A 230,686-nucleotide genomic window follows, 5' to 3' on the forward strand; every position below is an offset into this window, starting at 1 on the left:
TGCCTGCTGCTGGCCTTCGGCGCGGGTGGGGCCGGCGGTACCGGCGGCATGATCATTTGGCCGCTGTTCGGCACGACCAACCAGCTGCTGGCGGGCCTGACCTTGCTTGTGGTCACGGTGATGCTGGTGAGGCTGCGTCGGCCGATGTGGTACACCCTGGCGCCGCTGTGCTTCCTGCTGGTCATGACCATCGCCGCGCTGCTCATCCAACTGCGCACCTTCTTCAATGAAGGCAACTACTTCCTGTTGTTCCTGGATTTCGTGGTGCTGATTGCCGCTATCCTGGTTGCCATGGAGTGCGCATCGGCGCTGAAGCGCTCGCGTGCGGAGGTGGCCCGGCAGGGGTGATGCCAGGGAGGTATCGATGAACGACGATCATGGCGAGGGTCGTGATCCTCGTCTCGAACGGGTTCGGGCCTGGCTGAGCCAGGCCCGTTTCTTCGCTGAGGAGATCTACTCCGCGCGCTATCGCGGTGCCGTTGCCCGGGCGCGACGCGACGAGGACGATCTGTTCATGCTGCTGGTATTTTCCGACATGATGGGCGTGCCCAATCCGGCGGCCTATTACACCCTGGAGCTGCAGCCACTGCTGCTCGAGCGCTTCCATGACTGGCATAAGCGAATGGGGATGGAACGGTCGCCGCTCGAGCATTTCAGGTGTTGTTGATCGTCATTGGCAACATCACCATGCCGGCTCAGCATGGGCCAAGAGGGAATCGCCATGAAGGAGCTTTTAGACAAGCGCCTGCTCTGGGTGGGGGGCAAAGGTGGGGTGGGCAAGACCACCGTGGCGGCGGCACTGGCCGTGCTGGCCGCACGCCGGGAGCGCCGCGTGCTGGTCGTCTCCACCGACCCGGCCCATAGCCTGGGTGATGTGTTCGATCGGGAATTGGGCGATGCTCCGCGTCGCCTGCTGCCGAATCTCGATGCCATGGAGATCGATCCGGATGCCGAGGTGGACGCTCACCTGGCTCGGGTGACCGAACAGATGCGCCGCTATGCCGCGCCCGAGATGATGCAGGAACTCGAGCGACAGATGCGCCTGACCCGTCAATCGCCGGGCACTCAGGAAGCCGCATTGCTGGAGCGCCTGTCGCGCATCGTGATCGACGACGAGGCGCCCTACGACCTGGTCATCTTCGATACCGCCCCCACGGGTCACACTCTACGGCTGCTGACTTTGCCGGAAGCGATGGCCGCCTGGACCGATGGCCTGTTGGCGCACAACCGCAAATCCGAAGAGCTGGGCCACGTGCTTGCGCATCTCACGCCCAAGCGCGGGCGCGATGTGGCCACTCCCTTCGACGATCCCGGCGAGGACCCGCTGGCTGAACTGGATGACCGCACCCGCGACGTGGCGCGTACCTTGATCGAGCGCCGTCGCCTGTTTCATCGTGCGCGACGGCGCATCGAAAACGCCGCGGAAACCGGTTTTCTCTTCGTGCTGACACCGGAGCGACTGCCGATCCTTGAAACCGTGCGAGCGGTGGAAACACTGGAGGCGGCCAGGGTGCCGGTGGCGGGCACACTGGTCAATCGTGTCATACCGGAGGATGCCGATGGCGACTTCCTGCGCGCCCGGCGCGAGCAGGAGGCAACCTACCTGGCACGCATCGATGAACGGCTCGCTCACCTGCCGCGCCCGCGGCTGCCGTGGCTGCCCACCGACGTGCAGGGCATGGACATTCTGGAGGCATTGGCGACTCGGCTCGAGTCCCTGGGCTTCTAAGGCAGCCATTCGCTCAACGACATGATCGCCCCAGCCGAACGCGGGCGAGTCGTACCGTGGCCGCTTCTAGAGATCGACCTTCTCCTTGTATTCGCATAGGTCTTCGATCACGCAACTGCCGCAGCGCGGACGGCGCGCCAGGCAAGTGTAGCGACCGTGCAGGATCAGCCAGTGATGGGCATCGCGGCGGAATTCCCCGGGCACGTGACGCAGCAGCTTCTGCTCCACCTCGTTCACATTCTTGCCCGGCGCGATCCGCGTGCGATTGGAAACGCGGAAGATATGCGTATCCACGGCAATGGTGGGTTCACCGAAGGCGGTGTTGAGGATCACGTTGGCGGTCTTGCGCCCTACGCCCGGCAGCGCCTCCAACGCGGTCCGGCTGCGCGGTACCTCGCCGTCGTGCTGCTCGACCAGGATGCGGCAGGTCTTCATCAGGTTCTCGGCCTTGGTATTGTAGAGGCCGATGGTCTTGATATACGACTTGAGCGTGTCGAGACCAAGATCGAGGATCGCCTGGGGGGTATTGGCCACCGGGAACAGACGGGCGGTGGCCTTGTTCACGCCCACGTCGGTGGCCTGGGCGGAGAGCAGTACGGCGGTGAGCAGCTCGAAAGGCGTGCTCCAGTTCAGCTCGGTGGTCGGCTCGGGGTTGTTGGCACGCAGCCGGGCAAAAATCTCGTGGCGCTTTTGAGTGTTCATGTCTCTCCGGGGCTCATTGCGGCTGGGAGGAGGCCAAGGCTTCGCGGGCTTCGTCGAGCAGGGCGTTGGCCTGTGCAAGCTGAGCCTCGGCCTGGCGTTCGGCGGCGGCATCGTCGCGCCGACGGGCGCGTTCGAGTTGCGTGCGGGCACGCTTGACCGCCTGCTCGGCCGCCTTCATGGCCATCTGGCGCTGGCGCTGCTGTGGCGCGGGCCCCGTCGCATCCTGCGGAGCGCGCGTGTTCTGCCGGATCAGGCGACGCTGGCGCTCCAGGCGTTTCTCCCTTGCTTCGCGAGCCAGGCGTTGCTGGCGCGCTTCAAAGCGCTGCTGGCCGAGCCGAGCCCGTTGTGCCACATAGCGCTCACGTTCGGCTTCGCTGTCGGCGGCCTGCCAGCCGGGATGCGGCATCAGGTCGATGCAATCGACCGGACAGGGCGCCACGCAGAGTTCGCATCCCGTGCACTCGGCGGTAATCACGGTGTGCATCTGTTTGCTCGCCCCGAGAATGGCGTCCACCGGGCAGGCTTGAATGCATTTGGTACAACCGATGCACTCCGCTTCGCGGATGACGGCGGCCAGCGGCGCCTGGGCAGGCTGCTCCAGGGGCAGCAAGGCCTGCCCGGTCAGTTCGGCGAGTCGCTCGACGGTTGCCTCGCCGCCGGGGGGGCAGCGATTGATGGCTTCGCCGGTCGCAATGGCCTCGGCATAGGGGCGGCAGCCCGGATGACCGCACTTGCCGCACTGAGTCTGCGGCAATAGCGCGTCGATGGCGTCGATCAGCGAGGGATGGCCCGTCACATGCACTCCTGTTGGGCTCGTAGCTGCGTCAGCATGGCGGAAGGCGCTTCATTATACGCCGCTGGCCGCACCGGGGCATCCCTGGTTCTGGGTGGGGGCCTTATTCCTGGGGCACGCTGTCGGCGACCGGGTGGTAGGCGTGGATACGGTTCCGGCCGCCTGCCTTGGCGCGATAGAGCGCCTGGTCGGCGGCGCGCATGATATCGGCCGGGGTCGTTAGCTGGCCTGGGACGTGAGCGGCGACGCCAATACTGACCGTGACATGGCGGCCGGTCGGGGAAGTGGCATGGGGCAGGCCAAGGTCGCTCACTGCCCGCAACAGGGCTTCGGCATGGGCGACAGCGGTATCGAGCGAGGTATTCGGCAGCAATACGCTGAACTCCTCGCCCCCGGTGCGGGCGACGAGAAAGCCGTACACGCTCAGCTTCTCCTCCATGCATTCGGCCAGCGTCATCAGGCAAGCGTCCCCTGCCTGATGGCCATAATGGTCGTTGTAGAGCTTGAAGTGATCGATGTCGATCATCATGGCTGCCACACGCCGATGCCGAGGAGAGCCGTCGAGCTGCTCTTCGAGCCGTTCGTCGAACAAGCGGCGATTGGCGATGCCGGTCAGCGGATCGTGCTGGGTCATCTCCAGCAGCAGAGCGGACTGCTGCTGTTGGTGAGTCAACAGGTTGCGGAATTCCCGCGCCAGGGTGCCGATCTCGTCGCGACGCATCAAGAGGCCGCCGGGCATCGAGGGCGGGACGGCGTCATGATGCAGGCGCTGGGTATAGCGGGAGAACTGGCGCAGCGGCGCCAGTATCATGTGTTCGAGCAGCCATAGCACCACCAGCAGGGTCATGACCAATACGCCACCTGTCCAGTAGAGGGCGAAACGAAAGGTCTCCAGGCTGGCCTGGTAGCGCTGGCGCGGCAGCAGGGCGTCGATGCGCACCGCGTGGCTCGTCGGAATGGCGGCAACGTGGCGGCTGGCGGTCATGTGAGTGGGCGAGATGCGTTCGAGCGATTCGCGGGGAAGGCTGCCCGCCCCGACGATATCGAAACGAAGATCGATGCCGGTGGTATCGCGCAGCTGTCCGATTCGTGACTCGGAGAGGGGACGTACCATGGCCAGCCAGCCGGCGGATGATGCGTCTTCCCGGTTCTGGTGGATGGGCGACAAGGCGCCCATGGCCAGTGGCGGCAGCGCCAGCAGCCAGGTCTGCGTGGCTTCCTCGAATCCATTGTCGATTGGCTGGCGAAGGTGGCGCATTGCAGGCGCCGCCCAGTCACAGGGGGGCTGGATACCGGGGCAGGAAGTGAACTCGCCCTTCTCGTCGAAACCGGCTATCCAGTAGGGCTCGCTATCGCCGTCGAGGAAAACCATCAGCGCCAGATCGAGGGTGTCGAGCGTATCCTCGTAGAGATTGGAGTCGACATATTCAGGACGCTTCCCATGGACGAAATCGTAGGTATCGTCCCAGTAGGCCCAGTCTTCCACCAACCGGTGCATATGGCCGAGTTCGCTGTCCAGGGCCCGCTCGGCCCGATCGAGTTCGGCGCTGGCGAATGCCTCTTCATCTTCCAGCAGGATCGGCATGATCTGGAGGCGGGCGACCAGTACCAGGGCCAGCAGGGCCAGACACAGCACCCCCAACAGAGCGAGAAAGAAGCGGTGCCTCAGCGAAGTCAAGGCTACAGTCATGTACGAGGCTCGCCTACGTCGTTAGCGATTCAATGGGGGCTTGACATCGCTATCGGCCGCAGGCGGTCAAACTTTAATGAAATACACGTTTATCTCACGCGCTGGCCGGGCTCGGCACCCGAATCCGGCGACAGCAGGTAGATGCCTTCATCGTTGCCTGCGGCCAGTACCATGCCCTCCGAAACGCCGAAGCGCATCTTGCGCGGCGCCAGGTTGGCGACCATCACCGTCAATCGCCCTTCCAGCGCTTCGGGTGCATAAGCCGAGCGGATGCCGGCAAAGACGTTACGGGACTCGCCACCGAGATCGAGCGTCAACTGGAGCAGCTTGTCGGCCCCTTCGACATACTCGGCCTTGGCAATGCGGGCGATACGGAGATCGACCTTGGCAAAGTCGTCGAAGGCGATCTGTTCGGCGATGGGGTCGTCGGCAAGCGGCCCTTTGACCGCCTCCTTGAGCTTCTGTTCTTCCACCAGATCCTCCTTCGATGCCTCGATCATGGCATCGATCCTGTCGCGTTCGACACGGGTCATCAGCGGCTTGAACTTGGCGATCGCGTGATCGAGCAGCACTTCGTGACGGCTATGCCAGTCCAGCGAGCTGAGTTCGAGGAACCGGCGTGCCTGCTCGGCCATGGCCGGTACCACCGGCGCCAGGTAGACCATCAGCTGACGGAACAGATTGATGCCTACCGAGCAGATTTCCAGCACCTCACGCTCGCGCCCTTCCTGCTTGGCCAGCACCCAGGGTTCCTTGTCGGCAATGTAGGTATTGGCTTCGTCGGCCAGTTCCATGATCTTGCGCACCGCACGGCCGAATTCGCGGGTTTCGAAGTCCTCGGCAATGGCATCGCCGGCGGCAATGAAGCGTGCCAACAGTTCGGGTTCGGCGCAGTGGGCCGTGAGCCTGCCGTCACCCAGCTTCTTGACGAAGCCGGCACAGCGGCTGGCGATGTTGACGACCTTGCCCACCAGGTCGGCGTTGACCCGGGCGGCGAAGTCCTCGAGGTTGAGGTCGAGGTCGTCGACCCGCGAGGTGAGCTTGGCGGCAAAATAGTAGCGCAGGTATTCGGGGTTCAAGTGCTCGGCATAGGTCGCCGCCTTGATGAAGGTGCCGCGCGATTTCGACATCTTGGCCCCGTTGACGGTGACAAAGCCGTGGCAGTTCACCGCCGTGGGCGTGCGGAAGTCGGCACCGTGCAGCATGGCCGGCCAGAACAGCGCATGAAAGTAGACGATGTCCTTGCCGATGAAATGATAGATCTCGGCCTCGGAGTCCTTCTTCCAGTAGCTGTCGAAATCGATACCGATGCGGTCGCACAGGTGCTTGAAACTGGCCAGGTAACCGATCGGCGCGTCGAGCCAGACATAGAAGTACTTGCCCGGCGCATCGGGAATCTCGAAGCCGAAGTAGGGCGCGTCACGGGAGATGTCCCATTCGTTGAGCCCCGATTCGAACCACTCTTGCAGCTTGTTGCCGATCTGAATCTGCACGTGGCCGCCACGGGTCCAATCCTTCAGGAAGTCGGCAAAGTCCGGCAGCTTGAAGAAATAGTGGGTCGAGCTGCGCACCTCCGGTGTGGCACCGGAGATTGCCGAGACGGGATCGATCAGCTCCGCCGGCGTATAAGTGGCACCGCATGCCTCGCAGTTATCGCCATATTGGTCGCGGGTCTTGCAGCGCGGACACGTTCCCTTGATGAAGCGGTCGGCCAGGAACAGTCCCTTGACCGGGTCGTACATCTGCTCGATGTCGCGGGTGGCGATGTGTCCCCGGTCACGGAGCCGAGTATAGATCAGCTCGCTGAAGTAGCGGTTCTCTTCGGAGTGAGTCGAGTGGTAGTTGTCGAACGCCACGCCGAAGGTGGCGAAATCCGCCTGGTGCTCCTTCGAGACGCGTTCGATCAAGGCCTCGGCGCTGATTCCTTCCTGCTCGGCGCGCAGCATGATGGCGGTGCCATGGGCATCGTCGGCGCATACGTAATGGCATTCGTGGCCACGGCTCTTCTGGAAGCGTACCCAGATATCGGTCTGGATGTATTCCAGCAAATGGCCGAGGTGGATCGAGCCGTTGGCGTAGGGCAGGGCGCTGGTGACCAGGATCTTGCGCGAGGCGCTTGCGGTATTCGACATATCGGCTCTGGAATTCCCAAGAAAAACAGACCCTCGATTGTAGCCCTGTTGGCGCGCGACTGCACCCGATCGCGAAAAGTGCACTTCGGCGGTGCTCGCTTGGCACGCGTACCGTGGCGAGTGGACTACGCTGACGGAACGCGATCGGCGAGAAGCAGGGCATGGAAGCGAGGTATCGACTCAGGCGCAGGCGATGGATGCCTTGGCGACTCGCGATCGGGCTGCTGCTGGCGGTACCCTTGGGAGGTAGGTTTGGATCCGATTATCTATGACGGCGGGTATGCATTGTGGCGTACCACGGTGCTGGGTGTGCTGGGCTATGCCAGCGTGGTGTTTCTGCTGCGTATATCCGGCCGGCGCACGCTATCGAAGATGAACGCTTTCGACCTGGTCGTGACCGTGGCGCTGGGGTCGGTGCTGGCCACGGTGATGCTCAGCAAGGACGTGACGTTGCTGCAGGGCGGCCTGGCTTTCGCCCTGCTGATCGGCATGCAGTATCTGGTGACCTGGCTCAGCGTGCGCACGCGATGGGTCAGGCAGGTGGTGACGGGCGAGCCGGCACTGCTGTTCTTTCGCGGCGATTGTCTCCCCGCCGCCATGCGCAAGGCGCGGGTGACCACGGACGAGGTGCGTGCGGCGATTCGAGCTTCCGGCGTGTCGGCACTGAGCGAAGTGGAGGCTGTCGTGCTGGAAACCGACGGCTCGTTCAGCGTCGTGAAACGCGCCTCGGGAAGCGACGGATCGAGCCTCGAAGGCGTGACGCAGCCCGGTGCGTAGGATGGCGCCTTGTCATTCGAAAGGTATCGTGTCGTGGGGGGCGGATGGGGCGTAGGAAATTGGCATGAGTGGCGCAGCCCGATTCACTTGCATAGAATGGGGCTACTGCCGGGCCGTCAAAGGAATTGACCGCACGACAGACTCTCCGCATTACCCGTTACGCATCATCCGACAAACGAACGTATGCTTTCGAGGATGATTCGATGAAACTACCCAGAGCGAAACTGTTCAGAACTCTCCCCCTGCTGATGGTGGCTGCGCTGATCGCCGGCTGCGGCAGCAACGCACTGACTCCCCGCTACACCAGCGAAAACCCCGATATCTTGCGCATCGGCAATGATCGTCCGGCCGAGCCCGAGCGTACCGTCGAGGACCTCGGTTCCTACTGCATCGAGGTCACCGAAACCTGGGAATCGCATGGCACCACTCCCGACGGCCAGACTCTCTGGGCCAAGAATACCAGCCGAGCCGTGGTACCCTGCGACTGAAACCGCACCACCCGGCCCACGCTCGGCGTGGGCCGGCTAGCCTTTTTTCGAACAGGGGCGCTGCCGGATTTCGCCGTCTGGGCTACATTGGAGCGTGAGCCCGCCAAGGAAGGAGAGCCGTCATGCCGCGTCCCTGTGCCGCTATCGTATCCCGGCCTGATGCCATTGCCCGCTTCTGCGCTCCGCTTCACCGTCGTCGCCTCGGATATGGCCCGCCGCTGGGGCGCGCACTGTTGTTGACGCTCGGGCTGGCGACGGCCAGCACCGCCTGCGTCGCTCAGGGCGATGGGCAAGCGACGAATGGCAACGGCACGGCAGCAGAATGGGAACATCCCAGCGGACATCTGCGGGTAAGTGAATTTCCGGGCGGGCTGGTCGAGGCCGACATCGAGACCTGGAACGAGCTCGTGCCCGACATCGAGCAGATCGAGATCCCGGCCTCGGCCGACGGTGCCGAACAGCTCGCGCTCTACTACGACTCCGGCTCGGAGGAAGCGAAACCGCTGCTGCTGGTGCTCCATAGCTGGAGTACCGATTACTTGCAGAACATCGATATTCCGCTGGGCCAGTTCGCTGTTGCCAACGACTGGGTCTTCATGCACCCCGATTTTCGGGGTCAGAACGACGGGCGTCCCGAGTCGACCGCCTCCGATCTGGCCATCTCCGATATGGAGGATGCCCTCGACTACGCTCGCGAAACGGCCAATGTCGATGAATCGCGCATCTACCTGCTGGGCTATTCCGGTGGCGCGATGAATGCGCTGCATCTCGCCAGTCGTCATCCCGACGTCTTTGCCGGCGTTTCGGTATGGGTACCGGTCTACGATCTCGTCAGCTGGTATCGGTGGAACGACGAGCAGGAGGAGAAATATGCCGAAGAGATCGCCGACGCCTGCGGCGGTGTACCGGAAGAGGGCAGCGAGGCGTGGGAGGAGTGCCTCAAGCGCAGCCCGGTGGAGTACGTGCCCGACGTGGCCGGCGAACTCCGCATTCTCATCGCGCATGGCATCGGCGATGAGACCGTCCCGCCATCACAGGCGTTGCGGGTCTTCAACGACCTGGCCGCCGAAGAGGATCGCATCGCCCAGGAACTGATCGATCGACTCATGGAGGATCGTGAAGTGCCCGAGGAATTGCGCGAACGTTCGACTCACGATGACCGTGAGTTCCCCCATTTCGCCGAGGCCGATGCCTCGGTGTTGCTGCACCTCCAGTCCGGCCCTGCCGAGCTCGTCCTGTTCGAGGGTGAGCACGATATGCTCTATCGGCCCGGCTTGGCATGGTTGGCCCGTCAGGAACGTTGAGTCGTATTTCGTAGACCCAACCAAGGATCGCTGAAACATGCGTTGTCGTTGCCTCACGTACCGCCCGTTCCGGGCGGTGCCCTGGTTCGTCTCCCTATCCCTCGTCACCGCCCTCTGGGCAACGGTCGTCACGGCGGCGGACGACTGGTCGGACGTCATCGACCCGCTGCCCGGCGAGCCGAGGATTATCGGCCATCACGGCGGGGCCTGTTTGGTGGGTGCCGAGCCGCTGCCCGCCGATGGCATCGGCTATCAGGCCGTCGACATGAAGCGCAACCGACATTTCGGCCATCCCGTGCTCATCGATTATATCGAGGCGCTGGGACGCCGCGTCGATGCCGCCGGTTTTGGCCCGATACTGGTGGGTGACATGGCGCAACCCCGCGGCGGGCCGATGCCCTACGGACACGTCAGCCACCAGAGCGGGCTGGATGTCGATATCTGGTTTCGTCTCGATCTGCCGCCGCTGGACCGCCGCCAGCGCGAAGGTATCGAGCAGCCGATCCTGGTCGATCCTCGCACGCAGCGGCTCGATGACCGCTGGACCGATCGCCATGCCGATCTCATTCGTCTGGCCGCAGACGACTCTCGAGTGGCGCGGATCTTCGTCGATGCCGCCGTCAAGCGCGACCTCTGCGAGCGTGAATGGGACGATCGCTCCTGGCTGCGGCGGGTGCGTCCCTGGCACTCCCATGACGAGCACCTTCATGTCCGGTTGCGCTGTCCGCCGGGTGCGGAGGAATGCGTCGACCAGGCCGAGCCACCTCCCGGCGAAGGCTGCCGGGCCATCGTGCCGATACCGCGACCCGAGGCCTATCCGAGTCCGAGCCGGACCCTGCCGCGAGCCTGTCAGGCGGTGCTGAACCCATAGGTCCAAGCCAGACCATCCTGCGACGGACTTGCGACGACAGCGCTCTGCGCGCCGGGTAACATGGGGCGGTTGACCGGTGGGGAGAGAGGCGAGGGTGGAGCAGCGGGGATTCGTGCTGACGCGGCACTGGCAGGATACGCCGGAGGGTACCGAGGTCACCTTCTGGCTGGCGACCGATACCGGTCCGTGCCGTGTGCGCCTGCCCAAGCAACCGTCGGTCGCCTTCGTTCCCGTCGAGCAGCGGGAACAGGTCGAGACGCTGCTTCTGGGGGAACGGGATGTCGAACTTCGTCCGCTCGATCTGCGCGATTTCCGCCAGCGCCCGGTGCTCGGCCTGTACGGCAGGCAGCATCGCCAGCTGATGCGGATCGAACGCCGCCTGCGCGAGGCGGGAGTCGACATTTACGAGGCCGACGTGCGCCCGCCGGAGCGCTACCTGATGGAGCGCTTCATTACCGCGCCGGTGGCATTCACGGGCGAGGTGCAGGCGAACGGCATGCTAGGCGAGGCACAGCTCAAGCCCGCGCCGGACTACCGGCCAACGCTCTCGCTCTGCTCGTTGGACATCGAAACGGACGAGCGGGGCGAACTCTACTCGATTGCGCTGCAGGGCTGCGGCCAGCGCCAGGTCTATATGCTGGGGCCGGCGAACGGGCAAGGCGGTGACGCGGAGCGGGCGCGCGACTTCCCGCTCCACTACTGTACGGATCGCGTCGCGTTGCTGGAATGCCTCAATGCCTGGTTTGCCCGGCACGATCCCGACGTCATCGTCGGCTGGAATCTGGTGCAGTTCGATCTGCGCCTGCTGCAGCGACACGCCGAACGACTCGGCGTGCCGCTATTGCTCGGCCGAGGTGGCGAGCCGCTGGGGCTGCGGGAGCATGGAAGCCATGCCAATCACCTTTTCGCCTCGGCCCCGGGGCGGCTGATTGTCGACGGGATCGAGGCGCTGCGTCAGGCAGCCTGGCGCTTTTCTTCCTTCAGCCTGGAAAACGTGGCCCAGGAGCTGCTCGGCGAAGGCAAGGCCATCGACAATCCGTACCAGCGCATGGAGGCGATCAATCGTCTGTTCGCCGAGGACAAACCGGCGCTGGCCCGCTACAACCTCAAGGACTGCGAACTCGTCCTGCGGATCTTCGAGACAACCGAGCTGATCGACTTCCTGCTCGAGCGTGCCACCGTGACGGGGTTGCCCGCCGACCGTAGCGGTGGCTCGGTGGCGGCATTCTCGCATCTCTACCTGCCGCGCATGCACCGGCTCGGTTACGTAGCGCCCAACCTCGCCCAGGGGCGGAGTGAACGGCAGGGTGAGAACAGTCCCGGTGGTTTCGTCATGGATTCACGGCCCGGCCTCTACGATTCGGTGCTGGTGCTCGATTTCAAGAGCCTCTACCCCTCCATCATTCGTACCTTTCTGATCGATCCCGTCGGCTTGGTGGAGGGGCTGCACGAGCCGGAGTCCGACACCGTACCCGGCTTTCGTGGGGCGCGCTTCTCGCGCAGCCGGCACGCGCTGCCCGACATGGTGGCCCGTGTATGGGCGGGGCGAGAAGCGGCCAAGCGCGAAGGCAATGCGCCGCTCTCCTACGCGCTCAAGATCATCATGAACGCCTTCTATGGCGTCCTGGGCTCGCGCGGTTGTCGTTTCTTCGATCCGCGCCTGGCGTCCTCCATCACCCTGCGCGGCCATGAGATCATGCGCCGCACGCGGGAGCTGATCGAAGCCGAAGGCTATACCGTCATCTACGGTGACACCGACTCGACGTTTGTGTGGCTGGGGCAGGCGCACGAGGAGCGTGTCGCGAGGGCCATCGGGTTGACGCTGGCGGAGCATGTCAACGCCTGGTGGCGCGATCACCTGGCAGGCGAACTGGGGCTTGCGAGCGCGTTGGAACTTCAGTTCGAGACGCATTTCCGGCGCTTTCTGATGCCGACCATCCGCGGCGCCGAGGAGGGCAGCAAGAAGCGCTATGCCGGGCTGGTGCGCGAGGCGGATGGCGGCGAGCGCATGGTATTCAAGGGCCTTGAGACGGTGCGCGCCGATTGGTCGCCGCTGGCCAAGGTGTTTCAGCAGGAGCTCTATCGGCGCATCTTTCAGGGCGAGCCGTATCAGGATTACGTACAGGACTTCGTGAGACGTACCTTGGCGGGCGAGCATGACGAACTGCTGGTCTTTCGCAAGCGCTTGAGGCGCCGGTTGGAGGACTACCAGCGCAACGTGCCGCCACACGTGCGCGCCGCGCGCATGGCCGACGAACTCAACGATCGGCTGGGCCGGCCACGGCAGTACCAGAGGGGAGGCTGGATCCGCTACGTGGTGACCGTGGCGGGGCCGGAGCCTTTGGAGGCGCGGCGCTCATCGCTCGACTACCAGCATTATGTCACCCGCCAGCTCCAGCCGGTGGCAGACGCCATCCTGCCCTTCGTCGGGGGCGATTTCTCGGCACTGATCGATCGCCAATTGGGCCTTTTCTGAAGGGAACGACGGCAAGGGTGATTCGAGTTCAAACGTATGCTTGAATGCAGGCGACGGTGGGCATCTTCCCCCGTGGATCATGTGTTCTATAGTGTGCAGTTCCGGCGCCTGTCCGCTGCTTTGACTTCGTCTTCCTACGGACGTTGCTGTGTCAGCAGGGAATGCGTCGACCGACAGGGAGGTGGAGCATGAAATCGGTATCGGGCGTTCTCGTTCTGCTGCTCCTGGCGCTGACCGGGTGCGACGGAGAGGGCGACAACGAGACAGGCGAGCCGGAAGCACGCGTCGTCAAGCTAATGGAAGTGGGTGCCCAAACCCATGTGCCGAGCCGGCGCTTCGTGGGGCGGGTGGAGGCCGTACGGACCGTCGACCTGTCGTTTCGCGTCGGCGGCCAACTGGTCGAGCTGCCGCCACGCCAGGGCGAGGTGATTCCTCGCGGCGAGACGATCGCAAGGCTCGACACCACCGACTATGAGCTGGCGGCCAGACGTGCCGAGGCCGAGTATGAGCTGGCCCGTCGCGAGATGCAGCGTACCCGGCAGCTGCTCGAGAGCCACTCGGTTTCCCAGTCGACCTTCGACGAGGTGCGCACCCACTACGAGCTCGCCGACGTGCAGCGAGACAGTGCCCGCCAAGATCTCTCCTACACCTCGATCGAGGCGCCGTTCGATGCGCTCGTCACGCGCCGCCTGGTGGAGAACCACAGCAACGTCCCCCCCAATACCGCCGTCGTCCGCGTCCAGGACGTGACGGAGCTCCGGGTCAAGATCAACGTTCCCGAATCGCTCATTCGCCATGTGGACGAACCGGATCGCTTCGTCGTCGAGGCGGAGCTGCTCTCCCAGCCGGGGAAGCGCTTTTCCCTGGCGTATCGCGAGCATGTCACGGAGCCGGACGAAGTGGCGCAGACCTATGAGGTCGATTTCGCCATCGTCGATCATGAGCAGAGCGATGCACGGCCCGGCATGACGGCGTCGGTGTCAGTCTCGCTGGTCGATGCGGTCGAGCACGGCGCGCTGCTGATTCCCGTCGACGCCTTGGACAAGGACAGCAACGGCGACTTCCGTGTTTGGGTCTATCGCGCCGAAGAGCGGCGCGTTGAACCGCGGCAGGTCGTGGTAGGCGAAATACGCGGCGAGACGGTGCCGGTTCTCGCTGGTCTGCAACAGGGTGAGCGCATCGTGGCCGCAGGCTCTCACCTGCTGACCGAGGATGTTCGCGTACGACCCATGGAAGCGAACCTCTAGCCCGGGAGCACGATATGGATATCGCCAAGTCGTCCATCGAGCGGCCGATTCTCACCTGGCTGATCGTTGTCGTCTGCCTGTTCGGCGGGCTCTGGGGATTCGCCAACCTGGGCAAGCTCGAAGACCCCTCGTTCACCATTCCCAACGCCATCATCAACACGCCGTACCCCGGCGCCACCGCGCAGGAAGTCGAGGAGGAAGTCACCGAGCGCCTGGAGATGGCCATCCAGGAACTGCAACAGATCGACCTGATCGAGTCGGTCTCGATGCCGGGACGCTCGGAGATCGAGGTCGAGGTAGCTTCGACCTATCGCAGCCACGAGCTGCCGCAGATCTGGGACGAGCTTCGGCGAAAAGTCAACGATGCCCAGGACGACCTGCCGCAAGGGGCCTTGCCCTCCCAGGTCAACGACGATTTCGGCGAGGTCTACGGCATCTTCTATGCCGTGACCGCGCCCGGCTACTCGCTTGACGAGATCCGCGACATTTCGCGCTTTCTGCAGCGTGAAGTGCTGACGGTTCCCAACGTGGCTCGGGTGGCGACGGCGGGCGAGCGTGAGGAGACGATCTACATCGAGATACCCAACGAGCGTCTGACCACGCTGGGTATCCCCATCGATCACGTCATCAATACGATCCAGACCGAAAACCAGGTCACTCAAGCGGGGTCGATGCGCATCGGCGACAATCATGTACGGATCGTGGCGCGTGCCGGCGTGGATAGCGTGGCCAACATCGAGGCGATCCGTATCGGGCGTCCCGGTACCACCGAGCAGGTCTCATTGATCGATATCGCCAATGTCTACCGGCAGCCCGAGGAAGTGCCCGATCACCTGATCCGCCATGACGGCGAATCGGCCTTCACTCTGGCCGTGGCCGGGGTGGCCGAGGCCAATATCGTCGAGGTGGGCAAGGCGGTGGAGCGGCATCTGGCATCGCTCGAAGGGCGCATTCCGCTCGGCGTCGAACTCCACCCCATCTACGAGCAGCACCATGTGGTCGACGAGGCGATCAACGATTTCCTGATCAATCTGGCGACCTCGGTCGCCATCGTGATCGGCGTGCTCTGCCTGTTCATGGGCTGGCGCGTCGGCATGGTAGTCGGCTCGACGCTGTTGCTGACCGTGCTCGGCACGCTGTTTTTCATGTGGATCTTCGAGATCGAGATGGAACGGGTCTCGCTGGGGGCATTGATCATCGCCATGGGCATGCTGGTCGATAACGCCATCGTCGTGGCCGAGGGCATGCTGATCGACATGCAGCGTGGCCAGCCCGTCAAGCAGGCCGCCAGCGATGCCGCCAGACGTACCCAGATCCCGCTGCTGGGTGCCACCGTCATCGGCATTCTGGCCTTTTCCGGCATCGGCCTGTCGGATGACGTCACCGGCGAGTTCCTGTTCTCCCTGTTTGCGGTGATTGCGATTTCGCTGCTGCTGAGCTGGGTGCTGGCCATCACCGTCACGCCGCTGTTCGGTTTCTATCTGTTTCGCGGGGCACGGATCCAGAGCGACGGTGACCCCCACGCCGGCTGGCTCTATCGTCTGTATGCCCGCTTTCTCGGGCTGGCGCTGCGTCTGCGCGGGTTGACCGTCATGCTGCTGGTCGCGATCACGGTCGCCTGCGCTTGGGGGTTCTCCTTCGTCTCGCAGTCGTTCTTCCCCGACTCGAACACGCCGATGTTCTACGTCAATTACGCGCTACCCCAAGGCAGCGATATCCGCGCCACTCGCCGCGATGCCGAGCGGATTGAAGCCTATCTGCTGGAGAAACCCGGGGTCGAGCACGTCTCGACCTTCGTCGGGCGAGGGGCGACACGCTTCATGCTGACCTACGCGCCGGAACAGCCCGACCCGGCCTACGCACAATTTCTCGTGCGAGCCGAAAGCCTCGAGCGCATCGACGAGCTCGCCCCTGACGTCTATGCCGAACTTGGCGTCGAGTTTCCCGAGGCGCGGGTACGCACCCAGCGTATCCAGTTCGGCCCGGGAGCGGGCGCCCAGATCGAGGCTCGCTTTCACGGTAGCAACCCGGCCGTGCTGCGTCAGTTGGCCGACGAGGCACAAGGCATCATGCGAGCAAGCGACAGCCTGATCGACGTACGGCATGATTGGCGCGAGCAGGAAACCGTCGTGGTGCCGCAGTTCAATGAGGAGCGGGCGCGTATCGCCGGTGTGACGCGTGACGAGTTGGCCCAGACGCTGGAGTTCGCCTCATCCGGGGTGCGCACCGGCACCTATCGAGAAGGCGATCATCTGATCCCCATCGTGGCACGCCCGCCCGACGAGGAGCGACACGACGTCTCGCGGCTCGAGGATCGCCTGGTATGGAGCAGCGCCGAGCAGCGATTCATCCCTATTGCCCAGGTGGTCGACGCTTTCGATACGCAGAGCGAGGAAGCGCTGATCCACCGTCGCAACCGCGTGCGCACGCTGACGGTGCAAGCCGACCCTGCCGAGGGCATCACCGCAGCGGCCGCGCTCTCCACGGTGCGCGAGGCGATCGACGCCATGCCGTTGCCGCCGGGGTATTCGTTGTCGTGGGGCGGCGAATACGAGAATTCATCCGACGCCCAGGCGTCGTTGGGGCGGCAATTGCCGCTGAGCTTCGTGGCGATGCTGCTGGTGTCGATCCTTCTGTTCGGCAAGCTGCGTCAGCCGTTGATCGTCTGGCTGGTCGTACCGATGTCGATCTGCGGCGTGGTGATGGGGCTGCTGCTGACCGGGCTGCCGTTCTCGTTCACGGCGCTATTGGGAATGCTCAGCCTCTCGGGCATGCTGATGAAGAATGCCATCGTGCTGGTCGATGAGATCGATGCGCAGATCGGCTCGGGCAAGATGCGCCTGAACGCGCTGATCGATGCCAGCATCAGCCGCCTGCGTCCTGTGGCACTGGCGGCCGGCACGACCATTCTCGGCATGCTGCCGTTGCTGACCGATGCCTTTTTCAACAGCATGGCGGTCACGATCATGGGCGGTCTGGCCTTTGCCTCGCTGCTGACCTTGTTGGCTGTCCCGGTGTTCTACTCGTTGCTTTTCAACATCCCCTATCGGCGAGCCAGCGCCAGGGAGAAGGGTGAGCGCGAGGATGTGGACGGAGTCGAGTGAACGGGGGAGTGAGCCGCCGTATCGGGCGACGCCTCCTCATCGGGGCCCGCATATTGTCGATAGGGTAGCGAAGGACGCGGGCAGCCTGCACGCCCGGCTTCGAGCCCGTCTTGCAGCACGACTTGCCACTGGTCGGGCTGGGAGTCGGATGGGGGGGCGGCCTGCAGGTGAGGTGCCAGGATCGGCACCATGCCCTTCAGTACCTGCACCGGCAGGGCGGAAGTGAAGCGGAAATTGTCTGCCGCGTCGCCCGCGACGTAGGCGGTCAGGGTCCCGAAGTGATCCTCACCGAGATAAAACACGAAGGTAGCCGTGCGGTTGCGCGCGCGCGACTCGATGATATGGCCATGTCGGGTCACGGTCTCGATGCGATTGTCCCCGGTGCCGGTCTTTCCTCCCAAGGTGAGCGTGTTCCCGTCGGTGTCCGTAAAGCTGCCTTGCAGACGCCGAGCGGTACCGCTTTCCACCACGTCCGCCAGCGCTTCGCGCAGGATGGCGGCTACCTCTGGCGCCATGACCTGGCGGGAACGTCCGTCCACCGGCAGGAAACGGGTTTCATAGGGGGTTTCGGCGGCGAAGTGCAGCTCGTCGATGCGCAGGGTAGGCAGCTGTATGCCATCGTTGAGAATGATCCCCATCAGCTCGGCCAGCGCCGCCGGGCGATCGCCGGAAGCGCCTACGGCAGTCGCCAACGACGGCACCAGTTGGCCGAACGGATAACCCAATCGCTGCCAGCGCTCCTGTATGTCGATGAACGCCTCGACTTCCAGCATGGTGCGGATACGCACGTCGCGAGCGCTTCGATGGCGTGTGCGGAACAGCCAGCCATACACTTCCTGGCGCTCCTCGGCGCTGGCGGTGACGGCTTCGTCAAGGCCTGCCTCCGGTCGGTCGAGCAAGAAACCCAGGAGCCACAGTTCCAGTGGATGCACCTTGGCGATATACCCTTGGTCCGTCAGGGTGTGGTGGTGCGGCGCGTAGCGCTCATAGAGGGCGTCGATGCTGCGTGCATCGGGCATGGCATCGGCCGGCAGCCATTCAGCGAGAAAGGCGGCGAACCCATCGCGGTCGGTTTCAGGAAAGAGATACCGATGCACCGCCGCCAGGCGTGAAGGGGTGCGCTTCAGCCCACCGACGAACGCATGCAGGCGCTCATCGCTATCCAGCTTGCGGTACTTGCTCCAGAAGCGCTGAAGGAAGGTGCGCCCCTCGCGGTCGGCGAACCGGCGCAGGTACGCCTCGCGGCGCGGGTCGCTGTCGTCCTCGAGCAGCGAGGAGCGCGGCTCCTCATGATGAATGCTGTAGCGCACCAGATCCCGCATCAGGCGAATGAACGGCAGGTTGAGCGATTCGCGCATGGCCTCGGTGAGTGTTGCATGGCGGCCATTGTCGTCACGGCGGAAGTTACTGAACGTATGGCGTCCGCCACCGGTGAAGAAGGCTTCGGCCGGATTCGCCGAATACCGACGCTGCATGGCGTCGGCGAGGAGCGTTTCGAGAGGGGTGTCGGGCGTTTCGATGAGCCGATCCAGCACCCAGCGGCTCAGCACGTCTTGTCGATCCACTTCGACTGCCCCCAACATCTCGACGCTTTGGCCGACATGTCGCTCATGCAGCTCCGCAATGACTTCGAGATAGTGCGCGATCACCCGCAGCTTGGCGGTGGAGCCGAGCTCCAGCTTGCTGCCCTGGTTGATGTCGAAAGGCTGGTCGGTATTGTCGGTCTGCACGCGCACCAGGAAACCGGCGTCCGTTCGCTCGAACAAGGTGAAACTGTAGCGTACGTCCTCGGTGCTCTCGGGCGAGAGCATCCGCTCGCCCAGCAGCCCGATCTCGGCGGCGAATGCGGGATCGGCGAGGCGATGCAGGTAGCCGGTGACTTCACGCTGGAGCGTGCCATCGAGCGTGGTTCGCGCCGAAAGATCGAGGCGGTCCAGGTCGTAGAGCGGTACGCCCAGCAACCCGGCGAGTCGTTGCCGAGCGACTCGGAGTCCACGGTCCGGCGCTACGCCCAGGTTGAACGGCTGGCGCTGCAGGTCCCGGAACGACAGGCGCTGGGCCAGTGCCGCTTGGGCGAGGTGGGTGGGCACGATGCCTTCGTCGACAAGCAGACGCAGGTAGCTGTCGGTCAACCGCTCCAGCGCCTGGCGCCCTTCCGACAAATACCAGGAGGGTCGTCGTTGCGCGATCATCAAAGCGACCACTTGGCGCAAGGCCAGCCCCTGCTCGTCACGAGCATCGATGTCGTCGAGACCATTGGCCAAGCGGCGGTTGAGCGTCTCGAAGTCCGCGCCGAACCAGGCCCACAGGCCGTCGCCCAGACCGTGCACCTCACCGTAGCCCGGCGCTGCCGACAGCGGAACGGAATTGAGGTAGTCGAGCGCCACGTCCTGGCGAGCCGTGAGCGTCTGGGGCCCATGGCGGTAACTGCGGACGCTGGCCGACACCATCTGACGCAGCTTTTCGCGCGGCGATCCCGTCAGTCCGCGTGGCGAATGACGGTACTTCTCCAACTGGGTCGCCAGCGTGCTGCCGCCCGCCGCCTGGCCGGGCAGGTCCAGCGCGCGGCCGACTTGGGAAATGGCCGCCTTGGTGAAGCGTGGCCAGTCCACTGCGGGATTGACGTAAGGGCTGCTGTTATCCAGCAACTGGCGATTCTCGATAAAGAGCAGTACCTGCAGTACCAAGGGGGGAATGGCTTCGAAGTGAGAGTATTGACGCTGCGGATGGCGGAAACGGTACAGCGTATCCCCGCGACACTCCGTCAGGGTCAGGCCGGCCTGGGTCTTTTCCGGATAAGGGGGAAAGAAACCCCAGCGGGCATAGTCGAGCAGGGCGGGTGAAAAACGCGCCTGTTCGGTGATTTCGTAGCCGCGCGAATAAAGACGGTTTTCGAAATCCGGCAACCGGGTGTACCCCAAGCGCTGATCGAACGGGCCGTGATCGGGATACTCGATGCTGTCGCTCTTGCCTGGACTGATGGCATAGCGCAGCGTGGCCGCATAGCGCGACAGCTCTTGTGCCTGGAAGTGGGACGTCTTGGCCTCGGCCACCAGCAGCGTGGCCAGGGTAATGCCGAACAAAACGAGCAGCACGCCAAGGACGATCCACCAATAGCGATGGCTGACGTCCGGGCGTGTTGCCGGCTCGAGCCGCGGTTCCTCGAGAAAAGGAGAACGGGGCTTGAGCGACTCGCCACCTTCAAGCCACGACACGTCGGACGTCCCCCGGCGTGACGAAGAACCGCGCGCACCCATGCGTCACTCCCACCCGACCGCGACTTATAGTTTTGTTTTTAGCTCAGTCGGACAGAGCAATAAAGAGCGGTTACAAAAAAGAGTCGTGACGTCATCGTGCAATGAACGCAAAAGGGATCAGTCGTTTCGATAAACGCCGAAGTGAGTCAACCCCCGATCGTGCAAGTGCAGCGCTTGCATGCGGCTCATGACGCCCTGGTCGCAATAGAGCAGATAATGGCGATCGTTGGGGAGGGCTTCGGCGCGTGACGGCAATTCGAAGAAGGGGATCTCCAGGCATTCGACATTCCCGAGCGATAGCGGTGCCGCCTCTCGCTCGGACGGCGGGCGGATATCGATCACGCTGATCGGCACATCGTGCGCCACCGCCTGCAGGTCGCTGATGACGTCGAGGGTGGCGTCTCCGGATGCCAACGGCTCCATGAGGCGATCGGAGCGGGTCGTGACCGCATTCGCGACCGCAGCGTCCAGCACGCCAAAATCGAAGTTGGCCTCGGCGTCGATCACCTTGTCGCGGCGGGCTTGCGTGTTGGGTCGCTGGGAGACGGCTCCGCATACCTCCGGCATGGTTTCGGCGAAGCGCGCGGTACCGATCCGCCGAGCGGTATCGATGATGGCCTGCTTATCTTCGGCGATCAACGGACGCAGAATCGGGAGTTCGCTGGCCTCGTCGATGAGGACCAGGTTGGTCAGGCTCTGGCTCGACACCTGCGCGATGGCATCGCCGGTCACCAGCATGGGGATTCGCGAGCGTGCCGCGATGCGGCTGGCTGCGCGCACCATCATGCGCTTCAGCACGACGCCGATCAGCCCATCGGGAATGCGGCGCTGAAGCTCCCCCACCACGCCCTCGAAGGGGACCGAGATGAACTTGATCCGGTGCGATCGGCCGTAGGTCTCCCAGAGATGATGGGAGACCTCGCGAACGGCCGCTTCATGGCCGGCGCCGCCGAGTTCGAAGAACAACAGGTGGGTCTTGATGCCACGACGCATCATCTTCCAGGTGGCAACCGGCGAATCGTAACCGCCCGAGATCAGCGACAGGGCCTGGCCCTGAAGCCCCAGCGGATAGCCGCCAAGCCCAGGCCAGCGCTGGCGCACCAGGCGCAGCCGATCGTCGGCCACCTCCACGCGGACGTCCACGTCGGGGTGTTTCAGCTGCACTCGTGAGCCGGGGGCGGCATCCAGCAGTTCGCGCCCAAGATGACGCTCCAACTGATCGGATGAGAAGTCATGTTCCCCGCGGCGTTTCACCGTGACACGGAAGGAACGGCCGGCAATGGCTTCGCGCCACACCGGCACCAGGCGCTCGGTGGTATCGGCAAAGGAGTGGAACGGAACGTCTTCGACGCTTTGAATCTCATGAATGCCTGGGATGTGGCAAAGCATTTCCTCGAGCTGGCGGCGCCATTCGGAAGTGGCATCGCTCGGGATTCTCACTTTCAGGGCATCCCAGCCGCCCTGGACATCCAGAGCGTCGCCGAGAGGACGAAGCACGTTGCGGATATTGCCCACCAGGCAGCGGGTCATCTGGCGCCGCACGGGGCGCGACTTGATGGTGATCTCGGGAAACAGCTTAAGCAGGTAATACATGAGGCATGCACTTGTAAACGTTCTGGAAAACAATTGCTTGCCATTATACCAGAGGGAAATCCGTGAGGCCCGATCGGTTCCGGCGCGACCCGCACGGGGAAGGCGACGGGAAGCCGGGCGTTTCCGTGCCCGGCCTTGGGCGGCGCGCGGCCTCAGTAAAGGGCTTGTTCCTCGCTGATGACTTCTTTCAGCAACTCCAGAAAGAGCTTGTCGGCTTCCGAATGCTCCTGTGGATCCTCGGGGATGTGCACGCTGGTGGTAGCGGAGATTTCGTTGGCGATGCGAGCCATGACATCGTCGGGCTTCCCCTCGCCGAGGTGGCGGCGGGCGATCTCAAGCGAACTTTCGAGAATGCGGGGTTCCTGCAGCAGTTTCTTGATGAAACCGCGCAGTTCGTAGATGACGCGCGTCTTCTGGATCTCGGATGAAGCGGACATGGCGGTCTCCTCGTACTGTGGCCGTGTCGATATGAGCTGACGATAGCATGTTTGGCAGTGGCAGGAGAGCCGTCCGGCCAGCCGGGGGATGTGCTGAATGGGGCATAATCAACCACTTGGTGAAAGTCATCCGAAAGGTTGAAAGGCATGACCTGAAAAGGGTTGGCGAAAGCGAAAAGCTCAGTTACGCTAGCTTACAAAAGTACATAAAACGCATGACTGACGCGTGTCTGCGCCTGTTACGTAAACGTAACACGGTGGTGCGGCCAGCGAACCAGGCAAGACGCGTTTCGAGGAAATCGGGAAAGGATGCACCGTCCGGTCGACCGGATGAGCCCCGCCATAACAAGAACACAACCTCTACTGCCAGTCGGCCTCGCCGTACGCAAGCGGGCGGCTGAATCATGAACAGGGAACACCATGAAAACTATCATCGACCCATCTCATGCCCACCGGCTTACCAAGGCTGTCGTGGTGGGCGCCTCGTTGACGTTTCTGCCCATCGCCGCCGCCGTGGCGCAAACCCTGCCACCGGGCCTGGCGGCGCCGGGTTCCAGCGATCTCCCGCAAGTGGTCCGCCAGGCCCTGGTGACCAATCCCGAAGTCCAGGCCGCCTGGAACGGCCTCAGTGCGGCCGGCCATGACGCCGATGTGGCGCGCGGCAACTATCTGCCGAGCGTGGACCTGTCGGCCGGCATCGGCCTGGAGGCGCGAGAGGGAGATGGTCGTGGAAGCTACGATACGGATTTTGCCGAGTTGCGCCTCACCCAGATGATCTATGACGGCTTCGCCACCCGAAGCGACGTCGAACGGCTCGACCGTGCAGAGCTGGTGCGCTACTACGAACTGCTCGGTGCCAGTGAGAACGTGGCGCTGGAAGCCGCCCGCGCCTATCTGGACGTACGCCGCTACCGCGAGCTGGTAGGGCTGGCTCAAGGCAACTATGCCGATCACTTGCGTGTCTTCCACCAGATCGAGGAGCGCGTGCATTCCGGTGCAGGGCGTGGCGTCGACCTGGAGCAGATCAGCGGTCGCCTTGCGTTGGCGGAATCGAACCTGATGACCGAAGCGTCCAATCTGCATGATGTCACCGCACGCTACCAGCGCATCGTCGGTACGCTGCCGGCACAAGACCTGGCGCCGGTTCCGCCGCTCGACGATCGCCTGCCGCCTTCGGTAGCCGAGGCGGTCGATCTGGCATTCCAGGACAACCCCGATTTTCATGCCGCCATCGAGAACATCGAAGCGGCCCGTGCCGAACATTCGGGAACCCGTGCCGCTTTCCAGCCGCGTCTCGATCTGCGTGGCCGCACCGGGACCAACAATAACGAGACGGGTTACGATGGCTACGGCCGCCGCGACCGGCACAGCATCGAGTTGGTCGCGAGCATGAACCTGTATCGTGGCGGCAGCGACCTGGCCTCGTTCCGGGCCGCCAGCGATCGCGTGGAACAGGCGATCCATCAGCGCGACCTGGCTTGCACCAACGTGCGCCAGACCACTCAGATCGCTTATAACGACACCCGCCGTCTGCGCGAACAGCTTCGTTATCTCAACGAGCATCGCCAATCGATCGATCGGGTTCGCGGCGCCTATCAGCAGCAGTTCGACATCGGCCAGCGCACGCTGCTGGACGTCCTGGACAGCGAGAACGAATATTTCGAGGCCGGTCGCGCCTACATCAACGCCGAGTACGATATTGCCCTGGCCGATGCCCGTACGCTGGCCGCCATGGGGCAGCTCATGCAGGCGCTCGGGGTGGCGCGCGACGACATGCCGACCCTGGCGGAGCTGGGTAGCGAGGGCGTCGAGCTCGATCCGAGCACGCTCTGCCCGGTGGAAGGTCCCCAGGGCTTCACCCTTGCCGATTTCACGCGTGGTCTCAGCGTGCCGGCCCCGACCCGTGCCCCGGATCTCACGCTTTCCGCCGATGCGTTGTTTGCCACCAACAGTGCCGAGCTGGGGCCCGATTCGCGTCAGGCGCTGACCGAGCTGGCCGAGCGGATTCGCGCTCGTACCGATCTGGCTCGCGTGTTCATTGCCGGTCATGCCGACAGCACCGGTGGTGATGCGATCAACGATCCGCTCTCCCAGCGACGTGCCGACAGCGTAGCCGACTACCTGGTGAGTCAGGGTGTCGACCGCAGCCTGATAGAAACTCGTGGCTACGGCTCGCGCCGGTCGGTCGCCGGCAACGAGACCGTTGAAGGCCGCCGCCAGAATCGACGTGTGGAAGTCACCCTCGAGCGAGAGGGGGAAAATCTCGACATGACGGTCTGGCCGAGTGAAGCCAACGCAGCCGAGCTGGCGAGGACGAGCGCAGCCGAGGCATGGGCCACCGAGCGATCCGTGACGCGCCTCTACGCTGAGCTTGGCGACAACCGATCGATGACCACTGACATGGCGCTGGAGGTGAAGCCGGATACTTACCTCCAGGTCGTGGCGCTGCGTGATCCCACGAAAGCGGAACGGGTTGGCAACGAGCTGAGCGGAGCGCTCTCGCAGCCGTCACGCCTGGTCAGCGGGTCCGGCCTGCATCGGGTGCAGCTTGGACCGATTCCCGGCAACGCCGATCTGGCCGTCTTGCGCTCCGAACTCGAGCGCCTCGGTTATTCCGGCAGCTACGTCGTGCAGGGCTGAGAGGCCCAGGGCTGACGTCGCTCGCGTTCGACGTATCGCGCGCGACGTTCCGATACACCGTGCCCTGTGCCCGCCCGGCTCGTCGCCGGGCGGGTCTTACACCCCGAGGTCCACGTGACGCAGCAAGAAATTCTGGATGCCTCCCTGGGGCTCCCGCGTTCTGCGGTGCATGACGAACTGCTCGAATGCCTGCAGGCCGTGGCGCATGCCCACGACCATACGGCTACGGCCGATTCGCTGACTGCCGGTTTGCCCCTGGAAGAGGGGCGTCTCACCCCCGGCGTCTTTCCGCGTGCCGCCGCCAGGGCGGGCATGACGGCACGCATCGTCAAGAGCCGCCTGGTGCAACTCAATCCGGCCTTGTTCCCCGTGGTGTTGCTGCTCGAGCCCGGGCGCGCCTGTGTGCTGCAGGCCCTGGATCTCAAGGCACGTCGGGCGCAGGTCATCTTTCCCGAACTCGGCGACGCCATGGTCGAGGTCGAACTGGACGGTCTGGCGGACAGCTATAGCGGCCAGGCGATCTATGTTCGCCCGCGCTTCCGCTTCGATGCGCGTGGTCCGGAGGTCGGCAAGCAGCGCTCGCGCCACTGGTTCTGGGGCGTGATCCGCGAGAATCGCCGCCTCTACCGCGACGTCATCGCCGGCTCCGTGATCATCAATCTCTTCGCCGTGGCAATGCCGCTGTTCGTGCTCAACGTCTACGATCGGGTGGTGCCCAACCATGCCACCGAGACGCTGTGGGTACTGGCGGTAGGCATCTTCGTCGTCCTTTGCTTCGACCTGCTGCTGCGCCTGATGCGCAGCGCCTTCATCGACCTGGCCGCCAGCCGGGCCGATGTCAAGCTATCGTCGCGGATCATGGCGCAGGTCCTGGGCCTGCGCATGGAGGCACGTCCCACCTCGACGGGCTCCTTCGCTTCCACCCTGCAATCCTTCGAATCCGTACGCGCCTTCATCGGCTCGGCCACCGTGGTGGCTCTGGTCGACCTGCCTTTCGTGCTGTTCTTCGCGGCCATCATCGCGCTGATCGGGCCGCCGCTGGTGCTGCCGGTGCTGGCCGGTATCGTTTTCGTGCTGCTCTACGCCCTGGCTGCGCAGAGCAAGTTGCACGAACTCTCCGAAACTACCTGGCGGGTCAGTGCTCAGCGCAATGCCACGCTGGTCGAATCGTTGTCACATCTGGAAACGGTCAAGACGCTGCGCGCCGAGAGTCGCCTGCAGAGTTCTTGGGAAAAGGCCAGCGCCTTTCTCTCACGAACTTCCGCCCAATTGCGCCTGGTCAGTACCTCCGTTTCCAACGTGGCCATGTGGGCACAGCACACCGTGGCGGTGACAGTGATGCTGGTCGGCGTCTACCTGATCATCGAGGGCGATTTGACGCAGGGCGGCCTGATTGCCGCCTACATGCTGTCGTCTCGCGCCATGGCGCCGGTAAGCCAGGCGGCGGCGCTGCTGGCGCAATATCACCAATCGGCCACTGCGCTGCAGTCGCTCGAGGGGGTCATGCAACGTCCCGTGGAGCGGCCGGAAGGCAAGGCCTTCATCAGTCGTCCAGTGATTCGCGGCGAGATCCGTTTCGACAAGGTATCCCTGCGCTATCCGGACGAAGAGCGAGATGCGTTGCGCGACATTTCGCTGAAGATCGAGCCGGGCGAAAAGGTCGCGCTGCTCGGCCGAGTCGGCTGCGGGAAAACCACGGTCAACAAACTTCTTCTGGGCCTGTACGCGCCCACGGCAGGCGCGATCACTCTCGACGGTGTCGATCTGCGCCAGTTCGATCCGGTGCAGCTGCGTCGTCACGTCGGCTATGTGCCCCAGGATGTCAGCCTGTTCTTCGGTTCACTGCGTGACAACATCGTGGCCGGAGGCGGCAGCGACGGCATCGATGACGAATCGCTGTTGAGGGCGGTTCACCTCAGCGGATTGGAAGACCTGGTCAATAGCCACCCCCAAGGCATCGACCTGCAGGTGGGCGAGCGCGGTCAGATGTTGTCCGGCGGGCAGCGTCAGGCCGTCGCGATCGCGCGGGCATTGGTCCACGACCCGCAGATACTGCTGCTCGACGAACCCACCAGCTCGATGGACCACGCCAGCGAGGAGGCCTTCAAGACCAGCCTCAAGCAGTACGGAGAGGGCAAGACGATGCTGGTGGTGACCCATCGGACCTCGCTGCTGTCGCTGGTCGACCGCATCATCGTTATCGATGCCGGCAAGGTGGTCGCGGATGGACCGCGTGACAAGGTGGTGGAAGCCTTGCGCAAGGGCCAGATCGGGAGAGCCGGCTAATGGCGACGGAGCAGGCGAAAGCAAGCAAGAGCGCCGAGCAGCAGGGCTTCGAAGCGATCGGCCGCTTTTCCGACGTGGGCGGCAAGGCGTTTCGGCCCTTCATTGATCGTTTATTCGCCAAGCGCGTCACCTCCGCGCATCTCAATCGAGACTGGAGTAGCGATGCCGACTGGGCGCGGTTGCAGCAGGACCCCATGCGGGCTCGTGCCCTCCTGTATCTCGTGCTGTGCGCCGTCGCCGCTCTCGTGATGTGGGCCTATTTCGCTTCGATCGACGAGGTGACGCGTGGCGTCGGCCGCGTCATCCCGTCGAGCCAACTGCAGAAGGTACAGTCCTTCGACGGTGGAGTGGTTCAAGAGATCCTGGTGCGCGAAGGGCAGTTCGTCGACGCGGGCCAGGTGCTGATGCGTATCGATCCCACCCGTTTCGTGGCCCATTTTCGTGAAAACCGTGCCCAGGCCTTGGCCCTGCGGGCAAGGGCCGAGCGGCTGCGTGCTCTGGTGACCGACACCGCCTTCGACCCCGACGAGACACTGCGTACCGAAGCGCCCGAGATCGTCGCCCAGGAGCGCGCGGTGTACGAGAGCCGGCGCGAGGAGATGCGCGAGCAGGAGAGCATTCTGCGCGATCGTATCCGCCAGCGCGAGGAAGAACTCAATGAAGCCGAGGCGCGACGTGACACCGCCCAACGCGAGGCCAACATGGCCAGCCAGGAGTTGAACCTGACCCGTCCGCTGCTGCAGTCGGGAGCGGTATCGGAGGTCGATATCCTGCGGCTGGAGCGAGAGGTGTCCCGCGCTACCGGTGAACGCAATCAGGCGGCGGCCGCGGTGGCGCGCCTCGAGGCTGCCGTCGAGGAAGCGCGCACCCAGCTACGTGAACTCGGTGCCGAACGGCGCAGCGAATGGCGCAATGACCTGGCCCAGACGCTCGGTGATCTCAGTGCGTTGGACGAATCGAGCGCGGGACTCCAGGACCGGGTCAGGCTGGCTGAGGTTCGTTCACCGGTGGACGGGGTGGTCCAGCGGTTGGGTATCACGACGCTCGGTGGTGTGGTGCAACCCGGTCAGGAGGTCGTGGACATCGTGCCCAGCGGCGACCAGTTGCTGGTCGAGGCGCGCATCGCCCCGCAGGATATTGCCTTCCTCCGCCCTGGGCAGCCCGCCACCATCAAGCTCACCGCTTACGACTTCGCCATCTTCGGCGGGCTGGAGGCGGAGCTCGACCATATCAGCGCGGACACCATCACCGACGACAAGGACAACACCTTCTATCTGGTGCGGGTGAGGACGCTGGAGGGCGAAGGCCTGGGCAGCGATATCCAGGTCATACCCGGCATGACGGCCCAGGTCGACATCATGACGGGCAAACGCACCGTGATGCAGTTCATGCTCAAGCCTGTCCTGCGGGCGTGGAGCGATTCCATGGGAGAACGCTGATGGTTCATCTCTTCGTCAGTCGCAGGCGCGACGAAATCCCTCGCTGGCGCAGCGCTTTTCCTGATGCCCGTCTCGTCAATGCCGACCAGGCGCGCGTCATGGCGACGGCCGGCGATAGAATCTGGCTCATGACCGACTGTCCCGAATGGTCGCCATTGGCTTCCTACCTGGCGAGCCGAAACGTCATCGTGGTCGTGATGGCCTTGTCGCCGAGCGATCAAGAGGCGCTGCAAGCGCTGCAGGCCGGAGCCCGAGGTTACATCCATGCACTCTCACCGGCCGAGTTGCTGCAGCAAGTGGCGCTGGTGACCGGCAATCAGGGAATCTGGGTGCCTACCGAGCTGCTCAGTCGTGTGCTTGGCGCCACCTTCAAGGGGCTGGGGGGCGCCGAGCGACTACCCCGCGAGAGCCTGACGACCTTGACGGAACGTGAGCGAGCCGTGGCGATGGCGGTTGCGGAGGGGCTCAGCAACAAGGCAGTGGCGCGTCAGCTCGACATTACCGAGCGAACGGTCAAGGCCCATCTGGGGGCCGTGTTCCGCAAGCTGGCCGTACGCGACCGCATGCAACTGGTGCTCATGCTGGCGAGGCAGGATGAGCGGGTTTCCTGAGGATGGCTCCCTAACACGCGCCCTGTCCTTCGGTCCAATATTCTTGTCACGGAACGTAACTTAATGTGACGCCATGAACAGAAAAAGCCTCAGCGAGTCGGGGCGATAACAAGCCGAAGAAACAGGGAGCTATGTCATGGCCATTGCCACCGTCATTTCCATTACCGGTCAGGCCTGGGCGCGCGATGCCGAAGGCAATCTTCGTGAGCTGCGTGTCGGAGACACGCTCCAGGAAGGCGAGGTGTTGATCACCTCCGACAGCGGAAGCGCTCAGCTCGATTTTGCCGACGGCCTGGAGCCGACCCAGGTGGAAGGGGGAGAGCAGGTTGCCATGGCGCGTGAGCTCGATGCGGAAGAGACGCCCGATCCCGCCGACTTCGCCGCCTTGGATGAGGATCTGGAAGCGCTGCTGACGGCCCTTGACGACGAGGACACCGATCTCCTCGACGTGCTCGATGCCACCGCGGCGGGTGCCGGTGGAGGGGGGACTGCGAATGGCGGCCATAGCTTCGTGCGCCTGGCACGCATCGCAGAGAACACCGAGCCGCTGGCATTCGATTATGGTGTGGGACAGGCCGATGACCTGCCGGAGATAGAGGCGGCGGCCTTCCCGACGGCAGAAGAAGATGCGCCAAGCGAGGCCGAGCCGCTTCCACCCGGCACCATCACTGTCTCCATTCAAGGCGTCAATAGCCAGAATGTGACACAGGTACCCCTTACCGGTACGACAACCCATGTTCCCGTGGGTAGCATCGTTACCATCGTAGTGACCGATCAGGAAGGCAATCGGGCTAGTACGACGGCAACGGTGGACGCCGAAGGAAATTATCAAACCGAGATCGACCTCAGCGACCTGGTGGATGGCCCGATCTCCATTGATGCCAGTGTCGTGGACCAGACGGGAGAAACACGCACGGCCGAAGATGATTCGGTCAAGGATACGTTTGCCGACGCCACCATCACCATCGACACCATCGCCGGTGACGACGTGATCAACGGCGCGGAAGCCGAGCAGGGCAACCTGATCACGATTGCCGGCACGGTGGGCGGCGACGCCCGCGAGGGCGACACCGTCACCCTGACCGTGGGCGGCGAGAGCTACACCGGCACCGTCACCACCGACGGCGACGGCAACCTGGTGTACGCCATCGACGTGCCCGGCTCCGTGCTGGCCGAGAACAGCCAGGTCGAGGCCAGCGTCAGCGGCAGCGACGAGGCCGGTAACGCCTACAGCGCCGATGCCGAGCGCGGCTACGACGTCAACCTCAGCGCCGACGCCACCATCACCATCGACACCATCGCCGGCGACGACGTGATCAACGGCGAAGAGGCCAACCAGACCATCACCCTCACCGGCACGGTGGGCGGCGACGCCCGCGAGGGCGACACCGTCACCCTGACCGTGGGCGGCGAGACGTACACCGGCACCGTCACCACCGACGGCGACGGCAACCTGGTGTACGCCATCGACGTGCCCGGCTCCGTGCTGGCCGAGAACAGCCAGGTCGAGGCCAGCGTCAGCGGCAGCGACGAGGCCGGTAACGCCTACAGCGCCGATGCCGAGCGCGGCTACGACGTCAACCTCAGCGCCGACGCCACCATCACCATCGACACCATCGCCGGCGACGACGTGATCAACGGCGAAGAGGCCAACCAGACCATCACCCTCACCGGCACGGTGGGCGGCGACGCCCGCGAGGGCGACACCGTCACCCTGACCGTGGGCGGCGAGACGTACACCGGCACCGTCACCACCGACGGCGACGGCAACCTGGTGTACGCCATCGACGTGCCCGGCTCCGTGCTGGCCCAGCACGATAACGTCCAGGCCAGCGTCAGCGGCAGCGACGAAGCGGGCAATGGCTATAGCGCCGATAGCACTCGCGACTACGACGTAGCCGCACCCGAGATTACTGGCCTGAACTCCGGTGGGGCCGATATCGTCGTGGATGAGCAACACCTCCAGAATGGCTCGAATCCGAATCCTGGTGAACTCATCAAGACCGGCACTTTTGGCATCAACGCTGCAGCTGGCATCGTTTCTATTACAGTGGCGAGCCATGAGATCACGATTGAAGAGTTAATGGGACTCAATGGCACTGCGGCTGCTATTGAAGTGGCAACGCCGGAAGGGAATGTCATTCGCATCACCGGCTACCAAGGTAATGCCAATTCCGGCACAGTAATGTATGAGTTTGAATTGACGGCACCGGTCCAGCATCCGGAAGGTGAGGGGCGCAATGAGCTCGAAAAAGGCGGGATAGAACTCTCGATCATCGATCAGCGTGAACAAGCGTCCTCATCGAAAATCGACGTTACCGTTTTAGACGACGTGCCCGGTGATTTCACTCCGGAAACCGGCAGCCTCGAAGATGGATTTGTAGGTTCTATCGGTTTCGAGACCAATGCAGGTGCCGATGGGGTCGGTAATGTAGTGTTTACCGTAGAGGCTGGCACACCCGCTACGGATATCAATGGGCTGCAACTATTCCTCGATGGCGAGCCGCTCTACTACAGCTATGATGATAACGACCAATCTGTGTTGTTTGCCAAAACAGCTGATGGTGAGCTTGGCTTCAAGATTGTGCTTGATTCCGATAGCGACACCTACTCCATTACGACTTACGGTAAGATTCTTAACGGAACAGAATTTAGCGCTATTGCAACAAACGGGGTCTCGGGGGGTAACAGCAGTGTCTACGGGCTGAATCTCGGTGACGATGTTGGCAATAACGATGTGCTGGTCTCTACCCGTGCAGGTGAAACCGTCAATACCAGTACTGGAAACGGTATCGGAATCTCTAACGGAAATAGCATAAGCAAGGGGGAGATGGCTCGCTTCGATTTTGTCGCTGGGTTGAATCTCGGCAACGGTGGAGCCAGCTGGGACGAGAGTTTGGATGTTACGCGGTTCGCCCAAGAAGTTAATGTGCGCGGTGGCGGTGGTAATACAGCAACATTGACAATAAGAGCATTGTCCTCGGTATCGGCGACCGGTGTCCCTGCCAGTGGAGGTATTGAAGGCAATGGAGATTACCTGCCGCTTTCAGCGGAAGATATTCGTATTTATGATGAAAATGGTGCTGATGTCACTTCCAGCCTGATAATTACTCAGAATGGCAGCGGTATACAAATTTCGGGGATCAAGAGTGGCTATACCTATGAGCTGAGTACCAGCTCACCCTTCCAAGCTATCGAAGTGGTAGGAGGGGAAGGCAGTAACTTCAATCTTGGTGACTTCACCTACTTCCAAGGCGGTACAGCGACAGATATTGAACTGGCTCTGCCCATTCAGGGCGTAGATGTAGATGGAGACACTGTTGATAGCTCACTTGAAATTTCTGCGCCTGTTGCAGATACACTCTATGTAGGTGGTAATCTCGATAACACCTTCGAGAGTGGCGATGGCAACGATGTATTGATTGGGGATACGGGCGGTGCTCAGACCATTGTCCAACCGGGGCAGAACTATAACATCTCGATCATGGTCGATGTATCGGGAAGCATGAGTGATCCGTCGGGGACGTCAGGCCTGAATCGAATGGAGCTGGCCAAGCAGGCATTGCTGAACCTGGCCGACCAGCTCAAAGGTCATGATGGTATCGTCAACGTGCAATTGGTGGCCTTCTCAACCCATGCCAGCACCTCCGCCAATATTTCGAACCTCTCGGCTGCCAATGTTGGCGATTTGATTTCGGCAATCGAAACCCTGTCAGCCAATGGCGGCACTAACTATCAAGCAGCGTTCGAGCAGGCGGTGAATTGGTTCAATGCGCAGCATGAAGGAGGCGCATCGCCACAGGAAGGTTTTCAGGATCTAAGCTATTTCCTTACGGATGGAAACCCGACCCAATATTATCCGGGAGGCACGGATAGGTGGGGCAATCCTAACGTAGAAGGACCGGGTAGTTCGACGGATTATGCCACTTTGTATGCTTCGATTCAGGCTTTTGCCGAGCTTAGCGGCATAAGCTCTGTCCATGCTATCGGCATGGGAGGTGTTATATCCGAAAACTACCTACGCTTCTTCGACAATACCGATGTTATGGGCGAAGGAAGTGAGACGTTTAGTGACGGTGGCATGTATGGAAGCGATAGCTCAGTAACTGCACCTGTTGGTGTGCCTAATATTGTGCATACGGCCGAGGAGTTGCAGGCAGCACTCCAGGGGGGGGCGACGGACAAGGAGTTTGCCGATCTAGGCGATAACGTCCTGAAAGGAGGGGATGGGGACGACATTATCTTCGGAGATACTGTCAATTCCGACCATCTTTCCTGGACGAACGGAAATGGGGAGAACTTCGTCGCCGGAGAGCACGATGGCATGGGCTATATTGGCTTGATAGAATACCTGCGCTGGAGTAATGAGTTCGGCAATAACGGAAATATGCCATCCGAGGAACAAGTTATCGGCTATGTGAGAGAGAATTGGGAGCAACTGGCCCAGCCGCAAACATCTGCGAATCCCGGCCAGAACGACCTCTATGGCGGAGGAGGAGACGACATTCTCGTTGGTGGGGCGGGTAACGATACCCTGAGAGGCGGCGAAGGTAACGATACTCTCTTTGGCGGCCTTGGTGCGGATACTTTTGTATGGAAGCTGGGAGACCAAGGGGAAGCTGGTAACGCATTCACCGACACCATCATGGATTTCGACGCCGATGACGGAGATGTCATCGATCTGTCCGACATATTACAGGGACGGGATAGTGAAAGTGATATCAGTTCCTATCTTCGGATGGAGGATGATGGGGAAGGAAGCACTATCATTCATATTAGTACGTCTGGAGGTTTCGGGAATGGATACAATGCCGACCTCGTCGATCAGCATGTCATCCTGAAAGGGGTGGCCTATGATGATAATCTTCTAGAAAAAATGCTGAATGAAGGGCAGATAAATATCGATCAATAACAGTTTGATCATCGAATGCCAGGGGCGCCTTTACGGGCGCCCCGCCTGTTAAGGAGGTGCCGATGTATTTGGATGGTAAACAAGTCCTTTATTGGATGAAAGGCAATGCTTCGGCTGCTGATTTTATATCGATGGTAATGGAAATTTCGCATCTATGGGATGACTTGATTGATAAGGACAAGCCGTTGGAGGATGAAGTCGTCAACCAGTGCTTTTTCGATGCCTTGATTCGTCTGCCTAGAAACGAGTTTTATCGCAAGAATTTTGATCACTTGAATTCTGTCATGATGAATTCAATTTCAAATTGGTTGATAGCTAATGATATGGAAAGGGGAGGAGGTGAGCTTGAGCTAAATATTGCTTTCATTCTTCGCTCATCCTATGTGGATCTCATTACCCAATCGGCCCTTTTGATTGGTGGGCAAGCCTGGGCGAGTCAGGTGGGAAAAGACGTGCGCAAGCTGACACACCATGAAAAATATAAAGGTTATCTCAGAGCCTTGGATGAAGAAAAGAAGGCGCGGCAAGCAGCCGCGAGATGACACGCTCTTGGAAATATGGCAATTTCGCGGTCATGGCTAATGAGGTGAGATACTTTTATGTATGTCAGAAGAGATGCGGCCGGTCAGATCATTGTGGCGAGCCGTGACATGACGCCGGAGTGTCAAGAATTCGTGGCCGCGAATTCCCCGGAGTTGATGCTGTTTCTTAGTGTCTCCGGCGAATCGAGGAGCGATGCGCTGCTGCAGTCTGACCTCGATTTTGTGCGCGTACTGGAAGACGTGATCACTGTGCTGATGGACAAGGGCGTGATCAGCTTTACCGATCTGCCTGAGCCGGCCCAGCAGAAGCTGCTCGATCGACAATCGTTGCGCCAGCGTATGAATAGCGTCGGGCTCATGTCGGACTCAGACGACAGCGGTGTCATCTGAATCCGACGTGACGTTCAGTGGGTACCGGCCGGCTCCGTATGGCGGACCCCCGGCCCCGTCACCCCATCCAGCCCTAAATCGAAGAGTACCGCGGCGGCGCTGCGGCTCTCCACGCCTTCGGCGATGGCCATGATGCCCAGTGAATGGGCCAGGGTGGCCATGCCGCGCAGCAGGCTCTGCTGGTCCTGCCGCTCCTCGACGCTGTGACTCAGCGCAGCATCGACTTTCATGAAGCTCAGACCCAGGTCCTGTAGCCCAGCAATTTTGCCGAATTGGGTGCCGACATGCTCGAGGCCGACCTTGCAACCCAGCGTCAGCAGGGCGTTGCAGAGCGTGTTGAGCGCCTGGGGCTGTTGCAGGGCGACCGACTGGGGAAGCTCGAACCACAACAGGGGCGCAATCTCCGCGCGATCGCGAAGTCGGGCAATCAATTGGCCGACGAAGTGGCCGTCGCTAAGTGAATCGGACGACAGATTGATGCCGACGGGTTGGCCGTTGGCGGCGGCATGCTCCAGGGCCGCGGCGACCACCGCCAAATCGAGAGTAGGCGCCATGCCCAGGCGCCCGATCCACGGCAGAAAAACGCCGGCAGGACGCCACTCGCCTTTCAAGCGTAGCCGGGAAGGCACTTCGTGATGGATCAACTGGCCGCGTGCGTCGAGTACCGGGTAGCGAGCCAGGAGGACGCCTTCTTCGATCGCTTCGCACAAGGCTTGGCGCCATTCGTCGTGGCGTGTGTAGAGCACGCTGCTGGCGGGTTGTTCCACGATCGTCTGGCCGTATCGTCCCTGGTTTTCGGCGCTGGCCAAGGCACCATCCAGGCTGGCGAGCAGCTGGGCTCGTTCCTCACCTTGATGGTACTGGCACAAGGCGGAGGGCAGCGACACATGGGCACCCAACGCTTCGCCCAGGTTGCGCAGCCGCTCGGTCAGGTCGCTGCCGACCGCTTCCAGGTCGTGCTGACGTGGCAGGATCAAGGCGAAGTCGCTGCCGTTGAGACGCCCCACCGTGCCGTATCCGTACAGGTTCGCCAATTGATCCAGGCGTCGGGCGACCCGAACCAGCAAAGTGTCGGTTGCCGCATGACCGAGCGTCTGATTGACCTCGGCCAGGCGTGCAATACGTACCATGACCAGCGTGCCACTGGCATCCTCCTTCTCGCTACGCAGATGCGATTCCAGACGGTCGAGCAGCGGGGCGCGAGTGAGAGTGTCGGTTACCGGGTCGTGCTGCATGCGGCGGCGCAACTGATCGAGCTTGTCGCTCTCCTCGCCGAGCATTTGACGTACTGTCTCGGAGAGTCGGTTCATCGCCTGCACGACGGCTCGGAGTTCCTGTGTTCGAGGTTCGTTGGCGATGGTGAAACGGCGCTGGCCGATGGCCTGTGCCTGGCTCACCACGTCGCGCAGCGGACGGCGAATGGAGTGCACGATCCAACTGGCCAACAATAGGCTAACCACGCCGGCGAGCGCGAACCAGCCTGCCAGTTCCAGAGTGCTGTGCCACAGCGAGCGGTAGGCGAAACTGTGCTGGCCAACGAGTTCCAGCGTGCCGTACTGCTGCCAACCCTCCTGTACCACGGCATGGCCCGGGGCAACGTCGAAGTGCACCAAGTCGATGAACCAGCCTGGCACGTCGTCGATGTGTTCGCTGGCGGAACGTTGCTCGATGATGTCGCCCTCGGTATCGCGCAGTTCGATGCGCTGATAATGGCCGGTGTCGAACTGGGCGGCCAGCAGCAGTTCGAGAATAACGGGATCCTTTTCCATCTGACTCATCGACAGCGCCAGGGCATTGGCGTTGTCGTGGTTCTTTATCTCGATTTCCTGCTCGATGTAATGACGGCTGCTCGTCACCCCGATGAGCAGGCTGCCCACGAAGGCCAGCAGCAGCAGGGTCGTGATGGTCAGCCAAAGCTGCTTGATCAATGACATGTCTGTCTTCCCCCGGGGAACGAACGCCTTGATTCGTTCCGTTGTGTCGTTGGCTTCTTGTGATATGGCTGTGTCATCAGCCGAACCCTTGTTGCTGCATGCGCTCGATCACGCTGCGCCAGCGCGACAGACGTGCGACCGGATCCGCGCGCGACTGGGTGGAACCCCCCGCCCACAGGCCACTGCTGTTGAAGCTGAATACCGGAATGAGGTCGGTACGTTGGCTGGCGGGCGTGATGGAAGGGACGAGGTTGTCGAGTACCAGCGGCACGGCAGCAGGCGTCTCGTAGTAACCCAGCACCATGTGGGCCTGCACGATCTGGCTGCGGCCGATACGCGCACGGACGTAGATCATGCGGAGCCGCGAGCCGGGCACGCCGAGTTCCTTGAGCGTGACGTACTTGGCGATCGAGTAGTCCTCGCAGTCGCCCTCGCGCTTGCCCATGGCCTCCAGTGGCGTGGCCCAGTGGTCTTCGACGCCCCAGCTTTGGCTATCCTCGACCCAGCGTACCCGGCGATTGAAGAAATCGTTGACGTCGCGCAGCTGCCGACCGATATCGGCGCCCAGCAGCCGATCGAGCAGGGTGAACCACTCCTCGAGAATGGCCAGGCCCGAGCTGCCATACAGGCGCTGCATGCTGTCGCGCAATCGGGCGCGGTCCATGCGAGCCTCGAGCGAGCCTGGCGACAAGCCCAGCCCAGCAACCAGCAATAGCCCGCCCAAGCCGGCCAAGAACCGGCGGCGGTTCGGGCAGGCGTTAGAGCGGGAGCCATGTGGGGCAGGGCGATGCGTCATCGAGGCGCGCCGAAAGATGTTAAGGAATGTAACACATTGGCACGAGTATAAAGGAGGGTAGCGTTAACAAATAGGCATGACACGGGTCATGTCGGCGTATTACCGCCGAAGGGGCGAAGTGGGAGGGGATTAGCCTTTCCCCGGCCCCTGCCAGACTCTCAGCCGACCCATCCAGCCGAGATGAGGGGAGCATTCGCGCAGTTCGTGGGCAGCGTCGTCCAGGCTCTGGCCGGCGGGCAGCCGGCGCACATACACCGATACGTCGATCTGCTCGGCCAGGTAATGAAGGTCCAGGGCCACGCGGTTGCGCCAGGCGGGGCAGTCCTGCCACACCTCGTCGAGCATGGTCTCGATGTCGCTGCGCAGGGGCAGGCCGGGTCGCAGGCTGTGCTCGATCTGGTCGGAGTCGTCCTCCGGATCGATATGGAAAGTTACGTCGGCCAGCTCGGGGTAGGCTTTGCGTAGCTGCCGGCTCACGGCGTTGCCGATCTCGTGGGCCTCGGAGACGGTCAGTCTCGGCGGCACAACGATATGCAGATCGAGCACCACATGGCTGCCCACCGAGCGGGTCCGGAGATCGTGAACGCTATCCACGCCCGATACGGCCTCCGCGATGCGCTGCATTCGCTCCTGATCGTCTTCGGGCAGGGCGGTGTCGATCAGCTCGCGGCTCGACTCCCACAGCAGCCTCCAGCCCACTTGGCCCACCATCACGCCAACGATGATGGCGGCCACCGCATCGACCCAGCCGACGCCGAACTGAGCGGCCACCAAGCCGACCAGCACGACGGCGGTGGAGAGGGCATCCGAGCGCGAGTGCCAGGCATTGGCCTCGAGCAGGCGGGAGTGGACACGCTTGGCCACCTTCAGCGTGTAGCGGAAGATCCATTCCTTGGCGACCAGCGAGAGTACGGCGACGCCCATGGCCCACAGGCCGGGGGCGGGAATCGGCGTGCCCGACAAGAGACGGGCGAGACTGGCCCAGGCAATGCCGCCGGCGACGAAGATCAGTACGCTGCCCAGCCATAGCGTGGCCAGCGTCTCGATGCGTCCATGTCCGTAGGGGTGATCGGAATCGGGCGCCTGACGACCGAAATGGGTGGCCGCCAACACGAAGCCATCCGTCACCAGGTCGGAAAAAGAGTGAATGCCGTCCGCGATCAGTGCCGCCGAGCCCACCAGCCAGCCGACCACGACCTTGAGCAAGCCGACCAGAAAATCGATGGCGGCTCCGATCAGCGTGACCCGGTGCGCTTCGCGGGCCTGGATCTCGCGGTTCAAGGTGCCGCGTGGCGACGGCGGTGAGGTGGCTGCATTCATCTTGCCGACGGTGCCTCGCTGTCGATAAGCCGGGATGCCCGGTGACGTACCGGATTGGCATACTGTGCCAACCACCAACTTCGCATCTCGGCAGGAACGTCGTTCAGTCGCGCCTGAAAGCGGGCGCGGTCGACATCGCTGACCTCGCTCAGGTCCAGCAGTTCCGGCGCATCGCCCAAGGCTTCCAGCGCCAGATAGTGGCTGGGAAACAGGCGGTAGCCTTCGACTACCTGGCGATCGATCTCAGCGGCGACGGCCTCGGGCGTATCGTAACCCGCTCCCAGCGGTTCGCCGAAGCGTAGCTGCACGCGTCCCTTGTGGCCGGTGATGCCGGCGACGATCGATTGGATATCCTCGTATTCGCTCTTCTCGTAGCGTCCCTGGCTATGGATGGCGTGCAGTTCGCGGGCTTTCTGCAGGTCGCAGGGGTCGTACTCGTAGCTGATCGACACCGGTACCAGACGCAACTCGGCGATGGCGGCACCGATGGGGGCCTGACGGTCCTCCTGGCGGCGAGCCATGGTCAGCATCTTGACGATCGCCGGATCGGTGCGATCGATGCCGTCCTTGGCGCGTCCCTCGCGCTGGGCCATCCAGATCGAATGATTGTCCTCGACGATGGAGTGACGGATATAGCCCGAAAGCGACTGATAGGCGGCCAGCATGGCGCGCTTGCCACGCAGCGCCCGGGGGACGATGAAGCTCTTGTTGAGCCGCATCAGGTCGGTCACGTAGGGCTTCTTGAGGAGATTGTCGCCAATGGCGATGCGCACCGTGTCGCGACCCGCCTGGTGCAAGGCGTAGTTGACGAATGCCGGGTCCAGGGAGATATCGCGATGGTTGCCGATGAACAAGTACGCGGTATTCGGGTCCAGGCGATCCAGCCCTTCGACGCGGAATTCGTCGGTGGAGGTCCGGATCATCCTTGCCATGTAATACGCCACGCGCATCTGGAAATCGCGAACGCCGGTCACGCCGCGAGTCTCACGGCGAATGGCATAGGCGGCGATGGCGCGTGCCAGCCACGGCATACGCCGGTGAAGGCGCGGTAGGCGATAGCGGGTCAGCGCGTCGAGCAGCTCGCGATTGCCGGCCAGACGCGCCAGCACCGCGGCCACCTCGTCGTCTCGATAGGGGCGGATGTCGGCCCAGGGGTCCTCGGCCGGGTTGCCGGTCGGTATCTCGTTCATCGAAGTATCATCGGTCATGCACTGTCCTGCGATGCGGCCTGGGAAGCTTCGCCGCCCAGCCAGCCGATCAGTTGCTCAATCTCTTCCGCCAGCGTTTGGGTCATCAGCATGAAATCGGCCTCGAGCCGCACGATGGCGTCTCCATCATCCTCAGTCTCGCTCGCTTCGTCGATCAGTGCGTCACTGAAATGCAGCGACTTGAGGGTCAGGTCGTCATGCAGCACGTAGCCGAGTCGGCCTTCGATCTCCACGCCCAGACGGCTGGCCTGGCGGCCTGCCGCCAGCAGTTGCTGGATTTCATCGCTATCCAGGTCGACCTGGCGGGCACGCAGCACACCGTCGTCGCCCTTGGCCTTGAGCTCGACCTGATCGCCCAGTTGCAGCGAGGCGGGGCGCGAGCCCTCCTCGGCGAGCCATTGGGTCATCGCACGCATCGGCAGGGTACGGGACGCCAGCGGTGTCACCTTGAGGCTACCCAGCGTCTCGCGTAGCAGATCCAGCGCTTCCTCGGCACGCTTGCGCGAACTGGTGTTCACCGCAATCAGATCGCGGCGCGTGTCCCACCACAGATCCACTTTCTGGGTGCGCACGAACGCCTGGGGCAAGAATTCCTCGTAGATCTGTTCCTTGAGCTCCTGCTTTTCCTTGCGGCGCAGCTTACGTCCTTCACGCGCCTCGATGTCGGCGCCGCGCTCCTCGACCTCTTCGCGCACCACGCTGGCGGGAAGCAGCCGCTCGTGGCGCAGCATGGTCATCAGTCGCTGGCCCTGCAGTTCGTGCAGCAGGGCAGTGCCGGCACGTCCCGCGGGTGGGCACCAGCCTACGCGTCGGGCTTCCTGGCCGGCGGGCGGTCGCGCCGCCTGTTCGGCCAGCGCCGTCTCCAGGTCGGCGGCGGGGATCGTTGCGGCCCCATGCAGACGGTAAAGGTGCAAGTGCTTGAACCACATGGTGCATTTCCTGAGCGAAAAGGACGCATATTATGGCCAACGGGGGGCGGGGGTTCCAGTGGCAAAGCGGAAGCGGCGCCAGATAGTCATTCAAACTATCGTTTGAATTCGGCGCCGCGGCGAGCCTAGAATCGAGACGTCAGCTCATGGCATACCAGCCACGCCCCGGGCAGCGCCACTGCCCGACGCGTCGGGCAGGGTGGGCTGCCAAGAAACTCATACAGAGGAGCGAAGAGAGTGGATTCTCGGATTTCTCGCATCACGCTGCGTGTGCGCGGCTACCATCTCGATGGCTACGGCCATGTCAACAATGCACGCTATCTGGAATTTTTCGAGGAGGGGCGCTGGGGCTACTTCGACGATCGCCCGGCTCTCGCCCGGCACTTTGCATCCGGCCACCCTGCGCTGGTCGCGGTTAACCTCAATGTCAACTACCGACTGGCCGCCGTAGCGGGCGACGACCTCGAAGTGCTCACCCAAGTGGCCGAACTCGGCAGCCGCAGTGCACGCTTGTACCAGCAGATACGTCGCCTTGGCGATGGAAAGCAGGTCACCGACGCCGACCTCACCTGCGTGTTGCTCAACATGCGCACCCAGCAGTCCATGACCATCGAAGGCGAGATACGCCAAGCCCTGGAGAGGCTGGTGCTACCGAAAGCCTCCTAAGCGGCAAGATATCCCAGGCCATGCCCAGCGTTCCTTGGCACGTTCCCACACGCTGCCTTTGTGCCGGCTGGAGTGGTATGATGGCAGGCTGTTAATGGCGTTCCGTAATTAGGCGAAACACTGCGCGATTCGCTCGCGCACGTAAGTCGTGGAGTGTTTGCTTAGCGCCAAATCGCTGTAGCGTAAAGGACTCGAAAACCCATGGGTGACATCGCCAGAGAGATTCTGCCAGTCAATATCGAGGACGAACTGAAGCAGTCGTACCTCGACTACGCGATGAGCGTGATCATCGGCCGTGCGCTGCCGGACGTACGCGACGGTCTCAAGCCGGTGCATCGGCGCGTGCTGTTTGCCATGCACGAACTCGGCAACGACTGGAACAAGCCCTACAAGAAATCGGCCCGCGTCGTGGGCGATGTCATCGGTAAATATCACCCTCACGGTGACAGTGCCGTCTACGACACCATCGTACGCATGGCGCAGGACTTCTCCATGCGCCACGTGCTGGTCGACGGCCAGGGCAACTTCGGCTCCATCGACGGCGACAGTGCCGCCGCCATGCGTTACACCGAGGTGCGCATGGCCCGGCTCGCCCACGAGCTGCTGGCCGACCTCGACAAGGATACGGTCGACTGGGTCGATAACTACGACGGCACCGAACGCATCCCCGAGGTGCTGCCGACCAAGGTGCCCAATCTGCTGATCAACGGCTCCTCGGGCATTGCGGTGGGCATGGCCACCAATATCCCGCCGCACAACATGGGCGAAGTGATCGACGGCTGCCTGGCGCTGATCGACAACTATACCCTGACCGTCGATGATCTCATGGAGTACATCTCCGGGCCCGACTTCCCCACCGCGGGTATCATCAACGGGCGTGCCGGCATTCTCGAGGCCTACCGCACCGGGCGCGGGCGCATCTATGTCCGCGCCCGCCACACCATCGAGCACGACGACAAGACCGGCCGCGACCATATCATCGTCACCGAGCTGCCTTATCAGGTGAACAAGGCGCGACTGATCGAGAAGATCGCCGAGCTGGTCAAGGACAAGAAGATCGAGGGCATCGCCGAACTGCGCGACGAATCCGACAAGGATGGCCTGCGCGTGGTCATCGAGGTCAAGCGCGGCGAATCCGGCGACGTGGTGGTCAACAATCTCTTCGCCCAGACCCAGTTGCAGAACGTCTTCGGCATCAACATGGTCGCGATCGAAGACGGCCAGCCGAAGATCCTCAACCTCAAGGAAATTCTCGAGGCCTTCATTCGCCACCGCCGCGAGGTCGTTACGCGGCGCACCCTGTTCGAGCTGAAGAAAGCCCGTGAACGCGGCCATATCCTTGAAGGCCTGGCCGTTGCCATCTCCAACATCGACGAGGTGATCGAGCTGATCAAAGCCTCGCCGAGTGCCGCCGAGGCCAAGGAAAAACTGCTCGACAAGGTATGGCAGCCCGGGCAGGTCACCGCCATGCTCGAGCGCGCCGGCGCCACCTCGTGCAAGCCCGAGGATCTGGAAGAGGGCTTCGGCCTCAACACCACCGGCACGGAGTACCGTCTCTCGCCGGCCCAGGCCCAGGCCATCCTCGAACTGCGTCTGCATCGCCTGACCGGTCTCGAGACCGAGAAGCTGCTCGATGAGTACCTCGGTATCCTCGAGAAGATCGCCGAGCTCACCGCGATCCTGGCTTCCAGCGAGCGCCTGCTCGAGGTGATTCGCGAGGAACTTACCGCCGTGCGTGACCAGTTCAGCGATCCGCGGCGTACCGAGATCCAGGCCAGCCACCTCGATCTCTCCATGGAGGATCTGATCGCCGAAGAAGACATGGTGGTCACGGTTTCACGCACCGGCTATGCCAAGACCCAGCCGCTCTCCGACTACCAGGCCCAGCGTCGCGGCGGGCGCGGCAAGTCCGCCACCGCCATGAAGGACGAAGATGTCATCGAACACTTGCTGGTGGCCTCGACGCACGACACCGTGTTGCTGTTCTCCAACAAGGGCAAGGTCTATTGGCTCAAGGTCTATGAGATGCCGGTGGCCAGCCGCGGTTCGCGTGGCAAGCCGCTGGTCAACCTGTTGCCCCTGGACGAAGGCGAATCGATCAATGCCATCATGCCGGTGCGCGACTACAGCCCCGACTGCTACATTTTCTTCGCCACCGCCAAGGGGACCGTCAAGCGCACCAGCCTCGACCAGTTCTCACGGCCGCGTAGCGTCGGCCTGATCGCCATCGATATCGAGGAGGGCGACCGCCTGGTGGGGGCCGCCATCACCTCGGGCAACGATCATGTGATGCTGCTGTCCTCCAACGGCAAGGCGATCCGCTTCGAAGAGGGCAATGTGCGCGCCATGGGCCGTACCGCCCGGGGCGTGCGCGGCATGAAGCTGCTGGGCAATGCCGAGGTGATCAGCCTGATCATTCCACAGAGCCAGCAGATCGATGCCGACGCCGACAACGATGTGGAAGGCGAGGCGAGCGCCGCGCAGGAGAACGGTAACGGCGGCCAGATCTACATCCTCACCGCTTCCGAGAACGGCTATGGCAAGCGCACCCGACTCGAGGAGTTCCCGCTGCGCGGTCGTGGCGGTCAGGGTGTGATCGCCATGCAGACCAGCGAGCGCAACGGCTCACTAGTCGCCGCCATGCAGGTCTACTCGGCCGACGAGATGATGCTGATTACCGACCGGGGTACCCTGGTGCGTACCCGCGTCGACGAGGTCTCGATCACCTCGCGCAATACCCAGGGCGTGATGCTGATTCGCCTGGGCAACGACGAGAAGCTGGTCAAGACCGTGCGCATCGACGAGCCCGAAGCGGAAAGTGAGACTGAGACGGAGATCGAGCCTGAGAATGGTGCCGAGAGCGCGTCGGAGGATGCGCCGAGAGCCGAGCGGCAGAGCGGGCCGGACGCGGACGAGAACGGCGGCGTAGAAGAGAACCAGAACGACGAATAAAGCGTTTGCAATACCGGAAAGCGATGAGCTGTTCCGGCGACAAGCCTCGCGAGGGCGCTGTAAACCCATCCCTGGGCGCTATTTTTGCCATCCATGGCAAAAGACCCTCGCTACGGCTTGCCCCGGCGCTCATCTCGCCTGGCCACGACATGAGTAGAACGGAACACCACGCTGATGACACGCCACTATAACTTCTGCGCCGGTCCCGCGGCGCTGCCCACCCCGGTGCTGGAACGCGCAAGGGAAGAGCTGCTCGACTACCAGGGCCGTGGGCTCTCGGTGATGGAGATGAGCCACCGCTCGCCGGAGTTCGTCGCCATTGCCGAACAGGCCGAGGCCGACCTGCGCGAGCTGCTCGCCGTACCCGAGAACTACAAGGTGCTGTTCCTGCAGGGCGGCGCCAGCCTGCAGTTCTCCATGGTGCCAATGAACCTGCTGGGGAAGGGCGGTACGGCCAACTTCCTCTATACCGGGATCTGGGGCAAGAAGGCGCAGACGGAGGCGAAGCAACTGGGCTTTGGGGTGCACGTGGCGGGGTCCAGCGAAGCCGGCGGCCATACCGAAGTGCCCGCCCAGGCTGACCTGACCTTGTCGGAAGATGCCGCCTACCTGCACTACACCGCCAACGAGACCATCGGCGGGCTGGCGTTCGACTATATTCCCGACGTCGACGTGCCGCTGGTGTGCGACTACTCTTCCAGCCTCCTCGCCGAGCCGTTGGACGTATCACGTTTCGGCGTGATCTACGCCGGGGCGCAGAAGAACATCGGCCCTGCAGGCCTCACCCTGGTGCTGGTGCGCGACGACCTGCTGGATCGGCGCTGCGAACGCATCCCGGGCCTGTTCGACTATCGTGCCATGGCCGAGGCGGGTTCCATGGTCAACACGCCGCCCACCTACGCCTGGTACCTGGCGGGGCGGGTGTTCCAGTGGCTCAAGCACGACATCGGCGGGCTCGAGGCCATGGCGGCCATCAATGCGCGCAAGGCGGCCAGTCTCTATGCGGCGATCGATGCCAGCGGCCTCTATTCCAACCCCATCGCAGTGCGCAACCGTTCGCGTATGAACGTGCCCTTCGTGCTGGCCGACGAGCGCCTCGACAAGCCGTTTCTGGCCGAAGCCGAGGAAGCCGGGCTGCTCAACCTCAAGGGGCATCGCAGTGTCGGCGGCATGCGAGCCAGTCTGTACAACGCCGTGCCCGAGGCGGCGGTCGAGGCGCTGATTGCCTTCATGGCCGACTTCGAGCAACGCAGGGGATAAGCTTATGACCGACACCCCCAGCCTCGACTCGCTGCGCGAGCGCATCGACGAGCTCGACAACGAAATCCTGCGCCTGATCAGCGCCCGAGCCGATTGCGCCAAGCAGGTCGCCGAGGTCAAGACCCAGAGCGACACCGGGGCCGTCTTCTACCGCCCCGAACGCGAAGCCCAGGTACTGCGCCGCATCATGGAGCTCAACCCCGGGCCGCTCAATAGCGAGGAGATGGCGCGGTTGTTCCGCGAGATCATGTCCGCCTGCCTGGCACTGGAGCAGCCCACCAAGGTGGCTTACCTCGGGCCGGAGGGCACTTTTACCCAGCAGGCCGCGCTCAAGCATTTCGGTCACAGCGCGGTCAGCATGCCCATGGCGGCCATCGACGAGGTGTTTCGCGAGGTTGAGGCAGGGGCCGTCAACTACGGTGTGGTGCCGGTGGAAAACTCCACCGAGGGGGTGGTAAGCCATACCTTGGACTCCTTCATCGACTCCTCGATCCACATCTGTGGCGAGGTGGTGCTGCGTATTCATCACCATCTGTTGATCGCCGACACCACCCTGCGCGACAAGATCTCCCGCATCTACTCGCACCCGCAATCGCTGGCGCAGTGTCGCAAGTGGCTCGATGCCCATTATCCGCGCGCCGAGCGGGTGCCGGTGTCCTCCAACGCCGAGGCGGCGCGTATGGTCAAGAGCGAATGGCACAGCGCGGCCATCGCCGGCGACATGGCCGCCAGACTCTACGGCCTCGATAAGATTGCCGAGAAGATCGAGGATCGCCCCGACAATTCCACGCGCTTCCTGATCATCGGCTCCCAGCACGTGCCAATGTCCGGCGAGGACAAGACCTCGATCGTGGTGGCCATGCGCAACCAGCCAGGTGCCCTGCATGACCTGCTGGAGCCGTTTCACCGACATCAAATCGACCTCACGCGCCTGGAAACGCGCCCGTCGCGCACCGGCGTGTGGAACTACGTCTTCTTCATCGACTTCAAGGGCCACGTGGATGAGCCACGGGTCGCCGCCGTGCTCGAGGAAGTCCGTCTGCGCGCCTCGGAAGTGAAGGTGCTCGGCTCCTATCCCGTGGGCGTAATGTAGGCGTGGCGTTCGGTAATCTCAAAGGCGAGCCGCTGGCCGAGTCGCGTATCCTCATCGTCGGTCTGGGGTTGATCGGCGGTTCGCTGGCCGCTGCGCTGCGTGCCGCCGGTCATGAACGGAGCATCGTGGCCTGCGACCCGGATGCCGCCGAAATCGAGCGTGGCATCCAGATGGGCCTGATCGATGGAGGCGATACGCGACTGACGCCGCTGGTCGAGGGGGCCAGCCTGATCGTTCTGGCGGTGCCGGTCCTGGCCATGAGAGGCGTCATGGACGAACTGGCCGCGGCGCTGCCGGAAGGTGTCGTGGGCGGCGAAGCCCCGCGCGTGGTGATCACTGACGTGGGCAGCACCAAGGCCGCGGTACGCGACTGCGCCCTGGCGGCCTTCGGCGAGCTGCCGGCCGGGCTGGTGCTGGGGCATCCCATCGCCGGCTCGGAGAAGAGCGGGGTGGCCGCCTCCGATCCATGGCTCTATGCCAACCACAAGGTGATCCTGACTCCCGCTGCCGATACCGCTCCGTCTGCCATCGCGCGTATACGCGCGCTATGGCAGGCGTGCGGTGCCGAGGTGCTGGAAATGGAGGTGGAGCGGCACGACCAGGTACTGGCTCGCACCAGCCACCTGCCGCACCTGCTGGCGTTCACGCTGGTCGATACCCTGGCACGGCAGGACGAGCGGCTGGAAATCTTCCGCTACGCTGCCGGTGGTTTTCGCGATTTCACCCGCATCGCCGGCAGCGACCCGGTCATGTGGCGAGATATCTTCACCGCCAACCGCGATGCCGTGCTGACCGCCCTCGACGATTTCGAGGTCGGGCTCGGCCGATTGCGCCGCGCGGTGGAAATCGGCGACGGCGATGCCATGCTCGCCACCTTCGACCGGGCCAGCCATGCCCGGCACTATTTCGACTCTCTCCTGAACCAGTCCAGTTATCAGGCGGAATATCACATGCAACGACAAGGCAAGCTCACCTTCCGCGCCGCTCCGGGCGGACGCGTGGCCGGGCGTATCCGCGTGCCCGGCGACAAGTCGATCTCACACCGTTCGATCATGCTCGGCGCCCTGGCCGAAGGCATCACGGAAGTGAAAGGCTTCCTGGAGGGGGAGGATAGCCTGGCCACCCTGCAGGCGTTCCGCGAGATGGGGGTGGCGATCGAGGGGCCGCACCAAGGGCGCGTCACCGTGCACGGTGTCGGCATGCACGGCCTCAAGGCGCCTTCCGGTCCGCTCTACGTGGGCAACGCCGGTACCGCCATGCGCCTGTTTGCCGGCCTGCTGGCGGGGCAGGCCTTTCCTACCGAGCTGATCGGCGATGCGTCGTTGACCAAGCGCCCCATGGGGCGCGTGGCCGATCCGCTGCGGCTGATGGGGGCCGTGATCGACACCGCCGAGGGCGGGCGCCCGCCGCTCAAGATCCACGGCGGCCAGAAGCTCCGTGGCATCGACTACGACATGCCGATGGCCAGTGCCCAAGTGAAATCCTGCCTGCTGCTCGCCGGGCTCTATGCCGAAGGCGAGACTCGCGTGCGCGAGCCGGCGCCCACCCGGGACCACACCGAGCGCATGTTGGCCGGGTTTGGCTACGAGGTGCACCGGGACGGCGATACCTGCTGGCTCACGGGCGGCGGCAAGCTCGCCGCGTCGTCCATCGACGTTCCTGCGGACATTTCCTCGGCGACCTTCTTTCTGGTGGCGGCCGCCATCACGCCGGGTTCCAACCTGATCCTCGAGCATGTCGGCATCAATCCCACCCGCATCGGCGTGATCAATATCCTCAAGCTGATGGGCGCCGACCTTCGTCTGACCAACGAGCGCGAGGTGGGCGGCGAGCCGGTGGCCGACCTGCATATTCGCTATGCGCCGCTCAAAGGCATCGACATTCCTCGCGACCAGGTGCCGCTGGCCATCGATGAGTTCCCGGCGCTGTTCATCGCCGCGGCCAGCGCCAACGGGGTAACCCGCCTGCGCGGCGCCGAGGAGCTGCGCGTAAAGGAGTCCGATCGCATCCAGGCCATGGCCGACGGCCTGGCCACCATCGGCGTCGAGCATACCGTGGTGGAGGACGGTATCGATATCGTGGGGGCCGGCGACCGTGACGTATCCTACGGGGGCGGCCGTATCGACAGCCTGGGCGACCATCGCATTGCCATGGCGTTCGTCGTCGCCTCGCTGCGGGCCGGCGAGGAAATCGTCATCGACGACTGCGCCAACGTCGCCACCTCGTTCCCGGGGTTCACGGAACTCGCGCGGGTAGTTGGCCTCAGAGTGAGCGAGGAAACGCAAGAGGTGGAGGCATGAGCGAGGCCAAGGTGCTGACACTGGATGGGCCCGGTGGCGCCGGCAAGGGCACGATCAGCCGCCTGGTCGCGGAGCGCCTGGGCTGGCATCTGCTCGATAGCGGCGCGCTCTATCGCCTGACGGCGCTGGCGGCCAAGCGTCACGGAGTGGCGCTTGATGACGAAACGGCGCTCGGCCGGCTGGCCGCCGAACTCGATGTGGTGTTTCTGGCCGAAGACGAGAGCACCCGGGCGCTGCTTGAGGGCGATGACGTCAGCCGTGAGATACGTACCGAACGGGTAGGCGATGCGGCGTCGCAGGTGGCTGGGCTGAAGGCGGTGCGCCAGGGATTGCTGCAGCGGCAGCGCGACTTCAGAAAGCCTCCCGGGTTGGTGGCCGACGGCCGCGACATGGGCACCGTCGTGTTCCCCGATGCAGACCTCAAGATATTTCTCACGGCCACCCCCGAGGAGCGTGCCAGACGGCGCCACCTCCAGTTGCAGGAAGCGGGGGTGGATGCTAATCTATCGAGTCTTTTGAAGGAAATTCAGGCGCGCGATGCACGTGATATGCAGCGCAGCGTGGCTCCGCTAAAACCGGCGGAAGATGCCATCACGCTGGATACCACGCGCCTGAGTATACCGGAAGTGGTGGAACGGTTGACGGAGTGGCTGGCCCAGCGCGGCCTCGTCTCCCAGACTTGATCTCCCTTGCGGCGCCCTCGATGGATGTCATGGCATGGTCGGGCAACTTCCCAATTCGGCAAGCCCGGTCAGGTCCAACCAGCGTTAACATCCCCGGGGGTTTGGTAAATAAGGCCCGCACTCGCTGGTGGTGCGGAGAAGGCGGCAACGCCTCAACACCGTTGATCACGTAGGAAAATCATGAGCGAAAGCTTTGCTGAACTGTTTGAACAGTCACTTCAGGACATCAACATGGAGCCGGGCGCCATCGTCACGGCGACTGTCGTCGACATCGAGGGTGACTGGGTCACCGTCAATGCCGGCCTGAAGTCCGAAGGACAGATTCCCGCGGCTCAGTTCCGCGACGAGAACGGCGAACTCACCATCGCCGTTGGCGATGAGGTCAGTGTCGCCCTGGAAGCCGTCGAGGACGGTTTCGGCGAGACGCGCCTGTCTCGCGAGAAGGCCAAGCGCGCCGAAGCCTGGAAGGTGCTGGAAGCGGCCTTCGAGAAGGAAGAGATCGTCAAGGGTGTGATCAACGGCAAGGTCAAGGGTGGCTTCACCGTCGACATCGACTCCATCCGTGCATTCCTCCCGGGTTCCCTGGTCGACGTGCGTCCGGTGCGCGACACCACGCACCTCGAGCACAAGGAACTCGATTTCAAGGTCATCAAGCTCGACCCCAAGCGCAACAACGTAGTGGTGTCCCGCCGCGCCGTGCTCGAAGCCGAGAACAGCGCCGAGCGTGAGGCGCTGCTTGCCACCCTGCAGGAAGGCCAGCAGATCACCGGTATCGTCAAGAACCTGACCGACTACGGCGCCTTCGTCGACCTCGGTGGCGTCGACGGCCTGCTGCACATCACCGACATGGCTTGGAAGCGCATCAAGCATCCGAGCGAGATCGTGGCCGTGGGCGACGAGATCAATGTCAAGGTGCTCAAGTTCGACCGCGAGCGCAACCGTGTTTCCCTGGGTCTCAAGCAGCTTGGCGAGGATCCGTGGGTCAACATCAAGGACCGCTACCCCGAAGGTACCGTGGTGCCGGCTCGCGTCACCAACCTCACCGACTATGGCTGCTTTGCCGAGCTGGAAGAGGGTGTCGAGGGTCTGGTCCACGTCTCCGAGATGGACTGGACCAACAAGAACATCCACCCGTCGAAGGTCGTCAACATCGGCGATGACGTGGATGTCATGATCCTGGACATCGACGAGGAGCGTCGTCGTATCTCCCTGGGTATCAAGCAGTGCACGCCGAACCCGTGGGAAACCTTCAGCGCCCAGTACAACAAGGGCGACCGTGTGTCCGGTACCATCAAGTCGATTACCGACTTCGGTATCTTCATCGGTCTGGAAGGTGGCATCGACGGTCTGGTTCACCTGTCCGACCTCTCCTGGTCCGAGCCGGGCGAAGAGGCCGTGCGTCGCTTCAAGAAGGGCGACGAGGCGGAAGCCGTCATCCTCTCCATCGACCCGGAGCGCGAGCGCATCTCCCTGGGTATCAAGCAGCTCGACACCGACCCGGTGGCCGAATACCTGTCCGTCAACGACAAGGGCTCCATCGTCTCCGGTCGTGTGGTCGAGGTGGACGCCAAGGAAGCTCACGTCGAGCTGGCCACTGACGTCATCGCCGTGCTCAAGGCATCCGAGATCAGCGCCGATCGCGTCGAAGACGCGCGCAACGTGCTGTCCGAAGGCGACACCGTCGAAGCCCGCATCGTCGGCGTCGATCGCAAGAACCGTGCGATCAACCTGTCGATCAAGGCCAAGGATCAGGACGACACTCGTCAGAACCTGAAGAAGCTGCGCGAGCAGGAAGTCGAGACCGGTGGCCCGACCACCATCGGCGACCTGATCAAGCAGCAGATGGGTCAGGACTGATCGACCCTCGGGCTCCGTTCGCGGAGCCCGAACCTGGCTCTGGTAGCCAACGAAAACGCCACCCTAAGGTGGCGTTTTTGCGTCTGGGCAATAGCCTCGTTGAGGCGCAGGCAGTGGTGTATAACGCCTTGCGACATATAACGCAATGCGTTATATTCCTGCTTAAGAGAGGATACCTCATGATCAAGAGCTTCAAGGATAAGGCTACGGCCACCATCGCTAATGGCAAGGTGGTTTGCAAGCTGCCACAGGACATGCAGCGTAACGCCTTGAAGAAGCTCCGTCAGCTTGATGCCGCTGGCGTACTTGATGATCTTCGTATCCCGCCAGGCAACCGGCTTGAGGTGCTACGTGGTGATCGAGAAGGTCAATACAGTATCCGCATCAATGACCAGTGGCGCATCTGCTTTCGATTCGAAGCCGGCAATGCCTACGATGTCCAAATCGTCGATTACCACTGAGGAGGTGGAGCATGACCGAACGTCTGCCCAATATCCATCCGGGGGAAATCCTGCTGGAGGATTTCATCGAGCCGATGGGATTGACCAAGAATGCCCTGGCTACCGCCATTGGCGTGCCGGCGACACGCATTGGGGAAATCACTCGAGGCGCGCGGTCTGTCACGGCTGATACCGATCTGCGCCTATCCCGCTTCTTCGGTACCAGCGAAGGCTACTGGTTGCGCCTGCAAAACGCCTATGATCTGGAAGAGGCGAAGCGGGGACACGAATATGAAGGAATCAAGCCGCATGCAGCTTGAATCCCACACGATACTTCTGATCTTGGTAAAGTGTCGCGCGCTTCATCAAGCGCTATAAAAGTCCATGAACTTCACCGGCTGACTTTCCTCGATCACTTCCGCCCACAGGTCATACTCATCGGCATTCGTCACCCGGGCCCGAACCACGTCGCCGGGACGCAGGGGACGCTTGGATTCCAGGAATACCATGCCGTCGATCTCGGGGGCATCGGCTTCGCTGCGGCCGATGGGGCCGTCCTCGTCGACCTCGTCCACCAGTACCTCGATCTCACGGCCGATCTTACGTTCGAGGCGGGCGGCGGATATCTGCTGCTGGTGCGCCATGAAGCGCTCCCAGCGCGCCTGTTTCACCTCGTCAGGTACCGGGGCCAGGCCCAGCTCGTTGGCCGGTGCGCCCTCCACCGGTGAGTACGGGAAGCAACCCACGCGATCGAGCTGCGCTTCGCTCAGCCAGTCGAGCAGGTACTGAAAGTCCTCTTCGCTCTCGCCGGGGAAGCCGACAATGAAGGTAGAGCGGATGGTCAGTTCGGGGCATACCTCGCGCCAGCGCTTGATGCGCTCGAGCGTCCGGTCCTCGTAGGCGGGGCGCTTCATCGCCTTGAGCACCTTGGGGCTGGCATGTTGGAAGGGAATGTCCAGATAGGGCAGGATCTTGCCCTCCGCCATCAACGGGATCAATTCGTCCACGTGGGGGTAGGGATACACATAGTGCAGGCGAACGCGAATGCCGAGCTCGGAGAGCGCCTCGCACAGCTCGGTGAGACGCGTCCTGATCTCGCGGCCACGCCACTCACCGGCAGCGTAGCGGAGGTCCACACCGTAGGCGCTGGTGTCCTGGGAGATGACCAGCAGTTCCTTTACGCCGGCTTTCGCCAGTCCTTCGGCCTCCTTCAGCACGTCACCGACCGGCCGGCTGACCAATTTGCCGCGCATGGAGGGAATGATGCAGAAACTGCAGGAGTGGTTGCAGCCCTCGGAGATCTTCAAGTAGGCGTAATGGCGCGGTGTCAGCTTGACGCCCTGCGGCGGCACCAGATCGATACGCGGATCATGATCTTGCCTGCGTGGTGCGGCCTCGTGCACCGCGCCGACCACACGCTCGTACTGCTGCGGGCCGGTCACGGCCAGCACGCTTGGGTGAACGTCGCGAATGGCGCCTTCATCCACGCCCATGCAACCGGTCACGATCACCTTACCGTTTTCGGCTATCGCTTCGCCAATGGCATCAAGCGACTCGGCCTTGGCGCTGTCTATGAAGCCGCAGGTGTTGACCACCACCACATCGGCATCGTCGTAGCTGGGCACGATCTCGTAGCCTTCGGTGCGCAACTGGGTCAGGATGCGCTCGGAATCCACCAGCGCCTTGGGGCAACCCAGCGAGACGAAACCGACCTTGGGTGTGGACATGCAGTACCTCTTGAAATGAAAAGCCAATGCCTGTGCGTGCGAATCGCTGGTTCCTCGCGCCTTGCGACCCACAGGGATGTGGGAAGTGCGTTGGTTCGTCTGGAACGAACCTGGCCACTTCATCTCGCTCGACGATTTGCCTAGCGTTGGCGAACAATTAAGGGGGCGAGCGAAGATTAGCTATTCTCGTTAGCCATCATGTCGCAGGATAGGTACCCTGCGGAGTGAAGGAAGAGCATTTTAGCGTCGCCCGGGAGCATAGGGAACCGCATGGCCACCATCGAACACAGTGCAATTCTCAAGGCTCCGCCGGAGCGTGTCTTCGCCCTGCTGGAGCGGGTCGAGGATTTCGTCGACTACTCCGACATGATCCAGGCGATCGAACCACTGGGCGAGCAGCGCTATCGCTGGCATGTGCACGCGGTGGGCATGGATTGGACTTTCGACGTCGCCATTACGGAGAACCGCCCACCCGAAGTCTTGGCCTGGGAATCCATCGAAGGTGTGCATAATCAAGGCTGCTATCGGCTGCGACCGGTGGAAGAGGGCACCGAGGTGTCGTTCACGCTGACGTATACCCTGCGCAACCGCCTCATGGAAAAAGCCGTGACCAAGGCGGCCAGGCCGCTGGTGAACAAGGTCAGTCGGCAAATACTCGAACGCGTGGAAGCTCGCCTATAGCCACATTTGCTCGTCACGCGATCTTCTCGTCTGCCACGGCAAGGACTACACTCGATGCGACGAGGTCGCTTCGGCCTCATTGAGGATTGTCGTCGTGTTCGAAGGGCTGATAGGGTGCCTGACGGTGCTGGTGGCTCAGCTAGCACTCCTCCACTATATCGATCGGCGCGTCGCCGCCATGCCACGGCTGAAAGAGCCTCCCCCGAAAGAGCCGGATGGCTCGGCTTCGTCGCTTCCCTTATCGCCAACTCAAAGGGAAGGGCATCTCGACACCTGATCGGTGTGTGGCATTTCAGCTTGGTCGCTTTCCGACCTACGGCACAACCAGAATCGGCAGCGCCACCCTTGCCAACAGATCGGTATCTTCGTCGAGCAACAGGGCCAATTCGGCACGATGCAACAGCAAGCCGCCCGCTTCGGCCTGGGCCAGCAAGCTCGCCAGTTCTTCGGCATGGTGCGTGTGCAGTGGTGCCACGCCGTCGAACAGCGAGATGAGCGGCTCCGGAATGGTGGCCGCGACATCCGGTTCGGCCGTTGCTTGGGCCAGCCAGCGTAGTGGACCGGGACGGAGAGGGTGACGTTCGTCCCATAGCAGCACCGCACAGGGTGCCTCCAGGATCAGCCGACGACTGGTGGAACCCAGACGCCTTCCCCAACGTTCGGTGGCGCCCGCCTTGCCCATCACCAGGACGTCAGCGGGGCCTGCCCGAGTCAGTGCTTCGCTTGCGACCTGCCCGCGACGAACGTCGAGCCGGTGCCGTACATGGCGACCGGCGACGGCGGCGGACAGTGCCCGGTTCACGCGCTGCAATTGGCGGGCATGAGTGGCTTCCAGCGAGGCGTGGGTGAGGGGCCGCGTTGTTCCCGACTGGCTGCCTATCTCGCAGGAGAACGGAAAGGCCGCGCAAGCCAGCAAGTTGGTATCCTCCACGTAGAGAGCCACCAGCTCGGCCTGCTGCCGGCTGGCCAGGTCCACGGCAACGGCCAGTGCCGCCAGGCTATGCCGCGAAGCGTCCAACAATGCCAGCACACGGGCGCCATTCAGCAACGGCGCTTGCTGCCGGTCATGGGAGGGCTCCCGGTCATTCATTGTCATTGCGCTCCTCGCCGTCATGGAGGACGTCGTCTTCCCTGTCTGGGCCGACCCGCTTCTTCACTGCTCGGTGGAAACTCGCCAGGCGCGCCATTACCCGCGCATTGACGCTGCCTTCGGGGTAATGGCCGTTCTTATCCGGATTGCCGGGTGGTTCGCCGACAAGGCGTTCCAGCGCCTGGTCGAGTTTCTCGATAGCGTATATCCGGAAATCGCCGGCTTCGATGGCGTCGCGAACGTCGCGCTTCAGCATCAGATGCGCCACATTGGCGGCGGGAAGCAATATGCCATGACCCTTAACGCCGCCGCGTGCCCGGCATACGTCGAAGAAACCTTCGATCTTTTCGTTGACGCCACCTACCGCCTGCACGTTCCCCTGCTGGTCGATCGAGCCGGTCACCGCCAGACGCTGATCGATCCCGACCCGGGCGATGGCCGAGATCAGCGCACACGCTTCGGCCACCGATGCGCTGTCGCCTTCGACGCCGCCGTAGGACTGTTCGAAGGCGAGGCTGGCAGAGAGCGACAACGGCACGTCGGGGGCATAGCGACTGGATAGGCAGCGCGACAGAATCATTACCGCCTTGGAGTGGATACGCCCGCCCAGGCGCGCCTCGCGCTCGATATCGACCACATGGCCGGGGCCCGGGCGGGCGGTCGCCGTGATCCGGGCGGGCTGGCCGAACGCGTAATCGCCCATGCTGAGAACCGTGAGACCATTGACCTGGCCGATGCGCGATCCTTCGAACTCGATCGCCACGGTACCGCGAGTGATGCGCTCGTGGCTGAGCTCATGCAATCGGCTGGCGCGCCAGAGCTGCTGCTCGACGGCTTTCTCGACATGCGCGCGCGAGATGACCTTGGCACCGTTGCGATCCGCCCAGTGATCGGCCTCCTGCAGCAGATCGCTCAACACCCGATGTCGGGCAACGAGTTTCTCCTGATCGTCGGCCAAGCGGCTGGCTCGCTCGATGGCGGCTGCCACTCCGCTGCGATCGAGAGGGCGTAGCGTCGCTTCGCGTGCCAAGGTGGCGATCATGCGCGCGTAGAGCGGCTGGTTGCCGTGATTACGGTTCAGCTCGTCCTCCAGGTCGGCCTGGACCTTGAACAGCTCGAGGAAATCGGGGTCGTGCTGGCACAACTCATAGTAGAGATGGCGTTCGCCCAGCAGTACGACTTTCACATCCAGTGGCACCGGCTCGGGCTCCAGCGTGATGGTGTTCATCAGGCCGTAGGTCTGCTCCAGCGACTCGGTACGGATCTCGCCGGCGCGAAGAACGCGCTTGAGCGTCTCCCAGGCGCCCGAATGCATCATCAGGGCGCGCGCATCCAGGAGCAGGTAGCCGCCGTTGGCCCGGTGCAGGCCGCCGGCGCGAATCAGCGAGAAATCGGTAAGCAGCGTGCCGTTGTGGACGTATTGCTCGATGCGTCCCACCAGATGCGGATGCGTCGGCAGATCGACATACACGACCGGGGCACCGTCGCAGCTCTTGTTGTCGACGATGAGATTGAGCAAGAAGCGGTTGAAGATCGTTTCGGGCGTGATATCCGGTTCTGGTTGCAGGAACGAATCCCCATGCTGCAGGAGCGCCCGGCGAATCGCCTGGAGATGATCCTTGACATCGTCGTGACCGTTGTAGCGCTCTTCCAGTTCGGTCAGCGGTGCATCGATCACCGATTGCAGCATCTCTTCGTTGAGCGCCTTGATTTGCTCGCGCAGTTGCTTGGCCAGGCGCGGCATCTGGCGAATCGCCTGGCTCAGTGTCTTCTGCAGCACTTCCACCGTGCGCTCGATGCGTTCACGCTCGTCCCTTGGCAGCTTCTCATACGCTTGCGGCGACATCATTGCGTCACCCTCGGCGGGGGCGAAAGTGAAGCCGTTGGGGGTGGAGAGCAGCAGAATATCGAGTTCGCGCGCTTCGCGGCGCACCGCTTCGATGGCATCGCGCTGTCGCTCGCCCATCGCCTGCTTCAGCTCGTGCAAGCGATTCTGGTACTCGTCGCCCTCGAATAGGGCGGGAATGGCGGTACGTAACTCCTCGACCAGTTGCTCGATGTCGGCGCGCAGCACGCGTCCCATCCCCGAGGGTAGCCGTAGATGCCGCGGGCGCGAGGGATCGTCGAAATTGAAGCGATAGGCGATATCGGGTGGGCTGGGTTCATGGCGGGATCGCTCGGTGAGGAAGCGTTCCACCATATGGTGTTTACCGTGGCCGGAATGACCGAGTACGTAGAGATTGAAGCCTTCGTTGCGCATCGACGTGCCGAAATCGAGTGCATCGCGAGCGCGCTCATGCCCGCTCAGCAAATCCAGCGATTCCAGTTCGCTGGTATCCTCGAAATCGAAGGCCTCCTCCGGGCAGGCGCGGTAGACCTGTGAGGCATCCAGGGGGGTCACCTAGCATTCTCCTTGTCTCATTCCTGCCGCTGCCGAGCGGTGTCTCGTGGCGGGCGGGTATCGAGCGGCGCAGTCCCAGTATGGCGGAGTGGCTGCCTCCCTGCACGCTAGAGGTCAAGCCCCTTTTTTGTGGCGAAACGCGTTGGCCTACCCCTGGAAGGTAGCGAGCAGCCAGCGCTTCACCGTCCCTGCCGCAGGGCTGAGCGGTCGTTTTCTGCTGTGGGCGAGGAAAAGGTGTCGGCGGGCGGGCAGTCTGGCCTCGAAGGGAATGACGAGCCGTCCGTGCTCGAGGGCATCGCGACTGAGCAAGGTGTCTCCCAGGGCGACGCCCAGGCCGCTCTCGGCTGCCTGGTGGGTGAGTAGTGCCTGGTCGACGTGTAAATGTCGCGTGACGCCCAGTGCCAGGTCGTATCGCCGCACCAGGCGGTGCCAATCCTGATGCAGGATATCGTGAATCAGCGTGACGCCGTGCAGCTTGCCTTCGGCCAATGCCGGATGCTCCGCCAGGTAGGCCGGGCTGCAGAGCGGCAGCACAGTGAGCCGGGACAAGAGCGTGGTGTCATAGCGTTCGTCGGCTTGGGGGAGATAGCGGATCGCCAGGTCATTGGCGGCTTCCTGCAAGGAGTAAAGCAAAGGAGAGGCGCTCAAGCGCAGCTCGATATCGGGATGTTGCGTGCAGAAGCCGGGCAGGGCCGGCCCAAGCCGCATCAGGGCGAAGGCAGGCGGTAACGCCAGCCGTACCGTCCTGAGCCGATCCACCTGTTGCATCGATTGGCTGACACCGACCAGCTCGTCCATCAGCGGCGCCATGCGTCGGTAATAGGCGTTGCCCGCTTCGGTGAGCGCAATGGAGCGTGCCCGACGTTCGAACAGCGTCAAGCCTAGCCAATTCTCCAGAATCTTGATCTGCTGGCTGATGGCACCCGCCGTTACCGACGCCTCGTCGGCGGCCTTCTTGAAACTGAGATGCTGAGCGGCAAGGCAGAAACACTGTATGGCCTTTAGCGGTGGCTGGCTCATGACGGCGTTTTTCTCAGTCATGGAGAAGAAATTACTCGTTTGTTGGTGTAACAGAAATTGCCGAGCATGGCGATGATCTCTTTGGAATCCACTGCAGGAGATAGCGCCATGCGTAAGGAACGCCTGTCCGCCGCGGCCTGGAGGCTGATTTTATGTGGGTCATTGCTGCTGATGCTCTCGTTCGGCATACGTTCGAGCATGGGCCTTTTCATGCCGCCACTCAGTGCGGCCAATGAATGGGGGCGCGATCTCATCGGCCTGGCCCTGGCGATCCAGAACCTCGCCTGGGGAGTGATCGCCGTCGTCGCGGGCGGACTGGCCGACCGCTTCGGTACGGTGCGCGTGGTCATGGCCGGTGCGGTGCTTTATGCACTGGGCTTATGGATGACCGCCGGTGTCGATCAGGTCTGGATGCTCCATTCCGGTGCCGGCCTTCTTGTGGGAGCCGGCGTGGCCGGTACGGCCTTCGGCATTGTACTGCCTGCCATGGCGCGGGCAGTGAGCGAGGCGCAGCGGCAATGGGTGCTGGGGGTCGGCACCGCCGCAGGTTCGCTGGGGCAGTTCCTGTTGGCGCCCGTCGCCCAGGGCTTGATCGACTGGCTCGGCTGGGCAGGCGCGCTCAATGCCATGGCCTTATTGAGCCTCACCATGGCGCTGCTGGCCATGCCGCTGGCCGTATCGGACCGCGGTGAAGGAGGCGTCGCCGAGATCGCCTCGCCCGAGGCGTTTCGCGCCACCCTTCGCCTGGCCAGGGGACACGCTTCCTACTGGCTGCTAACCCTGGGCTTCTTCGTCTGCGGGTTCCACCTGGCCTTCATTACCGTCCACATGCCGGCCTTTCTCGGCGATGCCGGATTCGACGCCAGCGTTGGCGCTTGGTCGATCAGCCTCATCGGCCTTTGCAACGTGGTGGGCGCCTTCATGGCCGGAGTGATCTCCAGCCGGATCTCCAAGCGCCTGGTGTTGCTCGTGATCTACGCCGGGCGTGCGGTGGCGATCACGCTATTCATGCTGCTGCCGCTGAGCCTGACCACGGTATTGGCGTTCAGCTGCGTAATGGGCCTACTGTGGCTGGCGACCGTGCCACCGACCTCGGGGCTCGTGGCGACCATGTTCGGCACGCGCTACATGGCGACACTGTATGGCGTGGTATTCCTGAGCCATCAGATCGGCAGCTTTACCGGGGTATGGCTTGGTGGCTTTCTCTACGAGGCGACCGGCTCCTATGTCGCCGTCTGGTGGAGCGGGGTAGTGCTGAGCCTGGTGACCATGGCCTTGCACTGGCCGATTCGCGAAGCGCCGGCTAACGTTATGCGAGCGATGGCGCCATCGGCCTGATGGGCCGTGGACGGAAGGCGAGACGAGGAGGCGTAATGACGTTCACGTTCTGGTTCGAATTCGCCAGTACCTACTCCTATCCGGCAGCGATGCGCCTTGAGCATATGGCCGCCGAACGGGGCATCGAGGTGCGCTGGCAGCCGTTCCTGCTGGGGCCGATCTTCAAGGCTCAGGGTTGGGACGACTCGCCGTTCAACCTTTACCCGGCGAAGGGGCGCTACATGTGGCGGGACATCGAGCGGCTGTGCGAGCGCGACGGCATTCCCTTTCGCCACCCGTCGCAATTTCCGCGCAACGGCCTGCTGGCGGCACGCATCGTTGCCATGCACACCGGGGAGGCCTGGGTACCCGCCTTCGTACGAGGTGTCTTTCGTGCCAACTTCGAGCATGACGAGGATATCGGGGACCCACAGGTCATCGCCGGTTGCCTGGCCGAGCTGAAGCTCGACGCCTCGGCCGTTTTGGAAGAGGGGCAGCGGCCCGAGGCCAAGACCGCATTACGTGAAGCCACCGGACGTGCCGTGGAACTCGGCATCTTCGGAGCGCCGTTTTTCATGGCTGGCGACGAACCGTTCTGGGGCTATGATCGAATGGAGCAGGCGCTGGCGTGGTATGCGTCGCAGCGTTCTGTCAGGATCGCTGAAGGGGCCTGACCGTGCGGTGAAAGTGGCGGTGAAAGTGGCCATTTTCGTCTTGACGAACGGGAGTGAATCGGATGAACGCCAGCAAGATCTTGCAACAGCTCATGCAGCAGGCCGGTGGCCAGAAGAGCGGTGGTATGGACGTGAAGGGCATGCTCGACGGGTTGTCTCGCCAGCTGGGTGGCGACGCCTCGGGCCAGGCTTCGACCGGCAAGAGCGGGATGGACATGAAGAGCCTGCTGGGAGGTGGCGCCATGGGGCTGTTGGTAGGCTCCAAGCGCGGTCGCAAGCTCGGCGGCAAGGCGCTCAAGTACGGCGCGATCGCGGCCGTCGGCATGCTGGCCTGGAAAGCCTGGCAGAACTCGCAGGGCGCTTCCCAGACCGTTCAAGGCTCCCAGGGCACGGGTAGCCAGCCGACGAACGACGTTGGCGAAGGCGAGCGGATCGAGGTGCTGGAGGGCGAACTGCAGGAGCAGCGCAGCCTCGAGCTGCTGCAGGCCATGATCATGGCCGCCCGTGCCGACGGTCATATCGACGAACAGGAGCGTGAGCTGATAACTCAACAGATCGACGCCCTGGGGGCGGATGATGAACTGCATCGCTGGGTCGAGCGTCAGCTGAGTGCGCCGCTGGACGCCGAAGCGCTGGCGCATCAGGCCGACTCATCCCAGGCGGCACGTGAAATGTACCTCATCAGCGTGGCGGTGATCGACGAACAGAACCCCATGGAGCGTGCCTGGCTCGATCAATTGGCCAAAGCGCTCAAGCTCTCTCCCGAGCTCGCGGCGGAGCTGGAACACCAGGCGCAGCAGGCGGGCTAGCGTTTCTTTTCCGCTTTATTCAGCGATAGCGGTAGACACGCAGACTCGGCAGGTAGGGCGTCTCCTCCAGCTTCTCGTCGCTGCGTCGAGCGCGGGTACGGCTCTGCGGCGGAGCGGCCGGCGGCAGATTGTGGTCGGGCAGGCGTGCGCGCGGCGCGGGCAGGAAAAGCGGCAGGGCCACGTTCATGGCGCGCCGGGTGCGGCCGTCCTCGAGCGGTTCGCAGAAGAACAGGTTGGCTCGCATCAGAGGCGCCTGGGTCTGCACCTGAGCCAACGGTTCGCTCTCGGGCAGGCCGGCCAGCTTGCGCAGTTGAATGCGCACGTGCGGCGCATCGGTATCCAGCGTCAGCAGCTTCTGCTCGACTTCGCGCACGGTGAGTCGCTTGATCGAGCGACCGCTTGAGTACCAGGCCAGTCGTACCCGGGCCACCGGCGCTTCAGCCGTGGGTATGGCCCGCCAGCATTGCTTGAGATGCAGCCGCGCCAGGCCGCTCCCGCGCAGGTGGTCGTGCAGCTGCGGATGGCGAAAGGGCAGTACCGCCTTGGCTTCGGCCAGCAGGGGCGGATGGGTGTCGCGAATGCGGGCGAGGTGGGTGGCGAAGTCGGCCTTCGCCGCGTTGACCTCGGCGACCTTCTCCAGCAGGCTTTCATCGGCGGCCACCAGACCGACATGGCTGCGGGTGGCGCGGCCGTCCTGGCCATCGGTATACCAGAAATCAAGCAGGGCACGCCGCAGCCAGGCGGTGCTGGCCTCGGCCTGGAAGGCCCAGGCTTCGGCGGGAGAGCGTTCATAGGCGGCCAGCAGTGCCTCGGTACTCTCGATCAGCCTGTCGAAGGCGGCCTCGAGTTCCGCCAGCAGGCGGTAGCTCGGTGCCGGCGCCAGGGTCACGGCTCTTCGCCTCGATCGGCGCGGGCCAGCCACTCCTCGATATTGCTCTCGTCCAGTGCCGGCTCGCCGGCGATGCGGTGCGACTCATCGGCCCAGGCACCCAGGTCGATCAACTTGCACCGCTCGCTGCAGAACGGTCGGTAGGGGCTCTTCTCGCTCCACTCCACCTTGTTGCGACATTGCGGGCAGGCGACGGTCAAGGGGCGTTGGTTGTGTTGGCTCATGGATCCCGTAGCGGTTGATGGCTTTCGTGCAGTTTAGCGGTGCGCATCGTCATTCGGCCAGGCGTACAGAGCCACGGCATTCAATCCCTGCGATGGGCTTTCCGGTAGGCCTCATTGCGATCGCGTTCCCCATGGGGCCTTGGCCGCTATTCTCCGATAGCGCCGATCCAGCTCGGCCACCTGGACGGCCAGGTCTGCCTCGTTGCCGCTGTTGTCGATCACGTCATCCGCACGGGCAAGGCGCTCGGCTCGCGGCATCTGGGCCGCCACGATGGCACGCGCCTGGGTATCGTCGACGTCGTCACGGGCGGCGGTGCGGGCAAGCTGCAGGCTTTCGGGCACATCGATCACCAGGCAACGGTCCACCATTTCGCTCTGGCCGGATTCGAACAGCAGCGGCGAGACGAGCAGCACGTAAGGGGCACCTTCGGACTGAAGCCGTTCTAGGTGAGCGATTATCCGCTCGCGTATGCGTGGGTGAGTCACCGACTCGAGCCAGAGGCGCTCACTCGGATCGGCGAAGACGATCTCGCGCAGCGCACGGCGATTCAGGCTGCCATTCGCCAGCAGCGCTCGCTGGCCGAAGCGTGCGGCGATCTCGACCAGCGCCGGCTCGCCGGGCTCGACCACTTCGCGCGCCACGTCGTCGGCATCCACCCAAGGCACGCCCAGCGCGGCGAAGGCGCGTGCCACGGTGGACTTTCCCGAAGCGATACCGCCCGTTACCCCAACGATCATGTCGTCTCCCTACTGCAACCCACTGAGTCTCAAATAGAACGCCATCAGCGGTTCGCCCACCAGCAGCGCGATCCAGCCGGCCATGGCCAGGTACGGGCCGAAAGGCATCGGTGCGCCACGCAGCCGCGGCAGAGCGAGCTGAACGACAACACCGACGATGGCCCCCACACCGGCCGAGAGAATCAGCACCAGGGGCAGGTATTGCCAACCGAGCCAGGCGCCAAGTGCCGCCAGCAGCTTGAAATCGCCGTAGCCCATCCCCTCTCTGCCGGTCACCAACTTGAACAGCCAGTAGACGCTCCATAGGGCGAGATAGCCCGCCATGGCGCCGATCACCGCATCGTGAAGCATCAACGGTTGGAACAGCAATTGGTAGAGCAGGCCGGCCCACAACAAGGGGAGAGTGGCGATGTCGGGGAGTAGCTGGGTGCGTAAATCGATCACGGCCAGGGCGAGCAGCGCCAGGCAGGCCGTGTACAGGAACAATCCCTGCCAGGTGGCGCCATACAGCGCAACGACCGCCAGCGCCAGGCCCGCGCCGGCCAGTTCCACCAGCGGATATTGTGGGCTGATGCGCGACTCGCAGGCGGCACAGCGGCCCCGGCGTTTCAGCCAGCCGATGACGGGCAGGTTGTCGTGCCAGGCGATAGGCGTCTCGCACTGGGGGCAGAGCGATCGCGGCACCAGCAAATTGAAACGGGGAGAGGCCTCTTCAGGCAGCTCCAGCGCCTCGCGGGCCTCGGCCCGCCAGCCCAGCATCAGCATGACGGGCAGGCGCACGATCACCACATTGAGAAAACTGCCCAGGCAAAGGCCGAGTATCGCTGCCAACGGCCAGAGCATAAGGGGGGGAAGGTTAAGCAAGAAGTCGTCCTTGTCTCTTCAAGTTTCGAGTGCCTGGATCGCTTGCCTCGCAAAGGCAACTAAGGGGCGGTAATAACCGGCTTCAATAACTTCGGCCACGATCCGGTCATCAACTTCCAAATAGTCATGTACCAGGGCATTACGCAGGCCAACGACTTTTCGCCACGGGACTTCATGGTCGATCAAACCTTGTTCAATAAGCTGTTCGAAAGCGCCAAGCGCATTCTGGCTCACCATGCCGGTCTCTCGCTTGGCCCAGTGCTTGGCAACGCCGATACAGCCTCCAATCAAAACCTGTAATGTACGCTCCGCGGCATGTCGTTCCAGGCGCGACCAAGGTCGCTCCTTGGCGATACGGTCAAGTGTGGCGATATCCGTCTCGCATTCTGCGACATGTTGACGGAGCGCGACCAAATAGGCGATGCCTGGGCTTGAATCAGCCATAACGCCTCGCGTGATGGTAGTAATCCTGCTCCCAGCGGGACATGATGCGCGCTTCCTGTGTCATCCGGAGCTGAGGGTGCTGATCGAGCAGTAGTCGGCCCTGTTCGAGAATGCTCCAGCCTAGTGGAATGGGGCAGTTGGCAAGATCCACGACGCTGAGCTTACCATCAGGCAACCCAAGCTCACGCTGCCAGTCCAACGCAAGAAGTTCTGGTCGAAGCCTACGCTCCAGAGGTGACTTCAGCCAATCTGTGAAGGCGACAGCAAGGTCGTAATCGCTCTGCTCTCCATGGTCGCCGCGAGCGCGGGAGCCGTAAAGCCAGAGAGCAGCCAAGTCATCTCGCTCCCTGGCAAGCGAGATCAAGCGCTCAAGTACGACAGGCGTCATGCTCTAGCCCCGTGCCGACATGCATGTCAAAACGATCGTAACGCGCCAAGCGACAGTAATACAGCGCTTCACTCACAGCACCGTGCCCAGTTCGAAGATCGGCAGGTACATGGAGACGACCAGGCCGCCGACCAGCACGCCCAGCACCACGATGATCAGCGGCTCGAGCAGCGAGGTGAGGGCATCGACCTTGTTGTCGACCACTTCCTCGTAATAATCGGCCACGCGGTTGAGCATGGAATCCAGCGAGCCGGATTCCTCGCCGATGCCCACCATCTGTACCGCCAGCGCGGGGAAGCGCTCCGTCAGGCGCATGGCGAAGTGGAGTTGCTGTCCGGTGGCGACGTCCTCGCGAATCTGTTTGGCGGCACGCTCGTACACCAGGTTGCCGGTGGCCCCCGCGGCGATGTCCAGCGCTTCCACCATGGGCACGCCGGCGCCGTAGGTGGTGGCTAGGGTGCGGGAATAGCGTGCCACCGCAGACTTGTCGAAGATATCGCCAAGCACCGGTATCTTCAGCATGAAGGCATGCACGCGGTAGGCGAAGGCGGGCGAGCGCTTGACACCCTGCCGCAACAGGTAGACCCCGGCGATCAAGCTGCCCAACCCCCACAGCCAGTACTGCTGGGCGAACTCCGACAGGGCGATGGTCATGCGGGTCATCGCCGGCAGCTCGGCACCGAAACCATGGAACAGGCTCTCGAACTGCGGCACCACCTTGATCAACAGCAGGGCGGTTACCGCCACGCCCACCAGTATCACGGCGATGGGGTACCACAGGGCTTTCTTCACGCGGCCCTTCAGGGATTCGATCTTTTCCTTATAGGTGGCAACGCGGTCAAGCATGCGATCCAGCGAGCCGGAACTCTCGCCGGCTTCCACCAGGTTGCAGAACAGGCTATCGAAATGCTCCGGATGCTGGCGCAAGGCCTGCGAGAAGCTGGAACCTGCGGCCACCTCGTTCATCATCTGCTGTACCACCGCGCTCATGGCCGGCTTGCGGATACTTTCGGCCACTACCTGAAAGGCCTGAAGCACCGGCACCCCGGCGCGAATCATGGTGGCCATCTGGCGCGCGAAAAGCATCACGTCACGCGGCTTGATGGTACCCATGCCGCCGCCGATTCCGCCGCGACGGCGTACGTTCTTGACGATGATGTTCTGGTTGGCCAGCTCCCGTTCGACCTCGAACTTCTCGGCAGCCACCACTTCGCCACGCACCAGACGCCCGCCGGGCCCCTTGCCCGTCCAGCGCCAGCGATACAGTTTCAGCTTCCTTGGCGATTTTGCCGTTCTGGTTGCCATAGGTTCCCTGCTTGCTCGTGCGAGTCTCTATTATCATCGGCGCGAAGGCGCGCGACTTACATCGAATTAGTCTTTGGTGACGCGGTTTACCTCGGTCAGGCTGGTGACACCCTGCATCACTTTCAACAAGCCGCTGCGACGCAGATCGGGGTGTCCCTCTTCCCGCGCCAGGCGGTCGAAATCCATGGCATTCCCGTTACGCATGATCAGTTGGCTCATGGAATCGCTGATCGGCACCACCTCGTAGATCCCCACGCGGCCCTTGTAACCGAGCGTGCAGTGCTTGCAGCCTACCGCCTCGTAGACGGTGGCGCTATCGACCTCATCTTCGGTAAATCCCTCGCGCAGCAGCGCCTCGCGCGGTATCTCGGCCGGTTGACGGCACTGCTTGCATAAACGACGCGCCAGGCGCTGGGCGATGATCAGGCTCACTGAACTGGCGATATTGAACGGCGCCACGCCCATGTTGGCCAGGCGGGTCAATGTTTCGGCCGCTGAGTTGGTATGCACCGTGGAAAGCACCAAGTGGCCCGTCTGGGAGGCCTTCACTGCGATCTCGGCGGTTTCCAGGTCGCGAATCTCGCCGACCATCACCACGTCGGGATCCTGACGCAGGAAGGCGCGCAGGGCGCTGGCGAAATCCAGCCCGATCTTGGGCAAGACGTTGACCTGATTGACGCCAGGCACCTTGATCTCGACCGGATCCTCGGCGGTACAGATATTGCGCTGTATCTCGTTGAGAAGGTTCAGGCCGGTATAGAGTGTCACCGTCTTGCCGCTGCCGGTCGGGCCGGTCACCAGGATCATGCCCTGAGGGTGGGCCAGCACCGTCTCGTAGCGCTGACGCTGTTCGGACGTGAAACCCAGTGCATCGATACCGATCTGCGCCGAAGCGGGATCGAGGATGCGCAGCACGACCTTCTCGCCGTAGACCGTGGGCAGCGAGTTGACGCGAAAGTCGATCGAGCGCGTCTTGGACACCTTCAGCTTGATGGCGCCATCCTGGGGCAGGCGGCGCTCGGAGATATCGAGCCGCGCCATGACCTTCAGTCGCGCGGCGATGCGTGTGCGCATGGTGAACGGGGGGCGGGCGGCTTCCATCAGCATGCCGTCCACCCGCATGCGCACCCGGTAGCTGGTTTCGTAGGGCTCGAAGTGTATGTCCGAGGCGCCGCGGCGAATGGCGTCGAGCAGAATCTTGTTGACGAACTTGACGATAGGCGCGTCGTCGGCGCCGCTGGAAGCGGCATCGGTGGCGTTATCCTCGCGGATATCGACGCCATCTTCGAACTCGAGTTCGCTGAGAGCATCATCCGCTCCCGCCAGCTCGTTCATCAGGTTGCTTTCGTGCTGGGCCAGGTAGGCCTCGAGCACCGGCATCAGCTGATCGGCGGGGCAGAGCACGGCTTCGATGCTGAGCCCGGTGGCGAATTGCAGCTCGTCGAGCTGGGCCAGGGTCGAGGGATAGGGCACCGCCACCGTCAGCCGGTGGCTGCGCCGCGCCAGCGGCACCACACATAGCTTGCGCAGCAGCTTGTCGGGGTAGTCACCCGCCGACGGCAGGCTGGACAGGCGCAGCGCATCCAGGTCGACGATCGGCAGGCCATATTCCCAAGCGGCGCACAGGGTGGCCTGGCGCGCCGTGACCAGCCCGGCCTCGATCACATGCTGCAACAGGCTATGCTCGGCTTCGCGCGCCTCATGTTCCGCCCGTTCGGCCGCGGGGCGAGAGAGCAGGCCGTCCGCCACCAGCCGCTTGGCAAAGCCACGTAGCCCATCGGTGTAGGCGCCACGCTGCAGCGTGGCGTGCTCCTGGGGCGAGGTGGCAGCGGCGGGAGGGGAGCGGTAGTCGGTCATGACGCCTCGGGTGTACCTGCAGGGTTGGCAAAAAGTACGAGTATTCTAGTACTCCTGACGTGACACGTCACAGCACAGCCCCAACGCTAGCGCCATGCTGGCATTCACGATCTCATGGATTATGATGAGAAACGCCTGATGCAAGCACAGAGGTGCTTGCGCCACAATGGACTGTAAATTAATGTGAGCGATATGGAATTTCTAAGTCACGAGAGCCGGAGCAGCTCCAAGGGGATCAGGGCCTTAGCCCTCATCCGGTCGAGGCGGCCGCTGTGCCGCGGTGTAAACAGCACGGTGCGCAGCGTGACCAGGCGCCGCCGGAACATGAGCAAGGGACAAAGGGCGATGAACATGATGCGTATGACGAAAGCCGTGCAGGCGAGGGCAGCAGCCAAGCGAGGCCAGGGCGGTTTCACCCTGATCGAACTGCTGATCGTGGTAGCGATTATCGGGATTTTGGCGGCGATTGCGATTCCGCAGTATCAAAATTATGTAGATAGATCCAATGCAAACGCAGCATTTACAGAAGCTTCCGGCTTTAGAACACCAGTTGAAGCGGCATTGCTTGATGGAGAAGACCCGTCTACTGACATTACTACCCCCGCTAGTGTGAATATCACAATTGATAACACTGGGGCAGGAAGTGTCGTTTCTACGAAAACTGGTGGTGCGGTGACTATGGCAAGAACCGCTGATGGGGTTTGGTCATGCACGAACACATTTGCTACTGATCTTGATAACTGTGGAGATTGAAGTATAGCCTTGTTCAGGCTGGCTATGCCAGCCTGAGTTGGTTGATTTTTAATTAATGATTCGTTCTCGGTAACGGGTATAAGAGCGTTGTCCAGTTGAAAGGATTCGCATATTATTTTAACTTGTTGTACTAGAGCGGAAGCTGCTTGTAAGGTCCTTGTTTTTAAACCTCGCATTGCTCGTATCAATCTTAACTCGACCCAAACAACGCTTTTTTGATGATCCCCTCCACCTCTTAGTGTAAATTACTTATCAAGATGTAACAGAGATACACACCGGAGGTGATGGGGGTGGGTTCGCAACGACAGCAGGGCGCCGCACTGGTTTTGGTACTGGCACTGCTTAGCGGCTCGCTGATGCTGGGCCTTTCCGGCATGAGCGGCAGCTTGGTCAACGAAAGGCTGGCCGGGAATTACCGGGCGTCGGTCATGGCGCAGATGCATGCCGAGACAACCGCTGCGGAGATGTTCCATGCGCTGGGGCCCGGGTCTTCGTACTCGACCGGTGCTACTGGCGCGCTCGGTATCTGCCCGAGTTGGGCGGAACTCGATGAGGCGGCCGACGATTCACTTAGTGGCAGCTGCATGCACGTAGGCGTTAATGGAGAAGGGGTTGCCTGTTATCTCGATGTAACCGCCGGTTTTTGTGGTGCCACTGGCGGAAAGTATATTTTGGCAATTGGTTCGCTCTCTGACGGTGAAGGAGGCATCTTGGCAGAGAGCCCTCCCTTGATGGTGGGTGTTACCGGAGGCTATCACTTCGATGATGCGATCGTCGGCTGCGAAGAAGTAAGACTGGCTGGCGGCGCAGGCGTAACCGGAGGGATTGTATCCGGAGGGGACGTGGATATCGATGGGGGTGTCTACCCGCCTGACAGCATCGTTGCCGCAGGTATGGTCAAGTACCCCAACTGGTGGGATGGTGACCCTGGTTTCGCGCCACTTATCGAGGATTACGCGAGCGGCATACCGTTTCCCGGCTGTGATCCGTACGGCCTGTACGGCAAGGTGGCGGATCTGCGTTATATGCTTCTGAGTGAAGACTCCAGCGATCCTGAAGATATACGTGTTGGAGACTACCCAACAGTCGATTCCATGCTTACCCCTACCATGCTAACCGCTTATCACCAGGCGTGGGATGTCGAAGCGGACGTTACGCTTGCCACCGCAATGACGATTCAGGCACCCGACCTGCCCGGCTTTACTGCAGGCGAGGAAATTGCCGTCATACGTACGGGTGATTTTACTTCCCATAACGGTTCCCTCACCGTTTCGGGGGGCAACGTAGTGCTCTTCGTGGAAGGTGACCTGACCTTGGGCGCAGGTGGTGGGGACGGGCTTATCATCGAGCCTGGCAGTACCTTGACGGTGATCGTCGCAGGCGAGACGAATTTCAAAGGCTCGCTACAGACGGCCTCGCTACCGCTGGTGACGAATGGCAGACCGACATTCGCCCTCTATTCCACGCACATCGATAACAATCCCGGTAATTCGGGGGGAAGCCCGGGGCAGTCGGGAATCGTCGTTGATGGCAGTGCGCGGGCATTGGCTAACATCTATGCACCTGGCTCGAACGTATCCATCGTTGGGGGCGGTGGGGTGAAAGGGACAGTGAGAGGCAAGCGAATCAGAGTTACCGGAGGGGGAAGCATCACGAGCAAAGACGACTCGACGGAAGCGGCAGGCAAACCGAAGATCGTTTCCTGGCATTGAACTGGTCCGCACGCGCCATGGCACAACTGGCTCGTCATACTGGGTTGATTCGAGAAAGGCGAAGAAGGAACGCTCTGCGATGGCAATCCCAGCTTTGCCACGATCATTAAGCCCTGAATGCATTCGAGTTATAGCCCTGGGTCGAAGTCATCCTATTTTTACGGCTCCGCAAAAAGGGAATACCTTGCCCATGCATTGCCAAGGCGTCTTGGAAGCATGGGCTCGGAGCGCCAATCATATTTACTGATCGTTGAGTGCCGGCATTCCTGCCTCCTCTAATATTGCGTTGGCTGCTATCCAGCCGAAGGTTAATGCAGGGCCTAGGGTGATCCCTGGGCCAGGATAACTCCCTCCCATGATGGAGTTCATATCGTTTCCTGCGGCCCAAAGCCCAGGAATGTGCTGCTGTTGTTCATTCAGCACTCTGGCTTTCGGGTCGGTGACCAGCCCAGAGGAAGTGCCAATATCTCCAGGGTGCACTTCAACAGCATAAAAGGGAGCAACCGTGATGGGACGCAAGCAAGGGTTGGGCCGGTTGGCCGGATCGCCCAAGTACCGGTTGTAGGCGTTCCCCCCCTTACCAAAGGCGTTATCCTCTCCCTTCTCGGCGTCCTGGTTGTATTGTGCCAAGGTCTGCGCCAGGGCCTGCTCTGGCACGTTGAGCAAGCGGGCCAGATTCATTGTATCAGCGGCACGTTTCAGGTAACCGTTGCGGACGAATGGTGCGATTCGGCCAGGGAAGGGGCGCACGACACCCACGCCATAGCGACGCAGAAATGTGTGGTCTGCGATCAGCCAGAATCGCTTTCGGCCGGCTTCCATCCTCTCAAGCATGGCTGCCACGAAATCGTGGTAGGAAGCGCTCTCGTTGACGAATCTATGGCCACTGTCGTCAATGGCAATCAGTCCCGGCTTTGCGCGGTCCAGAAACAAATGAGGGAAGGCGACGGTGTTTCCGTCCGTCCGGGTTAACCGTGATACCGGTGACCAGAAGGCAGGGTGGCGGTTGCTCTGCCCGATCTGGGCGCCGACCTTCTCAGCCGCTCGCAAACTATCGCCGGTGTTTTCCGTTGGGGACATTGACCAATGCCGATCCCGAGCATGTGGCATGATTCGTTTACGGCGTTCCGCGTCATGAGGAAAGCCGCCTGAGCTGAGCAAGACGCCATGTCGCGCTCGGATGGTGTGCGTCTTCTTCCCTTGCAAGACCTCCACTCCAGTCACGCGACCCTGCTCGTCATGCACTAGCGCTTCGAGCGCCGTTCCGTAGAGAATCGGCACCTGGAGGTCTTGAATCGTTTTGCCCAGCCTTGCTGCCAAGGCATTGCCCAGTACGGAGCGCGTACCGCGACGATAGCGCACCAAGTCCAGCAGATGGCGGGTGACGACCTTACTGGCATAAAGGAAAGCGCGGGGATCCTTCAGTGCTCGCGGTAATTTGCCCAAGTCGGTGCGTCCCACCATCATTCCGTTGAGAACGGTGAATTCAGGAATGGGATAGCGCAGTCGCTTGAGTGCCGGCCCGAGTCGGCGGGCATCGAAATCCAGCGGGTCCATCACACGGCCGCCAAGGGAGGCACCGGGCTGTTCGGGGTGATAATCAGGCCCTACGGCACGAGCAGCAAACTTGACCTCAGTCTCAGACTCGAGAAAACGTATCGCTCGCGGACCTTGCTCAAGGAAGGCCTCGGCCATGTCGCGTCGCAAGAGGTCGCCTACCTCGGCTTCCAGATAGGCCATGGCCGCTTCGCGCGAGTCTTTATTGCCGGTCGCTTGTCCGAGGTGGCTACCCGGCACCCAGACAGCGCCCCCCGACACCGCAGTGGAGCCGCCGAAGAATTGCGTTTTTTCGAGAATGACCGGTTCCAGCCCACCCTTCTTCAGGGTAATGGCGGCACACATGCCCGCTGCACCGGAGCCTACCACTATCACATCCGCTTCGTTTGGCAGGTTCATGAGGCCTCCCGTGGCTTCGGGCCAAGTCGTCCCGATAACCAACCACCATCCACCTTGAGCACCTCGCCAGAGATGAAAGCGGCTCGTGGCGAAGCCAGGAAAGCGATGGCTTCGGCCACGTCATTCGGGGTGCCGGCGCGGCCGAGCGGTGTCTCCTCCAGCATGCGGCGCTGGGTCCATGCCCCTTCGCGGATGCGAGCGGAGGTAAGCGGGGTGTCGATCAGTCCCGGCGCCACCGCATTGATGCGAACGCCATCGCGGCCCCATTCACAGGCCAATTGGGTGGTCATGGTTGCCACCGCCCCTTTGGTCAGCGAATAGATCGTAGTGCCACCCACGCCGGTCAGGCCGAATACTGAAGACAGGTTGACGACGCAGCCACCGCCTTGGTCGGCCATCAGCGGAAGGGCAGTGCGACAGAGCCTAAAGATCGAAGCTACGTTGATGCCGATAAAGCGTTCAAAATCGGCATCGCTGGTGTCGACTAGCGGAGGCGCACCCGCAATACCCGCATTGTTGACCAGTATTCGCCAGGGGGCACCCAACGAGCGCACCGCGTCTGCGATCTGTGCCGGTGCCTGTGGGTCCGAAATGTCGCAAGCCAACGTGGCGGCCAGGCACCCTCCCGTCTCGCTTGCCAAGGCATCGAGCGCTTGGCGATCGATATCCACGGCTATCACTTGTGCGCCTCGTTCGGCCAGCAGCAATGCCGTGGCGAGACCAATCCCCGAGGCTGCCCCGGTGACGACCGCCACGCCTTCCAATCGATCAGACATTGCCACCTCCTACCGAACGCCCGCCGTCGACAACGATGACCTGGCCGGTGAGGTAATCCGTTGCGGGCGAGGCCAACATCGAGACCACGTTTGCGATGTCCTCAGGACGACCGATGCGGCCCAGCGGTTGGTAGGAGGCGAGGCGTGCCCGCTCTTCGTCATTCCACCCCTGTAGGATGGGCGTCTCGATCACCCCGGGGGCCACGGCGTTGACCAGAATATTGTCGGCAGCCCATTCCAGGGCCAGGCACTTCGTCAAGGTGCTCAAGGCGCCCTTGGAGGCGGCGTAGTGGGCCACTTTGACGGCGCCGAGGAAGGAACGGGAACTGATGTTAACGATACGTCCGCCACCAAGGGGGCGCATGCTTACTGCAGCCAGCTTTGCCAATTCAAAAGCGGCGACCGTATTGATTTCATACATACGCAAGAAGTCAGCGCCGTTTAGCTCGTCTGCGTCACGGGTGGAAAAGATTCCGGCATTATTAACCAGCGCAAACAGCGATCCGGTGCGTTCTAGCAGGTGCTCGCGTTGCACCGGGTCGCCTAGATCGCAGGCCATCGTCTCGACGCCGTGCCCAATATCGGCGGCAGCGGCCTCCAGTGCGTCGGCATTGATGTCCGTAATGAAAACATCGAAACCATCTTCGACCAGGCGCCTAGCGATCGCTTGTCCCATACCGCCCGCTGCCCCGGTAACGAGAGCCTTTTGTTTCTGGCTTGTCATGAAGTACTCCCTGATAGGCCGGGGGCATGCCCCGGCGCTTCCCGATTACAGACCGTAGGAGGCAAGATCCAACTGATCGTAGACAGCCTCTTTTAGCAGGCTGGCAATCGCTTCGGTATCGTGGCGATCCACCTCGGCCAGGCGCTCTTTCCAGCGCGCCTCGGCGGCTAGGTAGGCATCGATGATATCGGTGGGATCGTTAACGCCACGGTTCTCCATGGAAACATCAGCCAAGGTGTTAATGTACGCCTCGTTGAATGCCGCCAAGGCTTGCTGGAGCTCGTCGGAAGGTTCGACCAGTTCGACACCGTGCTCATTGATGCCCAGCTCCAGATTCCTATCGGCCTGTTGCTCGTAATCAACCTGCATGCGCGCGATAGCCTGGGCGAACTCGTCGAATAACACCGACTTCTGCTCTGCCGAGAGGCCCTGCCAGAAACCGGGGTTCATGACCCAAGTCGCACCGGAGGTGTGCGTTCCCATGGGCAGCTCTGTGACATGCTTGGCCACTTCGGCGATACGGAAGCCCGAAACCAGTGAGGTCGTATCGGCCATGGCGCAGTCGATCGAACCAAGCTGCAGGCCGGTATAGACCTCGGAGAAGGGGACCGAGACAGGCACAGCGCCCATGTGCTCGACCCAGCGGATATGCGAGGCCCCTGCCGTGCGAATCTTCAAGCCTTTCAGGTCATCGGGCGTCTCCACCGGCGTGTTGCAGATAAACTTGTACACCGGAGTGGAGTAGCCACCGCCGAAGAGGACGCCATTGTCCTGCCATTCATCGCGCAGCTTCGGCTCAGTGAAGTTGACCTCGGTAAAAGCGAGAGCGGCGGCAGTAGGGTCGTCGGCCACGAAGGCCATATCGGCGATGACATTGTTCAGCGGCAGGTCCGAGGGCAAGTAGGCGCCTGTGACGAAGCCGACTTGGGCGATCCCATTGCTAACGCCTTGCAGGGTACTGCGCACGTCGATCAGGCTACCGCCGGTATAGACCTCCAGCATCAGATCGCCGCCGGAGGCTTCTTTCAGGCTTTCGGCCATGTCCAGGTAGGCATTCTTGGTAATGATATGCGTCGGCGCCCAGCCGACGTTTGCGATGTACTGGGCGCTGGCCAGCGTGGGAATAGCGAGCATGGCGCTGACAGCGAGGGCTTTGCTTGTTGTCTTCACTTTCAACTCCTGTGGCGTGTCACCAGGGTGGGGGGATGGCTCACAGCATGAGCCGGGGGAGGAGCAGGGTGATGACCGGGAAGGCCACCAATATGGCGAGGGTCAGCAGGTCCATCAGGATGAACCACGCAGCCCCTTTGAACATCTCGCCCAGCGGTACACGATCGCCAAGCGAGCTTTTCATGACGTAGACATTGAGCCCCACAGGTGGGGTAATCATGCCTATCTCCAACATCTTGATAGCGATGATGCCGAACCACACGAAATCGACCCCCAGCGAGCGCAGGATGGGGTCGAGGATCGGCATCGTCAGCAGCAGCAAGGAAATGCTATCGACGAACATACCTAAGGCAATGAACAGCAGTGCAATGAGCAGAATAAGCACATAGATATTGTCAACCCATAAGATGAGACCTGAGCTCATGGTATTGGGTAGGGTGGAAAGCCCCATGAACGAAGAGAACATGGAGGCGCCGATGGCGATGATGAATATCGTGCAGGTGCCTTCGACGGTTTCCACCAAGGCACGGACCAGCGCGCTAGTGTTGAAGGTGCCGCGAACCATGGCTAACACCAGGGCCAGGACCGCGCCAACGGCCCCCGCCTCGGTGGGTGAGAAGATACCCAGGAAAATGCCGCCCAGTACGCCTAGGATCAGTACGGGAAGCGGCCAAGTGTTCTTCAGCGCCGCCAATTTTTCCGCGCGGCTGTGTTGCGTGTCACTGGTGGGAGCCAGAGAGGGATTGAGGCGACAGCGCAAGGTGATCATGCCGATATAGATCGCCGCTGAGAGCACGCCTGGAATCAGTCCGGCCACGAACAATGCACTTATCGACGTCTCGGTGAAGACACCGAACAGGATCAACAGAATGGAAGGGGGGATCAACGAACCCAGGGTACCCGAGGCGGCCACGGTGCCGGTGGCCAGGGAGCCCTGGTAGTTGACGCGCAGCATTTCGGGTACCGCAATGCGGCTGAAGGCGGCTGAGGTGGCGGTGGATGAGCCCGAAGCAGAGGCGAACAGCGCTGAGGAGATAACGGTAGCCGAGGCCAGCCCGCCCGGCACGTGGCCCATGAACATGCGCATGGAAGAGAACAAGCCGCGGGTCAGTCCCGCTTGGCTGGCAATATAGCCCATCAGCATGAACATTGGGATGGCCGACAGGCTCCAGTTAGTGATGAAGCTGTACGGGATGGCAGTAAGAATGCCCCAGGCGGCGCCAGTATTGAGGATGGCTGCGATCCCCGCAAACGAGACCAGCCCCAGCACCACACCTACAGGTACCCGGATGCCTATCAAAAAGAGAGCGGAAATTATGCCGACGATGCCGATATCAAGACGATCCATCTATTTCGCCTCCTCATTGCCGCGATGAGAGGTCAGTTCCCGCCAATGAGGAGAGCAGGCCACCTGGGCCATGCGCAGTACGGAAACGAAGGTGGCGAGCCAGAAGGCAGCGGGTAAAAAAAAGCGCCCCGGCCAGATCAAGACCGGGATGATTCCCTCGACTAGCTCGTTGCGAGCTAACGACCTGAGAGCATCTTCGCCGGTCCGCAGGGCAAGAATCGTGAAGAAGGCGACTTGGGCACCGTAGGCGAGGAATGCCGAGCTACGCTGTATCCATGCATGAAAATTGTTCCAGAACAGGTCGACAGATATCGACTTGTTACCCAGCTCCACCAGTGGCAGGGGAAGGAAGACGGCGGCCACGATATAGTAGTAGGCGACGATTTCCGCAGTGCCCGGTATTGGGCTGTTGAATACATATTTCATGATGACGTCAGCACAGACGTGTAACATCATGGCGGCGAGGTTGAGTACGGCGATGGCGATCAGGCACCGCGCCCCCCAGCGAAACGGAAGTTCCAGCTTTTCGTGGAAATTGATGGCTTGCCGGCTCATTGCATCCTGACCCCGCCGTTGATATCGATGACGGCGCCGGTGATATAAGCGGCATCTTCCGAGACCAGGAAAGCCACGGCACCCGCTACGTCCTCGGGAGTGCCCAAACGTCCGAGGGGAATGCCGCTCGCCGCTTGCCTCTCGTCACCCTCCTTGAGAGAAAGTCGCAGCATGGGGGCATCAATGGAGCCTGGCGCTACGGCGTTAACCGTGATACCCATCGATGCAGCTTCGCGAGCGGCGGCCTTGGTCAAGCCAAGAATGCCGGATTTGGCTGCAATATAAGCGGCAGAACTACGATAGCCGCCTAACTGTGCCGCTGAGGAAGAAAAGGTCACAATGCGGCCACTTTCGGCGCCGGCTCGTTGCCTGCGTCGCAAAAATTCCCTAATGGTCAGGAAGGTGCCGGTCAGGTTGACTTCGCTGGTTTTCTGAAACTCTGCGAGGGGCATCTCGGTGATCGGTGAGCGATTGCCATCTTTCCTCAGAATCAGCAACCCGGCATTACAGACGAGGGCATTGAGCGGTGCTTGACGTTCTGCCTCATCAAACAGCTCGCTTACCTGCTGCTCATCCGAGATGTCGACTTGAAGTCCTTCGTGCTGGCTGCCAGGCAGCTCTGATGCCGATTCGGATGCTCCCTCGGCATCCAGGTCCGCTACGACGACACTCCAGCCCTCTCGTGCCAGTCGAGTCGCGATGATGCGTCCGATCCCGCGGGCACCGCCGGTGACCAATACCCGTTTACTCACACTCGTCTCCTTGGGGATGCTGTAGTAGTTTTGCATCCAATCTGAGTGTTGTTGGTCATAATTGTCAAGGTTTTGGCAGGTTATACCAAAGGATTGGATGCAATCTTGAGATAGGCCAAGAAGTGTGCAAGGATGGAGACAGCCGTTTCTAGGAGGAAGTAGAGGTGTCTACAACAAGCACAGTGGAAGTCACGACGGTGCTGCGTGAACACATCATGTCCGGGCAGATCCATCCGGGAGAGAAGCTGCAACAGCAGCGGCTGGCGCAGGCTTTGGGTGTCTCTCGGACTCCACTGAGAACGGCCTTGGCCAATCTGGCGCAAGAAGGGCTCCTGCAGTACGAACCGAACCGTGGCTACACCGTGCGTGCCTTCAAGCGCAAGGACATCATCGATGGTTTCGCAGCGCGTGCAGTGTTGGAGGGATTGGCTGCGGCCACTGTGGCTCGCCAGGGAATGTCCGACGATGCTTTGCAGGATTTGGCCTCACTGCTGACCATCGGAGATACCGCCCTTGCCAAGGGGCGCTTGGATCCCGATGACCTGGACGACTATCGCACCATGAACGTCAACTTCCACCAACGAATCATCGAAGAGGCCCGGAACAGTTGGGTAGAGGAACTCGTACGCCACACTCAGCTGATTCCCTTCGCTTCCAATCGCATGATCGTCTGGCAAGACTATTCCATCATGGTTCGATCCCACGATGACCACCACCGCTTGGTGGATGCGATTTCAAGACGGGATGTGGCGCGTGCCGATTATCTGCTTCGCGAACATATCAATTTTGCAGGGGATTACGTAGCGAAATGCATCGAGGATGGTCGTATCACGACCGGTTTTTCCAAGCATAGAAGGAATATCGCATGAAGCTGTTTTACTCGCCTGCCTCACCCTATGTCAGGAAAGTCATGGTGATGGCACACGAGACCGGCCAGGAGGTCGATAAGCTAGATAGCGCTGCCAGCCCGATCAATCGCGATCAAAAGATCGTGGATCATAACCCAACTGGCAAGGTGCCAACCGCCATCCTGCCGGATGGCTCCGCTCTGTATGACAGTCGCGTCATCTGCCGCTGGCTGGATGCCCAGCACGCCGGGCCTAAAATGTATCCCGAAGGAAACTGGGATATTGTGCGGCAAGAGGCCTTGGCCGATGGCTTGCTGGATGCAGCGCTGCTTGCTCGCTATGAAACCGTCATGCGACCCGAAGAAATGCGCTGGCCAGAGTGGCTCCAAGGGCAAATGGACAAGATCGCCAGTTCGCTGGATACCATGGAAACAGAAGCCGAATCGCTCAAAGACGTGAATGCTGGAAGTATCGCTATCGGCTGTGCGGTAGCTTACCTTGACTTTCGCTTCCCTGATTACCCATGGCGTACTTCTCGCCCGCAGCTGACGCGTTGGTATGAAGCGTTCTCGCAAAGAGCTTCCTTTCAGATGACTCAGCCAAACGGTTGAGATATTTCGCGATCCGACATCCTAAAAAGCCCGGCGCCATTCATAAGGGCCGGGCTTAGTCATTACGTTGGAAACATGCCTCAGCCGTTGAGCCAGTTTTCCACGACATCCTGGTTCTCTTCGACCCACTGCTTGGCGTTCTCGTACGGGTCGGCGCCTTCTTCCTGGTTCATCAGCATGACTTCGCCCATCTGCTCGGGCGTCCACTCGAACGCATCCAGAATGGCATGGGCTTCGGGCATATCCTCTGCGAAGCCTTGGCGCACCACTGTGTGGATCTGCTCGGCACCGCCGTAGACGTTCTCGGGGTCCTCGAGGTACTTGAGGTCCCAGCGGGCGAACATCCAGTGCGGTGTCCAACTGGTCACCACGATGTCCTCTTCGTTGGAGATGGCGTTGGACAGGGCGGCGACCATGGTCGCGTCGCTGCCGCTGCGAAGATTCAGATCGAGATCATACGTATCGACCACTTCTTCGGTCAGGCCCATCAGGCCGGCGCCGGGGTCGATACCGATGATTTCGCCGTTGAAGGTATCGGCGTGGTCGTTGAGTTCGGCGATGCTGTCGACCTCGGTGTAGGTCGGTACCACCAGGCCCAGCTTGGTGCCGTCCAGGTTGGGGCCGAGATCCTCGACGTCATCGCCGACCCGCTCCAGGTACTCTTCGTGCGTGGTCGGCAGCCAGGCCGCCACGATGGCGTCGGCATCGCCGGAGGCCACGGCCTGCCACATGGCGGCGGCGGAGAGCGACGTCATGTCGACGTCGAAGCCCGCCTGCTCGAGCACGGCACGCACCACGTTGGTGGAAGCCACCTCGGATGACCATTCCACGTAGGCCAAGTGAACAGTGCCCTTGTCCTGGGCCTGGGCAACACCTGCGGTCAAGCCGGCGCCGGCCGCCAAGGCCAGCCCCGCAATCCGCATATGACGCGATAGAAGACTCTTAGTCATGTGTTTCCCTCCGTTTGCTTCAGTTTACTTTGCTTTACATTGACTAGCCTGACCTTTCATCGCCTGGGATGCAAGGAAGGCCCCGCTCAGCGCTTGCGCGACTTGCGCAGCGACTGCGTCAGGCGATCCAGCAGCATGGCCAGGATCACCACGGCGATACCCGCCTCGAAGCCGTCACCCGGGCGCAGGCGCTGAATGGCTCGCCACACTTCGCTGCCCAGTCCGTCGGCGCCGATCATGGCGGCGATCACCACCATCGACAGCGCGAGCATGATGGTTTGGTTGATGCCCGCCATGACCGTAGGCAGCGACAGCGGCAGCTGTACCTTGAACAGCTTCTGGCCGCGGGTGGCGCCATAGGCGTCGGCCGCTTCGATCAGCTCCACCGGTACTTGGCGAATGCCCAGGGTGGTGAAGCGAATCGCAGGAGGCATCGAGAAGATCACGGTGGCGAAGATCGCCGACACCGAGCCGATACCGAAGAAGGGAATCGCCGGAATCAGGTAGACGAAGGCCGGCATGGTCTGCATGAAGTCCAATACCGGCATCATGGCGCGGTAGAGCCGCTCGGAGAGCGCCGCGGCGATACCCACGGGCAGAGCGATGACCACTGCCACCAAGGTGGCGATGACCACCAGGGTCAGGGTCTCGATCATCGGTTCCCACAGGCCCATGTTCCAGATCAGCGCCAGCCCGGCCACGGCGCCGATGGCCAACCGCAGGTTAGCCAGTTTCCAGCACAGCCCGGCGATGACGGCCAGCAGCGCCCACTCCGGCAGCCACATCAACATATCGTTGAGCCAGGCGATGCCGCTCTGGGTCACCCGGGAGATGGCTCGGGTCACCATCGAGTATTCGCTGGTCAGCCAGTCCAGGCCGCCTTCGATCCACCGGCCCAGCGGTATACGGGGAATGTCGAATGCCATTAGTTGCCTCCTTCCTTAGCCGCCTGGGCCAACTCGTCGAGCACCGCGCCCTTTACCACCACGCCCAGTAGCCGTTTCCGTTCATCCACCACGGCGATGGGGAAACGCTTCGCGGTGAACATGGCGAAGAGATGATGCATCGGCTCGTCCGGCCCTACGGTACGGAAGTCCTGGGTCAGGGCCTCGGCAATGCTCTCCTTACCTTCCTTGACCAGGCTTTCGGCAGCGTCGGCCTCGAGCAGGCCCATCAGGCTGCGATCGCGGCGGGTCACGTAGATCGAATCGATGCCATGCTCGCGCATCTTGCGAAGGGCGGTACGCGGGCCGTCGGTGTCACGTACGGTGGCACGTACCTTGCGCATGGCGCTCTCGGCGGTAAGGATGCGCGACCGGTCGACTCCCTCGATGAAGCGTCGCACATAGTCGTCGGCAGGTCGGGTGAGAATTTCCTCCGGCGTGCCGATCTGCACGATCTCGCCATCCTTGAGCAGGACGATACGGTCGCCGATGGTCAGTGCCTCGTCGAGGTCGTGGGTAATGAACACCGTGGTCTTCTGCATGCGGTGCTGCAGTTCCAACAGTTCCTGCTGCATATCGCCGCGAATCAATGGATCGAGGGCAGAGAAGGCCTCGTCCATCAGCAGCACGGTGGCATCGTTGGCAAGTGCCCGGGCCAGCCCAACGCGCTGCTGCATGCCGCCGGAAAGCTGGTTGGGGTAGGCGTCTTCCCAGCCGTCGAGCCCCACCTGCTTGAGCGCGTTGCGTGCGGTGTCGGTGCGCTCGGCCTTGTCCACGCCACGAATCTCCAGGCCGAACTCGGCATTCTGCAGCACGGTGCGATGGGGGAAGAGGGCGAAGTTCTGGAACACCATCGAAAAATGGCGACGGCGGCACTCCAGCAACGCCTTGTCGCCGAGCTCGGAGATGTTTTCGCCATCGATGACGATGTCGCCCTCGGTAGGCTCGATGAGACGGTTCAAGCAGCGAATAAGCGTGGACTTGCCCGAACCGGACAGTCCCATGATAACCAGAAGCTCACCTTCAAAGACGTCGAAGTTGATATGGGAAAGCCCCAACGTTTGTCCCGACGCTTCGAGTATCTCGGGGCGTTTCAGCCCTTGGTCGCGTAGTTCGAGCGCCTTCTTCGGCTGATTGCCGAAAACCTTGCTCAACTGTCGCACACGTATCTTGACGTTTCGGTTTTCGTTCATCGTATTGCCTTCTGTCAGGCGCATGGTCAATAAGCCTCGGCCGTATCGGCTTACGCTCTGCTTGCCGCCAGCCAACTATGCCGCTTTCCTTGACTGACAAAGCCGATAACCCTAACGGCTGTAACATAAAGTTTCAAATTCGACTGACTCGCTTAGCCATTGACGATTCGCCCGTCGCGCTTCACGAACCCATGTTAATGAATCAACGGCGAGCAGGGCGTAGGCTCATCTACCCCGCGATGCGAAAGTACCCGAGAGGCGAAACAGGCGAGGCGTTCACGGCCTCTCTCACGGCCTCTTAAAAGAGTTTCCGCACACGCCGGCGGTGGGTTCATGAACCTGCCCCGGCGACATTTTGCCGCTCTCATGACGCGCTTGGCTTCGGTGCTATTTCAACCGGTGCTTTCCGTGTAGGGAGCGGCGCTTTCCGTATCGGGCAAGAACCGCTTTGTTTGTTTGACGATGACACTTCCAGCGGCTAAAAAAATAAAGAGAGTATTGTCATTCACTCTGTCTTGATGTATTTATTGTGCCGCATCCCGTGAAATCCCCAAAGCAAGGAATACGCAATGTCTCTACTCAGTGAATTCATGCAGAAAGAGCAGCAGCTCAAGCAGCTTCAGGCCGAAATGGAGCGTCTCCAGAACGACGAGCGCCTGAAAGCCGAGCTCGAGTTCAAAAGCAAGCTCGAATCGCTGATGCGCGAGTTTAACAAGAGCTCAGCCGATGTCATCAATCTGCTGGAGCCGCAGGGCGGCAAGAGCGCTAGCACCAAGGCACCGGCCAGTAGTGGCGGTGGCCGTCGCAAGCGTAAGTTGAAAATCTACAAGAACCCGAAGACCGGTGAAGTCGTCGAGACTCGCGGTGGCAACCAGAAAACGCTGAAAGCCTGGAAGGACGAACATGGCGCCGACACCGTGGAAGGATGGCTGGTCCGCGTTGAGTCGTAATGCCAAATGAGTGCCGGGCCGATCGGGCCCGGCTACGGTGAACGCATGGTTCCGCTATCGGGGTCATACGCTCGTCTTAAACGATCCTTCCTGCGATCACTCCCGGTGAATGGGAAGCTGCATCGTCATATCGCTGTCGTTCCATTCGACGCGAATGGCCTCGCCGCTGGCAAAGCAACGTTTCTTGGGGAGCCCTTCGCTGACCAGGTACTGAACCACGGCAGGAATGTCATCCAAGCTTTCGATCGGCACGCAGGCATGGCGCTGCGCCGGTAGTTCCAGCAGCCGAAACGACACCGGTATGGCAACGCCGGCGGTCGAGGCTTCATCGATCAACGGCCCCAGGTCAATGCGTTCCACCTTGCTATCGAGGGGCAGATGATGTATCAGGGCGATGCCCGGACCTTGCCGCAAACGCTCCGGCAATGCATTGGCCCCGCGGATGTTTTGCGAAAGCTTACGCAGATTGTCCAGGTGGCTCTCGCGTTCATGCTGGTAAAGGCGAGTCACCAGCGCTTGACGTGAAGGCAGCTTGCAAATCTCGAACGATGGCGGATCGCCACTATGTTCCTGTCGGTAGGGGTGGCGATAAAGCCGGATCCGCTGTTCCTGACGATATTGGCGTGGCGTCAGGTTGTGGTACCTTAGAAAGGCCCGGCTGAAAGCGGAATGATTCTGATAACCACAGCGAGCCGCGATGGTTTGAATGGGGTATGGGGTGAAAATAAGGAGTCGTGCTGCCTTTTCCAGTCGCAGGATATCGCGGTAAGCGCTGGGCGAGAGCCCGAAGCACTGCTTGAACCTGCGCCGAACCTGAGAGGTCGAATATCCGAGTCGGCTGGCGAGGTCCTCGATTCCCTGCTGGCTTTCCACATGATCTTGCAGCCAGATCTCGGCCCGCATCATCTCGTTGAACATTCGTATAGTCCCTGTCCCTTGCATTGTTGGGCAACCATTGCCGGGGCAACCGTTGCTTCCCTTTTTTCGGACGCCTCGAAGGAGCCTCGCGGGCGATGCGTATAAAGCATAAAGCCCATTATGATTTTTGGTTATGCGCACCTTTATGCGCTGTGGTGAGAGCCGAAGGCAAGTTCGGTAACACCCATTGACCGTTTGTGCATATTTTTGAGCGATGAACCGGTCTGTCGATAACCCCGGTTATCATCGAAGCGATTTCGGTTCGCTGTGACCTCTTCGCTGCGCATTTTTTTGACGGTATACTCGATCGACCCGAATCGAGTGCCAACCGGTACTTGAGCCAATACGGATACCAATGAGAAACCAGAAGCCCAACCGATCCATGGACGAGCGCGAAAAGCTGCGTAAGTTTCGTGAACTCGACGACGCCTTCGCTCAGGCGCTTCGTGAGCTGGAAAAGCCCAATTCCCGGCTGAACATTCCCACCGGCCCGCCCGTCCGTAGCCTGGCCGAGCGGGAAGCCGAAGAGCAGCAACAGCGCGAGCAAGCCTTCCGGCAGCGGCTCGAATCGCTGATGAAGGAATACGCGCAACCCACGGAGAGCGTGGCGCACCTGCTTCGGACCATGCGGTCGCTCGGACACATTGCCTGACCCAGGCACATCGTTGATGCGTTCATGGCTGACCTGCACATGACCTATTTCCTGGTGATGGGCAGCCTGGTGCTGTCCGTGCTGTTCACCGTTGCATGGGCGTTGTCCGCCATGCTGCGCTGGCTGGCTGTGGGCCTGCCGATGAGGCGTGGCGGAGCGCCAGGCAGAGCGACCAAAAAAACCGCGAAGCGAACGACCCGCAAGCCGGCTCCGCGCAAGGCGGACAACAACAGGGCAGCCGGCAAGGCGGCCAGCGGCAGGGCTGCCGCCAGCAAGGCTACCGAGCCGCCTCGTCACCCCTGGCGCCTCACTCGTCGCCTGGCGGAGTGGCGCGCCAGCATGCCCTTGGCGATCGTCGCGGCGCTGACCTATCTGGTGGCACGGCTCGCCGCCCACGGCATGAGCTTTCGCCCGCCCTATGCCGCCCCGGACGGGTTTCATGATCTGCTGGTTGGCCTCGGCTGGCTCTCGGCCGGCCTCATCGTCGTTGCGCTGCTTCATCGTCTCGCTGCCTGGCGCTGTCGTTGAGCCAGCGTAGTCGTCCTGCCGCTCATCCTTTCGGATGCTTTTCGTCATGAATTCGTAAAAGGCAGGTCAACTGACTGAGCCATCAGGCCCATTTGGGGTCACAAGGCGGTAGAGCGAGTTGCGAGAGTCCCGTAGAATTGCCCCATTCCGATAACGATACCCTGAAGAGGAAACCGTCGAGCCCCTGTCCACCGGCAGACCGAGATCCGAACCGCCAAGGCATTCTGTCGGCCCGGATCCGTCCCTGTTCGTTTGTAGGGCTCCTGACCGTTTCCGGTATCGCCAACATCTCAGGGCAAGGGAACTGCCCGGAACAATCCCTGGGCGGTAGCGTGCCTGGAAAGCTGGGTGAGACGGGGCCATACCCTCGGCATGAGACGAATCATCTCGCAGTGACTCCGAATTTTGTGAAAACTGGAAACCTAATGAATCTTTGTGTAACTGACGACGCTGTCTGGATGCACAGGTCATGGAGCGGGAGGCATAGGGATATGGAGACGGGGCAGGGGCTAGCGTGAAGATACTCGTTACCGGCATTGCCGGATTCATTGGCCACGCCGTCGCGCGGCGCCTCAGCGGGCGGGGCCATGAGATCGTCGGCATCGACAACCTCAATACCTATTACGATGTGAGCTTGAAGCAGGCGCGGCTCAACGACCTGGCCGAATGCCGCGACATTCAGTTCATTCATATGGAACTGGCGGATCGCGAAGCCGTGGCGGCGCTGTTTCGGGAAAACGGCTTTGACCGAGTGATTCACCTGGCCGCCCAGGCCGGCGTGCGCTATTCGCTCGAGAACCCTCACCTTTATGCCGACTCGAACCTGATCGGTCACCTCAACGTGCTGGAAGGTTGCCGCCTGCACAAGGTGGGGCATCTCGTCTACGCGTCGTCGAGCTCGGTCTACGGTATGAACGCCAAGACGCCATTCGACACCGCCGACAGTGTCGATCATCCCGTCAGCCTGTATGCCGCCACCAAGAAGGCCAACGAGCTGATGAGCCATACCTATGCGCACCTTTACGGGATTCCCATGACGGGGCTGCGTTTCTTTACGGTGTACGGCCCATGGGGTCGGCCGGACATGGCGATCTTCAAGTTCGTCAAGGCGATGTTCGAAGGCAAGCCGATACAGGTCTACAACCACGGCGACATGTCGCGTGATTTCACGTACATCGATGACATCGTCGAAGGCGTCGTGCGCATACTCGATGTCATTCCCCAGCCCAACCCCGACCGGCACGCCGCTACCGCCAGGCCGGATCAAAGTACCGCGCCTTACTCGCTGTACAACATCGGTTATGGGGCGCCGGTGTCGCTGATGGCGTTCATCCGCGCGCTGGAGGCCGCTACCGGGCGGGAAGCCATATGCGACTACCTGCCCATGCAGCCCGGCGACGTGCCGCGCACCTGGGCCGATACCGAAGCGTTGCTGCAGGCCACCGGCTACCGGCCCAAGGTGCACGTGGAAGAAGGTGTGCATCGCTTCGTCGAGTGGTATCGCGGTTTCTACAAGGTTTAACGACGAGACTCGGGCGGCACGACATGGACGACACTCCGCGGATTTTCCACCACGGCGCCGCCGTCGGTGTCACTGGCAGTTGCCATCGCTTGCAGGTCGCCGCGGACCGCGCGCTGCTTGTCGATTGCGGACTGTTCCAGGGGCAGGATGCCGATCACCCGGACAGTCTCGAGCAGCATCGGGTTCGTTTCCCGATCGACGACGTGCTGGCGCTGGTGGTCACCCATGTCCATATCGATCATATCGGGCGCTTGCCGCATCTCCTGGCGGCCGGCTATCGCGGCCCGATTCTCTGTTCGATACCCTCACGGCGCCTGTTGCCTCTCGTGATCGAGGATGCGCTCAAGGTCGGGTTCACTCGCGACCGAGCGCTGATCGAGCGCTTTCTGGCCGAAGTCGAATCGCGCCTGGTCGCGCTGGATTATCGTGCCTGGCATCCCCTGATCGACGACGAGCGCCACCGCATCCGCATCAGGTTACAGCGCGCCGGGCATATTCTCGGTTCCGCCTATGTCGAGGTGGACACGTACGACAGAACCACCGGTCACCGTCAGCGTACGGTATTCTCCGGCGATTTGGGGGCGCCCCATGCGCCGCTGCTGCCCGCGCCGACACCACCGTACCGTGCCGATGTGCTGGTGTTGGAAGCCACCTACGGCGACCGGCTGCATGAAGACCGCCGACACCGCCGCGGCCGGCTGAAGGACGCGATAGACCGAGCGCTCGCGAATGGCGGCACCGTGGTCGTGCCGGCGTTCAGTATCGGCCGCACCCAGGAACTGCTCTACGAGCTGGAAGGACTCATACACCGCGCCAGCGATGCGCGCTGGCGCGACCTTGAGATCATCGTCGACTCGCCCCTGGCGGCGCGTTTCACCGAGGTGTATCGCGATCTCAAGCCCTGGTGGGACGCCGAAGCCCATCGCCGGCTGCGCAGCGGTCGCCACCCCCTCAGCTTCGAGAACCTCTATACCGTGGACGACCACGCCGCCCACGAGCGCACCGTGACCTACCTGGCCGAGAGCGGCCGTCCCGCGGTGGTGATCGCCGCCAGCGGCATGGTCAGCGGGGGCAGGGTGGTCAACTATCTCAAGCGCCTGTTGGGCGACCCGCGCCACTGCGTGCTGTTCACCGGCTACCAGGCCGTCGGCACCCCCGGCCACGACATCCAGCGCTACGGGCCACGCGGCGGCTGGGTCATGCTGGATGGCCAGCGCATCGAGATACGCGCTCAGGTGGAAACCGTGAACGGCTACTCCGCTCACGCCGACCAGCACGATCTGCTCCATTTCGTGCGTCGCATGCGACAACCGCCACGTGAAGTGCGCCTGGTGCACGGCGATCCCGGGGCCCAGGCCGCGCTCAGGAGGAAGCTGCTGGAATGGGCAAAAGAGGCAGGGCATGAACTGACGGTCACGCTGGGGGCGGAGGGGTCGATGACGGAGCCTCAGTCTGCCAACGCCACCGCCGAGGCGATGGCGTGAGTCGTTCATTTCGCCTGGCAGCGGCTTCGGTCTACTATCGGTGATGCGTTTACCAACGCACATTCAATAAAGGGACGGCAATGAACGTTACGGTATTTGGAACCGGCTATGTGGGATTGGTGCAAGGGGCCGTGCTGGCGGATGTGGGCCATCACGTCATTTGCGTCGACGTGGACGACGCCAAGGTCGAGCGCCTGAAGAAAGGCGAGGTTCCCATCTACGAGCCCGGGCTCGAGCCGTTGGTGAAGGACAACTACGCTGCCGGTCGGCTGGAGTTCACCTCCGATGCCGCCGCCGGCGTGAAGCATGGTCAGGTGCAGTTCATTGCCGTGGGCACCCCGCCGGACGAAGACGGCAGTGCCGATCTGCAGTACGTACTGGCCGTGGCCGAAACCATTGCCGAGCACATGGAACGGGACCAGATCATCATCGACAAGTCCACCGTACCGGTGGGTACCGCCGACAAGGTGCGCGACAAGGTCGATGCCATCCTGGAAGCCCGCGGTCGCAAGGACCTGCGTTTCGACGTGGTCTCCAATCCCGAATTCCTGAAGGAAGGCAGCGCCGTCAGCGACTGCCAGCGCCCCGATCGCATCATCATCGGCACCTCGAGCAAGCAGACCGAGGACGTGATGCGCGAGCTCTACGCGCCCTTCAGCCGCCAGTTCGACAAGATGATCGTGATGGACGTGCGCAGCGCCGAGCTGACCAAGTACGCCGCCAACTGCATGCTGGCCACCAAGATCAGCTTCATGAACGAAATGGCCAACCTGGCCGAACGCCTGGGCGCCGACATCGAGATGGTGCGCCAGGGCATCGGCTCCGACCCGCGGATCGGCTATCACTTCATCTACCCCGGCGTCGGGTACGGCGGCTCGTGCTTTCCCAAGGACGTCCAGGCGCTGATTCGCGCCGCCGACGCTATCGACTTCGATGCCAAGGTGCTCAAGGCCGTAGAGGCGCGCAACAACGACCAGAAGACCACCCTGTTCCAGAAGATCGACAGGCATTATCAGGGCCACCTGGCCGGCAAGACCTTCGCCCTGTGGGGGCTGGCCTTCAAGCCCAACACCGACGATATGCGCGAAGCCCCCAGCCGGGTCCTCATGGAGGCCCTGTGGGAAGCCGGTGCCAAGGTACAAGCCTACGACCCCGAGGCCATGGAAGAGGCCCAGCGCCTCTATGGCAGCCGCGACGACCTGAGCCTGTGCGGCACCAAGGAGGCCGCCCTGCGCGGTGCCGATGCCCTGGTGATCGTGACCGAGTGGCAGAGCTTCCGCGCCCCGGACTTCGAGTTGATCAAGCAGCAGCTCTCGGAACCGCTGGTTTTCGACGGGCGCAACATGTTCGAACCCAAGCGCATGGCCATCAAAGGCTTCACCTATCTTTCCGTTGGGCGGTAACACGCTGAAGCTACAGGAGTCTTTTTGACCGCTTTCGTTACCGATACCCTGCGTGCTCGCCTTATCGAAGGCGTGCACGCCGTGGGGCAGCAAGTGCTGGCTATCTATGCCCGAGACTTTGCGGTGGCAACCAAGGATGACAAGAGCCCGCTGACCGAAGCCGACATGGCGTCTCACCATGCGCTGGTCGCCTTGCTCGAGGCGGAAGCACCGGGCGTGCCGATCCTATCGGAGGAGTCGGGAGACATCCCTTACGAGACGCGCCGTGGCTGGCAGCGCTACTGGTTGATCGACCCGCTGGACGGCACCAAGGAATTCATCAAGAAGAACGGCGAGTTCACGCTCAACGTGGCATTGATCGAAGAGGGCGTGCCCGTGTTCGGCATCGTGCATGCCCCCGTGCTGGAGACGACCTGGACCGGGCAGCAGGGGCAGGGGGCCTGGAAACAGGAAGGTAACGGCCCTAGCCATCCCATTACCGTGCGAAAGCTGCCCGATCCTGCGCGGCAGCCCTGGCATGTGGTGGGTAGCCGCTCACACGGCTCGGCAGCATTCGAAGCCTTCTGCGCCGCATTGCCCCACCATGAGCGCATGACCCTGGGCAGCTCGCTCAAGCTCTGCCTCGTGGCCGAAGGCAAGGCCGACCTTTACCCGCGCCTAACGCCCACCTGTGAATGGGACACGGCTGCCGCGCACGCGGTGGTCACCGCGGCAGGTGGCGAAGTGCTGAATGCCCATACCCTGACGCCGCTGCGCTGCAACCAGCAAGACAGCCTGCTCAACCCGTTCTTCATCGTTTGCGGACAGCGCGATGAGCGTTGGAGAAACGCGCTTCGCGCGAGTCCTATCTAACGGTAATTCTTGGCAACGAAACGACTGCGCACCCGGTTCAAGGAAGCGCCAATAATCGAGTGAGAGAGAACGTACCTTCTATGACGACACCCAGCACATCCCCACATGACCCTCAGCCGTATGCCAACGACGACGAAATCTCACTGATTGACCTCACCAAGATACTGATCAAGCGCTGGAAGACGCTGGTCGTGACGTTCGGCTTGGTAGTGCTGGCGGCGTTGGCATATGCTTTCCTGACGGATCGTACTTATCAGTACACCTCCCTTTATCATGTTGCCGAGCAGGCAACGAGTGGGGGGGCGAGCGGGCTCGAATCGCCCAATGCCGTTATCGCCAAAATCCAGAATCTCTACATGGGCCCAACAGTGCGTGAGCTCAGAGAGACTGCCAAACTGGAGCGACTACCTTTCGACGTTAGCGTCAATAACCCCACCGACACACTGTTAGTTCGGCTGGAATCCGAGACCAGCGAGGAGAATAGCGATTTGGTCAGCCAGCTGCATGAGCGCTTGCTGGAAAAAACCATGGAAGATCAACAGATGCTGCTGGAACGCAACCGCGAGCGACTGGAGCAGCAACTGGCTAGCGCCGAACAAGCATTGGATGCAGCGGAGCAAGGAGAAGCAAGCGGCGAGCTGCTAGCGACTTACGTAAGCCGTATTGCCGAGCTGGAAGCACGTTTAGCGCAGCTCAATGAAGGGCAGATAGCGCAGGTAGCTGTACAAAGTCTAGAGCCAACAGGCACTAGCCGTACGCTGATTCTAGCACTAGGCATCGTGCTGGGCGGCGTGCTGGCGCTGATGGCGGCGTTCATGCTGCATTTCGCTAGTTTGGTTCGAACCAGCTTGCAGGAAGAGTCGTAAGGAAAAACAACACTGCCAGCATTCTGACCGCATTATCCTCGGCGACTTGAGAAAGCAGACTGAAGGCGTGATGCGCGAGCTCTACGCGCCCTTCAGTCGCCAATTCAATAAGATAATCGTGATGACGTGCGCAGCGCCGAGCTGACCCGGTACGCCATGAACTGCATGATGGCACCAGCTCAGTTAGCTTCGATGGGCGAAATATGTTCGAACCGAAGCGAATGGAAATCAAAGGGCAAAGAATCTAGTTATCGCAGGGTAATTGTCATGCTTCTTTTTGCTGATGGCTAGCTGTATAAACGGAGTTTTCTTGGATACTAACCCAAAAAGTATTGTTAACTATCCGATAGTTCGTTTTGTTAATTTGGGGTTGCGTGGAAGTACGCTTGCTGCTAAGTTTGCGCTCTTGTTTGTTCTGGCGTACTTTCTTGAACCTGTTGATGTTGCCTTGTATGGCTTGATTGCTGCTACTATTTCATATTCGCTTTATGCGCTGGGTTTTGATTTTTATTCTTACAGTACTCGTGAGCTTTTGGGAAGTCCTCGTGCGCAATGGGCAAAATTACTGAGAGATCAGACAGTTTTTTTTGTTAGCATATATTGTCTTGTTCTCCCTCTTTTGCTTATGGTATTCGCTTCTGGCCTTCTGCCTTGGTCAGTAGCACCTTGGTTTTTTGTTTTGGCTGTGTTGGAGCACCTTGGTCAAGAATTAAATCGCATGCTGGTCGCAATGTCTAGGCAGTTGCTCGCTGGTGTGGTGCTCTTCTTGCGCTCTGGCATTTGGGCCTTCGTCGTGGCTCTTATGTTCTGGTACTCAGAAGCTTTTAGGAATCTTGAGTTTGTTTTTTTAGCTTGGGCCATCGGGGCGTTTCTAGCATGCTTGCTTGGTGTCCTGTCTTTAAGGTCACTGGACAGAAGTTGCCTCGTACAAGAAGTTGATTGGCGCTGGATTTTTTCCGGTATTAAGGTGGCGATACCACTTTTGTTGGCAACATTGGCGATTCGTGCTGTTTTTACCGTCGATCGCTATTGGGTAGAAGATATAGCCGGAACCGAGGTGCTGGCAGCATATGTATTGTTTGCGGGCGTCGCAAATGCGGTGGTGGCCTTTCTTGATGCGGGAGTCTTTGTATTTCTCTACCCTAGGATTGTGAGCGCTTTCAAAGAATCTAATGCGCAAGCGTATGATAAGGGCATGTTGGCGCTGTTGAAGCAAGCTTTTTGTATCACGCTCCTGCTTTGCCTAGCCGCAGGATTGCTCATTCATCCAGTGCTCCACTGGTTGGGAAGAGAGGCCTACTCTCAGCATGTCGGGATCTTGTATATAATGTTACTGGCGATGTTTATTTTTTCTATGAGCATGGTGCCTCATTATGGCGTTTATGCCATGTCGAAAGATAGGTATATAGTGGGAAGTCATATATTGACACTATTCGTTTTCTTATTAGCTGCAGCAAGTTTGGCGAGCGTTTCGCCAATTTATGCCGTGCCGGTGGCACTGTGTATTTCTTTTGCTTTTATGGCTACTTGCAAGCTGGTGGCGTATTTGCATTTGAAGTCAAGATTGATTTGGGGCAAGCTCAGCGGTAATGAAGCTACAAGCTTATAGACAGGCGTGCAAGCTTCGATCGAATGGTAAGTTGTCGACTAACAATGGGAAATGTTAATGTTTAATAACGAATCAATTCTGGTAACCGGCGGGACCGGCTCCTTCGGTCATACATTCATTCCTATGCTGCTTGAGCGCTACAACCCAAAGCGTGTCATCATCTTCTCGCGTGATGAGATGAAGCAGTGGGAGATGGCAAAAAAATTCGAAGGCGATGCACGCGTTCGCTTTTTCATCGGGGACGTGCGCGATCGAGATCGGGTCTATCGAGCTTTGGATGGAGTGGATTACGTCGTTCATGCTGCAGCGACTAAAATCGTACCTACTGCCGAGTACAACCCCTTTGAGTGCGTCAAAACCAACGTGATTGGCGCGATGAACCTGATCGACGCCTGTATTGACAAGGGCGTCAAGAAGGTAGTGGCGCTCTCAACCGACAAGGCCAGCAGCCCGATCAATTTATATGGTGCGACCAAGCTCACTTCCGACAAATTGTTCGTTGCAGGCAACTCGTATGCCGGTGGGCACAACACCCGCTTTGCGGTAGTGCGCTATGGTAATGTCATGGGGTCGCGGGGCTCGGTGATCCCTTTCTTCATGTCGATCCGTGACAAGGGTGTACTGCCGATTACCGATGAGCGCATGACCCGCTTCATGATCAGCTTGGAGCAGGGCGTGGAGCTGGTATGGCATGCCTTCGAGGATATGGAAGGCGGAGAAATATACGTCAAGAAGATCCCTTCCATGAAAGTTACCGACCTTGGGCGGGTCGTCGCCCCCGAGGCCAATCAGGAAGTGGTGGGCATTCGCCCAGGCGAGAAGCTGCATGAGCAGATGATCGGGGCCGAAGATGCGTACTACACCTACGAGTATCCGGAGCATTTCAAGATTCTGCCAGCTATCAACAGCTGGGATCAGGATGCCAACCGTATCAAGGATGGCAAAAAAGTGCCGGAAGGCTTCGTCTATGCCAGTGACAACAATAAGGAATGGATGAGTGAGACCGAGCTTAAGGCGTGGATTGATGCCAACTGGGAAAAGATCGGGGCCATCTAATGATTCCCTACGGACGCCAGGATATCCAGCAAGCCGACATCGACGCCGTGCTGCAGGTGTTGCAGTCGGACTTCCTGACTCAAGGGCCAATAGTGCCTCGCTTCGAGCAGGCGGTAGCGGCAAAGGTGGGCGCACGTCATGCGCATGCGGTTAACAGCGCCACCTCTGCGCTACATATTGCCTGCCTGGCGCTGGGTTTGGGGGAAGGAGATTGGCTGTGGACCACACCGATCACTTTCGTAGCTTCCGCCAATTGCGGTCGATACTGCGGTGCTCAGGTGGATTTCGTTGACATCGACTCTCGCACCTATAACCTTTGCCCCACAGCGCTTGAGGCCAAGCTAGAGCGGGCTGAGGCTCAAGGTCGCCTGCCCAAAGTGGTGGTGGCGGTACATCTGTGCGGGCAGCCCTGCGACATGCAAGCGATCCACACTCTTAGCCGGCGCTATGGCTTCCATATTATCGAAGATGCCTCCCATGCTATCGGTGGCAAGTACCAGGGAGAATACATCGGCAGCGGACGTTACAGTGATATAACCGTGTTCAGCTTTCATCCAGTCAAGATCATCACCACCGCTGAAGGGGGTATGGCGCTGACGAACGATGATGCCTTGGCTAGCCGCATGGACCTGCTGCGAAGCCATGGCGTGACCAAGGATCCGGAGCTGATGACCCACGAATCGGATGGCCCCTGGTATTACCAACAAGTTGACCTTGGTTTCAATTATCGAATGACCGAGCTGCAAGCTGCGTTGGGCGTTACCCAGTTGGAGAGACTTGATGATTATGTCGCCCGACGCAACGCTTTGGCCGAGCGCTACGATAGCCAGTTGACCCGTCTACCCGTGGTCACGCCTTGGCAACACCCCGACAGCTACTCAGGGCGCCACCTCTATGTGATCCGTCTCAAACTGGATGAAATCGACGTCAGCCATCGCCAGGTATTCAAGTCCCTGCGTGAGCAGGGTATAGGCGTAAATCTACACTATATACCGGTGCATACTCAGCCCTACTACCTGGCGATGGGATTCCAGCGGAATGATTTCCCTGAGGCCCAGCGCTACTACGCCGAGGCTATCAGCCTGCCGCTTTACCCCACCATGACGACCGCCCAGCAAGACGAAGTCGTAAATGCCTTGCAGCAGGCAATGGAGGTCGCATGAGCGATAACGCTCGTTCGGGTAGCGTGGCGGTGATTCCCGCCCGGGGTGGCAGCAAACGGATTCCCCGCAAGAACATCAAGCCGTTTGCCGGTAAACCAATGATCGCCTGGTCGATCGAGGCTGCCATTGCCAGCGGCTGCTTCGATCGCGTCATCGTTTCGACAGATGACGATGAGATCGCCACGGTAACGAGGGAGTGGGGCGCCGAGGTGCCATTTCGTCGCCCGCCCGAACTATCCGATGACCATACTGCCACCATTCCCGTCATAGGCCATGCCATCGAGTGGCTCCGCGAACAAGGTGAAGCCCCAACTGCCGTATGCTGCCTTTACGCCACGGCGCCCTTCGTGCAGCCGGAAGACCTGAAAAAAGGCTATCAGAGACTGCAGTGTCATGAAGACGTGGACTATGCCTTTTCAGTGACCAGTTATGCCTTCCCCATTCAGCGAGCGCTACGCTTGACTCCGCAAGGGCGCGTGGCCATGTTCCAGCCGGAACACTTCAACACCCGCTCCCAGGATCTTGAAGAAGCCTGGCATGACGCGGGACAGTTTTACTGGGGGCGAGCCGAGGCGTGGATAAACGGCTTACCGATATTCTCGGAGCGTGCCATGCCGGTAACTCTCCCGCGCCATCGTGTGCAGGATATCGACACCCACGAGGATTGGCAGAGGGCCGAATGGTTATTCAAAGCTTGGCAGACGGAACAAGGGGCGGAGAATAGTGAGTTACCGGGCTGATGCAAACGGGGGAAAGGTCGTTGCCATTCGCGCCGATGCATCGCTCGAGATTGGCACTGGACACATCATGCGCTGCCTCACCTTGGCCCGTGCACTACGGGAGGCGGGAGCCGAGTGTCACTTCCTTTGCCGTGAGCACCCCGGCAATTTGATCGACCTGATTCAGGCCGATGGCTTCGTCGTGCATCGTCTACCGCTGGTTGGATATGACAATGCGGGCCAGCTTTCCCCTTTAAATGAGCGGCCCATATCCGAGGCTGTAAAAGAAGCCCAGCCGCATAGGTCGAATGGCATGACGGAGCATTCCCATTGGCTGGGCGCTCACTGGCAAGCCGATGCAGGCCTATGCAAGTCGATTCTCGAGGGCCTGGCCCCCGACTGGCTAATAGTGGACCATTATGCGCTGGATGCCTGTTGGGAAAAGACGGTGCTCTCTAAGGGTGCTCGTTTGGTAGTTATCGATGATCTGGCGGATAGATCGCATATAGCGGACATACTTCTCAATCAGAACCTGGGGCGCCGTGAAGCCGACTATCTAAATTTGGTTCCCGATAACTGCCAACTCTTGATTGGGCCGCGCTATGCTCTGCTACGCTCTGAATTCTCCGCTTGGCGTGAGACTAGCCTGAAGCGTCGAAACACTCCGCGGCTCCAGCACTTGCTGATCACTTTGGGAGGGGTTGATCAGGATAACGTCACTGGCCGAGTGCTCGAAGTGTTGAGCCAGTGCTGCTTTACCGATGAAATGCAGATCACTGTTGTGATGGGCGCGACAGCTCCCTGGCTCAATGATGTCCGAGTCAAGGCCCTAAGAATGCCATGGCCCACCGAAGTCGCGGTCAATATCGATGACATGGCGAGACGTATGGCCGAGGCCGACTTGGCCATTGGCGCGGCTGGCAGCACATCTTGGGAGCGCTGTTGTCTTGGTCTACCGACTGTAATGGTGGCTCTGGCCGAGAACCAGATATCGATTGCTCATCATCTGGACAAGGCCCGGGCCGCGATCTATGTTGGCTCCACTGCCATGCCGACCTGGGCACGTCAGTTGGGTCAGGCAATGGAAATGATTATCACAGAGCCGACCCGCCTCGAGGCAATGACGGAACACGCTGCCTACCTCACAGAAGGGCTGGGGGTGAAGACTCTCGTCGAATATTTATTGAATGATGGGTGAGATATGCAGATCACGCTTCTTTGCACAAGCCCTGAGCATCCCGTCAACGACTGGTTGGCACGTTGGCAGGCGTTGCATCAGGTAAACCATGATATCACTTTGTGCCGAGACAAAGGTGACCTGCCCGGCGGAGATATATTATTTCTCATTTCCTGTAGTCAGATCATCGATGCAGCCACTCGGGCGAGCTATCGATATACCTTGGTACTGCACGCCAGCGACCTCCCGCGCGGCCGTGGCTGGAGCCCTCATGTCTGGGCTCTGCTCGAGGGCGCTGAAGCTATTACGGTGAGCCTCCTTAATGCCGAGGATGGCGTGGATACTGGGGCTATCTGGGCCAAGCGGACTATACCAATACCGGCACACGCGCTATATGATGAAATTCACTGTTTGCTGTTCGACACGGAACTGGCGCTGATGGACGAGGCGTTACAGCTTATCTCGGCAGGGTGCGAGCCCGTGCCCCAACCCCTACATTTCCACCCGACCTATTATCGAAAGCGTACGCCATTGGATAGTGAGATCGACCCTAGACGACCCCTGAGTGAGCTGTTCTCGACTATTCGGGTAATGGATCCGCAGCGATATCCGGCTTTCTTTCGCTTACACGGACACATCTACACCATCGAGTTCAAGAAGGTGACCAACCATGAAGACAATTAATATCGACGGACGCGTGATCGGTCCCGAACAGCCTCCCTATATCATTGCTGAGCTTTCGGCTAACCACAATGGCAGAATCGAGACAGCGCTTAAGATAATTGAGGAGGCTAAGCGTGCAGGCGCTGATGCCATTAAGCTGCAGACGTATCGGCCGGAGACTATTACCCTTGACAGTGACCTGCCGGACTTTCAAATCAAAGAAGGTTTATGGAAAGGTTGTACACTGTATGAGCTCTATCAATGGGCACATACCCCTTGGGAATGGCATAAGTCACTTTTCGAACATGCCCGCAAGCTCGATATTACGATTTTCAGCTCACCTTTCGATAATACGGCTGTTGATCTGCTTGAAAGCTTGGGGGCGCCCGCCTACAAAATAGCTTCCTTCGAGGCTGTGGACCTGCCGCTGATAGAGTATGTTGCCAAGACGGGCAAACCGATGATCATCTCGACAGGTATGGCCGATGCCGAAGAGATCCAGGAAGCCATAGACGCCGCACGCGGTGCCGGCTGTGAACAGTTGGCGATTCTACACTGTGTCAGCGGCTACCCAGCACCGCCGCAAGATTACAATTTGCGTACTATCCCCAATATGCTTGAACGCTTCGGCCTGGTCACTGGCCTTTCGGATCACACCATCGACAACACCACAGCCATCGCAAGTGTAGCCTTGGGAGCCAGCGTAATAGAAAAGCATTTCACTTTGGACCGAAACGGAGGTGGTCCAGATGACAGTTTTTCGCTAGAGCCGTCTGAGCTCGCTGCTCTATGTCGCGATAGCAAGACTGCATGGCAAGCTCTCGGCAAGATAGATTACGGGCGTAAGTCGAGCGAACAAGGTAATGTTAAATTTAGAAGATCTTTATATTTTGTAAAAGACTTAGTTGCTGGGGATGTTATTACTAATGATAGCGTAAGGAGTGTGAGGCCGGGATATGGGCTGCCACCTAAATTTTTACAAAAAGTTTTGGGAAAAAAAGTAAATAAGGACGTGAAGGCCAACAGTCCAGTCTGCAAGGAAATCTTGCAAAATTAAATGAACTAAGCTGAAATGGCCGGGCTTTGATTTATAGTTGAGTTAAAAAGTAAGATTTTTCATACAATCCTAACGAGCCTGGCACAACTGATAGGTCGTTTAATTTTGATATATAGGTATAGGAAATTATTGGGGCCTACATGATTGAAAAAGTTATTAAATTAGAAGATAACTGCCACTTGTGGGAAGTCAAATATCGAGGAATTCCTGTGTGGAGCTACATTAGAGGAGTTTATTTTTCGCAATACTTGCCCTACAAAGCAAAAGTGAAGTTTTCTACTGCTGACATTTTTGCTTTTTTTACCTTCTTGACTATGCGATTTAGAAACGTTAAAGTTGTTTTCTTTTTGCCTGCAAGGGAAGATGTTATATCCTATCAAAAGGATGTTGTATGTGCTTTTAAAATTAGTAATCCAATTACTTTTATACGCGCGGAAGGAGGTGAAACGGGGAATGTTTTTTTTATAGAACTGCTTAGATTCATTTTTAGAAAAATTTCTTTTTTGTTTTGCTATAGCGAATATAAAAGGTTGAGAAGTGAAGTTTGGAGCGAGTTGAGCTTCGATCCAAGCATACCATTGCGCAATTTCCTAGGCGATTATTATTTTTTAAAGCTTATCGTTTTTTTCCTTAAAGGGAAAAAAGTGTATTATACAAACTGTGTGGTACCTCAAGTAGAGCGATTTGAAAACAGCCTTGATTCTTGTGAGTTGCAACATGGAGTTATACACAGTGAGCATTTGGACTATTCATATGTACCATACGTTAAAAATAGCGTAATAGTATATAGTGAACATTATTTGAATGTGCTAGAGAAAATAAAGTTCTCTGGTAAGGCTGTCGTTGTTAGGAAGTCAGTATATAAGAATGATATTTTTTTTGATTGCATTATTTTCACCACAATTAACTTAAAGTATTGCTCACTAGTCGATGAGCTTTTTAAATCTCTTAATTCACATGATCTAATTAGTAGATTGTATGTAAAAAAACACCCGCGTGACAATTACGCATATCAGTTTTTAAAAAAAGAGAAAATTCTTCTTAAGGCATCCCCCTTAGATGCTAAAATAGCGATATTGCCAGACACTTCTTTGATCATAAACATGGTTGAGGTTAAAAAAGAATTTATTTATTTACATCTTGAGAATATTTCTGTTGAGGAAATTAAAGAAACTTTATACCGAAAATACAAGGTTGACTCAAGCTTATTAAAGATCGCTACTAATAAAAAAGAATTACTTGATTTGATAAGAGCGTTTTTGTGAATATTTCGTTTAGCAAAACGTATATATATCTGGCGTTTTCAACTATATTCGTTCCATATTACTTTTCTATGGCCGCTATGGCGACCTGCGCCTCTGTTCTAATTTTTCAGGCTGTTATAAAGTTTAGAGCATGGGTGCCTGTGGTCTTTTTATCCCTGCTAAGCATTTTTATTTTTCACTTTTTTGGTGGTTATTTAATTACAGAAAGCTATAACTTATACTTAATAAAACCCTTTTTCTTTATTTTTTTGATCCTATCGTTACGAAGCGTGCTCTTTATAGAGGGAATGGACGGTGCAAGAGCCTTGATATTAAAATTATCCAAATTTACCACAATTGTTTTTTTCTTAATTACCTTTTTCCAGTTACTATTTCCTCAATATCCTATTTGGAATTACATGGCAGAGCATCACTACCACTTATTGGCGATGCAAAATAGTATTCGACCTTTTGGTTTGCTTGGAAACCCAACTCATTCAGGCTATTTGGCATTAATTCTTTGTGCTATTTTTCTTATGTTGAAGGAAAGATTTGTCTGGTTTTATCTTGCTTGTTCTTTATTGATTTTTATGCAAAATAAAGTTTCTATCATCACCTTCTCGTTATTGTTGTTGCCGGTTTTCATCAAGGATTTGCGGAAAAATCCATTAAACTTATCAGCGCTTTTTCTGGCTATTTTATTGGGCGGGGTGGCGCTTTACTTTATTTTATTTAAAACATTTGATAGATGGGCAGAAAGTAGTTTTCAAGTACACACAATCAACCATAGGGTAAACGTTTATAAAAGTATCCTATTAGAGGCGGATTGGTCGAACCTAATTTTATGGGGAGATGTGGAAGTATTTAATAGACTTTCTATGACTGCCTTTGATTCGTTACCAGCTCTATTGATTACTCAGTCGGGAGTGCTGGTGTCTTCTCTTGTAGTTTTAAGCCTGCTTTATAAAATATCTGATCGAAGGTCTTTCATTTTGTTTTTAGTTCTTGTTTTGCCTAGTCTAACTATGGTTGCTTTTTTTAATTTTCAGTATATACTTTTCTACGCACTTGTGTATGTTTTTATTACTTCTTATCTTCATTGCATGAGAAGAAGTTTATCAGTAGAACGTAAACTTAATGCAGCTGGAGTATAAATTGATCCCTTTCACAGTTCTTCTTTCAATATACGAGAAAGAAAAAAAAATAAATTTTAATAGCGCCATGGAGAGTATTTGGGACTATCAAAGCTTGAAGCCAAACCAAATAGTATTGGTTAAAGACGGCCCCCTTCCAGCCGATTTGGAATTGCTAATAGAAGAATGGGAAAAAAAAATTGGAAAAGATACCTTTGATCTAGTTAGTTTAAGTGAAAATGTCGGGCTTGGAGCCGCGCTAAATCAAGGAATCAATATTTGCCGTAATGAATTGATTGCTCGGATGGACACAGATGATATTTCTTTACCTCATCGTTTTGAAAGGCAGATTGCCTTTATGCATGAACATCCTTGCGTTGATGTTTTAAGCGGCGCAATAGAAGAGTGGGATGAGAATTTTGAAGAAAAAATATTCACCAAGCGCCTCCCTATAAAACATGAAGAGATAGTTAAGTACTCTAGTTTAAGGTCGCCAATTAACCATCCGGCAGTTGTTTTTAAAAAAAGCGCTGTTATCAAAGCGGGAGGCTATCCTGAAATTTATCCTGAAGATTACGCCCTCTGGATAGAAATGCTACATAAAGGATGCATATTTTCGAATATACCAGAAGTGATCTTGAGAATGCGCACTGGTGTTAGTTTTTATGCTAGGCGTGGACGTAAATTTCTTTCAGGTGAACTTTATGTTCTTCGCCTTCAGTTAGAATATGGAATGATATCTAAGCTCAAATACGTCTCGCTCGCGACTTCAAGGTCTATGCTAAGATTGTCTCCCTCCTTAGTTAGAAGGTTACTATATAAAACATTTCGGAAAGTCTGAGAGGTGGTTGTTGCACGTTACTTGGTATGAAAACTAATTTTAGGGTTGGCATAAATCTCTTAATAAAGTGCCACTAAACGAATTGTTTTTGGTTGGAATGTTTGATATGTTTATTCTTGTTACGGGCGGGGCTGGATATATAGGATCTCACACAGTTCTGGAGTTGCTGGAAACCGGTCACAAAGTAGTGGTGCTGGACAATTTGGTAAATGGTTCATACGAGTCTATACGCAGAATTGAAAAGATTTCTGGAAAATCAGTGCCTTTCGTTGAGGGTGATGTCCGTGATCGTGATTTGTTGAGTAAAATTTTTCTAAATTATCAAATCGAAGCTGTAATTCATTTTGCAGGACTAAAGGCTGTGGGCGAAAGCGTTGTTACGCCATTAGCATATTACGATGCAAACGTCGTTGGCAGCCTTGTGCTATGTCAAGCTATGGCTGATGCAGGTGTGTATAGCCTTGTGTTTAGTTCTTCAGCGACTGTGTATGGCCCGCATGCACCTGTGCCGTATGTCGAAGACATGCCTAGGGCATGGACTACAAGTCCATATGGAAATAGTAAGTCGATAGTAGAACAGATGCTAGAAGAGCTTAGTCAATCTGACCCGAGATGGAGGATTGTCCTCTTGCGTTACTTCAATCCTGTCGGGGCTCACCCGACAGGATTGATAGGAGAAGATCCTCGTGGCGTACCTAACAACTTAATGCCGTTTATTTCTCAAGTTGCGATAGGGCGTATCCCTGAGCTTACGATCTATGGTAATAATTACCCTACCAAAGATGGTACTTGCATTCGGGACTATATTCATGTTATGGACTTGGCGTCAGGCCATGTGTTGTCCCTAAAGGCTTTAAGAAATGGAGTGAATACTTATAATTTAGGGACTGGAGAAGGTATATCAGTATTGCAACTCGTAAAAACTTTCGAGAATATAACAGGCCAATCCGTGCCATACCGTTTTGGCCCTAGGCGTGAAGGAGATCTTGCCGCTTTTTGGGCTGACCCCAGTCAGGCTCAACGCAAACTGGGTTGGTGCTCCGGGAGGGGTATTGAGGAAATGGTAAAGGATACTTGGCGATGGCAGAAAAATAACCCAAATGGTTATGACGCTAGCTAAGCTAAATAGTTCGTCTTCCCGGTTAGTAGTAACTAAAGTGCTTGCTTCGTCTTAGAGTTCTCTCCGATCCTTATGGTTAATTCCGCAAGAATGCTTGTTGTTTTTTCTACAACTAACTTCTTTAGTTGGCCAGTTTCTTGGTGAGGATTTTTTGTTCCGTTATTTTAATCTCTAGGTGTATTAACATATGCTTAGTTAGTTTTATTAATGGAAGGGTTGCCATTCGGTTATAGGTTGGTGCTTGCTAACAAAGATTAAGGAAAGGCTAATAGGGCGATGGAGAAAATGAGTAAAACAGGATATGAACGACGCCATTCGCGGTGGTACGAAGCTCTCCTTCTTGGTTGGCCATTCCAGTTGTTAGTAGGGGTGCTGATTACTGTCGGGATGCCTTCTTTGGAGCGCTGGGGCTGGGGGTTTTGGGACTATTTGCCCCCTGTTCGCAGCAATACTTTATTGGCATGCATGCTGGCCTTTATAGGAGTACTCTGGACGCTTCGTCGAATGCACCGTTTTCCCGGTGCGCGAGTATCCGCATTTATTGCCCCTACGGTTTCATCGGCTTATTTGTTAGTGGTGGCAGTTCTTTTTTTTACTCGAGAGGAATATACGCGACAAGTACTGTTCGGAAGTTTTCTGATGAGCTTGGGCTGGTTTTATTTGGCATTTTTTATGGGGCGTCGTTATCGTCGAATGAAATTAGCCATTGTCCCCATTGGACGTGTGGATGAATTACGTCCTACTCCCGATATAGAGCTACGAAGCTTGCCTCAACCGGATTTGGCTGGCGTTCGATATGATGGTGTTGTGGCCGACTTGCATGACGATGAACTATCTCCTGAATGGGAAAGGTTCCTGGCTCGCTGTACGCTACATCATATACCCGTTTACCATGTGAGGCAGATTCAAGAATCTTTGACCGGACGTGTAAGAATTGAACATTTGACAGAAAATGAGTATGGCAGTCTATTGCCATCACTGAGCTATCAAGGAGTAAAACGTTGCATTGATTTTATAGCGGCTTTGCTTCTTCTACCACTTCTAGCGCCTATAATGCTGGTGACTGCTATTTTTATTCGCCTGGATAGTCCCGGCCGTGCGCTGTTCATACAGCAGCGAATGGGCTTCCGTGGTGTGCCTTTTAAAGTTTATAAGTTTCGTAGTATGCATGTTGAAAAAAAAGGCAAGGGTTTTACAGAAGGAGAAAATGATCCGCGTATCACGAGGGTAGGTAGGCTCATTCGGAAGTGTCGCTTGGACGAGCTCCCGCAGATCTTTAATGTGCTGAAAGGCGAAATGAGCTTCATTGGCCCACGTCCGGAGTCCATGGAGCTTTCCGAATGGTACGAACGTGATGTGGCGTTCTTCAGCTACCGTCACGTGGTACGGCCAGGGATTTCCGGGTGGGCCCAGGTTGAGCAAGGGTACGCCGCCGAAGTGGATGGAATGACAACTAAACTTCAGTACGATTTTTACTATATCAAGCATTTCTCGCTATGGCTGGACATTCTTATTGCTTTCAAGACACTCAAGACAATAGTAACGGGTTTTGGGGCGAGGTAATGCCCGAGGATGGAGCGTGTCCGTTTCGTTTAGGGGCTGCAGCATTCATTCCTTTACTGCCGTTGCTGGTTACGGCACATTATTTCTCCCTGCCTCGTTGCCGCGCCTTGCGCGGCAACGTCGTTCTGGCCGCCTGGAATCTGCTACCATGCGCGCTCCTTTTATGACGTGAAGAGTGGCGTAGCAGTGAGGCACCCCCTATCCTACCTTGAACCGGGCGTATCGTGCCCCACTTGGCATTCCCCCCTGTGGCTCTGTTGGCTTGGCCTGTTAAGTGTTTTGCTCTACGCAGGGCTGCGCTTGGTCGCGCATGATATCGGTGAGTTGGCCGGCACCCTGATGGCCTTGACGGGGCTTTTTGCCGTCCTGCGCTGGGGGCGGGGCATTCGCGGCAGTGGTCCGCTATGGTTGCTGCTGGCCGTCGTGGGGGTGCAGTTGATGTCTTGGGGCGCCGGATATCTTAGCCATCCCGAATGGGTGACCGACAATCCCCGGCTCGATCGGCTTGCCAAGTGGTTCCTTTTTATCGGCTTGGCATGGTGGCTGCGAGGAAGCACGCGCGCCACCCTGCTGGCCTGGAGCCTGGGCCTGTTTGGGCTCGTGCTGGCCGTGTTCTTGCCCGAGGGTAGCCTTGAGCAATGGCAGTTGGGGCTAAGAGGGGCGCGGGCCGAGTTCGCGATTCGCAATGCTCAGCATGATGCCATGCTCTTCGGAACAGGCTTGCTCGGGCTTGTCTGCTTTGCCGGTCGTTGCTGGCGAGGGAACGGTACCCTGATGTGGGCACGCCGCCTGCTTTGGGCACTGGCTTTGACGGTTTGCGTAATGGGTATCGTGGTGACGCAAACCCGGGCCGTGTGGCTGGCGGTACTGGTGGTAATACCGCTGATGGCTGGCTTGGTGTGGTGGCATGGTCGGGCCACATCGCGCAATTCAAAGTGGGCCCTGGTCATCGTGGCATTGGTAATGTTGGCAGGGGCGATGGCCCTGCATGAGCCGGTAACCAAACGGCTTGCGGGTGAAGAACATATCCTCATCCAAGCCATGGAAGGTGATTGGAAGTCGATTCCCTACAGCAGTATCGGCAATAGATTGGTGACGTGGCGAGCTTCGATAGACTGGATTGCCGAGCGGCCGTTGGTCGGTTGGGGCGAAAAAGGGCGCAGCCTTGTCATCGACTATACCGATTGGTTGCCTGAAAGAACCCGGAATCATTACGGGCATCTGCATAATACGGTGCTCGAAGTTCTCGTCAGTTACGGCCTGTTGGGCTTGGCAGTGGTGCTTACGCTAATCGCTTGGATTGGCCTCGGCACTTGGCGTGCGTGGCGGGCGGGCACGATGCCAAGGGACATGGCGTTGTTCGGAGCGGCTTTCTTTCTATTCTATGTCATTGTCAACCAATTCGAAGCTTATAGTAATTTTTGGACCGGTGCCTATGTCCAGAACTTGATCGCAGGCGGGCTGGTAACCCACATCTGGCGCTGGCAGTGGGAAAGCGGTCAGCGTGTCTTTAACACTTGCAAACGCAAGGCAGATTCCTGATGCGTACCCTGGTGGTGGTTCGCTCGCTCAAGATGGGCGGTATGGAACGCGTGGCGGTGAACTTAGCGGATGCCTTTGCCCAGGCCGGGCACGAGAGCCACTTGCTCAGTTTCCGGCGTGTGAAGAAGCCGCTGGCCCCGGAACGCGAGCAGGTACGGCAGCATCATCTAGCCCTGCGGTGGTGGTCACGGGCTACCGGGGTGGGCCTATTGCTCGAGTTGTGGGCTAGGTTATTCCTGAATCCTCTGGTCAGACGCTCGCTGTTCTTGGGCAGCGGAATCATGGGAGGTGTGGTGTTTCGGGTATGGCTCAGGACCTTCGAGCGGCAGTATGGGAAAGTGGATCGTATCGTCTTTCGTGGGGTGGGTACCTTCGAGATGGTTTGGACATTCCGTGACGATAGGGCCTGCTATGTCCTCGAGAACATCTTGCAGCTTGGCAAGAAACTTCGGCGCCAGCGGGTCTTCGCGCGCTGTTTATACCAGGGGCGGCATCTCGTGGCCGTCTCCGATGGGGTGGCGGACAGCGTTCGCCAGGCCATGGACACGTTGCGCTTCAGGCCGGCTTCCCTGCGGGTGATCTACAACCCCTGCCCGGTGGAAAGTATCCGCCGGCAGATGCGACAACCCGACCCGGACCTTCCCAGCGAGCCTTATATCGTGAATGTGGGGCGGCTGGTGCCGGCCAAGGACCAGGCGCTTCTGCTGCGAGCCTATTCCCAGTCGGGCGTCTCGCTGCCCCTGGTGCTGGTAGGGGACGGCCAGGAGCGCGACCGACTCGAAGCGTTGGCGAAAGAGCTGGGTATCGCCGAGCGCGTCGTGTTCGCAGGGCAGCGAGACAATCCGTACCCCTGGATGCGCCATGCCCGCCTGTTCGTGCTGAGTTCGCGCTTTGAAGGCATGGGTATCGTGCTGTTCGAAGCCTTGGCTTGCGGAACGCCGGTGCTTAGCGTGGATTGCCCGGGGGGCATTCGCTCGGTGCTGAAGGGGGAGCTTGAGACAAGTATCGTCCCTCACGATGAGAATAGTCTGGCGACCGGTATCCACGATGCCGTTCAGGGTGAGAAACCGAGAATCGAAGCAAAGTGGTTGGGCGACTTCCGACCTGAGGAGGTGGCGGAGCGTTTCGTTTTACCGAGACATCGGGATGCGCCTTCGGCCTTGACGAAATGATCGTTCTTGGCCTTACCAGGGCTTGAGAAAGAACGTAAGTCTTCCGTGAGGGTTGTCGTCGGGCGCTGGCGGGGGCCGCTTGTGTTATCAGGGCTGTGTTCGAGGGGGATCGAGTGGGAGCGTTACGTAGAGCATGACGCATATTCTTTTCCTGACGGACCATCTCGGTGGCGGCGGAGCGCCGATTTCCATCCTTGCCTTGGCCAATGTACTGATGGCACGCGGCTGTTCGGTGACGATACTCTCCTTACAGGATAAGGTTTGGCATGAGCCGCCGGAGGGGGCCGACATTCACGTACTGAGCTTTGCCTACCGTGGCCTATGGCAGAAACTTCGGCGCTATCGTCTCCACGCTCGACGTTTGAATGTCTGGCTTGCCAGCCAGTCCCGCTCTTTCGATCTGGTAGTGGCGAACTCGCACTACAGCCATCAGGTGATCAATCGCTCCTGCCTTGCCGACAGGGCCTGGCTCTGCATTCGGACCGACCCTGCCGCCGATCTCATGGGGTCGCATCGCCCACGTAGGCTCGCCCGTCTGCGCCATCTTTACCATGGGCGCAAGGTGCTGGGTATTTCCAGCGGCATGCTCGATTCACTAAGGCAACTGGAAATCGTTCCGGCCCAGTGGCGGATGATCCCGAATGTCATCGATGCACATGCCATACAGGCAACCATGCGCGTGCCCGTCCCCTACGAGGACTACATCGTCTATGTTGGTCGCTTGGAAAGGCGGCAGAAGCGCTACGACAGGCTGTTCTACGCCTATAAAACCAGTGGCGTATCCCAACGCCTTCTGGTCGTGGGCGATGGGGAGATCGATGAGGCAAGAGCGTTAGCCGTTTCGCTCGGTATTTCCGACCGAGTCATCTTCCTGGGCAAGCAGGCCAATCCTTATCCGTACATGCACCATGCACGATTGCTCGTTCTGGCTTCGGATTATGAAGGCTTCGGCCGGGTGATTGCCGAATCCCTGGTGTGCGGTACGCCTGTCGTCAGTACCGATTGCCCATCAGGCCCAAGGGAGATTCTCTTGGGTGAGCTCGCGGAATGCCTGGTGCCACTGGACAATGGCGAGTTGCTAGGGCGACGCATGGCGGAGTTGATTGAGAAGCCGCCCGTCATAAGGCCCGCTCACTATGCAGCTTACACGCCCGAACACATCGCCGATCAGTACCTTTATCTGGTTAATCGCGACGGCGAGCCCCCCATGGCGAAAGAGTGAAATCACTCCCTCAGGTATTACCCTCGTGATGTCTATCGTACTCGCCCCGAAGCTTGTTGGCGGTCAACGACTTCTTGAGTTCCGGCGTCACGTTATGTCTTGATCATCATGCGTCGAGCTTATAGCGCCTCGAACTGAGGCAGCACCGTTTCCTTGAGGAATTGCCGATAGTGGCGTTCCTGGATCTCGATGGGGGCCTGGTCCATGCGTGCGATCGCATCGGCCAGGCCCTTTTCGTTTTCGGGGGCCACCAAAAAGCCAGCCAATTCCTGGGTGAGGATCTCTCGCGGGCCACTGGGGCAATCGGTACTGATGACGGGAGTATGAAGTAACAGCGCCTCGATGAGGACTCGTGGCAATCCCTCGGCGTCGGACGTCAGGATGACCGCCTTGGCCTGGGCAATCCAAGGGTAGGGGTTATGATGATAACCAGCCAGGATGACGCGGCTTTCGAGGCCGAGCTCCTCGATCTGTTCCCGGATGACGCCTTCGTGCTCCGGTCTGCCCTTGCCCATGATGACCAATGGCGTCTCGACGCCACTCTTGGCGTAGGCGCGCAGCAACCGGTCATGACGCTTGCGCGGCTCCAGGGCCGCCACGCAAAGGAAATAGTTGGTCGGCGGCAGTTCGGCAGGCTCGGCGGCCATGGCCACGAAGGGTTCGCGCTCGTAGGGGTTGTAGATGGGAAGGATGCGCTCGGCATTCAGGCCGATCACGTTCTCCAGGTTCTCCTTGACGCCTTGGGAGACGGCAATGACCTGGCGGCCGTGATAGAAACGCCGCACCTTCTCGAAGGCGCGCCTGCGCTTCTTCGGATCGCTGAACTTGGCCGATACATCGGACTTCACCCAGAAATAGAGGTGGGGAAGACGCAGATGTCGAGTGATCTTGTCGCAGGAACAGGAAATGACCACGTCGGGCTGCCATGCATCGAGTGCCTCGCCGATCTGCTTTGCCTGCCACTTCTCGGTGAGCACCGTGGAGGTGGCCTTGGTGACTGAGGTGACCACGCCCAGGTTTTCGATGGGTAACCCTTCGGGAAGACGGTGCTCGATCAGCTTCCGCAAGGTGAAGACGATAACCTCGTGGCCCCGTTGGCGTAGTTGATCGGCAGTATAGAGCAGCGACTTCTGTGCGCCGCCACCGTAAAGGTCTTCGATAACAAAGGCGAAGCGTTTGCGGGCCACTGGCACTCCTTTTGTTGACGGCTGACAAATAGGCAAGAGGCTACCACAAAGAAAGAGAATGACGATGCATAGATAATGGCGTTACCGAGTGGACAGGCCACGTTACTTTCCGTGAGCCAACGTTGAAGAAACCCTACGCAATCGACCCCAAGGCTTAACCGGAAGCATGGTAGTGTTCGCCTTTTTTCGCGTGGCGGGAAGGGCCGCTAGGTCAGTGCCTGGTGGAACCGCAGGCGAAGGCTCTTGTCTCAGGACGACTGCCACGCGGTTCATCGTGCATGACGCGCGGTGCAACGTACCACACGAGACGTAAAGGGGAATACCGATGAGGAAGTGGGTTGTGCTGGCCTTTGCCAGGATCGTCAAACTGCTGGCCAACGTGACCAAGGTAGGCGCCTATGCCTTCCATGCGCTCTTCCCCGGTAAGCGTTTCCTCATTCCCGAGCGGGCGGGCCCCTGGTGGCGGTCTCGTCGGTCGACCGAAGTGCCCCGTATCATCTGGCAGACCAATTTCACCGACAAGGTGACGCTACCGGTTTACCTCAACTATCTGTTCAATCGGCTGATGGCGCCGGGCTTCGAGTATCGCTTCATGATTACCGAGGCGCGGGCGGACTTCGTCCGCGCGAACTACTCGCCGGCGATCTTCGACGCCTACTCACGATTGCAGGTGGGGGCGGCCCAGGCGGACTTCTGGCGCGTACTGGTATTGGAGCAGCATGGCGGTGTCTACCTGGATATTGATGCCCACGTGGTGTGGCCGCTGGAGCGTATCGTCAAGCCGGGCATGGAAGAGTTGTACCTCACCACCCGGCGCGGGAAGCTCACCAATTACTTTATTGCCAGCAAGCCGGGCAACCCGACTATCGGTCGCCTCGCCGACGCCATCTACACGAACATCGTGAGCGACTCCGGCAGGAAGGTCTTCGACCTGACGGGGCCAGGGGTGTTCAACCAGGTGTTGTCGGATCGCGAGGTTCCCACGGCGTCGTACCGCTATACCTGCAACCAGGGCAACTTCACCAACGAGTACTTCCAGTACATCGACAAGCCCGAAGGCAAGTGGACGAAACAGCAACACAAGATCGATGTCGTTCGGAAGCGCGAGCCTGTCAAGCAGAAGCCATGATCGGTGACAGAGCCTCGTGCAGCTTGCTTCCCTACAGGGTCAGGTTCGCGTAACCACATCGATGGCCCTTTCCAGTGCGCCCCTTCCCTTGGCATTCCCTTTGTGCTGTTCCCACCAGAGTTGATGAATGCTTCTTATCCTTACCGTAGCGCGTCGAATGCCAAGCGTTTGCGCCATGGCGAGCCTGTGCAGCCCTTTATTGATCTTGACCAGATGGCCATTCCGGTCAATGGCGATGCCGAGTTTGTCCTTGCCCAGGTCGGCCTTGAAACCGAAGCAGCTCATATCTTCCATGTAGAGCCGATAGCGGCTCAGGTAGATCAGTATGCGCGCTTCCGAGTCGAGCACGATACCGTGGTGGTGTGAACGAAGTGGGCGACCTTGCTCCAGTTTTTCCGTTAATTCGGCATAGCTATTGCTTGTCGTCAGGTCGAGGCGGTGGTCCCAGATATCCTGTACGAATCGCTGCCGCTGGCTACGGGAAAGGTCTGCTGTTACTAGGTCCCAGTCTCCGGGCCAAATGAAAATATTGGAGACTTTGCGCCGTTGGGTGCGGTTTGGAAAGGAGTCGGGAAAGCTCAGCCCTTGGCTCAGTTGATTGGGGTCGATATCGAGATCCAGCCGACCGTTGAAATACGCTTCCACGCTGCGGCGGGGTAATCCGTGGGTTTCCAGCAGGCCGCCGCCGGGCTTGCCGTTCAGCCAGCGCTCGAAGAGCTTGTCTTCCACCGGGCGACCCAAACGGCGCTTGAAACTCTCCTTCAACCGATAACCCGTACGAGACCGCAGCATCCGAAAGCGCAGTGCAGGGTCATATAACGGAGGGTAGACGCGCTCACCGCTGGGCGTCTTGGGGGCGTGGCGCTGCTCGATTTCCGCCTTGATGAGTTCCTGCAGTTCAACGTCAAGCGTGCGAGACGGCGCGATGGGCGGTACCTGCTCGACCAGCGTTGCCAACCATGCGCCGCTCAATTGGACAGGCCGCGGTCCGGTGGGCGTTTCCACTGTCGCGGTATCGCCGGCTGGCATGCTTGCCAGGCGGTACCTCACGGCCTGAGGGGAGCCGTGCAACGCCAATAATTGACTGTATAGCCGACTGCCGAGGATGCCTAGCAGCCACACGCTAGCGGAAAGGTGTCTGTCTCGCCCGGGCAGGTTGCGCCAGGCAAGTAACAAAGTGTCTCGACAGACCGCATCACGATGCTGTGGCTGTTCGAGAAAGCGGGCCGTAACACCAAGCAGGCGGGGCAACCAGCCACTTATCAGCCGTTCGTAAGCAACTTCCTCGGCACTGCTACCTTCTATAAGAGCTTCCAGCCGCTCATTTTCGGCTCTGGCGGACAATTTCCTTTCCATGACAAGCCCGTGACGTTGGAAAGAATTATTGTACGATACTTAGGCCTCGGCCTTCGAACAGGTGCCGCTGAGCCGTTTTGGTCAATGCATAAGCATCCCTTGCCTTATCGCTATCTGACGGTTGGCATGGCGAATAAAGCAAGTCTAACGCCAAGGCCTGATCAGGCCACGTCGCGCAGCGCATCCGGTCGGGGGCACTGAGTGGGATCTCGACCAGCCGATCGTTGCCTGAGAACCAGGTGAGATTGCCCGCATGATAGAACTCGGCCAGTTGCGGGGCGGTGGGATCCAGCAGTGAATGGCCCATTGCGTTGGGCATGGTCAGGCCGAGGATATCCGCCACGGTGGGGGCCACATCGCGATGATGGGCGATCCGTTCCGGCTTGGCGGGGGAGACCCTGACGGGGGCATGGATAAGGAAGGGCAGCAGGAAGCGATCCAGGGGAGTGCTGGCGACCCGGGTGGTATGGTCGGAAACCAGCACCAGCATCCAGGGATGCTCCCATTCACGCTGCTCCAGGGCCGTGACGAACTCACCGAGTTCGTGGTCCGCCAAGCGCATGACGTTGCGCATGGCACTGTGACGGTCGCTTCCCGCAAGCAAAGGAGGAAAATCCGGCCGAAGCTCAGTGGCATGGGTGGAGTTGGTGTTGATGCCGGCGAAGAAGGGCTCTTGAAGCTGATCGATTGTCTCGAGCACGAAGCGGTAGAGGTCGTGGTCGTAGACGCCCCAGGCATTTTCCGCATAGTCCCGCGTCACGATATCGGCCTTGCCGTAGCTTGCCGAGAAGCCGAGCGACTGGGCAAATGAGCCGACACCGCTGGTGTTCTCGTGCGAACCCTGGAAGAAGGCTGTCTGCCAGCCATGATCGCGAAGGATTTCCGGAAGGCAGCGGTAGTCGTTCATGGCCAGCCTGGTTTCCGCCACGCTTCGCCCCAGTGGGTTCTGGTAACTGCAGAATAGGCCGAACATGCCTTCGCTGGTGCGCAGTCCGCTGGAGACCATACGGTAGGTGCTGAGCGATCGCTCGGCAAGGGCATCGAAATGGGGAGTTATCGGCTGGCCATTCGCTTCCGCTTGGCTGTGATAGCTCGACCAGCTTTCTAACATCACGAAGACAACGTTGACGGGACTGACCGTGTCTTGGACCCGGGAAGGTTGATTCGAAAGGCGTTGGCGATAGAGCGCCCTGACGCGCTGCTGGGCTTCACTGTCGTCCATCCACTCGAGGGCGATGGGCTCGATGGTGTTCTTGCTGCTGCTTTGCAGGCCGTACAGGGCGGCATAGGCGCCGTTGAGTGCCGCAGTGGCTTCGCTGCTGTTGCCAAGACGCAGGGCATCATCCGGACCTTGGGGCAGGCCGTTGATACTGCCGCGTACGAGCAGCACCGTGGCGGCGACGACGGCGATCACGTTCAGCTCCAGCCGCCAGCCGCGGCGTTCGCTTCTGCTGGGCCACCAGGGGAACTGATAGGCGAGGCAAAGGAGGAAGACAATGCCCAGCACCCAAGGCCAGTGCAGCACGAGCATGTTCAGCAGGCTACCGGCCGAGTTCAGGAGTTCTCCCGCTTCGTAACCCAGGTGCCGTCCGGTTTCCTGCCAATAGAGCCAGTCGCCGAGGTGCGCACTGAGCAGTATGGCCAAGGCAGGCATCAGCCACCCCTTGCGTGGCAACGTCGGCAGCAGGCGGGCGAAAGGCCACATGACGAGAACGGTGAGTCCGGCCAGTAGCGCAGCGACCGCCAGGTCGAAGCGCAGGCCCCACCACCAGGCACGTTGCCAGAGGCCTTCGGGCACCATCATGTCTGCGGAGAGCAACCTGATTCCCCAAGTGACAAGAGCGAGCAGGGTGGAAAAGAGTAGCCAGGTGCGAAAGAGCGAGGGAACGGTCGTTTGGGTTGTCGTCTTGACGGGCATGGGTACGTTCATGGGGCGTGATGTCAGGTAGCCTGGGCCGGGAGATGGCAGTATCAGGGAGGTATCGGCCGCAGAGCAGGTAACTTTAATAAAAGTGACATCAGCCCTTCATTCGAGCGTGCTCAGAAGGGGCGATCTACTCACGCTGCGCCACCTCTCGCATACGCTCAGGCCGATGTCTGGCGTGTGCTGTGCGCAGGCGAAAACCGGTGGGATGGGGTGGGATTTCACTGGGGGTAGTTCGGAACAGGCGTATACGGAGCCGGTGGGTCAATGGCCTTCGCCCGCATGTTGCTTCCGGTTTTGGGCGCTCACCTTGTCGATGACGACATCGGGGTGGTGACGCTGGATCGCCGCCCTGAACGCTTCTTCCCGCTCACCGGGAACGTCGACGATCAGCAGCATGGCGCCTCGTTTGATCGCCTTATCGTACTGGCTGACCTTGATGTCGCGCACGGAAACACCCACCATCGAGCTGGCCCATACGCCGAACAGCGCGCCAAAGACCACCATGCCAAGGGCCATCCAGACAATGTTCGTGTCGACGAGAACGAAGTGAGCGATCAGGCCCAGCACCAGGCCGAGCACGGCCCCGACGATGGCACCGCGCATCGAGGCATTGACGACATCGGTCGTCTGAATCAGGGTGGCGCTCGGTACCCCCTCCGTTTCCAGGGGCTTCCAGTCCTTGCCCATGACGTGCAGGTGATCCTTGGTCAAGCCCATCCCACCGAGTTCGTCGACGATGGCGGTGGTGGTTTCCTTGTCGGGTATCAGAAAGTACAAGCGTTGCATTGCATTCTCGCTGCTCTGAGGGGCGGGCGGGCTTTCCTTAAGGTGTAGCAGCTGGGCGGCGAACCTTGCCAGGTTCCCGCCCTTTCCAGGTTCGACGGCCGTATAAGGCCGCAGGCACCTGCTCGACCCAATGGCTCGACCAGGGGAGAGGTGGCCGTCGAAGGCGACGGCCATATCCACCTTGCCGGTATGGCTGGCAACCTCCACCGTCATCGAACCTACCCTCAAGCCCAGCGGGCGATAGACGCGGGTCAGGAGACTAGTGTCGTGTCGGTGCGCTTGGGTAACGATATTGTAACAAAATGTTTACTTGACGATGATCATGTCTATAATCGTTAATGCCTAAACAATCTATGTCGTTTAGCTCATAACAACTATGACAATGGCTGGCTCGGATGCATGGCGTGCGACGCAGAAGTGTGACATTCGCCTGGTGCTTTAGGCTGGCTTGCCTCTCGACGAAGAAACTGCCAATGGCCCTTATCTCTTTTTCCAGTAGAGAGCACTCCGAGCGTGAGCGTCTCGATGCCGCGCGCGAGTTCTATGCTGCCGTTGCCAATGTGGAGCTGGAGGTCCCGCGAGGTGAATGTCCCGAGATCGAGGCGCGTATTCAGCTGCTGCCGGGCGTTTCCATCGCCAGTGTCGAGTGCTCACCGCTGATTGCCCAGCGCGAACTGACGAGCCTTGCCGACGGCAACGACGATATCTCATTTCTGCTGAACCCGTCGGGGCAGGGCGGTTGGACCACATCACAGCCCAGGTTGGGCGAGGCGACCTGTCATGCCGGTGAAGGGTGCCTGGGTTTCAATGAACTTCCAGGTCGCGTTGCTTTCCACGGTTCGCGGGTACGCTTCCTCAGCATTGGTTTTTCGCGCCGGCTGTTGTCGCCACGACTCAACCAGGACATACGTCCCGCAGTCGACAAACTCTTGCGCACGGAACCGTTGCGTCATCTTAGCAGGCTGGCGCTGGCGCTCACTGCGAGCGGAATGGATCGGGCCGATCGGGATCCGGTCGCGCTGGCCGAACAGATGACCGACCTGGCCGCGCTGTGCCTGGGGGCCTCGCCGGATGCGGCGTATCGTGCCCGAGGGCGAGGCCTGCGTGAGGCTCGGCTGCGTGCCATCAAGGCCGACATGTTCGCCCATGCCGGTCATGGCGACCTCACACTTCCCGAAGTCGCCAGGCGACACGGTGTTTCACCCGGTTACCTGCGGGCGCTTTTCCGCCACGAGCGGACCACGTTTACCGATTACCTTCTGTCGCTGCGCCTGCAACTGGCGTGGCGGCGGCTGGTGGCCCCGCGCTTTGCGCAGCTTGCCGTCAGCGAGATCGCTTTTGCTTCCGGTTTCAACAACCTTTCCTGGTTCTATCGCGCTTTTCGCCAGCAGTTCGGCATGACCCCCACCGAGGCTCGTCTCGAGGCTGGCGCGTTCGCCGCTGGGGCACCGCTTCGGGACGGCGGGCGTCACGATGTGACGCTGAGTGGAAGATGAGAAAAAAGTGTGCTGATAGGCTCATGCCAAAGCAGCAGACCCTAATAAAACGATAACGCGACGTGGGTGTGGCCGCGTCGAGTGCGCAGCAGGAGCAAAATCACGATGAAGGTACGCGGTACCCTTCCCCTTCGGCGCGTTGCCGTAGCGCTTGGCTTCGGCTTGCTGTCGCCCCTGGCGATGGGCAGCAGCCTTTTGCAGCTGCACGAATTGGCGACCAGCAACGATCCTCAGTTCCAGGCCGATTTCCATGGCAAGCAGGCCACCGATGAGCGCTATTACCAGGCTCGTTCGGCGCTGTTGCCGCAGGTGAGCGTCAATGCCAGCCGCAGCGAGATCACTCAGGACATCGTCAGTTCCGACAACGAGGTCTTCGACAGCGGCAGCACTTCCTTTCCCACGACGTTGTATGGCGTTTCCATCGAGCAGTCGGTATACGACTACTCGCGTTGGGCGGCTTTCGGCCAGGCCAAGCAGGAGATCCAGCAGGCGGCTTCCGAGCTCGAGGCGGCGCGTCAGGACCTGTACCTGCGCGTGGCCGAGCGTTACTTCACGGCACTGGCGCTGCGCGAGAACCTGAGTTTCCTGCGTGCCGAGAAACAGCAGGTGGGCACCAATCTCGACCAAGTGCGGGCGCGCCATGAGGACGGTCTGGCCCGAGAGATCGATCTGCTGGATGCCGAGGCGCGTTACCTGCAGGTAGAGGCCCGCGAGCTCGACGTGGAAAACCGTCTGCGCGATGCGCTGAACGCGCTGGAGGAGGTTACCGGCGTGCTGCCCAACCGCTTACGCCTGGTCAACGGCAACCTCCAACTGGAGCGCCCCCAGCCGGATTCGCCTGACGCCTGGACCGAGCTGGCGTTGCAGCGCAATCCGCGCCTGCAGGCGGCAAGCCTGGCGGTCGAGGTGGCCATGCAGAGCGTGAAAGTCAGACGCGGCGGACATTTTCCCACCGTGGACCTGAGTTTGAACTACGAGAACGACGATACCGAAGGATCGCTGTTCGGCGGGGGCAGCCAGGTCGAGACCCAGACCATTCGCCTTGGGCTGAACGTGCCTGTTTACAGTGGCGGCATGGCGTCGTCCCAGGTGCGAGAGGGTGAGCAGCTCATCGAGGCCGGTCGGGCGCGTCAGGAGCAGGTGCGCCGTGAACTGCAGCGCAACGTGCGGGCCGGCTACCAAGGCATCGTCACTGCCATGGCGCGCGAGCGCGCGCTGCGTGAGTCGCTGCGTGCCAGTGAGCGTATCGCCGAAAGCCGCCAGGTGGGGTACGAATCGGGCGTGATTCCGCTACTCGATCTGCTCGATGCCGAGCGTGACCTGTTCTTCGCCCGCAGCGAGCTGGCCAGTGCCCGCTACGACTACCTGATCAGCGTGCTGCGCCTGAAGCATGCGGCGGGCGTGATCAACGTGGAGGATCTCGCCGAGATCGACAACCTGATGAGTGAAGAGGTGAATCTGGCGGCTTTCAGCCGCCTGTAAGCGCTGCCTGCGCGACAACGGCTCCCGGACCCTGCGGTAGGGAGCGACGACAAGATGCAATGCAAGGAGGCCTACTTGGCTACTCAACTCCTGATCTATCGCAACGTGCAGCCTATCACCCGTGACAAGCACGGTGAGCTGTCTCTCAAGGTCGGCAAGGATTTCGGTTTTGCCGGCCAGGTCAATTCGGTGCCGCTGATGGCCGCTGAGTTTCCCGCGGCGGCAAGCGACCTGCCCATCGTTTTCACCGATGCCGAGGGCAGCGTGCTGCCGGTGGCGGTGTTGGGCATCGACCAGGACTCGAACCTGATGGTAGACGGCGAAGGCCAATGGCGCGGTGAGTACGTGCCGGCCTTCCTGCGCCGCTATCCCTTCGTGTTTGCCTCCAGCGAGGATGGCAAGACCTTCACCCTGTGTATCGATGAAGACTACGAAGGCCTGAATGCCGAAGGCCGGGGCGAGCGCTTCTTCGACAGCGACGGCGAGCAGACCCAGTACATGGCCAAGGTGCTCGACTTCCTGCAGGACTATCAGGCGCACTTCCAGCGCACTCGAGCTTTCTGCAACCGGCTGGTCGAGCTCGACCTGCTGGAGGCGGTGGAAGCGCAGATCAGCCTGCCTGAAGGCGGCAAGCGCACGCTGACCGGCTTCAAGGCGGTGAACCGCCAGAAGCTCAAGGAGCTCCCCGAGGGCGCTCTGAAGAGCATGCTGGCCACCGATGAGCTGGAACTGCTCTATGTGCATCTGCAATCGATGCGCAACTTCAATCGCTTGAGTCGCTTGGCGCGCGGCGGTTCCCGGGTGGGAGCACTGAGCAAGGGCGATCCGGCCGATGAGATGGTTAGCCAGGGCGACGCCGACGAGAAGCCCGTGCATTGATGCCGGAGGCGGCTCGTGCGATGCGCGTGCCGCCTCTACCAGGCGACATGTGAGGCGCTATGCGAAAAAGGGTGTGCCGCGCGCCGGCATGAGTGGCCAGGCCCGTTTTCGCATAGCGGTTTAACGACGTAGCGGAAAAAAGAAGAACCAGGAGCATCGAGATGAATCGCCCCCTGCGTAAGCCCCTGTCGGACCTGATCTCTTCGCTGGCGCGCAAGTCGCGTCGTGCCAAGCGTGCCCAGGCCGAGCCCTCGCGTTTCATCTTCGAGGGGCTCGAGCCACGCATGCTGCTCTCCGCCGACCCGATGACGGCAGCGGTGGCCGCCGGCAGCGACATGGTGCTGCGCATGTCCGAGGACGAGCAGCGCCTGGAGCTGGTGGAGCGCCTGGAGGAGCAGGAGCAGTTGCTCCACAGCTTCGACCTGGCGGCGGCGCGCGATGCGGGGAGCATCACGATTCAGGGCAGCGAAGACGACGACTCGCTGAGCTTCGATGCCAACCTGTTGGATGTCGATCTGAGCGGGCTGCTGATCAATTTCCACGGCGGCGACGGCGACGATACCCTGAACCTGGCCAACAGCCAGGGGCTGGTCATCAACTTCGTGGGGGGCGAGGGCGATGACCGTATCCAGGGTCTCGAAGCCGGCACCGAGTGGACCGTGACCGGTACCGGCGAGGGCCGGGCCGAATATCTGGCCAACGAGACGCTGAGCGCCAACTGGCTCAGCTTCAGCGGGATCACCGACATCGATGTGGCCTGGTATCTCGAGGCGGGCGATATCGCCCCCGAGGACGACGGCTTCGTGCATCGTCTCTCCGCCACCGTGGACGGCATGAGCTGGGCGCTCTACGACGAGCGCAGTCTGGCCTTGGGCGGTATCGCCTTCGAGGGCGTCGACGTTCTCGTTGGCCGGCACAGCCAGATCCTGGACTACTCCGACTATGCCACCTCGGTGGCCGTCGACCTGGGCACCGGTGACGCCAGCGGCTTCAAGCAGGTGGGCGGGTTTGGCCATGTGATTGGCACCAACGGCGACGACATTCTGATCGGCGATGCGTCAGCGACCCAGGGCGTGACGCTGGACGGTCGCAACGGCGACAACCTGATCGTTGGCGGCGGCGGTAACGATCTGCTCAAGGCGGGCGCGGGCCAGAGTACTTTGGTTTCCGTCGGCGGCAACGACACCTTCGCCCTGAGCGGCAGCCTGGGCGACGACGTCAGCCCCGAAGAAGCTGAACTGACCTACGTGGTGGAGCGATCAGCCGGGAACATCATCCTGCTCAACGAGGGCTCTCAGGCGCAGATCTCGACCCAACTGGGCAGCGTGGCGTTCACTCATCAGCCGGTGGAGATCGTGCTGGCTGCTGCGGGCGATGGTCAGACCCTGAGTGCCGCCGGCTATGCGCTCGGCGGGGTGACCTTTCAGGCGCGGGACACTGCATCGAATACCACCATGCTGGGCAGCCAGCAGAGCGACCGCTTCATTCTCGGCGCGGGCGGCGGCACGGTGAAAGCGGGCGGCGGTGACGAGAACCTGATCGAGGCCCAGGCCGACGCGAACATGACGCTGAGCGATGCACAGTTGGCCGTTTCCGGCTGGTCGCTGTGGCAGCTCGAGAACGTGCAACTGGCCTACCTGGTAGGCGGCGAGAGCGGCAACGTGCTCGATGCCCGCAGCTTCACGGGACAGGTGCGTCTGGAGGGCGTAGCGGGCAACAACATCCTTTATGCCGGTAGCGGCGGCGCCATTCTGATCGGTGGCAGTGGCGACGATGAGCTTTATGGCGGCGCCGGTGACGACGTGCTGTTCGGCAATCGGGGCAACAACCTGCTGGACGGCGGCGGCGGTGACAATACGGCCATTGCCACCACGTCTCACTCGTTGCGCCTGTTCGACAGGGGGGGGGACGCCATGCTGCGGCGCGGCGATTTTGCCGAGCAGCATGAGCTGGTGTGGCAGCGCACCGCCGGCGACAAGGTCGAGTTTCATTTCGGCGATGAACAGACCATTGCCTTGAGCATCGATGCCGAGGCCTTGGAAGTGCAGCACGCCCTGGAGCAGCTAATGGGTATCGGTGCGGGCAACCTGCAGGTCGCCCGTGAGATAACGGACGACGAGGTGCGCTGGACGGTGCGCTTCGTCGGCGACTTCATGCGGCTGCTCGACGATGGCACCTTTGCCAGGGACCTGGATGGTGAGGCCTTCGGCGTGGCGCTGATGGGAGCCGGCGCGGCTTCGGTAATGTCGACCCAGACCCGCGCCCGCCAGGCCGGCAGCGATACGCTGGTCAACATTCACAATGCGGTGCTCGAGGCGGAGTTCGGCAATACCGTACTCGATGCTCGCGGTTTCAGTGGCAGCGTGCTGCTGCAGGGTGGCAGCGGCAACGACACCTTCTATGGCGGCGAGGGTTTCACGCAGTTCGTCACCGTGGCTGGCGACAATACCATTCATGCCGGCAGCGGCGAGAACGACATCACCGGTGGGGCGGGTCGCGACCACCTCATCGTGGCCCTGGCCTCCGGCCAGCAGATTGTCACGGTAGGGGGCGACAGCTTCCAGGTCGACGGCACGGTTTCGCACTATGTCAATGTCGATCTGCTGACCCTGGTGGGCAACGACGGCGACAATGCGCTGGATGCCGGCGGCTGGCATGGCCTGGGCGAGCACAGCTCATTGATCGAGCTGATGCAGCGTGGCGGTGCGTCGCAAACGGACATCGAGGCGTTCCTTGCCGCACTGGGCGGACGCTTCGATCCGCAGGCCCTGGCGGACATGGGAGCCACCGCGGCCGTACTGGACATCACCCTGGCCAACGGGCAGACACACAGCCTCAACGTTTCCGATGCCCGCACCCTGGGCGACCTGCTGCTGCTGCTGGGTACCGTGGAGGGTCTGGCGGCGGAGTTCGACGCCGCCGAGGGCCGTCTGCGCGTGGTGGATAACACAAGCGGCGCCGGCAGCTTCGCCATCGCTGCCAACGACACCGCCGCGATTCTGACCGATGCGCTGGGCTTGGGCATGACGGGCGGCGAGTGGCTGAGCCAGGCCCTGGCCGGTACGGGGGTGGTGATCGATGCCAGGCCGGGGGGCGACAATACCCTCACCGGCAGCCGTGGCGACGACCGCTTCATCGTGGTGGGGGGCGAGCACGAGATAGACGGGCGCGCTGGCACCAATACCCTGGTGGTCGAGCACGACGCCGACATGACCCTCGAAGACGACACCCTGACGCTGGGTGAACTCGAAACTGCTCTCACCAGCATCCAACTGGCCGAGCTGCTATTGACCGGCGGCAGCGGTGTGATGCTGGAGGCCACCGCTTTCACCGGCATGACGCAGTTCCGGGTGGCAGAAGGGGCAACCGCTACCGTCAAGGCCAAGAGCGATGACAGCGTAACTGTGGATCTCGCCGCCAACAGTTTGACGGGTCTGGATGGCGTCACCGTAGAAGGGGGCGCGACTCTGGTCGGCTACTGGAAGGGCGACAGCACGCTGGATGGCATCACCCGAGCATTTACCGACCATATCGAGCTGCGCGCCGACGGCCGATTGACGATTACCGGCTCGAATCTGACCACCGACGGCAGCGATCTGACGCTGATCGCACGACATGTAACCATCCATGGCGCCAGTGTGCTGAACACACATGGTGGCAATCTGCACGTCAGTGCCCAACTGCCATCCACAGTACTGGCGCCGGTCAACAGCTTCGTCGACGTGGGGCTGTTCGATCTCTCTCTGAATATCGGCGATGCTACCCTGACCGGTGGCAGCGTGCGTATCGACGCCCTGCTGATCGACCCCGAGCGCGACTGGTTCAACCAGCGCACCGGGGTTGGGCTCATCGACAAGGGCATCGATGCCACCCTGAATTTCCTGCAGGGGCTATCGCTGTTCGGCAGCATTTCCACCCTGATTGCCAACGCCACCATCGATATCGGCGGAGATGCCAAGATCACCGCCACCGACGGTGACATCGTGGTGGCCTCGGAGATCGACATCACCGCCGATGTGTCGCCCACCAAGGCGTGGGGACTCGGCGTATCGGTGAGTACGTTGATCACCCGCTCCAACGTGCATGTGCATGGGCAGCTGACGGCATCCAACGACATTCACCTCAGCAGCCGCGTGGCCACGACCCAGAACGTGGAAGCCGCGCCGGGCGGGCTCGGCGGTGTGGCGGGCGCGGTGGCGGTGAGCGTGCTGGTGAGCGAGTCGCGGGTGATGGTATGGAACGATGCCATCATCAAGGCGGGCAATGATCTGACCGTTTCCGCCACCACGGTGGAGAACAACGCCACGAAAGCCGCTTCAGCCCCCGACAAGGGCGTAGTGGGCATCGCCATAGCGGTGAACGTGGAAAGCAGTCGCACCGAGGCGCAGCTGGCCGGCAGCGTCACGGTCGGCAATGACCTGCTGGTGGAAGCGACGACCAAGCAGGGTGAGAGCAACGGTGCCGTCACCGCCAGTGCCGGCACGGCCAAGCCTTCCGGCGGGCCGAGCGATCTGCGCGACGGCATCGAGTCGTCGTTCAAGGATGCTTCGCCCACGGCGATGATCGGCAATACCCAGAGCGCCATCACCGACAAGATCACAGACAAGATCAAGGCGACGGTCGGCGAGAAGGCGCCCAATTTCATCGGCAAGCACTTCCGTGAGTCCGAGGGAGAGAAGAAGAACTCCCTCGACGTAGCCGCTGCCCTGGCGGTTTCCGTCGACATCAACATTGCCGAGGCGCGCCTGGGTACCAGCGTCGATCGGGCCGGCAATGCGCTGGGCGATAACGAACGCAGCCGCATCGATGTCGTGGGCGACGTTACGGTGCAGGCGCTGAGCCAGCATCGGCCCGCCGTGAGTGCCAGCGGTAGCGCCGAAGGAGTCGACCCGAACAAGAAGGAAGAGGAGAAGAGCTTCACCGACAAGGTGCTGGGTAACACCATTTTCGCCAAGGCCCTGGCCGGCAAGAAAGAGACTGCGGTGAAGGGCAACGACTCCGCCGAGGCACAGAAGAAGCAGGCCCAGGACGACAAGAGCGAAGCCAGCGAGGCGGCCAAGGTGGGAGTGGCCGGTGCGGTGAGCTTCGGCCTGCTCGACAACAGTGCCAGCGCCACCCTCGAGGGCAACGTCGACCTCAATGCCGGCAAGGCGATCTCCGTCGAGGCCGCGAGCCTCAATACGGTGGATATCGGCAGCCTGTGGGGCATGAACCTCTATACCGCCGGAAAGGCTTTCGACGATCTCGAAGGCACCTACGACCACACCAGCAGCGAAGGCAGCATGGCCACTGCGCCGAGCGACAAGGTTCTGGTGGCGGACGGTCACCAGGCCGGTGGCGAGGCTGGGGCCGTCTATCGATTCCTTGGCGAGAACGCCGAGAACATCGATCTTGCCAGCGAGGACTTCTCCGACGACGAGCGCTGGGAGTACTTGGGGACGCCGCTCGATATTCGCATCGGCGAGTTCGTCGATACCCTGAACGGCTACACCGCCGGTGGTCTCGGCCTGCCCGGCAGCTTCGACAGCTGGACCATGGCTACCGCCGAGGGCAGCAAGCTGGCTGTGGCGGGCTCGGCCAATGTCTTTTTGGTTAACCAGAATAGTGATGCGCGGATTCGCGAAGGCGCGCGTATCAACCTGGGCGATGAGGCCGACATCGGTGCCGTGGAGCCCCAGGCAGGTCAGAGCGTCAGTGTCGTGGCGCGCAACGACAATCACCTCTTTTCTCTGATCGGCAACGTCAGCCTGCCTTCGTTCTCCGGGGCCAACGAGGCCGACGGCGACGCCTGGAAGAAGGCCTTCAAGAACGATATCGATACCATCAAGTCGGGCCTTGCCGGCGTGAAGTCGGAGGGTAGCGCCATCGGCGCCGCTGTGGGTGTGCATCTGCTGGGCGGTAACGCCACGGCGATGATCGAGCGCGGTGTGGAATTGGTGGCCGACAGCCTCGATGTGCGGGCCGCCAACGAGACCCTGCTGCTCGGGATGGGGGTTTCCAGCGGCCAGGCCGATAAGGTGGCGTTCAATGCCACGGCGGTGGCCAACATCGTGAGCAATTCCACCCTGGCCCAGGTACAGGACGGCGTACAGCTGAAGATCGGCAACGGCAGCGTGGAAGGCGAAACTGCAGGTCCGTCGCTGCGTATCAGTGCCAACGACGATACCTACGCCTTCGGCATTGCCGGCGGTGTGGCGCAGGGCGGGAGCGTAGGCATCGGCGCGTCGGTGGTGGTCTCGGTGATTGAGAGGGATACCACGGCGGTGCTCGGCAGCCTGGCCGAGGATCTGGCCTTCGCAGGTCGCATCACCGTGGGCGGTGACGCTCTGGTCGAGGCCAATACCTTCGGGGTGGTGGTCGACATGGCGCTGGCCGGCGCCAAAGCCGGCGGCAAGTCCGCCAGCGGCGTGACCTCGTCGGGCGGCGCCGATCCCGGCAGCGGCGGTAGCGGTGAGGACGACCCCAACAAGTGGCCCAACAACCAGAGCAACTATGACAATGTGTTGGCCGAGCTGACGGGCAAACTGGGCCAGGGCGGCGGTAGCGGCGGCGGCACTGGCGGCGGTGATCAGAAGGGCGGTTTCGGTGTCGGCGTCTCCGGTTCCGTGGTGGTACACGTCGGCAACGACGACACCCAGGCGCTGGTGCAGGGGCTCGAGCTGTTCGATGTGTCGGGTTCGACCCGCGTGGCGGCCAATGACAGCACCCATCTGGGCCTACTGGCGGGCGGGGCTTCGCTGAGCCTCGGTGGCAGCGGAGCTCAGGTGGCGGTAGCTGGTGCCGCGGCACTGGCCTTTCAGGATGGCATTACCCGGGCGCGTATCGACCATGTCGCCCGATTCGATAGCCAAGGGGTGGCGGTCGAGGCGCTGCGCGATGGCTGGGTGGTCGTTGCCTCGGCCGGGCTGGCCATGGCCAAGGGCCAGAAGGGCTTCGGTTTTGCCGGTTCGGCCAGCGTGCTGCGCTCGCTGCGCACCGTGGACGCCGGTCTGCTCAATATCCAGGCCGGCAGCCTGGGCGATGTGAGCGTCATCGCCCGCGATGCGGCCAATACCATTCTCGTTGCCGGCGCGGTGGCCGGTGGCGGCAAGGCCGGCGTGGGCGGGGCAGCCGCTTATGCCGAGATTTCCCACGATGCGCAGGCGCGGGTCGATGGTCTGGGTGGCGATGGCGCTGCCATGGCCGTGACCGGTATGTCGGTGGATGCCGAAAGCGAGGCGCTGATCGTCAGCATTGCGGGCTCCGCCGGTATCGGCGCCAGCGCCCAGGGCGTGGGCCTGGCCGGTACCGTGGCGATCAATCGCATCGAGAACACCACCCAGGCGCTGCTCAAGGATGCTTATCTGACGGCGCCCGAGGCAGAAGGCGAGCAAGATGCCGTACCGTTCGCCGTGCGGGTGAGCGCCGAGGATTGCAGCAGCATCTGGTCGCTTTCCGGCGCGGTGGGCGTGGGTGGGACGGCCGGTTTCGGCGCCGCCATCTCGGTCAATTATCTTTCCAACACCACCAGTGCGCTGATTCAGGGTGGTGTCATCGAGCAGGCAGCCGGCGTGGCAGTGCTGGCCGCCAATACCGGCCTGATGCGCACACTCACCATTGGTGTGGGTGCCAGCAAGAAGGTGGCCGGCTCGGGCAGCGTGTCGGCCAATATCATTGCCAACTCGTTGCGGGCGGGCATCGATAGCCAGCGTATCGAGGCATCCCAGGCGATCTCGGTGCTGGCACAGGACCGCACCCAGTTGATCGCCATCAGCGGCGCTGCTGCCGGTGCCGGAAAGGCGGCGCTGGCCGGCAGCGTGTCGGTCAACATCATCGACAACGATACCCGGGCCACGATTCTCGACAGTCATCTCACCACCGATGAGGGGGTGCGGCTCAGTGCCACCTCCAGCTCGCTGGTGGTTTCGGTGGCCATTGGCGGCGCGGGGGCCGGCAAGGTGGGGCTGGCGGGCGCGGTGACGGTCAATCTGGTGTCCGGCCAGACGGTCGCTCAGGTCAAGGACTCTGAGCTGACGGCCGGTGGCGATATCCAGGTCCAGGCCACCGACAGCGCCCAACTGGTGGTGGTGGCCATCGGTGCCGCCGGCGCCGGCAAGGTGGCGGGCGGTGTCAGCAGTACCACGGTACAGACCGACAATGCCATCCTGGCGCTGGTGGAGGGCGGCCGGCTGGAAGCCAATAACGTCAGGATATGGGCAGGGCTGGCCGAAGATACCGAGCGTGGTGCCTTCGACCTCGAAGCACTGACTGGGGTCAATCCGGAAACCGAAGGTACCGAGCTCGCCGAGGGTGAGGACGAGCCGGACATTGCCGCGCGTGACATGGGCAACCTCAATTGGTCTTCCGGTGTCGTGAGTGTGAGCATCGCCGGATCCGGTGCAGGGGCCGCGGCCGGTTCCGCAGCGGTGAGCCTCAACTGGATGCGCAGCTCGGTTCGTGCCGAGGTGAGCGGCGATGCCGTGGTGGTGTCGCGTAATGATGTCGAGGTGAAAGCCTACGATAAGAAAGGGCTGGCCAGCTTCGCCTTCGGCGTGGCCGGGGCCGGCAAGGTGGCCGGTGGCGCTGCCATCTCCTTCAACTACATCGGCGGCGATCCTTCGGATCCGTCGCGAACCATCGATAACACCAGCGACGACGACGTCAATGCCTCTCAGGACATGCTGATCCTGGAGGGCAGCGGCAATACCTTCGGCTATAAGGCCGGCCAAGTGGCGGCGGTGATCGACAATGCCGAGGTGACTGCCGAGGCGGGCAACGTCACGGTCGAATCCCATGCCGAAGCCCAACTGCTCAACATCACCGCCGGCGGTGCCGGAGCGGGCAAGGTGGCCCTGGCCGGTTCCATCGGCATCAACTTCATGCAGCACGACCTGCTGGCGCGGATAGGCGGCGGTGCACAGGTGACCGCTAATGCTGCCGGAGACGCGGCGCAGACGGGCCACGTATTCGTCAGCGCCTCCGTGGCGCCGATCATGATCAACATTGCCGGTGCCGCGGCCGGCGCCGGTGCCGTTGGCCTGGCGGGAGCTTCTGCCACCAATGACATGGCTTCCATCGTCAGCGCCCGTATCGACGGGGCTGCGACCCGGGTGGTGGCGGACGGTAACGTCGATGTTCAGGCACGCTTGCTCAGAGTGACCGACGGCGTGCCGCAGATGACCGTGGACAGCAGTCTGATCCCGGATGAAGAGGAGACCGGCGACCGGCCAGCCACGCCGGAGCAGGGCGACCAGATCTGGAGTTTTGCGCTCAGCGGCGCGGGTGCGGGCAAGGTGGCCGTCTCCGGTGCGCTGTCGTTGAACTGGCTGCGCAGCAACGTCGAGGCAGTGATCGATGCCGCCGAAGTGAATGCCGAGGGCGACGTGCGCGTGGCCGCCTCCGACGATCTGGGCCTGAACGCCTTCACCGTGGCGGCTTCTGGCGCCGGCGCTTTCGCGGCCGCCGGCTATTTCGCCTACAACTACGTTGGCGGCAACCCCGACAATCCCGCTGACGATGCCAGCAACCGCATCGCCGCATTGATCCAGAACGGCGCCAACGTCACGGCCGGTGGCAGCGTGCTGCTCGAGGCCACCTCCGATTCGCGCATCAACGCCTACACCATCGGCGGTGCGGTGGCGGGCTTCGCCGCGCTGAGCGGTACCACCACCCTCAACTTCACCCGCAAGGAGATTCGCGCCGAGGTGCTGGGCGGCGCTACCCGTGTGGAAGCTGGCGAGCACATCCTGGTCGAGGCCGAGGACAGCAGCCGCATGACCTCCGCCAGTGTTCAGCTCAACGTGGCGGTGAAGGGCGGAGCGGCCGGTATCTCGGTGGTTTACCACGACATTCAGAACCGTATCGTGGCGGGTAGCCAGGGTGCCGAACTGGAAACCCGCCAGAATGGTGGCGGCGACGTAGTCATTCGCGCCGACTCTCTCTCCAGCAACCTGATCACCAGTGCCGGGGTCACCTACGGCACCTTCGGAGCCGGGGCAGCCAACGCCGGCAGTTCGGTGATCCGCAACCTGGCAGAAGCGCGGGTGGACGGGGGGGCGGTGCGTGCCGACGGCACTCTGCTGGTGCATGCCGACGTGGTCGATACCAGTCGTCTCGTGCTGGGTACCGTGGCAGCCGGGGCCGTGGCCATCGGCGGCGGGGTGTCGGTCGATCTGATGGGCAGCGACAGCCGCGCCTGGATTGGCGGCCATGCCGACGTGCTGGCGCGGGGTAACGGCGATGGTCGTGCCGTGACGCAGCGTTGGGACGATGGTTGGAAAACCGAGAGTCGCAAGGGGGTGGTGGTATTGGCCACCAGCCACATGACCTTCCTGACCGTGGCGGCCACGGTCGCCGGAGGCGCCGGTTCGCTGGCCGCCAACGTTACGGTGGACGGAGTCAACGGCTCGACTCAGGCCTATATCGAGAATGCCAGGGTTCGTAGCGCCGGCGACGTGGTGGTACGCGCTCTGCATCATACCGACGCCGATAGCGGTGGCGGTGCGGCTGCCATCGGTGCCGGTCTGGCCGCGGCAGCGGGTGTCGACACGACCCTGCTTGGCCATCGCACCGAGGCCTGGATCGATGGTTCGGGTTACACCTCCCCAGAAGCCATGGTGAAGGCCGATGAGGCGCTCTTGGTCGAGGCCAAGGCCGACGTGGTGTTCCTCTCCGTGGTCATGGGTATCGCGGTGGATATCGCACCGGGCGCGGCGCTGGCCGGCTCCGCCAGTGCGGTGAACGTCTCCATGGAAACCCATGCCACGGTGCGCCAGGCCGGCATCGAGGGTCGCACCATCGACGTGCGTGCCGAGAACCATGTCGATGGGCGCTACATCGTCGGTGCCCTAGCCGGCAGCGGCGGTTTCGGCGCCGGCGCTTCGTTGGCCGTGGGCCTGCTCAATCCCAGGGCGGTGACGTCGATTCAAGGGGCGACCCTGACGGCAAGCAACGACATCCGCATTGCCGCCAGGCAGACCCTGGACATGGGCATCAGCGTGGTGGCCGGTGCCGTGGGCGGCGGCGCGCTGTCCGGTGCCTTCTCGGTGATGATGGCCGATGCCCATACCGAGACTCGCGTTGCCAGCTACGGCGGCCAGCGCAGCGAGCTGCGCTCCACCGGGGGCTCGGTGGAGGTGCTGGCCGAGACGTTGACCAGGATGAACGTGCGTGAAAACGCCGGCGACTATCTGCAGGGGGTGGGTGCCGTCAGTGCAGGGGGCGTGGGGGCCGGTGCCTCGGTGGAGGTCATGGTGCTGCGCGAGCGTACCCTGGCCACCATCGATGACCACAGCCTGGTACATGCCGCCGGCGACATTCGCGTGGAAGCCCTGCTCGAGCGCGACATCAACTCGGCGGTGCTGGCCTTTACCGCCAGCGGTTCGCTCAGCCTCAACGGTGCCATCTCAGTCATCAGTCTGGGGGCGGGGCTCAGCGAGGATGCCGTTGCCGACGTCGAGGAGCTTGGCAAGCTGGTGTCGGATTCCTTCGCCGGCTTCGCCAACGGCGACTATGCCATGCAGGAAAGCGCAAGTTCAGGCGACTCCGGCATCGAAGACGACGATGAGGACCCGTACGACCCGGCAGACTTCGAGCGCGACTTCGATGCGCCGGCCAACGCCGGCAATCAGAACCAGGCCAACCGCAAGACCACCAACCAGGCCCTCGATGAGCTGACCTTCCAGGTGAGCTTCGATGTCGAGAAGAATGGCCAGGTGATCGGCGACACTACCGCCAAGGTGGGTCGTTTCACCGAGCTTGTTGCCGGCGGCGATATCGTGGTCGAGGCACGGGAAGTGCTCGACATCGGCATCGTGACGGGTGGCGCCGCCATTTCGGGCATTGCCAGCGTAGGCATCTCCATTGCCGTGCTGGAGCTCAACGGCGCGGTGAGCGCTGCCGTGGGCTACGGTAGCTCGCTCACCGCCGATGGCGACGTTCGCGTGACCAGCCACGCACAGCTGAACAGCAGTCTGCATGCCGTGGGGGGCGCTGCGGCCCTGGGTATCGCCATAGGCGGCCAGAGTACTATCATCCTTGATCGCAGTATCCAGCAGGCCTATATCGAAGATGCCGGCACGCCGGCTCAGGCCGTCGTCATCAACACGCCCGGCAACCTGACGCTCAGTGCCAGTGTCGATCGCCAGCATCAGGCGTTGGCGGCCGGCGGCAGCATCGGCCAAGTGGCTGCGGGTATTTCCGTGGGCGTGGTCGAAATCAGTGGTGCCACTCAGGCGTGGCTCGGTGAGCGCGCGGTACTGGGTGGCGATACCCTGTTGAATGACGTGACGGTATCGGCCACCAGCCTCGACAGGGTCAGTCTGACCGTTGTCGCCGTGGCAGCCGGCTTGGGCGGCGCCGGCACCGCCAACGTCTCCACCGTGAGTCTTTCCAACGACGTCCAGGCTTGGCTGGGCAGCGGTGTCACGCTCAGCGCCCTGGGCGATGTGGTCGTCAGCGCACTGCATACCCCGCGGGTCAGCGTGGAGTCCCTCGGGGTGGCGGTGAGCGCCGGCATCGGTATCGGCGCCTCGGTGGTGGAGGGCAATCTGGGCACCCGGGTGCTGGCCCAAGTGGGTACGCCTGGTAGCGCCAATAGTGACATCAGCCTGCGCGCTGCCAATCTCACCGTTCAGGCGGGTAGCACGCTGCTGAATGGGGATCCGTCGATGTATGCCTCGGCCGTCGGTTCCGCCGGTGGGGCGCTGCTGGGTCTCAATGCCACCGTGATCACCCTGCGTGACAACAGCCGTGCCGACGCCTTGATCGGCGATACGCAGTCCAGCCGCGCCGTGCCGGGCGAGCCGCAGAGTGGCAACAATATCGAGGTGGCCGGCCACCTGCGGGTCGTCACCGACCTGCGTACGTCGCTGGAAGGCCGGGCCATCAGCGTGGTGGGCGGTTTGGTGGCAGCCGGCGCCGCCGTGGTGGACGTGCGCCAGAACACCCAGAGCCGGGCGAGGATCGGCGATGGCCATCTGATCGGGGCCGGGCGCGTCAGCGTCGAGGCCGGCGGTCACCAGCAGGCCGAGCTCTACTCCTTGGCCGGTAGCGGCGGTGTGGTCGCCGGCGCCGGTGCCGGTAACCACCTGCGCCAGACGGCTTCCACCCACGCCACGGTAGGAGCCTCGACCCTCGCCGTGACGGCGCCGCTGGCGTCTACCGACTCCGATGCCGGCAAGCTTCTGATTCGCGCCAACCAGACCTTCGAGATGGAGAGCCAGATACTGGCTGCGGCGGGTGGCGTGTTTGGCGGCACCGGGGCAGAGGCGCGCTTCCGCATCACCGCCGATACCCTGGCTGGTGTTTCGGCCAACGCCAATGTCACCGCCGACAGCCTGGACATGTTTGCCGAGAGCGAAGTGATTCGTGAACGTCTGGCCGGGAACGGCAACGACACCATTCGTGGTGTCGCCGGAGGTGCCGTGGCCGGTGCCGGTGCCAGCACCGATGCGCTGTTCGATCTCGATACCCGGGTGGAAGTGGGTGCTGGGGCTAAATTGACCACTACGGTGGGCGACCTGCGCCTGGAGGCGTTCAACGCCATCACCTTCCACGACCAGATCAACCTCACCGCAGCCGGCCTCGGCTCCGGTGCCGGCATCACCTCGCACATTCGCGACGACGACATGGCGGCCAGCGTGTTGATCCACCAGAACGCCGTGCTGCACAGTGCCGGCGAGCTGGTGGCGACGGCACGCGGAACGGGTGACCTGAGCTCCGTCCTGCTGATGGATACCTACGGTGCCGCCACCGTAGGTGTGGGCGATGTGCGGGTGATCCTGAGTCCCTCCAATCGCATCGTAATGGCCGAGGGGGCGAGTGCCACGGCCTTTGGCGACATCAACTTCGCGGCAGGAGGCGATATCCGTGGCAACCGCGATGTCTATGCGTTGAGTGCGATGCTGGATAGCTTCGCCGGCAGCCTGATTCCCATCGAGGACCTCAATGCCCGGGCCGAGATGGATCAGTCGCACCTGATCGATATCCGCAGCGGTGCCGAGCTGGTGGGCGCACGGGACATCACCCTATTCACCGAGCGCTTCGGCTTCAGCGACATGAATGCCCAGGCCAAGGGCGTGAGCTGGATTTCGGCGGTCACGGGGGCCATCGATGCCGCTCTGGGGGGTGGCGGCGGCTCCGAGATACTCGATGGCGATGTGGTGACCCGCTCCAACGGTCGGGTCAACATCGACGGCACGGTTCGCACCGGTATCGATCGGCACCAGCGTCTGGTGCTGGAAATGGCCGACATCGATTCGCAGGCCCGCGAAATCAATGAGATGTTGGAGTCTTTGCGCAGTGAGCTGTGGACCATTCGCAGTGTCAATGAGCCCGAGATTCTGTCGCTGCTGGGTCAGATCGACGCGCTCGAAGCCGAGCTGGCGTTGCTCGAGGAGCAACTGGTCGAGTTGAACGATGAGCTGGTGGCGCTGGAGGCGGAGAAAGTCGAGCTCGAGGACGAGCTGGGCGATTTGCAAGATGAGCGGGTGGGGCTGAACGATGACCTCGCGGCCGCTGAAGCGGCGGAGGACGACGATGAAATCGCCCGGCTCCAGGCCGCCATCGCGGCCAAGCAGGGCGAGATCACGGCCAAACAGGACGAAATCGGTGCCAAGCAATTGGCCATCACGGCCAAGAACGCTGCCATTGCCACCACCGAGCAGTCGATCGCCGGTAAACAGGGCGACATCACCGCCAGGCAGGACCAGATCGCTCAGAAGCAGAGCGTGATCGATGCCAAGCAGGCCGAGATCGATGTCAAGGAAGCCGAACTCGATGCGCTGTTCGCCGGCAATGCCGGCAATTTCCTCGTCGCGCGGGAGGGCTACGACGATATCGGCTTCAGCGTGGGCTACACGCGGGGTCAGTCCGAACTGGTCGACGAGCTGCGCGACCTCAGGGAGCGCTTCGCGCTGTACCGCAATTCCGGCAATCAGCAGTTGGTCGATTTCTATACGAACGAGATCGCTCGTATCGAGCAGCGTCTGCTTGACGAAGGCTTTGCCGAGAAGATCGGCAACGACATCCTGATCAACGAGGTGGACCAGCTCACGGTCTACATCGACGATGTGTGGGCCCAGGCGGGCACCGTCTACGTATTCGCCGACGACCTCACCGGCAGCGGCGAAGTGGATGCCCCGGGCGATGCCAGCATTACCATCCTCAACACCGCGCCGTCGCGCATGGTGTTGGGCCGTACCGAGATTCCTCAGGTGGTCGGCGGCCTCTACTTCAACCTCACCGAAGTGGACAGCTACGAAGCCATCAACCTGCTCAATGCGAGCCTGACCACGACGCTTTCGGGTCTCAACCCGGCGGGTAGCGAGGAGGCGACGCCGCGTATCACCATCGTCAACAGCCGTGGTGTGGTCTTCAATACCAATGATGCCACCCAGGAGCAGGTACTCAACGCCCTGGTGCGGGGCCTGCAACTGGAAGGGCTCAGCGGCTCGGCACGTGATGCCTTCCTCTACGACAACAACGACTATGGCAATGCGCCGGCGGCCAGCGTGCTATTTGCGGTCACCGGTATTACCCGCAACGTCTCCGGCGAGATCGTCGCCTATGCGGCGGGCTCGCTGGAGATCGAAGGAGAGATGCGTGCCGAGAGCCTGCTGCTTTCATCAGCAGGAGAAATATCCGTGCGCGGCCTGTCGCAGTTCAACCCTGGCGGCAACCCCGACGCTCAAGCCGTGGACGCTCACAGCGGCGACGGAGTCGGTCGGCTCAGCGAGGAGGCGCTGGAGGCGATTCGCAACAGCCGCGGCGATTCGCCGGATCTTTCCGCCGGCGTGATCGTGATCGATGCCGAGTTCGTCAACCTCAACGGCTACATTCGTGCCGGCGAGGACAGTTATCGCCTGGTGCTGGGTGACGCCGATGCCCAGCGTATCGCCGATCATATCCGCAGCGGCAGCACCAGCAGCATCGTGCTGCCGGCCTCCAGCGGCACGGCGCTGGCCATCTTCAACCCGCGCACCGGCCAGATCGAGGTGCAGAACATCGCCATCGAGGGCGGTCGTCTCGATATCACCGGCCATGTGGTCAACACCGGTAACGGACTGCTCGAAGTGCTGGGTGGCTATGGCACCATCGAAGTCATCAACAATACCCAGTATACCCTTGCCGTGGGCGGGCTGGACGTGAGCCGTCCGGGCCAGGGGATCCTGCGCATCAACGATAAGTTTACCGGGCAGCACGAATACACCTACGACCCGGATGGCAACAACACCTATACCTTCAAGCCCAGGGAGGACGCTCGCTACGGTTTCAGCGTGGCCCAGGACAGCACCGAGCGTCGCTATGCCGTCAAAGGTTCCAGCAGCTGGCTGGGCATCGATGCATTGGCCGCCGACCCACGCACGCTGAACTGGGGGGACATCGAATACACCCCTGGCAAGCTGCAGGAAGCGCTTTCCTATTTTTACGTCGGCAATGAGAGCGGCTACCAATACGGCGAAACACAGGTGGGGGCGGGCGACGGAGAAGAGCTGCCGGATTGGAACGACATCGAGGCTAAACTGGTGGACAAGTGGTCCACCAGTACCTGGTATGGCAAGAAGACCCACTACGGCAAGTTCGTGCAGGAGCGCGAGAGCGTGATTCTGCATACCCACTCGGTGGAGGCCAACCGCGACGTACAGATTCGATTCATCGGTAACGCTACCGGCACCATCAACATCGATTCTCGCGGTGACGTGGTGCTGATCGGCGATCTCGCCAACCACAACGGCACCAGCACCGTGAAGACGGAAGGGGCCATTCGTCAGAACGACGATCAGCGCCGCGACATTCGCATCAGCGGTGCGGAAATCGTGTTGCGTGCCGAGGACGGTATCGGTAATGGCCGCGCCATCGACCTCCACAGCCGCCTGGGCCCGGATGCGGCCGCGGCACCCCCGATGCGCCTGGATGCCGTGACCGTGCGCGGCGACATCAACGTTCACCAGCTCAACGGTGACCTGACCGTGAACCGTGCCCATGCCGGCGGCAACGTCAGCCTGATGGCCGCCGGCAGTTTGCTTGCCGGCACGCTGCAGGGCGGCGCCACGGCTCATGTGCAGGGTGGCAATCTGACGCTGATTGCCGAGGGCGGCAACATCGGGAGCATCGCTGCCAATAACCCGCTGCTGATTCAGCAGTCGGGCGAAGGGCGCCTCAACGCCACTGCACGTGGCGATATTGCTTTGCATCAGGTCAGCGGTGATCTCGGCGTGGAGCGCATCGTCAGTGCCCAGGGCGATGTCTGGCTGCGGGCCGCGGGCGACCTGCTCGACCGCAACGACGACAGCCGCCGCGACGAGCGTACCATCGAGCAACTTCGCGGGGTGTGGGACCGCATGGGGCTTATCCCCGGCGAAGAGGGGGGACGCATCGAGGCCGCCAAGCAGGAACTCAAGGACCGCAAGGCCAATGAGTACCAGACCTACTGGAACTACCGTTTTGCCACCAGCCAGGATGTGATCACTGGGTTGGTGGACGGCGAGACCTACCGCATCAAGAGCATCGACGAGCACGGCAATCTGCTGCTGGAAGTGGGCAGCGGCGATGAGCGTACGGAAGTGCGACTGGTGGCGCCCGACATTGCCGCGGTCGATCCGCGTGCGGACCATCGCTTCTATACGTCCGGCAGCGACTTCTTCACCATCGACAGTCTTGCCGACGTCACCGCCGACGGCCTGTTGGCTGCCGGCGGCGCATTGGCCGTTGGGCAGACTCTCACCTATCGCCGCGTGGTGGAGTATGACCCCGATCAAGGCGTGATTCTGACCGAGCGCGAACGCAGTGCTTATCGTGAGGCCTTGCTGGAATTGGATCCCTCGTTGGCCGACGACGAGGCCGCTCTCGAGGCGCGTATCGACGGCATCGCTCAGGACCGCACTACCGTCTACCGCCAGCTGCACGCCATCCATGGCGTGGATGGGGACGGCTCGGCGACGCTGCTGCGTGAGCTGAACTACGAGGCGAGACTGACGGCTGCCGAGACGGCCAACATCGAGTCTTCGGTGAAGGAGTGGACCGAGCAGGAGCTGCTGTCGCTGATCGGCGCCGGGCTATTGCAGGAAACTACCAGCACCCGCACCGAGATTCAGGCGGCCAACGTCGAGGCGGCGGGCAACATCACTCTGATTGCCGGCGGTAACATCGGTGTGGCCAGCGGCCGTGAGCTGCTCGACATGACCAACGGGCTGGCGGGGCTGAGCGAGGAGCAGCGCCTGATGCTCTCCGCCGCGGAGCGTCAGGACGTCAGCTACCTCAAGCACGCACCGGTCGACGCCAACGTCAATTTCGTGGTGGGCGATAGCGTCGACGGCATCACCACCGTGACCCTCGAGCGGACCGATGGCGAGGCTTGGGACACCACCTGGTTCAAGCCTGGCGAGACCCTGGACATCCATGGCAGGTCGCTCAACATCACCGAAAACGGGCTCTACTACGAGATCGTTTCGGTGGACGGCGGTACTCTGGTGCTGACCACGGCACTGGACGTGGTGGCCGAGTCAGGTGTAGATGTCGAGCTGGCCACGGTGCTGCTCGATCCGCGCAGTGCCGAGGCTTACGGCTCCGACGGCTTACCGGTCATTCGCTTCATTTCCATCAGCTTGGTTGAAGATTTCAACGTCTATAACGGCGGCGATATCTACGTCGAGGCCGAAGGTTCGGTCTACCTCGGTGCCGATGCCGAAGAGGGCGAGGCGAGCCTGCGACTGGCCAAGCTGCACGCAGGTGCGGATGCCCGCATCAAGGTGTCGGGCAGCATTCTCGCCGCCCAGACCCTTTCGGGGGATCTGGTGATCCGCAGCGGTGATCTCGTGCTGGAGGCGGCCAACGGGCAGATCGGCTCGAACCCGGATTCGCGTCTGCAACTGGAACTCAAGGAAGGCGCGACCGTGACGGCCCGGGCCCAGCAGGGTATCTACCTGCATGCGCTCGACAGCGACATGCGTATCGGCACTATGTTCTCCCAGAGCGGAGACCTGTGGCTGAGTGCCGATGGCAGCATCCTCGACGGCCTGAACCACGGGCTGATCAACATGCTGGCCAACAACATCCATCTGTCGGCCGGTGAGAACATCGGCAGGGAAAACAACTTCCTGGAATTCGCCACGCGTCCTGGTGGCGTGATCAATGCTCAAGCCGGCAACGATATTTATCTGGATACGGTGGATGGCAGCATGACCATCGGCTACATCGAGGCCGGTGAGCATGTGTACCTGCGTGCACTGCAATCGATTCTGGGCACTAATGGCAATGAACTTGCCGGAGACATCAAGGCTACGACCCTGCGCCTGGAGACCCGCATCGGTGGCGTTGGCCAGGCCGACCGTTTGCTGGCGATCATGACCGACGACGAGATCGGGCGCTTGGATCTCGACAGTGCCGACACCGCCTTCGTGCGTGAGGTCCTGGGAAGCGCCAGCCTGGGCCGCAGCGGCGACTTGCGGCTGGGTCAGGTCAGGGCCGGTAGCGACAATACCCTGGCGCTGATCTTCTCGGAGGTGGGAAACATCTTCAATGCTCTGGACGAGGGCGAAATCAACATTCTCTCCTACGGCGTCTACCTGGTCGCTCAGCACAACATTGGCCGTCAGGACAAGGTGATCACCACGGCGACCGGCGTGCTGCAGGGCGAGTCGCGTGAGGGGCAGGTGTACCTGAACAACAGCGGCCACCTGGTGATCGATGGCAAGGGCCTGACTGCGGCGGGTGACATCGAGATCACGACCAATAGCCCCATGACGGTCAGCGAGAAACTGATCTCGCACTCCGGCAACATCTATCTCTACGCCATGGAGAGCAGCGATCCCGACGACAACGGCGACATCGTGACGTTCACCAACGGTGTTCTGGTGGAGGCCGAGCAGGGGAGCATTATCGTATCCGCGGGCGACGGTATCGTCGTCGAGGACGATCAAGTCGTGCTCAAGGCCGCCCACGATATCCTCCTGCGAGTGGAAACCTGGGAGACCACCCTGCTGGGCGCGCGTCTCGACAATACGCAGGCTGAAAGCGTTCTGCGCGGCACTCTTGAGGCGGGCGACGCTATCGTGTTGCGTGGCGGCAACGAGAAAGGACAGCATTGGCTGATCGAAGAGGATGCCCTTCTCATCGCCAATTCCGTAGAGCTGCATACGGGCAATGGCGCTAACCGCTTCGAGCTGCAGGGCCGGATCGAAGCCACCAGCGTACTGCTGAATGGCGGTAATGATGGCGACGTGCTGTGGCTGGCGGGCAGCATCGAGGCCGATCAGGTACTGATCCAGGGCGGCATGGGCGACGACCGCGTGACCTTCGATGGCGAGCACGCCCTGGATCGCCTGGAAGTGGATCTGGGTGCCGGCAACGATACGCTACGCGTGCATGGCATCCTCCATGCCGAACACGGCATGCGTTTCTACGGCGGTGCTGGTGACGACGACCTCATGTTGCATGCCGATGAGCTGATCGGTGAGATCGAACTGCTTGGCGGCGAGGGCAACGATACGCTAACCGTGGTGGAGCTCAACAGCCGTACCGATGGCCTGCTGATGGATGGCGGCAGCGGCAGCGATACCTATCGCATCGTGATGCACCAGGGGGCCAACGCCAACTACGAGATCACCGTAGCCGACGGTGGAGCGATCAACGACGGCGTGGACTTCTTGTTCATCGAAGGCCGCGGCTTTGACGACTACCCCGGTATGCTCGACCGTGACCTGGGGGCCTTCGTGGACGGCGACATGAGCGACCTGTTCCTCATCCGTCGTAACTTCATCGCGCGGCTGGAGGGCGATTCGACCCAGGGCGTTACCGGCGGTAACGTGGAGCGCATCAACTACGGTGCCGACATGAACGGCCGGGTCACGGTCAACGGCCACGACGGCGACGATATCTTCGTGGTGGACGATACCTCCGCCCTGATGACCCTGGACGGTGGCAACGGCAACGACCGCTTCCAGGTCGGCCAGATCTTCGAGGATCACCCCAACCCCGAAGGTACGGCGGTGGGTGGCTACTACGCCTCCGGCGTGCGCGTCGGCGACGAGATCCGCGTGACCGAGACCACGCTTGGCTACCTCAGCTATGGCAACGGCGAGGCCATGGTGATCCATGGCGGCGACGGCAACGATGAGTTCGTCGTCTACAGCAGCAAGGCGGCGCTGCGCATGGAGGGGGAGAATGGCGACAACGACTTCGTGATCCGCGCCTTCGTGGCGGACGACACCATCGACGTGCATGGCGGGGATGGCGACGACAACATCGAGTACAACATCAACGCGCCGGTGAGCATCGACGGTGGCAGTGGTTACAACAGCGTCACGGTGCTGGGCACGGAGGCCGACGACAACTTCGTGATTACCGAGGATGGCGTGTTCGGCGCCGGCTTGCATGTCATCTTCGACAACATCCAACACGTGCGCGTCGACGGCCTGGAGGGCGACGACACCTTCTTCGTGCTCGGCACCCGCTTCGACGTGGTCACCGAACTGATCGGCGGTGTGGGCAGCGACACCTTCATCATCGGCGGCAGCGTCACCGGCCGCGTGATCGTGGCCGACCCGGAAGGGCGCGGCAGCGTGGTGGGACATGGCACCGACTCCCTCGACCCCGAGTACGACAACCTGCCGGCCAACGGCTTGCCGGTCACGGTGGCCGATCCCGACCATCGGGCGGTGGTGGTGGAGCAGCCGGGTGGCAGCACCAGCGTGGTCGAGGGGGGCGCGGCGAGCGCCTGGTGGCTGTCGCTGGCGCTACCCAGCGACGGCATCGCCGAGGGCACCCTGGTGACGCTGACCGTCTCCGCGACCCTGGTCTCGTCCGGCGATCGCGGCCGGGCGGGTGGCGGGCGCGCCGAGACGGTGCTGCTCTCGCTCGACGAGCACGGCGAGTATGCCCAGGCGATCACCGTCGACTTCGTCTTTGCCGACGGCGAGTGGACGCCGCGCCAGGAGATCTTCGTCAAGGCCCCCGAGGATGACGTGGTGGAGGGCACGCGCCAGGTGGCGGTGAGTTACGCCGCCCAGGTGAGCGCGCCCGGCGGGGAGGCGCCGCCCGAGGCGCTGCTCGAGTTGCTGGCGCGTCCGGTCAACAACACCATGGTGACGGTTTACGACGCCAACCAGGGTGACTTGGTTTTCGACGTGCCCAACGGGCGCCTGCAACTGATCGAGGGCGACGCCGTCACCGGCCAGGACGGCAGCTTCGAGGTGCGCCTCAGCACGCCGCCGCGGCCGGGCGAGACGATCACCGTAACGCTGGATCTGTCGGCCTTCGGCGATCGCGTCGAGGCCGTGGGCGGCATCACGCTGACCTTCGATGAGAGCAACTGGGATCAGCCGCAGACGGTGACGCTCAGGGCGGTCGACAACGATCTCGTGGAACACCGCCTGGACGGCCTGGTGGCTTTCCATATCGAGAGTTCCGCAAGCGAAGGTTCCATCTACGCCGAGGCCGAGCCGGGCATGGTGCGGGTCACCGTCTACGACAACGACAGCGCCTCGCTGGTGGTGGAGCAGAACGACGGCCGCACCGTGGTCAGCACCGACGGCGGCACCGGCTACACGCTGCGCCTTACCAAGGCACCGACCGATCCCGTCACGATTCGTCTGTTCAGCGACGGCTTGACCGAGTTCGTGCTCGGTGGGAGCGTGGTGCTGGATGAGGTGTTCGCCGGCAACCTGAGCGTGAGCGTGTTGGCGGCCACCACGGCAGGGCCGATCCTGCGCCTGGGCGAGGGCGGCTGGAACGAGCTCGGCGTCAGCGTGGGCATGTACCTGACGTTGACCGGCGCCGACGGCAATGCGCTGGCGGGCGAGTTCCGGGTCAACCACGTCGATGCCAACGGCGATCTCCATCTCACTGGGGCGGCCGATCTCGACCATCTGCTGGGAGATACCTTGTCATTGACGCAGGTGACCACACCAGCAGTGGTGTTCGATGCGAGCAACTGGTACCGGCCGGTGGAGATCGTGGTGGCGGCCGACCGCCACTTCGTGCCCGCCGAGAATACTGCCTATGACATGACTTTTGCTCCGCAGCCCAATGTGCTGGACCGTATCCAGGGACCGCTGATCATCGACGGTGGCGTGGGCGATGTGGACCGCTCCCTGAACGAGGCGGTCATGCTGCCTGGCGAGCGGGCCGCCTACATCGACAAGGAGGACGACGGCAGGCTCGGCGAGGCCGAGCAGGAGGCCGAGGACACCGACCGCCTCATCATCCATGCCGATGCCAGTGTGGTCGACCTGGTCGGCCGGCTCACTTCCCGCCATGTCGGCGGGCTGGGCATGGGCGAAGGGGTGCTTGTGCAGGAGCGGGACAGTGGTGAGAGTCTCAAGACCGAGCGTGGCATCCACTACCACGGCCTGGAAGTGGTCGAGCTGCTGCTGGGCAGCGGCAACGACGAGCTGACCATTGATGCCGGTCCGGTGGCCCATGAGGGTGCCTGGAGCGTGGCGGAGGTGAATGGACAGGCGATGTTGAGCCGCGCCACGGGGAGCTGGTACGAGGACGGTTTCCGGCGCGGCGACAGCGTGCTGATCGACGGCGAACGCTTCACCGTGCTCGACATCACCCGCGACGGCGGCCTGCTGCTCGATCGGCCGATGACGGCGGTGCCGCGCCCCGGCGTGGCGACGGTGATTCGCGAGATGCCGCTGACCGTGGTGCATGGCGGTGGCGGCGACGACCATATCCGCATCGTCGGCGGCTATGAAGGGCAAATGCCGTTGATCGTGTTCGGCGACACCTCGCGCAGCGGCGAACGCTACAGTGCCGTGGGCGGACAGCCTTCGCGTCTGGCGCAGCCCTTCACCAACCCGGGCAACAATATCCTCGATGCCAGTGGCGCCATCGGCGGCGTGGTGCTGGTCGGTGGCGCCGGCGACGACACCCTGATCGGAGGCAGCGGCAACGATCAATTGTTCGGCGGTGGCGGCAATGACGTGCTGGACGCCCGCAAGGGCGGCAACAACCATCTCTACGGCGACGGCAGCATCGATGTCGACCTCGGCGTTCGTCTGTCCCGGGCGGACGAGGTAATGACGCTGCACGCGGTCACGGGAGACGTGCCGCATGCCACCGGCGACCGCCTCGAGGCCGGCGACAACCGCCTGTATGGCGGCGACGGCAACGACATCCTGATCGGCGATCACGGGGTGATCGAGCTGGACGCGCGCGAGGGCGCGGCCAACCTGCGCCTGCTAGACAGCCAGCGCGTGATTTCGGTGCACAGTACCGATCCCGCTTCCTATGGCCACAATCACCTCGAGGTGAGCGGCGGTAGCAATATCCTGATCGGGGGTAGCGGTAACGACCGGCTTCGTGGTGGCAACGGCGATGACATTCTGATCGGCGATCATGCCGATGTGACGTTCGGACGTGTCAACGACTTCGGCGACATTGTGCGGATCGTGGTTCGGGATGAAGGTTTCGATGGCGACGACATCATCGAGGGTGGTCGTGGCAACGACGTTCTGCTGGGAGGCGGGGGGAATGACATTCTCTACGGCGGCACGGCGTTGAGCGGCAACCACACAGGGGATGACATACTGGTAGGAGATTTTGCCGTTCTAACCTTCGCCAATGGGCAGTTACGCCAACTCGTGACCCTGCCCAGCGCGAGAGCCGGGCATGATGAATTACACGGTGGGGCAGGTAACAACGTGCTCGTGGGTGGTGAAGGCAACGACACCATTACCGGAGGTAACGGTCGTAACATCGTGCTGGCCGACCTGGGCGAGTTGACATGGAACGCTGCAGGGCATCTGGTAAAGGCAACGTCCACCGACCCGGGCAGGGGCGGCAACGATACGGTGACGGTTGGCCATGGCGGCAATTTAGTGGTCGGCGGCGACGGCAACAACACCATTCACAGTGGCGACGGCAACGACCTGTTGGCCGGCGATCACGCCGAGGCGCTGTTCGATCAAAATGGCGTGATCCTCTCCTTCACTTCGCTGCATTTCAATTATGGCGGTAATGACACCATTACCAGCGGGGCCGGCAACGACTGGATCATCGGCGGTCACGGCAATGACGAGATCACCGTCACATCGGGTGACAATGTGGTGCTGGGCGACAATGGCCGGATCCTGGCTCGCGACGGCATTCGCCAGCGCATGGAGAGCCTGGATACCCGCGCCTCTACTGGTGGCAACGACGTAATCCACGTCGGTACCGGCAACGATCAGGTGATCGCCGGGGTAGGCAACGACCATGTCACCAACGTGGCAGGCGAGACCGTGATCATCGGTGATGTGGGCGTGATCCTGAGCGAAGCCCGCGGGCGTTACACCATGGCCGAGACGGGCCGCACCGATCTGGGTAGCGACAACCGGCTGTTCGGTGGCAGCGACCGCGACATCATGTTCGGCGGGAAAGGCAACGACTACCTCAACGGTGGGCCGGGTAACGACATCCTGATCGGCGACTTCGGCCGCGTGACCCGCACGTCGCAGATGATCACGGTGGAAACCATCAACCACTTCGAGGGCGGCAACGATACCTTGATCACCGGCCCTGGGCGCAACATCGCCATTGGCGGTGCCGGCAACGACAGGTTCGACGGCAACTTCGACCTCGACACCATGATCGGCGAGTATGCGCGGATTCGCATCATGCTCAGCGGCAGTAACGAAGCCGAGCAGATCACCTCGATCGTCACGCTCGCTCAGGGGCGCCTCGACCTGATTCGTCAGGCGCAGCAGAACCTCTATGAAGAGGAGCGCAACGATGGAGGGCAGGAAGCGCTGGGCTGGCTCGACATGACGCCGCAGGGTCTGCTGGGTAACGGCAATCTCTTCGCTCGCCACGACCAGCCCGGGTACCAGGCGCGCGGCATGGAAGGGCTGCGTTCATTGATCGACGAGTGGGTCGAGCGGCAGCAGGGGGCAGGCAGCAGCGGGTTGCGTACCAGCGTGGCTTCCTCGGTGGCGGCCAGTGTCGGCGAGGTGTCGCCCTCGGCGCCGCCACAGGATGCCGCGCCGGAGAAGGTGACGGACGAGTCGATGCTGGAAGTCGAGCCGCAGGAGCTGCCGCTGGAAGAAACCGAGTTGCCGCAAGAGGCAGCGGAGGAGGGGGAGCCTGCCGAGGTCACCCAGGAGGTCGACGAAGATGCAGCGCTCGAAGTCGCCGGCTTGATCGGCGCCTTGGCCGGGGCCAGCGGCTGGGGCGTGGCGCGTTCGAAGACGAACGGCACGGAAGGCGTCCGCATGGCGGCGCTGCGTCGCGAACAGGCCGCCTGTGAGTGGCAGCGCCTGATGAGCAACGACCGTAGCGCAGAACGTCAGGAGGATCACAGCGAGGATGAGTGAGGCCCGTTCACAGCCGGGAGGCGTGCATGCCGAGAGGATGCAGGCCTTCCTGGCGGAGCTGAATAAGCCCTATGGCCTCGAGCGTTCCGTCAAGTGGCGGCCGCAGCGCTGGTCCACGGATCGCCTACTGTGCAGCGCCCCGGTGGCGGCATGCGGTGCGGATGCGCTCGCTCGGCAGCTGCCCGCGCTGCTGGAGCGGCTGGGCATGCAGCACATGGACATGCAGGCGTTCCTCGCCGAGCTGCGTCCGACTGCCGGAGAGGTGCCCCACTATCTGCATCTCGGGGTCGAGGATGGCCGCTGCAAGGTGTACTGGGAGGCCAGCCAACCCGAGCGGTTGGCACAGGAAGCGCGCTTCGTGCTCTATCGTGCCTGGAAGTGGCAACCGGGCGAGGCCGCCGCGCTATCCGACTACGTGCTGGAGCCCAGTGCCGGTCGGGCCGTGCGCGCGATCAAGGCGCTGCTGGCCGAGATGCCGATGGCGCTGGCCGATCTGCTGGAACAGCTGGAAGTGAGCTTTGCGCTGAAGCAGACGCCCTGGCCGCCATTGACGGTGCGCATCGAGGAGCATGTTGGCGGACGAGAGACGCAGCGTCACTCCTTGAATCTGCATCTGCACCAAGCCCGGCTGCCGCTGGGTGGGATTGCCGGCCTGTGCATGGGGCTCGTAAGAGAATGGCAGAGCGCGCCGCGCAGTACGGTAGTGGAGTGGATCGCCGCGCACGGCAGCGACATGCTGGGCAATCTGTCGTTCGGCATCGGTGACGATGGCCGGCCGTTTCTGACCTGCTATCACGGGGCCCGGTTGTGCAAGCCGGAACAGAGTGTAGGCAATGCAGCTAGGCGATAGCGGGACCCAGGCCATTGCGGCCTGGCAGCAGCAGGTGCAGGGCGTTCAGGGCTGGCTCGCGCGGCACTGTGAGCAGGCGCCGCGCCCGGAAGGGGCCCGCGTGACCCAGGGTGTGGTGCTTTGGCGTCAGAGCGAGCGGTGGCAGCCCGTTGCGCTGTGGCCCGGCCAGCCGGATGGCGCTGCACTGCTTTCGCTCAGCGAGGAGGTGCGGGACGCGGGGCGGGGACTGGTGAGCCAGCTTGGCGAGGACAGCCTGGGCATCGGTTATCCGGTGCGAGACCTGACCACCGACGAAGCCGATGGCGCCTTGCTGGGAGCGGTGGCGTTGCGTGTCATGTTGCCTGAGGCCCTGCGGGGCCGCGATAGCGCCGTGCAGACAGCCCTGTTGCCGCTGATGCAGCGTCTCGAGGATGGCGTCGCGACCCTCGAACGCGACGTACTGCAGCGTTCGTATCGTAGCGGACGGCAGCTCCAGGATCGGCTTTCCCAGCACCTCTCTCTGCTTGCGGCAGTGCTCGCCGAGCCGCGTTTTGCCTCCGCTGCCATGCAGCTCGTCTCGCGCTTGGCCAGCCACTTCGAAGCGGAGCGGGTCAGCCTGGGTTGGCGGCGCGGTTCTCGTACGCGAGTCGAGCAGATCTCTCACAGCGCTCAGTTCAATCGCAAGATGAATCGCATCCGCGCCACGGAAACTGCCATGGACGAGGCGTTGGACCAGCGCATCAGCGCCGTGTGGCCGGCTCCCGCCGGGCCGGGGTGGGAGCACCGTGTGGTGCGCGCCCAGGCGGCGCTGGGCGGCATGACGGGGCTGACTTCGGTTATCAGCTTGCCGCTGCTGGATGGAGCGGAGCCCCTCGGCGCCGTCACCCTGGAGCGCGACATGCCCTTCGATGCCGAAGAGGTGGCGGCACTGGAGAGCTTGCTGGCACTGTGCGCCCGGGCCCTCGAAGAGAAGCGGCGCAACGACAGGGCGCTGCCGCTCAAGGTGGCGGTGGCCACGTCGGAGCAGTTGGGGCGGCTGTTCGGCCCGGGGTTCCTGGGCTACAAGCTGACCGGGTTGTTACTGTCAGGGGGACTGGCTTTCTCCTGGGTGGCCACGGGGGTCGAGCGTATCGCCGCCGATGCGATACTCGAGAGCCGCGAGCAACGGGTAATGACGGCTCCGTTTCGCGGCTATATCGACGCGGCTCTGGTGCGACCCGGCGATAGGGTCGAGGCCGGCCAACCCCTGGCCGACATGGAGACCCGCGATCTGTTGCTCGAGCGCCTGCAGTGGCAGAGCGAGCTGGCCAAGTTCGAGCGCCAGGAACAGGAGATGCGGGCGCGGGGCGACCGTGCCGGCGTGAATGTATTGGCGGCGCAGCGCGATCAGGCCCAGGCCAGGCTGGCGCTGGTGGATTCCCGGCTGGAACGGGCTAGGCTATTGGCGCCATTTGCCGGCGTGGTGGTCAGCGGCGATCTCATCCAGCGACTGGGAGGTGTCGTGGAGCAGGGCGAGGAGCTGTTCCGGGTTTCGCCGCTGGACGACTTCCGTCTCGAACTGGAAGTGCCGGAGCGTCGCATCGATGACGTCAGGGTAGGACAGCGGGGCGAACTGGTGCTGGCGGCGATGACCGGCGAACGGTTGCCCTTCGTCATCGAACGGCTCACACCGCAGACCCGCAGCAGTGACGGCAGCACTCGCTTCGTCGTCGAGGCAAGCCTGGTGCGCGACGCCGAGGGCATCGATGGCGCCGCGCGACGAGAGTTGCGTCCGGGGCTGCAGGGCGTGGCCAGGATAGAGACCGGCGAGAACAAGCTGATCGTCATCTGGACGCGGGAGCTGGTGGACTGGCTGCGCCTGACGCTATGGCGTTGGTGGGGCTGAGGCGTGGCCGGCCCGCTCTTCAGCCAGCATTGGCATCGGGTGGCCGACCTGCGCCTGCGGCTGCGCCACCATGCCAGCCTGCATCGTCACGAATATCGCGGCGAGCCGTGGTACGTGCTGTACGATACCCTCACCGGTCAGGTTCACCGCTTCACGCCGGAGGCGTATCAGATCGTCGGTCGGCTGGACGGCAAGCGCAGTCTGAGCGAGATATGGGACCAGGTGAGCGCCTCGCTGGGCGATGCCATGCCGACCCAGCAGGAGCTGATCGCTCTGATCGGAAGGCTGCACGGGGCCAACGTGCTATCGGGCTACGGTGACATCGATATCGACGAGCTCTCCCGTCGCCAGACGAAGCAGAAGCGGGGCAAGTGGCTGCAACTGGTGCGCTCGCCTCTGGGCATTCGCATCCCGCTGCTCGACCCTGAGCGTTTCATTGCCACCAGCTACCCGCTGGTCAGGCCTTTCATCAGCCCGCTGGGAGGGGCGCTGTGGTTGGCGACGCTGCTGTTGGCGCTGGTGGCGGCGGGGGTGCACTGGCAGCCGCTTACCGACAACCTGGCCGATCGGGTATTCGGCATCGGCAACCTGTTGATGCTGGCCCTCATCTATCCGCTGATCAAGGCGCTGCACGAGCTGGGCCACGCCTGGGCGACCAAGGATGCCGGGGGCGAGGTGCATGAGGTCGGCGTGATGCTGCTGGTGTTCTTTCCGGTGCCTTATGTGGATGCCAGCGCTGCGGCCGCCTGCCCCGACAAGTCGAGCCGCATGCTGGTGGGGGCGGCCGGCATCATGGTCGAGCTGTTTCTGGCATCGCTGGCGATGCTGGTATGGGCGGTGGCCGAACCGGGCCTGCTGCGGGCAGTGGCGTTCAACGTGATGCTGATTGCGGGGGTGTCGACGCTGCTGTTCAACGGCAATCCATTGCTGCGCTTCGATGCCTATTACGTGCTGGCGGATTACCTGGAAATTCCCAATCTCTTCAATCGCGCCAATCAGCAGTTGACCTACGCGGTCAAGCGTTACCTGCTGGGCCGGCGCGACGTGACCAGTCAGGCGCGCTCCAGGCGCGAGGCTTGCTGGATGACCGGCTATGCGCTGGCGTCGTTCGGCTATCGCCTGGTGATCATGGTGGCGATTGCCACGTTCGTGGCCACGAAATATCTCTTTGTCGGCGTCATCCTGGCCCTATGGTCGGTGACCATGACGCTGCTGTTACCTCTCTTCAAGCTGCTGAAGGCGATGACGGTGGATGACGCTCTACAAGGCTCGCGGGGGCGCGCGTGGGGCTGGTTGGTTGCCGGTCTGACAGCGGTGGCGCTGCTGTTGTTCATGGTGCCGATGCCATACGCTACCCAGGTGCACGGGGTCATAGACAGCCGTGAACCGGCGCAGGTGCGCGTTGGCGTCAGTGGCGAACTCGTCGAGCTGTGGGTGGAAGACGGCCAGCCGGTGGAGGCGGGAGACCCACTGATGCAGATTTCTGCCCCTGAGTTGGGCGCCGAGGTGCAGATGCTCGAGGCGCGTCGGCGCGAGATTGAGCAGGAGTTGGTGGCAAGCGTCCGCGATACGCAGGCGGCTTCCATCCTGCGTGAGACGCTGGTGCCGGTAGTGCGACAGCTCGACGACGCCCGGGAACGGGCTGATGCCACGGTATTGACCAGCCCGCATTCCGGCCTGCTACTGATGCCGGATGGCACACCGCCACTGGGCAGCTACCTGCAACGTGGCGCTGCCGTAGGCGTCGTGGTGCGACCCGAGGACCTGCGCATCCGTACCCTGTTACCAGCTCATCAGGTCGAACGGGTACGCAACGATACCCGCCAGGTGCGCCTGCGCCTGCCCGGTCATGAGCGGGACGCGGCCGGTAGCCTGCTGTGGGTATCGCCCAGCTCCGATCATGCAATTCCCAGTCCAGCGCTGAGCGTCGAGGGCGGTGGACAGGTGGCGGTCGACCCCACTGCGAGAGCCGACGACGGTTCGCCGAAGGCGTTTCGCCGTCATTACCTGGCGGATTTCGATGCAGGCGAGCTCCTGGGTAACGGCTCGTCATTGCATCTGGGCGGAGGGGTACACGTTCGCATCGAGCATGCTCCGGAGCCGCTGGGTTACCGGCTGTGGCGTGACCTGCGCCGCTCGTTCTTGAGGCTTTTCGAGCTGTGAGTCGTCCGATATGCCTCTGCTGAAGCTGCCCGGCGACGTACTGACGCGTCCGGAGCGAACCCTGCTGCCGCCGGGGAGTCTCGAGCGCCCCTGGCATTGGCTGAGGTCGCAGTTGCATCGACCGGCGTCGATACGCAGGCTTGAGCTGCGCTTGCAGCTGCCGGGCATACGCCGGCATGCCGTCCGCTTGGCATCACTCGATGCGAAGGCGCTGGCCGATGAGCGCGATGGCTTGCGGCTTGCACTGTCACGCCAGGGCGTGACGCCACGGCTGGCTCGGCATGCCTTCGCTCTGGTGCGGGAGGTCTCCCGGCGGGAGCTGGGTATGGCGCATCATGACGTACAGCTGTTGGGCGGGCTGGCCATGTTGGGGGGAAGAATTGCCGAAATGCATACCGGCGAGGGCAAGACCCTGACGGCGACGCTGCCGGCGGCAACGGCTGCCTTGGCCGGTATTCCTGTGCATGTAATCACCGTCAACGACTACCTGGCCGCTCGCGACGCGGAGCTGATGATCCCGGTCTACCGCGCGCTGGGCCTGAGTGTGGCGGCGGTGGTGCATGAGATGCCGCCTCACGAGAGGCGCGCCGCCTACGCTGCCGATGTGGTCTATTGCACCAACAAGGAGCTGGTCTTCGACTACCTGCGTGACACTCAGCTGTTGGGCCGTCATCGCCATCCGCTGCAGGCCCATGCGGCGCGGCTGGCCGGTGAGCTGCAAGACGAACGCCTGCTGCTGCGGGGCCTGCATTTCGCCATCGTCGACGAGGCCGACAGCGTGATGCTCGACGAGGCGCGGACGCCGCTGATTCTCTCGGGGCCGGCAGGCAAGGATGCGCTCGATATCGAGCTGCTCGATCAGACGCTGTCGCTTGCCGGTGAGTTCGAGGAGGATACGCACTTCGTGCGTGAGAGCGGGCAGATCCATCTTACCGAGCGTGGCCGGGAGCGGCTGACCGAGCGGGCCCAGGTCTTGGGAGGTGGTGGCTGGGTCGGGCGCTCACGGCGAGAGTGGCTGGTTCAACAGGCGCTGGTGGCGCGCCACCATTTCCAGCGTGATCACCATTATCTGGTGCGTGACGGCAAGGTGCAGATCATCGATGAGCACACCGGCCGGGTGATGGCGGACCGCAGCTGGGAGAAGGGCTTGCAGCAGATGATCGAGCGACTCGAAGGCTGCGAGCCGAGTGAGCCCAACGTGACGCTGGCGCGACTTACCTACCAGCGCTTCTTTCGCCGCTATCACCATCTTTCCGGTATGACCGGCACGGCACGGGAGGTGCGCGGAGAGTTCTGGCGTACCTATCGCCTGCGGGTGGTGGCGATACCCCCGCACCGGCCCAGCAGGCGCCAGCACTGGCCGACGGTAGCTCTCGCGCGGCAGGCGGACAAGTGGCAGTGGATTGCCACCCGCGTCCAGGAGATTGCCGGCCAGGGGAGAGCCGTGCTGGTGACCACGGTCAACCTGGCCGATTCCGAAGCGCTGTCGAAGCGGCTCGCCGAGGCCGGCATCGAGCACGCCATGCTCAACGCGCGACAGGATGCCGAAGAAGCCGATACGGTGGCCCGTGCCGGCCGTCGAGGGGCCGTGACGGTGGCGACAAGCATGGCGGGACGGGGCACCGACGTTTCGTTGGATGACGAAGTCAAGGGGGCGGGTGGACTGCATGTCATCGTTGCCGGTCATCACGATGCTTCGCGGGTCGATCGACAAATTGCCGGCCGTTGCGCGCGTCAGGGGGACCCGGGCAGCGTGGAACTCGTGGTTTGCGAAGAGGATGCCTTGCTCGAGGAACTGACAGGTTGGCAGCGTCGCATCGGGCAGCTTCCGGCACGTTTGAAGCGAGCCCAGCGGCGGCGTGAGGCACGTCATGCCAGAGAACGTGCACGGCTACTGGAGGCCGACTGGCGAGAAGATGAACAGCTTGGCTTCAGTGGTAAATCCGAGTGATGGCATTCAACAACCGAATAGCCGCCTGAGGGCGGTACAGTGGGGAATCCATGAGTCAGCGCTTTCATCGCCGCATTGTGTTACCGCTGTATCTGATGACGTGTATAGGGGGCGTCGCGCTTCATGTGCACGCACAAGCTCAGGCGCCGGAATACGGCGGTTCCGGGTTCGGCGAGTTCAGCTGCCTGGTCGAGCCGGGCAGGCAGGCGACGCTGTCGAGCCAGGTGCCGGGCGTGATCGATACCATCCAGGTCGAGCCGGGCGATCGGGTCGACGCCGGCGATATGTTGTTCACGCTCAGGCGTAACGTTGAGCTGGCAAGCGTGGCACTGGAGCGCGCTCGCGCCGACTATGCCGAACGACGTGTGCAGCGCAACCAGCGCATGATCGAGCGAGGTATGTTAAGCGAAAGCGAGCGTGACGAGATTGATACGGAAATGCGCCTTGCTCGCATGCAGGTCAACCTTGCCAACGCCCGCTTGGAGCAGATGACACATCGTGCCCCGTTCGAAGGCCTGATCACTCAGCGCTTGGCTGAGGAAGGGGAATACATCGACGCCACGCCGGTGCTCGAGCTGGTTCAGCTCGATCCGCTGCGCATCGAGGCGGTCATGCCTTTGAACGCCTACGGCGCGATAGCCGTGGGTGATCAGCTCACGGTAGAGCTGCTAGCGCCGGTTGAGGAATCGGTCATGGCCCGCGTACGGTGGGTAGATAGCGTGATAGACGCTTCGAGTGGCACGTTTGCCATCGGTCTGATGCTGGATAACGCGGAGGGAAGCGTGCCGGCAGGCATCAATTGTCGGCTCGGGTCACTCGATTGAGCGATGGCCTTGTGCAGCGTGAACGCGACTCATGGCACAAAGCCGGGCGAGATAAAGCCTGTTGCCGCATCGGCAGTTGTGCCAAGCCTGTTTAGAGGACCAATGGTTCACCCAAGATATCGAGCCCTGTGCTCAACTTGGCTTCGATGGCCTGGTCAATGGCCAGCAGGCGGGCATCCTGCGAAGGGCCGGCGAGTGCTGGCTGGTCCACGGGCCTTGCCCATCAGGCTGGGTAACTGAAGCCTGTGCCAGCCTCGCTCGGTTAGTTCGCCGTGCCCGCCCGCTGTACGAGCAGTTTGTCGATGCGCCGCCCGTCCATATCGACGACCTCGATGCGCCACCCCTCGACCGTGATGGCTTGCCCCACCTGGGGGAGTTCTGCCGTGCGGTGCAGCACGAGCCCTGCCACCGTCTCGTAGTCGGCGTCGTTCAACGAGGCGATGCCGATACGGTCGGCGAACTCATCGACCGGCATCCAGCCTGCCACCAGCAGCGAGCCGTCGACTCGCTCGACGAGCTTGGGTTCCTCCGTTTCCGGCTCGTCGAACGTGCCGATGATGGCCTCGAGGATGTCATTGGGCGTGATAATGCCTTCGAAGTTGCCGTACTCGTCGTAAACCAGAAGCATGTGGCCGGGGGCTGACTTGAGCTGCTCGATGACTTGCATGGCGGGAAGGGCGTCGTTGATGACCGGGGCATGGCGTGCCAGCCTCGGCGCGTCGAAATTCGTCCCCGTGGCTTCCAGAAGGTCGAGGCTATGCAGAACCCCGATGATGTCATCCTGGCCGTGACCGCGCAGCGGCAGGCGTGAGCGGCCAGAGGCCTTGAACCGCGCCAGGGTCTCCGCGAGGGATTCCCCCGTCTCGGCGAGCATGACCTCGGGGCGTGGTGTCATCAACCCTCGCGCGGAACGGTCGGCGATACGCATGACACCGGCGATCATCTCGGTCTCACCCTTCTTGATGGCCCCAGCGCTTTCCGCTTCGGCGATCAGCAGCCGAATTTCCTCATCGCTGACGGCGTCGTCCCGCTTGCCCGGCTGGCCGAGCAGCAGAAGAAGGAGCTTCCCGGATCGATCCAGTAACCACACCAGCGGCAGGGCGGCCCGAGACAGCAGCGACATGGTCGGCGCGACGCGCAAAGCCACCGCTTCGGGATCGGCAAGTGCGATCTGCTTGGGCACCAGCTCGCCGATGATCAGCGATAGGTAGGTGATGGCGACCACGACGAGGCCAACGCCCAGCGGTTCGGCAAGTGTTGCCGGGACACCCATTTCCGGCAGCGCCTCGGCCAGCCGTACGCCAAGCGTAGCCCCCGAGAAGGCACCGGAGAGGATGCCGACCAGGGTGATGCCAATCTGCACCGTCGAGAGAAAGCGGCCGGGATCGTTGGCCAGGGCGAGTGCGGTTTTCGCACCGCGCGAGCCCTGCTCGGCACGTGCCTTGAGTCGTATCGTCCGGGAGGAAATGATGGCCAGTTCGGACATGGCGAGTAGCCCGTTGAGCACGATCAGGGCGAAAACGATGAGAAGGTCGGTGAACATGGCGCTCCGTTGCGTCAGATCGCAGGCGATGAAGGAGTATCGCACTCGACGAAGCGAAGCGTGAAGGGGGAGTGCCGGTGATACCCAAGGCGAACTCCTCCATTCGTGTCGTGCCGAGTATGATACATCCGGCTTCGCGGAGGGCGCGCATGACACGGCTTTCCCGATCGCCGAGGCACTCCCGCAGAAGGACACTGGAGCCGACATGGATGGGCTTGCCCGGGGCGGTACTTAGCAAGCGTGTCGTTGCGAGTTCATGCCTTCATCACGCTGTAGGGCGTTCCATGGCCTTCTCCAGCAGCGCCGGATGGCGCGGCAGCAGGCCAACCTTCAGCCCCAACGGGCGGTAGACGCGATTCATCACGGCAACCGACACGTTGCCCTTGCCCTGTTCCATGTCCGATAGCGTGCGCCGGCTAATACCGACCAGCTCGGCATAGGCCTGCTGCGACAGACCTAGCGTGTCTCGCCGCAGTCGCCTTAGCGCCTCTCCCTCGTTGATCGTTCCCCTCAGCAGTGCCCGGATCACGTCGAGCAGGGCTCGTTCGCGCTCATCGGGTGTGAGTTGACGGCGCTTCATTGCAACCCCCAGCGCTTCAGGCGCTTGTCAAGCGTGCCCAGCCCGACGGTAGGCATGTCGAGTATGCGTTGCGGCACTCCGCGTTTTTTCAGTCGCTCATGCAGCCCGCTGAGTTTGTCTGAGGTGGTTCGCAGTGTTTCCATGGTGCGTTCCGCGGGAGCGTGGTGTTCGAACGCTTGGGCGATGGCGCGCCAATCGAACTCTCCTCCTTCCTCGAAGGGGGATCCCCAGCGGATGGTTCGCGTGACACCCTCGGGATCGGCTTTCATCGGGGCGAAATCGTAGACGGGAGCAAGCCAGATACCCTCGGGGCGCTTGAGGAGCGCCGCATTGCGGCCATGGTTATCCGAGTTGCCGAACGCTACGTTGAGCAGGTCGCGCTTGATCCATTCGATGACGAAGCCGGCGCGATCGAAGGGTTCGCCGAGTTCCGCGACACGATGTTGGTGCGTCAATCGTTCAATGAGCCCTTCCACGACGGTGAAATGGTTGAGATGCGTGCCGGGTGCCGCACCAAACAACGCGTAGATGGATTCGAGGCCAAAACGGGCGAGACCATCGGAACGCATTTCCACGTCGAAACGGGGTAGCCAGAGAGAAGGATAGCGCTCTCCCTCAATCAGCCGCATTCGGTGGGTATCGATGGTATCGACGCCAAGCGAGTGCAGTTCCTGGTAGAAGTGGTACTCGGCTCGCAGGATGTCGCAGTCATCCGGACTGCGCCTGCCGCGGGGAAACTTGACCAGATAGTGAAGATCCGTGTTGGTGGAATCGTCCTGCCAGGTGTCGATCCAGATCCGGTCCTGCTGGTCGCAGCGAACCAGCAGCTTGGGCGCTTCGCCACCCGCTCCCGTGGCACCGCCGCTGGCCGCGCCCATCTGCTGGGCATACTCAAGAAAATCCGTATGGCGTTCGACCACATCCTCGAGGCTGAAACGGTGCTGTTCCAGGCGCGAGCGGGTGGGACGTTCGGGTACGGCTTCCTTGATGCGCAGGTTACCCACGGGAGCGATAGTGCCGTGGCGCAGGAGTTCGCTATCTTGCTCGCCTGGCGATAGCGCCTGCAGTCCGAGATGATTGACCCAGTACCTGCGGCTTGCTCCCGCCGGCATGATGTCTTCGAGAAAGCCAAACCAGCGTGACGCATCGTGCTTCAGCATGAGTTCGACGGGAAGCGTCAAGCTGCAGGCGTGTTCATCGTCGCGCCCCAGCCACTCCAGGGCGTACGCCTGTATATAGCCGAGTCGAGCGGGGCCGTTTGTGCCGAGTGCCGGCTTGGGTATGTCGAGCAGGGCGGCATCGTGCCAAGTGTCATCCCAGTAGATTTGTAAGGTTAGCCGCATGATGTGCCTTCTTTTCGAGCATTATAGTGCGCAAGAATAGCGCATGCAGAAGAAATTGCGAATTATAGTGCTCATAAACATGGCTAAGTTGAATAAATGAGCAAAATTTTGCCCAGGGAACGGAGGCGGCGGCGGGCATCGTTGAGCCAGCATGTCAACAAAAGGGTGGTAAAGCGCAACGTCGCTTTTATGGAAGCCTTTTCCATGCAGTCGTTGGTTGGGTAGCCGCCATACGAGGCGCGTCGGGCCAGAAACGTGAACGGTGACGGCAAAGTGTCGCTTGAGTGATGAAATGTAGATAAAGCTGCGGCATGATGTTTCTGGTAAACCCATAGGAGACATCTCATGACACGCCAGCGTTCCGAAGTGATTTCCGGCTGTGAAGTGCTGAACCACTGGGCCTCCCACGCCGCTGCGCAGCGAGCGGCTCACGACGCGATTGCGGCCTACGTCGACTGACCGCGCGCTGAGCACCGCGGGAGCGGACCACGGAGGGTCCTCTTTCCTTCCTGCTTTTTCCTCCGAATGCCGGCCGATCATCATGCGCATGGCCCGGCGCCGCGCCGACGACGGCAACCACGCGACGCTTGAATCCGATCAAAACGAGACGTTGGCCATGGCATAGGCCCTTTGGGCATGGCCGAAGACACGGGGTTCATGCTAGCGCGGTCGAGCCAGTACCTGGGTCCAGAAAGGCGAGTACTTCGATTCCGATGCCTCGACCGAAGCCGCGCCCATCTCGGTAAACGCATCATTCATCAGGTTGGCGCAGTGACCGGGGCTGTCGAGCCATCCCTCGACGACACTGGCGGCATCGGGCTGGCCGGCGGCAATGTTCTCACCCACCCGTCGCCAGGGGTAGCCGGTGGCGTCAACCCGCGCGGCGGCGCCTTGCTGTTCTTCGTCGGTATGGCTGAAGTAGGCATTCTCTGCCATATCGCGGGAATGCGTCTCGGCGGCTTCCGCCAGTTGGCAGTTCCAGCGCAATGGCTCCGTCGCCTCGAAGGCCTCGTCGCCGCACTGGCGTGCCTCGCGGCGCGCTTCGTTGACGAGTTCGAGCAGCTCACGCTGCTGCTCGTCGGGCTCGCAGGATTCCCGTGCCTCTTGGGCGAGGGCCGACATGCTGTGTACCGCCAATGTCAGGCAGGTCGCGACGGGAAACCGTATGCGGCTTGGGCGCATCCTCATTCCTCCCCGGGAGATGGCAGAATCCGTCCCGGGCTCATCAGGCCCTCGGGGTCGAACAGTGCCTTGATGCCTTCGGCGAGTTCGCGCTCCACCGACGAGAGCCCGGCGAGATAGGCGTGACGCTTGGTGCGACCGATGCCGTGCTCGGCGCTGAGCTGCCGCCGAAGGTATCGAGCAGGGCGAACAGTCGCTTTTCCAGCGCGTGCAGGTGCTCGCGCTTGGCGCCGTCGGGCAGGGTGGTCGGTGGCAGAATGTTGAAGTGCAGGTTGCCGTCGCCCACGTGGCCGTAGGCGATGATCTCGCATTCGGGCGAGGCTTCCATGATCGCTTGGCTGGCGCGTTCGACGAACTCGGGTAAGCGCGAGATGGGCACCGCGATGTCGGTGCGCAGGTGTTCGCCGCGGCGTCGCTGTCCTTCCAGCATGCTTTCGCGGAACTGCCACAGCGTCTGCGACTGGGCGTCGCTGGCGGCTAGCGCGCCGTCGAGTACCAGGCCCTTTTCCATGCCGTGTTCCAGCAGCGACTCGAGCATCGTGCCGAGATCCACCGGTCCGGTGGCCGCCACTTCCATGAGCACGTACCACGGGTAGGGGGCATCCAGCGGGTCGCGCAGTTCGGGGCTGGCTTCCATGGCGAGCTCGAGGCAGCGCCGCGGAATCAGCTCGAAGGCGGTCAGCAGATCGCTGCAGTCGCGTCGCGCGCGGGCGTAGAGCTCGATCACCGCCGCGACCGACGGCAGGCCGAGCAGGGCGGTACGAGACTGGTCGGGGCGCGGGCAGAGCTTGAGCACGGCGCCGGTGACGATGCCCAGGGTGCCTTCGCTGCCCAGCATCAGCTGGGGCAGGGCGTAGCCGCGATTGTCCTTGTGCAGCACGTTCAGGGCGTTCCAGATACGCCCATCGGGCAGCACCACCTCCAGGCCCAGCACCAGCTGGCGCATCATGCCGTGGCGCAGTACGTTGAGGCCGCCGGCATTGGTGGCAATGTTGCCGCCGATCTGGCAGCTACCCTGAGCGCCTAGCGACAGCGGGAAATCGCAGTCGTGCTCGGCGGCGGCCCGCTTGACCTCTTCCAGGATACAGCCGGCATCCACGGTCATGGTGAAGCTGATCGGATCGATCGCGCGGATACGGTTCATGCGCTCCAGGCTGATGACCAGTTCGCCGCCGTCGGCGGCGGGCAGGGCACCGGCGACCAGCCCGGTGTGGCCGCCTTGCGGTACCATGTGCGTGCCGTGACGCCGGCACAGCGCAACCACTTCCGCCACCTCGTGGGTCGATGCCGGGCGTGCCACGGCCAGCGGCATGCCCAGGCGATCCCCGGCCCAGTCGCTGACATAGCGCGCCATGTCGGCGGGGTCGCGCAATACGCCGCGCTCGCCGAGGCGCTTGGTCAGGGTGTCGAGCAATTCGGACATCAAGCCTCCTCGCGCCAGGCTTCGCCCTCAGGGAAGCGATGGCGCTCCAACGACTCGGGAAGCATGGTAATGCTGTAGCCCGGCGCGGTGGGCACCCGATAGCGGCCGCCCTTGACGACCACCGGGTCGACGAAGTGCTCGTGCAGGTGGTCGACGTATTCCAGCACACGCCCCTCCAGGCTGCCCGAGACGGCAATGTAGTCGAACAGCGAGATGTGCTGCACGTACTCGCAGAGTCCCACGCCGCCGGCATGCGGACACACCGGCACGCCGTACTTCGCCGCCATCAGTGCCACCAGGATCACCTCGTTGAGGCCGCCGAGGCGGGCGGCATCGAGCTGGCAGTAATCGAGCGCTTCGGCCTGGAAGAACTGCTTGAACATGACCTTGTTATGACAGTGCTCGCCGGTGGCTACGCCGATGGGAGCGACGCGATGGCGTATTTCGGCATGCCCGAGGATATCGTCGGGGCTGGTGGGTTCCTCGATCCACAGCGGATGGAACTCGGCCAGCCGGCGCATCTTGACGATCGTTTCGTCGACGTCCCAGACTTGGTTGGCGTCCATCATCAGCACGTTGTCCCAACCGATCTCCTCACGCAGCAGTGCCGCACGGCGAGCGTCCTCCTCGGTATCGGCACCGATCTTCTGCTTGAAGTGGGTCCAGCCTTCGGCGAGCGCTTCCCTGGCCAACTGGCGAACCTTGTCGTCGGGGTAGCCCAGCCAGCCCGCCGAGGTGGTGTAGGCGGGAAAGCCGATGCGCCGCATCTCGGCTTCACGCTCGGCCTTGCCCGCTTCGCGCCGGCGTAGCAGGGCGATGGCTTCCTCCGGTGTCAGGGCATCGGTGACGAAGCGAAAGTCCAGGCAGCGCACCAGTTGTTCGGGCGTCATGTCGACCAGCAGTTTCCACACCGGCTTGCCCTCGCGCTTGGCCCACAGGTCCCACACCGCATTGACCAGCGCCGCAGTGGCCAGGTGGATCGCGCCCTTGTCGGGGCCGATCCAGCGCAGCTGGCTGTCGCCGGTGATGTCGCGCCAGAAGGCCCCCATGTTTCGGGTGAGCGCTTCGAGACGGCGGCCTTCGATCAGGTGTTTGAGCGAATTCACCGCGGCCACGCAGATCTCGTTGCCGCGCCCGATGGTGAAGGTCAGGCCGTGCCCCTGGGTGCCGTTGGGATCGTCGGTGTGCAGGATCACATAGGTGGCGGAGTAGTCCGGTGCCGCGTTCATGGCGTCGGAGCCGTCCAGGTGGCGCGAGGTGGGAAAGCGGATGTCGTGGACGTCGATGTGAGTGATGGTGGGCATGGTGCCTCCTTGCAAGGGTGTCGGTTGGCCGCTGGTGGCCTATCATGGTAGTGGTTGTCTTGTATGACAGGTATGCCAACGACACGACGCAAACGCAACTATCGCCATTGACACCGTCGCGTCGAGGCCGATGGGTACGTTCCCATCACACGCCCAACACAAGGGAGGATGGCATGTTCGAGGAGTGGAAAGGCAAGCGCGTATTGATCACGGGGGCGAGCCGCGGTATCGGTGCCGCTGTGGCACGCCAGGCGGGGGCGCTGGGTGCCCGCGTGGCGGTGCATTATTACACCAGCCAAGAGCCCGCCGAGGCGGTGGTACGTGCGATCCGCGACGCTGGAGGCGAGGGTTTCACCGTGTGCGGTGACGTCAGCCGCAGCGCCGAGGCGACGCGCATCGTCGACGAGGCAGCAGAGCGCCTGGGTGGGCTTGACCTGCTGATCAACAATGCTGGCGACATGCTGGGTCGCGTCGCGCTTGGCGAGATCGATGACGATCACTACGACCGGGTGATGGATCTCAACGCTCGCTCGGTGGTGATGGTTTCCCAGGCGGCGCTACCCCATTTCAGGCGTACCGGTAGCGGCAACATCATCCATACCTCGTCGATTGCGGCGCGTAACGGCGGCGGACCGGGCGCGGGCCTGTACGCCTCGGCCAAGGGGTTCGTCAGCACCATGACGCGCAACATGGCCAAGGAGCTGATGGAAGACCGTATCCGCGTCAATGCCGTGGCGCCGGGGGTCATCGCCACCGATTTCCATGTGCGTCACTCCACTGAGGAACAGCTGGCCGCGGTGTCCGCTTCCATTCCCATGGGACGCACCGGTGCCGCGGAAGAGTGCGTGGGAGCCTACATCTTCCTGGGCACCGACAGCATGAGCGGCTACATGACCGGTCAGATCATCGAGGTCAATGGAGGCCAGTTGATGCCATGAGCGAGCGCAGCACGGGCGCGTACGACATCGCCATCACCATGGGCGATCCGGCCGGCGTGGGGCCCGAAATCGTTTGCCGCGCGCTGGCCGCCATGCGAGATGACGAGCGGGCGTCCACCCTGGTGGTGGGCGACCCGGCCATCTTCCGGCGTGCCGCTCGGCTGTTGGGAGCGTCGCTCGAGTTCGTGCCGCTCGAGGAGCCGGCTTCAGGTACGTTGGGCACGACACCGGGCGGTGTGGCCGTGGCCGCGGTGGAAACCCGGCCCGGGCGCGCCATTCCCGATGGCCAGGTCAGCGCCGACGCCGGCGACTTGGCGTTTCGCTGCATCGAGCGCGCGGTGGCGCTGGTGCAGGCCGGGCGGGCGCGAGTGATCGTTACCGCGCCACTGAACAAGGCGGCGCTGCATGCCGCGGGGCACCACTACGACGGCCATACCGGCATGCTCGCCGCCCTGACCGGGGCGCCGTCCTCTTTCATGCTGCTGGCTTCGGAGCGGCTTTCGACGCTTCACGTCTCTACGCATGTCTCGTTGCGCGAGGCGATCGAGCGGGTCACGCCGGAACGCATTGCCGCCACGGTGAAGGTGGGGCATGCGCATTGGGTCGAGCTCGGCAATCCGCGGCCGCGTATCGCGGTGGCGGGGCTCAATCCCCACTGCGGTGAGGGCGGCATCTTCGGCGATCAGGATGACCGCATCATCGCGCCGACGGTGCGTGTGCTGCGCGACGAGGGGATCGATGTCAGCGGGCCGATTCCGGCCGATACCGTGTTCTACCGCGCCAGTCGCGGCGAGTTCGATCTGGTGGTGGCGCAGTATCACGACCAGGGGCATATCCCGGTGAAGCTGATCGCCTTCGATACCACGGTCAACGTCAGCCTGGGCCTGCCGATACGCCGCACTTCGGTGGATCACGGCACGGCGTTCGACATCGCCTGGCAGGGGCGCGCCGATGCCACCAACTTGGGAGCGGCCATCGCCTATGCCCGACGCTTGGCATCGCCGCGGACGGCGGCATGAAACGGGGCTGCGAGATCGCCATCGTCGCCGACGACCTGACCGGGGCGCTGGATGCCGCCGCTCCCTTCGCCGAGCGCGGCATGGCGACACGCGTGGCGATTACGCTGGAAGGGCTCGATGCCGCGCTCGCGGCGGGCGACGCAATACCGCGAGTGGTGGCGGTCAATACCGACACGCGACACGTCGCGCGAGACGCGGCGGCCCGGCGCGCGGCGGAGGCCACCGAGCGGTTGCTCATGGTTCGGCCGCATCTGTTACTGAAGAAAGTCGATTCGACCCTGCGTGGCCAGGTCGTGGCCGAGTCCGTGGCCGTGCAGCGCATCGACGGGCGGCGCCTGCTGGTGTGCCCCGCGGTGCCGAGCCAGGGCCGCTTCGTGCTTGGGGGCGAAGTGTGGGTGGAGGGCGAGCCGCTTTCGGCCTCCGCCTACGCCCGGGATGCCCTGTCCCCCTCCTTGTCGGGGTCGCTGGAACGTGCCTTCGCGGAGGAGGGCGTCCCGCTGGTTCGCCACGTGCCCGAATCGAGCCTGCCCCTGCCTTCGACCGATTGTGTCGTCGATGCCGCTGACGAGGCGACCCTGTCGAGCATCGCCAAGCGGCTTCTCGAAGCCCCGAGGGAATGGCTGCCGGTTTGCGCGGCCGGCCTCACCCATGCGCTGGCACAAGGCCTGGCGCCGGGCCCGTCCCTGGCAGGGACGGTAAGCCCCCCGACATTGTCCGAGCCGATCCGTGCACTGCTTGCGGTGGGCTCGCGGTCGCCCCGCGCTCGCCGTCAGCTCGAGCGGCTGGGGGAGACGTTTTCGAATATCGCTTGGTTGAGTGTTTTCGACGTAGGGCGCGTCGATGCCGAGCCTGGCGTGCGCGTCCTTGTGCCTGGCGTGTCCTCTGAAGCGACAATGCGTGCCGAAGCAGTGGCCGATATCATGGCCGAAGCGGTCGTTGCCGCGGGTGGGGGCGAACGTGGAGGGCTGCTTTTCCTGTCCGGTGGCGACATTGCCCTGGCCGTGCTGGCGCGACTACGCGGCGAGTTCATCGAGCTGAGCGGCGAATGGTGCCCGGGCGTGCCGCTGGGCTATCTCAACGGCGACGTCGAACGACCGGTAATGACCAAGGCAGGCGGCTTCGGGCAGGAGGACCTGCTGGTCCGGCTGGTCGAGCGGATTAGACATTCGTCTAGAGGCTGATCGCTCGGTTGCAGCGTGTCAGGCGAGGGACTAGCTTTCCTATGATGGTATGACACGTATACAAGAAGCCATCGGTCAGGACGGTCGCCACCGTCAAAAGCACCGCTCAACGCGTAAGGAGAACAACAAGATGGTCAAGCAGAGCAACCGCCAGTGGAATCGTTGGCTTTCGACCGCGCTACTGGCAGCGGGGATGGGCACCGCAGGCGTTGCGGGCGCCGAGTCGCTTAACTTCGCTCACGTCTACGAAACCTCCGAGCCCTATCACGAGTGGGCCTTGTGGGCGGCGGACGAAATCGAGCAGCGCACCGATGGGCGCTATTCGATCGAGGTCCACCCCGCCTCGTCGCTGGGCAAGGAGGAGGATATCAACGAGGGGCTGACCCTGGGCACCGTGGACATCATTTATACCGGTACCCAGTTCGCCGGCCGCGCCTATGGGCCGATCGGTATTGCCGGGGCTCCCTACATGTTCCGCGACTTCGATCATTGGCAGGCTTATGCCGACAGCGATCTGTTTCAGGAGATCGCCCAGGGATACCAGGATGCGACCGGCAACGTGCCGGTGGCGCTCAATTACTACGGCGAGCGCCACGTGACCTCCAACCAGCCCATCGAGACGCCCGAGGACATGCGGAATCTCAAGATCCGCACGCCCAACGCGCCGATGTACATGATGTTCCCCGAAGCGGTAGGGGCCAATCCGTCGCCCATTGCGTTCGATGAAGTGTACCTGGCGCTGCAGCAGGGCGTGGTCGACGCCCAGGAGAACCCGCTGCCGACCATCCGCGCCAAGGCGTTCTACGAGGTGCAGGACCATATCAACCTGACCGGCCATATCACCGATTCGCTGCTGACGATCATCGGCGGACCGCTGTGGGATCGTCTCTCGGAAGAGGACCGCAAGATATTCCGCGAGGTCTACCAGGAGGCGGCCGAGAAGATCACCGCCGACATTCAGCAGCAGGAGCAGGAGCTTGTCGCCTGGTTCGAGGAGCAGGGCGTGACGGTCAACGAGGTCGATCGCGAGCCGTTCCGCGAGGCGGTCGTCCCCGAGCACAACGGTGACGATGCCACCTGGGATCAGGAAACCTACGACCGGCTGCAGGAAATCGGCCAATAATCGTTCGAGACGTGCCGCCCCGAGTGGGCGGCACCGGGAGGGCCTGCATGTCTCACGATACCCTGCCACCCGAGGCTTCCGGCATCGATCCCGTTGGAGAGGATGACTTTGATGTCAAGGCGTACGGCTGGGAAGACTGGCCGACGCTGGTCGTCTTCTGGGCCCTGGCCTTCGTGGTGTTCCTGCAGTTCTTCAGCCGCTACGTGATCGGCAGCTCGGTGGGCTGGACCGAGGAGATTGCCCGCTACCTGCTGATCGTGGTGGGTTTCCTGGGAAGCGCCATGGCGGCGCGCAAGAACTCCCACATTGCCGTGGAGTTCTTCTATCGCTACATGCCGGGCGGCGTCGGCCGGGCGATGTCGATGCTGGTGGATATCGGCCGCACCGTCTTCTACGCCGCGGGCGTGTGGATCAGCTACGGCCTGGCGGCCAAGACCAACGCGATGATGGTATCGATCGATGTACCGAAAAATGTCATTTACTACATCGTGATGGTGGGGTTCCTGCTGATGCTGGTGCGTTCGGTCCAGGTGACGATCCGTCATTGGCGCGAGGGCGAGAGCGAGCTGACCACGGCGAAGGATCGATGAAGGATCAACGATGACAACAACAATCCACCGGAGGCTTCGCCATGCCTGAGGTATCGATCGCGCAGCGCAAGGGGGCGGTCGTACCGCCGTTGATCGTCGCCCTGGCGGTCGCCTTCTGCGTGCTCATGGCCGTCATGGGCTACGGCTTGACGTTCCTGTTCGCCACGATGTTTACCCTGCTGGTAATGGGGTTCCCCATTGCCGTCAGCCTCGCGGGTTCGTGTCTGCTCTATGTCTATCTGACCGGCCGGGTGCCCGATATCGTCGTCGCGCACCGCATGATCAACGGCATCGACAGCTTTCCGCTGCTGGCGATTCCGTTCTTCATCCTGGCGGGCAACCTGATGAACCATGGCGGTATCACCACGAGAATCTTCGATTTCGCACGGGCGCTGATGGGCTGGATGCGCGGTGGGTTGGGGCACGTCAACGTCGGGGCCAGCATCGTGTTTTCCGGCATGTCCGGGGCGGCGGTGGCCGATGCCGGCGGGCTCGGCACCATCGAGATCAAGGCCATGCGCGATGCCGGCTACGACCAGGAGTTTGCGGTCGGGATCACCGCCGCCTCGTCGACCATCGGGCCGATCATTCCGCCCAGCCTACCGATGGTGATCTATGGCGTGATGGCCGGTGCCTCGGTGGGCCAGCTGTTCGCCGCCGGCCTCATCCCGGGGCTGCTGATGGGCGCGAGCCTGATGATCATGATCGCCATTCTCGCGCGGCGCCGAGGTTATCCCCGCGATGCGTCGTTTTCCCCGGTGCTGGTGTGGCAGACATTCAAGCGCGCCTTCCTGTCGTTGCTGACCCCGGTGATCATCGTCGGCGGCATCATCTCGGGGGTCTTCACTCCAACCGAGTCGGCGATTGCCGCGGTGGCCTATGCACTGTTTCTTGGCGTTTTGGTCTACCGCATTCTGACTTGGCGACGGCTGCTCAAGGTCAGCATGGAAACCATCGAAACCACCGCCGTGATCCTGCTGATCGTTGCCGCCGCGTCGATCTTCGCCTGGATACTCACCAGCAACCAGGTTACCCGGCATGTGATGGAGTTGCTGGGGCCGTTCTCGGACAACCCCATCGCCATTCTGCTGCTGATCAACCTGGTGCTGATCGTGGTCGGCTGCTTCATGGAAACCATCGCCGCCATTACCATCCTGGTGCCCGTGCTGCTGCCGATGGCCGTGAATGCCGGGGTCGATCCGGTACACTTCGGCGTGATCATGGTGCTCAACCTGATGATCGGCCTGTTGACCCCGCCGGTGGGCATGGTGCTCTACGTGTTGTCCCGGGTCTCGAACATCTCCTTCGAGAAGTGCATGCGCGGTACGCTGCCGTTCCTGGTGCCACTGGTGATCGCGCTGCTGCTGGTGACCTTCGTTCCGGCCATTTCCATGTGGCTGCCCACGCTCGTATACCGCTGAGGAGCGCCAATGCCTCGAACCGACGAACCCGCCACACGCGTGGCGGGTGCTGTACTGCAGGTCTTCATGGAGCGTGCCCTGGCACGCTGCGAGGTCGACGAACCCTCGCGTAACGCAGTTGCCCGAGCGTTGATCACCGCGTCGCGCATGGGCACCGACAGCCATGGGCTGCGCCTGCTGCCGCACTACGTTCGCGCGGTGCAGGGCGGGCGCATCAACCCGCGTCCGGCCATGCGCTTCACCCGGCGCCTGCCGGGGACCGGCTATCTCTATGCCGACGACGGCTTCGGTCATCTGGCCGGTTATACCGCCATCGAGCATGCCATTGCCATGGCCGATGAGGTCGGCATCGGCGCGGTAGCCGTCGGACGCTCCTCGCATTTCGGCGCGGCGGGTTGCTATGCCCTGGAGGCGGCCCGGCGAGGCTACGTCGGGCTGTCCGTGTGCACTGCCGATGCCCTGGTCAGCCTGCATCACGGACAGGGGCCGTTCCACGGCACCAACCCCATCGCCTTCGCCGCGCCAGTGCCCGATCAACTTCCCTACCTGCTCGACATGGCGACCAGTTCGATTCCCTGGAATCGGGTGCAGCAGTACGCCGCCATCGATCGCGAGCTTCCCCCCGGTGTGGTCGTCGATCGCCAAGGGAACCTGACCACCGACGCCTCGCAGGCCGTTTCGCTGCTACCGCTGGGCGGCGCCGACTTCGGCTTCAAGGGGGCGGGACTCGCCGGCATGGTGGAAGTGCTCAGCGCGACGATGACCGGCATGCTCCATGGGTTTCGCCTGCTGCCGATGAGCGGCGACGACATGAGTACGCCCCGCGGTGTCGGCCATTGCTTCCTGGTCATGCGCCCCGACGCCTTCGTCGAGCGCGACGTTTTCGACCGCGGCATGCGGGATTACCTGAAAGACCTGCGGGACCAGCCCGCCCTGGAGGGCGGAGAGGTGCTGGCGCCCGGCGATCGCGAGTGGCGCTGCCAGGCGCATCGCGATGCCGAGGGCATTCCGCTCGATTCAGCAAATGTGGCGGCTTACGCCGAACTGGCCGAGCGACTTTCGATTCCCGCTCCGGCATAGAGACGACGGAAGGGGGCGCTTCAGGGCCGGGGAACCCGCGAGAGCGGCGAGAATGCAGTACCATATGGCCCGGCCCGTACGGGGACTGGGTTGGCTGGCCAGGAGTTGCATTGCATGAGTCGATACAAGGTGGAGCGCAAGACGCTGTCCGAGCAGGTGGCTGAGCAGCTCGAGGCGGAGATCCTCGAGGGGCGGCTGAAAGAGAACGACCAGCTGCCTTCGGAGCGGGAGCTGATGGAGCAGTTCGGCGTCGGCCGGCCCGCGGTGCGTGAAGCGCTCTTCCATCTCCAGCAGCTGGGTCTGATCGCCATCAACAGCGGCACCCGTGCCCGGGTGATACGGCCGACCGCCGAGGCGGTGATGGCGCGTCTTTCCGGTGTCACCCGCCAGTTGCTGTCCCGGCCGGAAGGGCAGCAGTATTTCCAGGAGGCGCGGGCCATGTTCGAGATCTCGCTGGCGCGCTACGCGGCCCGGAACGCCAGCGAGGAGGATCTTCAACGTCTGCGCGACGCCCTGGCCGACAATCGCGATGCCGTGGGCGACGAGGCACGCTTCAAGCGCTCCGACAACGATTTTCACGGTGTGCTGGCAAGCATCGGCCGCAACCCCATCTTCGATGCCATGCACGTGGCCCTTTCCGAGTGGCTCGACGACCGTCGTGCTCAGGTGCTGCAGCAGAAAGACGAGGACAAGGCGGCGCTCTCCGCGCATGTCGAGATCGTCGAGGCGATCGAATCGCGCGACCCCGATGCCGCCGAGGCCGCCATGCGCCGTCACCTCGACCGGCATTATGGGACCTATATGAAGCTCAAGAAGCGCCTATCTGAGTGACGATCTGCTGCGCGCCCGCTTTCTCGCCCACTTTCGCCTGGTCTGGCTCGAGCTCGCAAGATCGCGATAGAGGGGTATTACTACGCAATGAGAAGGAAAGACGAGCGCAGCCACGTTAGACCACTATAAAGAGACGCCGCGCTTCCAGGGTATGAAATCATACTGCGCCAGCCCCACCGCCTTGGGCGTGTAGCGTCCGGAGGCGGCATCGATGCACAGCCGGAGGAGCTCGTCGGCCAGTTCCTCGATCTGCGCTTCTCCGCGAAGGATCGGCCCGGCGTCGAAATCGATCACGTCGTCCATGCGGCTGGCCAGCTCGCTATTGCTGGCAATCTTCAGCACCGGCGCGACCGGGTTGCCGGTAGGCGTGCCGAGCCCGGTGGTGAAAAGAATCAGGTTGGCGCCCGAACCGGCCAGAGCGGTGGTCGATTCGACATCGTTGCCGGGAGTGCAAAGCAGATTGAGGCCCTTGCGACGTAGCGGCTCGGTATAATCGAGCACGTCCACCACCGGGCTATCGCCGCCTTTCTTGGCTGCGCCGGCGGACTTCATGGCGTCGGTGATCAGGCCGTCGCGGATGTTGCCGGGCGAGGGGTTCATCGAGAAATCCGCTCCGACGCGGGCGGCATGGCGCTGGTAGGCCTCCATCAGAATACGGAACCGCTCGGCCACGCATTCGTCGCGACAGCGGGCGATCAGCTCGTGCTCGACCCCGCATAGCTCGGGAAATTCGCTCAATATGCCGCTGCCGCCCAGGGCGACCAGGCGATCCACCACGGCACCGACCAGAGGGTTGGCCGAGAGCCCAGAGAAACCGTCGGAGCCGCCGCACTCGACGCCGAGACTGAGCGCCGACAGCGGGGCAGGGGAGCGCTCGAACCGGTTGGCCAGGCGCAGCCCGTCGAAGATCGTGGTCAGCGCCTCGCGAATCAAGGCCTCTTCGCTGCGACTTGCCTGTTGCTCCAGGTAATGGACCGGCCGCCAGCCGTCGGGGGTTCGCTCGGCAACGGCTTCCTGCAGCAGGTCGATCTGTGCCTTCTGGCAACCCAGGCTCAATACGGTGGCGCCGGCCACGTTGGGGTGGCAGATGTAGCCGGCCAGCAATTGGCAGAGCGCCCGCGTGTCGTCGTCGGTGCCACCGCAGCCCAGTGTATGCGTCAGGAAGCGCACCCCGTCGACATTGGGAAACAGCCGCTCGCGGGGAGGCAGCGCGGTGTCTTCCTCCGCCCGCCCATGCAGCAGCTCCCTGGCCAGGCGCTTGTAGTCGCGGTACGGATCTTCGCCCAGCGCATCGGTGACGCTCTGGCGCAGCACCTCGATGTTGCGGTTCTCGCAGAAGACCAGGGGGACCACCAGCCAGACGTTGGCGGTGCCGACCTGGCCGTCGGGCCGACGATAGCCGTCGAACGTCGTGCCCGCGAAGGCGGAAACGTCAGGTGCCTGCCAGGCGTCCCTTCGGGACGTCGTGATATCGCTGGCCGTGCTGTGCTCGGTATTGACCGTGGTGATGGAGGCCCCCGCGGCGATGGGCCGGGTCGCTCGGCCCACCGTGACGCCATACATGATCACGCTGTCGCCCTCGGCCAGGTCGGCCAGGGCGAACTTGTGCTTGTGGCGGATCGGCTCGACCAGACGAATGCGACGACCGTCGTCCTCGACCTCGGCCCCTTCCGGCAAGTCCTTCAGGGCGACGCGCACGTTGTCGGCGGCGTGAACGCGCAGGGTGGCGAGTCGGCCGGCGTCGCTGGCGATAGCGTGGGTCATGGTAGGCTCCTGCAGAGGGCGGTATGAGGGCTCAAAGCGCTTCGTCGCCAACCACCGTCTGTCGTTGTTCGCCAAGACCCTCGATGCCAAGGCGCATGCTTTGTCCCGGCTTGAGGTAGACGGGGGGCTTCTGGCCCATGCCGACCCCCGGGGGAGTGCCGGTGGAGATGACATCGCCTGGCTGCAGGCTCATGAAGCGGCTCAGGTAGCTGATCAGGTAGGGGATGCGGTAGACCATGGTGCGGGTACTGCCGTCCTGAAAACGATGGCCGTCTACCTCGAGCCACATCGCCAGATCATGCGGGTCGGGCACCTCGTCCGGCGTGACCAGCCAGGGGCCCAGCGGGCCGAAGGTATCGCAGCCCTTGCCCTTGTCCCAGGTGCCGCTGCGCTCGAGCTGGTATTCGCGTTCGGAGATATCGTTGACCACGCAATACCCGGCCACGTGTGATCGGGCGTCGGCCTCTTCGATGTAGCGCCCGGCCTTGCCGATGACCACGCCAAGCTCGACTTCCCAATCGGTCTTCTTCGAGCCGCGCGGAAGAAGAACGTCGTCGTTGGGTCCGCAAATGGAGCTGGTCCACTTGTTGAACACCACCGGCTCCGGCGGTACCTCGGCGCCGGTTTCCGCGGCATGGTCGGAGTAGTTGAGGCCGATGGCGATGAATTTCCCCACCCCGCCCACACATGGGCCCAGTCGGGTATTGGCGGGAACGATCGGCAGGTCGGCGGGATTGAGCGCGGCCAGCACTTCCAGCCGTGCCCGGCCGAGATAGGCGCCACCGAGGTCGGGCAGGTGAGCCGACAGGTCGCGGATCATGCCGTCGGCATCGAGCAGACCGGGTTTTTCCTTTCCCTTCGGGCCGAAGCGCAGCAATTTCATGGTGGATTTTCCTTGTCGTCGAGGATGGGTTCGTTTGCTGAAACGGTTCTCAATGAAGACCGCCGCGTCGAGTGTTATGCCGCTGCCTGGTTCAGGTTAGCCAACCGCCGTCGATGATGTGTGCCGTGCCGGTGGTATAGGCGGATTCGTCAGCCGCCAGATAGGTGGCTAGTGCCGCGATTTCGTCGGCCGTGCCCAGCCGGCCGAGGGGCTGCCGGGCGAGGAAGGCCCCGAGCACGTCCGTTTCCGGGCGGCCTTCACGGGCGGCTTGGTCGCGGATGCGCTGGCGCAGGGAAGGGGAGTCGACCGTGCCCGGGCAAATGGCATTGCAACGGATACCCTGGGCCACGTAGTCGGCGGCCACCGATTTGGTCAGGCCGATGACCGCGGCCTTGGTCGTGCCGTACGCGAAGCGACGGGGCACGCCCTTCAGGCTCGAGGCTACCGAGGCCATGTTGATGATGCTTCCGCCTCCTCGGGCGAGCATGCCGGGAAGCAGGGCACGGATGAGGCGGTACATGGCGGTGACGTTAAGCGACAGGGAGAGTTCCCAGTCCTCCTCGCTGCATTCCAGCAGGCTACCGCTGGCCACGTAACCGGCGCAATTGAACAGCACGTCGGGGGCGTCGATATCCGCGGCCAGAGCGGCGATGCCCTGGGGGTCGAGAACGTCGAGGCGGCGCGTCTCGATGCCTTCGATCTCGCGCAGCGCTTCCAGCTTGTCGGGATCGATATCCGTGGCGATGACCCGCGCGCCCTCCCGGGCGAAGCGTCGCGCGGTGGCCTGGCCGATGCCCTGGCCGGCGGCAGTGACCAGGGCCGTCTTGTCGTGCAGTCGCATGGCGGGGATCCGGAATGTTGTGGTTATTCGTTGGTATGACAGGCTACTAGCATGACGTTCATTCGATTATGGTTCAGTTCGTTGGAAATGCAACAGAGGGTGAAAGGGGCATTTGGGCGTCGAAGACGCAGAGGCCGCGGCGAGCCGGAACCCGCCACGAGAGCGATCGGTGAGGGCGGTTCAACGGGCCAGCCAACCGCCGTCCACGGCCAGGGTGTGGCCATTGACGTAGCTCGACGCATCCGAGCAAAGGAAAATGGCCGCACCGGCCAGATCCTCCGGCGTACCCCAGCGACCGGCGGGTATGCGACCGAGGATCTCGGCGCTGCGCTGCGGGTCGTCACGCAGAGGCTGGGTGTTGTCCGTGGCCATATAGCCCGGGGCGATGGCATTGACGGTGATGCCGTGGGCAGCCCATTCGTTGGCCAGCAGGCGGGTCAGCCCGAGCACGCCGCTCTTGCTGGCGGTATAGGAGGGCACGCGTATGCCGCCCTGGAACGACAGCATCGAGGCGATATTGACGATGCGCCCCGGTGACTTGCGTTCAAGCCAATGGCGCGCCACTTGTTGGCTCAGGAAGAAAACGGCCTTGAGGTTGACGTCGATCACCGAATCCCAGTCGGCTACAGTGAACTCGAGCGCCGGCGCGCGGCGAATCATGCCGGCATTGTTGATGAGTATGTCGAGGCGGCCGGTGCGCTCCAAGGCGCGCGCAACGATATCTTCCGCCCGGTCGCGGTCCAGTTCCGCCTCGACATTATCGTAGCGCCGGCCCAGCGCCTCGACTTCTACACGGGTAGCGTCGGCGCCGCTACGGTTGACCCCGACGATGTCGGCACCCGCTTCGGCAAGCGCCACGGCGATGCCTTGGCCGAGCCCCTTGTTGCAGCCGGTGACCATGGCGATCCGACCTTCAAGCGAAAACCGTGTCATGCATGTCTCCTTTGATGGCGAACACAAACGACAGTATGGACCTGAGCGGGACAGTCGGATAAACCGACGGCTCGTCAGGACCCGTCGAAGAGGCCTTGTAGAAAAAGTGCTGAGCGAAAAGAACGAAGCCGAGACCTGAGCGTACAGGCGAATGAAAAGGTTTTCACGATTGGCGAGGGCTGGCGGCGAGCCCAGGGAGCGCTACGCCCTGCCAGCCTAACCGGCAGGACGCAGTGAAGATAAGCCGGGGAACTAGTCGGGACGACGGTCACCGGATTGACGATTTGGGTGTTTCCCTGGCGTACGGCTATCGGGCTTCTTACCACGGAACCCGCGCCAGGCGTTCTTCACCTTGTCACGGTTTGCTGGCTTTCTCAGCCAGTTCATAATGGCTAATCCTATCCATCTCTTCATACAGACCTCCATGCCTGAATCGCTTCGATTTGAATTGCCGCAACCGCTCATGCTCATCGTCGCCGGCTGACGGTGGGGCTCGCCCGAAAGAGAGCAACCACCGATGTCCGCATCCGCAGGCTTGGGCTTTGTTAGGTATGGCCGGCCCCTGCCCGTGGGTCAAGCGAGGCGAGGGCAGGTGCGGCCTGGTGAGGCACGGGGTGCCGTTGCTCTCGAGGTGAACCATACTGGGGACATGGGGCTCTAAAAGGCTAGAATCATTCGAACAGGGACACTGTGGCCGGCCGCTTCATTCCTGTTCAGGTACGGAGCGCAAGCATGACCACTGGCTCTCTCTCCCCCCATATTCTCATGACCCGCAAGTTGGAGAGCATCTTCGCCCTTTCCGACGAGGAGAGGCAGGCGCTCCAGGACTTGCCGGTGCGAATCAAGACCATCAAGTCAGGCCAGGACATCGTGCGCATCGGCGATCGCCCTACCCAATGCTGTCTGATCCTTGAGGGCTTCACCTGTGTCTACAAGCTGACTGCTGAAGGTAAGCGCCAGATCATGGCACTCCATGTTCCCGGTGATATCCCCGATCTGCAAAGCCTTCACCTGAAGGTGATGGACAACAGCATAGCCCCGATTAGATCCAGTACCGTCGGGTTCATCCAGCATGAGGACGTGCGCCAGGCATGCGAGCGGCATCCTCGCCTCACCGCAGCCTTCTGGCGCGAGACGTTGGTGGATGCTTCGATCTCGCGGGAATGGCTGCTCAATATCGGGCAGCGAGAGGCGTATACCCGGCTTGCCCATCTTCTTTGTGAGTTCCTGCTGCGACTGAAAGCGGTGGGGCTTGTCGAAGGCGATACCTTCGGCTTGCCGATTACCCAAGTTGAAATGGCGGATGCGATTGGCACCAGTGCGGTCCATATGAATCGGATTCTGCAAGCGCTGCGCGCAGATGGCTTGATTCAGACACAGGGAACACAGGTAACCGTGCCTGACTGGGAGAAGTTGAAGAAAGCGGGCGACTTCGATCCGGTCTACCTTCACTTGGAGGGCGGTGAAACATGAGTTTGGTAATCAGCCGGGCCGTGAGCCGGCCCGGCTATGATGAGATGAGAGGCTGATCAAATCTGAGTAAATTAATGTATACGTTAGAGGCATCAATTAAAACCAATGACAGAGAGACACTCCATTGATTCTCTAGTGTTTTGAACTTAACAGATCGGTCCTGAAAGGTGAAGATAACTGCAGAACCCGACGTGAACCAGGGCCAGCGGGAATGGCAGCCGATGCCAACGGCTCGCGGTCGTTAGTCAACTGCCGATTTTCTAGACGGCGAGGTGCGTGGCCTTCTCATCAGCTTAGCTTTCTTGTGACCGTGCAGTAGCATACATCGTCCTCGATACTGTCAATGCGAACAACAACTGGGCGATCCTCAGCCGGGTCTTCGGTAAACAGGAGCCAGCTATTGGAATCGAAGCCCCGGACATATTCTTTGCCCACCTCAGGTTTTTCCACCTGATTCGTGCCAATCTCCGTGGTCATGCCAACCTCAAGTTGCCTAATATCTTGCATGTCTATCTCCTGTGCCGTTTTTCTCGCTTAGTTACGGGACCGCATGAAGCCGTACCGCTGTACCTGCGTATTGTCGATGACTATGATTAGTTTAGTTCATACTTGCCGCTCCTATTGACCTCCGTGGCAACCATTAGGGTAGCGCATCCTCCTTGCGAGGACGTGGTGCATCTGAAGCCGGTGGCCGGATGATAATGATGCCAATTGTCATGTGGTGCGTATCGGCTGTACATGGTTCCATGCTGGAGCGGCACGTTCGCGTATACAGCAATAGGTTGGACAGCGGCTGAGCAACACTGGCAGACGCGAGCCAGCATCCACTCCGACGAGGTCAGTGTCTGCGACTTTGTGGAACAGCTGAAAACCCAGTGCATCACACTACTACCTGGCTCGCCTGGAGGAGGAGGGAATGTTCTTCGATTCCGCTTCGTCTCGCTTGTCGGGGCTTCGGTCCGTGCCTAGCTTAGAGTACTAGCAATCGCTGAAACGTCTAAATTAGAAACCTTATTCTGCCGTACAGAGAGAGTGCCATGTCAGTGCGTGTTGATTACCAGGTCACGAGCCAGTGGAACTCAGGCTTCGTCTTTGATGTTGCGGTTACTAACGACGGTTCACTGCCCATCGAAGATTACCAGGTGGGGTTCGACCTGCCGGGCTTGGTGACGGATGTCTGGGGTGGCCGGATCGTCGCCCAAGAAGGTCAACGCTACGAGATCATGGACGACGATGAGGACAACAACATCGCGCCGGGGGAGACGGTTAGCTTCAAGGTCAAGAGCGTTGACGGTAACTCACAGATGCCGACCCGCTTCAGCGTCAGCGACCAGCCGGTGATCGTAGACGACCAGGCAAGCGACGAGACTGATAACGTCGAGGCGGCATTCGTTGACGGCGTGGCCAAGGTTGAGCCCGGCATCACCGCCGGGGAGCTGGAAACTCTGCTCAATAGCGCACCGATGGGTGCCACCGTGCGCTTGGCCGAAGGAGAGTTCATTCTCGACGATTCCGTGACCGTCACGCGCTCGGATGTCTCGCTGATCGGGGCCGGCACGGGCAGGACGACGATCACCTTCACCGACACGGCGCTCGAGCGCGACGCCTCGCATGGACTACTTTTCGAGGGAAAAGGCATAGCCAGCGCCGGCCGGCTGCGGGCGGATGCCGAGGAAGGCAACGACACGATCACACTCGAAAATAACCACGGCCTGGCCTCCGGCGACACGGTGCGCATCTGGCAGGATAACGACGAGGAGTATTTTGCCGAGATTGGCAACACCACCTGGCAGGGCGGCACGAATACGCCGCTGCGCACCAGCATGGCGAACATCGTCGAGATCGACGGCAGTACAGCCACGCTCGACCGGGGCGTGCACTTTGATTTTGACGGCGGCGAAGCCAAGATTCAGCGCGTCGATGCGTTGGAGAATGTTGCCCTGGAGGGGCTTTCCATCGGTTATCGCCTCGGTACTCCCGATCCGGGAGCGTTCAGCAACGAACTGCCCACTTTCACTAATTATCACGCCGTCGAGTTCATCGGTACTGTCGGGGCTAGCATCTCGGACGTCGAGGTCATCAACGGGCCCTCAGTCGCCTTCGTCGCCAATCGCTCTGTCGATATTAGCGCCAACAATCTCCATGCCCAGGGCGCCTTCAACAAGGGCAGCGGAGGTAACGGCTATGCCTATGAGCTGTACGAGAGCTACGACGGCACTTTTACTAACCTGAACGACAGCGGAATGCGCCACAGCGTATTGTTCGCCTCCTGGCGCTCGTCCGTTGGCAATGATATTCACGTCGAATTCACGGACCGCGACATTAACTTCCATGGCGGACAGGATCATGACAACGTAGTGAGGGTCTCGCAATCCGTTCGCGATCCGGCGCTTGATAACATGTCGCCCACCCTATGGATCAACCAGGGTGGGGAAAGCTTCGGGGCACCAACCGACCCGACCGCCAACCAGGTGATGCTTGACTATGTCGTGGGGACGCGGCGCAACGACGTGGTGCCGGGATCCGATGATGGCGTCTTTCTGGATGGGGCCAAGGGTCACGACACACTGCTAGGCGGCGTTGACGACGACCTTCTGCATGGCGGCCCAGGCAACGATAGGCTTGAAGGCGGCACGGGTCACGACACGGCGCTGATGCAGGGAACCTACGCGACCTATGACATCCGGCCCATGCCGGACAATAGCCTGTTCCTTGATGGCTGGGGCGACGACGATGTACTGGTCGACATCGAGCGGGCGGTCTTCGCCGACGGCACAGTTCTCGACGTGGAATCGCGCACGGTCACGTCCGGATCGGCGCCGGCAATTCCCTCCGCCGAAGAGATTCTCGCCGACGATACCCTTATCTTTCCGGTCAAAGAGGATGAGGTGTCGCTGGAGGAGCCGCCGGACGCAGATGTCGTCGCGTCGGTTCGCTTCGAGAGCGTCAGCCGTTGGACGAGCGGCTATGTGATGGGCGTCGAGATCACCAACGACTCCGAGACGAGCATCGACGATCCCAGCATAAGTTTCGAGCTGCCTGCCAAGATCACCCAGTTCTACGGGGCGAACCTGATCTCACGGGAAGGCGACACCTACACCCTGGCCCTGGCCGGTGACGATACGCTTACGCCGGAGGAGACCCAGCGCTTCTCCTTCAAAGCCTACGCGCCCGAGAGTCATCTGCCTCAGGGGCTACGCCTCGACGGGCAGTCGCTAGACGTGGACATGGCGCAACTCATCGCCGGCAGCGATAGCGAGACCGAACTCTGGGCCCAGACACAGGTGAACAGTAACGTCACTAGCGCCTGGTCGACAGGCTACACCGCTGAGGTAATCGTCGAGAACACTTCCCATCTGACCATTGATAGTCCCTCGATCAGCTTCGACCTGCCGGGCGAGATCGACACGCTGTGGAACGGCACGGTCGAGCGGGATGGAAACCGCTATACCATCACCGACGACAACCCGACCACGCTACAGCCTGGCGAGAGCTGGCGCTTCTCCTACAAGGCCTACGACACCAGCCAGGCACTGCCGGCAAACAGCGTCGTGATAGGCGAGCCCCAAGCGCCAACCAGCGATTCAACCTCGGTGAAAGCCTATATCATCAGCGAATGGTCGGGTGGCTACACCACAGAAGTGTTAGTTGAGAATACTTCCCCCAATGCCATCGCCGTCCCCATCGTCGACTTCGCACTGCCCGCCAAGATCGATACGCTATGGAACGGTACGCTGGAGCAGGACGGCGATCGCCATCGCGTCTCTGACGACAGCGACACCGTGCTGCAACCCGGCGACGCCTGGCGCTTCAGCTATCGCGTGTACGACGATCAACAGTTCCTGCCGGATGACATCGTGGTCGAGGGGAAGGCGGAGCCCGCCCAGATCGATCCGTCAGAAACCGAGCAATTGGTGGTTCCTGAAGACAACCCCGTCACAGGCGTGCCCGGCAGCACCCTGACTGGAACCGATAGCGACGATATCCTCAACGGCTTGCGTGGCGACGACTATCTCACGGGCGGCGTGGGCAACGACCGCCTGGTGGGCGGGCGCGGCGCCGATATGCTTACCGGCGGCACGGGCGCAGATACCTTCGCCTTCCTCTCCACCTTGGATTCGACGCCGCTGAGCCAAGACATCCTGCTCGACTTCGACCGCCTCGAAGGCGACCGAATCGATCTCTCCGCCATTGACGCCAATACCGAAGGGGAAGGTCTGCAGGGGTTCACCTGGCTCGATGACAACGGCTTCACTGGCAACGGAGGAGAGCTGCGTACTTCGGGCAATAACCTTCAGGCAGACGTGAACGGCGACGGTGTCGTCGATATGCAGATCGGCGTGCTTGGGGTCAACTCGCTGGAATCCAACGATATCATTATGATGAGCTGAGCTGGTGGAAGGGCGGGCAAGTAAGCGCTGACCTAAGGAACCACTGTACAATTCGGTTCTGACCGGCTGAAACCTTCTTCTTGTTCGGGTGCTTTGCCTGAGCGAACGAAATCTCCTTCAGCGATAGTTCTGTCACATGATGGCGATCTGGCCAGATCTTACCTCGTTGGTGACGATCACGCAGCTGCGGCGGGGTTTCCAGCGTTTCCTTAATGAGGCGAGGGGGAGGTGGGGCTCGGCTATCCGGCCCCCTACTCGATAAGTCCCCGGGGGGTAGCGCTTACTTGGTTGGTACAAGCTATCCTATCTTTGGCTTGTGCTGATTCGATATTTGACGAAGCGGAAGCGGCGGCCGTTTTTTCACTCGCTAGCGCTCCTAGCTGTATAGGCGGCGAGAAGTATGGGCGCAGGTGTCCCCATCTGCCACCTGAATGGTATGCAAAGAATAACCGCCACCCGGCATGATCCGTAAGTGGCGGTTTCTCTTAATGTTCGTGGTCGGAGCGACAGGATTCGAACCTGCGACCTCTGCAACCCCATTGCAGCGCGCTACCAAGCTGCGCCACGCTCCGACGTTCAGCAGGGAAAGCCTGGCTTCTCACTCCGACTCGCTCGGAACCAGAAGCGCTGTATTTCCGATGCTTAAGGCTTCCGGGTCGTACCCGGCGCCCTCAGAACGAGGCGTATACTAGCGCGTTCTCAGGCAAATGAAAAGCCTCTTTTGTACTTTCCTTTCAGACGCTTGCCTTTCCATCGCCAGCGCCCGATGCTTCATGGTCCGACGGTGTGGCCGCATGCCGGCGCATTGCATCGGTCAGAGTGCTACCCAGATTCTGCTGCGTAGGTCATGGGTCAGCGAGCCTCCTGCTGCAGCGCTTCGCAGGCGCACTCCATCCAGGCGAGCTGGAATCGGGTTAGGGGTGCGAAACTTTGTACGTATTGTCACGACCACCACGTTCATGGGCTGTGAAGCTTCCCAGGCGGGGATGAGCGCTGGAGGGCAAGGTAGGGGTAGGAGCGTCTCCAGTGGCGGCTGGCCGGGCGAGGATACGGACTGAGTGTAGCCCACGCTTGTGTGCCTCCATGGTTTCTGACGCGCTGCGTCATGAAAATTTCTGCCTTTCTGTGGTATGACGCTTTACGCCCCGTTCATGGCATGCTTTGTTGATACGGTCGGAGCCGCGGGTACGAGCTGGATAGGAGCTTGGCATGTGGGAAGTCATCAAATCCGTTCTGGCCGCCTTCCTTGGCGTTCAGCGTGAGCAGCAGCGACTCAAGGATTTCGAAAGGGGGAATCCGGTCGCTTTCATCGTCACGGGGATCGTGCTGGCGGCGGTACTGGTGGGGCTGATTGCACTGGTGGCAGTCCTGGCGGCAGGCTGAGGGCAGCCGACGTTGCGTTGATTGGCGCGTTAGCCAGAAGGCGTAGGCGAAGGCAGTGACTTTCAAAATTTGATCTCTATACTCGATAAAGAAGCGGCTAATGTTCTCCAAGGATGAGAGCCCCCGACCCCTGACACTCGGGGATGCCGTCATCTAGACAACTACAAACTTCGGGAGGCGTCGATGCGGACTCTGCTCGTCTGGTTGGCAGGGGGCTTGACTCTTGCCGGCTCGAGCCAGGTGGCTCTGGCTAATGGCTGGAACATGCCCGTTGGGGTTTCGAGCCTCAGTGGCGAAATCTACGGCTTGCACATGACCATCTTCTGGATCTGCGTGGTCATCGGTGTGGTCGTGTTCGGAGCGATGTTTTACTCCCTGTTTCGCTATCGCCACTCCAAGGGCGCCAAATCAGCCAACTTCCACGAGAACACCACCGTCGAGATCATCTGGACGACGATTCCCCTGTTGATCCTGGTCGGCATGGCGGTGCCCGCCACGGCAACGCTCCAGAAGATCTACGATCCCTCCGATGCCGAACTGGATGTCATGGTTACGGGGCAGCAGTGGCGCTGGCGCTACGAGTATCTCGGTGAGGACGTTGCCTTCAACTCGAACCTGGCCACGCCCAGGGCGCAGATCAACGGCGAAGAAGAGCGGGGCGAGCACTACCTGCTCGAAGTGGACGAGCCGCTCGTACTGCCCATCAATCGCAAGGTGCGCTTCCTCTTCACTTCCGACGATGTCATTCACGCCTGGTGGGTGCCTGAACTGGCCGTCAAGCAGGACAGCATTCCCGGCTTCGTCAACGAGAACTGGGTCCGCATCGAGGAACCCGGTATCTATCGGGGTCAGTGTGCCGAACTCTGCGGTGTCGATCATGGCTTCATGCCGATCGTGGTGCAGGCTGTGGAAGAGGAGGAGTTCGATTCCTGGCTAGCCGAGCGCAAGGAGGCGGCAGCCGAAGAGGCCATGGGTGTCGACCGTGAATGGGGCATGGATGAGCTGATGGAGCGCGGCGAAGGCGTCTTCGGCAGTATCTGTGCCTCTTGCCACCAGCCCGAGGGCCAAGGGGCTCCGCCGGCCTTCCCGGCCCTGGCCGGCAACGAGCAGTTGATCGAGGATGCCGACTGGCATATCGATACCGTCATGAACGGCGTATCCGGCACCGCCATGCCGGCGTTCCGCAACACGCTCAACCCTGTCGAGCTGGCGTCGGTCATCACCTATACGCGTAACGCCTGGGGCAACGAGACCGGGGACGCGATTCAACCCTCCGAGATTGCCGAGCGGCTGGAAGAGTGATCGCGGGCGCGGCGCGAGCGCCGTGCCCCCTGACGTGACGCGATAACAAGACCTTGTTTATGGAGTATTCCGATGGCCCCCAAGGTACCTCCTCAACCGATTCTCGAACAGAACAGCACCGCCGCGGAAGCTGGGCATGGACAGGCGCATCACGCCCCTCCGAAGGGCATCTTGCGGTGGCTGCTAACCACCAATCACAAGGAGATCGGGAGCCTTTACCTGATCTTCTCTCTCACCATGTTCTTCATTGGCGGCATCTTCGCGCTGGTGGTCCGGCTTGAACTGTTCCAGCCCGGATTGCAGTTCGTCAGGCCCGAGTTCTTCAACCAGATGACCACCATGCATGGCCTGATCATGGTGTTCGGGGCGATCATGCCGGCGTTCACCGGCTTGGCCAACTGGATGATACCGCTGCAGATCGGTGCTCCCGACATGGCGTTGCCGCGTCTCAACAACTTCAGCTTCTGGCTGTTGCCGGTAGCCTTCGGCCTGTTGCTCTCCACGCTGCTGATGCCCGGTGGCGGCCCCAACTTCGGCTGGACCTTCTATGCGCCGTTGTCGACCGTATATGCGCCGCCGTCGACGACCTTCTTCATTCTGTCGCTGCATATCGCCGGTATCAGCTCGATCCTGGGGGCGATCAATATCATCGCCACCATTCTCAACATGCGCGCGCCGGGCATGCGCTTGATGGACATGCCGCTGTTCGTCTGGACCTGGCTCATCACTTCCTTCCTGCTGATCGCCGTGATGCCGGTGCTCGCCGGGGTGGTCACGATGATGCTGATGGACATCAATTTCGGCACCAATTTCTTCAATGCTGCGGGGGGCGGCGATCCGGTGCTGTTCCAGCACTTGTTCTGGTTCTTCGGGCATCCCGAGGTCTACATCATGATCCTGCCGGCGTTCGGCATCGTCTCGGCAATCATCCCGACCTTCGCCCGCAAGCGCCTGTTCGGCTATGCCTCCATGGTGTACGCCACCGCCGCCATCGCCATTCTCTCGTTCCTGGTGTGGGGGCACCACATGTTCGCCGTGGGGATGCCGCTGGTCGGCCAGCTGTTCTTCATGTATGCCACCATGCTGATCGCGGTGCCCACCGGGGTGAAGGTCTTCAACTGGGTGGCGACCATGTTCCGGGGGTCGATCAGCTTCGAACCGCCAATGCTGTTCGCCCTGGCCTTCGTGGTGCAGTTCACCATCGGCGGCTTCTCGGGCCTGATGCTGGCCATCGCGCCGGCCGACTTCCAGTATCACGACACCTATTTCGTGGTGGCTCACTTCCACTACGTGCTGGTGCCCGGGGCGCTCTTCGCCATCCTGGCGGGGGCCTATTACTGGCTGCCCAAGTGGACCGGACACTACCCCAACTTGCGTCTGTCCCAGTGGCACTTCTGGCTCTCGGTGATCGGCGTCAACCTGACCTTCTTCCCCATGCACTTCTCGGGGCTGGCCGGCATGCCGCGGCGGATACCCGACTATGCGTTGCAATTCGCCGACTTCAACCTGGCGTCCTCGGTCGGGTCGTTCATCTTCGGCTTTTCGCAGCTGCTGTTCGTGGCGGTGATCGTGCTCTGCGTGCGGGGCGGCAAGAAGGCGCCGGCACAGGCCTGGGGCGATCACACGGCGGATCTCGAGTGGAGCGTGCCGAGCCCGGCACCGCTGCATACTTTCGAGACGCCGCCGACCTTTCATCGCCCGGCGCATTGAGCGGGGCTTCCGGTCGAGGTGCCATGATCGGAAACGCGAACAGGAGTGACGCATGGCTCGTGACGAGACGGATGAGCGTCGGTTAGGTGTGAAACGCACGGTCTGGCGTAGCGTGGCGGCGTTGGCCGGCATGTTCGCCTTCGCCTTTGCCTTGGTGCCGTTGTATGACGTGTTCTGCAAGGTGACGGGAATCAACGGCAAGGTCGATACGACCGCGCAGGCTCTCGTGCACGAGAATGTCGATGAGTCCCGTACGGTCACCGTGCAGTTCATCACCCGCAGCGGATCGGGGTTGCCGTGGCGGATGGAGACGGAGACCCGCCAGGTTCGCCTGCACCCGGGACAGACCTCGGAAGTGAACTTCACTTTCGTCAACCAGAGCGATGCGGTGAGTTGGGGGCGTGCGGTTCCCAGCGTCTCGCCCTCCACGGCCACGCGCCATGTGCGCAAGGCAAGCTGTTTCTGCTTCGAGGAGCAGCAACTGCAGGCGGGGGAGCGGCTGGAGCTGCCGCTGGTGTTCCAGTTGGATCGCGACCTGCCCCCCGAGGTCGGTACCGTCACCCTGGTCTATACCCTCTATCCGATCGAGGGCAGGAATGAGCCGCTTCAGGCGGATGTCCAGACCATACAAGGAGAAGAGGCATGAGTGGCAGTTACTATGTCCCGGCAACCAGCAAGTGGCCCGCGCTGGGCTCTTTGGCCCTTGGGGTGATGATGATCGGCGCCGGCATGGTGCTGGTTCACGATCGTGGCGGCATCGTCATGATGATTGGCCTGGCGGGTGTCCTGGCGGTGATGGCGCTATGGTTTCGCGATGTCGTCGTCGAGTCGCGCAAGGGGTTGTATGACGCCCAGATGGACCGTTCCTTCCGCTGGGGGATGGGCTGGTTCATCTTCTCCGAAGTGATGTTTTTCGCCGCCTTCTTCGGTGCCTTGTTCTACATTCGCTTCTTTGCCGTGCCCTGGCTGGCCGGCGAGGGGACCAAGGGCGCCACGGCACTGCTCTGGCCCGAGTTCACCGCGCACTGGCCGCTGATCAGCCCGCCGGACGCTTCCATCGCCGGCCCGACCGAGGTGTTCAGCCCCTGGCAGCTGCCGCTGGTCAATACACTGATCCTGATCTCGTCCAGCATTACCCTGACCGTGGCCCACGAGGCGCTCAAGGAGGGTCAGCGCAAGATTTGTCGCAACTGGCTCGCCGGCACCGTGCTACTGGGACTGTGCTTCATCGCGATTCAGGGAGTCGAATATTACGAAGCCTATACCCATTATGGCATCACGCTGGAAGCCGGCATCTATGGCGCGACCTTCTTCATCTTGACCGGCTTTCACGGGCTTCACGTGATCGTTGGCACGATTATCCTGATTGTCATGCTGGCGCGGATCATGCGCCGCCATTTCACGCCTGAAGAGCATTTCGGCTTCGAGGCGGCCAGTTGGTACTGGCACTTCGTCGATGTGGTCTGGGTCGGCCTGTTCCTCACCGTCTACGTGTTCTGACGCAGTGAGCCCTTGCGGCAGATGGGCGAGGGTGGGGGGCCTGGCCTGGGTCAGGCTTCGCCCAGACTGCCGAAGAAGAAGCCGTAGAACAGCAGGGCGAGGAGCAGGGCGGCGAGTGTGACGCGGATCTTCAGCGACACGAGGAGCCGGCGCGACGTGCTGTCGTCGCGCAACAGGAAACCGACGCCGGCTGCCAGGCTGGCCAACATGGCCAGGAACACGACGGCTATCAAGGTCTTGAGAAACATGGGGCACTCCGTTGGAGGTCAGGGGGCAAAGCCTGGAAAGCGCTTGCCCGGCTGGCGATCGAGCGTGTGGTATCTGCTCTGGTCGCTGCTGGTGACGTTGGGGTTATGCCTTGGACTATGGCAGTGGGAACGGGCCGACGACAAGCGTCGTTATCTTGCCCGGCTCGATGCGGCGCCAACGTTGGAAGCCCCGGAAGCGCCGCCGCCGCCCGGTTCCCACTTGATCCTGCAAGGCGAGTACCTGACCGATGCGACCCTGTTTCTCGACAACCGCACGCACGATGGGCAACTGGGGGTGGCGGTACTGACGCCACTGCGCAGCGAGGACGGGCGCCTGTGGTTGGTGCAGCGCGGCTTCCTGCCGACCGGGCCGAGTCGGGCAACGCCCGAGGTCGATACGCCGGCGGGTGAGGTCAGGCTGCGTGGGCGCTGGCAGGCCGCTGGCGATGAACCACCGCTTTTTGGACCCAACCGGGAGGGCATGCGCCTGCAGCGCATCGAGCTTTCTGCCTGGGATCTCGACGGCGATTTCGCTCACGATGGCTGGCTGCACCTCGAGCGGGGGCCGGGACAACTGGCGCCCTGGTGGACACCCAACGTGGTGCCGCCCAGCCGCCATGTCGGCTATGCCGTCCAATGGTGGGGGTTGGCTTTGGCGGCCCTGGCGGTGATGATCATCGGAGGGCGCCGGCTGGCCAGTGATAGACGGCACGTGCGAGACGGCCCTCCTCCGGCAGGTGACGCGTGATCGGTAAGATTTGGGGGGATTGCAGTGCAGGAAGCCATGAACGTTCGTCATCAGCGCTTGAAGCTGCTGGCCTTGATCGCCGTCTTTGCCCTGCCGATGGTCTCGGCTTGGGTCATGCTGCATTGGCGCATCGGTATCCCCGACCAGCACACTGCCCATGGCGAACTGGCCCCCTCCGTGCCGGCACTGGAGGAGTGGCCGCTGGTTGACCAACAGGCCTCGTTCGATGGTGGTGATTGGGTGTTGGCCTTCGACTGCACACGGGATTGCGAGGCCCAGGCCGATCGCTGGTGGCGGCTGCACCGGGCGCTGGGCCGTGAGGCGCCGCGCGTTACCCGTTTGAGAATAGGCGGAAGTCCCGCTTCCCAGCCCGGTGAATCGGTCACACAGTGGCGGGAAGCGCCCGCTTGGCAGGAGGCGGGTGCTGTCTGGCTGATCGATCCGCAGGGACGAGTGGTGTTGCGTTACGCGGGCAATGTATCGGAGCGCGACGTAATGGACGACCTCTCGCATCTGCTGAAACGGATCCCCGATCCGCGGGCGGTAGAGGAACGGGACGGCGAGTCGCGTTGAAGCCGGCTTCGCTCGGTTGCCTCGCGGCTCGATGAACGTTGTGGCAAGGTCGTTTCGAGACATGACAGGATCAAGGACGCCATCCATGCAGGGTGCTTCGATGCCAACTCATTCCGATACGGCGCATGCTCGCCGGCTGCGCCTGTTGTTGAACCTCAGCCTGGTGGGCGTCGTCTTTACCAGCGTCGTGATACTGATCGGCGCCTGGACGCGCCTGGTCGATGCCGGCCTCGGCTGTCCCGACTGGCCCGGCTGCTACGGTGCGCTGGTGGTGCCGGATGCAGAGCGCGCCTCGCTCCATTCGCCCCACGCGCCCCTGGAGGTCTTCAAGGCCTGGGTCGAGATGGTGCATCGCTATTTGGCCTCCACGCTCGGCTTGCTGGTGATCGGCCTGCTGCTGCTGGGCGCCGGGCTGCGTCGCCAGCCCGGCTATCCGTGGAAGACGAACGTGGCGTTGCTGGGCGTGATACTGCTGCAGGGTGCCTTCGGTGCCTTCACGGTGACGCTCAAGCTATGGCCGCAGGTCGTGACGCTGCACCTGCTGGGAGGGCTTTCGGTACTGGTGCTTTTTCTATGGTTGCATCTTGGGCTACGCCGTTTCGCCAAGGGAGACGAGCCGGCCGCGGTGAAGCGTCGGTTGACGCCGCTTTGGATGGCGGCCGTGGCGCTGCTGGTCCTGCAGCTGGCATTGGGGGGTTGGGTATCGAGCAACTACGCCGGTATCGCCTGTCAGGGATTTCCCACCTGTAACGGTCAGTGGTGGCCCGAGATGGACTGGAGCGAAGGGTTTCATCTGACGCAGACGGTGGGGCCCAATTACCTGCACGGTCAGCTGCATGCCGATGCCAGAGTGGCCATCCATCAGGGACATCGTCTTGGCGCTGTGCTGCTGGGGTTGGTTCTGGTCAGCCTGGCGGCCCGTCACTGGCAGCGGGCGCGCATGCGACCCTGGCTCGGTGGGCTGGTGATCGCCTATGGTGTTCAACTGGGCTTGGGGATTGCCAATGTCCTGATGTGGCTTCCCTTGTGGTTGGCGCTACTGCATACGGCCGGGGCCCTGTCGCTTGTGTTGTTGCTGGCGTTGGCCGTGTGGCATTGGCGTGAGCCGGCCGCGGAAGTCGAGGGTTCGACACGAAGGGAGAAGGAGTGGGGGCATGTCTAACGCACTGACCAAGCGCGAGGGGATCAAGGGCATGCTGCTGATGCAGTTGGGCTTGCACGAGTCGGCGGCCTGGACCTGGCGGGATCTGCTTACGCTATGCAAGCCACGGGTGGTGGTCGTGATGCTGGCCTGTGCCCTGGTGGGAATGGCGCTGGCGACGCCGAGCCTGCCTTCGCTGACCGCCGTGGTGGCCGGACTGGCGGGTATCGGCCTGGCTGCCGGCGGTGCGGCGGCCTTCAATCACGTGGTCGACCGCAGGCTCGATGCCATGATGCTGCGGACCTCGCAGCGGCCCCTCGCCAGCCAGCGCATGCCGACACCGCTTGCGCTGGGCTGGGCGACGCTGCTGTCGGTTGCGGGTATCTCGCTGCTGTTCTGGCAGGTCAATGCGCTGACGGCGTGGCTGACGCTGGGGTCGTTGATCGGCTATGCGCTGGTGTATACCGCCTTTCTCAAGCGGGCAACGCCGCAGAACATCGTGATCGGTGGCGTTGCCGGCGCCGCACCGCCGCTACTCGGCTGGACCGCCGTGACCGGCCAGCTGGGGCCGGAGCCGCTGCTGCTGGTACTGATCGTCTTCGCCTGGACGCCACCGCATTTCTGGGCGCTGGCCATCCACAAGCGCGACGAGTATGCCCGCGCCGGCGTACCGATGCTACCGGTCACCCATGGCGAGGCCTTCACCCGCCTGCAGGTATGGCTCTACGGCTGGCTCACGGTGGCGGTGACGCTGCTGCCCTTTGCCATCGGCATGAGCGGGGCGGTGTATCTGCTCGGCGTGATGGCCCTGAACCTTCGCTTCATGTACTGGAACTGGAAGGTTTGGCGCGGTGTTGACGCCAAGGCGCCGCTGGCAGCGTTCTGGTTCTCGATTCGCTATATCCTGGGCGTGTTCGGTGTGCTGCTGCTGGATCACTACGCCGCGTTCTGGCGCTAGTGCCGCTGATGCTCGGCAGCGTCGGGCTTCTGCAAGCGCCCGGTACCGCAAAGTGCCGGGCGCTCGTCGTTCGGCCGCTGGCATTCACCACGGAAGGCACCGGCTGACATGGCATGTCCCGGCCGGGGGCCTAGGTTACACTGCTCGCCCACAGAGACGACCCGGGAGACTCGATGACGACCACCACCGCACTGATCCTGTTGGCCCTTGGGCTGGCCATCGTCGCCGGACTGGCGGCCTATGCCTTTACGCTGTGGCGGGAAGTGAAGCGCCGTGAAGCCTTTCGCGAGCAGGAACTGCGCCGCGCTCACGAGAACTGCCTGGCCAATCTCGAGATCGTGGCGGCCTCGCTGCTTCAGGAGCAAGTCGATATTACCGAGGGGGCCTGGCGCTGCAAGATGCTGCTGGACATCCTCGACCCGCATCTGATCGAAAGGCCCGAATTCCAGGCGTTTGGCGAGGTTTATGCCCGTACGCAGCATCTGCATACCCACTCGGCGCGCAAGGCGCTGGCGCCACGTGACAGGATGCGCGAGGATCGCGAGCGCCTCGAGATCGAGGCGGAATGGCGGCAGCCGGTGCTGAAAGCGGCGCGAGACGTGCTCGACTTCCATCGTGGCTGGCCGAACAGCCTTCATTGAGGTCTATACAGCGTTTGTACGGTCGAGTATGTTTGCAGCGCTTTGCATACTACGGCAAGCTAAGCAGTGGCGTTAGCGAGCTTTTTCCTGACCGGGAAGGGCCTGTGGTCACGCAAAGGAATGAGGTCGCGCTTTGAGCACGGCCGAAAGCGGCCTACACTTTGAGCCGTTGGGTCAATGAGTGTCCTGACAGCGGGAGCTCATGAATGTGTAGCCCCGAGATGAATCGAGAAGGAGTCTTGCAATGAAAAAATCTACGACTGGCTTACTGTTGGGTTCTGCACTGGTGATCGGTCTTTCGGGCTGTGCCACGGATTTCCAGCGAGGCGGCGAGAGATCGGGCGGCGGTGCGACAACCGCTTCCAGCGATCGCGCCTGGTATCAGCAGCCGCTGGTTTGCGGTATTGCCGGCGGTTTGATCGGTGGCGGCATTGGCTATGCGACCAGCGGTAGCTCTGACGAGGACGCTGGCACTGCGACTGGCGCCGTGGCCGGTTCCGCGATTGGCGCTCTGCTGTGTGCCGACCGTACACCGGAGCCCGAGCCGGTAGCCGAGCCCGCGCCGACGCCGGCACCCGAGCCCGCCCCGGTGACGGAGTTCGAGACCGTGACGCTCGACAGCGAGGTCACCTTCGCCTTCGATTCGGCCGAGATTCGCCCCGAGGCGCACCGGACCCTCGACGAGGTCGCCACCACGCTGCGCGAAAACCCGGATCTGCGCGTACGTATCGAAGGGCACACCGATTCGATCGGTTCCGCCCAGTACAACCAGGACCTGTCTCAGCGTCGTGCCGACTCGGTCAGGGATTTCCTGGTCTCGCGCGGCATCGAGGAGCGTCGCATGACCACGCGCGGCTTCGGTGAAGAGAATCCGGTCGCGACCAACGAGACCGATGCCGGCCGTCAGCAGAACCGCCGCGTGGAAATCGTCAACTGGGATTGATCCGCGTTTTCTCTCCGACGCGTCGGAGAGAGGCATCGGCAGGGGCACCTTCGGGTGCCCCTGTTGCGTTAACCCTTTCGATTCTGCCGCTTCGCTTTCTTCCTGCGGTCGTTGCCACTTTCTCGGTAGGGGAATCGTGCTTGGCGACATTGGAGCATGGCGCATGTCATGGCCCTTCTGTTAGTCTTGTGCGCTGCCGCGACGCGCAGCGGGGCCGAAGGAGGTACCCGTCGCCCAGAGTAGTGGGCGGGCTGCGCAACTCGCGCGATGTTTCGTTTCCGTTTGCCATAGCCGCGACACGTGATCCCTGGTATGGATCACCACTGCGCAAAGGACGCCTCAATGCCCATCGTGACCCTGCCCGACGGCAGTCAGAGAACTTTCGAAAAATCCCTTTCCATCATGCAGCTCGCCGAATCCATCGGCCCCGGGCTTGCCAAGGCGTGCGTGGCCGGCAAGATCGACGGCGAGCTGGTGGATGCCGCCGACCTCATCGATCATGACGCCAAGGTGGCCATTATCACCGCGCGCGACCCCGAGGGGCTCGAGGTCATTCGCCACTCCTGTGCGCACCTGATCGGGCATGCCGTCAAGCAGCTCTACCCGGATGCCAAGATGGCGATCGGACCGGTGATCGAGGACGGTTTCTATTACGATATCGATTTCGGCCGTTCCATCACGCCTGATGACTTGGCCGCGATCGAGGCGCGCATGAAGGCGCTGATCGATAGCGAATACGATGTGGTTCGCGAATACGTTGACCGCGACTGTGCGATGCGCACCTTCGAGCAGCGCGACGAGCCCTACAAGCAGGAAATCGTCGGGGCGATCCCGCCGGGTGAGACGATCCGTCTCTACTATCACAAGGAATACACCGACATGTGCCGGGGACCTCACGTGCCCAATACCCGGCACCTGAAGGCGTTCAAGCTGACCAAGCTGGCCGGCGCCTACTGGCGCGGGGACGCCAGCAAGCCGATGCTGACCCGCATCTACGGCACCGCCTGGGGCGACAAGAAGCAGCTCAAGGCCTACCTGCAGCGCCTCGAGGAGGCCGAGAAGCGCGACCATCGCAAGCTGGCCCGCAAGCTCGATTATTTCCATATGCAGGAAGAGGCCCCGGGGATGGTGTTCTGGCACCCCAAGGGGTGGACCCTATGGCAGGTCGTCGAGCAGTACATGCGCAACGTCTATCGCGAGGGCGGCTATCAGGAGATTCGCTGTCCCCAGATCATGGATGTCTCGCTGTGGAAGAAATCCGGCCACTGGGACAACTACGCCGAGAATATGTTCTTCACTGAATCGGAGAAGCGCGAGTACGCGCTCAAGCCGATGAACTGTCCGGGGCATGTCCAGGTCTTCAACTCGGGGCTACGCAGCTATCGTGAACTGCCGGTGCGCTACGGCGAGTTCGGTGGCTGCCATCGCAACGAGCCGTCGGGCGCCTTGCACGGCATCATGCGCGTGCGTGCCTTCACCCAGGACGACGGCCACGTCTTCTGCACCGAAGCGCAGGTCGAGCCGGAAGTGACGGCCTTCCATCGACAGGCACTCAAGGTGTATCGCGACTTCGGCTTCGAGGACATCGCGGTCAAGATCGCCCTGCGGCCCGAGAAGCGGTTGGGCAGCGACGATGTCTGGGATCGCGCCGAAGCCGCGCTGCGGGGAGCCTTGTCGGCCTGTGACGTCGTGTGGGAGGAGTTACCCGGAGAGGGCGCCTTCTACGGTCCCAAGATCGAATACCACATGAAGGATTGTCTCGGACGCGAATGGCAGGTCGGCACCATGCAGGTCGACTTCATGATGCCGACGCGTCTCGGTGCCCAGTACGTGACCGAAGAGGGGGATCGCAGGCCTCCGGTCATGCTGCACCGCGCCATCGTGGGATCGATGGAGCGCTTCATCGGTATCCTGATCGAGCACTATGCCGGTGCGATGCCGTTATGGCTGGCGCCGGAGCAGTCGGTGATCATGACGATCACCGATGCGCAGCGCGATTATGCCGTGGAACTCGAGCGTCGCTTGCAGAAAATGGGGCTTCGCGTCAAGGCGGACTTGAGGAACGAGAAGATCGGCTTTAAAATCCGCGAACATACGTTGCAGAAAGTTCCCTATCTCCTGGTAGTGGGGGATAAGGAAGTCGAAGCCGACTCGGTTGCCGTGCGTACGCGCACTGGCGAAAACCTGGGTACCATGACCGTTGATGCCTTCATTGAGCGGATTCGGTCGGAAGGGTGGTAGCATAGGTTGGTAAAGACAGGTTGGTAACGACATCGTCAATTACCGGAACGGAGACGGAACGATCAAGCGAAGCAGCCCGCGCGGACGTCCTCAGGACAAGCGCCCCCCAATGAACGAGCGGATTACCGAGGATCAGGTTCGCCTGATCGATAGCGACGGCGAGCAGCTGGGTGTCGTGCCTACCAGCGAAGCGCTCGAGCGTGCCGAAGCGGCCGGTCTTGACCTCGTACAGATTTCCAATGCCGATCCGATCGTCTGCAAGATCATGGATTACGGCAAGTTCGTCTTCGAGCAGAAGAAGCAGAAGTCAGCTCAGAAGAAGAAGACGAAGCAGATTCAGGTCAAGGAAGTCAAATTCCGGCCTGGCACCGACGAGGGCGATTATCAGGTCAAGCTTCGTAACCTGATCCGCTTCCTCGAAGGTGGCGACAAGGGCAAGGTCACGCTGCGTTTTCGCGGCCGTGAAATGGCGCACCAGGACATCGGCCGCAAGCTGATGGAGCGGATCGCCGCGGATCTCGAGGAGATCGGGACCGTGGAGTCCTTCCCCAAGATGGAAGGGCGCCAGATGACCATGATCGTTGCCCCCAAGAAGAAGTGATCCGTAGGCCAGTCCAACGGGTGGCCGGTACCGCCGGCCATCGGCCCCGGGTTTTCTGAAAAATCTCGAGCGGAGTGAATCTCATGCCGAAAATCAAGAGTAACAGCGGCGCTGCCAAGCGCTTCAAGAAGACGGCCAACGGCTTCAAGCACAAGCAGTCGTTCCGTAGCCACATCCTGACCAAGAAGTCGACCAAGCGTAAGCGTCAACTGCGTGGTATGAAGCAGATCCACGACGCCGACAAGGCCTTGATCCAGCGCATGCTGCCGAATCTCTAAGCCTTTGGTTAACCACTTCAACGTCAGGAGAAAGCCATGACTCGTGTCAAGCGTGGTGTCGTCGCTCGTCGTCGTCACAAGAAGGTTCTCAAGCTGGCCAAGGGCTACTACGGTGCCCGTTCGCGCGTTTTCCGCGTGGCCAAGCAGGCTGTCATCAAGGCCGGTCAGTATGCCTACCGTGACCGCCGTCAGCGCAAGCGTCAGTTCCGTGCCCTGTGGATCCAGCGTATCAACGCCGGGGCTCGCCAGCACGGCCTGTCCTATAGCCGCTTTGTCGGCGGCCTGAAGAAGGCCGGTATCGAGATCGACCGCAAGGTGCTGGCCGATCTGGCCGTGCACGAGAAGGCCGCCTTTGCTGCCATCGTCGAGAAGGCCAAGGCTGCCCAGTAAGTGCACCGACCGTTGGCGTCGAGCCGGTAAGGCCGGCTCGCACGATGCCAGACCGTCGCAGGGGAAGAGCAGCCGCTCTTCCCCTGTTTTTTTGCCAATGCGTGGCTGACGCGATTTCAGCAGGATAAACGACTTCGGAGCTCAACGGATGGACCATTTACCGACACTGGTCACCGAGGCCCGTCAGGCCATACAAGCGGCCGAGAGCATTGCCGCGCTCGATGAACTGCGGGTGCGCTATCTCGGCAAGAAGGGCGAAATCACCGCCCAGCTCAAGGGGCTGGGCAAACTGCCGGCCGAAGAACGGCCCGCGGCGGGCGAGCGCATCAACCAGGCCAAGCAGGCGCTCGCGCAGGAGCTCGACGAGCGCCGGCAGGCACTGTCCAGGGCCGCCCTGGAGGCGCAGCTGGCTGCCGAGCGCATCGACGTGACGTTGCCGGGCCGCGGGCAGGCCAACGGTGGCCTGCATCCGGTAACGCTCACCTTGGAGCGCATCGAGGGCTTGTTCCATCGCATCGGTTACGATGTCGCCGTGGGGCCGGAAGTCGAAGACGACTACCACAATTTCGAGGCGCTCAACATTCCCGCCCACCACCCTGCGCGCGGCATGGCCGACACCTTCTATTTCGATGCCACCCGCCTGCTGCGCACCCACACCTCGCCGGTGCAGGTGCGGACGATGAAGGAGCAGGCGCCGCCGATTCGGATCGTCTGCCCGGGGCGTGTCTATCGCAGCGACTCCGACCTGACCCACACGCCGATGTTTCACCAGGTGGAGGGACTGCTGGTCGACGAGGACGTGAGCTTCGCCGATCTCAAGGGGACGATCGAGGATTTCCTGCATGCCTTCTTCGAGCGCGACGATCTTTCGGTGCGCTTCCGTCCTTCGTATTTCCCCTTCACCGAGCCATCCGCGGAAGTCGATATCCAATGCGTGATGTGCGGCGGCGAAGGGTGTCGGGTCTGCTCCCACAGCGGCTGGCTGGAGGTGATGGGTTGCGGCATGGTGCACCCCGAGGTATTCCGCCATTCGGGTATCGATGCCGAGCGGTACAAGGGGTTCGCCTTCGGTATGGGGGCCGAGCGCCTGGCCATGTTGCGCTATGGGGTCAATGACCTGCGCATGTTCTTCGACAACGATCTGCGCTTCCTGCGCCAGTTCGCCTGACCGACCGCAGCAGAACACACAGGATTCGTCATGAAATTTTCAGAACAGTGGCTGCGCGAATGGGTATCGCCGCAGCTGGGCGCTCAGGGCCTGGCCGACCAGATCACCATGGCCGGCCTGGAAGTCGATGCGGTGGAGCCCGTAGCCGCCGCCTTCGATGGCGTGGTGGTGGCCGAAGTGATCGACAAGCGACAGCATCCGGATGCCGACAAGCTCAATGTTTGTCTGGTGGACGATGGCAGCGGTGATCCGGTGCAGGTGGTGTGTGGTGCACCCAACGTGGCGGTAGGGCAGAAGGTGCCTTTCGCGCGCGTCGGGGCGGTGCTGCCTGAGGATTTCAAGATCAAGAAGGCCAAACTGCGTGGCGTCGAGTCCCGCGGCATGATCTGCTCCGCCTCCGAGCTGGGGCTGGCCGAGGAAATCTCGGAGGGTATTCTGGTGCTGCCGGGCGATGCGCCGGCGGGAAAGGCGTTTCGCGCCTGGATGGGGCTCGACGATAACACCATCGAAGTCGATCTGACGCCCAACCGCGGCGATTGTCTTAGCCTCAAGGGGCTGGCGCGAGAGGTCGGCGTGCTCAACCGGCTGGCCGTGACCGCTCCCGCCATCGAGCCCGTCGCACCTGTCCACGACGAGACCTTCCCGGTGCGGGTGGAGGACGCCGAGCGTTGCCCGCGCTATATCGGACGTCTGATCAAGGGCGTCGACGTCAACGCCGATACGCCGCTTTGGATGGTCGAGCGACTACGGCGCAGCGGCGTGCGTTCCATCGATCCGGTGGTGGACATCACCAACTACGTCATGCTCGAGCTGGGACAGCCTCTGCATGCCTTCGACCGCGCCAATCTGCAGGGGGCGGTCGTGGTGCGGCTGGCCCGCGAGGGGGAGCGCCTGGTATTGCTCGACGGTCAGGAAATCACCTTGAATGCTTCGACGCTGGTGATCGCCGACGAGCGCGGCCCGCTGGCGATCGCCGGGGTGATGGGCGGTGAGCATTCGGGAGTCGGCCCGGCGACACGCGACATCTTTCTGGAGTCGGCGTTCTTCTCGCCGCTGGCCGTGGCGGGGCAGGCACGCTCCTACGGGCTGCATACCGATGCTTCCCATCGCTTCGAGCGCGGTGTCGACCCGCAGCTTACCCGTGATGCGGTTGAGCGGGCCACGGCATTACTGCTCGAGGTGACCGGCGGGGAACCCGGCCCGCTGGTCGAAGTGGCGAGCGCCGCGCACCTGCCCGGCGAGCGCCAGGTCACGCTGCGCGCGGCGCGGCTCGAGCAGGCGCTGTGCAAGGCGCTGCCGGGCGATGAGGTCGTCGACATTCTCGATCGGTTGGGCATGAAGGTTGGCTCGACCGACGAGGGGTGGCAGGTCCAGGTACCCAGCTGGCGCTTCGATATTGCCATCGAAGAGGACCTGATCGAGGAAGTGGCGCGTATCCATGGCTATAATCGCTTGCCGGCGCGTCGCCCCGCGGCGCGGTTGGCGTTGCGCCCCGACCACGAGGCCCGCACACCGCTGTCTCGCCTGCGGCGGCAGATGGTTGCGCGTGGTTATCAGGAGGCGGTGACTTACAGCTTCGTCGCGCCCGAGCTGCAGCAGGCTTTGTTGCCTGATGCCGTGTCGCCGAGGTTGGCCAACCCCATTTCCAGTGATCTGTCGGTGATGCGGGCCAGCCTGTTCCCAGGCCTGGTAAGGGCGATGGAGTACAACCTGAACCGGCAGCAGACGCGCATTCGGCTGTTCGAGACCGGCCTGGTATTCCACGGCGACCTGGACGATTTGCAACAGACCCCCATGCTCGGGGCGCTTGCGTGCGGTTCGCGAGACCCCGAGGGTTGGGCCGGCGCCCGCGACAAGGTGGATTTCTTCGACCTGAAGGGTGATCTGGAGAGCCTGATCGCCATGGGCGGCGAGCCGGAGGCCTGGCGCTTCGAACCTGGCGGTCATCCGGCGCTGCATCCCGGTCAGAGCGCGCGCATCCTGTATCGGGGGGAGCAGGTCGGTTGGATCGGCGCGCTGCATCCCGGCGTCAGGGCAGGGCTGGGGCTAAAGGTCGAAGCCTTCCTGTTCGAGGTGCGTCAGGATGCGCTGGTGCGTGGCCGCTTGCCTTCCTTCGAACCGCTGTCGCGATTCCCGGAGGTGCGTCGGGATCTCGCTTTCCTGCTCGACGAGTGCCGGCCGGTCCAGTCGCTGCTGGATTGCGTGCGCCGCCAGGCCGGTCAATGGCTGCAAGAGTTGAGCCTATTCGACGTCTATCAGGGTAAGGGCGTGCCGGAAGGGGCCAAGAGTGTCGCGCTGGGCTTGACCTGGCAGCATCCTTCGCGCACGCTGAATGACGAGGAAATCAATCAGTTGGTCGATGCCATTGTCGCCGAATCGCATCAGCACTTGGGCGCCGAGCTGCGCGGGTGAATCGGAGCGGCGCGCGGAACGTTCCGCGCGTCACTCCCTTCGCGAGTCCTGCAGGCTTCGTGAAAGATGTGACGGCGGCGGGCTGGACCGCCACTCTGAGGAGATGACATGGGAGCGTTGACCAAGGCGGAACTGGCCGAACACCTGCATGCCGAACTGGGGCTGACCAAGCGCGAAGCCAAGACGATGGTGGAAGCTTTTTTCGAGGAAATTCGAGCCTGTCTGCGTGAGAACGAGCAAGTGAAGTTGTCGGGGTTCGGCAATTTCGACCTGCGCGACAAGCGGGAACGTCCCGGGCGCAATCCCAAGACCGGCGAGGAAATACCTATCTCCGCGCGCCGTGTCGTGACGTTCCGGCCAGGACAAAAGCTCAAGAGCCAGGTGGAGCGTTACGAAGGGCCACCGCCTTCCAACTGAGTCAGCGTTAGCCTGAATGCCACCCCGATTGGGTGGCATTCTTGCATCGGGTCGAAGGGCTCAGGCATGGGGGGGGGGAAGTGTCTGAGCGCAGGTGCTTGGTGCTTTGCGGCCATGGCTATACACCGCCGCGTTCCAGCATCCACGTAATGACCACCTTGAAGACGTATCCCATCATACCGGCACCGAGCACCACGAAGAGCATGATGGTGCCGAAGCGCCCCGCACGAGATTTCTTGGCCAGATCCCAGATGATGAAGGCCATGAAGAGCATCAAACCCCCGATCATGATGGGAGTGATCCAGGCCTCGAAGGTCTGCAGCATGTTGCCTCCTTGAACAAAGTCCGATGATTATACTCAGGCTTGGTCCGAGCTGCATGTCGAGGCGCGGGGCGCCGCCTGTGTCATGGCGCCGCATCGTGTTACCATCCTAAAGAAATTTTCCAGGCTTATCCCCGACATGCCACAGCTGAAGATATTCGTAGGCACCATGTATGGTGGTGCGCTTGACGTTGCCGAGCAGGTCGCCCCGCTGTTCGAGGCGGCAGGCTACGAGGTGAGTATCCTGGAGCAGCCGAGCCTCGACGATCTCACCGAAACGCCACCCGATCTGGCCCTGTTCTGCCTTTCCACCACGGGCAGCGGCGATTTTCCCGGCAATTTCGTCCCCTTTGCGCGTGAGCTCGACGAGAAGAGCCCGACGCTCACGGCACTACGCTATGGTCTGATTGCGCTGGGCGACAGTTCCTACGGCGAAACCTTTTGCGGTGCCGGGCGACGGCTCGATGAGATGCTTCAAGGACTGGGCGCCACCCGCCTGGGGGCGCGACTCGAAGTCGATGCCATGGAGACGTTCATGGCCGACGATGCCGCGCTACCGTGGGTGGAGACATGGATCGAAGAACAGCAACTGACGGTCGCCTGACCATGAGAGCCAAGCCTGCCGCCGAACGGCTCAGCCTGTTGTTGGGCCTGATGGTACTGATGCTCGCCACGCTTCCCCGCTATGTGGCTGGCGGTCATGACAACCGCCTGACCCTGATCCTGATTGCCCTGGCGGTGGTCGCCGTTGTCGCACTGACCCACTGGCGCATGCTGGAGGGAAGCGAGCGTGCCCGCCTGCCGCTGCTGCTCAAGCGCCTGCTCGTGTCGCTGGTGGTGGGTACGGCGCTGATGGGAGGGTGGCATGCGCTCTTCACGGCCTGGATCAGTTGGCAGCTGTTGATCGCGCACGGTGCCACCCTGGGTCTGCTGCTGCATGCCCTGTGGCTGTGGTGGCGGCCTCTCGGCGTAGGCCAATAATCGGCGGCCTCCGACCGGACGCCGCCGAAAAGATCGTCCTGCCGAATTACACCAGCCGGTAGCAGGGCACGTATTCCTGCCCGGGGAGCTTCATCCGCCCCTGCGCGACGAACGAGCCGAGCAGTTCGTCCAGGCGGTGCATCAGCTCGGGCTCGGCGTGTAGCGAGAAGGGCCCGTGGGCCTCGATGGCGCGCAGCCCGCGTTCCTTGACGTTGCCCGCGACGATACCCGAGAAGGCGCGTCTCAGGTTGGCCGCCAACTCATGTACCGGCTGGTCGGGGTGCAACGCCAGGCCGGCCATGGCAGCGTGGGTCGGTTCGAAGGTTTCCTGAAAATTCCGGGCGATGGTCAAGCGCCAGTTGAAGTGAAAGGCGTCCTGATGGGCGCGGCGAAACTCAGTCACGGCATCGATGCCCTGGCGCATGGCGCGGGCGACCTCGACCGGGTCGTCGACGATGATGCGGTATTTCTCGCGTACCGATTCGCCCAGCGTATAAACCAGGAATTCGTCGATACGCTTGAAGTAGTCGGCGGCGCTGGCCGGGCCGGTGAAGATCACCGGCATCTCCATGTCGGCATTCTCGGGATGGAGCAGAATGCCCATGAGATAAAGAATCTCTTCCGCCGTGCCAACCCCGCCGGGAAACACGACGATGCCATGGCCGATACGGATGAAGGCCTCGAGGCGCTTCTCGATATCGGGCATCACCACTAATTCGTTGACCAGAGGGTTGGGAGCCTCGGCGGCAATGATGCCGGGCTCGGAAATGCCCAGGTAGCGGCCGTCGGGAATGCGCTGCTTGGCATGGGCCAGATTGGCGCCCTTCATGGGCCCTTTCATGGCGCCCGGGCCGCAGCCGGTACAGATGTCGAGTTCGCGCAGGCCGAGGTGGTAGCCCACGTCCTTGGTGTAGTCGTACTCCTCCCGCGTGATCGAATGCCCGCCCCAGCAGACCACCAGCCCCGGATCCCGGCCGGGCTTGAGCGTGCCGGCCTTGCGCAGGATATGGAACACGGCGTTGGTGGTTCCCTCGCCGGTGCTCAGGTCGAAGCGCGCGTGATGCTGGATCTCGTTGTAGACGTAGACGATATCGCGCAGCACGGAAGAGAGGTGTTCACGAATCCCGCGGATCATCTTGCCGTCGACGAAAGCCTCCGCGGGGGCATTGGTCACCTTGAGGCGTATGCCGCGATCCTGCTGGATGACCTCGATGTCGAAATCATGGTAGGTCTCCATCAGTACCAGGCTGTCGTCGGTGACGCTTCCCGAGCTGAGTACGGCCAGCGAACAGCGGCGCAGCAGGTCGTGCAGACCCGCTTTGGAAGTATCGCGCAGACGGTTGACTTCGTGTTGCGAAAGCACTTCCAGGCTGCGAAGCGGAGAGACGACGCTGGAAATGGTATCAGGCATGAAAACGGTCCTTGTGTGATCGGTGCGTCGAGTGCCGTCAAGGACGGGGCCGGGCGCAATGAACTTGTCATGATGCTAACACGCCGGGCGTGCAGGGTGCAGCGCTGCGCCGGAGGGGCCGATTTGTTACCATGGTGGCAACTGGTTTCGGCCGAACGCCACAGGCGATGTGACATGTTCAACGCCCAATATTTCCGTACTTTCATTACTCTGGTCGAGACCGGCAGCTTCACCCGGACCGCGCGACGCCTGGACATGACCCAGCCCGGGGTCAGCCAGCACGTGCGCAAGCTCGAGCAGTACCTCGACAAGCCGCTGCTGGAACGGCAGGGCAGGCGTTTCACGCTCACCGAAGCCGGGCGCCGCGCCTACGATTACGGCCTACGCCTGTTCGCCGAGCATGAGCAATTCCGCCATTCGCTGGACGACGATGCGCTGGACACCGGTGAATGCCGCATCGCGTCGCCGGGCAGCGTGGGGCTGATGCTGTATCCCTACCTTCTCGGCCAGCAGCAGATGTCGCCTGGGCTGACGGTGAATTACAGTTTCGCCTTCAGCCACGAGATCGTCACCGATGTACTGGCCGGTCGCCACGACCTGGGTATCGTCACCGAGCCGATTCGCCATCCGGAGCTGGACTGCCGGCTTTGGCACCAGGAGCCGCTGTGCCTGGTGGTGCCGGCCGATTTCACCGGCACTTCGCTAACCGAGTTGATGGGGATCGGCTTCATCAATTACTCGGACGGCGTGAGTCATGCCGGGGCGTTGCTTCGCAGCAATTTTACCGAGGAGTTCCGCTCCATGAACCAGTTCCGCCGCCAGGGCTTCACCAACGAGGTGGCAATGGTATTGGATGCGGTGGCCCGCGGTCTGGGCTTTACCGTGGTATCGAGGCTGGTACTCGAAACCTCGCCCTGGCAGCGCCAGGTCAAGGAACTCGACCTGCCGGCGGCCGAGTACGAGACGCTTCATCTGGTGAGCCGCTCGGGAAGTCGCGTGCCGCGACGCTACGAGCGGTTGCTCGAAGGTTTCCGCGAGCAACGACTGCGTGAGCGCTTTGGCTACGGTGAGGTCGCCTCGCCGCTGTAGCTGCCGCCCGATACTGCAAAAGGCCAAACGGCCCGCCGAAGGGCAGGCCGTTTGGGGTAGCGACTTCGCATCAGCGATGACGGATCAGTCGCGGTAGGCATCGATGCTCGGGCAGGAGCAGATCAGCTGGCGGTCACCGAAGACGTTATCGACGCGATTCACCGCCGGCCAATACTTTGCCGCCTTGACCGCGTCCGAGGGGAAGGCGCCGGTCTCACGGGAGTAGGGGCGCTCCCAGACCGGGTCCATCAGGTCGGCCATGGTGTGCGGTGCGTTCACCAGCGGGTTGTCGTCGGCCGGCCACTCGCCGCGCTCGACTCGGGCAATCTCCCCGCGGATGGCGACCATGGCATCGCAGAAGCGATCGATCTCATAGCGCGATTCCGATTCGGTGGGCTCCACCATTAGGGTGCCGGGCACCGGAAAGGACATGGTCGGGGCATGAAAGCCGTAATCCATCAGGCGCTTGGCGATGTCCTCCTCGCTGATACCCGAAGCAGCCTTCAGGGGGCGAATGTCGATGATGCACTCGTGGGCCACGGTGCCGTTCACGCCGCGGTAGAGGACCGGGTAGTGATCCTCGAGACGCTTGGCGATGTAGTTGGCGTTGAGAATGGCAAGCTCGGTTGCCTGGCGCAGCCCACGGGCGCCCATCATCTTGATGTAGGCCCAGGAGATCGGCAGGATCGAGGCGCTACCGTAGGCGGCGGCCGAGACGGCACCACACGCTTCCTTCACGCCGGGGATCGGCGTGACCACGTGGTTGGAGACGTAGGGCGCCAAGTGCTCCTTGACGCCGATCGGGCCCATGCCCGGTCCACCGCCGCCGTGAGGGATGCAGAATGTCTTGTGCAGGTTGAGGTGGCTGACATCGCCTCCGAAATCGCCGGGGCGGCTCAGGCCGACCTGGGCGTTCATGTTGGCGCCGTCGATGTACACCTGGCCGCCGTGACGATGCACGACGGTGCACGCCTCGCGAATGCCTTCCTCGAAGACGCCGTGGGTGGAGGGGTAGGTGAGCATGATCGCCGAGAGCACCCCGCTATGCTGTTCGGCCTTGGCGCGCAGATCGTCGAGATCGATGTTGCCGTTGTTGTCGCATTCGACCACCACCACCTTCATCTGCGCCATGGCGGCGGAAGCGGGATTGGTGCCGTGGGCGGAGCTGGGAATCAGGCAAACGTCGCGGTGCCCTTCGCCCTGGGCGGCCTGGTAACGGCGGATCGCCACCAGGCCGGCATACTCGCCCTGGGCGCCGGAGTTGGGCTGCATCGAAATATGGTCGTAGCCGGTAATCTCGACCAGGAAGGCCGCCAGCTCGTCGATCATCTGCTTGTAGCCGACCGCCTGTTCCTGCGGTGCGAACGGATGCACTTGGCCGAACTCGGGCCAGGTGATGGGGATCATCTCGCTGGTGGCGTTGAGCTTCATGGTGCACGAACCCAGCGGGATCATCGCATGGGTGAGCGACAGATCCTTGTTCTCCAGGCGCTTGAGGTAGCGCAGCATCTCGGTTTCGCTGCGGAAACGCTTGAAGGTCGGGTGCGTCAGGAACGCGGTGTCGCGTCGGCAGGCGGAAGGAATGCCGCCGATCCCCTCGGCCGTGACCCGCTCGTCCAGGGCGCTGACCGACAGCCCGTGCTCCTCGCCGAGTAGCACATCGAACAGCGCGTCGACATCGTGGGCGGTGGTGGTCTCGTCGAGGCTGACGCCGATGTCGCCGTCGGCGAAGTAGCGCAGGTTGATCTCGTGGGTCATGGCGCGGCCCAGGACCTTGCCCGCATCGATGCCGGTCAGGCGCAGGGTATCGAACCAGCTATCGTGTACCAGGGACACGCCCTTGGCCTTGAGGCCTTCGGCGAGAATCGTGGTCAGGCGATGAATGCGGTTGGCGATGGTCGTGAGGCCTTCGGCACCGTGGTAGACGGCATAGAAAGCGGCCATGTTGGCCAGCAGCGCCTGAGCGGTACAGATGTTCGAGGTAGCTTTCTCGCGACGGATGTGCTGCTCACGGGTCTGCATCGCCATGCGCAGGGCGGTACTGCCGCGGCTGTCCTTCGATACACCGATGATACGCCCGGGGATGGAGCGCTTGAGCTTGTCGGTGGTGGCGAAGTAGGCGGCGTGGGGTCCCCCATACCCCATGGGAACGCCGAAGCGTTGGGTGTTGCCGACGACGATATCGGCACCCAGGGCGCCCGGCTCCTTGAGCAGCACCAGGCTCATGATGTCGGCAGCCACACAGGTCATGATGCCCTTGTCGCGCGCCGCGGCGAGCAGCGGGGCCAGGTCGCGCACGAGGCCGCTTTCGCCGGGATATTGCAGCAGAGCGCCGAAGACGTCGTGATCGGCCAGGCTGTCGGCCGGCGCCACGATCAGTTCGAAGCCGAAGTAGTGGGCTCTCGTACGCACGACGTCGAGCGTCTGCGGCAGCACGTCGTCGGCGACGAAGAAGGCCAGGCTCTTCGACGTCTTGTTGGCACGCTGGCAGAGCGCCATGGCTTCGGCGGCGGCGGTCGCCTCGTCGAGCAGCGAGGCGTTGGCCAGTTCCATGCCGGTAAGGTCCATGACCATCTGCTGGAAATTGAGCAGCCCTTCTAGGCGGCCCTGTGATATTTCCGGCTGATACGGGGTATAGGCGGTATACCAGCCCGGGTTCTCCAGCACGTTGCGCTGGATCACGGCCGGTACGTGGGTGTTGTAGTAACCCTGACCGATATAGGTCTTGAAGACCTTGTTCTGGCGCGCCAGACGCTTCAGGTAGTCGAGCGCCTCGGCCTCGCTGCGAGGTGGGTCCAGGTCGAGCTCACGGCTGAGGCGAATGTCGGCCGGCACCGTGCGCTCGACCAGCGTGTCGAGGCTGTCCATGCCCAGCGCCGCCAGCATGGCGGCAACGTCGTCGGTTCCGGGGCCGTTATGGCGGCGGATGAAGGCGTCGTGATCGGCCAGTTCGGCCAGGCGGCGGTTGTCGATAGCCATGGAGAACCTTGTGCGGTGTGTCGGAAGAACCCGGCCGGCGGCCGGGATAAGGTCAGGCCGGATCAGGATTCGCTGTCGACGATGGCCTGATAGGCGTCGGCGTCCAGCAGTGCCTCGACGGCGGTGGCATCGTCGACACGCACCTTCATGATCCAACCGCCCTCATAGGGGGCTTCATTGACGGTCTCGGGGGCATCCTCGAGCGTTTCATTGACCTCGACGATCTCGCCGGCCAGGGGGGCATACAGATCGGAAGCTGCCTTGACCGACTCGATGACGCCGAACTCCTCGCCCTTGGCCAGGGTGCGTCCCACCTCGGGGAGCTCGACGAACACCACGTCGCCGAGGGCCTCTTGGGCGTGGTCGGTAATACCGATGGTGACGGTGCCGTCACCGTTGTCCAGCACCCATTCGTGGCTTTCGTTGTAGCGCAGGTTGGCGGGGATCGAGCTCATGGTGTTTTCCTATACGAAAAAGGTTTTCTGACGGGGCGAATGCTAACGCCATTGGCGTCATTTGGCGAGTCCGTGAACGCGGTTTCGGTCGCGTTGCCGGCCTCCGCCTGAACAGCGTGGCGCGTGTTGAAAAGATCGTCCAGTTCTCGCGTCAAGAGGAGTGCATAAGCGTGGCGTCGGCGCTAGGCAGGATTCGACAGGCCTGGCGCGGCTCACTAATCTGTAGGGGCCATGATCGTCGGAGGCGGACGATGCGCCATTGTTTCCGATACGAAACGCACGCTTCGCCGGCGCGGGGACGAGCGTTGGCCATTCCTTTCCGGAAAGCATTTCGTCGGGGTAGTGCATTCCTGGCTTTTTCCGCTATGGTACGCCGGATTGCATTGCCCATCGTTCGCGCATGCCTCGAATGGCACGGAGAAAATTCTGCTTGTCAAAGCCGTTCCGCTGCGGTTCGGTTGACCGTGTGCAGCGACCATGGCGGCCGAGCGGTGCGTGAGGGAATGCATGGCCATCACTGCGGGGCCGAGATAAGAAGCCATACAAATCGCCAACAATAGAGGGAAACGTTCGTGGAAACCTTGAATGCGATATTCACAGCGATCAACGGGGTCGTCTGGGGGCCGTTGATGCTCATCCTGCTGCTGGGGGTGGGCCTGTATCTGCAGCTCGGACTGAAGCTGATGCCCATTCGCAAGTTGGGTACCGGCTTCAGGCTGATGTGGGCGGGGCGTGACAGGAAGCCTTCGCCCGACACGGCCAAGGCGGCCGTCGACGAAGGGGAAATCTCGCCGTTCAACGCATTGATGACGGCGCTTTCCGCGACCATCGGTACCGGCAATATCGCAGGGGTCGCCACTGCCATTGCACTCGGTGGGCCGGGTGCGGTGTTCTGGATGTGGATCACGGCGTTGGTGGGCATGGCGACCAAGTTCGCCGAGGCGGTATTGGCGGTACGTTTCCGTGAAACCGACAGTACCGGCTACCACGTCGGTGGGCCGATGTTCTACATCAAGAACGGTCTGGGTCGGAAATGGCTGTGGCTGGGGGGTGCCTTCGCTTTCTTCGGCGCGGTCGCAGCCTTCGGCATCGGTAACACGGTACAGTCCAACTCGGTGGCCGATGCCCTCGCTTCCACCTTCGGTCTGCCGCACTGGATGACCGGCGTGGTGATCATGGTGCTTGCCGGTGCGGTGATTCTGGGCGGTATCAAGCGCATCGCCAAGGTGGCCGGCAAGCTGGTACCGATCATGGGGATCGCCTATGTCCTCGCCGGGGTCGTCGTGCTTGCCATCAACGCCGGCCAGCTCGGCGAGGCGTTCAGCATGATCTTCTACTACGCCTTCAACCCGCACGCGGCCATGGGCGGCTTCGCCGGCGCGGCGGTGATGGCGGCGATTCGGTTTGGCGTGGCGCGCGGCATCTTCTCCAACGAGGCGGGGTTGGGCAGCGCGCCCATCGCTCACGCCGCGGCGCAAACCAAGAATCCGGTGCGTCAGGGGCTGATCGCTATGCTCGGGACCTTCATCGACACCATTATCGTCTGTTCCATCACCGCCCTGGTCATCCTGACCGCCGGAGTCTGGGAGACGGGGGAGGCGGGGGCATCGTTGACGGCGCTCTCCTTCGATGAAGCCCTGCCGGGCATGGGCAACCAGATCGTCTCACTGGCGCTGGCCGTGTTCGCCTTCACCACCATCCTGGGCTGGTCGTTCTACGGTGAGAAGTGCTTCCAGTTCCTGTTCGGCACCCGTTCGATCATGCTGTATCGCGTGCTGTTCGTGCTGGCCATCCCGTTGGGTGCCATGGCGCAACTGGGCTTCATCTGGCTGATGGCCGATACCTTCAACGCCATGATGGCGATTCCCAACCTGATTGCCCTGGCGCTGCTGTCGCCGGTGGTATTCAAGCTGGCCCGCGACTACTTTGACGGCAAGGACATCCTGCCGGGCGAAGAGTTGGACCACGATAAGTCCTGAGGCTATCTGCCATCCGAGAGGTGCCCCATGAGGGCACCTCTCGTCGTTGATGGCCCCGCTACGAGAGTGATGACGACATGAGTAAGCTCAAGCATACCCCCCTTCATGCCTTGCACCTGGAGCTGGGTGGAAAGATGGTGCCCTTTGCCGGCTACGAGATGCCGGTGCAGTATCCGCTCGGCGTGAAAAAGGAGCACGAACACACCCGTGCCGCCTGTGGCCTGTTCGACGTGTCGCACATGGGGCAGATCCTGCTGCAGGGGCCGCGCCCTGCCGAGGCGCTGGAGACCCTGGTATGCGCCGACATCGTCGACCTGCCCCGGGGCATGCAGCGCTATGCGCTGTTCACCGAGCATGAGGGAGGCATCCTTGACGATCTGATGGTGGCCAACACCGGTGAGTATCTCTATCTGGTGGTCAACGCGGCCTGCAAGGACCAGGATCAGGCCCTGCTGGAAATGGGGCTGGACGGTGAGCATCGCATCGAGGTGCTGGATCGCGGATTGCTGGCGCTGCAGGGACCCAAGGCGGCGGACGTGATGCGTCGGCTGTGCCCCGAAGCTTGCGACATGGTCTTCATGCAGCATGACCATTTCGAAATGGACGGTACGCCGGTATGGATCAGCCGTAGTGGGTATACCGGCGAGGATGGTTTCGAGATTTCGGTGCCGGCCGAAGCCGCGGAGACGCTGGCCCGCCGGCTGCTGGCCGAGCAGGAGGTCGAGGCGATCGGCCTGGGGGCGCGCGATTCGCTGCGCCTGGAGGCGGGGCTTTGCCTCTACGGCCACGATATCGATACCGGGACCACGCCCGTCGAGGCGGGCCTGATCTGGGCCATCGGCAAGGCACGGCGTCACGGTGGCGAGCGTCCCGCAGGGTTTCCCGGCGCCGACGTTATCCTGCATCAGGTCGATGCCAAGGATCACCGGCGCAAGCGCGTCGGGCTGCTGGGTGAAGGCCGGGCCCCGGTGCGTGAAGGCGCCGAGCTCTTCGATTCGCAGGGCAAGCACATCGGGACGGTCACGTCGGGCGGTTTTGGTCCCAGTGTCGGCAAGCCGGTGGCGATGGGCTATGTCGACATCGAACATGCGGCGATCGGCACCCCCCTATACGCTGAGGTGCGCGGCAAGCAGCTGCCGATGACGGTGAGCAAGATGCCGTTCGTCGAGCCGGGTTACTACCGCGGCTAATTCGCCGTTTCGGATTTTATACCGTTATCTATCGTCGGCACACCTCATGCGGCGGTCTTTTCCTTTCGCCATCTTCGGGGCTACGGGCCGGCAGGCAAGCGGATGAGGCGAACATTGTCTCATCCGCCTGCCTCATTCAGCGCATCGTATTGGCGTGGTCTTCCCAATAACGGCCCATGCTGCGCTCTTCGGTCAGGTCGTAAAGGGTCGCACGGCGCGCCAGACGCGCGCCGCCGTCCCGGGTGAGCGGACTCCAGGCGACCTGCGCACGCTGGCGAGTGGAGTGCACGAAGAAGGCATCCAGGGGCAGCGAGAGATAGATGCCCTTGTCGAAGCTGCCTTCGCCGAAGGCGTCGCCGGCATCGGTGAAGGTGGCCCAGCCGCCAAGGCGGATGCCGGAGTCGAACTCGCGCGACACATCGAAGGTCAGGCCCAGGTCGCCGGCCAGGTAGCGACCCACGCTGACCTTGGCCAGGACGTCCTCGTAGTCGGTTTGCCAGTAACCGGTCACGTGCCCGGTCCAGGTGCTATAGTCGCGCAGGTCGAAGCGCTGATCGAATTCGCGCTGCCTGACCCAATTGATGTCGAGTCCCAGCGCAACGTCGCTGTTGAAAGGACGGTAGAGCAATTCACCGCCGGCGCCGGCGAACATCGTCTCGAGCAACCCGCCATAACCCATGGCATACCAATCGTTGCCCAGACGTGACGTATGCGTGTATTGCAGCGTGCTGATCCCGATATCCGTCTCGGCCAGGTAATCGCCGATGTGCGTGCGCACTCGCGGCAGGTCCGACGGGCCGATATAGCGATATTTGTCGAGATTGTCGTCGAGGGTATAGCTCAGGGTCGCCGTCAACCAATCGTTGGCGCCGAGTCGGTATTCGCCGTCGAGGCTGGCGGAGAGCCGGTAGAGGTAGCCGTCCGGACCGCCGAAGTTTTGCTCCAGCTGTGGTTGCAGGCTGTAGGTCAGGCCGCGGGGCGTGGTCTCGTGGAGGACTTTGCCCTCCGCCGGGCGCAGCGCACCATGAGCGTAGATGCCGTGATGGTGCTGCGTGAAGTCGGCGCTGGACGTCGCCGCGGCGACCATGGCGGCGCGATCGTGAACACTCTCGCGGAGCGCCATGCCGCGTTCGTGCCAGCGGAAGCGGAAGGTCTTCACCTCGCTGCCCAGATGGTTGTGCAGCAGGCGTCCGGCGCGTTGTTCGCTCTCCGCCAGGGCGCGATAGCGGTTGGGCTCGCCCTCGACGGTCACGTTCGTACCGTTCTGGCGGAGCCGGTAGACGGCAATGCCGGCATTCTCGTCCAGCGCTCGCTGGAGTGCCGGCCAATCGGCGCTATGGTTGGCCGGAGCGGGTTCCAGCGCGACGGGTGACGGGTCGCGCTTGGCCTGGGAGAGCGTGGCCAGATTGGTCGACAGACTGATACCCAGCATGGCGGTATTGCCACGCTGCCAGCCGGCTCTCAACTCGATATTGTCGGTCAGGCGCAGGCGGGCGCCGTAGTTGAGGCGCGACGATTGCTCCTGATGGTTGCGTTGCGGCTCGTGCTGGTAGTCGTTGCCCTCCAGTTCCACCTGCAGGACAAGGGGCTCCCAGGGTGTCTGGTACTCGATGCCGCCGAAGAGGGCGCTGCGCCCGCTGAACAGGCTGCCCAGATTGACGCTGCCGCCGTCGCCTCCCGAGCTGAAGCCGGAGCGATCCTGGAAGCGCTCGTTCAGGCGGGCCAGCGGGTTGGTGAAGTCCTCCTGATTGCCAAGGTAGCCCCAGCCGATACCCAGCGTGACGTCGACGTCATGCCAACGCTTGTTGGCGACCAGGTATTCACCGGCGAACAGTCCGGTGCCGCCGATGTCGCGAGCGCCCACGGCAATTTGCGGCCAATGGCGACTCTCCTCGCGCAGGCGTAGTTTGATGTCGATGCCCTTGTCGAGGTTGTTGCGATCGCCGGTGGCGGCCAGATAACGACGATTCTCCACTTCGACGTAGCGGAAGCCGGTTTCCAGCCATTCGGTGGGCTGGAAGAACACGCTGTAGCGGCGATAGGGTTCGGTGCGCGACATGGAAAAGGCAAAGCTGCCGAGTGGTGTCATGCGGGCGGAGGGTGTCTGCATCAGGCCCACGCCACCGAAGTCTCCCTGGCCTTGGCCGAGCCGGGTGTGATTCGAATCGCCAAGGACGGCATATGGCAAGGCCAGCGTGATGGCCAGTGCCAGTGGGACCAGGTGAGGCGGTCTTGGGCGGGTCATGACCCCATCTCCCCGTTCGCAGCGGGCTCTTTCGACGGCGCTGAGGGTTCCTGCTCGTTCGCCGAGGGCGCTACCCGCTCCGGAACAGCCAAAGCGCTGCAGGCGTCGCCGGGGAGTCGGGTGGCGAGGAAGTTGGGCAGCGAACGGTTGATCCAGTCCACTTCCTGTACCGCACCGGGCAGGGCCAGGACGATGCGGCTACCGGCCACCAAGGGCGAGTCGCCGGCGTTCCAGGCCGCGATGCCGACGCGTCGGGGGGCGCCTTGTGGCGTGATCAGCCAGGCGTACTCGGCTTCGGTCCATTCCGAGCGCGGCCGCTGTCGGAGCAGCTTCTGCAGGGTGAGGTTCGGCGACCAGCGATGCCGGGTCACGCCGCCGAAGTGCCACAGCTCCACCCAATCGGGTACGGCACAGTGACCGATGGCGGCCAGCGAGGTCAGCGGCGGGTCGTGGCGTGGCGCGGCGAGCAGGGCGGCTAGATCGGCCCTGGCTTGTGTTCTGCCGGTTTGCTCGCGTTGCTGGGCGACGGTGTGTTGCCATTGCGTCAGGCCATTGGCCATGGCGGTGTGCCCGACGAGGGTATTCCAATTGATGAGAGTGGCGAGCTCCTCTTGCAGACGGATGCCTTGTCGTTGCTGTGGTAGGCGCTCGCGCTCCAGCAGGTAGTAGCTGTAAGCGGGGGCTTCGGCCAGCGCCGGTTGCTCGAGCCAGAAATCGGATAGCCTGACGTCGTCGGCGAACGTCGGCACGGGCAGACCTACGATCAGCAGAAGAGCGCCCAAGCCATGCCACCGGCGGGCGCAGGCGAAAGGATGGTGACGGTGAGTCATTCTCGTTCTCTATGTCAGGGGGCTGGCGCATCGAAGCACTATCGTTCCTCGACGTGTCCTGGTTCCTCGGCATCGCTCCACCAGGGTCTTGCCACCTGCCACCGCAGGCGGTGGCCACCTGGCCAGAGCGCCATGTCACCCCCCCAGATCCGCCAGTTGCCCGGCTCCCGCCAGAACGTCCCGCGGCTGTGCGTATCGCTCTCCTGCCAATCGAGCCGCTCGATACATCGCTGCAGGGTGCGTTCGATCAATGGCAGGGCGACGGGGCGAGCCTCTTCGCAGGAGAGCGTCGCGGTCGCGATGTCCTGTCGTTCCTGTCCGTCGGCGTCTCGCCAGTGTGCGTGCACCCGGTATCGAGACTCCCTCTCATGGCGGCGGGTCCAACGGCCCAACAGCACCTCTTCGAAGCCGGCGGTGCTGGAAGGAAGACCGTCGCGCAGATGCAGCGTGGTGTAGTCCCCGGCCTGCCAATAGGTGTCGCGGCCTCGCTCTCCCGTGCGGTGTGCCATGATCATCAACGCCTGATTGCCCTCGCTCTCCACGACGAGAGAGGCGTAGGGCAGTGCCTCGGCCTGCTGGGCGAAATCGACGCCGGGCCCACCTCCCAGAAGCGTGGCGCCTAGCGGCGTCAACCTTCCTCCCTGAGCGCAGGCGGTCAGAGCGGTCGTCATGCCGGCCGCCAGCAGAAGGCGGCGAAGCAGGGCCGCCTTGCGGCGGCCCTGGATCGGCACACGCGGCTCGCTGCACCGTCTGTGGTGATTCATCAGCGTGTCCCGGTGCCGGTACCGGTTCCTGTACCCGTTCCGGTACCGGTTGCTCCGACCGCCACGCCGATGCCGGCGGCTCCGCGATTCACCGCTCCGGCCAGGGCCTGGCCGGAATGGCTCGGTGCCTCACCGGCTGCGCCGCGGCCGGCGGTCAGCCCGCCGCCCTCGACGGCACCAGGTGCCGGCGTGTTGGCGGAGTTGCCAGGGGTTCCTTGGCTGCCCTGAGTGGGGGCGGCCTGCTGGGCCAGCGTCAATCCCGACAGACCCAGCAACGCCACGCCCGTCAGGGCGGCCACGCGTCGTCGAAACTTTCTGTCGTCGATCATTTTCACTTTCTCCTGTGTTGCGCCGGTTATCCCGGCGGTGCGAGTGGCCGGTAGTGCATTCCGTAAACTGCGACGGATAGACTCCCGGCCAACCTGCCGTGGCAGGCCAAATTATCAGGCCAATGGGAATTATCCGTGACATATGATGTCATGGATATTTTTCTCTTCAGACGTTGAGCTTGATACATCATTTGGTGAGTATATAAAAGAAACTGAAGTTATGTGAGTTTGTCTGGATGTACTGAAATGTAAAAAAATGTGTTTAGTTAAATCCAGGGGGGTGACAATCATACGAAAGTCATTATTCTAGCAGGCAGTCATCGGCGCTTTTCACGGAGAGAAAAAGCCCGCCTCGTCTCTTCCTCTAAGTCCAACATCGCCGCACGATTCCGGTCGGGTGTGCGTATGTCTTTGTAAAAAAATATTTTTCTTGGCTTCGGGGATGGTCGGTGAACCCCGGGGCGGTAGCGTGTCCGGCGATTAAGAGTTCTTTGTCCGCCAGGCGTTTCGAAATAAAGAATAATTTGGATTGGTGGTAGTGGTGGGCGCGTGTAGAAAAGTAGCGACAGTGGAAGGGGGGTTATGTCGCCGTTTGCCTACTAGGGAGTCTGTTAATGGAGTCAGTCTTCGAAACCGGGTACGTGAGTTTGTTAAAAACAGGTTTCACGCTGTGTCACTAGTTGGCGACATAGAGGCTGGTTATTGGCGACAGTAGGGCGTAATACTGGCGTAATACAACGACATTTAAAGATTAATAAAGAGGCAGGGCATTCCATGTGGATAATGAACATGAGTTGAAGAAACGATGAACGAGTATTTCATGCGGCCTCGATGGGCACGCGCCCTATTAATGCTGGGCCTCACCACCATGGGTGGGTGCGCTTTCGCCCCTGGCGGGCATATCGAGTATCAGACGGACTCGGCGCCGATCGATGACTTGGTCGACATCGAGCCCATCACGTTTGGGTTGGTGCGTGCCCAGCGCCAGGAGGCCCTGGGCCCCGAAGCTATCGCCACGGTTGACGAGACGCTGCGCGATGACATCGGCCACTACGAGTACCGCATCGGCAGGGGGGACGTGCTCGGTATCATCGTCTATGGCCATCCCGAGTTGACGATTCCCGCCGGAGGCGAGCGCAGTGCCGCGGAGTCGGGCAACACCGTCCATAGCGATGGGACCATTTTCTACCCGTTCGTCGGACGCATCGATGTGGCGGGGCGCACGGTGCGACAGGTGCGGGACATCATCGCTCGCGGCCTCGAGCCCTATGTCGCCATGCCCCAAGTCGAGGTTCATGTCGCGCAGTACAACTCGCAGAAGGTCAACATTACCGGCGCGGTCGCGGAACCCGGTCCGTTGCCCATTCGGAACGTGCCCTTGACCGTCCTCGATGCGATCAACCTCTCGGGCGGCTTGGCCGACAACGCCAACTGGCACGACATCATCCTGACTCGTGACGGTGAGGAGACCCGGTTGTCACTGCACGACATGCTCAACCGGGGGAGGCTCGATCAGAACCGCCTGCTGCGCGATGGCGATGTGCTGCATGTTCCCGACAACAGCAATCAGAAGGTCTACGTGATGGGGGAGGTGCGCGAACCTCGAAGCCTGCCGATGGGGTCGAGTCGCCTGACGCTCACCGATGCGCTCTCGGAGGCCGGCGGAATCAACGAGAGCAACGCCGATGCCTCGGGCATCTTCGTCCTGCGGCGGGCACCGGAGGGCAGCGACAAGCTGGCCACGGTCTATCAGCTCGATGCCCGCAATGCCGCGGCGCTGATGCTCGGTGCGGAGTTCCCACTGCAGCCGACCGATGTGGTTTACGTCACCACGACGCCTCTGGGGCGCTGGAACCGCGTCGTGCGTCAGCTGCTGCCAACTGTCAGCAGCGTCTACCAAACCACACGCACCGGGCGTGAGCTGGAAGATCTCAGGGGGGAATGATGTTCCACCGAATCCTGGTGGTGTGCACCGGCAACATCTGTCGTAGTCCCATCGGCGAGGCGCTGCTGCGGCAGGCGCTTCCCGGGCATCGCATCGCATCGGCCGGGCTGGGCGCCCTGATCGGGCACACCGTGGAGCCAACGGCCGCGCGCCTGGCCGAAGCAGAGGGGCTAGATCTGTCCGGCCATCGTGCTCGTCAGATCGACGCGGACATGGTCAGGGAGGCTGATCTGCTGCTCGTCATGAGTGAAGGTCAACGCCTCGCCATCGCCGAGCGCTTCCCCTTCGCCACGGGCAAGGCCATGCGTTTCGGGCGTTGGTTGATGAATGGCCAGGAGCAGGGGGCGGACATACCCGATCCCTATCGCAGGAACGAAGAGGTTTTCGTGCGCGTGCATCGTCAGTTGAGCGAGGCGGCTCGCCTCTGGCAGGCCCGCCTCGGAAGCGCAAGACGCTGACGCGAGCGACCCCACCCTTTGCGCCAGGATGCTTACCGATGGTGAAAGAGATCAAGCCGAGCTCACGCCCAAGCCCAAGCCATGACGATATCGATCTGGGAAGGCTGTTCGGCGTCCTGCTGGATAACAAGTGGTTGATTCTCCTTGTCACGGCCGTATTCGCCCTGGCCGCGGTGATACACGTGCAGCTGGCCACGCCAATCTACCGTGCCGATGCGCTGGTCCAGGTGGAAGGCAAGACTGGGCTGAACAATCCGCTGGCCGAGGTGCGCTCTCTTCTCAGTGAAGAGCCAAAGACCGACGCCGAGCTGGAGATTCTGCGTTCCCGCATGGTGCTCGGCCAAGCCGTCGATCAGGAGCGTCTGGACATCGTCGTAACACCGACCCGTCTTGCGCTCATTGGCGACTTTCTGGTGCGACGCGGCATGGAGCGACCCGGTTTCGCTCAACGCAGCGTGTGGGCCGGGGAATACCTCAACATCGGCGAGCTGCACGTCGACCCGGTATGGCTGGGGCGTGCGCTGCGACTGGTGACCGGGGCAGCGGGAAGTTATCGGCTCTACCACGACGACACGCTGTTGGGAGAAGGCCAGGTAGGCGTGACGGAGCAGTTCGATGAAGGGCGGATCGATCTGCGTGTGGTCGAGCTCGAGGCGGGCGAAGGGGCCGAGTTCACCGTGGTACGGCAAACCCGCCTGGCGGCGATCAATCACCTGCGCTCACGCTTCAGTGTCGGCCAGCGCGGGCGCGACAGCGGCGTGTTCATCATGACCCTGTTGGATGAGGACCCTCGGCGCGCAGCGCGCACTTTGAACGCTATCACCCAGATATACCTGACCCAGAACGTCGAACGTCAAAGTGCCGAGGCGGAACAGAGCCTCGAATTCCTCGAGTCGCAGGTGCCCCAGGTACGCAGCGATCTGGCTGACGCCGAGAATGCATTGAACACCTTTCGCATGCAGCACGAGAGCGTCGATCTATCGCTCGAGACGCGCTCGGTGCTCGAGAGTGTGGTGGAGATCGACGCTCGCCTCAGCGAACTGGAAATGGAGCAGGCCGAACTGACGCGTCGCTACAACCCCTCGCATCCGCTCTATGCCGCCCTGATGGAAAAGCGCCACAGTCTCGAGCGGGACCGCGAACGGCTCAATGAACGCATTCAGTCCTTGCCCGAGACCCAGCAGCAGGTCCTGCGCATGTCGCGCGATGTGGAAGTGACCCAGCAGGTCTACGTGCAGCTGCTCAACAAAATCCAGGAGATGAGCATCACCAAGGCCAGTACCGTCGGTAACGTGCGCATCCTCGACGATGCGGTGGCCCAGCCGGGGCCGGTGGAGCCGCGCAAGCCCGTCACGGTGGCCATGTTGACCCTGGTGGGTGCCTTCCTCGCCGTGGCCTTCGTGATCGTGCGTAGCATTCTCAACCGCGGGGTGGAGAGCGCCGAGCAGATTGAGGATCTCGGGCTACCGGTATACGCCACCGTGCCGCTTTCCGACGATCAGCAGAAGCTGGTACGCCGGGTGAAGCGACGCAACCGTCGCCATGGACGCGAAGTGGCCTGTGGGGTCCTGGCGCAGAATGCGCCTGATGACACTGCGATCGAGGCGCTGCGCGGCCTGCGGACCTCGCTGCACTTCGCCATGCTCGAAGCCAGCGACAACCGGCTGATGATCACCGGCCCGAGTCCGAACATCGGCAAGAGTTTTATCAGCGTCAATCTTGGGGCGGTCATTGCCCAAGGCGGACAACGCGTGGTGATCCTCGATGCCGACATGCGCAAGGGCCATGTGCATACCGCATTCAATGCCGACAGCAAGGGCGGATTGTCGGAAGTGCTGGCCGACAAGGCCGAGCTCGACGAGGTCATCCGTCAGTCGCCCATCAGTGGGTTGAGCTACGTGGCGCGCGGCAAGGCGCCGCCCAACCCCGCCGAGCTGCTGATGGGCGAGCGTTTTGCCCGTCTGCTCGAGGCGTTGAGCGAACGCTTCGACCTGGTCGTCGTCGATACGCCGCCGGTCCTCGCCGTGACCGACGCCGCCATCATCGGCCATCACTGCGGCACCACGCTGATGGTGGCCCGCTTCGGCCTCAATCCGCCACGCGAGGTCGATGTCGCCATCCGCCGCCTCGAGGGCAGCGGCCTCCAGGTCAAGGGCGGGATTCTCAACGCCATCGAGCGCAAGGCCGCCACCAGCTACGGCTACGGCTATTACCACTATGCCTACAAGACGACCCAGACCTGAGCGCTACCCAAGCGCGCGGGCCTTGTCCGTGCCTGCCTCGGCAGGCCGTTCCCTGACGTGGAGCCGGCTGTCCGCATCGCTGCGCTCGGCATGGCGACACGTCGATCACAACCAAACGTAAACCATGGAAGCGTTATGACCACTATCAAAGATCGTCTGATTGGCCGGCTCGAGCGCAAGGATGCCGTGATCGGGATCGTTGGGCTCGGCTATGTGGGGCTGCCCCTGATGCTGCGTTATAGCGAGGTTGGCTACCGCGTGCTGGGTATCGACATCGATGATGCGAAAGTCGACAAGCTCAACGCTGGCCGCAGCTATATCGACCACATCTCCGCCGAGAGAATTGCTCGCGCTCTCGATACCGGCTTCGAGGCCACCAGCGACTTTTCGCGCGTGGCAGAAGTCGATGCCGTGATCTTGTGCGTGCCGACCCCGCTCAACAAGTATCGTGAGCCCGACATCAGCTTCGTCATCGGGACCGTGGACGCGCTCAAGGCGCATCTGCGCGAAGGCCAGGTGATCTCGCTGGAGAGCACGACCTATCCGGGCACCACCGAAGAAGAGTTGCTGCCGCGGGTCGAAGAGGGTGGGCTCAAGGTTGGCGAGCAGCTATTCCTGATTTACTCGCCGGAGCGCGAGGACCCGGGCAATCCGAACTTCGAGACTCACTCCATTCCCAAGGTGGTGGGAGGGCATACCCCGGCCTGCCGCGAGGTTGGCGTGGCGCTCTATCGCCCGGCCATCGACCAGGTGGTGCCGCTGAGCTCGACCCGTGCCGCGGAGATGACCAAACTGCTCGAAAACATCCATCGTGCGGTGAACATCGGTCTGGTCAACGAGATGAAGATCGTCGCCGACCGCATGGGGATCGATATCTTCGAGGTGGTCGATGCCGCCGCCACCAAGCCTTTCGGGTTCACGCCGTATTATCCCGGGCCGGGACTGGGCGGACATTGCATTCCGATCGATCCGTTCTATCTCACCTGGAAGGCGCGCGAATACGGACTGCACACCCGCTTCATCGAACTTTCCGGTGAGATCAACCAGGCAATGCCCGAGTATGTCGTTGGCAAGCTGATCGAAGGCCTCAACCAGCAGGGGCGCCCCCTGAAAGGTAGCCGGATACTGGTGCTCGGCATCGCCTACAAGAAGAACGTCGACGACATGCGAGAGTCGCCCTCGGTCCACATCATGGAGCGGGTGCGCGATCGCGGGGGCGAGGTGGCCTACAGCGACCCGTATGTGCCGGTCTTCCCGACCATGCGGGAGCATCACTTCGATCTCGAGAGCGTACCGCTGACGCCTGCCACGCTGGCCGAGTACGACGCCGTGATCCTGGCGACCGATCACGACCGCTTCGATTACGACATGATCCGTGCCCACGCCCGCTTGATCGTCGATACCCGTGGCATCTACCGCGGCGAGAGCGATGAGCGAGTGATCAAGGCATGACCCAACAGCCAACCGGACGGAATGACGCCATGAAATACTTCGCCCTGATCGGTGCTGCCGGCTACATCGCTCCCCGTCACATGAAGGCCATCAAGGAGACCGGCAATCATCTGGCGATGGCCTACGATATCAACGACTCGGTGGGCATCATCGACTCGATCTCGCCGGAGAGTGAGTTCTACACCGATTTCGAACGCTTCCTGGAAAGCGCCTGGCAGCGTAAGCGCGACCCTTATACCGCGCTCGACTACGTCTCGGTATGTTCGCCCAACCACCTTCACCATGCGCATATCGCAGCGGGGCTGCGCTTGGGCTGCAACGTGATCTGCGAGAAGCCGCTGGTGCCCACCCCGGCACTGCTCGATGAGCTGGAACGGGTCGAGCGGGAAACCGGTCGCCGCGTCTACAACATTCTCCAGTTGCGTCATCATCCAGCGATCGTCGAGCTCAAGGAGCGTGTGGCCACCCTGCCGCGCGACGACAAGTACGACGTCGAGCTCACCTACATCACTTCGCGCGGCAAGTGGTACCAGGAAAGCTGGAAGGGTGATCCGCGCAAGTCGTTCGGCGTGGCGACCAACATCGGTGTGCACTTCTTCGACATGCTGCACTTCGTGTTCGGCAACCTCGAGCGCAACGTCGTCCACTACGCTGACGACTACCGGGCGGCGGGCTACCTCGAGTATCGCAAGGCCCGGGTACGCTGGTTCCTGTCGATCGACAGCGACGATCTGCCCAGCAGCGTCCAGGGGCAGCAGACCACCTATCGCTCGATTCTCTGCGAGGGCCGCGAGATCGAGTTCTCGGGCGGCTTCACCGATCTGCACACCGTCTCCTACCAGGAGATCCTTGCCGGCCGTGGCTACGGCATCGAGAGTGCTCGCCACTGCATCGAGACGGTCGATACGATTCGCAATGCCTCTCCGGAGATGCCGGCCCGCAACGAAGCGCATCCCTGCCTCAAGAAGCATGCGATGTGAGGAAACGGCATGGACAATCAACCCGCTGATACCCGCTACCCCGGGGTACGGATCCATCCCAGCGCCATCGTCGACGAGGGGGCCGAGATCGGCGAGTCGTCGCGCGTGTGGCACTTCGTCCACGTCTGCGGTGGGGCACGCATCGGTCGCGGCGTCTCGCTCGGGCAGAATGTCTTCGTTGGCAACCGGGTCGTGATCGGCGACCACTGCAAGGTGCAGAACAACGTGTCGGTGTACGACAACGTCACCCTCGAGGCGGGGGTGTTCTGCGGCCCGAGCATGGTCTTCACCAACGTCTACAACCCACGTTCGCTGGTCGAGCGCAAGGACGAGTACCGCGACACCCTGGTGCGTGAGGGCGCCACTCTCGGCGCCAACTGCACCATCGTCTGCGGCGTGACCATCGGTCGCTATGCCTTCGTCGGGGCCGGCGCCGTGATCAACCGCGATGTACCCGATCATGCGCTGATGCTTGGCGTGCCGGCCCGTCAGCACGGCTGGATGAGTCGGCACGGTGAGCGCCTCGACCTGCCGGTGGAGGGTAAGGGGGAGGCGATCTGCGCGCAAACCGGCGATCGCTACCGGCTCGAGGGTAACCGGCTCGTCTGTCACCCCGCGCAAGAGGCACCCAATCTCGCTGCCAAGGACACCCAGCGCATGGATTTCATCGACCTCAAGGCTCAGCAGGAGCGGATCCGTGAGCGAATCAACGTCGGCATCCGCAACGTACTCGAGCACGGCAAGTACATACTGGGGCCCGAAGTGGACGAGCTCGAGGCGCGTCTGGCCGACTACGTCGGGGTACGTCACTGCATCACCTGCGCCAACGGCACCGATGCCTTGCAGATCGCCCAGATGGCGCTGGGTATCGCGCCCGGCGACGAAGTGATCACACCGGGATTCACCTACATCGCTACCGCCGAGACCGTGGCGCTGCTCGGCGCGCGGCCGGTCTACGTCGACATCGATCCGCGCACCTACCTGCTCGACCCGCAGAAACTGGAGTCCGCGATCACGCCGCGCACCCGAGCCATCATCCCCGTGTCGCTCTACGGTCAGTGCGCCGACATGGACGCCATCAATGAGATTGCCACGCGCCACGGCATTCCGGTCATCGAGGATGCCGCCCAGAGTTTCGGTGCCACTTATCGCGGCCGCCGCTCCTGCGGCCTGACGACCATCGCGACCACCTCGTTCTTTCCCAGCAAGCCGCTGGGAGGCTACGGCGACGGCGGAGCGCTGTTCACCGACGACGACGAGCTGGCCAACGTGCTTCGCCAGATCGCACGCCACGGCCAGGGGCGGCGCTACTACCACGTCCGGGTCGGTGTCAACAGCCGGCTGGATACGCTGCAGGCGGCCATTCTGCTGCCCAAACTCGACATCCTCGACAAGGAATTGGTACTGCGCGAGAAGGTGGCCGAGCGCTATGGACGACTGCTGCGAGCGCATGGCTTCGAGACGCCTCATGTGGAGCCGCACAATACCAGTGCCTATGCGCAATACACGGTGGAGGTCGACGATCGTGAGGTGGTGATCGCGAAGCTGGCCGAAGCCGGCATTCCGACCGCGGTGCACTACCCGATTCCGCTCAACAAGCAGCCGGCGGTTGCCGACCCGTGCGTCGACTTGCCGGTGGGCAATGCCGCATCGCGCCGAGTGATCAGCCTGCCGATGCATCCCTACCTGTCGGCCGAGGATCAGGACCGGATCGTCTCGGCGCTCCGGGAAGCCGCGGTCTGAAACGGACGGTCGGGGAGAGACGTTACGTGTTGAATCGCCTTGTGGTTCCGGCCCGGCGTCTGCTGCCCACCCAGGGTTTCGCCCGAGGGGTGAGCGTTCTGGTGGGGGGGACGGCGAGTGCTCAGTTGCTGACGGTCCTTGCGGCACCGCTACTGACTCGCCTCTATACCCCCGAGAACTTCGGCATGCTGGCCGTCTTCACCGCCTTCCTGGCGCTTTTCACTGTGTTGGCTGCCGGGCGCTACGAGCTGGCGATTCCGTTACCCGAGGATGACCAGGATGCGGCCAACCTGGTGCTGCTTGGGCTGTTCTGTGTCGTTGTAATGGCGAGCCTCGCGGCGCTCGGCGTCCTGCTCTGGTCCGAGACGATCGCGGTGGTGCTCGGGATCCCGGAACTGGTGCCACACCTTTGGCTGGTGCCCTTCGGCATTCTGTTCATCGGCATCTATCAGGTCTTCAACAAGTGGGCGGTAAGAGTCAAGCGTTTTGACCAGGTGGCCCGCACGAGGATCTGGCAGGCGTTGGGTACACTAGGCTTGCAGATTGGCGCCTCACCGCTGGGGCCGGTCGGTTTGTTGGGCGGGCAGGCGGCCGGCCAGGGCGTCGGCGCCACCGGGTTAGCGGTCTCCGCACTGTCTCGTCCCGAGTTTCGACGCTGTTCCGTGGTGGGCATGGTTCGTCAGGCGCGACGCTTCAAGAACTTTCCGATCTACTCGACCTGGACCGGTCTGTTCAATACCGGCAGCCTCCAGCTGGCGCCGATCGTCTTCGTTGCCCTCTACGGAGCCACGGTCGCTGGGCTGTACGGCTTGACGCTGCGGATCCTGACGATGCCGGTCAGCCTGATAGGGCAGGCTGTGGGCAATGTCTTCCTGTCGCACGCGCCGGAAGCCAGACGCAGGAACGAGCTACCTGCGCTCGTTGAGTCGTTGCACAGAAAGCTCGCTATCCTGGGTATTCCTTCCCTGGTTTGCCTCATGGTCATCGGCCCCGAATTCTTCGCGACGATTTTTGGCGAAGAATGGCGAAAGGCGGGCTCCTATGCCCAGTGGATGCTGCCTTGGCTCTATATCCAGTTTCAATGGTCGCCATTGTCCATGCTGGCGAGCGTTCTCGAGCTTCAGCGCGATGCCATGGTGGCCCAACTGCTGATGCTCGTGGCGCGTTTCGGTGTGTTGTTTGGACTCTTTGCTGCAGGCGCCGAGGCGGATACGGCGATTCTCGCGTTCGCCGCGGTCAGTGCTGTCGTTTATATGCTTCAGCAGGCTTGGTTTTTCGCCAAGGTCGACGTTTCGTTCGTTCGCAGCGTGCGTTTCGAGTTGGTGAACTTGGCCATGTTCACGCTTCTTTCCCTGCCGTTGATCATGCTGTACCTCCGCGAAAGCCTATCCCTGGTCTGGTTTATCACCGGCATGGTGCCTTTATCGGCAGGCTGGGTGTGGTGGCGCATTCGTCATGAGGCGGTCCTTCCTCGGCAGCCAAGCGGCTTGAGGTCTTGAGACATGAAACGATTTATCAAGCAAGCGAGAGCACTCGTCGCTGGGCTTCATGTGATACGCCATAGCCTGATACTGGCTCACCACTTGGCGAGGCGTGAACCCGTCCAGGCGGGAGCGGTCGTGTACCGCGGCTTGCAGAAACATGAATACGATCAAGCCATGGCATTTTATACCGCGCTTCATGACGGCAGGCGCCTGGCTTGGCCACAGAGGTTTCTCTACCGACTTGCGGGCGACAAGCTGGTGTTGGTGGCGGTAATCGAAGAGTCCGGTGCCACGCAAATAATCGGAATCGACATGTTCTACGTGAATGCCCGGGATCGCGCCGAGCATACCGTACATGAAGGGTATATCGGGGTGAGACGGGATATGACCGGCAAGGGCGTGGCAACGGAGCTCAGGAAGGTGGCGATCGAGCACTTCGCTCGTCATGGGCTCAAGGGCGTCTCATCACGCATTTCGGCGGACAACGCTCCCTCGCTCGTGTCGGCGAAAAAGCTGGGGTTCGTGCCGGTCGACCGTTATCACGACGCCGCCATGCGGGCCGAACGCTTGTATCTCATTCGCTGGTTCCAGGAAGGACGTTGAATGGAAGACATGCTCAAGAGAACCGACCCGCTGTTCCATCCCGGGTGGATTCGCTTCAACGAACAGCGTTGGGGGCTCGAGGCCGAGCCGCTGACCTTCTCCCCGGAGAAGGGCGACGGCTGGCGACTGGAGACGGTGCTCTATCGCAACCGTCAGGGGCGACTGGTGACGCCACCGCGCAATCCGCATCTACCCCTCGATTTCGGCTGCACCAGCGAGCGACCCGCCGCGCGCAATCGTCGCAAGCGCCTGGCATTGACCCGACTGGCCGAGTACCTGCAGGAGTGCGAGTTCGGCGGCAGTCTCAGCCTCTCGTCGGTGGCGGATGATATCCGTCCGTTTGAGTGGGCCAACATGACGGCTCGGCCTCGCTTCACCTACCACCTGGATATCGCCAATCGTGACGACTGCATCGACCCCAATGCGCGCAAGAAGGCGCGCAAGTGTCGCCGGCTCGGCTATCGCTGCGAGGTGACCGAGGACTACGACGCCGTGGCCGATTGCCTGGCGGGTCCCGAGACGCGCAAGGGCTTCGACTATCGCCTCGATGCCGCGGAACTCGCGAGACTGGCCGATCTGATGGGACCTCGGCACTTCGTCTGTTTCCTGGCGCGTAACGCGCAGGGCGAGGCAACGGGGTCAAGGGTCTGTCTCTTCGCGCCGGGCGGTCATGCCCTGGCCTGGTCCGCGGGCATGAAGACGGAAGCCATGAAGGATGGCGTCAACAACCTGGTCGCCGAAGAGGCGCTGAATTTCTTCGAGAAGCAGGGGTGCAGCGTTTTCGATTTCATCGGCGCCAACATCGCGCCGGTGGCGGAAATGAAGGAGGCATGGGGCGGGCGGCTGGTTTGCCATTACTCGATCAGCCAGCGCGGTATTCGTCAGCTGGCGCGTGAGGCTTACGTCACGGCCCGCACATTGATGAAGAGGGAATCCAAGTGAATGACATGACTGCACTGCACGATCGGCATTCCCAGGCGGGGCGGGACGCTTCGCTAGACGCAACCCCGCTACCGGGAAACCTGTCGGCCGCGGCGGCACCCACCGAGACCGGGGAGCCGGCGCTGACCTGGCTGGAGAGGGTCCTGCAGGAACGCTTCGGTCTGCCGCTGTGGCTGGAGCGTGACGGCTCCGAGCGGATTCTTCTGCGTCATGCGGGAGCGCCGGGACACCTGTTGTTCGACCGGCTTCAGCCGGGCTTCTACCTGACCGGGGTGGAACTGCCTTGCAGTCAGTGGGATGTGGCCGCGGAGGGCTTCAGTGCTCCGCTGGACATGCCGCTGCCGGCGCCGGGTGCCGCCAGCCTGCCGCAACCGCTGGTGGAACCGGTGCCGGGCGGCCTGGCGGTTCACTACGACATCCTCGGTCTTACCTACTGGATGCTGTCACGCCTCGAGGAGGTCGATGCCCAGACGCTCGACCGGCACTGTCGCTTTCCTGCCAGCGCCTCCCATGCCGGGCGGCACGGTTACTTGGATCGTCCCGTCGTCGACGAATGGCTCGCGGTACTCGGCCAGATCATCCGTTGCCAATGGCCACAGGCGAACCTGCTCCAGCATCGTTTTCGCCTGCGTCCGTCGCATGATGTCGACCGTCCCAGCCGCTACGGCTTTGCTCGAGACGTGCGCCTGGCGCGAGCGATGTTCGGGGACATCCTGCGCAATAGCCGGCCACAGGCCCTGGTAATGGGTCCCTGGATCCGGCTGCGCACGCGTCGCCGTCTGCATCCGCTCGATCCGCTCAATACCTTCGACTGGTTGCTGGATGTCTCCGAACGCCATGGCCTGACCAGTGCCTTCTACTTCATTTGCGGCCGCACCGACCCGCGCAAGGATGCCGACTACGAGCCCGAGCACCCGGCGATACGGCACCTCATGCGTTGTATCCATGAGCGCGGACACGAAATCGGCTTGCACCCCAGTTATCACACCTTCCGCAACCCCAAGGAGCTGGCCAACGAGGCGAATCGCCTGCGTCGGGTCTGTGCCGAGGAGGGAATCGAGCAGCCGCAGTGGGGCGCGCGCATGCACTACCTGCGCTGGCAGATGCCGCTGACGCTGCAGGGCTACGCCCAGGCCGGTCTCGATTACGACACCACCCTGGGCTACGCCGAATCGCCGGGCTTCCGTTGCGGAACCTGCTTCGATTATCCGGCGTTCGACCCGGTCAAGGGCGAGCCGCTTGCGTTGCGTATCCGGCCGCTGATCGCCATGGAAGCCTCGGTCATTTCGCCGCTCTACCTGGGGCTCGGCACGGGGGAGTCGGCCTTCGAGCGGTTCAGCCTGCTGAAATCCCGCTGTCGCGCCATGGGCGGTACTTTCACCCTGCTCTGGCATAACTCGGAGCTGACCACATCGGCCCAGCGCGACCTATATGAACGTGTGCTGGCCGATTGAGCGGGGGGAGGAAACCGCATGGTCCTGTCCGGCGACGCCTTGACGGCACGCGCTTCCGCCATCGGGTTCTTCGTGTTGTTCCCCGGCTTCATCGTCTATCACACCCTGGTGGCGATGGGGGTGATGCCGGCGCTGCTGGGCGGTCTATTCGGTGTGGTGTCGGTGATGCTGTTCATCGTCTACTCCGCTCTGCTGCCATCGCAGCTTCACGGCATGCTGGTGTCGACCCGGGGGTTTGCGTTGATGGCCTTGGCCTTCTTCGCCTACGTGCTGGCCTGGGGACTGGTCAACTACGGTCTGCAGGGGGGGCGGGTCATGCAGGCGGCGCTGATCCAGACCATCGAGACGCTGGTGCTATGGCTGGTGCTGTTCATGATGGGCTATCGCCTACCGCTTGATTCGCCGCGGTTGGCACGGGCCTTTTGGATCGCTTTCGTGCTGATCGCCGCTTATCTGGTTTTCCATGTGGCAACCACCGGTCAATGGATGTTCTTCGCCCGTCATATGATCGAGGCCGAGGAGGGTGAGAACGTCTCCACCTATCAAGGCTATGCCCGCAGTGCCCTGGTGCTGTTGGTCTACCTGATCGCGATCAGTCAGCGAGCCAACGTGAGGGCCGGTCTGATCGTGACCGGTGCCTTCGTCATGTTCGTGCTCGGCGCACGCTCGGAACTCTACGCCTTTCTCGCCCTGTCGGCGGTGCTGCTCATGCTGTGGGCGGGGATGCGCGTGAAGTACATGCTGACGTTGCTGGCGGTTGCGGCGGCACTGATCGTCCTCGTCGTCAGTCAATTCGAGTCGCTGGCCGGAAGCCGCCAATTGCAGATTCTGGACCTATCGGGGACCAGCTCCTGGCTGGCGCGCCAGAACCTCGGTCAGCGTGCCGTGGAACAGATCGTCAGCAGTCCGTTGCTTGGCCGGTTCGGCGGTCATATCAGCTCATCGGGTGTCACCGGCGGCTATGCCCACAGCATGCTGTCGGCGTGGGTCAATTACGGGCTGCTGGGCTTCCTGCTCTATGTCGGTCTGACCGCGAGCGCCTTTCTCGGCTCCGCCTACCGTATGGTCGTGGTCGGCGATCACGGCGCCTGGTGGGTGTTTGCCTTCGCCACCAATTTCGTCTCCCTGCTCCTGATCGTGCTGGCCAAGCCCGTGTTCTGGCCGTTGCCGGCGCTCGGTTGGGGCGCATTCGCCAATGCCCTGGTCGCGACGCGTCGTGAACGGAACGAGGAGACAGCGCTTCAAGACGATTCCGCCGCGACTTGGCATGACGACCAGGAGCAGCATGGCGCTGCAAGAGACTTACAAGGACGCAACGATAATGAGAGTGGCACATCTGACTTCCGCCCATCCACGCTATGACACGCGTATCTATCACAAGCAGTGCCGCTCATTGGCCGCCGATGGCCATTCAGTGACACTGATCGTCGCCGACGGCGAGGGCAACGAGGAGCGGGACGGAGTGAGCATCGTCGACGTCGGACGGTTGCCCGGACGCGTGAATCGAGTGATGAAGACCACGCGGCGAGTCTTCGAGCGCGCCCGGCGGATCGACGCCGACCTTTACCACTTGCACGATCCCGAGCTGATGCCGGCGGGGCGCCGCCTCAAGCGACTGGGCAAGCGAGTGATCTACGACGCTCATGAGGACCTGCCGCGGCAGATGCTGGCCAAGCATTATCTCGGCAGTGCCGCCCGGCAGGTGCTGTCGCGAGGCGTCGACTTCTACCAGCGTCGAATCAGCCGGCACTTCGACGCGGTGGTGGCCGCGACGCCCTATATCCGCGACCGCTTTGCCGAATTCCACTCGAATGTCGTGGACGTCAACAACTTTCCGATGCTCGGCGAACTGGATGGTGCGCCGGATGCCCGCCTGACTGCCGCTGTGGGTGAACCGCCTGCCGTCTGCTACGTGGGTGGGATCGCCGAGGTTCGCGGCATCCGCGAACTCGTGCGGGCCATGGAGAAGGTCGAGCACGGCTGCCGGCTCCAGCTCGCCGGAGATTTCAAGACACTCGCCCTGGAGCAGGAAGTGATGACCTATGCCGGCTGGGAGCGGGTCGAGGCGCATGGCTATCTCGACCGCGACGGCGTGCGCCGGGTCATGGCCAGCTCGATAGCCGGCCTGGTGACGCTGCATCCGATCATCAACTACCTCGATGCCTTGCCGGTGAAGATGTTCGAGTACATGAGTGCCGGGCTGCCGGTCATCGCCTCGGACTTCCCGTTGTGGCGTGACATCGTCGAGGGAAGCGATTGCGGTCTGTGCGTCGATCCGCTCGATCCCGGCGCGATCGCCCGGGCCATCGATTTCGTGGTGGCCAATCCAGCGCGAGCGCGCGAGATGGGCGACAACGGTCGGCGGGCCGTGACCGAGCGTTACAACTGGCAACAGGAGGAACGCAAACTGCTGAGCACTTATCGAGCACTATCCGCTGACTGAGGCCGGGATGAGACACGTCTGGATTTTGAACCATTACGCCAAGAGTCCCGAGGCGGCGGGGGCGGCACGCCACTACCAACTTGCCCGCCATCTGCCCGAACATGGCTGGCGCGCCACGCTGATCGCGTCCAGCGTCGATCACCCCAGCGGCTTGCAGCGGTTGGCGCCGGGAGTGCAGACCCGGCTCGAGACCCACGGAGACGTGCGCTTCCTGTGGCTACGCACGTCGAGCTACCAGGGCAACGGGGGCGGACGCATGAAGAACATGCTGGAGTATGCCTGGCAGGCCGTGCGGCCGTCGCGTCTGGCCGACCTGGAGCGCCCCGACCTCATCATCGGCTCGAGCGTGCATCCCTTCGCCGCGCTGGCTGGCTGGCGGCTGGCGCGGCGCCATGGGGTGCCGTTCCTGTTCGAGGTGCGCGATCTATGGCCGCAGACACTGATCGACATGGGGCGGCTGCGCGAAGGGAGCGCGACGGCTCGTATGCTCCATATCCTGGAGAAATTTCTCTACCGCCGTGCCCGCCGCGTATTGACCCTGCTGCCGCAGGCAGTGGACTACATCGCACCGCTCGGTGTCCCCGAAGAGCGTGTGGTATGGCTCTCCAACGGTGTCGACCTCGATGACTACCCCGACCCTGCACCGCCGCCGGCGCGGCCGCCGGAGATGCCGCTGACGCTGATGTACTTCGGCAGCCACGGCGAGGCCAACGGACTCGAGACGATGTTAAAGGCGATGGCCATCGTCAAGCAGCGGCGGGGGGAGGGAACGGTCCCGCTGCGTCTGCGCCTGATCGGCGACGGGCCCGCCAAGTACGACCTTCAGCGCCAGGCCAGCCGCCTTGGACTCGATGGGCGCTGGTTGAGCTTCGAGCCACCGGTGCCCAAGCGCGAGATACCGGCGCTGGCGCGCGAGGCCGATGCCTTCGTGATCACCGTGCGCGACCTGCCGCGGCTGTATCGATTCGGTATCAGCATGAACAAGCTGTTCGATTACATGGCGGCGGCACGGCCCGTGATCATCGCCTCGGCGGCGGTCAACGACCCCGTGGCCGACGCCGGAGCCGGCATCACGGTCCCCCCGGAAGACCCGCAGGCCCTGGCCGAAGCGATCGAACGGCTGGTGGCCCTGCCGATGGCGGAACGGATCCGCATGGGACAGGCGGGGCGGGCTCATATGGAAGCTTTCTACGATTACCGCATCCTGGCCGGTCGCCTGGCCGGCATCATGAACGACGTCATGGAAGAGAAGCGATGAAGCGACTGTTTGACATAGGGGTCGCCCTGCCGGCGCTGATGCTGCTCGCGCCGATCATGGCGACCGTGGCGCTGTTGGTGAGATGGCGACTCGGCGCTCCGGTGCTGTTTCGCCAGACTCGGCCGGGGCGCCATGGTCGTCCTTTCGAAATGATCAAGTTTCGCACCATGCGCGACGCCTCCGATCGCGACGGCCACCCGCTGCCCGATGCGGCTCGCCTGACACCCTTGGGTAAGTGGCTGCGCGCGACCAGCCTCGATGAGCTACCCGAGCTGTGGAATGTGCTCAAGGGCGACATGAGCCTGGTCGGGCCGCGCCCGCTGTTGATGGAGTACCTGCCGCTCTATACGCCACGTCAGGCGCGGCGCCACGAGGTGCGTCCCGGCGTCACCGGTTGGGCACAGGT

At 61.9% G+C, this 230,686-nt stretch carries 171 protein-coding genes, 1 tRNA gene and 3 pseudogenes (2 of these 175 running past the window's edge); 115 read left to right on the forward strand and 60 right to left on the reverse strand.

Features of this window, described 5'->3' with window-relative positions; translation table 11 throughout:
• The 3 genes in view from F0A17_RS02485 to F0A17_RS02495 are tightly spaced (at most 54 nt apart) and all read left to right on the forward strand, a layout consistent with a single transcriptional unit that may run on beyond the window.
• Positions 1-348, forward strand: partial view of a carbon starvation CstA family protein gene (locus F0A17_RS02485; protein WP_149326744.1) — the end only. Its footprint begins 1,326 nt before the window's first position; the window shows 348 of its 1,674 coding nt (coding positions 1,327-1,674); its start codon lies beyond the left edge, outside the window; it ends in the stop codon at positions 346-348.
• A gap of 16 nt (positions 349-364) precedes the next feature.
• Complete coding sequence (locus F0A17_RS02490; protein WP_149326745.1) at positions 365-667, forward strand: cory-CC-star protein; 303 nt, start codon at positions 365-367, stop codon at positions 665-667.
• 54 nt (positions 668-721) lie between these two features.
• On the forward strand, positions 722-1,729 hold the full coding sequence (locus F0A17_RS02495) for an ArsA family ATPase (RefSeq protein WP_149326746.1): 1,008 nt from the start codon (positions 722-724) through the stop codon (positions 1,727-1,729).
• A 66-nt stretch (positions 1,730-1,795) separates the two neighbouring features.
• Here the strand turns inward: F0A17_RS02495 and nth are convergent, their stop codons facing one another.
• The 4 genes from nth to metG all read right to left on the reverse strand — a co-directional run bounded on the left by nth (position 1,796) and on the right by metG (position 7,046).
• Positions 1,796-2,431 (reverse strand): endonuclease III, encoded by a 636-nt coding sequence (gene nth, locus F0A17_RS02500; RefSeq protein WP_149326747.1) that lies wholly within the window; start codon positions 2,429-2,431, stop codon positions 1,796-1,798.
• A 13-nt stretch (positions 2,432-2,444) separates the two neighbouring features.
• Entirely contained in the window at positions 2,445-3,227 is a 783-nt protein-coding gene (gene rsxB, locus F0A17_RS02505; protein ID WP_149326748.1) for an electron transport complex subunit RsxB, read from the reverse strand.
• A gap of 100 nt (positions 3,228-3,327) precedes the next feature.
• Positions 3,328-4,914 (reverse strand): diguanylate cyclase domain-containing protein, encoded by a 1,587-nt coding sequence (locus F0A17_RS02510; RefSeq protein ID WP_149326749.1) that lies wholly within the window; start codon positions 4,912-4,914, stop codon positions 3,328-3,330.
• An 89-nt stretch (positions 4,915-5,003) separates the two neighbouring features.
• Positions 5,004-7,046 (reverse strand): methionine--tRNA ligase, encoded by a 2,043-nt coding sequence (metG, locus tag F0A17_RS02515; RefSeq protein WP_149326750.1) that lies wholly within the window; start codon positions 7,044-7,046, stop codon positions 5,004-5,006.
• Between the two features lie 252 nt (positions 7,047-7,298).
• Between metG and F0A17_RS20640 the strand changes: the two genes are divergently transcribed.
• The 7 genes from F0A17_RS20640 (at position 7,299) to F0A17_RS02550 (ending at position 17,313) form a co-directional block, all read left to right on the forward strand.
• The gene (locus F0A17_RS20640; RefSeq protein ID WP_223111489.1) at positions 7,299-7,823 is read left to right on the forward strand and encodes a DUF421 domain-containing protein; all 525 of its coding nucleotides are present in this window, start codon (positions 7,299-7,301) and stop codon (positions 7,821-7,823) included.
• Positions 7,824-8,026: 203 nt separating this feature from the next.
• Positions 8,027-8,311 (forward strand): hypothetical protein, encoded by a 285-nt coding sequence (locus F0A17_RS02525; protein ID WP_149326752.1) that lies wholly within the window; start codon positions 8,027-8,029, stop codon positions 8,309-8,311.
• Between the two features lie 122 nt (positions 8,312-8,433).
• A complete protein-coding gene (locus tag F0A17_RS02530) occupies positions 8,434-9,615 on the forward strand; it encodes an alpha/beta hydrolase family protein (protein ID WP_149326753.1) in 1,182 nt (393 codons plus the stop codon).
• A 37-nt stretch (positions 9,616-9,652) separates the two neighbouring features.
• Complete coding sequence (gene mepA / locus F0A17_RS02535; protein WP_149326754.1) at positions 9,653-10,486, forward strand: penicillin-insensitive murein endopeptidase; 834 nt, start codon at positions 9,653-9,655, stop codon at positions 10,484-10,486.
• Between the two features lie 94 nt (positions 10,487-10,580).
• Complete coding sequence (locus tag F0A17_RS02540; RefSeq protein WP_149326755.1) at positions 10,581-12,962, forward strand: DNA polymerase II; 2,382 nt, start codon at positions 10,581-10,583, stop codon at positions 12,960-12,962.
• A gap of 188 nt (positions 12,963-13,150) precedes the next feature.
• Positions 13,151-14,209, forward strand: coding sequence for an efflux RND transporter periplasmic adaptor subunit (locus F0A17_RS02545; protein WP_149326756.1), 1,059 nt, complete (start codon positions 13,151-13,153; stop codon positions 14,207-14,209).
• 14 nt (positions 14,210-14,223) lie between these two features.
• Positions 14,224-17,313, forward strand: a complete 3,090-nt coding sequence (locus tag F0A17_RS02550; RefSeq protein WP_149326757.1) for an efflux RND transporter permease subunit — start codon at positions 14,224-14,226, stop codon at positions 17,311-17,313.
• On the opposite strand, the gene F0A17_RS02555 is transcribed toward F0A17_RS02550, so the two are convergent.
• From F0A17_RS02555 to F0A17_RS02565, 3 genes are all read right to left on the reverse strand, one after another.
• Positions 17,253-20,528 carry a transglycosylase domain-containing protein gene (locus F0A17_RS02555; RefSeq protein WP_223111490.1) on the reverse strand — a complete coding sequence of 1,092 codons (3,276 nt, stop codon included), beginning with the start codon at positions 20,526-20,528 and terminating at the stop codon, positions 17,253-17,255. The two genes, F0A17_RS02550 and F0A17_RS02555, sit on opposite strands and share 61 nt — an antisense overlap.
• A 159-nt stretch (positions 20,529-20,687) precedes the next feature.
• On the reverse strand, positions 20,688-22,163 hold the full coding sequence (thiI, locus tag F0A17_RS02560) for a tRNA uracil 4-sulfurtransferase ThiI (protein ID WP_149326759.1): 1,476 nt from the start codon (positions 22,161-22,163) through the stop codon (positions 20,688-20,690).
• Positions 22,164-22,315: 152 nt separating this feature from the next.
• On the reverse strand, positions 22,316-22,600 hold the full coding sequence (locus F0A17_RS02565; protein ID WP_149326760.1) for a hypothetical protein: 285 nt from the start codon (positions 22,598-22,600) through the stop codon (positions 22,316-22,318).
• A gap of 420 nt (positions 22,601-23,020) precedes the next feature.
• Here F0A17_RS02565 and F0A17_RS02570 point away from each other — a divergent pair, with 420 nt between their 5' ends.
• The 7 genes from F0A17_RS02570 (at position 23,021) to F0A17_RS02600 (ending at position 35,420) form a co-directional block, all read left to right on the forward strand.
• Entirely contained in the window at positions 23,021-25,240 is a 2,220-nt protein-coding gene (locus F0A17_RS02570; RefSeq protein ID WP_149326761.1) for a TolC family outer membrane protein, read from the forward strand.
• 114 nt (positions 25,241-25,354) lie between these two features.
• On the forward strand, positions 25,355-27,526 hold the full coding sequence (locus tag F0A17_RS02575) for a type I secretion system permease/ATPase (RefSeq protein WP_149326762.1): 2,172 nt from the start codon (positions 25,355-25,357) through the stop codon (positions 27,524-27,526).
• The gene (locus F0A17_RS02580; RefSeq protein WP_149326763.1) at positions 27,526-28,965 is read left to right on the forward strand and encodes an HlyD family type I secretion periplasmic adaptor subunit; all 1,440 of its coding nucleotides are present in this window, start codon (positions 27,526-27,528) and stop codon (positions 28,963-28,965) included. Before F0A17_RS02575 ends, F0A17_RS02580 begins: the two co-directional genes overlap by 1 nt.
• On the forward strand, positions 28,965-29,576 hold the full coding sequence (locus F0A17_RS02585) for a response regulator transcription factor (RefSeq protein ID WP_149326764.1): 612 nt from the start codon (positions 28,965-28,967) through the stop codon (positions 29,574-29,576). Before F0A17_RS02580 ends, F0A17_RS02585 begins: the two co-directional genes overlap by 1 nt.
• A gap of 136 nt (positions 29,577-29,712) precedes the next feature.
• The gene (locus F0A17_RS02590) at positions 29,713-34,488 is read left to right on the forward strand and encodes a retention module-containing protein (RefSeq protein ID WP_149326765.1); all 4,776 of its coding nucleotides are present in this window, start codon (positions 29,713-29,715) and stop codon (positions 34,486-34,488) included.
• 62 nt (positions 34,489-34,550) lie between these two features.
• The gene (locus F0A17_RS02595; protein ID WP_149326766.1) at positions 34,551-35,030 is read left to right on the forward strand and encodes a hypothetical protein; all 480 of its coding nucleotides are present in this window, start codon (positions 34,551-34,553) and stop codon (positions 35,028-35,030) included.
• Between the two features lie 108 nt (positions 35,031-35,138).
• The gene (locus F0A17_RS02600; protein WP_228716778.1) at positions 35,139-35,420 is read left to right on the forward strand and encodes a tryptophan synthase subunit beta like protein; all 282 of its coding nucleotides are present in this window, start codon (positions 35,139-35,141) and stop codon (positions 35,418-35,420) included.
• Positions 35,421-35,434: 14 nt separating this feature from the next.
• Here F0A17_RS02600 and F0A17_RS02605 read toward each other — a convergent pair whose 3' ends face one another.
• The 5 genes from F0A17_RS02605 to F0A17_RS02625 all read right to left on the reverse strand — a co-directional run bounded on the left by F0A17_RS02605 (position 35,435) and on the right by F0A17_RS02625 (position 41,607).
• A complete protein-coding gene (locus F0A17_RS02605; RefSeq protein WP_149326768.1) occupies positions 35,435-37,354 on the reverse strand; it encodes a bifunctional diguanylate cyclase/phosphodiesterase in 1,920 nt (639 codons plus the stop codon).
• Between the two features lie 76 nt (positions 37,355-37,430).
• On the reverse strand, positions 37,431-38,150 hold the full coding sequence (locus F0A17_RS02610; protein WP_149326769.1) for a transglutaminase-like cysteine peptidase: 720 nt from the start codon (positions 38,148-38,150) through the stop codon (positions 37,431-37,433).
• 129 nt (positions 38,151-38,279) lie between these two features.
• A complete protein-coding gene (locus tag F0A17_RS02615) occupies positions 38,280-39,470 on the reverse strand; it encodes a cation diffusion facilitator family transporter (protein ID WP_149326770.1) in 1,191 nt (396 codons plus the stop codon).
• A complete protein-coding gene (locus tag F0A17_RS02620) occupies positions 39,467-40,678 on the reverse strand; it encodes a 1-acyl-sn-glycerol-3-phosphate acyltransferase (protein ID WP_187774598.1) in 1,212 nt (403 codons plus the stop codon). The genes F0A17_RS02615 and F0A17_RS02620 overlap by 4 nt, the downstream gene beginning before the upstream one ends.
• Positions 40,675-41,607 (reverse strand): recombination-associated protein RdgC, encoded by a 933-nt coding sequence (locus F0A17_RS02625; RefSeq protein WP_149326771.1) that lies wholly within the window; start codon positions 41,605-41,607, stop codon positions 40,675-40,677. The genes F0A17_RS02620 and F0A17_RS02625 overlap by 4 nt, the downstream gene beginning before the upstream one ends.
• A gap of 237 nt (positions 41,608-41,844) precedes the next feature.
• Between F0A17_RS02625 and F0A17_RS02630 the strand changes: the two genes are divergently transcribed.
• The 9 genes from F0A17_RS02630 to F0A17_RS02670 all read left to right on the forward strand — a co-directional run bounded on the left by F0A17_RS02630 (position 41,845) and on the right by F0A17_RS02670 (position 53,178).
• Positions 41,845-42,273 (forward strand): acyl-CoA thioesterase, encoded by a 429-nt coding sequence (locus F0A17_RS02630; RefSeq protein WP_149326772.1) that lies wholly within the window; start codon positions 41,845-41,847, stop codon positions 42,271-42,273.
• A 201-nt stretch (positions 42,274-42,474) separates the two neighbouring features.
• Entirely contained in the window at positions 42,475-45,225 is a 2,751-nt protein-coding gene (gene gyrA, locus F0A17_RS02635) for a DNA gyrase subunit A (protein ID WP_149326773.1), read from the forward strand.
• Between the two features lie 174 nt (positions 45,226-45,399).
• Positions 45,400-46,485: a 3-phosphoserine/phosphohydroxythreonine transaminase gene (gene serC, locus F0A17_RS02640; protein ID WP_149326774.1), complete on the forward strand. Its 1,086-nt coding sequence runs from the start codon at positions 45,400-45,402 to the stop codon at positions 46,483-46,485.
• A 4-nt stretch (positions 46,486-46,489) separates the two neighbouring features.
• Positions 46,490-47,578: a prephenate dehydratase gene (gene pheA / locus F0A17_RS02645; protein WP_149326775.1), complete on the forward strand. Its 1,089-nt coding sequence runs from the start codon at positions 46,490-46,492 to the stop codon at positions 47,576-47,578.
• 2 nt (positions 47,579-47,580) lie between these two features.
• Positions 47,581-49,878, forward strand: a complete 2,298-nt coding sequence (locus tag F0A17_RS02650) for a bifunctional prephenate dehydrogenase/3-phosphoshikimate 1-carboxyvinyltransferase (protein ID WP_228716779.1) — start codon at positions 47,581-47,583, stop codon at positions 49,876-49,878.
• A complete protein-coding gene (cmk, locus tag F0A17_RS02655) occupies positions 49,875-50,561 on the forward strand; it encodes a (d)CMP kinase (RefSeq protein ID WP_149326776.1) in 687 nt (228 codons plus the stop codon). The genes F0A17_RS02650 and cmk overlap by 4 nt, the downstream gene beginning before the upstream one ends.
• Before the next feature lie 180 nt (positions 50,562-50,741).
• Positions 50,742-52,418 carry a 30S ribosomal protein S1 gene (rpsA, locus tag F0A17_RS02660; RefSeq protein ID WP_149326777.1) on the forward strand — a complete coding sequence of 559 codons (1,677 nt, stop codon included), beginning with the start codon at positions 50,742-50,744 and terminating at the stop codon, positions 52,416-52,418.
• Positions 52,419-52,597: 179 nt separating this feature from the next.
• Entirely contained in the window at positions 52,598-52,879 is a 282-nt protein-coding gene (locus F0A17_RS02665; protein WP_149326778.1) for a type II toxin-antitoxin system RelE/ParE family toxin, read from the forward strand.
• Between the two features lie 11 nt (positions 52,880-52,890).
• Positions 52,891-53,178, forward strand: coding sequence for a HigA family addiction module antitoxin (locus tag F0A17_RS02670; protein WP_149326779.1), 288 nt, complete (start codon positions 52,891-52,893; stop codon positions 53,176-53,178).
• Between the two features lie 45 nt (positions 53,179-53,223).
• Here the strand turns inward: F0A17_RS02670 and rimO are convergent, their stop codons facing one another.
• The gene (rimO, locus tag F0A17_RS02675) at positions 53,224-54,585 is read right to left on the reverse strand and encodes a 30S ribosomal protein S12 methylthiotransferase RimO (RefSeq protein ID WP_149326780.1); all 1,362 of its coding nucleotides are present in this window, start codon (positions 54,583-54,585) and stop codon (positions 53,224-53,226) included.
• Positions 54,586-54,855: 270 nt separating this feature from the next.
• On the opposite strand from rimO, the gene F0A17_RS02680 reads away from it, so the two are divergent.
• Positions 54,856-55,266 (forward strand): SRPBCC family protein, encoded by a 411-nt coding sequence (locus F0A17_RS02680; RefSeq protein WP_149326781.1) that lies wholly within the window; start codon positions 54,856-54,858, stop codon positions 55,264-55,266.
• 313 nt (positions 55,267-55,579) lie between these two features.
• Here F0A17_RS02680 and F0A17_RS02685 read toward each other — a convergent pair whose 3' ends face one another.
• From F0A17_RS02685 to F0A17_RS02695, 3 genes are all read right to left on the reverse strand, one after another.
• On the reverse strand, positions 55,580-56,356 hold the full coding sequence (locus F0A17_RS02685; RefSeq protein WP_187774599.1) for a universal stress protein: 777 nt from the start codon (positions 56,354-56,356) through the stop codon (positions 55,580-55,582).
• Positions 56,349-58,757, reverse strand: coding sequence for a Lon protease family protein (locus F0A17_RS02690; protein WP_149326783.1), 2,409 nt, complete (start codon positions 58,755-58,757; stop codon positions 56,349-56,351). The genes F0A17_RS02685 and F0A17_RS02690 overlap by 8 nt, the downstream gene beginning before the upstream one ends.
• 147 nt (positions 58,758-58,904) lie before the next feature.
• Complete coding sequence (locus F0A17_RS02695) at positions 58,905-59,798, reverse strand: LysR substrate-binding domain-containing protein (RefSeq protein ID WP_223111491.1); 894 nt, start codon at positions 59,796-59,798, stop codon at positions 58,905-58,907.
• An 87-nt stretch (positions 59,799-59,885) separates the two neighbouring features.
• On the opposite strand from F0A17_RS02695, the gene F0A17_RS02700 reads away from it, so the two are divergent.
• The 3 genes from F0A17_RS02700 to F0A17_RS02710 all read left to right on the forward strand — a co-directional run bounded on the left by F0A17_RS02700 (position 59,886) and on the right by F0A17_RS02710 (position 62,577).
• Positions 59,886-61,115 carry an MFS transporter gene (locus F0A17_RS02700; protein ID WP_149326784.1) on the forward strand — a complete coding sequence of 410 codons (1,230 nt, stop codon included), beginning with the start codon at positions 59,886-59,888 and terminating at the stop codon, positions 61,113-61,115.
• A gap of 35 nt (positions 61,116-61,150) precedes the next feature.
• Positions 61,151-61,768 (forward strand): 2-hydroxychromene-2-carboxylate isomerase, encoded by a 618-nt coding sequence (locus F0A17_RS02705; RefSeq protein ID WP_149326785.1) that lies wholly within the window; start codon positions 61,151-61,153, stop codon positions 61,766-61,768.
• Between the two features lie 62 nt (positions 61,769-61,830).
• Entirely contained in the window at positions 61,831-62,577 is a 747-nt protein-coding gene (locus F0A17_RS02710) for a tellurite resistance TerB family protein (protein ID WP_149326786.1), read from the forward strand.
• Between the two features lie 19 nt (positions 62,578-62,596).
• Here F0A17_RS02710 and F0A17_RS02715 read toward each other — a convergent pair whose 3' ends face one another.
• The 8 genes from F0A17_RS02715 to pilB form a co-directional block, all read right to left on the reverse strand.
• Positions 62,597-63,460: a DNA replication terminus site-binding protein gene (locus F0A17_RS02715; RefSeq protein WP_149326977.1), complete on the reverse strand. Its 864-nt coding sequence runs from the start codon at positions 63,458-63,460 to the stop codon at positions 62,597-62,599.
• A 2-nt stretch (positions 63,461-63,462) separates the two neighbouring features.
• Positions 63,463-63,690 carry a DNA gyrase inhibitor YacG gene (gene yacG / locus F0A17_RS02720; protein ID WP_149326787.1) on the reverse strand — a complete coding sequence of 76 codons (228 nt, stop codon included), beginning with the start codon at positions 63,688-63,690 and terminating at the stop codon, positions 63,463-63,465.
• A 111-nt stretch (positions 63,691-63,801) separates the two neighbouring features.
• Positions 63,802-64,428 (reverse strand): dephospho-CoA kinase, encoded by a 627-nt coding sequence (gene coaE, locus F0A17_RS02725; protein WP_149326788.1) that lies wholly within the window; start codon positions 64,426-64,428, stop codon positions 63,802-63,804.
• A gap of 9 nt (positions 64,429-64,437) precedes the next feature.
• Positions 64,438-65,271, reverse strand: coding sequence for a prepilin peptidase (locus F0A17_RS02730; protein ID WP_149326978.1), 834 nt, complete (start codon positions 65,269-65,271; stop codon positions 64,438-64,440).
• A gap of 39 nt (positions 65,272-65,310) precedes the next feature.
• Positions 65,311-65,736, reverse strand: coding sequence for a type VII toxin-antitoxin system HepT family RNase toxin (hepT, locus tag F0A17_RS02735; protein ID WP_149326789.1), 426 nt, complete (start codon positions 65,734-65,736; stop codon positions 65,311-65,313).
• Positions 65,729-66,124, reverse strand: coding sequence for a type VII toxin-antitoxin system MntA family adenylyltransferase antitoxin (mntA, locus tag F0A17_RS02740; RefSeq protein WP_149326790.1), 396 nt, complete (start codon positions 66,122-66,124; stop codon positions 65,729-65,731). Before mntA ends, hepT begins: the two co-directional genes overlap by 8 nt.
• Before the next feature lie 72 nt (positions 66,125-66,196).
• On the reverse strand, positions 66,197-67,429 hold the full coding sequence (locus F0A17_RS02745; protein ID WP_149326791.1) for a type II secretion system F family protein: 1,233 nt from the start codon (positions 67,427-67,429) through the stop codon (positions 66,197-66,199).
• A 66-nt stretch (positions 67,430-67,495) separates the two neighbouring features.
• Positions 67,496-69,286 carry a type IV-A pilus assembly ATPase PilB gene (gene pilB, locus F0A17_RS02750; protein WP_149326792.1) on the reverse strand — a complete coding sequence of 597 codons (1,791 nt, stop codon included), beginning with the start codon at positions 69,284-69,286 and terminating at the stop codon, positions 67,496-67,498.
• A gap of 324 nt (positions 69,287-69,610) precedes the next feature.
• Between pilB and F0A17_RS02755 the strand changes: the two genes are divergently transcribed.
• Both F0A17_RS02755 and F0A17_RS02760 read left to right on the forward strand, forming a co-directional pair.
• Entirely contained in the window at positions 69,611-70,039 is a 429-nt protein-coding gene (locus F0A17_RS02755) for a pilin (RefSeq protein ID WP_422670310.1), read from the forward strand.
• Positions 70,040-70,329: 290 nt separating this feature from the next.
• The gene (locus F0A17_RS02760; RefSeq protein ID WP_149326793.1) at positions 70,330-71,751 is read left to right on the forward strand and encodes a DUF7305 domain-containing protein; all 1,422 of its coding nucleotides are present in this window, start codon (positions 70,330-70,332) and stop codon (positions 71,749-71,751) included.
• A gap of 240 nt (positions 71,752-71,991) precedes the next feature.
• On the opposite strand, the gene F0A17_RS02765 is transcribed toward F0A17_RS02760, so the two are convergent.
• The 7 genes from F0A17_RS02765 to F0A17_RS02795 are packed head-to-tail and all read right to left on the reverse strand — an operon-like array spanning position 71,992 to position 79,032.
• Positions 71,992-73,707 (reverse strand): FAD-dependent oxidoreductase, encoded by a 1,716-nt coding sequence (locus F0A17_RS02765; protein WP_149326794.1) that lies wholly within the window; start codon positions 73,705-73,707, stop codon positions 71,992-71,994.
• Entirely contained in the window at positions 73,704-74,483 is a 780-nt protein-coding gene (locus F0A17_RS02770; protein WP_149326795.1) for an SDR family NAD(P)-dependent oxidoreductase, read from the reverse strand. The genes F0A17_RS02765 and F0A17_RS02770 overlap by 4 nt, the downstream gene beginning before the upstream one ends.
• Complete coding sequence (locus F0A17_RS02775) at positions 74,476-75,207, reverse strand: SDR family NAD(P)-dependent oxidoreductase (RefSeq protein ID WP_149326796.1); 732 nt, start codon at positions 75,205-75,207, stop codon at positions 74,476-74,478. Before F0A17_RS02775 ends, F0A17_RS02770 begins: the two co-directional genes overlap by 8 nt.
• 45 nt (positions 75,208-75,252) lie before the next feature.
• On the reverse strand, positions 75,253-76,377 hold the full coding sequence (locus tag F0A17_RS02780; protein WP_149326797.1) for a C4-dicarboxylate TRAP transporter substrate-binding protein: 1,125 nt from the start codon (positions 76,375-76,377) through the stop codon (positions 75,253-75,255).
• Between the two features lie 40 nt (positions 76,378-76,417).
• Complete coding sequence (locus tag F0A17_RS02785; RefSeq protein WP_149326798.1) at positions 76,418-77,725, reverse strand: TRAP transporter large permease; 1,308 nt, start codon at positions 77,723-77,725, stop codon at positions 76,418-76,420.
• Positions 77,726-78,280 (reverse strand): TRAP transporter small permease, encoded by a 555-nt coding sequence (locus tag F0A17_RS02790; RefSeq protein ID WP_149326799.1) that lies wholly within the window; start codon positions 78,278-78,280, stop codon positions 77,726-77,728. It lies immediately after the preceding gene.
• The gene (locus tag F0A17_RS02795; RefSeq protein WP_228716780.1) at positions 78,277-79,032 is read right to left on the reverse strand and encodes an SDR family NAD(P)-dependent oxidoreductase; all 756 of its coding nucleotides are present in this window, start codon (positions 79,030-79,032) and stop codon (positions 78,277-78,279) included. Before F0A17_RS02795 ends, F0A17_RS02790 begins: the two co-directional genes overlap by 4 nt.
• 164 nt (positions 79,033-79,196) lie before the next feature.
• Here F0A17_RS02795 and F0A17_RS02800 point away from each other — a divergent pair, with 164 nt between their 5' ends.
• Positions 79,197-79,901 (forward strand): GntR family transcriptional regulator, encoded by a 705-nt coding sequence (locus F0A17_RS02800; protein WP_149326801.1) that lies wholly within the window; start codon positions 79,197-79,199, stop codon positions 79,899-79,901.
• Complete coding sequence (locus F0A17_RS02805) at positions 79,898-80,491, forward strand: glutathione S-transferase (protein ID WP_149326802.1); 594 nt, start codon at positions 79,898-79,900, stop codon at positions 80,489-80,491. The genes F0A17_RS02800 and F0A17_RS02805 overlap by 4 nt, the downstream gene beginning before the upstream one ends.
• 80 nt (positions 80,492-80,571) lie before the next feature.
• On the opposite strand, the gene F0A17_RS02810 is transcribed toward F0A17_RS02805, so the two are convergent.
• From F0A17_RS02810 to F0A17_RS02820, 3 genes are all read right to left on the reverse strand, one after another.
• Positions 80,572-81,441 (reverse strand): glycine betaine ABC transporter substrate-binding protein, encoded by an 870-nt coding sequence (locus tag F0A17_RS02810; protein WP_149326803.1) that lies wholly within the window; start codon positions 81,439-81,441, stop codon positions 80,572-80,574.
• A gap of 86 nt (positions 81,442-81,527) precedes the next feature.
• On the reverse strand, positions 81,528-82,367 hold the full coding sequence (locus F0A17_RS02815; RefSeq protein ID WP_149326804.1) for an ABC transporter permease: 840 nt from the start codon (positions 82,365-82,367) through the stop codon (positions 81,528-81,530).
• Entirely contained in the window at positions 82,367-83,578 is a 1,212-nt protein-coding gene (locus tag F0A17_RS02820) for a quaternary amine ABC transporter ATP-binding protein (protein WP_149326805.1), read from the reverse strand. Before F0A17_RS02820 ends, F0A17_RS02815 begins: the two co-directional genes overlap by 1 nt.
• A gap of 569 nt (positions 83,579-84,147) precedes the next feature.
• On the opposite strand from F0A17_RS02820, the gene F0A17_RS02825 reads away from it, so the two are divergent.
• Positions 84,148-84,528 (forward strand): histone-like nucleoid-structuring protein, MvaT/MvaU family, encoded by a 381-nt coding sequence (locus F0A17_RS02825; protein WP_149326806.1) that lies wholly within the window; start codon positions 84,148-84,150, stop codon positions 84,526-84,528.
• Positions 84,529-84,624: 96 nt separating this feature from the next.
• Here the strand turns inward: F0A17_RS02825 and F0A17_RS02830 are convergent, their stop codons facing one another.
• Positions 84,625-85,587, reverse strand: coding sequence for a helix-turn-helix domain-containing protein (locus tag F0A17_RS02830; RefSeq protein ID WP_228716781.1), 963 nt, complete (start codon positions 85,585-85,587; stop codon positions 84,625-84,627).
• A 241-nt stretch (positions 85,588-85,828) separates the two neighbouring features.
• On the opposite strand from F0A17_RS02830, the gene F0A17_RS02835 reads away from it, so the two are divergent.
• The 22 genes from F0A17_RS02835 to F0A17_RS02940 all read left to right on the forward strand — a co-directional run bounded on the left by F0A17_RS02835 (position 85,829) and on the right by F0A17_RS02940 (position 110,034).
• Entirely contained in the window at positions 85,829-86,098 is a 270-nt protein-coding gene (locus tag F0A17_RS02835; RefSeq protein ID WP_149326807.1) for a hypothetical protein, read from the forward strand.
• Between the two features lie 24 nt (positions 86,099-86,122).
• A complete protein-coding gene (locus F0A17_RS02840; protein ID WP_149326808.1) occupies positions 86,123-86,626 on the forward strand; it encodes a hypothetical protein in 504 nt (167 codons plus the stop codon).
• Positions 86,627-87,140: 514 nt separating this feature from the next.
• Positions 87,141-88,148, forward strand: a complete 1,008-nt coding sequence (locus tag F0A17_RS02845; protein ID WP_149326809.1) for an NAD-dependent epimerase — start codon at positions 87,141-87,143, stop codon at positions 88,146-88,148.
• Positions 88,149-88,171: 23 nt separating this feature from the next.
• Positions 88,172-89,632 (forward strand): MBL fold metallo-hydrolase RNA specificity domain-containing protein, encoded by a 1,461-nt coding sequence (locus F0A17_RS02850; protein ID WP_149326810.1) that lies wholly within the window; start codon positions 88,172-88,174, stop codon positions 89,630-89,632.
• A gap of 80 nt (positions 89,633-89,712) precedes the next feature.
• A complete protein-coding gene (locus F0A17_RS02855) occupies positions 89,713-91,035 on the forward strand; it encodes a UDP-glucose dehydrogenase family protein (protein WP_149326811.1) in 1,323 nt (440 codons plus the stop codon).
• Positions 91,036-91,059: 24 nt separating this feature from the next.
• A complete protein-coding gene (gene cysQ / locus F0A17_RS02860; protein WP_228716782.1) occupies positions 91,060-91,887 on the forward strand; it encodes a 3'(2'),5'-bisphosphate nucleotidase CysQ in 828 nt (275 codons plus the stop codon).
• A gap of 80 nt (positions 91,888-91,967) precedes the next feature.
• Positions 91,968-92,753: a Wzz/FepE/Etk N-terminal domain-containing protein gene (locus F0A17_RS02865; protein ID WP_149326812.1), complete on the forward strand. Its 786-nt coding sequence runs from the start codon at positions 91,968-91,970 to the stop codon at positions 92,751-92,753.
• Between the two features lie 310 nt (positions 92,754-93,063).
• Positions 93,064-94,362 carry a lipopolysaccharide biosynthesis protein gene (locus F0A17_RS02870; protein ID WP_149326813.1) on the forward strand — a complete coding sequence of 433 codons (1,299 nt, stop codon included), beginning with the start codon at positions 93,064-93,066 and terminating at the stop codon, positions 94,360-94,362.
• Positions 94,363-94,419: 57 nt separating this feature from the next.
• Positions 94,420-95,418, forward strand: coding sequence for a UDP-N-acetylglucosamine 4,6-dehydratase (inverting) (gene pseB, locus F0A17_RS02875; protein WP_149326814.1), 999 nt, complete (start codon positions 94,420-94,422; stop codon positions 95,416-95,418).
• A complete protein-coding gene (gene pseC, locus F0A17_RS02880; protein ID WP_149326815.1) occupies positions 95,418-96,581 on the forward strand; it encodes a UDP-4-amino-4,6-dideoxy-N-acetyl-beta-L-altrosamine transaminase in 1,164 nt (387 codons plus the stop codon). The genes pseB and pseC overlap by 1 nt, the downstream gene beginning before the upstream one ends.
• Positions 96,578-97,321: a pseudaminic acid cytidylyltransferase gene (gene pseF, locus F0A17_RS02885; protein WP_149326816.1), complete on the forward strand. Its 744-nt coding sequence runs from the start codon at positions 96,578-96,580 to the stop codon at positions 97,319-97,321. Before pseC ends, pseF begins: the two co-directional genes overlap by 4 nt.
• Entirely contained in the window at positions 97,305-98,498 is a 1,194-nt protein-coding gene (pseG, locus tag F0A17_RS02890; RefSeq protein WP_187774600.1) for a UDP-2,4-diacetamido-2,4,6-trideoxy-beta-L-altropyranose hydrolase, read from the forward strand. The genes pseF and pseG overlap by 17 nt, the downstream gene beginning before the upstream one ends.
• A gap of 3 nt (positions 98,499-98,501) precedes the next feature.
• Entirely contained in the window at positions 98,502-99,161 is a 660-nt protein-coding gene (locus tag F0A17_RS02895) for a formyltransferase family protein (RefSeq protein WP_149326817.1), read from the forward strand.
• Complete coding sequence (gene pseI, locus F0A17_RS02900; protein ID WP_149326818.1) at positions 99,148-100,197, forward strand: pseudaminic acid synthase; 1,050 nt, start codon at positions 99,148-99,150, stop codon at positions 100,195-100,197. Before F0A17_RS02895 ends, pseI begins: the two co-directional genes overlap by 14 nt.
• A 140-nt stretch (positions 100,198-100,337) precedes the next feature.
• A complete protein-coding gene (locus F0A17_RS02905; protein WP_149326819.1) occupies positions 100,338-101,462 on the forward strand; it encodes a hypothetical protein in 1,125 nt (374 codons plus the stop codon).
• Positions 101,459-102,595, forward strand: a complete 1,137-nt coding sequence (locus F0A17_RS02910; protein WP_149326820.1) for a hypothetical protein — start codon at positions 101,459-101,461, stop codon at positions 102,593-102,595. The genes F0A17_RS02905 and F0A17_RS02910 overlap by 4 nt, the downstream gene beginning before the upstream one ends.
• Entirely contained in the window at positions 102,579-103,415 is an 837-nt protein-coding gene (locus tag F0A17_RS02915) for a glycosyltransferase (protein WP_149326821.1), read from the forward strand. The genes F0A17_RS02910 and F0A17_RS02915 overlap by 17 nt, the downstream gene beginning before the upstream one ends.
• 106 nt (positions 103,416-103,521) lie before the next feature.
• Positions 103,522-104,535, forward strand: a complete 1,014-nt coding sequence (gene galE, locus F0A17_RS02920; RefSeq protein ID WP_149326822.1) for a UDP-glucose 4-epimerase GalE — start codon at positions 103,522-103,524, stop codon at positions 104,533-104,535.
• Positions 104,536-104,811: 276 nt separating this feature from the next.
• The gene (locus F0A17_RS02925; RefSeq protein ID WP_228716783.1) at positions 104,812-106,098 is read left to right on the forward strand and encodes an exopolysaccharide biosynthesis polyprenyl glycosylphosphotransferase; all 1,287 of its coding nucleotides are present in this window, start codon (positions 104,812-104,814) and stop codon (positions 106,096-106,098) included.
• A gap of 300 nt (positions 106,099-106,398) precedes the next feature.
• Positions 106,399-107,640 carry an O-antigen ligase family protein gene (locus tag F0A17_RS02930; RefSeq protein WP_228716784.1) on the forward strand — a complete coding sequence of 414 codons (1,242 nt, stop codon included), beginning with the start codon at positions 106,399-106,401 and terminating at the stop codon, positions 107,638-107,640.
• Positions 107,640-108,812 carry a glycosyltransferase gene (locus F0A17_RS02935; RefSeq protein ID WP_228716785.1) on the forward strand — a complete coding sequence of 391 codons (1,173 nt, stop codon included), beginning with the start codon at positions 107,640-107,642 and terminating at the stop codon, positions 108,810-108,812. The genes F0A17_RS02930 and F0A17_RS02935 overlap by 1 nt, the downstream gene beginning before the upstream one ends.
• Before the next feature lie 133 nt (positions 108,813-108,945).
• Complete coding sequence (locus F0A17_RS02940; RefSeq protein WP_149326824.1) at positions 108,946-110,034, forward strand: glycosyltransferase; 1,089 nt, start codon at positions 108,946-108,948, stop codon at positions 110,032-110,034.
• A 119-nt stretch (positions 110,035-110,153) separates the two neighbouring features.
• Here F0A17_RS02940 and F0A17_RS02945 read toward each other — a convergent pair whose 3' ends face one another.
• Positions 110,154-111,221, reverse strand: a complete 1,068-nt coding sequence (locus F0A17_RS02945) for a glycosyltransferase (protein ID WP_149326825.1) — start codon at positions 111,219-111,221, stop codon at positions 110,154-110,156.
• Between the two features lie 325 nt (positions 111,222-111,546).
• On the opposite strand from F0A17_RS02945, the gene F0A17_RS02950 reads away from it, so the two are divergent.
• Complete coding sequence (locus F0A17_RS02950) at positions 111,547-112,350, forward strand: glycosyltransferase family 32 protein (RefSeq protein WP_149326826.1); 804 nt, start codon at positions 111,547-111,549, stop codon at positions 112,348-112,350.
• A gap of 39 nt (positions 112,351-112,389) precedes the next feature.
• Here F0A17_RS02950 and F0A17_RS02955 read toward each other — a convergent pair whose 3' ends face one another.
• From F0A17_RS02955 to F0A17_RS02965, 3 genes are all read right to left on the reverse strand, one after another.
• Positions 112,390-113,706 carry a hypothetical protein gene (locus tag F0A17_RS02955; protein WP_149326827.1) on the reverse strand — a complete coding sequence of 439 codons (1,317 nt, stop codon included), beginning with the start codon at positions 113,704-113,706 and terminating at the stop codon, positions 112,390-112,392.
• A gap of 25 nt (positions 113,707-113,731) precedes the next feature.
• Positions 113,732-115,624 carry an LTA synthase family protein gene (locus F0A17_RS02960; protein ID WP_187774601.1) on the reverse strand — a complete coding sequence of 631 codons (1,893 nt, stop codon included), beginning with the start codon at positions 115,622-115,624 and terminating at the stop codon, positions 113,732-113,734.
• 270 nt (positions 115,625-115,894) lie between these two features.
• On the reverse strand, positions 115,895-116,419 hold the full coding sequence (locus F0A17_RS02965) for a DUF1269 domain-containing protein (RefSeq protein ID WP_149326829.1): 525 nt from the start codon (positions 116,417-116,419) through the stop codon (positions 115,895-115,897).
• 473 nt (positions 116,420-116,892) lie between these two features.
• On the opposite strand from F0A17_RS02965, the gene F0A17_RS02970 reads away from it, so the two are divergent.
• The 9 genes from F0A17_RS02970 (at position 116,893) to F0A17_RS03010 (ending at position 154,204) form a co-directional block, all read left to right on the forward strand.
• Positions 116,893-117,915 (forward strand): helix-turn-helix transcriptional regulator, encoded by a 1,023-nt coding sequence (locus F0A17_RS02970; protein WP_149326830.1) that lies wholly within the window; start codon positions 116,893-116,895, stop codon positions 117,913-117,915.
• Between the two features lie 105 nt (positions 117,916-118,020).
• Positions 118,021-119,397 (forward strand): TolC family outer membrane protein, encoded by a 1,377-nt coding sequence (locus F0A17_RS02975; RefSeq protein WP_149326831.1) that lies wholly within the window; start codon positions 118,021-118,023, stop codon positions 119,395-119,397.
• Positions 119,398-119,472: 75 nt separating this feature from the next.
• Complete coding sequence (locus F0A17_RS02980; protein WP_228716786.1) at positions 119,473-120,276, forward strand: SapC family protein; 804 nt, start codon at positions 119,473-119,475, stop codon at positions 120,274-120,276.
• A gap of 161 nt (positions 120,277-120,437) precedes the next feature.
• Positions 120,438-146,552 (forward strand): LEPR-XLL domain-containing protein, encoded by a 26,115-nt coding sequence (locus F0A17_RS02985; RefSeq protein ID WP_149326833.1) that lies wholly within the window; start codon positions 120,438-120,440, stop codon positions 146,550-146,552.
• Positions 146,545-147,402, forward strand: a complete 858-nt coding sequence (locus tag F0A17_RS02990; protein ID WP_149326834.1) for a hypothetical protein — start codon at positions 146,545-146,547, stop codon at positions 147,400-147,402. The genes F0A17_RS02985 and F0A17_RS02990 overlap by 8 nt, the downstream gene beginning before the upstream one ends.
• A complete protein-coding gene (locus tag F0A17_RS02995) occupies positions 147,386-149,266 on the forward strand; it encodes an HlyD family efflux transporter periplasmic adaptor subunit (RefSeq protein WP_149326835.1) in 1,881 nt (626 codons plus the stop codon). The genes F0A17_RS02990 and F0A17_RS02995 overlap by 17 nt, the downstream gene beginning before the upstream one ends.
• Before the next feature lie 3 nt (positions 149,267-149,269).
• A complete protein-coding gene (locus F0A17_RS03000) occupies positions 149,270-151,429 on the forward strand; it encodes a biotin/lipoyl-binding protein (protein ID WP_149326836.1) in 2,160 nt (719 codons plus the stop codon).
• A 10-nt stretch (positions 151,430-151,439) separates the two neighbouring features.
• Positions 151,440-153,380 carry a preprotein translocase subunit SecA gene (locus F0A17_RS03005; protein WP_149326837.1) on the forward strand — a complete coding sequence of 647 codons (1,941 nt, stop codon included), beginning with the start codon at positions 151,440-151,442 and terminating at the stop codon, positions 153,378-153,380.
• A 125-nt stretch (positions 153,381-153,505) separates the two neighbouring features.
• Entirely contained in the window at positions 153,506-154,204 is a 699-nt protein-coding gene (locus F0A17_RS03010) for an efflux RND transporter periplasmic adaptor subunit (RefSeq protein WP_228716787.1), read from the forward strand.
• A gap of 262 nt (positions 154,205-154,466) precedes the next feature.
• Here F0A17_RS03010 and F0A17_RS03020 read toward each other — a convergent pair whose 3' ends face one another.
• The 6 genes and pseudogenes from F0A17_RS03020 to F0A17_RS03050 all read right to left on the reverse strand — a co-directional run bounded on the left by F0A17_RS03020 (position 154,467) and on the right by F0A17_RS03050 (position 161,579).
• Positions 154,467-155,747, reverse strand: coding sequence for a hemolysin family protein (locus F0A17_RS03020; RefSeq protein WP_149326839.1), 1,281 nt, complete (start codon positions 155,745-155,747; stop codon positions 154,467-154,469).
• Between the two features lie 265 nt (positions 155,748-156,012).
• Positions 156,013-156,327 (reverse strand): helix-turn-helix transcriptional regulator, encoded by a 315-nt coding sequence (locus F0A17_RS03030; RefSeq protein ID WP_149326840.1) that lies wholly within the window; start codon positions 156,325-156,327, stop codon positions 156,013-156,015.
• Positions 156,324-157,670, reverse strand: a complete 1,347-nt coding sequence (locus tag F0A17_RS03035) for a type II toxin-antitoxin system HipA family toxin (protein ID WP_149326841.1) — start codon at positions 157,668-157,670, stop codon at positions 156,324-156,326. The genes F0A17_RS03030 and F0A17_RS03035 overlap by 4 nt, the downstream gene beginning before the upstream one ends.
• Positions 157,671-158,330: 660 nt before the next feature.
• Positions 158,331-158,852: a CAP domain-containing protein gene (locus F0A17_RS03040; RefSeq protein WP_228716788.1), complete on the reverse strand. Its 522-nt coding sequence runs from the start codon at positions 158,850-158,852 to the stop codon at positions 158,331-158,333.
• Between the two features lie 2 nt (positions 158,853-158,854).
• Positions 158,855-160,206: pseudogene (locus F0A17_RS03045) on the reverse strand (FAD-binding oxidoreductase).
• Positions 160,207-160,274: 68 nt separating this feature from the next.
• A complete protein-coding gene (locus F0A17_RS03050; RefSeq protein WP_149326842.1) occupies positions 160,275-161,579 on the reverse strand; it encodes an L-fuconate dehydratase in 1,305 nt (434 codons plus the stop codon).
• A gap of 173 nt (positions 161,580-161,752) precedes the next feature.
• On the opposite strand from F0A17_RS03050, the gene F0A17_RS03055 reads away from it, so the two are divergent.
• The 8 genes from F0A17_RS03055 (at position 161,753) to nanR (ending at position 169,762) form a co-directional block, all read left to right on the forward strand.
• Entirely contained in the window at positions 161,753-162,517 is a 765-nt protein-coding gene (locus F0A17_RS03055; protein WP_149326843.1) for an SDR family NAD(P)-dependent oxidoreductase, read from the forward strand.
• The gene (gene pdxA, locus F0A17_RS03060; protein ID WP_149326844.1) at positions 162,514-163,536 is read left to right on the forward strand and encodes a 4-hydroxythreonine-4-phosphate dehydrogenase PdxA; all 1,023 of its coding nucleotides are present in this window, start codon (positions 162,514-162,516) and stop codon (positions 163,534-163,536) included. Before F0A17_RS03055 ends, pdxA begins: the two co-directional genes overlap by 4 nt.
• Positions 163,533-164,717, forward strand: coding sequence for a four-carbon acid sugar kinase family protein (locus F0A17_RS03065; RefSeq protein ID WP_149326845.1), 1,185 nt, complete (start codon positions 163,533-163,535; stop codon positions 164,715-164,717). Before pdxA ends, F0A17_RS03065 begins: the two co-directional genes overlap by 4 nt.
• A gap of 130 nt (positions 164,718-164,847) precedes the next feature.
• A complete protein-coding gene (locus F0A17_RS03070) occupies positions 164,848-165,840 on the forward strand; it encodes a sialic acid TRAP transporter substrate-binding protein SiaP (RefSeq protein ID WP_149326846.1) in 993 nt (330 codons plus the stop codon).
• 47 nt (positions 165,841-165,887) lie between these two features.
• Positions 165,888-166,430: a TRAP transporter small permease gene (locus tag F0A17_RS03075; protein ID WP_149326847.1), complete on the forward strand. Its 543-nt coding sequence runs from the start codon at positions 165,888-165,890 to the stop codon at positions 166,428-166,430.
• 41 nt (positions 166,431-166,471) lie between these two features.
• Positions 166,472-167,851, forward strand: a complete 1,380-nt coding sequence (locus tag F0A17_RS03080) for a TRAP transporter large permease (protein ID WP_149326848.1) — start codon at positions 166,472-166,474, stop codon at positions 167,849-167,851.
• Between the two features lie 9 nt (positions 167,852-167,860).
• Positions 167,861-168,931 (forward strand): Ldh family oxidoreductase, encoded by a 1,071-nt coding sequence (locus F0A17_RS03085; RefSeq protein WP_149326849.1) that lies wholly within the window; start codon positions 167,861-167,863, stop codon positions 168,929-168,931.
• Between the two features lie 114 nt (positions 168,932-169,045).
• Positions 169,046-169,762 carry a transcriptional regulator NanR gene (gene nanR, locus F0A17_RS03090; RefSeq protein ID WP_149326850.1) on the forward strand — a complete coding sequence of 239 codons (717 nt, stop codon included), beginning with the start codon at positions 169,046-169,048 and terminating at the stop codon, positions 169,760-169,762.
• A 123-nt stretch (positions 169,763-169,885) separates the two neighbouring features.
• Here nanR and F0A17_RS03095 read toward each other — a convergent pair whose 3' ends face one another.
• The 4 genes from F0A17_RS03095 to kduD form a co-directional block, all read right to left on the reverse strand.
• On the reverse strand, positions 169,886-171,526 hold the full coding sequence (locus F0A17_RS03095; RefSeq protein WP_149326851.1) for a UxaA family hydrolase: 1,641 nt from the start codon (positions 171,524-171,526) through the stop codon (positions 169,886-169,888).
• Between the two features lie 31 nt (positions 171,527-171,557).
• A complete protein-coding gene (locus tag F0A17_RS03100) occupies positions 171,558-172,409 on the reverse strand; it encodes a fumarylacetoacetate hydrolase family protein (RefSeq protein ID WP_149326852.1) in 852 nt (283 codons plus the stop codon).
• A gap of 91 nt (positions 172,410-172,500) precedes the next feature.
• Entirely contained in the window at positions 172,501-173,250 is a 750-nt protein-coding gene (locus F0A17_RS03105; protein WP_149326853.1) for an SDR family oxidoreductase, read from the reverse strand.
• 180 nt (positions 173,251-173,430) lie between these two features.
• Entirely contained in the window at positions 173,431-174,183 is a 753-nt protein-coding gene (gene kduD, locus F0A17_RS03110; RefSeq protein ID WP_149326854.1) for a 2-dehydro-3-deoxy-D-gluconate 5-dehydrogenase KduD, read from the reverse strand.
• A 732-nt stretch (positions 174,184-174,915) separates the two neighbouring features.
• Between kduD and F0A17_RS03115 the strand changes: the two genes are divergently transcribed.
• Positions 174,916-175,656 carry a Crp/Fnr family transcriptional regulator gene (locus F0A17_RS03115; RefSeq protein ID WP_149326855.1) on the forward strand — a complete coding sequence of 247 codons (741 nt, stop codon included), beginning with the start codon at positions 174,916-174,918 and terminating at the stop codon, positions 175,654-175,656.
• Positions 175,657-175,944: 288 nt separating this feature from the next.
• Here the strand turns inward: F0A17_RS03115 and F0A17_RS03120 are convergent, their stop codons facing one another.
• Positions 175,945-176,163, reverse strand: coding sequence for a hypothetical protein (locus F0A17_RS03120; RefSeq protein ID WP_149326856.1), 219 nt, complete (start codon positions 176,161-176,163; stop codon positions 175,945-175,947).
• 530 nt (positions 176,164-176,693) lie between these two features.
• On the opposite strand from F0A17_RS03120, the gene F0A17_RS03125 reads away from it, so the two are divergent.
• On the forward strand, positions 176,694-180,047 hold the full coding sequence (locus F0A17_RS03125; RefSeq protein WP_149326857.1) for a cellulose binding domain-containing protein: 3,354 nt from the start codon (positions 176,694-176,696) through the stop codon (positions 180,045-180,047).
• 495 nt (positions 180,048-180,542) lie between these two features.
• Here the strand turns inward: F0A17_RS03125 and F0A17_RS03130 are convergent.
• Positions 180,543-180,619, reverse strand: a tRNA-Pro gene (locus tag F0A17_RS03130).
• Positions 180,620-181,256: 637 nt separating this feature from the next.
• Here F0A17_RS03130 and F0A17_RS03135 point away from each other — a divergent pair.
• The 5 genes from F0A17_RS03135 (at position 181,257) to F0A17_RS03155 (ending at position 185,942) form a co-directional block, all read left to right on the forward strand.
• A complete protein-coding gene (locus F0A17_RS03135; RefSeq protein ID WP_149326858.1) occupies positions 181,257-181,430 on the forward strand; it encodes a DUF2970 domain-containing protein in 174 nt (57 codons plus the stop codon).
• 183 nt (positions 181,431-181,613) lie between these two features.
• Entirely contained in the window at positions 181,614-182,732 is a 1,119-nt protein-coding gene (coxB, locus tag F0A17_RS03140; RefSeq protein WP_149326859.1) for a cytochrome c oxidase subunit II, read from the forward strand.
• A 72-nt stretch (positions 182,733-182,804) separates the two neighbouring features.
• Positions 182,805-184,442: a cytochrome c oxidase subunit I gene (gene ctaD / locus F0A17_RS03145; RefSeq protein ID WP_149326860.1), complete on the forward strand. Its 1,638-nt coding sequence runs from the start codon at positions 182,805-182,807 to the stop codon at positions 184,440-184,442.
• Between the two features lie 52 nt (positions 184,443-184,494).
• Positions 184,495-185,088, forward strand: coding sequence for a cytochrome c oxidase assembly protein (locus tag F0A17_RS03150; protein ID WP_149326861.1), 594 nt, complete (start codon positions 184,495-184,497; stop codon positions 185,086-185,088).
• Positions 185,085-185,942: a cytochrome c oxidase subunit 3 gene (locus F0A17_RS03155; RefSeq protein ID WP_149326862.1), complete on the forward strand. Its 858-nt coding sequence runs from the start codon at positions 185,085-185,087 to the stop codon at positions 185,940-185,942. Before F0A17_RS03150 ends, F0A17_RS03155 begins: the two co-directional genes overlap by 4 nt.
• Positions 185,943-185,992: 50 nt before the next feature.
• Here the strand turns inward: F0A17_RS03155 and F0A17_RS03160 are convergent, their stop codons facing one another.
• Positions 185,993-186,190, reverse strand: coding sequence for a DUF2909 family protein (locus F0A17_RS03160; RefSeq protein WP_149326863.1), 198 nt, complete (start codon positions 186,188-186,190; stop codon positions 185,993-185,995).
• A gap of 64 nt (positions 186,191-186,254) precedes the next feature.
• On the opposite strand from F0A17_RS03160, the gene F0A17_RS03165 reads away from it, so the two are divergent.
• The 13 genes from F0A17_RS03165 to ihfA all read left to right on the forward strand — a co-directional run bounded on the left by F0A17_RS03165 (position 186,255) and on the right by ihfA (position 198,701).
• Complete coding sequence (locus F0A17_RS03165; protein ID WP_323849401.1) at positions 186,255-186,938, forward strand: SURF1 family protein; 684 nt, start codon at positions 186,255-186,257, stop codon at positions 186,936-186,938.
• A 36-nt stretch (positions 186,939-186,974) separates the two neighbouring features.
• Positions 186,975-187,511, forward strand: coding sequence for a hypothetical protein (locus F0A17_RS03170; protein WP_228716789.1), 537 nt, complete (start codon positions 186,975-186,977; stop codon positions 187,509-187,511).
• Between the two features lie 100 nt (positions 187,512-187,611).
• Positions 187,612-188,673, forward strand: coding sequence for a COX15/CtaA family protein (locus F0A17_RS03175; RefSeq protein WP_149326866.1), 1,062 nt, complete (start codon positions 187,612-187,614; stop codon positions 188,671-188,673).
• A 40-nt stretch (positions 188,674-188,713) separates the two neighbouring features.
• The gene (cyoE, locus tag F0A17_RS03180) at positions 188,714-189,610 is read left to right on the forward strand and encodes a heme o synthase (RefSeq protein ID WP_422670315.1); all 897 of its coding nucleotides are present in this window, start codon (positions 188,714-188,716) and stop codon (positions 189,608-189,610) included.
• 173 nt (positions 189,611-189,783) lie between these two features.
• Positions 189,784-190,251 (forward strand): DUF2489 domain-containing protein, encoded by a 468-nt coding sequence (locus F0A17_RS03185; protein ID WP_149326868.1) that lies wholly within the window; start codon positions 189,784-189,786, stop codon positions 190,249-190,251.
• A 244-nt stretch (positions 190,252-190,495) separates the two neighbouring features.
• Positions 190,496-191,194: an OmpA family protein gene (locus F0A17_RS03190; protein WP_149326869.1), complete on the forward strand. Its 699-nt coding sequence runs from the start codon at positions 190,496-190,498 to the stop codon at positions 191,192-191,194.
• Positions 191,195-191,536: 342 nt separating this feature from the next.
• Positions 191,537-193,435: a threonine--tRNA ligase gene (gene thrS, locus F0A17_RS03195; protein ID WP_149326870.1), complete on the forward strand. Its 1,899-nt coding sequence runs from the start codon at positions 191,537-191,539 to the stop codon at positions 193,433-193,435.
• A 61-nt stretch (positions 193,436-193,496) separates the two neighbouring features.
• Positions 193,497-194,036, forward strand: coding sequence for a translation initiation factor IF-3 (gene infC, locus F0A17_RS03200; RefSeq protein WP_267285428.1), 540 nt, complete (start codon positions 193,497-193,499; stop codon positions 194,034-194,036).
• 83 nt (positions 194,037-194,119) lie between these two features.
• Positions 194,120-194,314, forward strand: a complete 195-nt coding sequence (gene rpmI / locus F0A17_RS03205; RefSeq protein WP_089725334.1) for a 50S ribosomal protein L35 — start codon at positions 194,120-194,122, stop codon at positions 194,312-194,314.
• A gap of 36 nt (positions 194,315-194,350) precedes the next feature.
• Positions 194,351-194,704 carry a 50S ribosomal protein L20 gene (rplT, locus tag F0A17_RS03210; RefSeq protein WP_104203667.1) on the forward strand — a complete coding sequence of 118 codons (354 nt, stop codon included), beginning with the start codon at positions 194,351-194,353 and terminating at the stop codon, positions 194,702-194,704.
• 148 nt (positions 194,705-194,852) lie between these two features.
• Complete coding sequence (gene pheS / locus F0A17_RS03215) at positions 194,853-195,872, forward strand: phenylalanine--tRNA ligase subunit alpha (RefSeq protein WP_149326872.1); 1,020 nt, start codon at positions 194,853-194,855, stop codon at positions 195,870-195,872.
• A 30-nt stretch (positions 195,873-195,902) separates the two neighbouring features.
• Entirely contained in the window at positions 195,903-198,284 is a 2,382-nt protein-coding gene (gene pheT / locus F0A17_RS03220) for a phenylalanine--tRNA ligase subunit beta (protein ID WP_149326873.1), read from the forward strand.
• A gap of 108 nt (positions 198,285-198,392) precedes the next feature.
• The gene (gene ihfA, locus F0A17_RS03225; RefSeq protein ID WP_149326874.1) at positions 198,393-198,701 is read left to right on the forward strand and encodes an integration host factor subunit alpha; all 309 of its coding nucleotides are present in this window, start codon (positions 198,393-198,395) and stop codon (positions 198,699-198,701) included.
• Between the two features lie 118 nt (positions 198,702-198,819).
• On the opposite strand, the gene F0A17_RS03230 is transcribed toward ihfA, so the two are convergent.
• A complete protein-coding gene (locus F0A17_RS03230; protein ID WP_104203663.1) occupies positions 198,820-199,026 on the reverse strand; it encodes a DUF2788 domain-containing protein in 207 nt (68 codons plus the stop codon).
• 136 nt (positions 199,027-199,162) lie between these two features.
• On the opposite strand from F0A17_RS03230, the gene F0A17_RS03235 reads away from it, so the two are divergent.
• Both F0A17_RS03235 and F0A17_RS03240 read left to right on the forward strand, forming a co-directional pair.
• Positions 199,163-199,627 (forward strand): flavodoxin domain-containing protein, encoded by a 465-nt coding sequence (locus tag F0A17_RS03235; RefSeq protein WP_149326875.1) that lies wholly within the window; start codon positions 199,163-199,165, stop codon positions 199,625-199,627.
• A 2-nt stretch (positions 199,628-199,629) separates the two neighbouring features.
• The gene (locus tag F0A17_RS03240) at positions 199,630-200,004 is read left to right on the forward strand and encodes a hypothetical protein (RefSeq protein ID WP_149326876.1); all 375 of its coding nucleotides are present in this window, start codon (positions 199,630-199,632) and stop codon (positions 200,002-200,004) included.
• A 46-nt stretch (positions 200,005-200,050) separates the two neighbouring features.
• Here the strand turns inward: F0A17_RS03240 and ppnN are convergent, their stop codons facing one another.
• A complete protein-coding gene (ppnN, locus tag F0A17_RS03245) occupies positions 200,051-201,415 on the reverse strand; it encodes a nucleotide 5'-monophosphate nucleosidase PpnN (protein WP_149326877.1) in 1,365 nt (454 codons plus the stop codon).
• A 174-nt stretch (positions 201,416-201,589) separates the two neighbouring features.
• Between ppnN and F0A17_RS03250 the strand changes: the two genes are divergently transcribed.
• A complete protein-coding gene (locus F0A17_RS03250) occupies positions 201,590-202,504 on the forward strand; it encodes a LysR family transcriptional regulator (protein WP_149326878.1) in 915 nt (304 codons plus the stop codon).
• Positions 202,505-202,588: 84 nt separating this feature from the next.
• Here F0A17_RS03250 and gcvP read toward each other — a convergent pair whose 3' ends face one another.
• Positions 202,589-205,483, reverse strand: a complete 2,895-nt coding sequence (gene gcvP / locus F0A17_RS03255; protein ID WP_149326879.1) for an aminomethyl-transferring glycine dehydrogenase — start codon at positions 205,481-205,483, stop codon at positions 202,589-202,591.
• A gap of 62 nt (positions 205,484-205,545) precedes the next feature.
• Entirely contained in the window at positions 205,546-205,938 is a 393-nt protein-coding gene (gene gcvH / locus F0A17_RS03260) for a glycine cleavage system protein GcvH (RefSeq protein ID WP_149326880.1), read from the reverse strand.
• Positions 205,939-206,510: 572 nt separating this feature from the next.
• On the opposite strand from gcvH, the gene F0A17_RS03265 reads away from it, so the two are divergent.
• Both F0A17_RS03265 and gcvT read left to right on the forward strand, forming a co-directional pair.
• Positions 206,511-207,917 (forward strand): alanine/glycine:cation symporter family protein, encoded by a 1,407-nt coding sequence (locus F0A17_RS03265; RefSeq protein ID WP_149326881.1) that lies wholly within the window; start codon positions 206,511-206,513, stop codon positions 207,915-207,917.
• 77 nt (positions 207,918-207,994) lie between these two features.
• Positions 207,995-209,107 carry a glycine cleavage system aminomethyltransferase GcvT gene (gcvT, locus tag F0A17_RS03270; protein WP_149326882.1) on the forward strand — a complete coding sequence of 371 codons (1,113 nt, stop codon included), beginning with the start codon at positions 207,995-207,997 and terminating at the stop codon, positions 209,105-209,107.
• 136 nt (positions 209,108-209,243) lie between these two features.
• Here the strand turns inward: gcvT and F0A17_RS03275 are convergent, their stop codons facing one another.
• Genes F0A17_RS03275 through F0A17_RS03290 form a run of 4 tightly spaced genes read right to left on the reverse strand, consistent with a single transcriptional unit; the run spans position 209,244 to position 213,275 of the window.
• Positions 209,244-211,352, reverse strand: coding sequence for a YjbH domain-containing protein (locus F0A17_RS03275; RefSeq protein WP_149326883.1), 2,109 nt, complete (start codon positions 211,350-211,352; stop codon positions 209,244-209,246).
• Positions 211,349-212,182, reverse strand: a complete 834-nt coding sequence (locus F0A17_RS03280) for a capsule biosynthesis GfcC family protein (RefSeq protein WP_149326884.1) — start codon at positions 212,180-212,182, stop codon at positions 211,349-211,351. Before F0A17_RS03280 ends, F0A17_RS03275 begins: the two co-directional genes overlap by 4 nt.
• Positions 212,183-212,220: 38 nt before the next feature.
• The gene (locus tag F0A17_RS03285; protein ID WP_149326885.1) at positions 212,221-212,946 is read right to left on the reverse strand and encodes a YjbF family lipoprotein; all 726 of its coding nucleotides are present in this window, start codon (positions 212,944-212,946) and stop codon (positions 212,221-212,223) included.
• On the reverse strand, positions 212,946-213,275 hold the full coding sequence (locus F0A17_RS03290) for a hypothetical protein (RefSeq protein ID WP_149326886.1): 330 nt from the start codon (positions 213,273-213,275) through the stop codon (positions 212,946-212,948). The genes F0A17_RS03285 and F0A17_RS03290 overlap by 1 nt, the downstream gene beginning before the upstream one ends.
• Before the next feature lie 820 nt (positions 213,276-214,095).
• Between F0A17_RS03290 and F0A17_RS03295 the strand changes: the two genes are divergently transcribed.
• From F0A17_RS03295 to F0A17_RS03360, 15 genes and pseudogenes are all read left to right on the forward strand, one after another.
• Positions 214,096-215,220 carry a polysaccharide export protein gene (locus F0A17_RS03295; protein WP_223111492.1) on the forward strand — a complete coding sequence of 375 codons (1,125 nt, stop codon included), beginning with the start codon at positions 214,096-214,098 and terminating at the stop codon, positions 215,218-215,220.
• Entirely contained in the window at positions 215,220-215,678 is a 459-nt protein-coding gene (locus tag F0A17_RS03300; protein ID WP_149326888.1) for a low molecular weight protein-tyrosine-phosphatase, read from the forward strand. The genes F0A17_RS03295 and F0A17_RS03300 overlap by 1 nt, the downstream gene beginning before the upstream one ends.
• 38 nt (positions 215,679-215,716) lie before the next feature.
• Positions 215,717-217,921 carry a polysaccharide biosynthesis tyrosine autokinase gene (locus tag F0A17_RS03305; protein ID WP_149326889.1) on the forward strand — a complete coding sequence of 735 codons (2,205 nt, stop codon included), beginning with the start codon at positions 215,717-215,719 and terminating at the stop codon, positions 217,919-217,921.
• Positions 217,922-218,056: 135 nt separating this feature from the next.
• Positions 218,057-219,373 (forward strand): nucleotide sugar dehydrogenase, encoded by a 1,317-nt coding sequence (locus F0A17_RS03310; RefSeq protein WP_149326890.1) that lies wholly within the window; start codon positions 218,057-218,059, stop codon positions 219,371-219,373.
• A 29-nt stretch (positions 219,374-219,402) separates the two neighbouring features.
• Positions 219,403-220,353, forward strand: a complete 951-nt coding sequence (locus tag F0A17_RS03315; RefSeq protein ID WP_149326891.1) for a Gfo/Idh/MocA family oxidoreductase — start codon at positions 219,403-219,405, stop codon at positions 220,351-220,353.
• Positions 220,354-220,362: 9 nt separating this feature from the next.
• Positions 220,363-220,956: pseudogene (locus F0A17_RS20545) on the forward strand (acyltransferase); the annotation flags it as partial.
• 102 nt (positions 220,957-221,058) lie between these two features.
• Positions 221,059-222,096, forward strand: a pseudogene (locus F0A17_RS20550) (DegT/DnrJ/EryC1/StrS family aminotransferase); the annotation flags it as partial.
• A gap of 89 nt (positions 222,097-222,185) precedes the next feature.
• Positions 222,186-223,595, forward strand: coding sequence for a lipopolysaccharide biosynthesis protein (locus F0A17_RS03325; RefSeq protein WP_228716797.1), 1,410 nt, complete (start codon positions 222,186-222,188; stop codon positions 223,593-223,595).
• Positions 223,596-223,754: 159 nt separating this feature from the next.
• Entirely contained in the window at positions 223,755-224,183 is a 429-nt protein-coding gene (locus tag F0A17_RS03330) for a GNAT family N-acetyltransferase (protein WP_187774603.1), read from the forward strand.
• Entirely contained in the window at positions 224,184-225,125 is a 942-nt protein-coding gene (locus F0A17_RS03335; RefSeq protein WP_228716790.1) for a GNAT family N-acetyltransferase, read from the forward strand.
• Positions 225,126-225,130: 5 nt separating this feature from the next.
• A complete protein-coding gene (locus F0A17_RS03340; RefSeq protein ID WP_228716791.1) occupies positions 225,131-226,579 on the forward strand; it encodes a polysaccharide deacetylase family protein in 1,449 nt (482 codons plus the stop codon).
• An 18-nt stretch (positions 226,580-226,597) separates the two neighbouring features.
• Entirely contained in the window at positions 226,598-227,941 is a 1,344-nt protein-coding gene (locus F0A17_RS03345) for a hypothetical protein (RefSeq protein WP_149326896.1), read from the forward strand.
• The gene (locus F0A17_RS03350) at positions 227,901-229,022 is read left to right on the forward strand and encodes a glycosyltransferase family 4 protein (RefSeq protein ID WP_149326897.1); all 1,122 of its coding nucleotides are present in this window, start codon (positions 227,901-227,903) and stop codon (positions 229,020-229,022) included. The genes F0A17_RS03345 and F0A17_RS03350 overlap by 41 nt, the downstream gene beginning before the upstream one ends.
• A gap of 7 nt (positions 229,023-229,029) precedes the next feature.
• Positions 229,030-230,280, forward strand: coding sequence for a glycosyltransferase family 4 protein (locus tag F0A17_RS03355; protein ID WP_149326898.1), 1,251 nt, complete (start codon positions 229,030-229,032; stop codon positions 230,278-230,280).
• Positions 230,277-230,686, forward strand: partial view of a sugar transferase gene (locus F0A17_RS03360; RefSeq protein ID WP_149326899.1) — the 5' portion only. The gene runs 187 nt beyond the window's last position; only the first 410 of its 597 coding nucleotides appear in the window; the start codon lies at positions 230,277-230,279; its stop codon lies beyond the right edge, outside the window. The genes F0A17_RS03355 and F0A17_RS03360 overlap by 4 nt, the downstream gene beginning before the upstream one ends.

It is taken from the genome of Billgrantia pellis (genome assembly GCF_008297955.1).
Classification (GTDB): domain Bacteria; phylum Pseudomonadota; class Gammaproteobacteria; order Pseudomonadales; family Halomonadaceae; genus Halomonas; species Halomonas pellis.

What these genes read in the sequence shown, in the direction of transcription:
- F0A17_RS02490 (WP_149326745.1), top strand. Translation starts at nt 365, where the DNA reads ATGAACGACGATCATGGCGAGGGTCGTGATCCTCGTCTCGAACGGGTT.
- F0A17_RS02495 (WP_149326746.1), top strand. Translation starts at nt 722, where the DNA reads ATGAAGGAGCTTTTAGACAAGCGCCTGCTCTGGGTGGGGGGCAAAGGT.
- nth (WP_149326747.1), bottom strand. Translation starts at nt 2,431, where the DNA reads ATGAACACTCAAAAGCGCCACGAGATTTTTGCCCGGCTGCGTGCCAAC.
- F0A17_RS02510 (WP_149326749.1), bottom strand. Translation starts at nt 4,914, where the DNA reads ATGACTGTAGCCTTGACTTCGCTGAGGCACCGCTTCTTTCTCGCTCTG.
- metG (WP_149326750.1), bottom strand. Translation starts at nt 7,046, where the DNA reads ATGTCGAATACCGCAAGCGCCTCGCGCAAGATCCTGGTCACCAGCGCC.
- F0A17_RS02525 (WP_149326752.1), top strand. Translation starts at nt 8,027, where the DNA reads ATGAAACTACCCAGAGCGAAACTGTTCAGAACTCTCCCCCTGCTGATG.
- F0A17_RS02530 (WP_149326753.1), top strand. Translation starts at nt 8,434, where the DNA reads ATGCCGCGTCCCTGTGCCGCTATCGTATCCCGGCCTGATGCCATTGCC.
- mepA (WP_149326754.1), top strand. Translation starts at nt 9,653, where the DNA reads ATGCGTTGTCGTTGCCTCACGTACCGCCCGTTCCGGGCGGTGCCCTGG.
- F0A17_RS02545 (WP_149326756.1), top strand. Translation starts at nt 13,151, where the DNA reads ATGAAATCGGTATCGGGCGTTCTCGTTCTGCTGCTCCTGGCGCTGACC.
- F0A17_RS02550 (WP_149326757.1), top strand. Translation starts at nt 14,224, where the DNA reads ATGGATATCGCCAAGTCGTCCATCGAGCGGCCGATTCTCACCTGGCTG.
- thiI (WP_149326759.1), bottom strand. Translation starts at nt 22,163, where the DNA reads ATGTATTACCTGCTTAAGCTGTTTCCCGAGATCACCATCAAGTCGCGC.
- F0A17_RS02565 (WP_149326760.1), bottom strand. Translation starts at nt 22,600, where the DNA reads ATGTCCGCTTCATCCGAGATCCAGAAGACGCGCGTCATCTACGAACTG.
- F0A17_RS02570 (WP_149326761.1), top strand. Translation starts at nt 23,021, where the DNA reads ATGAAAACTATCATCGACCCATCTCATGCCCACCGGCTTACCAAGGCT.
- F0A17_RS02580 (WP_149326763.1), top strand. Translation starts at nt 27,526, where the DNA reads ATGGCGACGGAGCAGGCGAAAGCAAGCAAGAGCGCCGAGCAGCAGGGC.
- F0A17_RS02585 (WP_149326764.1), top strand. Translation starts at nt 28,965, where the DNA reads ATGGTTCATCTCTTCGTCAGTCGCAGGCGCGACGAAATCCCTCGCTGG.
- F0A17_RS02590 (WP_149326765.1), top strand. Translation starts at nt 29,713, where the DNA reads ATGGCCATTGCCACCGTCATTTCCATTACCGGTCAGGCCTGGGCGCGC.
- F0A17_RS02595 (WP_149326766.1), top strand. Translation starts at nt 34,551, where the DNA reads ATGTATTTGGATGGTAAACAAGTCCTTTATTGGATGAAAGGCAATGCT.
- F0A17_RS02600 (WP_228716778.1), top strand. Translation starts at nt 35,139, where the DNA reads ATGACGCCGGAGTGTCAAGAATTCGTGGCCGCGAATTCCCCGGAGTTG.
- F0A17_RS02605 (WP_149326768.1), bottom strand. Translation starts at nt 37,354, where the DNA reads ATGTCATTGATCAAGCAGCTTTGGCTGACCATCACGACCCTGCTGCTG.
- F0A17_RS02610 (WP_149326769.1), bottom strand. Translation starts at nt 38,150, where the DNA reads ATGACGCATCGCCCTGCCCCACATGGCTCCCGCTCTAACGCCTGCCCG.
- F0A17_RS02615 (WP_149326770.1), bottom strand. Translation starts at nt 39,470, where the DNA reads ATGAATGCAGCCACCTCACCGCCGTCGCCACGCGGCACCTTGAACCGC.
- F0A17_RS02620 (WP_187774598.1), bottom strand. Translation starts at nt 40,678, where the DNA reads ATGACCGATGATACTTCGATGAACGAGATACCGACCGGCAACCCGGCC.
- F0A17_RS02625 (WP_149326771.1), bottom strand. Translation starts at nt 41,607, where the DNA reads ATGTGGTTCAAGCACTTGCACCTTTACCGTCTGCATGGGGCCGCAACG.
- gyrA (WP_149326773.1), top strand. Translation starts at nt 42,475, where the DNA reads ATGGGTGACATCGCCAGAGAGATTCTGCCAGTCAATATCGAGGACGAA.
- serC (WP_149326774.1), top strand. Translation starts at nt 45,400, where the DNA reads ATGACACGCCACTATAACTTCTGCGCCGGTCCCGCGGCGCTGCCCACC.
- pheA (WP_149326775.1), top strand. Translation starts at nt 46,490, where the DNA reads ATGACCGACACCCCCAGCCTCGACTCGCTGCGCGAGCGCATCGACGAG.
- cmk (WP_149326776.1), top strand. Translation starts at nt 49,875, where the DNA reads ATGAGCGAGGCCAAGGTGCTGACACTGGATGGGCCCGGTGGCGCCGGC.
- rpsA (WP_149326777.1), top strand. Translation starts at nt 50,742, where the DNA reads ATGAGCGAAAGCTTTGCTGAACTGTTTGAACAGTCACTTCAGGACATC.
- F0A17_RS02665 (WP_149326778.1), top strand. Translation starts at nt 52,598, where the DNA reads ATGATCAAGAGCTTCAAGGATAAGGCTACGGCCACCATCGCTAATGGC.
- F0A17_RS02670 (WP_149326779.1), top strand. Translation starts at nt 52,891, where the DNA reads ATGACCGAACGTCTGCCCAATATCCATCCGGGGGAAATCCTGCTGGAG.
- rimO (WP_149326780.1), bottom strand. Translation starts at nt 54,585, where the DNA reads ATGTCCACACCCAAGGTCGGTTTCGTCTCGCTGGGTTGCCCCAAGGCG.
- F0A17_RS02680 (WP_149326781.1), top strand. Translation starts at nt 54,856, where the DNA reads ATGGCCACCATCGAACACAGTGCAATTCTCAAGGCTCCGCCGGAGCGT.
- F0A17_RS02685 (WP_187774599.1), bottom strand. Translation starts at nt 56,356, where the DNA reads ATGAATGACCGGGAGCCCTCCCATGACCGGCAGCAAGCGCCGTTGCTG.
- F0A17_RS02695 (WP_223111491.1), bottom strand. Translation starts at nt 59,798, where the DNA reads ATGACTGAGAAAAACGCCGTCATGAGCCAGCCACCGCTAAAGGCCATA.
- F0A17_RS02700 (WP_149326784.1), top strand. Translation starts at nt 59,886, where the DNA reads ATGCGTAAGGAACGCCTGTCCGCCGCGGCCTGGAGGCTGATTTTATGT.
- F0A17_RS02705 (WP_149326785.1), top strand. Translation starts at nt 61,151, where the DNA reads ATGACGTTCACGTTCTGGTTCGAATTCGCCAGTACCTACTCCTATCCG.
- F0A17_RS02710 (WP_149326786.1), top strand. Translation starts at nt 61,831, where the DNA reads ATGAACGCCAGCAAGATCTTGCAACAGCTCATGCAGCAGGCCGGTGGC.
- yacG (WP_149326787.1), bottom strand. Translation starts at nt 63,690, where the DNA reads ATGAGCCAACACAACCAACGCCCCTTGACCGTCGCCTGCCCGCAATGT.
- coaE (WP_149326788.1), bottom strand. Translation starts at nt 64,428, where the DNA reads ATGATCGTTGGGGTAACGGGCGGTATCGCTTCGGGAAAGTCCACCGTG.
- F0A17_RS02730 (WP_149326978.1), bottom strand. Translation starts at nt 65,271, where the DNA reads ATGCTCTGGCCGTTGGCAGCGATACTCGGCCTTTGCCTGGGCAGTTTT.
- hepT (WP_149326789.1), bottom strand. Translation starts at nt 65,736, where the DNA reads ATGGCTGATTCAAGCCCAGGCATCGCCTATTTGGTCGCGCTCCGTCAA.
- mntA (WP_149326790.1), bottom strand. Translation starts at nt 66,124, where the DNA reads ATGACGCCTGTCGTACTTGAGCGCTTGATCTCGCTTGCCAGGGAGCGA.
- F0A17_RS02745 (WP_149326791.1), bottom strand. Translation starts at nt 67,429, where the DNA reads ATGGCAACCAGAACGGCAAAATCGCCAAGGAAGCTGAAACTGTATCGC.
- pilB (WP_149326792.1), bottom strand. Translation starts at nt 69,286, where the DNA reads ATGACCGACTACCGCTCCCCTCCCGCCGCTGCCACCTCGCCCCAGGAG.
- F0A17_RS02755 (WP_422670310.1), top strand. Translation starts at nt 69,611, where the DNA reads ATGAGCAAGGGACAAAGGGCGATGAACATGATGCGTATGACGAAAGCC.
- F0A17_RS02765 (WP_149326794.1), bottom strand. Translation starts at nt 73,707, where the DNA reads ATGAACCTGCCAAACGAAGCGGATGTGATAGTGGTAGGCTCCGGTGCA.
- F0A17_RS02770 (WP_149326795.1), bottom strand. Translation starts at nt 74,483, where the DNA reads ATGTCTGATCGATTGGAAGGCGTGGCGGTCGTCACCGGGGCAGCCTCG.
- F0A17_RS02775 (WP_149326796.1), bottom strand. Translation starts at nt 75,207, where the DNA reads ATGACAAGCCAGAAACAAAAGGCTCTCGTTACCGGGGCAGCGGGCGGT.
- F0A17_RS02785 (WP_149326798.1), bottom strand. Translation starts at nt 77,725, where the DNA reads ATGGATCGTCTTGATATCGGCATCGTCGGCATAATTTCCGCTCTCTTT.
- F0A17_RS02790 (WP_149326799.1), bottom strand. Translation starts at nt 78,280, where the DNA reads ATGAGCCGGCAAGCCATCAATTTCCACGAAAAGCTGGAACTTCCGTTT.
- F0A17_RS02805 (WP_149326802.1), top strand. Translation starts at nt 79,898, where the DNA reads ATGAAGCTGTTTTACTCGCCTGCCTCACCCTATGTCAGGAAAGTCATG.
- F0A17_RS02810 (WP_149326803.1), bottom strand. Translation starts at nt 81,441, where the DNA reads ATGACTAAGAGTCTTCTATCGCGTCATATGCGGATTGCGGGGCTGGCC.
- F0A17_RS02815 (WP_149326804.1), bottom strand. Translation starts at nt 82,367, where the DNA reads ATGGCATTCGACATTCCCCGTATACCGCTGGGCCGGTGGATCGAAGGC.
- F0A17_RS02820 (WP_149326805.1), bottom strand. Translation starts at nt 83,578, where the DNA reads ATGAACGAAAACCGAAACGTCAAGATACGTGTGCGACAGTTGAGCAAG.
- F0A17_RS02825 (WP_149326806.1), top strand. Translation starts at nt 84,148, where the DNA reads ATGTCTCTACTCAGTGAATTCATGCAGAAAGAGCAGCAGCTCAAGCAG.
- F0A17_RS02835 (WP_149326807.1), top strand. Translation starts at nt 85,829, where the DNA reads ATGGACGAGCGCGAAAAGCTGCGTAAGTTTCGTGAACTCGACGACGCC.
- F0A17_RS02840 (WP_149326808.1), top strand. Translation starts at nt 86,123, where the DNA reads ATGGCTGACCTGCACATGACCTATTTCCTGGTGATGGGCAGCCTGGTG.
- F0A17_RS02850 (WP_149326810.1), top strand. Translation starts at nt 88,172, where the DNA reads ATGGACGACACTCCGCGGATTTTCCACCACGGCGCCGCCGTCGGTGTC.
- F0A17_RS02855 (WP_149326811.1), top strand. Translation starts at nt 89,713, where the DNA reads ATGAACGTTACGGTATTTGGAACCGGCTATGTGGGATTGGTGCAAGGG.
- F0A17_RS02865 (WP_149326812.1), top strand. Translation starts at nt 91,968, where the DNA reads ATGACGACACCCAGCACATCCCCACATGACCCTCAGCCGTATGCCAAC.
- pseB (WP_149326814.1), top strand. Translation starts at nt 94,420, where the DNA reads ATGTTTAATAACGAATCAATTCTGGTAACCGGCGGGACCGGCTCCTTC.
- pseC (WP_149326815.1), top strand. Translation starts at nt 95,418, where the DNA reads ATGATTCCCTACGGACGCCAGGATATCCAGCAAGCCGACATCGACGCC.
- pseF (WP_149326816.1), top strand. Translation starts at nt 96,578, where the DNA reads ATGAGCGATAACGCTCGTTCGGGTAGCGTGGCGGTGATTCCCGCCCGG.
- F0A17_RS02895 (WP_149326817.1), top strand. Translation starts at nt 98,502, where the DNA reads ATGCAGATCACGCTTCTTTGCACAAGCCCTGAGCATCCCGTCAACGAC.
- pseI (WP_149326818.1), top strand. Translation starts at nt 99,148, where the DNA reads ATGAAGACAATTAATATCGACGGACGCGTGATCGGTCCCGAACAGCCT.
- F0A17_RS02905 (WP_149326819.1), top strand. Translation starts at nt 100,338, where the DNA reads ATGATTGAAAAAGTTATTAAATTAGAAGATAACTGCCACTTGTGGGAA.
- F0A17_RS02915 (WP_149326821.1), top strand. Translation starts at nt 102,579, where the DNA reads ATGCAGCTGGAGTATAAATTGATCCCTTTCACAGTTCTTCTTTCAATA.
- galE (WP_149326822.1), top strand. Translation starts at nt 103,522, where the DNA reads ATGTTTATTCTTGTTACGGGCGGGGCTGGATATATAGGATCTCACACA.
- F0A17_RS02925 (WP_228716783.1), top strand. Translation starts at nt 104,812, where the DNA reads ATGGAGAAAATGAGTAAAACAGGATATGAACGACGCCATTCGCGGTGG.
- F0A17_RS02935 (WP_228716785.1), top strand. Translation starts at nt 107,640, where the DNA reads ATGCGTACCCTGGTGGTGGTTCGCTCGCTCAAGATGGGCGGTATGGAA.
- F0A17_RS02940 (WP_149326824.1), top strand. Translation starts at nt 108,946, where the DNA reads ATGACGCATATTCTTTTCCTGACGGACCATCTCGGTGGCGGCGGAGCG.
- F0A17_RS02950 (WP_149326826.1), top strand. Translation starts at nt 111,547, where the DNA reads ATGAGGAAGTGGGTTGTGCTGGCCTTTGCCAGGATCGTCAAACTGCTG.
- F0A17_RS02955 (WP_149326827.1), bottom strand. Translation starts at nt 113,706, where the DNA reads ATGGAAAGGAAATTGTCCGCCAGAGCCGAAAATGAGCGGCTGGAAGCT.
- F0A17_RS02960 (WP_187774601.1), bottom strand. Translation starts at nt 115,624, where the DNA reads ATGCCCGTCAAGACGACAACCCAAACGACCGTTCCCTCGCTCTTTCGC.
- F0A17_RS02965 (WP_149326829.1), bottom strand. Translation starts at nt 116,419, where the DNA reads ATGCAACGCTTGTACTTTCTGATACCCGACAAGGAAACCACCACCGCC.
- F0A17_RS02970 (WP_149326830.1), top strand. Translation starts at nt 116,893, where the DNA reads ATGGCCCTTATCTCTTTTTCCAGTAGAGAGCACTCCGAGCGTGAGCGT.
- F0A17_RS02975 (WP_149326831.1), top strand. Translation starts at nt 118,021, where the DNA reads ATGAAGGTACGCGGTACCCTTCCCCTTCGGCGCGTTGCCGTAGCGCTT.
- F0A17_RS02985 (WP_149326833.1), top strand. Translation starts at nt 120,438, where the DNA reads ATGAATCGCCCCCTGCGTAAGCCCCTGTCGGACCTGATCTCTTCGCTG.
- F0A17_RS02990 (WP_149326834.1), top strand. Translation starts at nt 146,545, where the DNA reads ATGAGTGAGGCCCGTTCACAGCCGGGAGGCGTGCATGCCGAGAGGATG.
- F0A17_RS02995 (WP_149326835.1), top strand. Translation starts at nt 147,386, where the DNA reads ATGCAGCTAGGCGATAGCGGGACCCAGGCCATTGCGGCCTGGCAGCAG.
- F0A17_RS03005 (WP_149326837.1), top strand. Translation starts at nt 151,440, where the DNA reads ATGCCTCTGCTGAAGCTGCCCGGCGACGTACTGACGCGTCCGGAGCGA.
- F0A17_RS03020 (WP_149326839.1), bottom strand. Translation starts at nt 155,747, where the DNA reads ATGTTCACCGACCTTCTCATCGTTTTCGCCCTGATCGTGCTCAACGGG.
- F0A17_RS03030 (WP_149326840.1), bottom strand. Translation starts at nt 156,327, where the DNA reads ATGAAGCGCCGTCAACTCACACCCGATGAGCGCGAACGAGCCCTGCTC.
- F0A17_RS03035 (WP_149326841.1), bottom strand. Translation starts at nt 157,670, where the DNA reads ATGCGGCTAACCTTACAAATCTACTGGGATGACACTTGGCACGATGCC.
- F0A17_RS03040 (WP_228716788.1), bottom strand. Translation starts at nt 158,852, where the DNA reads ATGCGCCCAAGCCGCATACGGTTTCCCGTCGCGACCTGCCTGACATTG.
- F0A17_RS03050 (WP_149326842.1), bottom strand. Translation starts at nt 161,579, where the DNA reads ATGCCCACCATCACTCACATCGACGTCCACGACATCCGCTTTCCCACC.
- F0A17_RS03055 (WP_149326843.1), top strand. Translation starts at nt 161,753, where the DNA reads ATGTTCGAGGAGTGGAAAGGCAAGCGCGTATTGATCACGGGGGCGAGC.
- pdxA (WP_149326844.1), top strand. Translation starts at nt 162,514, where the DNA reads ATGAGCGAGCGCAGCACGGGCGCGTACGACATCGCCATCACCATGGGC.
- F0A17_RS03065 (WP_149326845.1), top strand. Translation starts at nt 163,533, where the DNA reads ATGAAACGGGGCTGCGAGATCGCCATCGTCGCCGACGACCTGACCGGG.
- F0A17_RS03070 (WP_149326846.1), top strand. Translation starts at nt 164,848, where the DNA reads ATGGTCAAGCAGAGCAACCGCCAGTGGAATCGTTGGCTTTCGACCGCG.
- F0A17_RS03075 (WP_149326847.1), top strand. Translation starts at nt 165,888, where the DNA reads ATGTCTCACGATACCCTGCCACCCGAGGCTTCCGGCATCGATCCCGTT.
- F0A17_RS03080 (WP_149326848.1), top strand. Translation starts at nt 166,472, where the DNA reads ATGCCTGAGGTATCGATCGCGCAGCGCAAGGGGGCGGTCGTACCGCCG.
- F0A17_RS03085 (WP_149326849.1), top strand. Translation starts at nt 167,861, where the DNA reads ATGCCTCGAACCGACGAACCCGCCACACGCGTGGCGGGTGCTGTACTG.
- nanR (WP_149326850.1), top strand. Translation starts at nt 169,046, where the DNA reads ATGAGTCGATACAAGGTGGAGCGCAAGACGCTGTCCGAGCAGGTGGCT.
- F0A17_RS03095 (WP_149326851.1), bottom strand. Translation starts at nt 171,526, where the DNA reads ATGACCCACGCTATCGCCAGCGACGCCGGCCGACTCGCCACCCTGCGC.
- F0A17_RS03100 (WP_149326852.1), bottom strand. Translation starts at nt 172,409, where the DNA reads ATGAAATTGCTGCGCTTCGGCCCGAAGGGAAAGGAAAAACCCGGTCTG.
- F0A17_RS03105 (WP_149326853.1), bottom strand. Translation starts at nt 173,250, where the DNA reads ATGCGACTGCACGACAAGACGGCCCTGGTCACTGCCGCCGGCCAGGGC.
- kduD (WP_149326854.1), bottom strand. Translation starts at nt 174,183, where the DNA reads ATGACACGGTTTTCGCTTGAAGGTCGGATCGCCATGGTCACCGGCTGC.
- F0A17_RS03115 (WP_149326855.1), top strand. Translation starts at nt 174,916, where the DNA reads ATGACCACTGGCTCTCTCTCCCCCCATATTCTCATGACCCGCAAGTTG.
- F0A17_RS03120 (WP_149326856.1), bottom strand. Translation starts at nt 176,163, where the DNA reads ATGCAAGATATTAGGCAACTTGAGGTTGGCATGACCACGGAGATTGGC.
- F0A17_RS03125 (WP_149326857.1), top strand. Translation starts at nt 176,694, where the DNA reads ATGTCAGTGCGTGTTGATTACCAGGTCACGAGCCAGTGGAACTCAGGC.
- F0A17_RS03135 (WP_149326858.1), top strand. Translation starts at nt 181,257, where the DNA reads ATGTGGGAAGTCATCAAATCCGTTCTGGCCGCCTTCCTTGGCGTTCAG.
- coxB (WP_149326859.1), top strand. Translation starts at nt 181,614, where the DNA reads ATGCGGACTCTGCTCGTCTGGTTGGCAGGGGGCTTGACTCTTGCCGGC.
- ctaD (WP_149326860.1), top strand. Translation starts at nt 182,805, where the DNA reads ATGGCCCCCAAGGTACCTCCTCAACCGATTCTCGAACAGAACAGCACC.
- F0A17_RS03150 (WP_149326861.1), top strand. Translation starts at nt 184,495, where the DNA reads ATGGCTCGTGACGAGACGGATGAGCGTCGGTTAGGTGTGAAACGCACG.
- F0A17_RS03155 (WP_149326862.1), top strand. Translation starts at nt 185,085, where the DNA reads ATGAGTGGCAGTTACTATGTCCCGGCAACCAGCAAGTGGCCCGCGCTG.
- F0A17_RS03160 (WP_149326863.1), bottom strand. Translation starts at nt 186,190, where the DNA reads ATGTTTCTCAAGACCTTGATAGCCGTCGTGTTCCTGGCCATGTTGGCC.
- F0A17_RS03170 (WP_228716789.1), top strand. Translation starts at nt 186,975, where the DNA reads ATGAACGTTCGTCATCAGCGCTTGAAGCTGCTGGCCTTGATCGCCGTC.
- F0A17_RS03175 (WP_149326866.1), top strand. Translation starts at nt 187,612, where the DNA reads ATGCCAACTCATTCCGATACGGCGCATGCTCGCCGGCTGCGCCTGTTG.
- cyoE (WP_422670315.1), top strand. Translation starts at nt 188,714, where the DNA reads ATGCAGTTGGGCTTGCACGAGTCGGCGGCCTGGACCTGGCGGGATCTG.
- F0A17_RS03185 (WP_149326868.1), top strand. Translation starts at nt 189,784, where the DNA reads ATGACGACCACCACCGCACTGATCCTGTTGGCCCTTGGGCTGGCCATC.
- F0A17_RS03190 (WP_149326869.1), top strand. Translation starts at nt 190,496, where the DNA reads ATGAAAAAATCTACGACTGGCTTACTGTTGGGTTCTGCACTGGTGATC.
- thrS (WP_149326870.1), top strand. Translation starts at nt 191,537, where the DNA reads ATGCCCATCGTGACCCTGCCCGACGGCAGTCAGAGAACTTTCGAAAAA.
- rpmI (WP_089725334.1), top strand. Translation starts at nt 194,120, where the DNA reads ATGCCGAAAATCAAGAGTAACAGCGGCGCTGCCAAGCGCTTCAAGAAG.
- rplT (WP_104203667.1), top strand. Translation starts at nt 194,351, where the DNA reads ATGACTCGTGTCAAGCGTGGTGTCGTCGCTCGTCGTCGTCACAAGAAG.
- pheS (WP_149326872.1), top strand. Translation starts at nt 194,853, where the DNA reads ATGGACCATTTACCGACACTGGTCACCGAGGCCCGTCAGGCCATACAA.
- pheT (WP_149326873.1), top strand. Translation starts at nt 195,903, where the DNA reads ATGAAATTTTCAGAACAGTGGCTGCGCGAATGGGTATCGCCGCAGCTG.
- ihfA (WP_149326874.1), top strand. Translation starts at nt 198,393, where the DNA reads ATGGGAGCGTTGACCAAGGCGGAACTGGCCGAACACCTGCATGCCGAA.
- F0A17_RS03230 (WP_104203663.1), bottom strand. Translation starts at nt 199,026, where the DNA reads ATGCTGCAGACCTTCGAGGCCTGGATCACTCCCATCATGATCGGGGGT.
- F0A17_RS03235 (WP_149326875.1), top strand. Translation starts at nt 199,163, where the DNA reads ATGCCACAGCTGAAGATATTCGTAGGCACCATGTATGGTGGTGCGCTT.
- F0A17_RS03240 (WP_149326876.1), top strand. Translation starts at nt 199,630, where the DNA reads ATGAGAGCCAAGCCTGCCGCCGAACGGCTCAGCCTGTTGTTGGGCCTG.
- ppnN (WP_149326877.1), bottom strand. Translation starts at nt 201,415, where the DNA reads ATGCCTGATACCATTTCCAGCGTCGTCTCTCCGCTTCGCAGCCTGGAA.
- F0A17_RS03250 (WP_149326878.1), top strand. Translation starts at nt 201,590, where the DNA reads ATGTTCAACGCCCAATATTTCCGTACTTTCATTACTCTGGTCGAGACC.
- gcvP (WP_149326879.1), bottom strand. Translation starts at nt 205,483, where the DNA reads ATGGCTATCGACAACCGCCGCCTGGCCGAACTGGCCGATCACGACGCC.
- gcvH (WP_149326880.1), bottom strand. Translation starts at nt 205,938, where the DNA reads ATGAGCTCGATCCCCGCCAACCTGCGCTACAACGAAAGCCACGAATGG.
- gcvT (WP_149326882.1), top strand. Translation starts at nt 207,995, where the DNA reads ATGAGTAAGCTCAAGCATACCCCCCTTCATGCCTTGCACCTGGAGCTG.
- F0A17_RS03275 (WP_149326883.1), bottom strand. Translation starts at nt 211,352, where the DNA reads ATGACCCGCCCAAGACCGCCTCACCTGGTCCCACTGGCACTGGCCATC.
- F0A17_RS03280 (WP_149326884.1), bottom strand. Translation starts at nt 212,182, where the DNA reads ATGACTCACCGTCACCATCCTTTCGCCTGCGCCCGCCGGTGGCATGGC.
- F0A17_RS03285 (WP_149326885.1), bottom strand. Translation starts at nt 212,946, where the DNA reads ATGAATCACCACAGACGGTGCAGCGAGCCGCGTGTGCCGATCCAGGGC.
- F0A17_RS03290 (WP_149326886.1), bottom strand. Translation starts at nt 213,275, where the DNA reads ATGATCGACGACAGAAAGTTTCGACGACGCGTGGCCGCCCTGACGGGC.
- F0A17_RS03295 (WP_223111492.1), top strand. Translation starts at nt 214,096, where the DNA reads ATGCGGCCTCGATGGGCACGCGCCCTATTAATGCTGGGCCTCACCACC.
- F0A17_RS03300 (WP_149326888.1), top strand. Translation starts at nt 215,220, where the DNA reads ATGTTCCACCGAATCCTGGTGGTGTGCACCGGCAACATCTGTCGTAGT.
- F0A17_RS03305 (WP_149326889.1), top strand. Translation starts at nt 215,717, where the DNA reads ATGGTGAAAGAGATCAAGCCGAGCTCACGCCCAAGCCCAAGCCATGAC.
- F0A17_RS03310 (WP_149326890.1), top strand. Translation starts at nt 218,057, where the DNA reads ATGACCACTATCAAAGATCGTCTGATTGGCCGGCTCGAGCGCAAGGAT.
- F0A17_RS03315 (WP_149326891.1), top strand. Translation starts at nt 219,403, where the DNA reads ATGAAATACTTCGCCCTGATCGGTGCTGCCGGCTACATCGCTCCCCGT.
- F0A17_RS03330 (WP_187774603.1), top strand. Translation starts at nt 223,755, where the DNA reads ATGGCATTTTATACCGCGCTTCATGACGGCAGGCGCCTGGCTTGGCCA.
- F0A17_RS03335 (WP_228716790.1), top strand. Translation starts at nt 224,184, where the DNA reads ATGGAAGACATGCTCAAGAGAACCGACCCGCTGTTCCATCCCGGGTGG.
- F0A17_RS03340 (WP_228716791.1), top strand. Translation starts at nt 225,131, where the DNA reads ATGACTGCACTGCACGATCGGCATTCCCAGGCGGGGCGGGACGCTTCG.
- F0A17_RS03345 (WP_149326896.1), top strand. Translation starts at nt 226,598, where the DNA reads ATGGTCCTGTCCGGCGACGCCTTGACGGCACGCGCTTCCGCCATCGGG.
- F0A17_RS03350 (WP_149326897.1), top strand. Translation starts at nt 227,901, where the DNA reads ATGAGAGTGGCACATCTGACTTCCGCCCATCCACGCTATGACACGCGT.
- F0A17_RS03355 (WP_149326898.1), top strand. Translation starts at nt 229,030, where the DNA reads ATGAGACACGTCTGGATTTTGAACCATTACGCCAAGAGTCCCGAGGCG.